The organism is Allobosea sp., assembly GCF_017308015.1.
In the GTDB taxonomy this organism is placed as follows: Bacteria; Pseudomonadota; Alphaproteobacteria; order Rhizobiales; family Beijerinckiaceae; genus Allobosea.
The window spans coordinates 1-177344 of sequence record NZ_JAFKFW010000014.1; the positions used below are offsets into that span (position 1 = coordinate 1).

Annotated in this window: 170 protein-coding genes, 2 tRNA genes and 1 pseudogene; 81 read left to right on the plus strand and 92 right to left on the minus strand. The window is 65.6% G+C overall.

The annotated features are described in order from the left end of the window. On the plus strand, positions 1–1734 hold a 1734-nt coding region (recG, locus tag J0I42_RS12875), incomplete at its 5' end, for an ATP-dependent DNA helicase RecG (protein WP_291655264.1). On the opposite strand, the gene J0I42_RS12880 is transcribed toward recG, so the two are convergent. After that, positions 1721–2452: a DUF502 domain-containing protein gene (locus tag J0I42_RS12880; protein ID WP_291655265.1), complete on the minus strand. Its 732-nt coding sequence runs from the start codon at positions 2450–2452 to the stop codon at positions 1721–1723. The two genes, recG and J0I42_RS12880, sit on opposite strands and share 14 nt — an antisense overlap. A gap of 233 nt (positions 2453–2685) precedes the next feature. On the opposite strand from J0I42_RS12880, the gene J0I42_RS12885 reads away from it, so the two are divergent. Beyond that, positions 2686–3072 (plus strand): YbaN family protein, encoded by a 387-nt coding sequence (locus J0I42_RS12885; protein WP_291655266.1) that lies wholly within the window; start codon positions 2686–2688, stop codon positions 3070–3072. 7 nt (positions 3073–3079) lie between these two features. On the opposite strand, the gene glmS is transcribed toward J0I42_RS12885, so the two are convergent. After that, entirely contained in the window at positions 3080–4906 is a 1827-nt protein-coding gene (gene glmS / locus J0I42_RS12890; protein ID WP_291655267.1) for a glutamine--fructose-6-phosphate transaminase (isomerizing), read from the minus strand. A gap of 120 nt (positions 4907–5026) precedes the next feature. Then, positions 5027–6394 (minus strand): bifunctional UDP-N-acetylglucosamine diphosphorylase/glucosamine-1-phosphate N-acetyltransferase GlmU, encoded by a 1368-nt coding sequence (gene glmU, locus J0I42_RS12895; RefSeq protein WP_291655524.1) that lies wholly within the window; start codon positions 6392–6394, stop codon positions 5027–5029. A gap of 243 nt (positions 6395–6637) precedes the next feature. Between glmU and J0I42_RS12900 the strand changes: the two genes are divergently transcribed. Both J0I42_RS12900 and mdoH read left to right on the plus strand, forming a co-directional pair. Beyond that, complete coding sequence (locus tag J0I42_RS12900) at positions 6638–8197, plus strand: OpgD/OpgG family glucan biosynthesis protein (protein ID WP_291655269.1); 1560 nt, start codon at positions 6638–6640, stop codon at positions 8195–8197. Beyond that, entirely contained in the window at positions 8185–10368 is a 2184-nt protein-coding gene (gene mdoH / locus J0I42_RS12905) for a glucans biosynthesis glucosyltransferase MdoH (protein WP_465247678.1), read from the plus strand. Before J0I42_RS12900 ends, mdoH begins: the two co-directional genes overlap by 13 nt. 54 nt (positions 10369–10422) lie before the next feature. On the opposite strand, the gene J0I42_RS12910 is transcribed toward mdoH, so the two are convergent. From J0I42_RS12910 to tpiA, 7 genes are all read right to left on the minus strand, one after another. Then, a complete protein-coding gene (locus J0I42_RS12910) occupies positions 10423–11304 on the minus strand; it encodes a VOC family protein (protein ID WP_291655270.1) in 882 nt (293 codons plus the stop codon). Positions 11305–11374: 70 nt separating this feature from the next. Next, positions 11375–12544: a glutathionylspermidine synthase family protein gene (locus J0I42_RS12915; RefSeq protein WP_291655272.1), complete on the minus strand. Its 1170-nt coding sequence runs from the start codon at positions 12542–12544 to the stop codon at positions 11375–11377. 1 nt (position 12545) lies between these two features. Further along, positions 12546–13160: a DUF1190 domain-containing protein gene (locus J0I42_RS12920; RefSeq protein ID WP_291655274.1), complete on the minus strand. Its 615-nt coding sequence runs from the start codon at positions 13158–13160 to the stop codon at positions 12546–12548. 7 nt (positions 13161–13167) lie between these two features. Next, the gene (locus J0I42_RS12925) at positions 13168–13569 is read right to left on the minus strand and encodes a DUF350 domain-containing protein (protein ID WP_291655276.1); all 402 of its coding nucleotides are present in this window, start codon (positions 13567–13569) and stop codon (positions 13168–13170) included. Positions 13570–13800: 231 nt separating this feature from the next. Beyond that, positions 13801–15429 (minus strand): CTP synthase, encoded by a 1629-nt coding sequence (locus tag J0I42_RS12930; RefSeq protein WP_291655278.1) that lies wholly within the window; start codon positions 15427–15429, stop codon positions 13801–13803. A 154-nt stretch (positions 15430–15583) separates the two neighbouring features. Next, on the minus strand, positions 15584–15997 hold the full coding sequence (secG, locus tag J0I42_RS12935; protein ID WP_291655281.1) for a preprotein translocase subunit SecG: 414 nt from the start codon (positions 15995–15997) through the stop codon (positions 15584–15586). Between the two features lie 144 nt (positions 15998–16141). Further along, the gene (tpiA, locus tag J0I42_RS12940; protein ID WP_291655284.1) at positions 16142–16906 is read right to left on the minus strand and encodes a triose-phosphate isomerase; all 765 of its coding nucleotides are present in this window, start codon (positions 16904–16906) and stop codon (positions 16142–16144) included. A gap of 280 nt (positions 16907–17186) precedes the next feature. On the opposite strand from tpiA, the gene J0I42_RS12945 reads away from it, so the two are divergent. Both J0I42_RS12945 and trpE read left to right on the plus strand, forming a co-directional pair. After that, positions 17187–19100 (plus strand): SurA N-terminal domain-containing protein, encoded by a 1914-nt coding sequence (locus tag J0I42_RS12945; protein WP_291655286.1) that lies wholly within the window; start codon positions 17187–17189, stop codon positions 19098–19100. Between the two features lie 2 nt (positions 19101–19102). Further along, positions 19103–20617 carry an anthranilate synthase component I gene (gene trpE / locus J0I42_RS12950; RefSeq protein ID WP_291655526.1) on the plus strand — a complete coding sequence of 505 codons (1515 nt, stop codon included), beginning with the start codon at positions 19103–19105 and terminating at the stop codon, positions 20615–20617. A 73-nt stretch (positions 20618–20690) separates the two neighbouring features. Here trpE and J0I42_RS12955 read toward each other — a convergent pair whose 3' ends face one another. Then, entirely contained in the window at positions 20691–21266 is a 576-nt protein-coding gene (locus J0I42_RS12955; protein ID WP_291655288.1) for a TIGR00645 family protein, read from the minus strand. Between the two features lie 239 nt (positions 21267–21505). On the opposite strand from J0I42_RS12955, the gene J0I42_RS12960 reads away from it, so the two are divergent. Both J0I42_RS12960 and xth read left to right on the plus strand, forming a co-directional pair. Further along, a complete protein-coding gene (locus J0I42_RS12960; protein WP_291655290.1) occupies positions 21506–21967 on the plus strand; it encodes a BA14K family protein in 462 nt (153 codons plus the stop codon). Between the two features lie 134 nt (positions 21968–22101). Then, complete coding sequence (gene xth / locus J0I42_RS12965) at positions 22102–22881, plus strand: exodeoxyribonuclease III (RefSeq protein ID WP_291655292.1); 780 nt, start codon at positions 22102–22104, stop codon at positions 22879–22881. 198 nt (positions 22882–23079) lie between these two features. Here xth and J0I42_RS12970 read toward each other — a convergent pair whose 3' ends face one another. From J0I42_RS12970 to dps, 5 genes are all read right to left on the minus strand, one after another. Beyond that, positions 23080–23994, minus strand: coding sequence for a tetratricopeptide repeat protein (locus J0I42_RS12970; RefSeq protein WP_291655294.1), 915 nt, complete (start codon positions 23992–23994; stop codon positions 23080–23082). 25 nt (positions 23995–24019) lie between these two features. Further along, positions 24020–25750 (minus strand): dihydroxy-acid dehydratase, encoded by a 1731-nt coding sequence (gene ilvD, locus J0I42_RS12975; RefSeq protein WP_291655296.1) that lies wholly within the window; start codon positions 25748–25750, stop codon positions 24020–24022. 446 nt (positions 25751–26196) lie between these two features. Further along, positions 26197–26778: a YqaA family protein gene (locus J0I42_RS12980; protein ID WP_291655298.1), complete on the minus strand. Its 582-nt coding sequence runs from the start codon at positions 26776–26778 to the stop codon at positions 26197–26199. 301 nt (positions 26779–27079) lie between these two features. After that, the gene (locus tag J0I42_RS12985; RefSeq protein WP_291655299.1) at positions 27080–29899 is read right to left on the minus strand and encodes a valine--tRNA ligase; all 2820 of its coding nucleotides are present in this window, start codon (positions 29897–29899) and stop codon (positions 27080–27082) included. A gap of 139 nt (positions 29900–30038) precedes the next feature. Beyond that, on the minus strand, positions 30039–30578 hold the full coding sequence (gene dps / locus J0I42_RS12990) for a DNA starvation/stationary phase protection protein Dps (protein ID WP_291655300.1): 540 nt from the start codon (positions 30576–30578) through the stop codon (positions 30039–30041). Between the two features lie 182 nt (positions 30579–30760). Between dps and J0I42_RS12995 the strand changes: the two genes are divergently transcribed. Further along, the gene (locus tag J0I42_RS12995) at positions 30761–31246 is read left to right on the plus strand and encodes a pyridoxamine 5'-phosphate oxidase family protein (protein WP_291655302.1); all 486 of its coding nucleotides are present in this window, start codon (positions 30761–30763) and stop codon (positions 31244–31246) included. A gap of 26 nt (positions 31247–31272) precedes the next feature. Beyond that, complete coding sequence (locus J0I42_RS13000) at positions 31273–31503, plus strand: hypothetical protein (RefSeq protein WP_291655304.1); 231 nt, start codon at positions 31273–31275, stop codon at positions 31501–31503. Between the two features lie 65 nt (positions 31504–31568). On the opposite strand, the gene J0I42_RS13005 is transcribed toward J0I42_RS13000, so the two are convergent. From J0I42_RS13005 to J0I42_RS13020, 4 genes are all read right to left on the minus strand, one after another. Then, on the minus strand, positions 31569–32165 hold the full coding sequence (locus J0I42_RS13005) for a PopZ family protein (protein ID WP_291655306.1): 597 nt from the start codon (positions 32163–32165) through the stop codon (positions 31569–31571). A gap of 233 nt (positions 32166–32398) precedes the next feature. Then, on the minus strand, positions 32399–33814 hold the full coding sequence (locus tag J0I42_RS13010) for a TolC family outer membrane protein (RefSeq protein ID WP_291655308.1): 1416 nt from the start codon (positions 33812–33814) through the stop codon (positions 32399–32401). Positions 33815–33973: 159 nt separating this feature from the next. Continuing rightward, a complete protein-coding gene (locus J0I42_RS13015) occupies positions 33974–34615 on the minus strand; it encodes a protein-L-isoaspartate O-methyltransferase family protein (RefSeq protein WP_291655310.1) in 642 nt (213 codons plus the stop codon). Between the two features lie 193 nt (positions 34616–34808). Continuing rightward, positions 34809–34883 (minus strand) — tRNA-Asn (locus tag J0I42_RS13020). Between the two features lie 168 nt (positions 34884–35051). Between J0I42_RS13020 and J0I42_RS13025 the strand changes: the two genes are divergently transcribed. Next, positions 35052–35125, plus strand: a tRNA-Cys gene (locus tag J0I42_RS13025). Between the two features lie 260 nt (positions 35126–35385). Here J0I42_RS13025 and J0I42_RS13030 read toward each other — a convergent pair. Next, positions 35386–35589 (minus strand): hypothetical protein, encoded by a 204-nt coding sequence (locus J0I42_RS13030; RefSeq protein ID WP_291655312.1) that lies wholly within the window; start codon positions 35587–35589, stop codon positions 35386–35388. 20 nt (positions 35590–35609) lie between these two features. Beyond that, the gene (locus J0I42_RS13035) at positions 35610–35903 is read right to left on the minus strand and encodes a hypothetical protein (protein ID WP_291655314.1); all 294 of its coding nucleotides are present in this window, start codon (positions 35901–35903) and stop codon (positions 35610–35612) included. Between the two features lie 371 nt (positions 35904–36274). Here J0I42_RS13035 and J0I42_RS13040 point away from each other — a divergent pair, with 371 nt between their 5' ends. Next, complete coding sequence (locus tag J0I42_RS13040) at positions 36275–37729, plus strand: cryptochrome/photolyase family protein (RefSeq protein ID WP_291655315.1); 1455 nt, start codon at positions 36275–36277, stop codon at positions 37727–37729. 5 nt (positions 37730–37734) lie between these two features. Here the strand turns inward: J0I42_RS13040 and J0I42_RS13045 are convergent, their stop codons facing one another. After that, positions 37735–38517: an SDR family NAD(P)-dependent oxidoreductase gene (locus J0I42_RS13045; RefSeq protein ID WP_291655317.1), complete on the minus strand. Its 783-nt coding sequence runs from the start codon at positions 38515–38517 to the stop codon at positions 37735–37737. A 167-nt stretch (positions 38518–38684) separates the two neighbouring features. On the opposite strand from J0I42_RS13045, the gene J0I42_RS13050 reads away from it, so the two are divergent. From J0I42_RS13050 to J0I42_RS13060, 3 genes are all read left to right on the plus strand, one after another. Then, complete coding sequence (locus J0I42_RS13050) at positions 38685–39401, plus strand: alanyl-tRNA editing protein (RefSeq protein ID WP_291655318.1); 717 nt, start codon at positions 38685–38687, stop codon at positions 39399–39401. 34 nt (positions 39402–39435) lie between these two features. Next, a complete protein-coding gene (sseA, locus tag J0I42_RS13055; RefSeq protein ID WP_291655319.1) occupies positions 39436–40293 on the plus strand; it encodes a 3-mercaptopyruvate sulfurtransferase in 858 nt (285 codons plus the stop codon). A 91-nt stretch (positions 40294–40384) separates the two neighbouring features. Beyond that, positions 40385–40906 carry a cupin domain-containing protein gene (locus J0I42_RS13060; protein ID WP_291655320.1) on the plus strand — a complete coding sequence of 174 codons (522 nt, stop codon included), beginning with the start codon at positions 40385–40387 and terminating at the stop codon, positions 40904–40906. A gap of 12 nt (positions 40907–40918) precedes the next feature. Here the strand turns inward: J0I42_RS13060 and tsaA are convergent, their stop codons facing one another. Both tsaA and J0I42_RS13070 read right to left on the minus strand, forming a co-directional pair. Next, positions 40919–41410, minus strand: a complete 492-nt coding sequence (gene tsaA, locus J0I42_RS13065; protein ID WP_291655321.1) for a tRNA (N6-threonylcarbamoyladenosine(37)-N6)-methyltransferase TrmO — start codon at positions 41408–41410, stop codon at positions 40919–40921. A gap of 15 nt (positions 41411–41425) precedes the next feature. Beyond that, the gene (locus J0I42_RS13070) at positions 41426–41632 is read right to left on the minus strand and encodes a TOBE domain-containing protein (RefSeq protein WP_061967953.1); all 207 of its coding nucleotides are present in this window, start codon (positions 41630–41632) and stop codon (positions 41426–41428) included. 117 nt (positions 41633–41749) lie between these two features. On the opposite strand from J0I42_RS13070, the gene modA reads away from it, so the two are divergent. The 7 genes from modA to J0I42_RS13105 all read left to right on the plus strand — a co-directional run bounded on the left by modA (position 41750) and on the right by J0I42_RS13105 (position 49746). Then, entirely contained in the window at positions 41750–42553 is an 804-nt protein-coding gene (gene modA / locus J0I42_RS13075) for a molybdate ABC transporter substrate-binding protein (RefSeq protein ID WP_291655323.1), read from the plus strand. A 10-nt stretch (positions 42554–42563) separates the two neighbouring features. Beyond that, positions 42564–43268, plus strand: coding sequence for a molybdate ABC transporter permease subunit (gene modB / locus J0I42_RS13080; protein WP_291655325.1), 705 nt, complete (start codon positions 42564–42566; stop codon positions 43266–43268). Next, positions 43265–44359, plus strand: a complete 1095-nt coding sequence (gene modC, locus J0I42_RS13085; protein ID WP_291655326.1) for a molybdenum ABC transporter ATP-binding protein — start codon at positions 43265–43267, stop codon at positions 44357–44359. Before modB ends, modC begins: the two co-directional genes overlap by 4 nt. 101 nt (positions 44360–44460) lie before the next feature. Continuing rightward, entirely contained in the window at positions 44461–46947 is a 2487-nt protein-coding gene (locus J0I42_RS13090) for a heavy metal translocating P-type ATPase (RefSeq protein ID WP_291655327.1), read from the plus strand. 1 nt (position 46948) lies between these two features. Beyond that, positions 46949–47359 carry a Cu(I)-responsive transcriptional regulator gene (gene cueR / locus J0I42_RS13095; RefSeq protein ID WP_291655328.1) on the plus strand — a complete coding sequence of 137 codons (411 nt, stop codon included), beginning with the start codon at positions 46949–46951 and terminating at the stop codon, positions 47357–47359. 166 nt (positions 47360–47525) lie between these two features. Further along, positions 47526–48944, plus strand: a complete 1419-nt coding sequence (locus tag J0I42_RS13100) for a M20 family metallopeptidase (RefSeq protein WP_291655330.1) — start codon at positions 47526–47528, stop codon at positions 48942–48944. Positions 48945–49188: 244 nt separating this feature from the next. Further along, complete coding sequence (locus J0I42_RS13105; protein WP_291655331.1) at positions 49189–49746, plus strand: MarR family winged helix-turn-helix transcriptional regulator; 558 nt, start codon at positions 49189–49191, stop codon at positions 49744–49746. Here J0I42_RS13105 and J0I42_RS13110 read toward each other — a convergent pair. The 10 genes from J0I42_RS13110 to J0I42_RS13155 form a co-directional block, all read right to left on the minus strand. Continuing rightward, positions 49703–50413 carry an ABC transporter ATP-binding protein gene (locus J0I42_RS13110; protein ID WP_291655332.1) on the minus strand — a complete coding sequence of 237 codons (711 nt, stop codon included), beginning with the start codon at positions 50411–50413 and terminating at the stop codon, positions 49703–49705. The two genes, J0I42_RS13105 and J0I42_RS13110, sit on opposite strands and share 44 nt — an antisense overlap. Continuing rightward, positions 50413–51186 (minus strand): ABC transporter ATP-binding protein, encoded by a 774-nt coding sequence (locus tag J0I42_RS13115; protein WP_291655334.1) that lies wholly within the window; start codon positions 51184–51186, stop codon positions 50413–50415. The genes J0I42_RS13110 and J0I42_RS13115 overlap by 1 nt, the downstream gene beginning before the upstream one ends. Further along, positions 51183–53051 carry an ABC transporter permease gene (locus J0I42_RS13120; protein WP_291655335.1) on the minus strand — a complete coding sequence of 623 codons (1869 nt, stop codon included), beginning with the start codon at positions 53049–53051 and terminating at the stop codon, positions 51183–51185. The genes J0I42_RS13115 and J0I42_RS13120 overlap by 4 nt, the downstream gene beginning before the upstream one ends. Before the next feature lie 62 nt (positions 53052–53113). Continuing rightward, positions 53114–54319 carry an ABC transporter substrate-binding protein gene (locus J0I42_RS13125; protein ID WP_291655337.1) on the minus strand — a complete coding sequence of 402 codons (1206 nt, stop codon included), beginning with the start codon at positions 54317–54319 and terminating at the stop codon, positions 53114–53116. Between the two features lie 394 nt (positions 54320–54713). Beyond that, complete coding sequence (locus J0I42_RS13130; RefSeq protein ID WP_291655338.1) at positions 54714–54962, minus strand: hypothetical protein; 249 nt, start codon at positions 54960–54962, stop codon at positions 54714–54716. A 67-nt stretch (positions 54963–55029) separates the two neighbouring features. Continuing rightward, the gene (locus tag J0I42_RS13135) at positions 55030–55890 is read right to left on the minus strand and encodes an energy transducer TonB family protein (RefSeq protein ID WP_291655339.1); all 861 of its coding nucleotides are present in this window, start codon (positions 55888–55890) and stop codon (positions 55030–55032) included. Further along, positions 55887–56336, minus strand: coding sequence for a TonB system transport protein ExbD (exbD, locus tag J0I42_RS13140; protein ID WP_291655341.1), 450 nt, complete (start codon positions 56334–56336; stop codon positions 55887–55889). Before exbD ends, J0I42_RS13135 begins: the two co-directional genes overlap by 4 nt. Before the next feature lie 3 nt (positions 56337–56339). Next, complete coding sequence (gene exbB / locus J0I42_RS13145) at positions 56340–57362, minus strand: tonB-system energizer ExbB (RefSeq protein ID WP_291655343.1); 1023 nt, start codon at positions 57360–57362, stop codon at positions 56340–56342. A gap of 298 nt (positions 57363–57660) precedes the next feature. Continuing rightward, complete coding sequence (locus J0I42_RS13150) at positions 57661–58011, minus strand: winged helix-turn-helix domain-containing protein (RefSeq protein WP_291655345.1); 351 nt, start codon at positions 58009–58011, stop codon at positions 57661–57663. A gap of 7 nt (positions 58012–58018) precedes the next feature. After that, complete coding sequence (locus J0I42_RS13155; RefSeq protein WP_291655347.1) at positions 58019–58537, minus strand: GAF domain-containing protein; 519 nt, start codon at positions 58535–58537, stop codon at positions 58019–58021. A 143-nt stretch (positions 58538–58680) separates the two neighbouring features. On the opposite strand from J0I42_RS13155, the gene J0I42_RS13160 reads away from it, so the two are divergent. Both J0I42_RS13160 and J0I42_RS13165 read left to right on the plus strand, forming a co-directional pair. After that, positions 58681–59106, plus strand: coding sequence for an NUDIX hydrolase (locus tag J0I42_RS13160; protein ID WP_291655349.1), 426 nt, complete (start codon positions 58681–58683; stop codon positions 59104–59106). Next, on the plus strand, positions 59103–59894 hold the full coding sequence (locus J0I42_RS13165; RefSeq protein ID WP_291655351.1) for a class I SAM-dependent methyltransferase: 792 nt from the start codon (positions 59103–59105) through the stop codon (positions 59892–59894). Before J0I42_RS13160 ends, J0I42_RS13165 begins: the two co-directional genes overlap by 4 nt. Positions 59895–59981: 87 nt before the next feature. Here the strand turns inward: J0I42_RS13165 and ssb are convergent, their stop codons facing one another. The 3 genes from ssb to J0I42_RS13180 form a co-directional block, all read right to left on the minus strand. Beyond that, entirely contained in the window at positions 59982–60536 is a 555-nt protein-coding gene (ssb, locus tag J0I42_RS13170; protein WP_291655353.1) for a single-stranded DNA-binding protein, read from the minus strand. 144 nt (positions 60537–60680) lie between these two features. Continuing rightward, positions 60681–61538, minus strand: coding sequence for an ABC transporter permease (locus J0I42_RS13175; RefSeq protein ID WP_291655355.1), 858 nt, complete (start codon positions 61536–61538; stop codon positions 60681–60683). Next, a complete protein-coding gene (locus J0I42_RS13180) occupies positions 61535–62530 on the minus strand; it encodes an ABC transporter substrate-binding protein (protein WP_291655356.1) in 996 nt (331 codons plus the stop codon). The genes J0I42_RS13175 and J0I42_RS13180 overlap by 4 nt, the downstream gene beginning before the upstream one ends. A gap of 261 nt (positions 62531–62791) precedes the next feature. Here J0I42_RS13180 and rpiB point away from each other — a divergent pair, with 261 nt between their 5' ends. Then, positions 62792–63220, plus strand: coding sequence for a ribose 5-phosphate isomerase B (gene rpiB / locus J0I42_RS13185; protein WP_366509833.1), 429 nt, complete (start codon positions 62792–62794; stop codon positions 63218–63220). 334 nt (positions 63221–63554) lie between these two features. Here the strand turns inward: rpiB and J0I42_RS13190 are convergent, their stop codons facing one another. The 3 genes from J0I42_RS13190 to J0I42_RS13200 form a co-directional block, all read right to left on the minus strand. Next, the gene (locus tag J0I42_RS13190; protein WP_291655357.1) at positions 63555–64523 is read right to left on the minus strand and encodes a hypothetical protein; all 969 of its coding nucleotides are present in this window, start codon (positions 64521–64523) and stop codon (positions 63555–63557) included. A 321-nt stretch (positions 64524–64844) separates the two neighbouring features. Next, on the minus strand, positions 64845–65411 hold the full coding sequence (locus J0I42_RS13195; RefSeq protein ID WP_291655359.1) for a biotin transporter BioY: 567 nt from the start codon (positions 65409–65411) through the stop codon (positions 64845–64847). Positions 65412–65540: 129 nt separating this feature from the next. After that, on the minus strand, positions 65541–66209 hold the full coding sequence (locus J0I42_RS13200) for a GntR family transcriptional regulator (RefSeq protein ID WP_291655360.1): 669 nt from the start codon (positions 66207–66209) through the stop codon (positions 65541–65543). Between the two features lie 210 nt (positions 66210–66419). Here J0I42_RS13200 and uvrA point away from each other — a divergent pair, with 210 nt between their 5' ends. After that, positions 66420–69389: an excinuclease ABC subunit UvrA gene (gene uvrA / locus J0I42_RS13205; RefSeq protein ID WP_465247679.1), complete on the plus strand. Its 2970-nt coding sequence runs from the start codon at positions 66420–66422 to the stop codon at positions 69387–69389. 845 nt (positions 69390–70234) lie between these two features. On the opposite strand, the gene J0I42_RS13210 is transcribed toward uvrA, so the two are convergent. Both J0I42_RS13210 and J0I42_RS13215 read right to left on the minus strand, forming a co-directional pair. Continuing rightward, on the minus strand, positions 70235–70840 hold the full coding sequence (locus J0I42_RS13210; protein WP_291655361.1) for a GTP pyrophosphokinase: 606 nt from the start codon (positions 70838–70840) through the stop codon (positions 70235–70237). Next, positions 70837–71856 carry a hypothetical protein gene (locus J0I42_RS13215; RefSeq protein ID WP_291655362.1) on the minus strand — a complete coding sequence of 340 codons (1020 nt, stop codon included), beginning with the start codon at positions 71854–71856 and terminating at the stop codon, positions 70837–70839. The genes J0I42_RS13210 and J0I42_RS13215 overlap by 4 nt, the downstream gene beginning before the upstream one ends. A gap of 620 nt (positions 71857–72476) precedes the next feature. On the opposite strand from J0I42_RS13215, the gene J0I42_RS13220 reads away from it, so the two are divergent. Then, a complete protein-coding gene (locus J0I42_RS13220) occupies positions 72477–72803 on the plus strand; it encodes a hypothetical protein (protein ID WP_291655364.1) in 327 nt (108 codons plus the stop codon). Between the two features lie 212 nt (positions 72804–73015). On the opposite strand, the gene J0I42_RS13225 is transcribed toward J0I42_RS13220, so the two are convergent. Together J0I42_RS13225 and J0I42_RS13230 are read right to left on the minus strand one after the other, a co-directional pair. Continuing rightward, positions 73016–74056 (minus strand): zinc-dependent alcohol dehydrogenase family protein, encoded by a 1041-nt coding sequence (locus tag J0I42_RS13225; RefSeq protein WP_291655365.1) that lies wholly within the window; start codon positions 74054–74056, stop codon positions 73016–73018. Positions 74057–74148: 92 nt separating this feature from the next. Continuing rightward, entirely contained in the window at positions 74149–75366 is a 1218-nt protein-coding gene (locus J0I42_RS13230; RefSeq protein ID WP_291655367.1) for a sensor domain-containing diguanylate cyclase, read from the minus strand. Positions 75367–75554: 188 nt separating this feature from the next. Between J0I42_RS13230 and J0I42_RS13235 the strand changes: the two genes are divergently transcribed. Next, positions 75555–76886, plus strand: coding sequence for an O-antigen ligase family protein (locus J0I42_RS13235; protein WP_291655369.1), 1332 nt, complete (start codon positions 75555–75557; stop codon positions 76884–76886). Positions 76887–76896: 10 nt separating this feature from the next. On the opposite strand, the gene J0I42_RS13240 is transcribed toward J0I42_RS13235, so the two are convergent. Then, positions 76897–78012, minus strand: a complete 1116-nt coding sequence (locus J0I42_RS13240) for an acyltransferase family protein (RefSeq protein ID WP_291655370.1) — start codon at positions 78010–78012, stop codon at positions 76897–76899. A gap of 159 nt (positions 78013–78171) precedes the next feature. Between J0I42_RS13240 and J0I42_RS13245 the strand changes: the two genes are divergently transcribed. The 14 genes from J0I42_RS13245 (at position 78172) to rimO (ending at position 90867) form a co-directional block, all read left to right on the plus strand. Beyond that, positions 78172–79146: a Gfo/Idh/MocA family protein gene (locus J0I42_RS13245; RefSeq protein ID WP_291655372.1), complete on the plus strand. Its 975-nt coding sequence runs from the start codon at positions 78172–78174 to the stop codon at positions 79144–79146. 216 nt (positions 79147–79362) lie between these two features. After that, a complete protein-coding gene (locus J0I42_RS13250; RefSeq protein WP_265059304.1) occupies positions 79363–79677 on the plus strand; it encodes a 2Fe-2S iron-sulfur cluster-binding protein in 315 nt (104 codons plus the stop codon). Continuing rightward, the gene (locus tag J0I42_RS13255) at positions 79677–80033 is read left to right on the plus strand and encodes a DUF2849 domain-containing protein (RefSeq protein WP_291655378.1); all 357 of its coding nucleotides are present in this window, start codon (positions 79677–79679) and stop codon (positions 80031–80033) included. The genes J0I42_RS13250 and J0I42_RS13255 overlap by 1 nt, the downstream gene beginning before the upstream one ends. Positions 80034–80035: 2 nt before the next feature. Further along, on the plus strand, positions 80036–81706 hold the full coding sequence (locus J0I42_RS13260; RefSeq protein ID WP_291655380.1) for a nitrite/sulfite reductase: 1671 nt from the start codon (positions 80036–80038) through the stop codon (positions 81704–81706). Next, positions 81693–82217, plus strand: a complete 525-nt coding sequence (locus tag J0I42_RS13265; RefSeq protein WP_291655382.1) for a DUF934 domain-containing protein — start codon at positions 81693–81695, stop codon at positions 82215–82217. The genes J0I42_RS13260 and J0I42_RS13265 overlap by 14 nt, the downstream gene beginning before the upstream one ends. A gap of 2 nt (positions 82218–82219) precedes the next feature. Further along, positions 82220–82471, plus strand: a complete 252-nt coding sequence (locus J0I42_RS13270; RefSeq protein ID WP_291655384.1) for a hypothetical protein — start codon at positions 82220–82222, stop codon at positions 82469–82471. Then, positions 82468–83925 (plus strand): siroheme synthase CysG, encoded by a 1458-nt coding sequence (gene cysG, locus J0I42_RS13275; RefSeq protein ID WP_291655386.1) that lies wholly within the window; start codon positions 82468–82470, stop codon positions 83923–83925. Before J0I42_RS13270 ends, cysG begins: the two co-directional genes overlap by 4 nt. Positions 83926–84114: 189 nt before the next feature. Next, on the plus strand, positions 84115–85155 hold the full coding sequence (locus tag J0I42_RS13280) for a sulfate ABC transporter substrate-binding protein (protein ID WP_291655387.1): 1041 nt from the start codon (positions 84115–84117) through the stop codon (positions 85153–85155). A gap of 10 nt (positions 85156–85165) precedes the next feature. Further along, positions 85166–86062, plus strand: coding sequence for a sulfate ABC transporter permease subunit CysT (cysT, locus tag J0I42_RS13285; RefSeq protein WP_291655389.1), 897 nt, complete (start codon positions 85166–85168; stop codon positions 86060–86062). Next, positions 86055–86945: a sulfate ABC transporter permease subunit CysW gene (gene cysW, locus J0I42_RS13290; protein ID WP_291655391.1), complete on the plus strand. Its 891-nt coding sequence runs from the start codon at positions 86055–86057 to the stop codon at positions 86943–86945. Before cysT ends, cysW begins: the two co-directional genes overlap by 8 nt. A gap of 24 nt (positions 86946–86969) precedes the next feature. Beyond that, positions 86970–88016, plus strand: a complete 1047-nt coding sequence (locus J0I42_RS13295; RefSeq protein ID WP_291655393.1) for a sulfate/molybdate ABC transporter ATP-binding protein — start codon at positions 86970–86972, stop codon at positions 88014–88016. 127 nt (positions 88017–88143) lie between these two features. Continuing rightward, the gene (locus J0I42_RS13300) at positions 88144–88581 is read left to right on the plus strand and encodes an OsmC family protein (RefSeq protein ID WP_291655395.1); all 438 of its coding nucleotides are present in this window, start codon (positions 88144–88146) and stop codon (positions 88579–88581) included. Beyond that, positions 88578–89444 (plus strand): sulfurtransferase, encoded by an 867-nt coding sequence (locus J0I42_RS13305; protein ID WP_291655397.1) that lies wholly within the window; start codon positions 88578–88580, stop codon positions 89442–89444. The genes J0I42_RS13300 and J0I42_RS13305 overlap by 4 nt, the downstream gene beginning before the upstream one ends. A gap of 103 nt (positions 89445–89547) precedes the next feature. Further along, entirely contained in the window at positions 89548–90867 is a 1320-nt protein-coding gene (rimO, locus tag J0I42_RS13310) for a 30S ribosomal protein S12 methylthiotransferase RimO (RefSeq protein WP_291655399.1), read from the plus strand. A gap of 12 nt (positions 90868–90879) precedes the next feature. Here rimO and J0I42_RS13315 read toward each other — a convergent pair whose 3' ends face one another. Beyond that, positions 90880–91209: a hypothetical protein gene (locus J0I42_RS13315; RefSeq protein ID WP_291655401.1), complete on the minus strand. Its 330-nt coding sequence runs from the start codon at positions 91207–91209 to the stop codon at positions 90880–90882. Between the two features lie 132 nt (positions 91210–91341). Further along, positions 91342–92316, minus strand: a complete 975-nt coding sequence (locus J0I42_RS13320) for a quinone oxidoreductase family protein (RefSeq protein ID WP_291655404.1) — start codon at positions 92314–92316, stop codon at positions 91342–91344. Positions 92317–92450: 134 nt separating this feature from the next. Between J0I42_RS13320 and J0I42_RS13325 the strand changes: the two genes are divergently transcribed. Next, positions 92451–93626: a UbiH/UbiF family hydroxylase gene (locus J0I42_RS13325; protein WP_291655405.1), complete on the plus strand. Its 1176-nt coding sequence runs from the start codon at positions 92451–92453 to the stop codon at positions 93624–93626. A 5-nt stretch (positions 93627–93631) separates the two neighbouring features. Here J0I42_RS13325 and J0I42_RS13330 read toward each other — a convergent pair whose 3' ends face one another. Together J0I42_RS13330 and J0I42_RS13335 are read right to left on the minus strand one after the other, a co-directional pair. Then, positions 93632–94750, minus strand: a complete 1119-nt coding sequence (locus tag J0I42_RS13330) for a CaiB/BaiF CoA transferase family protein (RefSeq protein WP_291655407.1) — start codon at positions 94748–94750, stop codon at positions 93632–93634. A gap of 7 nt (positions 94751–94757) precedes the next feature. Continuing rightward, complete coding sequence (locus J0I42_RS13335; RefSeq protein ID WP_291655409.1) at positions 94758–95729, minus strand: AEC family transporter; 972 nt, start codon at positions 95727–95729, stop codon at positions 94758–94760. 273 nt (positions 95730–96002) lie between these two features. Between J0I42_RS13335 and J0I42_RS13340 the strand changes: the two genes are divergently transcribed. Beyond that, complete coding sequence (locus J0I42_RS13340) at positions 96003–97052, plus strand: HpcH/HpaI aldolase/citrate lyase family protein (RefSeq protein ID WP_291655411.1); 1050 nt, start codon at positions 96003–96005, stop codon at positions 97050–97052. Positions 97053–97163: 111 nt separating this feature from the next. Further along, positions 97164–97493 carry a heat shock protein HspQ gene (gene hspQ, locus J0I42_RS13345; protein ID WP_047578680.1) on the plus strand — a complete coding sequence of 110 codons (330 nt, stop codon included), beginning with the start codon at positions 97164–97166 and terminating at the stop codon, positions 97491–97493. A 104-nt stretch (positions 97494–97597) separates the two neighbouring features. Here hspQ and J0I42_RS13350 read toward each other — a convergent pair whose 3' ends face one another. Then, positions 97598–98386, minus strand: coding sequence for an invasion associated locus B family protein (locus J0I42_RS13350; RefSeq protein ID WP_291655417.1), 789 nt, complete (start codon positions 98384–98386; stop codon positions 97598–97600). Positions 98387–98744: 358 nt separating this feature from the next. Here J0I42_RS13350 and J0I42_RS13355 point away from each other — a divergent pair, with 358 nt between their 5' ends. The 11 genes from J0I42_RS13355 (at position 98745) to lexA (ending at position 109096) form a co-directional block, all read left to right on the plus strand. Then, positions 98745–100478, plus strand: coding sequence for an extracellular solute-binding protein (locus tag J0I42_RS13355; RefSeq protein WP_291655418.1), 1734 nt, complete (start codon positions 98745–98747; stop codon positions 100476–100478). Between the two features lie 9 nt (positions 100479–100487). Beyond that, on the plus strand, positions 100488–101522 hold the full coding sequence (locus J0I42_RS13360) for an AMP-binding protein (RefSeq protein WP_291655420.1): 1035 nt from the start codon (positions 100488–100490) through the stop codon (positions 101520–101522). A gap of 71 nt (positions 101523–101593) precedes the next feature. Further along, positions 101594–101905: a hypothetical protein gene (locus J0I42_RS13365; RefSeq protein ID WP_291655422.1), complete on the plus strand. Its 312-nt coding sequence runs from the start codon at positions 101594–101596 to the stop codon at positions 101903–101905. Positions 101906–102088: 183 nt separating this feature from the next. After that, positions 102089–102370, plus strand: coding sequence for a YARHG domain-containing protein (locus J0I42_RS13370; RefSeq protein WP_291655423.1), 282 nt, complete (start codon positions 102089–102091; stop codon positions 102368–102370). Positions 102371–102484: 114 nt separating this feature from the next. Beyond that, on the plus strand, positions 102485–103996 hold the full coding sequence (locus tag J0I42_RS13375) for a helicase HerA domain-containing protein (RefSeq protein WP_291655425.1): 1512 nt from the start codon (positions 102485–102487) through the stop codon (positions 103994–103996). Positions 103997–104093: 97 nt separating this feature from the next. Next, on the plus strand, positions 104094–104711 hold the full coding sequence (locus tag J0I42_RS13380) for an anthranilate synthase component II (RefSeq protein ID WP_291655427.1): 618 nt from the start codon (positions 104094–104096) through the stop codon (positions 104709–104711). 15 nt (positions 104712–104726) lie between these two features. Beyond that, positions 104727–105740: an anthranilate phosphoribosyltransferase gene (gene trpD / locus J0I42_RS13385; protein ID WP_291655429.1), complete on the plus strand. Its 1014-nt coding sequence runs from the start codon at positions 104727–104729 to the stop codon at positions 105738–105740. Between the two features lie 7 nt (positions 105741–105747). Beyond that, positions 105748–106554 carry an indole-3-glycerol phosphate synthase TrpC gene (gene trpC / locus J0I42_RS13390; protein ID WP_291655430.1) on the plus strand — a complete coding sequence of 269 codons (807 nt, stop codon included), beginning with the start codon at positions 105748–105750 and terminating at the stop codon, positions 106552–106554. Continuing rightward, on the plus strand, positions 106551–107033 hold the full coding sequence (moaC, locus tag J0I42_RS13395; protein WP_291655432.1) for a cyclic pyranopterin monophosphate synthase MoaC: 483 nt from the start codon (positions 106551–106553) through the stop codon (positions 107031–107033). Before trpC ends, moaC begins: the two co-directional genes overlap by 4 nt. Before the next feature lie 57 nt (positions 107034–107090). Continuing rightward, positions 107091–108302: a molybdopterin molybdotransferase MoeA gene (locus tag J0I42_RS13400; RefSeq protein ID WP_291655434.1), complete on the plus strand. Its 1212-nt coding sequence runs from the start codon at positions 107091–107093 to the stop codon at positions 108300–108302. 80 nt (positions 108303–108382) lie between these two features. Continuing rightward, positions 108383–109096: a transcriptional repressor LexA gene (gene lexA, locus J0I42_RS13405; protein WP_291655436.1), complete on the plus strand. Its 714-nt coding sequence runs from the start codon at positions 108383–108385 to the stop codon at positions 109094–109096. Here the strand turns inward: lexA and J0I42_RS13410 are convergent. After that, positions 109090–109956: pseudogene (locus tag J0I42_RS13410) on the minus strand (ComEC/Rec2 family competence protein); the annotation flags it as partial. The gene lexA and the pseudogene J0I42_RS13410 sit on opposite strands and share 7 nt — an antisense overlap. A gap of 162 nt (positions 109957–110118) precedes the next feature. On the opposite strand from J0I42_RS13410, the gene J0I42_RS13415 reads away from it, so the two are divergent. The 4 genes from J0I42_RS13415 (at position 110119) to J0I42_RS13425 (ending at position 114797) form a co-directional block, all read left to right on the plus strand. Continuing rightward, positions 110119–111360 carry a tyrosine-type recombinase/integrase gene (locus tag J0I42_RS13415; protein ID WP_291655437.1) on the plus strand — a complete coding sequence of 414 codons (1242 nt, stop codon included), beginning with the start codon at positions 110119–110121 and terminating at the stop codon, positions 111358–111360. Positions 111361–111579: 219 nt separating this feature from the next. Next, positions 111580–111783: a helix-turn-helix transcriptional regulator gene (locus J0I42_RS24020; RefSeq protein WP_366509831.1), complete on the plus strand. Its 204-nt coding sequence runs from the start codon at positions 111580–111582 to the stop codon at positions 111781–111783. 175 nt (positions 111784–111958) lie between these two features. Further along, on the plus strand, positions 111959–112162 hold the full coding sequence (locus J0I42_RS13420; RefSeq protein WP_291655438.1) for a hypothetical protein: 204 nt from the start codon (positions 111959–111961) through the stop codon (positions 112160–112162). A gap of 121 nt (positions 112163–112283) precedes the next feature. Further along, entirely contained in the window at positions 112284–114797 is a 2514-nt protein-coding gene (locus tag J0I42_RS13425) for a DUF3987 domain-containing protein (RefSeq protein ID WP_291655439.1), read from the plus strand. A gap of 176 nt (positions 114798–114973) precedes the next feature. Here the strand turns inward: J0I42_RS13425 and J0I42_RS13430 are convergent, their stop codons facing one another. Continuing rightward, positions 114974–115309, minus strand: coding sequence for a hypothetical protein (locus tag J0I42_RS13430; protein WP_291655440.1), 336 nt, complete (start codon positions 115307–115309; stop codon positions 114974–114976). Next, positions 115306–115536 carry a hypothetical protein gene (locus J0I42_RS13435; protein WP_291655441.1) on the minus strand — a complete coding sequence of 77 codons (231 nt, stop codon included), beginning with the start codon at positions 115534–115536 and terminating at the stop codon, positions 115306–115308. Before J0I42_RS13435 ends, J0I42_RS13430 begins: the two co-directional genes overlap by 4 nt. Before the next feature lie 146 nt (positions 115537–115682). Here J0I42_RS13435 and J0I42_RS13440 point away from each other — a divergent pair, with 146 nt between their 5' ends. The 5 genes from J0I42_RS13440 (at position 115683) to J0I42_RS13460 (ending at position 118214) form a co-directional block, all read left to right on the plus strand. Then, positions 115683–116054 carry a hypothetical protein gene (locus tag J0I42_RS13440; protein WP_291655442.1) on the plus strand — a complete coding sequence of 124 codons (372 nt, stop codon included), beginning with the start codon at positions 115683–115685 and terminating at the stop codon, positions 116052–116054. Between the two features lie 276 nt (positions 116055–116330). Further along, positions 116331–117029 (plus strand): hypothetical protein, encoded by a 699-nt coding sequence (locus J0I42_RS13445; RefSeq protein ID WP_291655443.1) that lies wholly within the window; start codon positions 116331–116333, stop codon positions 117027–117029. 37 nt (positions 117030–117066) lie between these two features. Next, the gene (locus tag J0I42_RS13450) at positions 117067–117477 is read left to right on the plus strand and encodes a hypothetical protein (RefSeq protein WP_291655444.1); all 411 of its coding nucleotides are present in this window, start codon (positions 117067–117069) and stop codon (positions 117475–117477) included. Further along, on the plus strand, positions 117474–117830 hold the full coding sequence (locus J0I42_RS13455) for a DUF1643 domain-containing protein (RefSeq protein WP_291655445.1): 357 nt from the start codon (positions 117474–117476) through the stop codon (positions 117828–117830). The genes J0I42_RS13450 and J0I42_RS13455 overlap by 4 nt, the downstream gene beginning before the upstream one ends. A gap of 78 nt (positions 117831–117908) precedes the next feature. After that, positions 117909–118214, plus strand: a complete 306-nt coding sequence (locus J0I42_RS13460; RefSeq protein ID WP_291655447.1) for a hypothetical protein — start codon at positions 117909–117911, stop codon at positions 118212–118214. Positions 118215–118242: 28 nt separating this feature from the next. Here J0I42_RS13460 and J0I42_RS13465 read toward each other — a convergent pair whose 3' ends face one another. From J0I42_RS13465 to J0I42_RS13480, 4 genes are all read right to left on the minus strand, one after another. Continuing rightward, the gene (locus J0I42_RS13465; protein WP_291655449.1) at positions 118243–119124 is read right to left on the minus strand and encodes a TIR domain-containing protein; all 882 of its coding nucleotides are present in this window, start codon (positions 119122–119124) and stop codon (positions 118243–118245) included. Positions 119125–119529: 405 nt separating this feature from the next. After that, positions 119530–120159 (minus strand): HEPN domain-containing protein, encoded by a 630-nt coding sequence (locus tag J0I42_RS13470; protein WP_291655450.1) that lies wholly within the window; start codon positions 120157–120159, stop codon positions 119530–119532. 5 nt (positions 120160–120164) lie between these two features. Continuing rightward, the gene (locus J0I42_RS13475; protein ID WP_291655451.1) at positions 120165–121346 is read right to left on the minus strand and encodes a DUF262 domain-containing protein; all 1182 of its coding nucleotides are present in this window, start codon (positions 121344–121346) and stop codon (positions 120165–120167) included. A gap of 165 nt (positions 121347–121511) precedes the next feature. Then, positions 121512–122384: a toll/interleukin-1 receptor domain-containing protein gene (locus J0I42_RS13480; RefSeq protein WP_291655452.1), complete on the minus strand. Its 873-nt coding sequence runs from the start codon at positions 122382–122384 to the stop codon at positions 121512–121514. Between the two features lie 221 nt (positions 122385–122605). Between J0I42_RS13480 and J0I42_RS13485 the strand changes: the two genes are divergently transcribed. The 4 genes from J0I42_RS13485 to J0I42_RS13500 all read left to right on the plus strand — a co-directional run bounded on the left by J0I42_RS13485 (position 122606) and on the right by J0I42_RS13500 (position 125078). Next, positions 122606–123304: a hypothetical protein gene (locus tag J0I42_RS13485; RefSeq protein ID WP_291655453.1), complete on the plus strand. Its 699-nt coding sequence runs from the start codon at positions 122606–122608 to the stop codon at positions 123302–123304. A 260-nt stretch (positions 123305–123564) separates the two neighbouring features. Then, positions 123565–124053, plus strand: coding sequence for a hypothetical protein (locus J0I42_RS13490; protein WP_291655454.1), 489 nt, complete (start codon positions 123565–123567; stop codon positions 124051–124053). Between the two features lie 2 nt (positions 124054–124055). Further along, the gene (locus J0I42_RS13495) at positions 124056–124571 is read left to right on the plus strand and encodes an HK97 family phage prohead protease (RefSeq protein ID WP_291655455.1); all 516 of its coding nucleotides are present in this window, start codon (positions 124056–124058) and stop codon (positions 124569–124571) included. 3 nt (positions 124572–124574) lie between these two features. Then, complete coding sequence (locus tag J0I42_RS13500) at positions 124575–125078, plus strand: hypothetical protein (protein WP_291655456.1); 504 nt, start codon at positions 124575–124577, stop codon at positions 125076–125078. 560 nt (positions 125079–125638) lie between these two features. Here the strand turns inward: J0I42_RS13500 and J0I42_RS13505 are convergent. After that, positions 125639–127075: a ComEC/Rec2 family competence protein gene (locus J0I42_RS13505; protein ID WP_366509832.1), complete on the minus strand. Its 1437-nt coding sequence runs from the start codon at positions 127073–127075 to the stop codon at positions 125639–125641. Between the two features lie 152 nt (positions 127076–127227). Here J0I42_RS13505 and gltX point away from each other — a divergent pair, with 152 nt between their 5' ends. Together gltX and gltA are read left to right on the plus strand one after the other, a co-directional pair. Continuing rightward, on the plus strand, positions 127228–128649 hold the full coding sequence (gene gltX, locus J0I42_RS13510) for a glutamate--tRNA ligase (protein WP_291655457.1): 1422 nt from the start codon (positions 127228–127230) through the stop codon (positions 128647–128649). Between the two features lie 370 nt (positions 128650–129019). Then, complete coding sequence (gltA, locus tag J0I42_RS13515) at positions 129020–130309, plus strand: citrate synthase (RefSeq protein WP_291655458.1); 1290 nt, start codon at positions 129020–129022, stop codon at positions 130307–130309. A gap of 272 nt (positions 130310–130581) precedes the next feature. Here the strand turns inward: gltA and lpxB are convergent, their stop codons facing one another. From lpxB to frr, 11 genes are all read right to left on the minus strand, one after another. Next, a complete protein-coding gene (gene lpxB / locus J0I42_RS13520; protein WP_291655459.1) occupies positions 130582–131754 on the minus strand; it encodes a lipid-A-disaccharide synthase in 1173 nt (390 codons plus the stop codon). Beyond that, on the minus strand, positions 131754–132572 hold the full coding sequence (locus J0I42_RS13525; protein ID WP_291655461.1) for an LpxI family protein: 819 nt from the start codon (positions 132570–132572) through the stop codon (positions 131754–131756). The genes lpxB and J0I42_RS13525 overlap by 1 nt, the downstream gene beginning before the upstream one ends. 38 nt (positions 132573–132610) lie before the next feature. Beyond that, positions 132611–133420 (minus strand): acyl-ACP--UDP-N-acetylglucosamine O-acyltransferase, encoded by an 810-nt coding sequence (lpxA, locus tag J0I42_RS13530; RefSeq protein WP_291655462.1) that lies wholly within the window; start codon positions 133418–133420, stop codon positions 132611–132613. Between the two features lie 35 nt (positions 133421–133455). Further along, the gene (gene fabZ / locus J0I42_RS13535) at positions 133456–133914 is read right to left on the minus strand and encodes a 3-hydroxyacyl-ACP dehydratase FabZ (protein WP_291655464.1); all 459 of its coding nucleotides are present in this window, start codon (positions 133912–133914) and stop codon (positions 133456–133458) included. Between the two features lie 196 nt (positions 133915–134110). Beyond that, positions 134111–135172 carry a UDP-3-O-(3-hydroxymyristoyl)glucosamine N-acyltransferase gene (lpxD, locus tag J0I42_RS13540; RefSeq protein ID WP_291655466.1) on the minus strand — a complete coding sequence of 354 codons (1062 nt, stop codon included), beginning with the start codon at positions 135170–135172 and terminating at the stop codon, positions 134111–134113. A 129-nt stretch (positions 135173–135301) separates the two neighbouring features. Continuing rightward, positions 135302–137812, minus strand: coding sequence for an outer membrane protein assembly factor BamA (gene bamA, locus J0I42_RS13545; RefSeq protein WP_291655469.1), 2511 nt, complete (start codon positions 137810–137812; stop codon positions 135302–135304). 217 nt (positions 137813–138029) lie between these two features. Then, entirely contained in the window at positions 138030–139178 is a 1149-nt protein-coding gene (gene rseP / locus J0I42_RS13550; protein ID WP_291655471.1) for an RIP metalloprotease RseP, read from the minus strand. 41 nt (positions 139179–139219) lie between these two features. After that, a complete protein-coding gene (gene dxr, locus J0I42_RS13555) occupies positions 139220–140401 on the minus strand; it encodes a 1-deoxy-D-xylulose-5-phosphate reductoisomerase (RefSeq protein ID WP_291655473.1) in 1182 nt (393 codons plus the stop codon). A 5-nt stretch (positions 140402–140406) separates the two neighbouring features. Beyond that, on the minus strand, positions 140407–141234 hold the full coding sequence (locus J0I42_RS13560; protein WP_291655475.1) for a phosphatidate cytidylyltransferase: 828 nt from the start codon (positions 141232–141234) through the stop codon (positions 140407–140409). Beyond that, on the minus strand, positions 141231–141989 hold the full coding sequence (locus J0I42_RS13565; protein ID WP_291655478.1) for an isoprenyl transferase: 759 nt from the start codon (positions 141987–141989) through the stop codon (positions 141231–141233). Before J0I42_RS13565 ends, J0I42_RS13560 begins: the two co-directional genes overlap by 4 nt. A gap of 75 nt (positions 141990–142064) precedes the next feature. Beyond that, positions 142065–142628, minus strand: coding sequence for a ribosome recycling factor (frr, locus tag J0I42_RS13570; RefSeq protein WP_291655479.1), 564 nt, complete (start codon positions 142626–142628; stop codon positions 142065–142067). A 248-nt stretch (positions 142629–142876) separates the two neighbouring features. Here frr and J0I42_RS13575 point away from each other — a divergent pair, with 248 nt between their 5' ends. Then, entirely contained in the window at positions 142877–143290 is a 414-nt protein-coding gene (locus J0I42_RS13575; protein ID WP_291655481.1) for a VOC family protein, read from the plus strand. Between the two features lie 10 nt (positions 143291–143300). On the opposite strand, the gene pyrH is transcribed toward J0I42_RS13575, so the two are convergent. The 4 genes from pyrH to J0I42_RS13595 all read right to left on the minus strand — a co-directional run bounded on the left by pyrH (position 143301) and on the right by J0I42_RS13595 (position 146870). After that, complete coding sequence (pyrH, locus tag J0I42_RS13580) at positions 143301–144008, minus strand: UMP kinase (protein ID WP_291655483.1); 708 nt, start codon at positions 144006–144008, stop codon at positions 143301–143303. A gap of 108 nt (positions 144009–144116) precedes the next feature. After that, positions 144117–145040: a translation elongation factor Ts gene (gene tsf, locus J0I42_RS13585; protein ID WP_291655485.1), complete on the minus strand. Its 924-nt coding sequence runs from the start codon at positions 145038–145040 to the stop codon at positions 144117–144119. Between the two features lie 197 nt (positions 145041–145237). After that, on the minus strand, positions 145238–146227 hold the full coding sequence (locus J0I42_RS13590) for a 30S ribosomal protein S2 (RefSeq protein ID WP_291655487.1): 990 nt from the start codon (positions 146225–146227) through the stop codon (positions 145238–145240). A 250-nt stretch (positions 146228–146477) separates the two neighbouring features. Next, positions 146478–146870, minus strand: coding sequence for a pore-forming ESAT-6 family protein (locus J0I42_RS13595; RefSeq protein ID WP_291655489.1), 393 nt, complete (start codon positions 146868–146870; stop codon positions 146478–146480). Positions 146871–147085: 215 nt separating this feature from the next. Here J0I42_RS13595 and J0I42_RS13600 point away from each other — a divergent pair, with 215 nt between their 5' ends. Beyond that, a complete protein-coding gene (locus tag J0I42_RS13600) occupies positions 147086–148240 on the plus strand; it encodes a GGDEF domain-containing protein (RefSeq protein ID WP_291655492.1) in 1155 nt (384 codons plus the stop codon). A gap of 13 nt (positions 148241–148253) precedes the next feature. Here the strand turns inward: J0I42_RS13600 and pncA are convergent, their stop codons facing one another. The 7 genes from pncA to J0I42_RS13635 form a co-directional block, all read right to left on the minus strand. Continuing rightward, positions 148254–148880 (minus strand): bifunctional nicotinamidase/pyrazinamidase, encoded by a 627-nt coding sequence (gene pncA / locus J0I42_RS13605; protein WP_291655494.1) that lies wholly within the window; start codon positions 148878–148880, stop codon positions 148254–148256. Positions 148881–148891: 11 nt separating this feature from the next. After that, positions 148892–152365, minus strand: a complete 3474-nt coding sequence (gene dnaE, locus J0I42_RS13610) for a DNA polymerase III subunit alpha (protein WP_291655496.1) — start codon at positions 152363–152365, stop codon at positions 148892–148894. 601 nt (positions 152366–152966) lie between these two features. Next, a complete protein-coding gene (locus tag J0I42_RS13615) occupies positions 152967–153653 on the minus strand; it encodes an ABC transporter ATP-binding protein (RefSeq protein WP_291655498.1) in 687 nt (228 codons plus the stop codon). A 4-nt stretch (positions 153654–153657) separates the two neighbouring features. Continuing rightward, positions 153658–154950, minus strand: a complete 1293-nt coding sequence (locus J0I42_RS13620) for a lipoprotein-releasing ABC transporter permease subunit (protein WP_291655500.1) — start codon at positions 154948–154950, stop codon at positions 153658–153660. 43 nt (positions 154951–154993) lie between these two features. Continuing rightward, on the minus strand, positions 154994–156325 hold the full coding sequence (proS, locus tag J0I42_RS13625; RefSeq protein ID WP_291655502.1) for a proline--tRNA ligase: 1332 nt from the start codon (positions 156323–156325) through the stop codon (positions 154994–154996). 165 nt (positions 156326–156490) lie between these two features. Next, positions 156491–156991, minus strand: a complete 501-nt coding sequence (coaD, locus tag J0I42_RS13630) for a pantetheine-phosphate adenylyltransferase (RefSeq protein ID WP_291655503.1) — start codon at positions 156989–156991, stop codon at positions 156491–156493. Between the two features lie 59 nt (positions 156992–157050). Next, positions 157051–157350, minus strand: coding sequence for a hypothetical protein (locus J0I42_RS13635; RefSeq protein ID WP_291655504.1), 300 nt, complete (start codon positions 157348–157350; stop codon positions 157051–157053). Between J0I42_RS13635 and J0I42_RS13640 the strand changes: the two genes are divergently transcribed. Beyond that, positions 157331–159202, plus strand: coding sequence for an ABC-F family ATP-binding cassette domain-containing protein (locus J0I42_RS13640; protein ID WP_291655505.1), 1872 nt, complete (start codon positions 157331–157333; stop codon positions 159200–159202). The two genes, J0I42_RS13635 and J0I42_RS13640, sit on opposite strands and share 20 nt — an antisense overlap. Positions 159203–159205: 3 nt before the next feature. Here J0I42_RS13640 and J0I42_RS13645 read toward each other — a convergent pair whose 3' ends face one another. Continuing rightward, positions 159206–159544: a YciI family protein gene (locus J0I42_RS13645; RefSeq protein WP_291655506.1), complete on the minus strand. Its 339-nt coding sequence runs from the start codon at positions 159542–159544 to the stop codon at positions 159206–159208. A 172-nt stretch (positions 159545–159716) separates the two neighbouring features. On the opposite strand from J0I42_RS13645, the gene J0I42_RS13650 reads away from it, so the two are divergent. After that, positions 159717–160358 (plus strand): class I SAM-dependent methyltransferase, encoded by a 642-nt coding sequence (locus J0I42_RS13650; RefSeq protein ID WP_291655507.1) that lies wholly within the window; start codon positions 159717–159719, stop codon positions 160356–160358. 120 nt (positions 160359–160478) lie between these two features. On the opposite strand, the gene J0I42_RS13655 is transcribed toward J0I42_RS13650, so the two are convergent. Genes J0I42_RS13655 through J0I42_RS13665 form a run of 3 tightly spaced genes read right to left on the minus strand, consistent with a single transcriptional unit; the run spans position 160479 to position 162881 of the window. Further along, positions 160479–160889 (minus strand): hypothetical protein, encoded by a 411-nt coding sequence (locus tag J0I42_RS13655; protein WP_291655508.1) that lies wholly within the window; start codon positions 160887–160889, stop codon positions 160479–160481. Next, on the minus strand, positions 160886–161338 hold the full coding sequence (locus J0I42_RS13660) for a DNA polymerase III subunit chi (RefSeq protein WP_291655509.1): 453 nt from the start codon (positions 161336–161338) through the stop codon (positions 160886–160888). The genes J0I42_RS13655 and J0I42_RS13660 overlap by 4 nt, the downstream gene beginning before the upstream one ends. Positions 161339–161387: 49 nt before the next feature. Further along, positions 161388–162881 carry a leucyl aminopeptidase gene (locus J0I42_RS13665; protein ID WP_291655510.1) on the minus strand — a complete coding sequence of 498 codons (1494 nt, stop codon included), beginning with the start codon at positions 162879–162881 and terminating at the stop codon, positions 161388–161390. 154 nt (positions 162882–163035) lie between these two features. Here J0I42_RS13665 and lptF point away from each other — a divergent pair, with 154 nt between their 5' ends. The 5 genes from lptF (at position 163036) to rsmA (ending at position 169993) form a co-directional block, all read left to right on the plus strand. Continuing rightward, complete coding sequence (gene lptF, locus J0I42_RS13670) at positions 163036–164229, plus strand: LPS export ABC transporter permease LptF (protein WP_291655511.1); 1194 nt, start codon at positions 163036–163038, stop codon at positions 164227–164229. After that, complete coding sequence (lptG, locus tag J0I42_RS13675; RefSeq protein WP_291655512.1) at positions 164229–165320, plus strand: LPS export ABC transporter permease LptG; 1092 nt, start codon at positions 164229–164231, stop codon at positions 165318–165320. The genes lptF and lptG overlap by 1 nt, the downstream gene beginning before the upstream one ends. A gap of 37 nt (positions 165321–165357) precedes the next feature. Beyond that, positions 165358–167919 (plus strand): LPS-assembly protein LptD, encoded by a 2562-nt coding sequence (locus J0I42_RS13680; protein ID WP_291655513.1) that lies wholly within the window; start codon positions 165358–165360, stop codon positions 167917–167919. A gap of 206 nt (positions 167920–168125) precedes the next feature. Next, positions 168126–169148 (plus strand): 4-hydroxythreonine-4-phosphate dehydrogenase PdxA, encoded by a 1023-nt coding sequence (gene pdxA, locus J0I42_RS13685; protein ID WP_291655514.1) that lies wholly within the window; start codon positions 168126–168128, stop codon positions 169146–169148. Continuing rightward, positions 169145–169993: a 16S rRNA (adenine(1518)-N(6)/adenine(1519)-N(6))-dimethyltransferase RsmA gene (gene rsmA, locus J0I42_RS13690; protein WP_291655515.1), complete on the plus strand. Its 849-nt coding sequence runs from the start codon at positions 169145–169147 to the stop codon at positions 169991–169993. The genes pdxA and rsmA overlap by 4 nt, the downstream gene beginning before the upstream one ends. Before the next feature lie 108 nt (positions 169994–170101). Here rsmA and gmk read toward each other — a convergent pair whose 3' ends face one another. The 7 genes from gmk to fabD all read right to left on the minus strand — a co-directional run bounded on the left by gmk (position 170102) and on the right by fabD (position 176860). Next, positions 170102–170746: a guanylate kinase gene (gene gmk / locus J0I42_RS13695; protein ID WP_291655516.1), complete on the minus strand. Its 645-nt coding sequence runs from the start codon at positions 170744–170746 to the stop codon at positions 170102–170104. A 5-nt stretch (positions 170747–170751) separates the two neighbouring features. After that, positions 170752–171633, minus strand: a complete 882-nt coding sequence (locus J0I42_RS13700; RefSeq protein WP_291655517.1) for a YicC/YloC family endoribonuclease — start codon at positions 171631–171633, stop codon at positions 170752–170754. Positions 171634–171743: 110 nt separating this feature from the next. After that, positions 171744–173087, minus strand: a complete 1344-nt coding sequence (gene mltG / locus J0I42_RS13705; RefSeq protein WP_291655518.1) for an endolytic transglycosylase MltG — start codon at positions 173085–173087, stop codon at positions 171744–171746. A 208-nt stretch (positions 173088–173295) separates the two neighbouring features. Then, positions 173296–174567, minus strand: a complete 1272-nt coding sequence (gene fabF / locus J0I42_RS13710; protein ID WP_291655531.1) for a beta-ketoacyl-ACP synthase II — start codon at positions 174565–174567, stop codon at positions 173296–173298. A gap of 54 nt (positions 174568–174621) precedes the next feature. Next, positions 174622–174858: an acyl carrier protein gene (locus J0I42_RS13715; RefSeq protein ID WP_061968116.1), complete on the minus strand. Its 237-nt coding sequence runs from the start codon at positions 174856–174858 to the stop codon at positions 174622–174624. Between the two features lie 264 nt (positions 174859–175122). Further along, the gene (gene fabG, locus J0I42_RS13720) at positions 175123–175860 is read right to left on the minus strand and encodes a 3-oxoacyl-[acyl-carrier-protein] reductase (protein WP_291655521.1); all 738 of its coding nucleotides are present in this window, start codon (positions 175858–175860) and stop codon (positions 175123–175125) included. Positions 175861–175915: 55 nt separating this feature from the next. Further along, the gene (fabD, locus tag J0I42_RS13725; protein ID WP_291655522.1) at positions 175916–176860 is read right to left on the minus strand and encodes an ACP S-malonyltransferase; all 945 of its coding nucleotides are present in this window, start codon (positions 176858–176860) and stop codon (positions 175916–175918) included. A 337-nt stretch (positions 176861–177197) separates the two neighbouring features. On the opposite strand from fabD, the gene J0I42_RS13730 reads away from it, so the two are divergent. Continuing rightward, a partial coding sequence (locus J0I42_RS13730; RefSeq protein WP_291655532.1) for a 30S ribosomal protein S6 occupies positions 177198–177344 on the plus strand: 147 nt, incomplete at its 3' end.

Sequence of the window (177344 nt, forward strand, 5' to 3'; positions counted from 1 at the left end):
CTGATCTCGGGCAAGCTCGAGCTCTGGGAAGGCATGCGCCAGATGGTGCATCCCGAGCGCATCCTCGATCCCAAGCTCGCTGCGACCCTGCCGGCCTTCGAGCCGGTCTATCCGCTGACCGAGGGCATCGGCCAGCGCATGATGATGCGCACCGTGCAGGCCGCCGCCGAGCGCTGCCCGGAGATGCCGGAATGGCAGGACCCGGCCTTTCTCGCAAAAGGCGACTTCCCCTCGTTCCATGCGGCGATCGAGGCCCTGCACCATCCGGTCTACCGCAAGGCGGCCGAGGGCGACACGGTCGCGCGCCGTCGCATCGGCTATGACGAGTTGCTGGCGAGCCAGATCGCGCTCGCGCTGGTGCGCCGCCAGCAGAAGAAAATCGCCGGCCGTGCCACCACTGGCGACGGGGGTGTACGCTTCCGCATTCAGTCCGCCCTGCCCTTCGAGTTGACCGAAGGCCAGCGCAAGGCGATTGCCGATATCCATGCCGACATGGCCCGGCCGGAAAAGATGCTGCGCCTCCTCCAGGGCGATGTCGGCTCGGGCAAGACCGTGGTCGCGCTGATGTCCATGGCCGCCGCCGCCGAGGCCGGACGGCAATCGGTTCTGATGGCGCCGACCGAAATCCTCGCCCGCCAGCATGCCGAGAGGCTTGCGCCCTTGGCCGAGAAGGCCGGCCTGAAGCTCGCTTTGCTCACCGGGCGCGAGAAGGGCGCCGGCCGCAAGCAGGTGCTCTCCGGGCTGGCCGACGGCTCGATCGATATCGCCGTCGGCACCCACGCGCTGTTTCAGGAGGGCGTCGCCTTCAACGATCTCGCGCTGGCCGTGGTCGACGAGCAGCACCGCTTCGGCGTCCACCAGCGCCTGCTGCTCGGCTCCAAGGGCGAGGCGGTCGACGTGCTGGTCATGACCGCGACGCCGATCCCGCGCACGTTGGCGCTGACATGGTTCGGCGACATGGATGTCTCGATCCTCTCCGAGAAGCCGGCCGGCCGGAAGCCGATCGTCACCCGCGCCGTCTCCTCGGAACGCTATGACGAGGTCGTCGGTGCCATCGGCCGGGCTGTCGAGAGCGGCGCGCAGGCCTATTGGGTCTGCCCGCTGGTGCAGGAATCCGACACGCTCGACGTCGCCGCCGCGCAGGAGCGCTTCGATGCGCTGCGCGAAATCTTCGGCGACAAGGTCGGCTTGCTGCACGGCCAGATGCCCGGCCGCGACAAGGACGCCGCCATGGCTGCCTTCGTCGCCGGCGAGACACGAATCCTCGTCTCGACGACGGTGATCGAGGTTGGCGTCGACGTGCCCAATGCCAGCGTCATGGTGATCGAGCATGCCGAGCGCTTCGGGCTCGCGCAGCTCCACCAGTTGCGCGGGCGGATCGGGCGCGGCTCGGCCGCCTCGACCTGCCTCCTGCTTTACAAAGGGCCGCTCGGGCCGATCGCCGAGGCCCGCCTCACGATCATGCGCGAGACCGAGGACGGATTCCGCATCGCCGAGGAGGATCTTCGCCTGCGCGGCGAAGGCGAGGTGCTCGGCACCAAGCAGTCGGGCTCGCCGGACTGGCGCATCGCCCGGCCGGAGATCGATGGCGACCTTCTGGCGGCCGCGCGCGACGATGCGCGCCTTCTGATCGAGCGCGACCCGCATCTGGAGACGCCGCGCGGCCAGGCGATCCGGGTGCTGCTCTATCTGTTCGAACGCGACGTCGCGATCCGCCTGCTCAGGGCGGGTTGACGGGCGGCTTCCCCTCGACCTTCGGCTTGCCGTTCTGTTCGCCGGGCTGGATCAGGCCCGCCGACATGATCAGCTTGGCGCCATCCTCGACCGAGATCGAGAGCTCGACGACCTCGCGCCGCGGCAGATAGAAGAAGAAACCCGTCGTGGGATTCGGCGTGCAGGGCAGGAAGACGCCGATCTGCTCCTCGCCCGGCTCCTGGCCCTTCGGCAGGCGTCCGGCGATCTCGGGCGCCGCTTCCTGCGCGATGAAGACGATCGACCACATGCCGGGCTGCGGGAACTGCACCATCCCGACCTTGCGGAACGACGTGCCGGATTGCGAGAAGATCGTCTCGAAGACCTGTTTCACGCCCTTGTACAGGCTGCGCACCACCGGCATGCGGTCGAGGATCGCCTCGCCCGCATTGAGGAGCGAGCGTCCGACGAGATTGGCCGTGAGAAAGCCGAGCAGCGTCAGCCCGACGAGCGCGATGACGAGCCCGAATCCAGGGACCGGGTAAGGCAGATAGGCATCGGGCAGGTACGAATTCGGGATGAGCGGCTTCACCAGCCCGTCGATGAAGTTGATGAACCACCAGGTCACCGAGGCCGTGATGGCGAGCGGGGCGGCAATGACCAGCCCGGTCAGGAAATAGCGGCGCAGGCGTGCCCCCCAGGTAGGGCGCAGGATTTCCGTATGAAGGATGAGACGCGGATCGGGCGGGCCGGCTGTCATCGTTTCTCCCAAAACACCGGCGCGACGTCCCGCCGGCTTGCGGCGGCCGGCATGGGCCGCGATATGACACGATAAGCGAGGCGGCGCCATCCGCCAGCCCCTATGGCATCGGACCGGAAAGCGAAAACCGCTTTTCGGAATAATCCGACGCGATACCAACAGGATAGATCATCATCACCGCGTCCGGTAGAACGGGCGATGATCTAGGGGCCGACGCAAGCAAGGATGAGGCCGTGACCGAGCCGGATCAGGCGCGACGCCGATGGTCGCGGCCGCTGCTTTTCGCTGTGGGCTGGGTGTTCACGGCGCTGGGCGTCATCGGGCTCGTCCTGCCGCTGATGCCCGGCACGATCTTTCTGATCGCAGCGGCCTGGTGCTTTTCGCAGTCCTCGCCGCGATTCGAGGCGTGGCTGCTCGGGCATCCTTACCTCGGACCGCATGTCCTGCGCTGGCGCAGAACCGGCGCCATCGCCCGGCGAGCGAAATATCTTGCCTGCGGCTCGATGGCGTTGAGCTTTGCGCTTCTCACGCAAACGAGTGCGCCGCCGATCGCTCTCGCGACGGCGGCGCTGTGTCTGGTTGGGGCGGGCCTCTACGTCTCAACCCGGCCCGAAGCCTGATCGATCGTCACTCCACCGTGACGGATTTCGCCAGGTTGCGCGGCTGATCGACGTCCTTGCCCATGAAAACCGCCGTCTGATAGGCGATCATCTGGATCGGCAGGGCGTAGACGATCGGCGCGAAGGTCGGGTCCATATCGGGCATGATGATCGTCGCCTCCGGCTCGATGCCGCATTCGGCGGCGCCCTTCGCATCGGTGACGAGGATGATGCGGCCGCCGCGCGCCGCAACCTCCTGCATGTTGGAGGCGGTCTTCTCGAACAGCGCGTCATGAGGCGCGACCACGATGACCGGCATATCCTGATCGATCAATGCGATGGGACCGTGCTTCAATTCACCTGCCGGATAACCTTCCGCGTGGATGTAGCTGATTTCCTTGAGCTTCAAGGCGCCTTCTAGCGCGAGCGGGAAGCTGGTTCCGCGACCGAGATAGAGCACGTCCTTGGCACGCGAGAGCTTTTGCGAGAGCTGCTCGATCTGCGGCTCGAGCTGAAGCGCCCTGGCCATCAATCCCGGGAGCGCGATCAGGTGCTGGACGTGAGCAGCCTCGTCCCCGGCCGAGAGCGTTCCGCGGGCGCGGGCTGCGGCGAGCGCGAGCGAGGCGAAGACCGCGAGCTGGCAGACGAAGGCCTTCGTCGAGGCGACGCCGATCTCGGGGCCGGCGAGCGTCGGCGCGACCGCATCGCTCTCGCGCGCGATCGTCGAGGTCGGCACGTTGACGACCGAGAGGATGGCCTGACCGTTCTGGCGGGCGTAGCGCAGCCCGGCCAGCGTGTCGGCGGTTTCGCCGGACTGCGAGACGAAGAGCGCCAGCCCCTGGTCCGGCAACGGCGCCTCGCGATAGCGGAATTCGGAGGCGACATCGATCTCCACCGGCAGGCGCGCCAGCTTCTCGAACCAGTATTTCGCGATGAGGCCGGCATAATAGGAGGTGCCGCAGGCGCTGATCGTGAGGCGCGAGAGGCCCTTCCAATCGATCTGGTCGCCGAAGGGCAGGCGCACCTTGCCGTTGGCCATGTCGAGATATTGCGTCAGCGTGTGGCCGACGACCTCGGGCTGCTCGTAGATCTCCTTGGCCATGAAGTGGCGGTGATTGCCCTTCTCGACCAGGAAAGCGCCGGCGGCGACGCGCTGGGCGCGGCGTTCGACCTGGTTGTTGCTCTTGTCGTAGAAGGTCGCGCCGCGGCGATGGAGAACGACCCAGTCGCCCTCCTCCAGATAGGCGATGAGACTGGTGAAAGGCGCCAGCGCCAGCGCGTCCGAGCCGAGATACATCTCGCCCTCGCCGATGCCGACGGCCAGAGGCGAGCCCTTGCGGGCGCCGATCAGCAGGTCGTCCTCGCCCTGGAACAGGAAGGCGAGAGCGAAGGCGCCGTGCAGGCGCGGCAGGCTCGCCGCCACCGCATCGACCGGGCTCTTGCCACGATCCAGCTCGCGGGTGACGAGATGGGCGACGATCTCGGTATCGGTTTCCGTCTCGAAGACGTAGCCGTCGGCCTGGAGCTCGGCTCGCAGGTCGCGGAAATTCTCGATGATACCATTATGGACGACCGCGAGCCTGGGGGTCGCGTGCGGATGGGCATTGGTCTCGTTGGGCTTGCCATGGGTGGCCCAGCGGGTGTGACCGATGCCCACCAGGCCCTGAAGCGGCTCGGTCGAGAGGCGAATCTCGAGATTTCTGAGCTTGCCTTCGGCGCGGCGGCGGGTGAGCTGTCCGGCTTCCAGGGTCGCGACGCCGGCGGAATCGTAACCGCGATACTCAAGCCGCCGCAGGGCCTCGACGACCTGCGGTGCCACTGCTTCCTTGCCCAGAATCCCGACGATGCCGCACATGGGCGAACCCCTCAAGCCGTTGCTGTCGGCAAAGCGCATAGCCGCGATCGGCGCGCATGCCCAATCAATCTACATGACGAACTGTGAACGGCGAATGGCCCGATCCGCCGCTGTTCCGGCCTATTCGGCCGTCTTCTTGGCCGCCTTCCTTGCCGATGCGACGGCGCGGAACGACGTGGCCCAGCCTTCCTTCTCGATCTGCCGGGCACGACCGATGGCGAGCGCATCCGGTGCGACGTCGCTGGTGATGACCGAGCCGGAGCCGACGATGGCGCCCTCGCCGATCGTGACCGGCGCGACCAGGGAGGAGTTCGAGCCGACGAAGGCGTTGGCGCCGATCGTCGTCCTGGATTTGTTGAAGCCGTCATAGTTGCAGGTGATCGTGCCGGCGCCGATATTCGCCGCGGCTCCCACCGAGGCATCGCCGATATAGGTCAGGTGGTTGACCTTGGCGCCGGGACCGATATCGGCGGCCTTCACCTCGACGAAATTGCCGACCTTCGCCCCCCTTGCGAGCTTCGTGCCCGGTCGCAGGCGCCCATAGGGGCCGACGCTGGCATCCGCCCCGACCGTGGCGCCCTCCAGATGCGAAAACGCGTGAATCACGGCGCCGTCATCGACACGCACGCCCGGTCCGAAGACCACGTTCGGCTCGATCACGACATCGCGGCCGATCTCGGTATCATGGCTGAAGAACACCGTCTCGGGCGCGATCAGCGTCGCACCGCCGAGCATGACGGCGAGGCGCTTGCGCCGCTGGAAATCCGCCTCCACGGCTGCCAGTTGCGCACGGTCGTTGACGCCCTGGACCTCGCTCTCGGGCGCCTGCAGCGCGACGGCCCGGAGTCCGCGCTTCCGCGCCACCTCGACCGCGTCGGTGAGATAGAATTCGCCCTGGGCGTTGTCGCAGCCGATCGCCTCCAGAATCGAGAGGGCATGCTTGCCGGAGAGCGCCATCAGGCCGGCGTTGCAGAGCGTGATGGCGCGCTGCTCCGGCGTCGCGTCCCGGTGTTCGACGATCGCCTCGAGATGCCCGTCCTTCTCGACGAAGCGGCCATAGCCCGTCGGGTCTTTCGCTTCGAAGCCGAGTGCGACGACGGCTGCGCCGCCGGACAGGGCCTGGCGCAGAGCCGAAAACGTTTCCGGACGAACGAGCGGCGTGTCTCCGAAGGCGATGATGACGTCGTCATGGCCGGCCGCGATGGCGGCCTTCGCGGCCAGCGCCGCATGGGCGGTGCCGCGGCGCTCGTGCTGGATCGCGATCTGCGCATGAGGAAGCTGCTTGCGCGCCGCCTCGCCGACTTCCGGCCGCTCCGAGGAGATCACGACGGCGACGGCATCGGCACCGGCCTCCGAGACAGCCGCGAGTGCGTGTCCGAGCAGCGACCGGCCTGCCACGGCGTGGAGTACCTTCGGCCCGCGCGATTTCATGCGGGTGCCCTCTCCCGCGGCCAGGACGATCGCGAGGCAGGATCGGGCCGGCTGCATTTCGGTCATGTTTCTCGTTTCCCCTGCAGGGCATGATTGAACCGCTGCCCGCGCACAAAGTTCAATCGCGGCAAAAGGCTCCTTTCAGGGACGGTCATCCTGCCGGCTTGACGCCGGCTTGATTTCGATGGATCGCAGCATCCGAAAGGCGTGCATCTTCCCGGTCGGAAAGGCTTTTCAGGCGAACTGGAAATGCTCTAGAAGCGCGAGGGGCGAGGGCGTCGCCCGCGTAGTTTGGATCCCATGTCGAAACCCTTGAATCGTAGGCAGTTTCTGGAAGGCGCCGCTGGCGGCGCAGCGCTGCTCTCTCTGGCCGGCCCGGCCGCGGCGCAGGCCCCGACGAGCGCCGCTTCCTTCAACATCCCCTCCCTCGCGGACGGGCAGCGTTTCGACCCGGCGCTGGTGGTCGATGCCGCCCGGGCCCTGGCCCAGCGTCCGCTGCTTCCGCTGGTCACCAACGACCTGCCGGAGGGCTATACCACCCTCCCCGCCGACCAGTATGCGGGTATCCGGATGCAGCCGGGCGGCACGGTCTGGGCTGGCGAGAATCGGGGCTTCACCGTCGAGCCTCTGCATCGCGGCTTTGTCTTCTCGAATCCGGTGAGCCTGTTCACGATCGAGGAGAGCACGATCCGCCGTATCGGCTTCGATCGCAGCAAGTTCGACTACGGGCGGGTTGCGCCGCCACCGGCCAATGCCGATCTGCAATTCTCCGGCATGCGGATCGCGGCCGGTCTGGAGCGCCCGTTCGAGGTTGCGGTCTTCCAGGGCGGCACCTTCTTCCGCGCCCTGGCGCGGGGGCAGAATTTCGGCGCGATGGCGCGCGCCCTGATCCTGCGTCCCGGCGAGACGCGCGGCGAGGAACTGCCGTTCTTCCGGGCGTTCTGGATCGAACGGCCGAGCCCGGCCGTGGGCTCGCTGGTGATTCACGGCCTGCTCGATTCGGAAAGCGTCGTGGGCGCGGTACGAATGACGCTGCGTCCGGGCGACGTCACCTTCATGGATGTCGAAATGACGCTGTTCGCGCGGCAGGCGCTCGATCATGTCGGCTTTGGCTGCACCAGCGCGACCTTCCTCTCCGGCCCGCAGAGCCGGCGCGTCTTCGACGACATCCGTCCCTCGATCGGCGAAGTGTCCGGCGTCCAGATGCAGTCGGGCGGCGGCGAATGGATCTATCGGCCGGTCAACAATCCGGCGACCCTGCAGGTCTCTTCCTTCGTCGACGAGAATCCCAAGGGCTTCGGCCTGGTTCAGCGCGAGCGCGACCCCGCCGCCTTCCAGGACGATGACCAGCGTTTCGAGCTTCGGCCTAGCGTCTGGATGGAGCCGCTGGGCGACTGGGGCGCCGGCTCGGTCCAGCTCATCGAAATCCCCAGCGATTCCGAGCCGAACAAGAACATCATCATGTACTGGCGTCCGAAGCAGCCGCTCGCGGCCGGCAGCGAGACCTCGCTGAGCTACCGCCAGGCCTGGTGCTGGCAGCCGCCGGAGCGCCCACCCCTGGCGCTCGCCACCCGCTCGCGGCAGGGCAAGGGCTCGCAGGGGCGGCGGCGGCGCTTCATCGTCGAGTTTACCGGCGACAAGCTAGCCGATGCGGCGCTGATCGCCTCGACGCGGGCGACGATCACCGCCCAGCCCGGGGCGGTCCACAACGTTCGCCTGTGGCCCTATCCGGAGCGCAAGCTGATGCGCGTCGGCTTCGAGGTCGATCCCGGCAACGACAATCTGTCCGAGCTCCGGCTCGTCCTGCAATCGGGCGGCCAGCCCGTCTCTGAGACCTGGTTGAATCGATGGACCTGGTAACGGCAGCCCGCCGCGACGCCATGGATGCGGAACAGCGCAGCTACAACGCGGCCCGCGAGCCGGCGACGCCGCCCGAAGATCCGTTGGTCATGCCGGTGCAATCGTTCCGGAGCTGGAACCCGTCGGAGCGCCGCGCGCCGGCTGATCCCCGCAACTGGAAGACACCCTGGCTGAAGCGCCTCTTCGTCTTCGGCGGCGGCTTCGCGCTCACCGCCTTCGGCGCCTGGGAAATGTACAATGTCGTGTCGGTCAGCCGCACGACCTCGCTGCAGTACGCCTTGCTCGTGCTGTTCACGATCAACTTCTCGTGGATCGCGCTCGCCTTCACCAGCGCGCTGCTCGGCTTCTTCGGCGTGCTGTTCGGCGCCGGCCGCGCGGACCGGGCTGAGACCCTGAAGCACCGCACCGTCGTGGTGATGCCGATCTACAACGAGTCGTCGGCGCGGATCTTCGCGGCGGTGGCGGCGATCCGAGAATCGGTCGAGGCGACCGGCCTCGGCGACCATTTCGATTATTTCGTCGTCTCCGACACCACCAACCCGGATGTCTGGGTGGCGGAGGAGCGCGCCTTCCTGGCGCTGCGCGAGCGCCTCGGCCCCAACAGCCGTGTCTATTACCGGCACCGGCCGAAGAACCACCATCGCAAGGCCGGCAACATCGCCGATTTCGTCACCCGCTGGGGCGGGCTCTACGAGCACATGGTCGTACTCGACGCCGACAGTCTGATGACCGGCACCTGTATCGTGCGCCTCGCCGCCGCGATGGAGAACGATCCCGATGCCGGCATCATCCAGTCGCTGCCGCTGATCATCAACCGCAACACCTTCTTCGCCCGGCTCCAGCAATTCGCGGCGCGGGTCTATGGCCCGGTCATCGCCACGGGGCTCGCCATGTGGTCCGGCCGCGACGGCAATTACTGGGGCCATAACGCGATCATCAGGACGCAGGCCTTCGCCGACCATTGCGGCCTGCCGGACCTGAAGGGCAAGCCGCCCTTCGGCGGCCATGTGCTCAGTCACGACTTCGTTGAGGCGGCGCTGATCCGCCGTGCCGGCTGGTCGGTCTACATGCTGCCGGATCTGACCGGTTCCTACGAGGAAAGTCCGCCCTCGCTTATCGACATCTCGGTGCGCGACCGGCGCTGGTGCCAGGGTAATCTCCAGCATTCGCGGATCATGGGCGCCAAGGGCTTCGTCATGCCGACGCGCCAGCATTTCGCCACCGGCATCATGGGCTATCTCGCCTCGCCGCTCTGGCTGATGCAGCTCGTGGTCGGCATCCTGATCGTTCTGCAGGTCAATTACGCACGGCCTGAGTACTTCACGCAGGAATTCACGCTCTTCCCGGTCTGGCCGCGCTTCGACCCCGAGCGCGCCTTGCGCCTGTTCGCGCTGACCATGGCGATCCTGCTGGCGCCGAAGCTGTTCGGCCTGCTGCTGACGCTGTTCAACACCAAGCTGCGCCGAGCCGGTGGCGGCGCGATCCGCCTGATCGTCTCGGCGCTGATCGAGGTCCTGTTCTCGGCCTTCTTCGCACCGATCATGATGCTGATCCAGTCAGGCTCGGTCTTCCAGATCCTGCTCGGCCGCGACACCGGCTGGAACCCGCAGCGGCGCGACGACGGCTCGATCCCGCTGAAGGACATCATCCGCCGGCACCGGACCCATACCGTGCTCGGCGTCGTGACCGGCCTCTCGGCCTTCATGATCGCGACCTCGCTGTTTGCCTGGATGTCTCCGACGATCGTCGGCCTCGTGCTGGCGATTCCGCTGTCATGGGCCTCGGGGCAGCTCGCCATCGGCCTCTGGCTCAAGCGCCACAAGCTGCTGCTGACGCCGGAGGAAGGCGCTCCGCCCGCAATCGCGACGCGCGCCAACGAGTTGCAGGCCGAGTTCGAGAAGGCCGGCTATGACGATGCCGACGGCATCAAGGCGCTTCATGGCGATGCGGAGCTGCGCCATGCCCATGAACTGATGCTGCCCTATGGCCAGTCGCGCCGGCGCGGCGAGATCGAGCCCGATCGCGCGGTGGCGCAGGCCAAGCTCGTCGATGCCGAGACGGTCGACGACGCCGCGATCTGGCTGAAGCCGAAGGAGCGCATGGTCGTGCTGCACGACAGAGCCCTGATCGGCTTGCTCGCTTCACTGCCGCCGGTCGAGGCGAAGGGCTGAAATGCGATCATTCCGGGCTCGCCCGGAATGATCGGAAAAGCCTGCGGGCGACTTTCAGCCCTGCTCGAACGCCACCATGCAGCCGAACGCTTCCTCGGCCGGCACGAACAGCCGCTCGTCGCCGCGCTGGAACGACACCCCGGCTTCGGTCAGCCGCTCGGCCACGGCTTCGAGATCAGGCACCGCGACGCAGAAGCCGAGGAAGCGGGCAGGCGTCGTATCCGGCTCGACATGATAGGCGCCATGCGCCGCCTCGGGATCGAGCACGTCGATACGCCCGCGCGGCAGAGCGAGCACGTAGTCCTCATTGCCCTCCAGCACTTCGGCGCCGCCGCTGAAGGCCGACAGGAAGGCGCGATGGAGTGCAGGCTCTTCCGCCAGCATCACGACAGCAGAGAGCGCCGTCGCGCCGTTCGGGTGCTGCTGGAACTCCGGGTTCCAGAAATTCTGCGGCTCGAATTGCCGGCAGACGAAGAAGCCGCATTCCGGCGCGCGCGTGTCGGCGGCGAAAGCGATTTCGAACGCGACACGGACATCGCTGCCATCCGGTCGCCGCGCCCGGCGCTCGAAGAAGAAGGGCTCGAAATCGCCGATGCCCTGTGCCTTGAAGGCGGCGGCGTCGGCCTTGGCGTCGGTGCTCTCCAGAACCAGCATGGAGAGCCCCTCGCCCTGCCCTGCCAGGGTCTCGCGCACGAAAGCGCCGAAGGAGAAGCGACGCTCGCCATGGGGCGGGATCGCGGCATCGTCGGCGATCGTCACCAGTTCCAGGAAGGAGCCGGGAAACTGGACGATCCGGTTCTCGGTGCCCCAGGGATGGCGATTGCGGGCGCCGACGCGGAAGCCGAGCTTCTCGTAGAAATGCCAGGCGGCATCGAGATCGCGGACGCCGATGACGAGATGGTCGAGACCGCGGGGCGTTGAGGCGTTTGCAGGCATGGCAGGCTCCGTCGACAGGCGTATCGGAGCCCAAGGCTAGCACAGATCAGGGCGCGGTCATGTCGCCTGTTCAGGGCTCGATATAGTGCGGCAGGAAGCGCGAGGTGTTCTTGGTGATCGGCGAGGCATCCTCGCGGACACAGAGCCCGCAGGCCTGCGAGGCGACGAGCCAGGAACCGAGCACGGCGTATTTGCCCTCAGTTGATAACAGGTTGGTCGCGGCATCCTGCAGGACATGGCCCTCGGCGCCATAGGGGCCGTCGTCACTGTCGAGCACGCGGCCGCGCTCCATGAGCGTGACATTGGCGCCCTCGCGCGAATAGAGCGGCTTGCGCACATGCCGGGGCGAGAGGGTCGCGCAGCGCGGATCGCCTTCGAAGAAAGCCGGCAACAGATTCGGGTGGCCGGGCTCCATCTCCCAGAGGCAGGCCAGCAGGCCCTTGTTGGAGAGGATCGCCTTCCAGGGCGGCTCGATGAACTGGCAGCCCGAGCCGGCGAGCGCCTTGCCGTAGCTCTCCCGGAACATCCACTCCCACGGGTAGAGCTTGAACAGGGTCTCGATCGGCTGGTTGGCGCCGTCGCAGAAACGCCCGTCGGTCAGCAGCCCGAGCTCCTCGATATAGGTGAAGCGCGCATCGAGCCCGGCCTGCACCGCGCAATCGGCAAGGTAGTCGACCGTCCCCTTGTCCTCCGGGCTGCCCTGCACGCAGCTCAGGTGCAGGCGATAGGGCGAAGGCTCGCGCAGGCCCTGGAAAGCCGCGATCAGGCGCTCGTGCAGCGAGTTGAACTGGTCGCAGCCTTTCGGGATCGCGCCCCGCGCCATCGCCTGTTCCAGCCAGTCCCACTGGACGACGCTCGATTCGAACAGGGCTGTGGGGGTATCGGCGTTGTATTCGAGCAGCTTGGCCGGGCCGCGCCCGTCATAGGCCAGGTCCAGCCGGCCGTAGAGGTTGCGCTCGCCGCGCTGCCAGCTGCTCCGGATAAAATCCCAGTGCTCGGCCGGGATAGCGAGCCGGGTCAGGATCTCCTCGCTGTCGAGCGCCTTCTCGATGAAGGCGAAGCAGAGCTGCTCGATCGCCTCGGTCGGCGCCTCGATGTCGCGCTCGATCTCCTCCAGCGTGAAGGCGAAGGCGGCGCTTTCGTCCCAATAGATCTCGCCGTCGATGGTGTGGAAAGCGAAGCCCAGCCGCTCGACCTGTTCGACCCAGTCCGGGCGCAGCGGAAGCGTGACGCGACGCATCTCAGGACGAGGAATGCGAGGAGAAGGAGCGCGCGGTCGAGCCGAAGCCGCCACGTGACGAGACGCTCGTGGTCGAGACGCTGCCGCCGCGAGAGCCTCCAGCAAAGGCTGCCGTGATGCTGCGGCCGGATGTCGTCGAATAGGCGCGCGAACGATTGCTGCCATAGGAGCTGCTGCTGCCGGACGAGCCGGATGACGAGGAGCGCGCCTGCTGGCATTCCGGCAGCGTCGAGCCCGGCGGGCAGGCGCTGGCGGTCGGCGGCATCAGGGGCTGCGCCTGCTGCCCGCCGGAGAGACCGCGCGCCAGCATGAAGCCGGCCAGCGCAGGGATGAAGTATTGCGCGCCGCCGATCGTGGCGGAGCTGCAGCCATTGGCGCCGTACTGGGTCTCGCAGGCGGTCTGGCTCTGGAATTTCGGCGCGTCCTTGAGCCGTGCGGCGGTCGCCTCCGAAAAGGCCGTCTCGCATTGCTGAGCCGTGAGCTGTCCGGCCGCCCGGCAATCGCCCAGGCTGTCATAGACGAGGTTCTCCTGCGGGTCCTCTGACGTCATCGACCAGACGGTGGCGACCAGGAGGACGCCGGCGGCCGCGAGCCCGATCTGGGACGAGCGCTTCATCGCCGCCTCATTCCGTCATGCTGGCGGCGGCCAGCGTTCCCGACACGACGGCGATGACCGCGAGCATCACGGCCGAAGGCAGGCGGTCCTCCTCGATCTTGCGCGACAGCTCCGGGATAAGCAGCCGCGCCAGGCCATAGGCGATGAACTGAATGATCATCGCCACGACCGCCCAGAGCACGCAATCGGGAATACTGCTGGCCTGCGAGATCGCCTGTTCCAGCGGCAGGGAGAAACCGACGATATTGCCGCCCATGGCGACGGCCGCCGAGATGTTGCCGCCTCGGATCAGGGCGATCTCGTCATGCGCGGTCATGCGCAGGTAGATCGCCGAAAAAGCGGCGATCAGGGCCGCACCGACCACGAAATAGAGAAGGAATGCGGGCAGGCCCGCCATCGAGATCGTCATGCGCCCTGCCCCGTGCCGCTGCGCGGGCTCTCCGTCCGCGATGCCCTATAGTCAGGTTAGCAAGGAAACAGTGCAAGCCGTCATCTAAAGGAAGGATGCGGGGTACACCTGATCATGGCGGCTTTCGAACCACCGGTTTGCCGTTCCGGTTCTTCGCTGGCGCGAAACACCGGATCGACAGGGATGGTTCCGAGCGGGGCGGGCTCGCAGATCGTCCGGCAGCCGCTTGCGTCAGACCAGGCGGCTCTGTGCCTTCGCCGCCTCGATGAAGCTGGCGAAGAGCGGGTGCGGCTCGAAGGGGCGCGACTTCAGCTCGGGGTGATACTGTACGCCGATGAACCAGGGATGGTCGGGATACTCGACCGTCTCGGGCAGCAGGCCGTCGGGCGAGAGGCCGGCGAAGCGCATGCCCTTGGCCTCCAGCTTCTCGCGATAGCCCATGTTCACCTCGTAGCGGTGGCGATGGCGCTCGGAGATCTCGGTCGAGCCGTAGATCTCGGCGATCTTCGAGCCGGCCGCCAGCGACGAGGCATAGGCGCCGAGCCGCATCGTTCCCCCGAGGTTGCCGCCGGCCGCGCGCTGCTCCAGCTCGTTGCCGCGCATCCACTCGGTCATCAGGCCGACGACCGGCTCCGGGGTCGGGCCGAACTCGGTCGAATTGGCGTTTTCGATGCCGGCAAGCGAGCGGGCGGCCTCGATCACCGCCATCTGCATGCCGAAGCAGATGCCGAAATAGGGCACCTTGCGGTTGCGCGCGAAGGTCGCCGCCTTGATCTTGCCCTCGGCGCCGCGATGGCCGAAGCCGCCGGGCACGAGGATGCCGTGGACATGCTCGAGGAAGGGCGCGGGGTCCTCCTTCTCGAAGACCTCCGACTCGATCCAGTCGAGATTGACCTTCACATTGTTGGCGATGCCGCCATGGGTCAGCGCCTCGATGAGGGACTTATAGGCGTCCTTCATGCCCGTGTACTTGCCGACGATGGCGATGGTCACCTCGCCTTCGGGGTTCTTCACCCGGTCGGAGATGCGTTTCCAGTTGGAGACGTCGGGATCGGGCTTGGAATCCATGCCGAAGGCGGCGAGCACTTCGGTATCCAGTCCCTCGGCATGGTAGGACAGCGGCACGTCATAGATCGAGGCGACGTCGCGGGCCTCGATGACAGCGGTCTCGCGGACATTGCAGAACAGCGCGAGCTTGCGGCGCTCCTCGCGCGGGATCTCGCGGTCGGTGCGGCAGAGCAGGATGTCGGGCTGGATGCCGATCGAGCGCAGTTCGGCGACCGAATGCTGGGTCGGCTTGGTCTTCAATTCGCCCGCGGTCGGGATATAGGGCAGCAGCGTCAGGTGCACGAAGATGCACTGCCCGCGCGGGAGCTGCTGGTTGGTCTGGCGGATGGCCTCGAGGAAGGGCAGGCTCTCGATATCGCCCACCGTGCCGCCGATCTCGACCAGCGTGAAATCGTAGCCTTCGTTGCCGGTGAGGATGAACTCCTTGATGGCATTGGTGACATGCGGGACGACCTGGATCGTCGCGCCGAGATAGTCGCCGCGCCGCTCCTTGGTCAGGATGTCCATGTAGATGCGGCCGGTGGTGATGTTGTCGCCCTTGTTGCAGGGCCGGCCGGTGAAGCGCTCGTAATGGCCGAGGTCGAGATCGGTCTCGGCGCCGTCGTCGGTGACGAAGACCTCACCGTGCTGGTACGGGCTCATCGTGCCCGGATCGACGTTCAGGTAGGGGTCGAGCTTGCGCAGGCGGACCGTATGGCCGCGCGCCTGGAGAAGGGCCGCGAGAGCCGCCGCCGCCAGGCCTTTGCCAAGCGAAGACACCACGCCGCCGGTGATGAAAACATACCGCGTCATGGGAGGTCACCTCTATCGCCACGGGTTCGATTCGCTAAGCGCGTTCTGAGCAGTCCCGCCTTGCCCTGCGCGCTTGTCCACAAAAGAGAAGGCCGGTCGCCCGGCCTCTCCACACTCAAAAGAGAAGGGCCGGTTTCCCGGCCCCTGCCCTATGTCACTGCTGCGGCGCCGCTGGCGGCGTCGGCGGCTGCGCGCCGCCCTGATTCTGGTTCTGCATCTGGCGGAGCTGGTCGAGCACGCCGCCGGCATTCGGGGCGCTCGGAGCGGCCGGGGCGCCCGGCGTGGCCGGGGCGGAAGTCGCAGGCGCGCCGTCGATGATCGAACGCTGGACGCGGCCGGTATTGGCCATCACGGCGAGCACGATCGAGGTCAGGAAGAACAGGCCGGCGAGAATCGCCGTCGCCCGCGTCAGGGCGTTGGCCTGGCCACGGCCGGTCATGAAGCCGCCGACGCCACCTCCGCCGCCGGAGCCCATGCCGAGGCCGCCGCCTTCGGAGCGCTGCAACAGCACGACGCCGACGAGCGCGACGACGATGATCAGGTGAATGACGATGAGAACGTTCTGCATGGTCTCACGAAATGGGCATGGCGCGGGCCGCCGCCAAGGGCCACCCGCTCCTCCTCGAAGGTCGAGGCGAATTCGGCGGGGCACATAACATGCGTCGGCCGGCAGCGCCACCCCCGCGTGCCGGCCTATTCACCTGAAGCGCGTTCAGCCGGCGCAGGCGCGGGCAATCGCCAGGAAATCCTCGGCCTTGAGGCTGGCACCGCCGACGAGCGCGCCGTCGACATTGGCGACGTTCATCAATTCGGCCGCGTTCGAAGGCTTGACCGAGCCGCCATAAAGCAAGCGGACACCGGCAGCAGCCTGCTTGCCGACAAGCCGGCCGAGTTCGGCGCGGATCGCCTCATGCATCTCGGCGACATCCGCGGCGGTCGGTGTCAGGCCCGTGCCGATCGCCCAGACCGGCTCGTAGGCGACGACGAGGGTCGCGGCGCCCGCGCCTTCGGGCACCGAGCCACGCAACTGCTTCCTGACGACGGCGAGCGCCTTGCCGGCCTCGCGCTCGTCCTTCGTCTCGCCGACGCAGACGATCGGCACGAGCAGCGCCTTCTGCGCGGCCTCGGCTTTGGCCTTCACCGTGGCACTGGTCTCGCCATGCAGCGTGCGACGCTCGGAATGGCCGGCGATGCAGAAGTTCGCGCCGGCATCAGCCAGCATCGCGGCCGAGACCTCGCCGGTGAAGGCGCCGGAGGCTTGCGTGCTGCAATCCTGTCCGCCGGTTGCGATGCGCGAGCCGATCAGGGCGGCCGTGGCTGTGAACAGCAGGCTGGAGGGCGGGCAGATGGCAAGGTCGACATTGGGCTTCAGAGTGGCGTCGTAGCCCTTCGCCACCTCCGCCGCGATGGCCAGGTCGGCCTTCAGCCCGTTCATCTTCCAGTTGCCTGCCACCAGCGGCTTGATGCTGCGCGTCACGTCGATCCTCCGAAATCAGTCTTTTGGCTCTAGCAATGCCCGGCCGGCACCGCAATCGCGTGGTCGTGAAGCGGAACGTCCTCTTTGTCCCCACAGTCGTCATCCTGAGGAGCCGCTCCGGGAAAAATGGCTCTTCAGGATGAGGGCTCGAAAAGTGAAACGTGGCCTGCGGTGGCGGGACGATTGCGGCTTTCGCCATCGGTTCCTATAAGCAGCGCCGAGAAATACGCGCGCGGGCCCGATCCCGTGCCACGAACAGGTTCAGGGAAAGACAGCTTCCATGATGATGCAAGGCATCCGCAAGGCGGGTCAGGGTTTCTTCGGGAAGCTCGTGATCTTCATCATGTTCGGCTTCCTCATCATCTCCTTCGCGATCTGGGGCGTGGGCGACATCTTCCGCGGCTACGGCCGCAACGAGGTGGCCAAGGTCGGCAAGAGCGAGATCGGCCTCGAGCAGATGCGCACCGCCTATCAGAACGAGATACAGAACCTGATCCGCCAGCAGCGCCGGCAGATCTCGCCGGAGATGGCGCGCGCGCTCGGCCTCGACCGGCAGGTGCTGTCGCGCCTGCTCACCGAGGCGACGCTCGACCAGACGGCACAGGGCATGCGGCTCGCTGTCTCCGACGAGACCATCCGCAACCTGATCTTCGACGACCAGGTCTTCCGTGACGCCTCCGGCCAGTTCTCGGCGGCCCGCTTCAACGAGCTCCTGCGCACGAACGGCTATAGCGAGCAGAGCTATGTCGCGCTCCAGCGCTCGACCATCCTGCGCCAGCAGCTTTCGGAGATGGTCGTCGGCGCGTTGGCTGCCCCGGTCGCGCTGCAGGAAATCGGCAATCGCCTGCGCAACGAGAAGCGGGCCATCACCTTCGCCCGGATGCCGGCGAGCGCCGCCGGCGAGATCGCAGCCCCGACGGAAGACCAGATCAAGAGCTTCTTCAACGATCGCAAGGCCGCCTTCCGCGCCCCGGAATACCGCACGGCCGCCGTTCTCTCGATCACGGCTGAAACGCTCGCCGACCCCTCGAAGGTCGCCGACGAGGCGGCCAAGGCCCGCTACGAGGCGACCAAGGCCCAGCGTTTCACCGCGGCCGAGATGCGCACCGTCCAGCAGATCCCCTTCCCGAACGTCGAGGAGGCCCAGGCCGCCAAGGCCAAGATCGAGGGTGGCGAAACCTTCGACGAGATCGCGACAGAGCGGAACGTCGCCTTCAACAACCTGACGCTGGGCACGTTCACCCGCGAGCAGATGATCGACCCTGCCGTACGCGATGCCGCCTTCGCGCTGGAGGAAGGCGCTGTCAGCGCTCCGGTCACGGGTGCCTTCGGCACGGTGCTGCTACGCGTGACCAAGGTCGAGGGCGCGCATGTCCGTCCGTTCGAAGAGGTTGCGGCCGAGGTGAAGCAGGAACTGGCGACGGCTCGCGCCGCTTCCCAGGTCACCGAACTGCATGACAAGATCGAAGACCAGCGCGCGGCCGCCAAGCCGCTCGCCGAGATCGCCAAGGAACTCAATCTCACGCTGCGCACGGCCGGCCCCATGGATGCCAGCCTCGGCAAGCCAGGCGGCGCGCGCGAGGAGGCGCTGCCGGGCGGCGATTCGACGCTGCAGGCGATCTTCCGTTCCGATATCGGCGTCGACAACGAGGCGATCCGCCTGCCCCGCAACACCGGCTATGTCTGGTTCGACGTCACCAAGATCGACCCGGCGCGCGAACGCAGCTTCGACGAGGTCAAGGCCGAGGTCGAGAAGCAGTGGCGTGCCGACGAGGCCGCGACGAAGCTCTCTGCCAAGGCGCGCGAACTGGTCGAGCGTCTCGACAAGGGCGAGAGCTTCGACGCGGTCGCGGCCTCGGCCGGGCTGACCATCGAGACCGCCGCCGATCTCGGCCGGCAGGACCAGCGCCCGGAGCTGCCGTCCACGGTCGTCGCGCAGGTCTTCGGCACCGCCGCCGGCAAGAGCAACTCGGCTGCCGGCTCCGATGGCGGGCGCATCCTCTTCAAGATCGATTCGGCGACGGTCGCGCCTTACGTCCGCACGACGCAGGAGGCCGGCAATTTCGAGCGGTTGCTGTCGTCCAGCGTCAGCGAGGACATCATGCTGCAATATGTCGCCAAGCGGCAGGCCGAGCTCGGCGTCAGCATCAACGAGGCAGCCTTCCGCAACGCGACGGGCGGGGCGCAGAATTGACGATGCATCCGCTCGACGAGTTCGAACGCTTCGCGCAGACTTATGAGACCGGCGCGCCGCAATTGCTGCGGCAGGTGCTGGTCGGCGATTGCGAGACGCCGGTCGCCGCCTTCCTGAAGCTGCGCCATGCCACGACCGGCCCGGCCTTCCTGCTCGAATCGGTCGAGGGCGGCGCCGTGCGCGGCCGCTACTCGATGATCGGGCTGGAGCCAGACCTGATCTGGCGCTGCCATCACGGGCAGGCCTCGCTCTGCCGGACAGCGCTGGGCGAGAGCTTCCTCGACGATCCGCGCCCGGCCTTCGAGAGCCTGCGGGCCCTGCTCGAAGAAAGCGCCATTCCGGAGGCCGAAGGGCTGCCGCCGATGGCGTCCGGCGTCTTCGGCTATCTCGGCTACGACATGGTGCGCCTGATGGAGCGCCTGGCCGTGCCGAAGGAGACCGGCACCGGGGTGCCCGACGCCATCCTGACGCGGCCGACGCTGATGGTGGTATTCGACGCCGTGCGCGACGAGATCCATGTCGTGACGCCGGTCCGGCATATGCCGGGCGTCGGCGCGCGCCATGCCTATGAGCGGGCGCAGGACCGGCTCGAGGCCGTCGTGCGGGCGCTGGAAGGCGCGTTGCCCGCCGAGGCCGCGATCGACATCGCCAATCTCCCGGCCCCGGTGACGGTCTCGAACACGAGCGAGGCCGAGTATCTCGAAATGGTCGACAAGGCGAAGGAATACATCCGCGCCGGCGACATCTTCCAGGTCGTGCTGTCGCAGCGCTTCGAGGCGCCCTTCGCCCTGCCCCCCTTCGCGCTCTATCGGGCGCTGCGGCGGGTCAATCCGGCGCCCTTCCTCTGCTATCTCGATTTCGGCGATTTCCAGATCGTCTGCTCGAGCCCGGAGATCCTGGTCCGCCTGCGCGACGATACGGTCACGATCCGGCCGATCGCCGGGACGCGGCGGCGCGGTGCCACCCAGGCCGAGGACGATGCCCTGGCCGAGGAACTGCTGGCCGATCCGAAGGAGCGCGCCGAGCACCTGATGCTGCTCGATCTCGGACGCAACGATGTCGGCCGCGTCGCCGAGATCGGCTCGGTCAAGGTCACCGATTCGTTCTTCATCGAGCGCTACAGCCAGGTGATGCACATCGTCTCGAACGTCGAAGGCAGGATCGACCCGAAGCACGATTCGCTTGGCGCCCTCATCGCCGGCTTTCCCGCCGGGACGGTGTCGGGCGCGCCGAAGGTCCGGGCGATGGAGATCATCGACGAATTGGAGCGCGATGCGCGCGGCGCCTATGCCGGCTGCATCGGCTATTTCGGCGCCAATGGCGAGATGGATACCTGCATCGTGCTGCGCACGGCCGTGGTCAAGGACGGGCGCATGCATGTCCAGGCCGGCGCCGGCATCGTCTACGATTCGAACCCGGCCTCCGAGCAGGAGGAATGCATCAACAAGGCCAAGGCCCTGTTCCGCGCCGCCGAGGAGGCGATCCGCTTCGCCGCCCGCAGCGGACATGGCCAGTAGCGGGTACAGGCAGAATGCCCGAACGCAAAACGCCCCGCCGGTCCGGCGGGGCGTTTCTGTTTCGGCGGCCGGATCAATGCCCTTTGCCGGACGTCGCCGTCATCTTGTCGACCCAGGCGATGCCGATGGCGGAGAGAATGAAGACGACGTGGATCAGCGTCTGCAGCAGGACGCCGGCTTCGGTGTAGTTCGCCGTCTTGCCGGCAATGCCGATATTGCCGGCCTCGATGAAGGTCCTGAGCAGATGGATCGACGAGATGCCGATGATCGCCATGGCGAGCTTGATCTTGAGGATGCTCGCATTGACATGGCTCAGCCATTCCGGCTGGTCGGGATGGCCCTGGAGCCGCAGACGCGAGACGAAGGTCTCATAGCCGCCGACGATCACCATGATCAGCAGGTTCGAGATCATCACCACATCGATCAGCCCAAGCACGACCAGCATGATCTGCTGCTCGCTGAAATCGAAGGCATGGGTGACGAGGTGCCAGAGCTCCTTGAGAAACAGGAAGACATAGACGCATTGTGCGACGATCAGGCCGATATAAAGCGGCAATTGCAGCCAGCGCGAACTGAAGATGAGGGTCGGCAGAGGCTTCAGGACGCCAGGCGTGGCGAACTGGGCAGACGGATCGCGCGGTTGCGCCATGGGGGGTGCGTTCCTTCGGACTGATGTCGCTGTGCGGTGCAACGCTAGATGGCGAGGAAATTCCGTCCGCGCAAGCAGCTTGGCGCTGCTTTTTCGGGCAAAAGCGGCAGTTGCGCGACGGCCCATTTATGCCCGGATTGACTGCTATCTTCCCCTGCAGTCAGTGGACCGCTACATTCGAATCCAAACGGGGGAACATGCGGAGTTCCGCTCGCCTGATATCGCAGAGGAGTTTCGTCATGATCAGGACTCTCGCCGTCGCTGCCGCCCTCGCCGGCGGCACCCTACTCGCCCTGCCCGCTTCGGCTGCCCCGCTCGCGCCCGCAACCTCCGCTGTCGCTGCGGCGCAGGCCGGCAACGATCTCGTCCAGACCGTCCAGTATCGGCGCTACGGCTATGGCCCGCGCTATTACGGCGGCTATCGCCGTGGCCCGGCGGTGGGCGCCGGGATCGCGGCCGGCATTATCGGCGGCGCGCTCGCTGCCGGTGCGCTGGCGGCACCGCCGCCGCCGGTCTACTACGAGCCGGCCCCTGTCTATGTCGCGCCGCCGGTGGTCTATGCTCCGCCCGTGCCCCGCGCCTATGGCTACAGCGTCGAAGACACCGATGCCGTCGCCTATTGCTCGCGCCGCTTCCGCAGCTACAACCCGGAAACCGGGACCTATATCGCCTCAGGTGGCATCGTCCGCGCCTGCCCCTGACAGCGGGCGACGATCTGTTCGCCGACAAGGACTCCTCGCAGCAATGCGGGGAGTTTTCGTTTGCGGTTGAAAGCGGCTTGCCTTGGCGGCAGCCGTGCCGCTTATCCTGCAACTCGTCTGAATCGGAGCGTCTCGTGCGGATCGCCACCTGGAACGTCAATTCGGTCAGGCAGCGCCTCGGCCATCTCCTCGACTTCCTGAAGGAAGCCGAACCCGATGCGCTCTGCCTGCAGGAGCTCAAATGCGTGGATGCCGATTTTCCGCGCGCCGAGATCGAGGCGGCGGGCTGGCAGGTCGAAACGCACGGACAGAAGACCTTCAATGGTGTCGCGATCCTCAGCCGTTCGCGGCTGGAGGATGTCCGGCGCGGTCTGCCGGGCGACGATGGCGACGAGCAGGCACGCTATCTCGAGGGCGTGCTGCCGCTCGGCGAGGGTGTGGTCCGCGTGGCCTCGATCTACCTGCCGAACGGCAATCCACCCAATACCGAGAAGTACCCCTACAAGCTTGGCTGGATGCATCGACTGACTGCCCATGCCCGGATGCTGCTGGAGCACGAGGAGCCGCTGGTGCTGGCAGGCGATTACAACGTCATCCCCGAGCCGCGCGATGCCCGTGACCCCGCCGCCTGGGTGAGCGATGCGCTCTTCCTGCCGCAGACGCGCGCCGCCTTTCGGGGGTTGACCCATCTCGGCCTGACGGAGGCCCTGCGCAGCACGACCGATGAGCCGGGGCTCTACACGTTCTGGGATTATCAGGCCGGCGCCTGGCAGCGGAACAACGGCATCCGCATCGACCATCTGCTGCTCTCTCCCCAGGCAGCCGACCGCCTCTCGGGCGTGCGCATCGCCAAGCATGTCCGTGGCTGGGACAAGCCCTCCGACCATGTTCCGGTTATGATCGAGCTGCACTGACGGCGAGAAACCCCCGGAAATCGATCGCGTTCGCGCTCGCAAGTTCATAAACCGCGGCATCATTCCGGGCTCGTGCGCAGCACGCGAGCCAGGAACCCGGAACCGGCGCCTCCTTTTTCAAGGGAATCGGCTCTGGTTTCCGGGCTTGGACCTATGGCCGCCCCGGAATGACCGGATGGTTCCGTCGAAAACGATGGCTCAGTTCTGAACAGCGTTGCCGCTGCGCGAGTTCACCAGATGCTGCCGCTCGATCAGGGCCAGCGCCGCCGAGCGATCGCCGGCAGAGGCAGCCGCGAAAGCCACATCATGCCGCTCGATGATCCAGCCTTCGCGGGCCGGATCGGCGCCTTCGCGCGCCATGGCGAGCCACATCAGGCCGAGCACCGGCTGGCGGGGCACGCCCCCGCCGCCACGCAGCAGCATCTCCCCGAAGGCGGCCCGGGCCGGAGCATGGCCCTTCTCCGCCGCGAGCTTCATCCAGCGCGCCGCCTGGCGCGGGTCGCGATTGGCGCCCTGCCCGGTCATGTAGAGGCGGGCGAGATTGTACTGGCCGTCCGGGTCGCCGAAATAGGAAGCGGCGTAATGGAACATGTCGAAGGCCCGGTCGGGGTTGGGCTTCACATAGCTGCCCTTGATACCGTCCGAGAAATAATTGCCGAGCGCGACGAAAGCGCTTCCGACGAGCCGGGCATTGGCGGTGCCGGGAATCGCATCGGCGTTCTCGTCCGCGATCTTCGAGAAGTACTCGAAGGCCTTGAGATCATTGGCCGGGACGCCCTCGCCGCCGGCATACATCCGGCCGAGCTTGTACTGGGCGGTGAGATGCCCCTGCGACGCCGCGTATTCGAGCGCGCGCACGGCGCCCACCTTATTGCCGGCAGTGGAATCGCGCATCCAGGCCTTCAGCGCGTCGCGCGCGCTGGTGAAGGGCACGAGCGGCAGCGCCGTATGAGCTGCAGGCGTATCGGGAGCGGGAGCGATGGCTGCTGCATCCGAGCCGCCAGGCACGGAATCGTCCGGCTCCGGCAGCGCCCCGCCCGGGATGGCGCGCGGCGGCAGCAGCTTGGTGCCTGAGATGTCCTGAGCCAGGGCGGCCTGCGGGCCGCCGAGCATCAGGAACAGGCATGCTATGATCGAGCTAGATATCCGCATAGCAATGGGTTTCGGCCGCCCCTCCTGGGTGGGTGACGGCGCCGCCTTTGGCGGAGCCGACGGTCTGCGCGTATTTCCACAGCGCGCCGGAATTGTAGTCGGTCTTCCGTGGCTTCCAGTCCTTACGACGCGACTCAAGTTCGGCATCAGAAAGGCGGACTGCGAGCTTTCCTGTGATGGCGTCGAGTTCGATGATGTCGCCGTCGCGGATCAGGCCGATCGGGCCGCCGACAGCGGCTTCAGGCCCGACATGGCCGACGCAGAAGCCGCGGGTGGCGCCCGAAAAGCGGCCATCGGTGATGAGCGCAACCTTGTCGCCCATGCCCTGGCCGTAGAGCGCGGCGGTGGTCGCCAGCATCTCGCGCATGCCGGGGCCGCCCTTGGGGCCCTCGTAGCGGATGACGAGCACGTCGCCTTCCTTGTAGGTCCGGTTCTTGACCGCCTCGAAGGCGTCCTCCTCGCGGTCGAAGCAGCGCGCCGGGCCGGTGAAGACGAGCTGGTCCTCGGGCATACCGGCGATCTTCACGATCGCGCCTTCCGGAGCGAGATTGCCCTGCAGGCCGACGACGCCGCCGGTGACCGTGATCGGCTTATCGGCGCGGTAGACCACGTCCTGCTGGTCGTTCCACTTCACCGAGGCCATGTTCTCGGCGATGGTCCGTCCGGTGACGGTCATGCAGTCGCCGTGCAGATAGCCGGCGTCGAGCAGGCTCTTCATCACCAGCGGGATGCCGCCGACCTCGAACATGTCCTTGGCGACGTATTTTCCGCCCGGCTTCAGATCGGCGATATAGGGCGTCTTCTTGAAGATCTCGGCGACCTCGAACAGATCGAAATCGATGCCGCATTCATGCGCGATCGCCGGCAGGTGTAGCGCGCCATTGGTCGAGCCGCCGGTCGCGGCGACGACCATCGCGGCATTTTCCAGAGCCTTGCGGGTGACGATGTCGCGCGGGCGGATGTTTTTCGCGATCAGCTCCATCACCATCTCGCCGGCGGTGTAGCAGAAGGTATCGCGGACATCGTAGGGCGCCGGCGCGCCGCAGCTATAGGGCAGCGCGAGGCCAATCGCCTCGGCCACCGTCGCCATGGTGTTGGCGGTGAACTGGGCGCCGCAGGAGCCGGAGGACGGACAGGCGACCTCCTCGAGTTCCTTCAGGTCCTCGTCCGACATCGCGCCGACCGAATGCTTGCCGACAGCCTCGAACACGTCCTGGACGGTGACGGGGCGGCCCTTGAAATTGCCGGGCAGGATCGAGCCGCCATAGATGAAGATCGAGGGCACGTTGAGGCGCACCATCGCCATCATCATGCCGGGCAGCGACTTGTCGCAGCCAGCGAGGCCGACGAGCGCGTCATAGCAATGGCCGCGCATGGTGAGTTCGACCGAGTCGGCGATGACCTCGCGCGAGGCCAGCGACGACTTCATGCCCTGATGGCCCATGGCGATGCCATCGGTCACGGTGATCGTGCAGAACTCGCGCGGCGTGCCGCTGGCGGAGGCGACGCCCTTCTTCACGGCCTGGGCCTGGCGCATCAGCGAGATGTTGCAGGGAGCCGCTTCGTTCCAGCAGGAGGCGACGCCGACGAAAGGCTGCGCGATCTGCTTCGCGGTCATGCCCATCGCGTAATAATAGGAGCGGTGCGGGGCCTTGGCCGGGCCGACGCTCACATGGCGGCTCGGCAGCCTCGACTTGTCGTACACACGCCCGTCCATCGCCACTCGTCCTGTCCCCCGATCAGCACGGCGCGAAGATGTGCCACGCCCTGCCTGCCGGGAGCAATCGCGTCCCTGGAAACCTGAAAAACGTCCGGAACCTTGCCCGGGTCCGCGCGTTACCCTCGATTTCGATATATCTCAGGCACTTAACGCAGCGTTTTGCTGGGCTTTGTTTGTGGCGGCTTCGCGGCGATTGCGACGAACCGGGTGGTGCCAGGCACCGTTCCCATCCGAGTGTTGCGTCGATGTCACAAAGCTTGAAGCGGCAGGATGACGTAACGGCGGCTGAAAGCCCACGGGATGCGAGCTCTCATCGCGAGCAGCAGCGCATGTGATGTCTCGAAGGATGCTCCGGACCGGTCGGGAGTTTCCTGAAATATCCTTCGAGACGCGCCTTCGGCGCTCCTCGGGATGAGGGACCGAGGAAAGAGCGGACTGGCTGCCTACAGCACCATCGGCAGCACGAAGAAGCCGCCGACGATGACCGCGAGCAGGGCCAGCGCCGTCATCGGAAGATGCTTCTCGATGAAGATGCGGATGTCGTCGCCGTAGAAGCGCAGCGCCACCGCGATCATCAGGAAGAAGGTCGCGCGCGAGACGACCATGCCGATGGTGAACTTCCACAGGTCGAAATGCAGGAAGCCGGACATGATCGTGACGATCTTGAACGGGATCGGGGTCAGGCCCTTGGTGACGAGCACCCAGAACCAGTAGTCCTGCGAGGTCGCGATCAGGCTGGCCGCCTTGTCCTGCAGCCCGTAGATGCCGATCAGCCAGGCGCCGACCGATTCATAGAGCAGCGCGCCGATGGCATAGCCGAGATAACCGCCGAGCACGGCGCCGAGCGAGCAGATGCCGGCATAGAACCACGCCCGGTCCGGCCGGGCGATGCACATCGGGATCAGCAGCGGAATCGGCGGGAGCGGGCTGAACGAGCTTTCGATGAAGGTGATGCCGAACAGCAGCCACGGGGCCGCAGGATGGGAAGCGTATGAAACGCACCAGTCATAGGCTCGCTTGAGCATGGGTTCTGAACAGCCGGTCCTTGTGCCGCCACGCATTCTGCATGGCGGGTTTGCGTCGGGCGCATCTAAGCGGGGTCCGCGTGAGAATTCCAGTCCTCTCTTGGATCAACGTCAATTTGACGACGATGGCGTGACCGGATTGCGTCGCCCTCGACGGGAAAACCACTCAACCTTCGTCATGGTCGGGGCTGCCCCGACCATCCGTGTCTTCGTCGATGAAACGCGGCGCCCAAGACGTGGATGCTCGCCGCGAGGGCGAGCATGATGGTCATGTTCACAGACGCGCGTGATCACGGGTGCGTCACGCCAGCCGCGCCAAAGCCTCCGCGACCTTGAGCTTGCGGGCCTCGGCCGCGGCCTTGCGCTCGCGGTTCTCCTCGACGATCTCCTCGGGCGCGCGCGCCATGAAATCGGGGTTTCCGAGCTTCTTCTCGACGACCGCGATGTCCTGATCGAGCTTGGCGAGTTCCTTGGCCAGGCGCGAGCGTTCGGCATCGAGATCGATCAGGCCGGCGAGCGGCAGAGCCGCGACCTCGCCGCGCACGATGATCTGTGCCGACTGGGCCGGTGCCGCGACCTCAAAGGCGATATCGGAGACGCGGGCCAGCCGCTCGATCATCGGCCGCCAGTTCTCGATCGTCGCCCGCGTCGCCGCCGAAGCATTGACGAGGACGAGCGGGGCTTGCGTGCCCGCCGGCACGTTCACCTCGGACCGGACCGAGCGGATATCCGAGATCAGGTCGACGACGAAGCCGATCTCGGCTTCCGCCGCAGCATCCTTGAGCGCCGAGAGATCAGGCCAGCGGGTCAGGCAGACCAACGAGGCGTCGTCCACGGCGAGCTTGCGCGGGGCACCGGCCTCGGCCTTCTGCGACCAGAGCTCCTCGGTGAGGAACGGCATGAACGGGTGCAGGAGCTGGCAGATCAGGTCGATGACATAGGCGACCGTCGCCTGCGTCTCGGCGCGGGCCGCGGCATCGACGCCCTCGCCCTGCAGCACCGGCTTGGCGAGTTCGAGATACCAGTCGCAGAACTGGTTCCAGACGAAGCGGTAGGCCGCGCCGGCTGCCTCGTTGAACCTGAAGCTCGGGATGCCGGCCGCGATCTCCTCGGCCGCTTGCGCCGCCTCGCTGAGGATCCAGCGGTTGAGCGGCTGCTTGACGCTGGCTGGATCGAAGCCCTCGGCACGGGCGCAGCCGTTCAGCTCGGCGAAGCGCGCGGCGTTCCAGATCTTGGTCGCGAAGTTGCGATAGCCCTCGACACGCTGCGTGCTGAGCTTGATGTCGCGGCCCTGCGCCGCCATGGCCGACAGCGTGAAGCGCAAGGCGTCGGCGCCGTATTTGTCGACCAGCGTCAGCGGATCGATGACGTTGCCCTTCGACTTCGACATCTTCGCGCCCTTCTCGTCGCGAACGATGGCGTGGATGTAGACGTCCTTGAACGGCACCTCGTCCATGAAGTTGAGGCCCATCATCATCATCCGGGCGACCCAGAAGAAGATGATGTCGAAGGCGGTGACCAGCGTCGCCGTCGGGTAGTAGTGCTTCAGTTCGGCGGTCTGCTCGGGCCAGCCCAGGGTCGAGAACGGCCAGAGCGCCGAGGAGAACCAGGTGTCGAGCACGTCCTCGTCGCGCGTCAGCGCGACGGTGTCGCCGTAATGCGCCATGGCGAGCGTCTGCGCCTCGGCCTCCGACTCGGCGACGAAGACCTCGCCGTCCGGCCCGTACCAGGCCGGAATCTGGTGGCCCCACCAGAGCTGGCGCGAGACGCACCAGGGCTCGATATTCTCCAGCCAGTCGTAATAGACCTTGGTCCAGTTCTCGGGCGTGAACTTGGTACGCCCGTCCTGCACCGCCTTGATCGAGCGCTGCGCCAGCGGCTTGACGTCGACATACCACTGGTCGGTGAGCCAGGGCTCGATCACGACGTCGGAGCGGTCGCCATGCGGGACGGTATGGGTGTTCGGCTCGACCTTCACGAGGAGGCCACGGGCGGCCATCATCTCGACGACGCGGCGGCGCGCGACGAAGCGTTCGGCGCCGTCGAGCGCCAGCGTCTCGGCTTCCGGCCTGGCGCCCGCCAGGAAATCCTCGTTGCCCGCGAGCAGGATGCGCGCCTCGCCGTCGAGGATGTTGACGACGTCGAGCTGGTGGCGCTTGCCGACCTCGAAATCGTTGAAGTCATGGGCAGGCGTGATCTTGACGGCGCCGGTGCCCTTCTCGGGATCGGCATAGTCGTCGCCGAAGACCGGGATGACGCGGCCGACCAGCGGCAGCACGGCCTTGCGGCCGATCAGGTGCCCGATCTTTTCGTTCTCAGGATGAACGGCAACGCCGGTATCGCCCAGCATTGTCTCGGGTCGTGTCGTCGCGACGGTGATGAAGGTCGAGGCGTCGTCCGCATCGTAGGTCGCGCCTTCGAGCGGGTAGTTGAAATAGTAGAGATGACCGTTCGGGTCGCGGCTCAGCGCCTTGTCGAGCTTGGCCGCGTCGAATTCTTCCTCGCCGCCGCGCTGCCATTTGAACGTGCCGGTCTTCTCGACCTGGAGGACCTCGAGATCCGAGATCGCGGTCTGGAACTTGGGATCCCAGTTCACCAGCCGCTTGGCGCGGTAGACCAGCCCCTGCTTGTGCAGGCCGACGAAGACCTTGAGGACGGCGGCCGAGAGCCCCTCGTCCATGGTGAAGCGCTCGCGCGACCAGTCGCAGGAGGCGCCGAGGCGGCGGAGCTGGTTGACGATCGTGCCGCCCGACTCCTCCTTCCACTTCCAGACTTCGGCGAGGAAGGCCTCGCGGCCCATCGTGCGGCGGTCGGTCTTGTTCTCGGCGGCGAGCTTGCGCTCGACGACCATCTGGGTCGCGATGCCGGCATGATCGGTGCCGGGCTGCCAGAGCACGTCCTTGCCGCGCAGGCGCTCAAAGCGGCAGAGCACGTCCTGCAACGTGTTGTTGAGCGCGTGGCCCATGTGCAGCGAACCGGTGACGTTCGGCGGGGGGATCACGATGCAATAGGGCTCGGCGCCGGGAGCTGCGCCCCTGCCCGCCTTGAAGGCCTGCCCCTCGTCCCAGGCCTTGCTGATCCGAGCCTCGACGGCGGCCGGTTCGAAAGTCTTGTCCATCATCGCATCGCTCGAACGCAGAAAGGCCGGGGAACCTGCCCCGGCCGGAAAAATCACGGGCCAAATAGGTCTCGGCCCTTAAGAGCCCATGCACGGGCCGCGCGTCAACGTTTTCGATGAGATGGCACGCCTTGCGCGGCCGTCAGGCGAGGTTCGACTGCAGGAACCAGAGCGACTTGTCGAGCATCCGGGAATAGTCGGTCAGGATGTCGGCGGTATCCGCATCGCCGGCCTCGTCGCAGGCATCGATCGCCTCGCGCACCTTGTTGGCGGTGTCGGCATAGCGCTCGATCAGCGCGGCCAGATGGTCCTGAACGGAGACGATCTCGGTCGGATAGGGCTTGAGCGAGGTCGACTGCACCGTCGTCTGCGCCGTACCGAAGGCGATGCCGCCGAGCTGGGCGATGCGCTCCGCGACCGTGTCGACATGGGTGTCGAGCTCGTCGCGGAATCCGTCGAGCATCAGATGGATGCCGATGAAGCCCGGCCCCTTCAGATTCCAATGCGCCTGCTTGGTGACGAGCGACAGGTCGATTCCATCGGCCAGACGCTCGTTGAGCTGCCCGATGACCTTGGTCTTGGTGTTCGAGGTCAGGTCGACCCGGCTGGATTTGACCAGCTTTGCCGTGGTCGAGCTCTTGGGTGCGTTGCGCGGCGCGGTCTTGGCTGCGGTCTTGGCCATGGCGAAACCTCGGATCGAGAAAGGATTGTCGGATCGGTGGCGCGGGAATGGTGGCGGCGCCTACCGTCATACGCGCGAAATGCCGGCTGGTTCCCCTTCGCATCAGGGTCGTTGGCGCTGGAACCAGCGGGCCCGCGCGCCGTTGGACCAGCAACCCCGCAGCCGAGGACAGGGAGAGCGACATGTCTCGCCACAGCGACCAGAACCGCGTCTGGGACCTCATCGAATCCATCAAGTTCGCGATGCTCGTGACCCATGACGGTCAGGGCGACGAGTTGCGTGCCCGCCCGATGCACGCCCATGGGGAACGTGAGGAAGACGCGATCTATTTCCTGACAGACCGCCGACACCACAAGGACGACGAGATCCAGATCAACGACAATGTCTGCGTCGCCTTCGCCGATACAGGCGGCCAGCGCTACCTCTCGGTAACCGGTACGGCGACCGTGCTCGATGACCGCCGGCGTGTGCACGATCTCTGGGATGCAAGCAACCGCGCCTTCTGGGATGACGAGAACGATCCGAATATCCGCGTGCTCCGCGTCAGGCCGAGTATCGCGGAGTTCTGGGACAGCCCCGGCAAGATCGTCACCAGCGTCAAGATGGCCGCCGCGGCCTTGACGGGCGCCAAGCCGGATCTCGGCGAGAATCGCAAGGTTTGCCTCTGAAACCCCGACGCAAAGAGCAGGTTGTGATGATGAAGCTCATGGTCCACGCCCTCGGGGCCTGGTTCGCGGTCGAGGCGGCCTCCGGCCGCTATCCCCGCCCTGTCGCCGTCGGGCTGACGATGCTGGTCGCGCGGCTCGGTGCGCCGGCGACAGCCCTCGCGATGGCGGGTTACGGCTTGTTGCGCCTCAAGGAAGCGGGTGCCTTCGAGCGACAGCGGCCACCGACCCGGCGCCGCCGAAAAGTCAATCAGGACTAGAGCTCGGATTCGCTTTCGAAACGGCGGTGGCCAGAGCGGCGGGCGCTGTCTGACGTCAGCGGATTCTAGCCGCGGCCACCGCGTGCAACGCGTTCGATCTCGGCGCGCACCAGCCGTTCGACCATGGTCGGGAGGTTGTCGTCGAGCCAGGTCTTGAGCATCGGCTTCAGCATGTCCTTGACCAGATCCTCCAGCGTGCGCGCGTTATTGCTGAGCACGGTCGAGGCAAGCTGGCCGAAGGCATGGGTCACGACGGAGCTCGCCTGATCCGACAACAGGCTCGCCATGTCAGGGATGGCGGCGGAGGCAGGCTGCGGCGGAAGCGGTTCCGGCTGAACGGGAGCCGGCTGCGGCGCGGCGGGAGGAGCCGACGGTTCCGGAGGCAGGACCGCAACGGGCTCCTCTTCGAGGAAGGCGACATCGGAATCCTCCGCGAACACCGCTGGAGGAACCGGGGCAGGCGCGGCGACCAGAGCAGCCTCCGCTCCCAGGTCGAGCACGTCATCGTCGATGGCGGTGACCGGCGCGGGCTCGGGTTCGGGCGCGACCTGCGGTGCCGCGGCCTCTTCGGCCGGCTTCGCCTCGTCGTCCGAAATGATCCGGCGAATCGAGGCGAGGATCTCCTCCATCGACGGTTCGCTGGGCTTGGCTTGCGCGCTCATGAGTCTAACCGTTGGACACCCGGGCGCGCCGACGGAATCAACGCCGCTCCGAGAGCGCAGTATTCCACGGCAGCGATGTCAGACAAGGCGCCAACCGGCTCTCCCACAGGAGAAATCGGCCCTGTTGCCCTATGGCATCGCGCGGAAAAGCGGCAGCCCGTTCCTGGAGCCGCCGATTCGATCGCAGAGGAGCGAAACATCGCCACCGCCGCGCGAGGCGGCGAGGCTGGCGCTCAGCGGCCGTCAGGCGTCTGGGTGCCCCAGAGCTTGCCCTGCACCTGCTCGTAATGCTGGCGGGCGTCGTAGATCTCGGCCTTGAGCTTGAGCGACTGGGCGGAGAGCTTGCCGACCGCGGACAGGACCGCATAGGACGCGACCACGCGGTCACGCTGCGCGACAACGAGGCTCGAACGGGCGCTCACCAGTTCCTGCTGAGCGTTCAGCACGTCAAGCGTGGTACGCTGGCCGACCTTGGCCTCCTCGCGCACACCGGAGAGCGCGGTGGACGCGGCTTCGACCTGCGCCTGAGCCGCGATGATCTGGGCCTTGGCGGCTTCCAGACCGCCCCAGGCGGAGACGACGGCGGCGCGCACGGTGTCGCGCTGGGTGTCGACCTCGATGCGGCGCTGGCCGGCGGTTTCCTTGGCCTGGCGGGTGCGGGCATAGACCTGTCCGCCCTCGTAGATCGGAATCGTCAGCGTGCCGACGAGGCTGGCCGAGAAGCGGTTGTCGCCGGAGAACTGGCTGTCATAGCGCTGCTGGACCACGCCGCGGACACCGACGACCGGGTAGAGATCGGCCTCGGTGACCTTGACCTGGAGCTCGGCGGCATCGACGCCATGCAACGATGCGATGATGGCGGGATGGTTCGACAGGGCCTGCTGCAGAGCGGTCGGCAGCGATTTCGGCAGCAGCTTCTCGACCGGCCGGCCGGGGGCGAGCGAACGCGGCTCGGTGCCGACATTCTGGCGGAAGCGCGCCACGGAGGTCTTCAGGTTGGATTCGGCCAGAATCGCCTGGGAGCGGGCCGAAGACAGGCGGGCTTCCGCCTGTGCCACGTCGGTGCGCGTCACTTCGCCGACCTGAAACCGGTCGCGCGTCTGGCGCAACTGCTCTTCGAGCACCTCGACGTTATTGCGGTTGAGGTTGAGAATCGCGGTATCGCGCAGCACGTTCATGTAGGACGTCGCAGCGTCGAGCAGCACGTTCTGCTCGGTATTGCGCAGGGTGGCGCGGGCGCCGAGCACCTGCGATTCGGACTGGCCAACGGCGCTGCGGGTCTTGCCGGAGTCAAAGATATTCTGATCGACCTGCACACCGACGCCGCGAGGGCCGAGGCGGGACACATTGTTGGTGTGAACCGGCGAACTGCTGGCGAAAGCCGGAATGCCCGATTCGGTGATGCTGGCGCCGATATCGGCCGAAGCCGTGATCCTGGGCCGATATCCCGCCTTTGCCTGCGGCACGTTCTCGTCGGTGGCGCGGACCGCGGCGCGCTGGGCATTGAGTGTCGGATTGGCGGAATAGGCCCGCGCGAGCGCGGCATCCATGGTCTGGGCCGAAACCGGCCCGGCCCAACCACCCGCCAACGCCAGAGCGAAGGCGGCAGAGAGAGCAAGCCCGGAAATTTTCTCGTCGCGTTTATGCACTGGACGCCTCATGTGCGCACTGAAAGTCGCGCCCAGGCATCGCCCCAGCCTCGGCAGAGTTGCAATTCATACCCGCTTCGGCACCTTCCGCCAACGGATGGGGCGGCACCGGAACGGTTTAGCTCGCGCAGTGCCGCAAAAATGCGACACCTGCCCGCCTTAGAAAACGAACGCGGCCGGACGACGAAACTCCGAAACGACGGGCGCCGCCGCGTCGAAGACCGGCCGGCCGGACACGACATCGCCCGACTTCAGATAGAGCCTGACCCGCGCGGCGCGACCGACGCCATCCACCACGATGAGCCGGCCTTCCGGACGCAGCAGCGGGAAAAGCGATTCGGGCACGACCTCGCAAGCCCCGCTCACGAGGATGGCATCGAAGCTGGCCGGGCCCGGCTGCGTGGAGGCGACGGTCACGCCCGGCGCTCCGGCCCGGCTCAATGCCGACTCGGCCAGTGCGCGCGCGGCCGCGTCCGGCTCCCAGAGGGTGGCTTTCGCGCCCATATGGTCCATCAGCGCCGCGCCATAGCCCGAACCGCCGGCATATTCGAGCACATCCTCGCCCGGCTGCGGGTCGAGCACCTGGATCATCCGCACCGCGACCATCGGGGTCATCAGCGCGCGACCGGTGCCCGGCAGTGCGATCGACTGGTCGAGATAGGCGAGATGGGACAGGTCCGCGGGCACGAAGGCTTCGCGCGGCACCGAATCCGCAGCCGCCAGCGCAGCCCGATCGGTGATGTCGTAGGTGCGCAGCTGGCAGTCGACCATATTGCGCCGCAGCGAGGTGAAATCGTCCATGACCGAACTCTCCGTCCACGACGTCGGTGCTGCAACGCGCGGCTGACGATCTGGAAGCCGCCGCGAACCGGTGCAGCGATCGCGCCGTTCTTCGGCAGCTTTCTGTTCGACGCCCGCGCAAAAGGCAAGCGCCGCCTGGCCGCAGGTATAGCCCGGCGAGGGTTAAGGCGATCTGACGATGTCAGGAGGAAGCTGGCTCCCGGAGCAGGATTCGAACCTGCGACCAATCGATTAACAGTCGATTGCTCTACCGCTGAGCTATCCGGGAACAACGTGGCGGCGTCTTAGCGGCGCGTTCCGGATAGTGCAAGCCCCCTGCGAGCCTGCCAGGCAGATTTATCGTCGTCGCTGTGGAAGATGCGATGCCGGGTTGCGGTGCGGCGCGGCTTGTGGTTATTGCGCTCTCGCTGAAGCGGCATGACCGTTTTCGCAGGAAGGCCTCGTGGCGGAGTGGTTACGCAGAGGACTGCAAATCCTTGCACCCCGGTTCGATTCCGGGCGAGGCCTCCAACAGACTTTTTAGCGCTGATTTCCTTGCGCTTTTTTCCCGATTTTCCCCGGCTTTCCGATGCCGCCTTTTCCGGCGGGACAATTTCGTTCGCGGAACCAATTGTCCCGCGCGATGTTCTCCCTGCGGATTTTAGGGTAGTGCCCGGCGGCGGCGGCCGGCCGGGCGAGGGCTTCGAAGCCCAGACGAGCCCCATCGGCACAACCGGTGGGGCTCTCTCGTTCCGGCCCGCCCTTTCGGGCCGATCCACCGCCTCAGCCCTTCAATGCACCGTAGCACGGGGCACAAACACGTCCGGCGCGACCCGCTCGGGGAATGTCAGAGACGACACGATGACGATCGTCGTCAGGCCGATGACGGCCAGCCAGAGCCAGAAATCCAGCGGCGGTTTTTTCCGGTTTGTCATCATCAAAGGGACGCCCGAGCAGCCTCCGGGTTCCCGACCGTTGACGATTGGCGCCGCCATTGCCGCTTTTCGTGAAGTCGTCAGCCTTTTCGAGCAAGGTCGGTGGTTGAAGCCGGCGAGGCTTCCCGGACGCCCTCGCTGCGCGGGGGCCCCGCTCCGTGCTTGATCGCCAGCGAGAGAATCGTTCGACCGACGGCTTCCGGGAGATTCGCGTCCAGCACCACATGCAGACGGCCGGAGCCGGCCTGGGTGGCCGAAACCTCGAAGCCCGCGGGATTGCGGTCTTGCCGGGTTCGCGGGCGGCGCGAAGCGAACAGGGTGTCCAGCCTCCGGCCCATCTCTCCGAGCTCGAGATCGAGCCCGGCCTCCTCCAATGCATTCATCTTTCAACAGCCGTCCATCTGGAGCCATCGTTCAGGCTGTGATTCGCCTTAAGGATTTCGTTTACAGATCGTTAAAATTCTAGTTAGTGACGCCTGCCCGCTCGGGGCGGAGTAGCGTCATGGTCGAAGCCATTCTGATAGCGGTCCTCATGACCGGAACGGCAGGCGTGTCCTGGCTGATCGCCGATTTTCTGCATCTGCCTCTGGACGTTTGACCCGGCGAAAACAGATTCGGCAAGAAACTCCCTCGTCGGGAGGGCCGGGCAGCGCCTTGCAAAAACCCCGCTTCTCTCCGAGACCGATCCGGCCCAGCCGCGTTGATCGGGGATTGCGATCTGTGCGGATCGCGGCTGGGAGAGATCATGACAGAACGCGCCCTGCACTGGTTCCGCAACGACCTGAGGTTGGCTGACAACCCGGCGCTCGCCGCCGCGGCCGAAGCCGGGCCGACCTTATGCCTCTATATCCTCGATCGCGGTTCCGGCCGGCGTCCGATCGGCGGGGCCTCGCGCTGGTGGCTGTCGCGCTCGCTCGACGCGCTCGGCGAAGCGCTCGCGGCGAAGGGCGGACAGCTCGTGCTGATGGAGGGCGATCCGGGTGCACTGCTGCCGCGCGTCGCGGCAGCGGCCGGCATCACGCTCCTCACCTGGAATCGCCGCTACGGGGCGGCGGAAATCGCGCTCGACCGCAAGCTCAAGGAGGAGCTGACCGGAGGTGGAACCGATGTCCGTACCTTCAACAGTCATCTCCTGAACGAGCCATGGCAGGTGACCACTACGACCGGGCAGCCGATGAAAGTGTTCACCCCCTATTGGCGGGCGGCACGGCTGAAAGGCGATCCAGCGTCTCCGATTCCCGCTCCGGAGCGAATCCCTGCCCTGCCCCTGCCCGCTTCGTTGACGTCATTCACGGTATCGCTCGGCGAGCTTGGGCTGGAGCCGACGAAGCCCGACTGGGCCGGCGGCCTGCGCGCGGCCTGGATGCCAGGCGAGGCTGGTGCTGCCGAACGGCTTTACAATTTCATCGGCAGCGGCCTTGCCGGCTATGCGGAGGCGCGCGACCGGCCGGACCGGGCCGCAACATCCCGTCTCTCGCCGCATCTGCATTTCGGCGAGATCGGCCCGCGCCAGGTCTGGCACGGCCTCCAGCACGCCCGCGCGACCGGGGAAGCCGCCGGATCGGAGCGCGACGCCGAAAAATTCCTCTCGGAAATCGGCTGGCGCGAGTTCTCCCACCACCTCCTCTTCCACAATGCTGCGCTAGCGACCCGCAATTACGATTCGCGCTTCGATGCCTTTCCCTGGCGGCCCGACGACAAGGCGCTCCGTCGCTGGCAGCGCGGACAGGCCGGCATCCCGCTCGTCGATGCCGGCATGCGCGAACTCTGGACGACCGGCTGGATGCATAACCGCGTGCGGATGGTCGTCGCCTCCTTCCTGATCAAGCATCTGCTGCAGGACTGGCGCGCGGGCGAAGCCTGGTTCTGGGACACGCTGGTCGATGCCGACGCCGCCAACAATGCGGCGAGCTGGCAATGGGTCGCGGGCTCGGGCGCCGATGCCTCGCCCTATTTCCGCATCTTCAACCCGGTGACGCAGGGTGAAACCCACGATCCCGGGGGCGCTTACGTCCGCCAATGGGTGCCGGAACTGGCCGGGCTTTCCGACAAGGATATCCACCAGCCCTGGAAGGCGTCCGAAAACGCGCTCGGCGCGGCGGGCGTGCGAATCGGCGAGACCTACCCCGCCCCGCTCATAGACCTCGCTTTCGGTCGGCAGCGTGCCCTCGACGCCTTCGCGACGATCCGCAGTGGCTGAGCGGTTCAGCCGCTGCGCTCGGCGAAGCGGGACATCAGCGCGAAATAAACCGGATAGGGCAGAAGGCGCGCGACCTTCAGGATCCAGGCGAGACGGCGCGGCACAGTGATCTCGAAACCGCCGCGCTCGAAGCCGTCGACGATTCGCCTTGCCCCCTCCTCCACCGTCAGCAGGAACGGCATCGGGAAGCGGCGGCCTTCCGTCATCGGCGTCTCGATGAAGCCGGGATTGACCAGTTGCAGGCGGATGCCGGCGGCCTCGCAATCGAAGCGCATCGATTCGCAGAAATAGATCGCGCCGGCCTTGGCCGCGCCATAGGCGGCCGCGCCCGGCAGGCCGCGATAGCCGACGAGCGAGGCATTGACCGCGATCTGCCCGGCGCCGCGCGCGTTCATGCGGGGCTGCACGGCGAAAAAGCTCTTGGCGACGCCGAGCAGATTGACCCCCACGACCTTCTCGACGGTCTCCGCATCGATCGCCCTGCCTTGGCCGGAGGCGATGCCGGCATTGAGGAAAGCCAGAGCAATCGGTCCGTGGATGCTCTCGATCGCGTCGGTGACGTCCCGCATCCCTTGCGCGTCGGTCACGTCGCCGGCATGGGCGACGATGCGGCCCGGCAGATTTTCGGCACCGCGTGCGAGGCGCTCCAGAGCCTCCAGCCGACGGGCCGTGACCGCCACCGTCCAGCCCCGGGCGGCCAGTTCGAGCGCGACCGCGGCTCCGATGCCGGAGCTGGCACCGGTGATCCAGGCGACACCGTCCTGCGGCTTCATGCGGGGCAAGGCCATGGCGGCTCCGGGTTGGCGGGACAGTCATCTAGGCACGGAATCGTCCGGCAGGAAGCCATGCGACCGAAATCATCCCCGCTATCCCGCCAGCGAGGTGGCACCTGCACCGCAATCGGTGCAGTCTGCGCAGCGAAGGCGCTTCCGCGCCCCTTGCGAGATACGAGATCATGCCGACCGAACTGCTCTTCCGCCAGGATGCCTATCTCAAGGAAACGCCCGCCACGGTCGAAGCCGTGAACGAGCGCGGCGGCATCATTCTCGACCGTACGAATTTCTACGCGACCGGCGGCGGCCAGCCGGGCGATGCCGGTCATCTGCGCCGCGCCGATGGCAGCGAGATCGTCATCGCCACGACGATCTACGATCCAGAGGACAAGAGCCGGGTCATCCATGTTCCCGCCGAGGGCCAGGCTTTGCCGGCCCCGGGGGAGTCGATCACTGCCGTGCTGGACTGGGAGCGTCGCTTCAAGCGCATGCGCATCCATACCGCCCTGCATCTGCTCAGCGTCGTGCTCGCCTTCCCGGTCACGGGTGGCTCGATCGGCGACGGCGACGGGCGGCTCGATTTCGACATCCCGGAAGGCGGGCTCGACAAGGCCGAGATTGCCGAGAATCTCAACGCGCTGGTCGCCCGCAACGCCGACGTCACCGAGCGCTGGATCACCGACGAGGAGCTCGACGCCAATCCGGGCCTCGTCAAGACGATGTCGGTGAAGCCGCCGCGCGGCTCGGGCCGCGTCCGGCTCGTTGCCATCGGCGATATCGACCTGCAGCCCTGCGGCGGCACCCATGTCCGCAACACCGCCGAGATCGGCGCGGTCCTGGTCACCGATATCGAGAAGAAGGGCAAGCAGAACCGGCGCGTCCGGGTCGCGCTCGCCTGAGAACATTAAAGCCAAGTGCCCAGAGGATACGCCTATGGCCCGTGAAGACGTCTTCGTTTCGACCGAATGGCTGGCCGAGCGCCTGAATGCGCCGGATGTCATCGTCGTGGATGCCTCCTGGTACCTGCCGGCCCATGGCCGCGATCCGCATGCCGAATTCGCCGAGCGCCGCATTCCCGGGGCCGTGCATTTCGATATCGACGCCGTGAAGGACACAGCCTCCGACCTGCCGCATATGCTGCCGCGGCCGGACGTCTTCGCGGCGGCCGTCGGCGCCATGGGCATCGGCGACGGCATGCGCATCGTCGTCTATGACGGGCTCGGCCTGTTCTCGGCGCCGCGCGTGCGCTGGACCTTCCGCACCTTCGGCGCCAAGGATGTCGTCATTCTCGAAGGCGGTTTCCCGAAATGGGAGCGCGAGAGCCGGCCGATCGAGCACGGCCCGCCGCGCGCCCGTGCCACCCGCAGCTTCACCGCCCGGCTCGACCACTCCGCCGTTGCCGGCGCCGACGACGTCGCGAAAGCCCTTTCCGCCGGCAATGCCCAGGTGGTCGATGCCCGCCCGGCCGATCGCTTCCGCGGCGAGGCGGCCGAGCCGCGCCCGGGCGTCCGCTCCGGCCATATGCCCGGTGCCATCAACGTGCCGGCCACCGCGCTCGTCGCCGATGGCAGCCTGAAGGATAGCGCCGCCATCGCAGCCGCTTTCGCCGAGGCCGGCGCCGATCTCAACCGGCCCTTGATCACGAGTTGCGGCTCCGGCGTCACGGCCGCGATCCTCGCGACGGCGCTCGAGACGATCGGGAAGCCGGCTCGCGCGCTTTATGACGGCTCCTGGGCCGAATGGGGCGCCAGCGCGCGGCCGATCGCGACCGGACCGGCAAAGAAGGGTTGATTGCCTCGAGCATCCGGAGCGCTCATCCTGAGGAGCCGCAAGGCGGCGCCTCGAAGGATGAGGGCTGCGGGATTTCGAGCGGGAGACTGCCATGAGCCATGATCATTCCCACGATCACGACCACCCCCACGACCACAGCCATGGCGATGAGCCGCGCTGGAAGCATGACGGCGTACGCGTCATCTCAGGCGACAAGCTCGACCCCAACACGGCGCAGACGCCGGGCATGTTCCGGCAGGCGGCGATCAACCATGCCCGTGTCGGCGCCCAGAAGATCTGGGCCGGCACGGTCGCGATCGAGCCCAATGCCAAAACCGGCGTGCATCATCACGGCGAGCTCGAAAGCGTGATCTATGTGGTGAGCGGCAAGGCACGGATGCGCTGGGGCGAGCGGCTTGAATTCGTCGCCGAAGCCGGACCGGGCGACTTCATCTATGTGCCGCCCTTCGTGCCGCATCAGGAGATCAACGCCGATCCCGACAACCCGCTGCAATGCGTGCTGGTGCGCTCGGACAACGAGGCCGTGGTGGTCAACATCACCGATGTCGATCCGGTCGAGAAGCCGGAAGAGGTCTACTGGGTCGACCCGATCCACAAGCACCCGCACGGGTAAGCGCGCGTCGCCTTACCCGGTCTCGAAATCGCCGGGCTGCGGCGGGGCGATCGGCGTGAACAGCGTCCGGTCCGGCTTGATATCGAGCAGCGGCGTTTCGTCGAGGCAATCGAGACCGCGGACCAGAAGAACCCGCCCTTTCCGCTCCACCAGGGTCGCGATCGAGGTGCCGATCGGATTCGGCCTCACCGGCGTGCGCAGCGCGAACGTGCCGTGGACCTCGCCGTTATTGGCAGGGCTCTGACGGACGAGATCGCGACGCGACTGGTGCAGCCAGTAGAGCACCTCCAATCGCTCGAAGCGATCGATGCCCTCCAGCGCCTCGTCCCAGGGCGGGAACAGTTCGATGCGGCAGATCGGCCCGTCCGCCCTGCCCTGGCGCGGACAGACCAGCCGCGAGGTCCAGGGCGTGCGGATGGTGCCGATGAAGACGAGGCCGGCATCGGTCGCCTGCGGCGGCGCGACGGCGACCTCCTTCTCACGAATCTCGTTCTCGCGGACCATGTCTGCCGCCCCTCGTCAATCGATCGCGATCATGACGTCGGAGGCCTTCACGACGGCATAGGCCTCCTTGCCGACGGTGAGTCCGAGATCGTCCACCGCGGCATTGGTGATCGAGGAGGTCACGATCGCGCCGCCGATATCGATGCGGACATGGGCCGTCGTTGCGCCCTTGGTGATCTCGACGATCCTGCCTTTGAGCTGGTTGCGGGCGCTGATCTTCATGGCTCGTCCTCTCCTTGCGACAACACGACCGCCGCCGCGCCTTGACTTGGATCGGGGCGCGCGGCAACCATCGTTATATCCGACGATATACAACGAGAAATTCGAGCGAGGAACAGCATGTTGAAACGCCGCACCCTGCTGGGCATGGGCCTGGCCCTTGCCGTGAGCTTCGCCCCGGCCTTCGACGCCGCGCAGGCGCAGACCAAGGATCTCGTCATCTTCGCCGCCGCCAGCATGAAGAACGCGCTGGACGAGGCTGCCGCCAACTGGGTGAAGGAGAGCGGCAAGCCCGCTCCGAAGATCTCTTATGCCGCCAGCAACACGCTGGCGAAGCAGCTCGAAAACGGCGCACCGGCCGACCTCTTCGTCTCGGCCGATCTCGACTGGATGGACTATGCGGCAGGTAAGAACCTGATCAGGCCCGATACCCGCGTCAGCCTGCTCGCCAACCGCATCGTGCTGGTCGCCGGCAAGGATTCGACCGCCAAGCTCGACCTGAAGCCCGGCGCCGATGTCGCGGGCGCCGTTGGCGCCGGGCGCCTCGCCATGGGCAATGTCGATTCCGTCCCGGCCGGCAAATACGGCAAGGCCGCGCTGGAGAAGCTCGGCGCCTGGGACAAGGTGAAGGACAAGATCGCGCAGGCCGATAATGTCCGCGCCGCGCTGCTGCTGGTCTCGCGCGGCGAGGCCCCGCTCGGCATCGTCTACGCGACCGACGCCGCCGCCGACCCGCAGGTCAAGGTCGTCGCGACCTTCCCCGAGGATTCGCACCCGCCGATCGTCTATCCGGTCGCCGTCACCAAGGACTCGGCCAATCCCGACGCGCAGGCCTTCCTGACCTATCTGCGCAGCGCCGCTGCCCGGCCCGTCTTCGAGAAGCAAGGCTTCACGGTTCTGAACAAGGCTGCCAGCTCTTCGTGATCGCCGCTTCGTGACCGACTGGCTTACGCTATCTCCTGAAGAATGGACGGCGGTGAGGCTCAGCCTCATCGTCGCGACGACCGCCATGATCGCGAGCCTCCCGCTGGGGCTCGCGGTCGGCCTGCTGCTGGCGCGCGGGCGCTTCTGGGGCAAGTCCCTGCTCGACGCCATCGTCCATATGCCGTTGATCCTGCCCCCGGTGGTGACGGGCTATCTTTTGCTCGTCGGCTTCGGCCGGCGCGGGCCGATCGGACAGTTTCTCTATGACTGGTTCGGGATCGTGCTGTCCTTCCGCTGGACTGGCGCGGCTCTGGCCTGCGCCGTGATGGGCTTCCCGTTGATGGTGCGCGCAATCCGGCTCTCGATCGAGGCCGTCGACCGCAAGCTCGAATCCGCCGCCGGGACATTGGGCGCAAGCCCGATCTGGGTCTTCGTCGTCGTGACGCTGCCGCTCTGCCTGCCCGGCATCATCGCCGGCATGATCCTGTGCTTCGCCAAGGCGATGGGCGAATTCGGCGCGACGATCACCTTCGTCTCCAACATTCCCGGCGAGACGCAGACCCTGCCCTCCGCGATCTATACCTTCACGCAAGTTCCCGGCGGGGATGCCGGCGCGCTGCGCCTGACACTGATCTCGATCGCGATTTCGGTCGCGGCGCTCTTCCTATCCGAACTGATGGCCCGCATCGTCGGCCGCCGGATCGCCGTCGAATGACCCCCGTCCTCGACATCGCGGTCCGCCACAAGCTCGGCGACTTCACGCTCGATGCCTCCTTCACCTCCGACGGGCGCCTGACCGCCCTGTTCGGCAGCTCGGGCTCGGGCAAGACCTCGCTGGTCAATGTCATCGGCGGGCTGATCCGACCCGATTCCGGCCATGTCCGCGTCGATGGCGAGACGCTGGTCGATACCGGGCGCGGCATTGTCCTGCCGAAGCACCGCCGGCGCATCGGCTATGTCTTCCAGGAGGCGCGGCTGTTTCCCCATCTCACCGTGCGGCAGAACCTTCTGTTCGGGCACTGGTTCGTGCCGCGAGCCCAGCGCAGGCCGGCCGAGCTCGACAAGGTGCTGGAGCTGCTCGGCATCGGCCATCTGCTGCGCCGCCGCCCGGGCGCGCTCTCCGGCGGCGAGAAGCAGCGCGTCGCCATCGGCCGCGCCCTGCTGGCGCAGCCGCGCCTGCTCCTGATGGACGAACCGCTGGCAGCGCTCGACGAGGCCCGCAAGGCCGAGATCCTGCCGCATATCGAGCGCCTGCGCGACGAGGCCGGCATCCCGATTGTCTATGTCTCGCATGCGCTGGCGGAAGTCGCGCGCCTCGCCACCACCGTCGCCATGATAGAGAACGGGCGCGTCGCCGCTTGTGGCCCGACGGCAGACATCCTCTCGCGGCCCGATCTGGCCGCACGGCCCGGTGCGCCGGAGGCGAGTACGCTGCTCTCCGCAGAGGTCGTGGGTTTCGAGGAGGCATTCGGGCTGGCGCGGCTCACGACCCCGGCAGGGCCGCTGACGATCGCGCGCGGCGCCTTGCGGCAGGGCCAGCGGATCAAGATCCGCATCCTCGCCAGTGATGTGATGCTCAGCCTCGGCCAACCGGCCGGGATCAGCGCGCTCAACGTGCTGCCGGGCACGGTCTCCGATATCGGCGAACGCAGTGGCGCGGGGGGCAGCATCGTGCATCTGCTCATCGCTTGCGGCGAGGCGAAGCTTGCGGCGCGCCTGACGGCAAAATCCGTCGCCCTGCTCGGCCTGGCGCCCGGCAAGCCGGTTCAGGCGGTGATCAAGAGCGTCTCCGTCGAGATGCCCTGAAACGGGCGCTATACAACCTTCCCAAAAAGTCATGGAGCGAAGCTTGACCTTCCCATCATGGGAAGGACTATATCGCCTGTCATCACCAGAAGGAGACGGCGATGACGGTCATCGATAGAAGCGGGAACGACCTCGAAACCCTCGATCTGGGCGTCGAAGGCATGACCTGCGCGAGCTGCGTCGCCCATGTCGAGCGCGCCATCAAGGCCGTGCCCGGCGTAGATACCGTCTCGGTCAATCTCGCGACCGAGCGAGCGCATGTCAGCTTCGCCAAGGGCGGAACCGACCTCAAGCAAATCGAGGCGGCAGTCCGCCAGAGTGGCTACACCCCGGTCGAGAACACGATCGAGTTGTCGGTCTCGGGCATGACCTGCGCCTCCTGCGTCGGCCATGTCGAGAAGGCCCTGAGTGCCGTTCCGGGCGTGGTCGCGGCGACCGTGAACCTCGCGACCGAGCGCGCCAGCGTGAAGGCGCTTGCCGGCGACGATATCGTCCCGGCCCTCGTCAAGGCGGTGGCCGGCGCCGGGTATGAGGCGAGCCCGGTCGTCGCGACCGATGGCGACGCCACAACGCGCCAGCAGGCGGCCAAGGATGAGGAGCAAGGCAAGCTGCTGCGCTCCGTCATCCTCGCCGGCCTGCTGACGCTGCCGCTGCTCGTCGTCGAGATGGGCAGCCACATGGTTCCTGCCCTGCACCACTGGCTCGCCGGGACCTTCGGCGAGTGGAACGTGCGCGTCTTCTCCTTCGTGCTGGCGACCATCGTCCAGTTCGGGCCGGGCCTCGTCTTCCTGCGCAAGGGGTTCCCGGCGCTGCTGCGGCTGGCGCCCGACATGAACTCGTTGGTCATGCTCGGCACCGGCGCGGCCTATCTCTATTCGAGCGTCGCGACCTTCCTGCCGGACCTGATGCCGGCCGGTACTGACGGCACCTATTTCGAATCCGGCGCGGTGATCGTGACGCTGATCCTGCTCGGGCGCTGGTTCGAGACCCGCGCCAAGGGCCGGACCGGGGCCGCCATCCGCAGCCTGATCGCGCTCCAGCCCAAGACCGCGCGCGTGCTGCGTGACGGCGTCGAGAGCGATGTTGCCGTCGACAGCGTGCGCCCCGGCGACATCGTCATCCTCAGGCCGGGCGAGCGTGTCCCGGTCGATGGCGAGGTCACGGACGGCAGCTCCTTCGTCGATGAATCGATGATCACCGGCGAGCCCGCCCCCGTCCGCAAGGAGGCCGGCAGCACCGTCACCGGCGGTACCGTCAACGGCTCCGGCGCGCTGCGCTTCACCGCCCGGAAGGTCGGCTCCGACACGCTGCTCGCCCAGATCGTGCGGACCGTGCAGGCCGCGCAGGGCGCCAAGCTGCCGATCCAGGCGCTGGTCGACCGCGTGACGCTCTGGTTCGTCCCGGTCGTGATCGGGCTGGCCTTGCTGACCTTCGCCGTCTGGCTGGCCTTCGGCCCGAGCCCGGCCCTGTCGCATGCGCTGGTCAATGCCGTCGCGCTGCTGATCATCGCCTGCCCCTGCGCCATGGGCCTGGCCACACCGACCTCGATCATGGTCGGCACCGGCCGCGGCGCCGAGCTCGGCATCCTGTTCCGCCAGGGCGACGCCCTGCAGGCCTTGAAGGACGTGCAGATCGTCGCGTTCGACAAGACGGGCACGCTGACCAGGGGCAAGCCCGAACTCACCGATCTCGAGCCGGCGAATGGCTTCGGCGCCGACGAGGTGCTGCGCCTCGTCGGTTCGGCCGAGAACCGCTCGGAGCATCCGCTGGCACTGGCACTGGTCGCCGCCGCCAAGGCACGCGGGCTCGCGCTCGCCGAGCCGGCCGATTTCACCAGCGATCCCGGCCGCGGTGTCACCGCAACGGTCGAGGGCCGCAAGGTCGCGATCGGTGGCCACCGCCTGATGGAAGACGCCAAGCTCGACATCGCTCCCTTCTCCGCCCGCGCCAAGGCGCTGGCCGAAGCCGGCAGGACCCCGCTCTATGCCGCGATCGACGGCCGGATCGCCGCCGTCATTGCCGTCGCCGACGCCGTCAAGGAGACCACGCCTGCGGCCATCGCCGCCCTGCACAGGCTCGGCCTCAAGGTCGTGATGGTGACCGGCGACGACCGGCGCACGGCGGAAGCGGTCGCGCGCAGCCTGGGCATCGACGAGGTCCGGGCCGAGGTTCTGCCGACCGACAAGGCCGAGGTGGTGAAGCGCCTGCAGAAGGACGGAAGCAAGGTCGCCTTCGTCGGCGACGGCATCAACGACGCGCCTGCCCTCGCTCAGGCCGATGTCGGCATCGCCATCGGCACCGGTACCGATATCGCGATCGAGAGCGCCGATGTCGTGCTGATGTCCGGCGACGTCATGGGCGTGCCCCGTGCGATCGCGCTGTCGCAGGCGGTGATTTCCAACATCCGCCAGAATCTCGCCTGGGCCTTCGGCTACAATGCCCTGCTGATCCCGGTTGCGGCCGGCGTGCTCTATCCGGCCTTCGGCATCCTGCTCTCGCCGGTTTTCGCCGGGCTCGCCATGGCGCTGTCGAGCGTCAGCGTCGTCAGCAATGCGCTGCGGTTGAAGCGCTTCAAGGTGGAGGCCTGAGATGAATATCGGCGAAGCGGCGACCCGCTCCGGCGTCAGCGCCAAGATGATCCGCTATTACGAGAGCATCGGCCTGATCACCCCGCCCGCCCGCACCGCCGCGCAGTATCGCGTCTATGCCGATGACGACGTGCACACCCTGCGCTTCGTGCGCCGCTCGCGCGATCTCGGCTTCTCGCTGGAGGAGACGCGCGAGTTGCTGGCGCTCTGGCGCGACAAGAGCCGTGCCAGCGCCGATGTGAAGAACCTCGCCATGGCGCATGTGCGCGAACTCGAGGAAAAGGCGGCCGAGCTCAAGGCCATGGCCGACACGCTGCGGCATCTGGCGACGCATTGCCACGGCGACCATCGCCCGGATTGCCCGATCCTGGCCGACTTCGCAGCGAGCGCGCCGACGCAGGCCAAGGCCTGAGACGCTGCTCCGCCATGCGCTGAATGTCTGGACGGGGCGGTGCGGGATTGCTCATATGCCGCGGCCCACCAGAGGCGGGTCCGGCCCGGCCACATCGGCCCCGCCGGGGAATCCGCCTCTCAACGAAAGACGGGGAGCGCCAAGGCGTTCTCCAGGCGGAACGACAATGGACAATCGAAACGATCTCTGGCGACATGTCGATGCGAACAAGGAGCGCCTGATCGCGCTCTCCGACCGGGTCTGGGGCATGCCGGAGGTGTGCTACACCGAGAAGCGCTCGGTCGCCGAGCATATCGCCGAATTGAAGCACCAGGGCTTCAGGATCACCGAGAATGTCGCCGACATCCCGACCGCCGTGATCGGCGAGGCCGGCGAAGGCGGCCCGGTCATCGCCTTCCTCGGCGAATACGACGCCCTCCCCGGCCTCTCGCAGGAAGCCGGCGCTTCCGAGCACAAGGAAATCGAGACCAACGGTCACGGCCATGGCTGCGGCCATAACCTGCTCGGCTCGGCCGCGATGCTCGCAGCGGTGGCGATGAAGGAGTGGCTCGCCGAGAACAAGATCCCCGGTCGCGTGCGCTATTACGGCTGCCCGGCCGAGGAAGGCGGCGCCGCCAAGGCCTTCATGGTCCGCGCCGGCGCCTTCGACGACGCCGATGTCGCGATCTCCTGGCATCCGTCGAGCTTCTGGGAGGTTGCTCCGGCGCTCGCCCTGGCCAATACCCGCGCCGATTTCGTCTTCACCGGCCGCGCCTCGCATGCCGCCGCTGCGCCGCATCTCGGCCGTTCGGCGCTCGATGCCGTCGAGCTGATGAGTGTCGGCGTCAACTACATGCGCGAGCACATGCCCTCCGATGCGCGTGTCCATTATGCGCTGCTGGACACCGGCGGCATCGCGCCGAACGTCGTCCAGGCCCACGCGCGCGTCCGTTATTCCATCCGCGCCCGTGACCTGCGCGGCATGCTGGAGTTGGTCCAGCGCGTGAAGAAGATCGCCGAAGGCGCGGCGCTGATGACGGAAACCAAGATGGAGATGCGCATCGTCAGCGCCGTTTCCGATCTGGTCGCCAACACGCCGCTCGAAGAAGCGATGCACAAGGTGATGGGTGAACTCGGAGCGCCGCATTTCGACGATGCGGACAAGGCCTATGCCGAGAAGATCCGCGGCACGCTCTCGCCGCAGGAGATCGCCTCGATCTGGCGCACGATCGGCATGCCCGATACCGGCGCGCCGCTCGCCGACTTCCTCGTGCCGCGCGACGCCAAGCGCAACCCGGCGATCGGCTCGACCGATATCGGCGACGTGAGCTGGGCGGTGCCGACCGTACAGGCCCATGCGCCGACGGTCGCGATGGGCACGCCGTTCCACACCTGGCAGGTGGTGGCGCAGGGCAAGTCGCCGGCCGCGCACAAGGCGATGGTCCATGTCGCCAAGGCGATGGCCGCGACCGGCGCAGCCGTGCTGAGCGATCCCGCCCTGATGGCCGCCGCCAAGGCCGATCACAAGGCGCGACTCGGCAAGGAAGGCTACACCTCGCCGCTGCCCCCCGAAGTGAAGCCGCCGCTGACGATGTCGCTGGGCTGATCCTCGGCCCTCGTCATCATCCAGAAGACACGCGTCATCCCGGACGAAGCGCAGCGGAGATCCGGGATCCATGCCTGAAGCTTCCCAGGAAGCGTTCCGGAATGGATCCCGGGTCTCCCTGCGGTCGCCCGGGATGACTTTTTTGTTTGAGCTTCAATCTCCACAGGCCGATTGAACGAACACATATGATCCCGGAGAATGCGCCTTTGCCGCCAGCCGGCAGAATCGCCCACCCGGAGCCAGCATGGATCGCGCAGAGGAATCGGAAGAAGGGCTTGGCCGGCATCACCGCACGGCCAGCGGCCAGGCCGATTCCACGATTCCCGAGCCCGTCGATCTCGCCGGCTATGTGCTGGACGAGCAGTTCGGCTTCCTGCTCCGGCAGATGCAGCAACGCTATGTCGCGATGTTCCTGGAGATGATGGGCGCGGACGGGCCGACGCCGCCGCAATTCGCGGTGCTATGCCGGCTCGCCGTCGACGGTCGGATCTCCCAGAACCAGCTCGGCCGCATGACGGCAATGGACCCGGCCACGATCCGGGGCGTGGTGACGCGACTCGCCGAACGCGGGCTGGTCGAGCGCCTGCACGATCCCGATGACAAGCGCCGCGTGCTGGTGCAGCTCGGCCAGCGCGGCCGCGAACTGCTGCCGGAGTATGTTGCCCGCGCCAAGGCGATCACCGTCGCAGCGCTCGATCCGATGGCGGAGCGCGAGGTCGAGCCGCTGCTCGAGACGATGCGGCGCCTGCTCTCGGGCTTCAAACCGCCAGATATTGGCTCCGCGCCGCCTCGTCGGCCTTGAGCGCCGCCATCGTATCGTCGAAACGGATCAGCCCCTTCTCGATGATGACGGCACGGTCGGCGATGCTGCCGGCGAAATGCAGGTTCTGCTCCGAGAGCAGCACGGACAACCCCTCGCCTTTCAGCACGCGGATGGCCTTCGCCATCGCCTCGACGATCACCGGCGCCAGCCCCTCCGAGGGCTCGTCGAGCAGCAGCAGGCGCGGATTGCCCATCAGCGTACGGGCGATGGTCAGCATCTGCTGCTCGCCGCCGGACATGGCGCCACCCGGCCGGTCGCGCATGCGGCCGAGATTAGGGAAGAGATCGAACAGCCGCTCCGGCGTCCAGTGCGGAGCGCCCGTGCGGGACGGCTGGCGGCCGACTTCGAGATTCTCCATCACGGTCAATTCCGAGAAAACGCGCCGATCCTCCGGCACGTAGCCGATGCCGAGCCGGGCGATCTGGAAAGGTTCGCGTCCGGCGACCTCCTTGCCTTCGAAGCGGATTGAGCCCTGCGGCTCGGGCACCAGCCCCATTACCGTCTTCATGGTCGTCGACTTGCCGGCGCCATTGCGCCCCATCAGCGCGACGACCTCGCCTGCCCCGACCGAAAAGCCGACGCCGTGCAGGATCTTGGCGCGACCATACCAGGCCTCGACGCCCGCGAGTTGGAGGAGCGCCGTCATCAATGCCCTCCCGAGGTCGCGCCGGAGCCGAGATAGACCGCGCGCACCTGCGGGTCGTTGCGGACCTCTGCGCTGGTGCCGGATGCGATCAATCGGCCGCGGTCGAGCACCAGTACGCTGTCGGCATGAGCGAAGACGACATCCATGTCGTGCTCGGTGAAGAGCACCGCGATGCCGCGCTGCCGGGCGATGCGGGCGGTCAGCGCCATCAGGGCGATGCGCTCCTGCGGGGCCATGCCGGCAGTCGGCTCGTCCATCAGCAGGAGTTTCGGCGCGTTGGCGAGCGCGATGGCAAGCTCGACGCGCTTGAGATCGCCATAGGCAAGCACGCCGCAGGCACGCTCGGCTTGCGCGGTCATGCCGACCTGGTCGAGCAGCGCATTCGCCGGTTCGAGGCGGCGCTGGTCGGCACGGCCGAACAGGCGCCAGCTTTTCCCGGCATGCGAGATCAGCGCCATCTGGACATTCTCGCGCACGGTCATCGAGGCGAAGGTCGCGGTGATCTGGAAGGTCCGGCCGACGCCGAGACGCCAGACCTTACGCGGTGCGAGCCCGGTGATCGGCTTGCCAGCCAGCAGCACCTCGCCGCGATCGGGCTTGAGCTGCCCGTTCAGCATGTTGAAGCAGGTCGTCTTGCCGGCGCCGTTCGGGCCGATCAGCGCGACCAGCCTGCCGGCCTCCGCCGAGAAGGACACGCCGTCGACCGCCTTCACACCGCCGAAGGATTTGGCGAGATCGCGGGTTTCCAGCACCGGGGGCATGGGCGCGCTCATGCTGCCGCCGTCGCTTGCGCGGCGCTCTCGCGCCGGGCGCGCCAGTACAGCCAGGTGCCGACGAGGCCACGCGGGAACAGCACGACCAGCAGCACGATCGAGAGGCCGAGCACGAAGCGCCAATAGGCCGTCAGCTTCATCAACTGCTCGTTGAGGCCCATATAGGCGAAGGCGCCAACGACCGGCCCGGCCACCGTCTGCACACCGCCGAGCAACACCATCAGCAAGGCATCGACCGAGCGCGGAATCGCCATATAGGTCGGGAAGACCGAGCCCTTCGAGAAGGCGAAGAGGCCTCCCGCAATACCGGCGGCGACCGCAGCGATGGTGAAGGCAGCCCATTGCAGGCGCCCGACATCGAGGCCGATCGCCTCGGCCCGCAAGGGGCTGTCGCGCCCGGCGCGCAAGGCATAGCCGAAGGGCGCGAAGATGATGACGCGGAGCGCGACGATCACGATCACGGCGATGGCGAGCGCGAGATAGTAGAACGCGGTCTTCGGCACCGCCCAGACCGAGGGCCAGACGCCGAGGATGCCGTTGTCGCCGCCGGTGAGGTCGACCCATTGGAAGGCCGTCGCCCAGGCGATCTGCGCGAAGGCCAGCGTCAGCATGGCCAGATAGACGCCCGAGAGCCGGACGCAGAACCAGCCGAAGATCGCCCCGGCGATGCCGGCCATCAATGGCGCCAGCATCAGCGCCTCCTCCATCGGGCTGCCCAGCCATTTCACCGCCAGCGCCGCGCCATAGGCGCCGAGGCCGAAATAGGCGGCATGGCCGAAGGAGGTGATGCCGCCCGGCCCCATCAGCAGATGCAGCGAGGCGGCGAAGACCGCGAAGATAACGAGGTCGGTCAGGGTCAGGATGACATGATCAGGCACGACCAAGGGCGCCAGCACCAGCATTCCGAGCGCGACAAGGCCGAAGACCTTCGCCGCACCGTCGGCCGGGCGCAGCAGGAAGAGCTGGCCGGCATGGCCGCGCGGCTCGACGCCTGCCTTGCCGAGCAAGCCATGCGGGCGGACGATCAGCACCGCCGCCATCACCAGGAAGACCAGCACCAGCGTGATCTTCGGCAGGACCAGGATGCCGAAGGCGTGGAGCACGCCGATCAGCACGGCGGCGAGATAGGCGCCGGTCACGCTGCCGAGCCCGCCGACGACCACGACCACGAAGACCTCGGCGATCATGGAGAGGTCCATGTGAAGATTGATCGCCTCGCGCGGCAGCTGGAGCGCGCCGCCGAGCCCCGCCAGAGCCGCGCCGAAGGCGAAGACCGAGGTGAAGAGCAGGCGCTGGTTGACGCCGAGCGCGCTGACCATCTCGCGATCCTGCGTTGCCGCCCGGATCAGCACCCCCCAGCGCGTCCGGTGGAACAAGAGCCAGATCAGGCCGAGCACGACCGGCCCGACCGCGATCAGGAAAAGCTCGTAGCTCGGGAAGCGGTTGTCGAACAGGATGACGAAGCTGCGGAAGCCCGGCGCGCGCGGGCCGAGCTTGTCCTCCGGTCCCCAGGTCGCCAGCGCGATGTCCTGCAGCATCAGCACGACGCCGAAGGTCGCGAGCAGCTGGAACAGCTCCGGCGCCTGATAGATCCGCCGGAGGATCAGGACCTCGATCAGCACACCGGCAAGACCGGTGAGCAGGACGGCGAGGATGACGCCGCCCCAGAAGCCGAGCGGATCGGCCGGGCCGAGCCAGGTCACCAGCGTGAAGGCCAGATAGCCGCCCAGCATGTAGAGCGAGCCATGGGCGAAGTTCACGATGCGCGTGACGCCGAAGATGATCGACAGTCCGCACGCCACCAGGAACAGCGACGACGCCGAGGCCAGGCCGTTCAGGGTCTGGGTGAGGACGAGATCAAGCATGTCGTCTCGGGCGCAACGCTACAGCCCTCAGGCGGTAGCGCCGCGCTCCATGTCATGCAAGGTCAAACAGCCGGCCGCAGCTTGCGGACCTCGTCGTCGCTCGGCAGGTATTTGCCGCCGTCGCGATAGCTCCAGTCGACCATCACGCCCTTGCCGTTCTTCAGCGCGCTCTTGCCGACATAGGCCCCGAGCGTCGACTGATGATCGATCTTGCGGAACTCGATCGGGCCGAAGGCCGAACCGAACTTGAGCCCCTCGAAGGCGTCGACCAGCTTCTCGTTATCGGTCGAGCCGGCCTTCGCCAGCGCCGCCGCGATGGCCTGCACCGTCTCGTAACCGACGACAGAGCCCAGTCGCGGATAGTCGTTGTACTTCGCCTTATAGGCGTCGCGGAACCTGACGTGCTCCGGCGTCTGCAGATCCGCATGGGGGTAGCCGGTGATGATCCAGCCTTCCGGCGTCTCGGCGCCGAGCGTATCGAGATATTCCGGTTCGCCGGTCAGCATCGAGACGACCTGACGGCCTTCGAACAGGCCGCGCGTATTGCCGGCACGGACGAAATTGGCGAGGTCGACCGCGAAGGTGACGTTGAAGATCGCCTCCGGCTTGGCCGCCTCCAGCGCCTGTACGGTGGCGCCGGCATCGATGCGGCCGAGCGCCGGGAACTGCTCGGCGACGAAGGTCACGTCGGGGCGCGCCTTCAGCAGCAATTCCTTGAACCATTTCACCGCCGACTGGCCGTACTCGTAGTTCGGCGCGACGATCGCCCATTTCTTGGCCGGGAGCTTCGCCGCCTCCTCGACCAGCATCGCGGCCTGCATATAGGTCGAGGGCCGCAGGCGGAAGGTGTAGCGATTGCCCTTCGACCAGACGAGCGCGTCGGCCAGAGGCTCGGAGGCGACATAGAGCCGCTTGTTCTGGTTGGCATAGTCGGCAAGCGCCAAGCCGACATTGGAGAGGAAGCCGCCGGCGATGATATCGACCTTCTCGGCGGTGGCGAGATCGGCGGCGTGGCGCACCGCATCCTCGGGCTTGCCGGCATCGTCGCGGAAGACCGTCTCGAGCTTGCGGCCGAGCACGCCGCCGGCCGCGTTGATCTGCTCCTGAGCCAGCTCCCAGGCCTGCCGGTAGGGTTTCAGGAAGGCCGGCTGGGCGGTATAGGAGTTGACCTCGCCGATGCGGATCGGACCTGCGCCCTGGGCACGCACCAGCTGGGGAACGCCGAGGGCCAGCGTGCCCGCGACGAAACTGCGACGATCGATCTGCATGAGGTTAAGTCCTTCGCCTCGCTGCGGCTGCAATCCGCGTCGATACCGCTCACACCGGGGCAGGTGGAGCGAAATTCATTTGCATGCATATGAATAGGCAGATCGAGCCGCGTGTCAATCTGCCATTCTTGCAATGCAGCAGAAGCGCGCAAGCCTGACGGCAGTTCGTACGGCCTTGTACGAAAATCTCAAAAGAGACTGATTTCATTGAGGAAACAGGTCGCTCAAAAATAAGTCAGCGATGCTGCCCTTTTGATCTTGCAGGCGGAGCAAAGCCTCCCTATTTAGATTGCATCGCAGCAGAGATGCTGCGTCGCCCTTCTTGGGCGTTTCCTCCCTAGACTTGGGCTGCGCTTCCGGCGCGGCCCTTTTTTCTTGCCTGGAAGGCCCCTGCCTACCAGCGCCGGCCATAGCCCCAAGGACCGCCGAAGGAGGCATCGAAGCGGTCGAAGCGATAGCGCCGCTCCGCCGCGCGATCGAGATCGAGCTGCAGCAGGCAGTTCGAGAAGGCCTCGCCCGGCGCGCGGAAGCCGAAGGAGCGGCAGCGCTGCTCGTCCATGGCCCGGTATTCGGCCTCGGTGGTGACGCAGCCGCTCAGTGCGAGAGCCAGCATCGCGCCGGTTGCAAGCCTGATGATCGTCATCGCGCTTCTCCTCTCGCAGGTCTTCCCGTCCTACGCATGGACGGCATCTCCGGTTCCCGCAACCAGCCTAGCGCGAGAACTTGATCGGGACAGTCAGCGCGATCGCGCCGCTGCCGAGGCCGTCCGGCGGGGCCGGAACCGGATTGGCGCGGCGGATCATCGCGACCGCCTCCTCGTCCAGCGACGCATCGCCCGAACCGCGCACGAGCCGCGCCGAGAGCACGCGGCCGCCACGGTCGATGCTGAAGGCGACCTGGACCGTGCCCGGGCTCGCGCCGCCGGGGAAGCGCTTGTAGCGGTTGAGATGCGCCATCAGCGAGCCGCGCCAGCTCGCCGTCGCAGCCGGCGATGGCGAGGAAGCTCCGGAGTTGGGAGCGGCCGCGCGCGGGGCTGCCTGTGCCTGTGCAACCGGCGCGGAGGTCTGCTCGGCTTTCGGCTTGTCGGGCCGGATCGGCTTCTTCTTCTCGACGATCTTGGGTTTGGGCTTCGGCTTGGGCTTCTCCGGCGGAGGCTGCTTCGGCTGCTCCTTCGGAGGCGGTGTCAGGACGGCCGCGGCATCCGGCAGCGGCGGCAATTCGGGAATCCTGATCTCCGGTTCGGGAATCGCGACGGGCTCCGGCTCCGGCGGCGGCTCGATCACATCGGGCTGCTCGACCGAGTCGGGCAGCGGCGGTTCGGGCTCCGGCTGCGCTTCCGCCATCTCGGGTCCGGGCGCGACCTCCTGCGCCGGGGCCTCCGGCGCGACCGCGAGCGGCGCAAGCTCGATCATCACCGCGGCCGGGGGGGCTCCCATCGCCGCCTCGGCGCGCTGCCAGTTGGCGACGACCCAGCCGGCGGTGCCATGGGCGCCCGCAACGACGAAGGCGGCAAGGCTCCAGCGCAGGGCCGCCGGGGCGAAGCGGGAAAGTGACGAGCGCTCGACGCTCATGGCTTCGGCTCCGCGGGCGCGCCCTGCCCGGTATCCTCCAGGCCGACCAGCGCGATCTTGAGATAGCCGGCGTTGCGCAGCAGGTTCATGACATTCATCAGCTCGCTATAGGCGACGCTGCCATCGGCCCGCAGGAAGACCCGCTGCTCGCGATCGCTGTTCGTCTTCCGGTCGAGCGCCGCCTGCAGGGCCTCGCGCGGCACCGCGTCGTTGCCGAGGGCGAGCGAGAGATCGCCCTTCACGGTGAGGAACATCGGCGTGTCCGGCCGGGGCTGAGGCTGCGCGTTCGAGACCGGCAGGTCGACCGCGACGTCGACGGTCGAGAGCGGTGCGGCCACCATGAAGATGATCAGCAGAACGAGGATGACGTCGATGAAGGGCGTGACGTTGATGTCGCTGACCTCGCCGAGGTCGCCGTCCTGCGGGTCCTTGAGGGAAACGCCCATGGTTCACTCCGCCGGGACGAGCGGTGCGGACACCACGCTCGCGGCCGAAGCCGAGGACGACGAGGCCGCGCGCGGCGCAGGTGCGGCGGCGTGCCGGTGGCGTTCCAGATCGCGCGAGAGATGGCGCAGTATCTCGCCCGAGGCATCGGAAAGCGTGGCGCGATAGCCGGTGATCGCGCGGGCGAAGACGTTGTAGATGATGACGGCCGGAATGGCCGCGACGAGGCCGATCGCCGTCGCCAGAAGCGCTTCGGCGATGCCCGGCGCGACGACGGCGAGATTGGTGGTCTTGGCCTGGCTGATGCCGATGAATGAATTCATGATGCCCCAGACCGTGCCGAACAGGCCGACGAAGGGCGCGGTCGAGCCGATCGTGGCGAGCAGACCGGTGCCGCGCGCCATCGCGCGACCGGCGCGCGCCTCGATTCGCGAGAGCGCGATGGCGACGCGCTCCTTGATACCGTCCTCGCCCAGATCGGCCGAGCGGCGCGTCTCGGCGAGCGCCGCCGAGAGCAACTGACCGACGGCGCCGCGCAGCTTGCCGTTCTTGCCGGCGGCAGCGCTGGCTGCCTCGCTCAGGTTCTCCGCCGCCTCGATGCGTCGCAGCGCCCGGCCGGCCGAGCGCTTGGCTCCGGCGAGTTCCGTCGCCTTGGCGAGCCAGATCGTCCAGGTCACCAGCGAGGCGAAGGCGAGCCCGAGCATCACGCCCTTCACGACGATGTCCGCCGCCATGAACATGCCCCACGGCGACAGGTCATGCGGCAGGGTCGCCATTGCAGCCGGCGCCGCCACGGGCGTCGCAGTTTCGCTGGCGGTGATCGGCGGATGGGCGGCGCTGGGCGGGTTGATGCCGAGCTGGGGCAGAGCAGGCGGAAGCGGATTTGTCGGCGCGGCAGGCTGGGCCTGCGCTCCTGACGGAGCCGTCTCGACCGGTACATGGGGAGCGGGCTCGCCAGGCACCTGGGCCTGGGCCATTACCACGGACAGGCTCACCGCAACGAGAGCCAGGCGGAACGCGCGCATCATCACAAATCCAGCCTTCTCCGGAGGAGCGCGGCCCCGGCCTTCACCGGCTCCGCAACCTTGCTGCCGAGCACATGGGTGCCGGCAGCTTCCTCATTGGAATCATTACAAAAAAAGACTTGCAGCGGTGATGCTGCATATGCGATACGCCTGTTCGAATCCGGCCGGCATGTCAAGGCAAAGCGGCTCGCCGGACAGGGCACGGTGACGCGGAGTCAGCCCAGCCCGTGCTCCGGTACAGCCTTCACATTTCCGCTATTCGACAGATGCAGGACGCCGCCGCGATGTGCCTGACGGCCCATCACCCGCGCTCGGGCCGGTCGATCTCGGCCTGCAGTGCGGCAAGATGCGTGGCCGCAGCCTCGGCTGCAGCCTGCTCGACCGCGCGAAAGCGCAGGATGAGCGCTTCGCCGAGAGCAGTCAGTTGCGCCCCGCCACCATTGCGCCCGCCGACCTGACGCTCGACGACCGGCTTGCCGAAGAGCAAGTTCAGTTCCTCGACCAGTTCCCAGGCGCGCCTGTAGGACATCCCCATCGCCCGGCCGGCGGCCGAGATCGAGCCATGCGTCGCAATGTTCTCGAGCAGGGCGATCTTGCCGGGGCCGATCCGGCCTTCGGGGTCGAGCTGGATGCGCAGGCTCAGCGAGGGCACCGCGGCCTCAGGAGGCTTCGGCGAGGGCCGCCTGCGCGCCTTCGCCGCAGGCGGCGAGCCAGATCGCTGCGATGCGCTCGATGCCCGCCTGATCATCGGCGTCGAAGCGCGCGGGCGACGGGCTGTCGAGATCGATCACGCCGATGACGCCGTCGCGGCCAAGCAGCGGCACGACCAGTTCCGAGCGCGAGGCCGCATCGCAGGCGATATGGCCGGGGAAGGCATGGACATCCTCGACCAGCATCGATTTCCCCTGCGCCACGGCCGCGCCGCAGACGCCCTTGCCGACGGGAATGCGCACGCAGGCCGGCTTGCCCTGGAACGGGCCGAGCACGAGCTCGCCTGATCGCATGATGTAGAAGCCGGCCCAGTTCAGGTCCGGCATCATCTGGAACAGCAGGGCGGACGTGTTGGCAGCATTGGCAATCGGATCGCTTTCGCCGGCAAGCAGGGCTTCGAGCTGCCCCGCGAGTTCGCGATAGAAGTCCGGCTTGCTGCCGCTATCGATGCTGCGCGCCTCGAACATGATCTGATGCCTCGCCTGAGCCCGCCGACAGAAGCCGGTGGCGGTTCCTACCATCATCGATCCGGCGGCGCCATCGAAGGGTCTTCCCGGCGTCTGCCTGATCGTGCCACTCCTCGCCCGCCTCACCGGATAGGGAATCGGCCTTGATCGAAGATACCCGTCGCATTCGCATCGCAGCTGCCCTGCTGACGGACGGGCGACAGCGGCTGCTGCTCGTCCGAAAGCGTGGAGCCACCTGGTTCATGCTGCCCGGCGGCAAGATAGAGCCCGGCGAGGGGCCGTTGGAAGCGCTCGTCCGTGAATTGCAGGAAGAGCTTGGTCTGGATGCCCGGCCGGGCGCGAGCCGCTATTGCGGGCAGTTCGCGGCCCCGGCCGCCAATGAGCCCGGCTTCATGGTCGAAGCCGAACTCTTTACCCTGCCTCTCGATGGAGAGCCGAAACCGGCGGCGGAGATCGCCGAGATGACCTGGCTCGACCCCGGCACGGTCCCCACGCTTCCCCTCGCCCCGCTGATGCGCGAGCATGTGGTCCCTCTTTGGCGCACGCTGGCGACGGAGACACCCCGATGAACGATCTGACCGCGAGCCCGCGCCGGGCGGATGGCAGCGCCGGCGATGCCGATTACGGCCGCATCGGACACGGCTACGCCTCCTACCGCCAGCCGGAGCCCGCCATCGCCGCGCTGATCGAGGCGGCACTCGGCCCGGCCCGGCGCGTCCTCAATGTCGGCGCTGGGGCCGGTTCCTACGAGCCACGCGGGCGTGACATGACGGCGGTCGAACCTTCCGCCTCGATGCGGGCGCAGCGCCCGGCCGATATCGTCGCGGCGATCGACGCGACCGCAGAAGCCCTGCCCTTTCCCGACGGGCATTTCAACGCGAGCATGGCGACCTTCACCGTCCATCAATGGGCCGATCTCGACGCCGGCCTGCGCGAGATGCGTCGCGTCACGCGCGGGCCGATCGCGATCCTCTCCTGCGATCCCGAGCTGGTGCAGGCCTTCTGGCTCAACCATTACGCGCCGGAGGTCTTGGCGACCGAGGCGCGGCGCTACCCCTCGCTCGGCCATATCGGCACGGTGCTCGGCGGCGAGGTCGATATCGTCGCGGTGCCGATCCCGCTCGCCTGCCGCGACGGCTTCAACGAGGCCTATTACGGCCGCCCGGAGCTCTTCCTCGATCCGGGCGCGCGCTCGGCCTGCTCGGCCTGGAGCTTCGTCGGCGAGGCCGAAAACGCCGCCTCGATCGGGAAGCTGCGCCACGACCTGGAGGCCGGCGCCTGGGATGCCCGGTACGGATTCCTGCGGCAGCAGCCGCGTTTCGACGGCTCGCTGCGCCTCGTCGTCGCGCGGCCGTGAGCCAAGACCGAAAAGGCCGGCTCCCGTGCGAGAACCGGCCCTTCTGAAAACATCGCTACCATCCCGGCCCGAAACCGGAACCAGGCCCTAGAACGGGATGTCGTCGTCGAGATGGCTGGAGGACGAGCGCCCGCCGCCACCGCCGCTCGACATGGCCGGCTGACGAGAACCCCCGCCACCACCGCCCATCGCGCCGGAGCGGCCGAAGGAGCCGCCACCGCCACCCGAGCGGTCGTCCATGTAGCCGCCGCTGCTGCCGCCGCCCTCGCCATACTCGTCCGAGCCGCCCTGGCGGCTGTCGAGGATGGTGAGCTCGCCGCGGAAGCGCTGCAGCACGATCTCGGTGGTGTATTTCTCGACGCCGGACTGGTCCTGCCATTTCCGGGTCTGGAGCTGGCCCTCGATGTAAACCTTGGAGCCCTTCTTCAGGTACTGCTCGGCCACCTTCGCCAGGTTCTCGTTGAAGATCACGACCGAGTGCCACTCGGTGCGCTCCTTGCGCTCGCCGCTCTGCTTGTCGCGCCAGGTCTCGGAGGTGGCGATGCGCAGATTGACGACAGGCTCGCCGCTGCCGAGGCGACGCACTTCGGGGTCGCGCCCGAGATTGCCGACCAGAATGACCTTGTTGACGCTACCAGCCATGACAGGCTCCGTTTCCTGCGCACTTCACACAAACCGGCCTCGTGACCGGAGCCGAACCCTATCGGCCGATGAAGGCATTATCAAGAATGTTCTCGTTTTGTTCAAGTATCATTGCAAGGTTGTCCCCCGCTGATTCGGCCACGCCTACTGCGGCGGCTGGCGTGCGCCGAGGATCGCCTGCGCCATCCGGTCGAGCAGCACGGCCAGCAGGACGATGCCGAGCCCGCCGACGAAGCCAAGGCCTGGATCGGCGCGCTGCAGGCCGAGCAGTACGACCTCGCCCAGCCCCTTGGCGCCGATCATCGAGGCGACCACGACCATGGCCAGTGCCATCATGATCGCCTGGTTCAGCCCCTGCAGGATCGTGGGCCGGGCCAGCGGCAGTTCGACCAGCCAGAAGGTCTGGCGCGGCTGCAGGCCCAGCGCCCGCGAAGCCTCGACCAGCCCGGCATCGACGCCGCGCAGACCGAGCTCGGTCAGGCGGGCGAAGGGCGGCAGCGCATAGACAAGCGTCGCGACGAGCGCCGGCGCACGGCCGAGCCCGAGCAGCATCGCGACCGGGATCAGGTAGACGAAGCTCGGGATGGTCTGCATGAGGTCGTAGAGCGGCGCGAGCGCCCTCCCCAGCCGCGGCAGGCGCGCCGCCGCGACACCGAGCGGCAGGCCCAGCAGCAGGACGAGCACCACGGCGACAGTGACCAGAGCGAGCGACTGCATCGCCTCGCCCCAGACGCCGAGTCCCGCCAGGGCCAGCGGCAGGGCCGCCATCGTCAGAGCAAAGCCGATCCTGCGTGTCGCGAGCCAGGCGCCGATCGCGATCGTCAGGGCAAAGGCGGGAACCGGGACATGGTGAAGCAGCGTCTCGACAAGGCGCACCGGCGCGGTCAGCACCGCGCTCAACCCGTCGAACCGGTCGCCATAGCCCGTGACGAGCGCATCGACCGCCCGGTTGACGGAGCCCTGCAGCGCCTTGCCGAGATCCGGCACCAAGGCGGTCGTCACAGGCTCGCGGCAACCTTGCCGGCCACGTCAGCGGGCAGCCATTTCTTCCAGATCTCGCCCTGCGTCCTCAGGAAGACGAGCGCCTGCTGCTCGGGCGTGATGCCCTTCTCGCGGGCCTCGGCGAGCATTTTCGAGGTCGCGTCGCTGGTCGTGCCGTAGCTCTTGAAGAAGGTCGCGAGCTGCGGCGCCTTCTTCGCGAGATCGACATTGGCGCCGATCACGACCTTGCTGGTCGGATAGGCGGTGGCGCGCTTGGGAGCGTCGCTGGCCTTGAGCTCGGCCCAGATCGCGGGATCGAAGGGGGCCTCCTCCAGCTTGACGAGATCATAGGCGCCGAGCAGCCAGCTCGGCCCCCAGTAATAGAACACGACCGGCCGCTGGCGCTTGAGCGCAGCCTCGATCGCGGCGACCAGCGCCTCGCCCGAGCCGCCGCGCGTATTGGTGAAATCATCAGCGAGACCGTAGACCGCGAGCTTCTTGGTGTTGATCCCTTCGCAGACCCAGCCTGCGACGCAATTGTAGAAGCGTCCCTTCCCCGGTTCCTCCGGATCGGCGAACAGGGCCTTGTAGCGCTTGAGATCCTCGGGCTTCCGGAGGTCCGGCGCCTTGGCGTCCGGCCCGGAGACGAGATAACGCGGCACGAACCAGCCCTCGCTTGCATCCGGGAAGGTGGTACCCAGCGGCTCGACCTTGCCGGCCTCGGCCGCCTTCACCCAGGCATCGACAGGATTGGCCATCCAGATTTCCATGACGATATCGACATCGCCGCGCGCCAGCCCGTTGACCAGCGGCGCGATCACGCCCGGAACGCGCTCGACCTTGCAGCCGAACCCGCGCTCGGCGATCGCGCTGGCGAGGGCGGTGTGGAAGGCAGCGGAATCATAGTCGAGCCCGGCCATCTTCAGCGGTCTGTCGAGTTCGCAGGCCATGCCCGCGGTACCAAGGCCGAGGCCAAGCGCGAAGGTTGCTGCTCCAAGAAGGGCTTTCATCATCGTCGCTCCCCCGATCGCTCATGGCTGGCGCCGCCGGGTCCGTGGCACTGGCAGCTCGCGCTGAAACGCAGGACCGGGCGAATTGATCCGTCCGCCCGGCATCTCGCGATCGACCATCGCGCAATCGGGCCGGCGAAGCGATGCCCGCCCCTGTCAGCCCCCGTCAGGACCCCAACAGGCGATCAGGACACCACCTCTCGACGACAGGACGCATTGACGGAGCAGGACGCGACTGGTCCAACATGATCGAGCCGCCCAACGATATCGCGAAACAGGACGATCTCGCCGTGGCTCCGGCAGGCGATCGCCAGGCATGTCGCGGCACAGGGCTGGGACGTGGTCGATATCGGCCCCACGACGCCGGAGAGCACGCCCTATCCCATGCACGGCGAAGCGGCGGCGCGGCTGGTCGCCTCCGGTGATTGCCGGCTCGGCATCATCCTGTGCGGCACCGGCCAGGGCATCATGATGGCCGCGAACAAGGTCCGGGGCATCCGCTGCGGCGTCTGTTCGGATACGTTCTCGGCCCGCATGATCCGGCAGCACAACGATGCCAACATGCTCTCGCTCGGTGCCCGCGTGGTCGGCGAAGGGCTGGCGCTGGAGATCGTCGATGCATTTCTCAGCGCCACCTTCGAAGGCGGCCGGCATGCGACGCGGGTTGAGATGATCGCCGCGCTGGAAGGATAGCGCTGCGCGTCTTGTGCTGGCTGGGTCCTGTCCTGGCTGAGCGGAAGCCCGCGTTGGTAGAAGCGGCTGCCTTAAACTGCCAGTCGGGTGTCCGTTCGACGACGCGCTCCGCCGGCGACCCAATGACGCCCATTCCCGATGATCTGTCGACCAACGCCTGGCATAAAGCGCGCGGCGAGGAGACCCTGCGTTCCGCAGGTCGGCGAGCACAATACGCCTGTATGGCCGACGTCCTGATCGCCAACGTATCGCCGGGAAGACGGAGCCGTCTCGCGATCGACCTCCCCCCTGCCTGCCTCGCAGCGACCGTCAGCCATCGGCGGTCGGTGCGGTCCTAGCGCGGATCCGGCAATCTGGTCCGGCTCTGCAACTCCAAGGAGTTGGAGAAGAACTGGATTGTCTTCTGATTGAAGATCGCGTCTGTCGCGCTCTTTTCGGAGGACGTTCTCTGGCGGGGCGATGTGGCAGCGGCTTTCGCGGCCGGCCCCTTGGCAGGCACAGGTTTCAGCTCGGCGGAAAGCGCAACCGTGACCTTGTTCTTGTCGATCCGACCGGCATGAATGCCAGTAGCCGATGACTCGAACTTGGTTGTCTGCCAACGGCGTCCTGCCGCGGTCAGCATGAGGCTCGGGTGCGCGGATACCGTCAGTTCCGTCGTGAATTCTAGGATATCGATCAGGTAAGGGGAAGCATTCTTCCCCTTCGCAAGCGCGCCCGTTTGGTCCAGATCGATGAAGCTGTTGACCATCTCGGCCAAGCCGATGTCGCCCTTGATCGGGTAGATCCAATTCTGACCCGTCTCAAAACTGGCGCAATCCCCCTTGGACAGCTTGGTCAGAAGCCCCGCGAACGTGTCGTTCAGCAAGAAGGCCCGCTGGTTCTGCCGCGTGAGATCCGCTCCGGCCCCTAGCCCGGCCGACAACGATCCACCGCTCAAAGGCCTGACCAAGTCGAGGCTGGCACCGACGCCGCCGCTTTCCGTTATGTCGAAAAGAAAGTCGTAAGCGATACCGGTTCCATCGTAATGACTGAAGAACGCGCGTGTTTTCGCGTCGAGGTTTTCATACTTCAGTTGGCTGAATGAAAACCCGGTCTCATCCGCAAGCTTCTCTGCGATATCTCGCGTCTGGCGATCATCGCTTGCCCGCGCTTCGGCCACGAACCGCGCCTTGACGGCTTCGCGCGCTTCGCAGCGAATCCTCTTGGCGATGAAACGTGTCTTCTCAGCTTCATTATAGTCGGGCGTCGGATGAATGGCGCACGCGCCAAGGATTCCGGAAAACACTACGACGACGACGCGCATTTCGTATCCCCCACCCCATTCAGCAACCCTAACGTGCATCATGGTCAGTGGCTACGGCGCATTGCCTGGAGCCTTGCGATATTCACAGATTGTTACGTTAGGGAAATTCAGGGCCCGTTTCTGTAGGCGCAGGCTTCGCGAGACCGTGACCGCACATCAGCAAATCAACCGCGAGACAGGAGATTCGGCATTTCGTGCGAAAACAGGATTGCGGCAACGGACCTGCTCTTCCCGGCGGCATGGGCGCTCCTGAATATTGGGAGAAGCGCCCAGCCTGCCATTCAAGCTGGCATCTTCTTCTGAAAACCGGGTGAGCGAACCTCAGCCGCGCGGTGCGAAGGCCTTGAGCGTGGCGGCGGCCAGCGCCGACTTCAGGATCGCCCCGAGGATGAAGGGCACCGCGCCGAGCGCGATCGCCTTGGGCAGGCCGATCAGAACCGCGAGCCAGGCAACGCCGATCACCAGGCAGAGCACGTTGCCGGCGAGCATCGAAGCGAAGGCGAGGCCGACGCGGCTGCCGTTCCAGCCCTGCTGCGCCAGCCAGCCGGTCAGGGCCGCTGCGAAGGGAAAGGCCAGCAGGTAGCCGCCGGTCGGGCCGGCGAAATAGGCCGCCCCGCCGACGGCGCCGGCGAAGACGGGCAGGCCCATGGCGCCCTGCGCCAGCCAGGCGATGACGGTGACCGCACCGAGGCGCCAGCCATAGAGCGCGCCGACCAGCGTGACCGCGAAGGTCTGCATCGTCATCGGCACCGGATACATCGGCACCTTGATCTGCGAGGACAGCGCCAGCAGCAGGCTGCCGACGATCACGGCGCCGGCCTGCCAGGCGAGCGAGCGGCTTTCCAGCCGCAGCGGGCTGAACGGACGGCTGAGGGCAAGATCGGTCATGGTCACTCCTGGGTCGCGATCAAAATTATCTATAATTTTGATCTTTGATCTATGAGAAAGTCCATATCTCGGAAGAAAAGGCAAGCGCGCCCCTCGTGCATAATCTCCCATGCCGGGGAAGGAAGACACTCAACCGACGATGGCGAAGGCTCCGCGCGTCGCACCCGAGGCGGTGCGAACCGGGCGTTCGCCGATCCATTGGGCATGCCGCGCCAGCGTCGCCACTGCGGTTTCCAGATCGCCGTTGCGCAACGCGTTGAGGATCGAACGGTGGTCATGGTCGGTGCGGGCTTCCCATTCCGAGCGCCAGGCCGAGAACAGGAAGCGCGCGCTCGCCGCATGGAGATCGTCGATCGTCGCCAGCAGGCGCTTCATGCCGCAAGGCGCGACCAGCGTCCGATGAAAGCGGCGATTCGCCTCCTCCCAGGCGCGAACATCGGTGGCGGCGTCGCAATCGCGCCGGGCCTGCTCGGCCTTGTCGAGGATGGCCGCGGTGAGATGCGGCGCGGCATGGCGCAGGGCCAGCACCTCCAGCGCCGCGCGCATCGCCGCGACCTCCTTCACCTCCGACAGATCGAAAGAGGCGACGCGAACGCCGCGGCGCGGCTCGCTGATCGCCAGTCCCTGCGCCTCCAGCCGCCTGAAGGCCTCGCGCACCGGGACATGGCTGGTCTCGAATTCCTCGGCGATATGGTCCTGCCGCAACCGCGTGCCGGGCTCGATCGTTCCAGCGATGATCCGCTCCGCCAGGGCCCTGGCGATGCGGACGGCGATGGTGTCTTCGGCAGGCTTCGTCATGATTTATAGATAATTCGATCGCGCCGTGGAGTCGATTGCGATCGGCCGGATCATCCCCACATCAAGGCCTCGCCGCTGCTGACGCTTTCTGTCAGGAAGACGGCAGCAGCCCGGACGGCTGCGTGCTATTCATGCCGGGCAGATCGCCGCGAGGCTGGAAAGGCCCGGCATTTGCCCTATCTCTAGGCCTTCTCCGATACGGACGCCCCGATGGCCCGCAAGACCGAATCCGCCGCTGCCCAAGCCGCTGCGCTGGAAGACATGTTCGACCGCAACCGCGCGGCCGACCCGAACAGCCGCGCCATCACCGTGCGCGGCGCGCGCGAGCACAATCTCAAGAATGTCGATCTCGCCATTCCGCGCGACAAGCTCGTGGTCTTCACCGGCCTATCCGGCTCGGGCAAGTCCTCGCTCGCCTTCGACACGATCTATGCGGAAGGGCAGCGCCGCTATGTCGAGTCGCTCTCGGCCTATGCCCGCCAGTTCCTCGAGATGATGCAGAAGCCCGATGTCGACCAGATCGACGGGCTCTCGCCGGCCATCTCGATCGAGCAGAAGACGACCTCGAAGAACCCGCGCTCGACGGTCGGCACCGTCACCGAGATCCACGACTACATGCGCCTGCTCTGGGCGCGCGCCGGCATCCCCTATTCGCCCGCGACCGGGCTGCCGATCGAGAGCCAGACGGTGCAGCAGATGGTCGACCGCATGGTCGAATTGCCCGAGAAGACGCGCGGCTACCTGCTCGCGCCGGTGGTGCGCGGCCGCAAGGGCGAATTCAGGAAGGAGATGGCCGACTGGCTGAAGCGCGGCTTCCAGCGCGTCAAGGTCAATGGCGAGTTCTACGAGATCCCGGACGCTCCGGCGCTCGACAAGAAGTTCAAGCACGACATCGACGTGGTCGTGGATCGGATCGTGATCCGGCCCGATCTCGGCGCGCGCCTCGCCGACTCGCTGGAGCAGGCGCTGGAACTGACCGACGGCATCGCCGTCTTCGAATATGCCGACGAGAAGGAGGAGAACGGCGAGGCCCGCCGCGTCACCTTCTCCTCGAAATTCGCCTGCCCGGTTTCCGGCTTCACCATTCCCGAGATCGAGCCCCGGCTGTTCTCGTTCAACAACCCGTTCGGCGCCTGCCCGGTCTGCGACGGCCTCGGCCACGAGATGCGGATCGATCCGGACATGATCGTGCCGGATCACTCACTCACCTTGAAGAAGGGCGCGATCGCGCCCTGGGCCAAGTCGACCTCGCCCTATTATGGCCAGACGCTGGAAGCGCTCGCCAAGCATTTCGGCTTCTCGATGACCAAGCCCTGGTCGGAACTGCCGGAGAGCGCGCAGAAGGCGATCCTGTTCGGCACCGGCACCGAGCCCGTTCGCATGGCCTATAATGACGGCCTGCGCTCTTACGAGGTGAAGAAGCCCTTCGAGGGCGTCATCACCAATATGGAGCGGCGCTGGAAGGAGACGGAATCGGACTGGGCGCGCGAGGAGATCGGCCGCTTCATGTCCGAGACGCCCTGCGCCGCCTGCAACGGCTATCGCCTCAAACCCGAGGCGCTGGCGGTGAAGATCGACGTGCGCCATATCGGCGAGGTCTCGAAGCTCTCGGTCAAGGACGCGCTGGACTGGGTCACCGCCCTGCCCGCGCGCCTGTCGAAGAAGCAGAACGAGATCGCCCCGCGCATCCTCAAGGAAATCCGCGACCGCCTGACCTTCCTGCTCGATGTCGGGCTGGAATACCTGACGCTCGCCCGCGCCTCCGGCACGCTCTCGGGCGGCGAGAGCCAGCGCATCCGCCTCGCGAGCCAGATCGGCTCGGGCCTGACCGGCGTGCTTTATGTGCTGGACGAGCCCTCGATCGGCCTGCACCAGCGCGACAACGAGCGCCTGCTCGGCACGCTGCGCCGGCTACGCGACCTCGGCAACACCGTCATCGTGGTCGAGCATGACGAGGACGCGATCCTGACGGCCGACTATGTCGTCGATGTCGGCCCCGGCGCCGGTATCCATGGCGGCGAGATCGTCGCCAAAGGCACGCCGCAGGACATTCTCGACGATCCCAATTCGCTCACCGGCAAATACCTCACCGGCGAGATGTCGGTCGCGGTGCCGGCCAAGCGCCGCAAGGCGCAGAAGGGCCGCAGCCTCAAGATCGTCGGCGCGCGCGGCAACAACCTGCGCAATGTCGATGTCGAGATTCCGCTCGGGATGTTCACCTGCATCACCGGCGTCTCCGGCGGCGGCAAGTCGACGCTGGTGATCGACACGCTCTACAAGGCGGTGGCGCGCAAGCTGAACGGCTCGATCGACCACCCGGCCCCGCATGACCGCATCGAGGGCATCGAGCATCTCGACAAGGTCATCGACATCGACCAGTCGCCGATCGGCCGCACGCCGCGCTCGAACCCGGCGACCTATACCGGCGCCTTCACGCCGATCCGCGAATGGTTCGCCGGCCTGCCGGAGGCGAAGGCCCGCGGCTATCAGGCCGGGCGCTTCTCGTTCAACGTCAAGGGCGGCCGCTGCGAGGCCTGCCAGGGCGACGGCCTCATCAAGATCGAGATGCACTTCCTGCCGGATGTCTACGTCACCTGCGACGTCTGCAAGGGCAAGCGCTACGACCGCGAAACCCTCGAAGTGAAATACCGCGACAAATCGATCGCCGACGTGCTCGACATGTCGGTCGAGGAGGCGAAGGGCCTGTTCAAGGCGGTGCCCTCGATCCGCGACAAGATGGAGACGCTGGCGCGCGTCGGGCTCGACTATGTCAAGGTCGGCCAGCAGGCGACGACGCTCTCGGGCGGCGAGGCGCAGCGCGTCAAGCTCTCCAAGGAACTGTCGAAGCGCGCCACCGGCCGCACGCTCTACATCCTCGACGAGCCGACGACCGGCCTGCATTTCCACGACGTCGCCAAGCTCATGGAGGTGCTGCACGAGCTGGTCGACCAGGGCAATTCGGTGGTGGTGATCGAGCACAATCTCGAGGTGGTGAAGACCGCCGACTGGGTGATCGACATGGGCCCCGAAGGCGGCGACGGCGGCGGCCAGGTGGTCGCCGAAGGCACGCCGGAGGACATCGTCCGCATCGGCAAGGGCCACACCGCGCGCTTCCTCAAGGAAGTGCTCGACCGTCGGCCGATCAGGAAGGGCAAGGTGCAGCGGCAGGCGGCGGAGTAGGCAGTCAAAGGCGTCATGGCTCGGCGTCGAATAGCGGCCCGAACGCAAGTGTTCAGGATGCGCGCGACGACATGACGGGTCGCCAAGCGTCTAAAATGACAACCGCCGGAAACTTATATCCTCTTCATATGGATACGCAGTTCTATCTCGGTCAAGCAAGGTAGGACTGCATCTAAATAAAGAGGCGCTGGAGATCCTTTTGGGAAGAAATTGAACTCAGCGTGATTTCCAATAGAATCAATGCGACGAAAGTAGATCGGCTGCTCTATATCTACTTCGATGTTAGTTACTAATCCAAAATGAAGAACCGTCGGGTCGTCTAGCGTGACAGCGTGAAGCAAGGCGCCGATCGTCAAAATTTCTACATACCTGACAAAGAGAGGCAACCACCCATCCCTTTCATACTCTGATGGACGGCTCTTTAGCTTCGGTCGTCCATCCGCATTGAACGGCGAATATTTTTTGGAAGCGTCTGTGCAAGGATGTTTTGTCCAAGGCGGACCAAAGGTGTCAAAATAAGCTCCGCCACCGTTTCTCATCGCGACGAAGAAGACGGGCGCCCGGCAGGTAGGGCAAGTCGCATTCGGACCGGAGGTTCTCCTTCGAGCAATCGATGGCTTCCAGGGCCTCCATTTGGGCAAATGACTGGAAACGAGCCTCCCTCCCTTGAACGCACAAGGGCAGTTGGCTGGGTGATTGTAGCCATTGCATGCCACGACCGTTTCCCTCGTTCCAAGTCAGGCGAGATGCTTTGAAGCCCCGCTGAGATGCAATGAGCCGCAGAATATAGTCCCAAGCACGACGCACCCAAACATAGAGCACTCAATTCATCGCCGAGGGAGTACTCATGAAGAACGCTCGCGGAATAGCTCATCAAACATTCGATCCGCTCCCCAAGCTTGAGCCGCCGTAAAAGCCAAGCGTCGCTTTTCATCGCTCGACAGCGGCGCTCCATCAGGCTTGTAGCCTAGGTCGTGATTAGCCTCTGACCATGCATGTTGAAAAAGAGTTTTAATCTGAAGTTCAAAAAACTCCGGAACATCAGACTTGACCATATCGCCTTCGATTACATCGGGCGGCAAAATTAAAATATAATGCTTTCCGACGTATCCAAATTCAGCATCCGACTCGGGAATCAAGTCCCTAGATTCGATTGGTCTATAATACCGTTCTATCTCACTTTTTACTTTCTCAACATCAGTTAGATAGAATGTTATGATTCGTGCTCCAATTTGATCCTGAATTTGGTTGAGAGGGTCATCGTATTTCGCCTTTGCCCCATACGATTTCTCGCTTTTTGAGACGAATCGCTCGATCGACTTAGCACGAGCGGAAATTCGATCCACTCGAACTATGCTTTTTAGATGATCTTCAAGATGACGCTCAAGATTACCGGCGATCCGCTGAAGGGTTCGGTTAAATCGGCCCGCATATTCTTCTCTTACATTCATCTAAGTGACTTGCCGATCTTGTCGTCAATGACCTTCCCTTCGGTCGTATAGCGAATTGTCTGACCTCTTTTATCCGTGGCTTCCGATTTGAAAACTGAGTCGAATTCTGAAAGTTCCGCGGTTAGGATTCCGCCATTGTCTAACTCAATGCTTCGATAAGCTACTTGCCTACCGAACTCTTCGGCATCAAATTGGAATTTCTCGTCTAACAGATGCGGCTGAATCTCAGCAAAAATTGCGTCCTGCGCGCCCTTCGACAAGCCAAGTCGAGCAGCAAACTCACGAACACTGGTACTCTGACCACGCTGCCCTTTTGCCAACGTCACCGCAGCCGCAATTTCAGTCTTGAGATCGACATTCTGCACCTTGCGAGCTGCAACCCGACAAGCCGCCGCTAACCGACGTGTACCTGCGGCACCCGTTGTACGAAAATCTGAATCTAGAAAGTCTCGTATCCAATATCCCGAGACGTCTACGTCCGGCTCATTCATTTGCTTGTCGATAGCAAAACCTTGCCAAAATCCACTCGTAATAGAGGAGTTCCGGTAGAGGACAGCTTTGTACGCGCGCGCGCTTTTCATGAAGATGCGCTCAAGAAATTCGACGTTAAGCTTTCCCTCGTTCTGCTCCGCCAGAATCCCACTATCGGCCGGGAACCGAGAGATAATGACTTTGTGGTCATTGCCCTCCTTCCCAGCAATAAGAAACAGGAGCCCCATTCGCGGCCGCTTATCGGTGTGCGCCGCAAGCCTTTCAGCAATGCGCCTTCCCACATCTAACGTTGGGTTCTGGACATACTCTGTCAGCAGATCACGGCATGGATTCTTTTGAGCCCCAGAGGCATCCCTGTTGAACGAGATTGCAATGTCGCACTCACGTTCGGAGCGGTCGTAGACCGCTTCCAGCAGCTTAAACATCTTGCCCGAGAGGTTCAGTGAAGAGCCACCTATCGGCTCTGGAGCACTCACGTTTTTGGCCGGCGCAACTAGAAACGTGTGAATATGATGGATCGGCAATTCAACGTGCCCCCCGGCTAGCATTCGGCAGATCGAATGCACCAACAACCCTAATTCTGTTAGAACTGCCCGTTCAAGTTGAATCTCCTACGGACGCTTGTTGGCTTCGGGCCACGGAATGGCTGCACCAAACTTATCCCCGCCCCTCATCACCCGCCCTATCCTGCCGTCGCCCATCACCCAAACGGGGCGGCCGTCCGGAGGTATGCTGGAGGTTGGGTGAGGGTCGGCGCCTGCGGGCGGGGGTTACGCCCTGCTCCCGGGAGGCTTCGGGGCACCGCCCTGGGGACACTACGGTCCCTGTGCGAGGAGCTCGCTGGGAACGGCCGGTCGGTCGCCCGGCATGACGGCAACGGCGCGACGAGGCGAAGAGCCGAACTGGCGCCCGAACCCCGCATGCCCGGCATCGCAAGCCCGATAAGCGCGGCCCGGAGCCCAAAATCGCCGGAGGCGGAGCGCCACGGGGCGTGCGACGGGAGGCTCAATCCCGCCGCGCCGCGGCCTGGCTCAACGGTTGCGGATATCCCTCGCGCCTCGCGGCGCTCCGCCAGCCCCGCTCGACCCCGCCGCGCATCCGCGCGGGCGGATGATCCTGCGTGCCTGCCCCCAGGAAGACCGTCATGCCGAGACGCCAGAACACCCCCGCCGAGATTCCGCCGATCACCGATTTCGAGAGCTGCCAGAGGGCGCGATCCGCCCTGTTTCGCCGGCTGACCGACCAGCTCGAAATCTTTCGCGTCTGCCCGAACAAGACCTGCAAGCGGATGCGCGCCTGCCAGGATGAACGCGGCGCCTGCTTCCACGCCGTCTTGCAGGCCATGCCGGACGATACCCGCAGATCCTTCGCCTATGCGATGCAGAACCGCGCCAGCGGGCTCGACCCCGACGAGGCGTTCGCACAGGCCGAGGCCCGCGTCGCCAAGGAGAACGCGCGGCACGGCGAATGACGGGCTGGCGCCCTTACGGAGCCACGCGCGGGAACCCCTCTCCTGTAAGGAGAGGGGTAGGGGTGAGGTGTAGGCCCTAAGACCAGTCGAGCGCGAGCAGCAACGGTGAGGTCGTGGCCAAGGCGTCCAACGGCCTACACCTCACCCTGCCCTCTCCTTACAGGAGAGGGTTCTCCGGTCGCGCTTCCCGCGTTAAATCGGTCACTGCCCCCTCAGAACCGGTCGATGATCGTCACGCCCGTGCCCTCGAAGCGGTCCATCGCCATCAGGGCGGGAATCGATTCGGCAAGATCGATGCGGCGGCCGACGAGCTGCTGGGGGTTAAGCTTGCCGGCGCTGATCATGTCGAGCATCGCGCCATAGCGATGCGCCTGCATGCCGTGGCTGCCGAGGATTTCGAGCTCGTGGGCGATGACCTGCGCCATCGGGATCGGCGGCGTCGCCTGCTCCGCCAGCAGAAGCCCGACCTGGATATGCTTGCCGCGCTTGCGCAGGTTCGCCACCGAGTTGAAGCAGGTCTGGGGGTGGCCGAGTGCATCGAGCGAGACATGGGCGCCGCCGCCGGTCACATCGCGCACGGCGGCGACGACATCGGCTTCCGTCTTGGCGTTGATCGTCACCGCGGCGCCGACCTCGCGGGCGAGCTTGAGCTTGTCGTCTGAGATGTCGACGGCGACGACATTCGCGCCGAGCGCGTTGGCGATCATGATCGCGGAGAGGCCGACGCCGCCGCAGCCATGAACGGCGACCCATTGCCCGCCCGTGACCTTGCCCTGGTCGACCACGGCGCGGAACGAGGTCACGAAGCGGCAGCCGAGGCTGGCGGCCGTGGCGAAATCGATCTCCTCGGGCAGGCGCACGAGGTTGAAATCGGCCCGGTCGATCCGGACATATTCCGCGAACGAACCCCAATGGGTGAAGCCGGGCTGGAACTGGTCGTCGCAGACCTGCTGGTTGCCGGAATGGCATTGCGGGCAGGAGCCGCAGCCCGAGACGAAGGGCACGGTGACGCGGTCGCCCTCGCGGAAGCGCACGACGCTGCGGCCGACCGCGGCGATGACGCCGGCCAGCTCATGGCCCGGCACATGCGGCAGGCGGATGTCGGGATCGTGGCCGACCCAGCCATGCCAGTCGCTGCGGCACAGGCCGGTCGCCTCGACCTTGATGATGACGCTATGCGGCTCCGGGGTCGGGTCCGGCAGGATGCGCAGTTCGGGGGCCTGCCCGAAGGCTTCGTAGACGACGGCTTTCACGGGGCGGGCCTCCTTCGGTCGAGGCCCGTGTCATGGGCCAGCGCTGCGGGAAGCGTCAACCGCGCGGCGTGACAGGAGCCCCTGCCCTGTGCTCATGCGAACTGGACATTGATCTCGCTGCCGGCCTTGCGGGCAATCTCGCAGGTCCGAGAGAAGCCGTCCGCCGCGATGGCGAGCTTGAAGCGCTCGGGCACGCCAGCGGTGCTCAGCACGGCGAGGCTGGCGCCCTCCTCCGAGAGCCGCTTCACCGTGCAGTCGATCGCCGAGCGGCCGCTGTTGAAGACGATCTGCCCGGCCTTGAGCACGCGCCGTCCGACGCTGGCGATATCGGTCGCCGGCGCGGCGACGCAGCGGTTCCGCCCTTCGCTCTTGGCGCGGTACAGCGCGGCATCGGCCAGCGCGAGCAGGGAATCGAGATCGTTGGCGGCCGGCGTGACGGTCGCGATGCCGAAGCTCGCGGTGACTCTGAACGGGCCGTCGCTGCCGTCGAAGCTTTCGGCCGCGATGCCGGCGCGGAGTTTCTCGGCGACGCCGAGCGCGGCCGCTCGGTCGGTATAGGGCAGCAGCACGGCGAATTCCTCGCCGCCAACGCGGCCGATCAGGTCGGTCTGGCGCAACAAGCGCCGGCAGGCGGCAACGGCGCCGAAGAGCACGGTGTCGCCCGCGGCATGGCCATGGCTGTCGTTGACGGATTTGAAGTGATCGAGGTCGAGCGCGATGCAGCTCACCTCATGGCGATGGCGCTGGGCCAAGGCCAGAAGGCGTGCCCCCTCGTCGCGGAAGGCGCGGCGCGAGAGCGCGCCGGTCAAGCCGTCGGTGGTGGCGAGGAGGCGAAGCTCGAGCGTCTCCATCACCACGCTGGCGAGATCGGAGAGGATCGCGATCTCCTCGGCGCTGATCGCGCGCGGCTCAGGCCCCATCGCGCAGAGCGTGCCGATATTCTGCCCCTCGGCGCTGCGCAGCGGGATGCCCGCATAGAAGCGCAGGAAGGGCGGGCCGAGCACCAGCGGGTTGTCGGCGAAGCGGCCGTCCCGATGCGTGTCGGTCACGATCAGCGGATCACTCTGGCGGATGGTGAGGTTGCAGAAGGCCGGGCCGCGGTCGCCCTCGCAATCGGCGACGCCCTGGCGCGACTTGAACCATTGCCGGTGTGCGTCGAGAAAGGTCACCGTCGCCATCGGCACCGCGAAGATGCGGCAGACGAGGCTGGTGATGCGGTCGAAGACGCTTTCGTCCGGCGTGTCGAGGATGTCGTAGCGCGCGAGAGCGTCGAGGCGCGCCTGTTCGCTCGCAGCGGAAAGGGCTGTCATTCCTGGCGCTCCCGGATCTGGCATTCGGATGCGAGGATCGAGTTCATCGCGCCGAGTATGAAGGAGACGTAAATGCCCGGGGATCGTCGATGGGAAGGCGGTCAGGCCGCCTTAAGATTCCGAACCTATGCTGTCGCGAGCCCGTGTCTGTCCTTGCCGGGCCGATTGCGGACGACCGTGTCAGGTTCATGAGCGAGAGCGGCTCGACGATCAGCGACGACCACCGATCCGCAGCGGCCTTCCGCGCGGAAGGCGCCGGCCATGCGGGCTCGCTCGGCAGCATCCTCTCCGGGTGCGGGCTGTTCGTCCTGATGCTGTCGCTGCAGCCCTTTGCCGGTGTCCCGCAGCAGACGGCTCCGGGCGAATCGACCGGCAACATCGTGAACCAGGTCGGCTGGTTCGGTCTCGGCCTCGTCTTCCTCGTGGCGATGCTGGGCCTGGCTCAACGCGATGTGCTGGCGCGGCTGGGCTTCGGCCGCTGGGCCGTCATCTTCGGCATCGCCGCAATCTCGATCGCACAATCGCTCGACCCGACGGCTTCGTGGCGCGGCCTGCTTCTCACCGCGATCGTGATGATCGTCGTTGCCGGCGTGCTCGTCCTGCCGCGCGACGAGCACGGCTTCGCCACTGCGGCGGTCAATGCCTGCCTCGCGCTGCTGCTGCTGGTCTACGCCATGCTGGTGCTGGCGCCGCATCTGGTCGTCCACGGCGCGGAAGGCGCCGAAGGCGTCCATGCCGGCGACTGGCTTGGGCATCTCGCGCACAAGAACTTCGCTGCCCCGGTCTTCTCGATCGTGGCGATGATCGGGATCTATGGCTGGCGCAGCGGCCTGCGCTGGCGCGGCGGGCTGGTCATCGCCCTCGGCGTCCTCTTCGTGCTCAACAGCGGCTCGAAGACCACGATGGGCTTCCTGCCGCTCGCGATCGGCGTGGTCACGCTGGCGCGCATCACCGGGCGGCCAGGGCTCGCGGTTCTGGCTCATGTCGTGCTCGTCGCGCTGATCGCGGCGCTGACCGTCGGCTCGGTGATGTCGCCTGAGCTCAACGCCATGCTCAAGGCGGTGATCGCGGACCCGACCTTCACCGGACGCGACGAGATCTGGAAATTCGCCCTGCAGCGCATCTCCGAGCGGCCGTGGTTCGGCTATGGCTATGCCAGCTTCTGGCAGACGCCGGCCGTCACCGGCTTCGAGGAGAACTACGAGGCGAGCTGGGATATCCGCGGGATCGGCTCCGGCCATAACAGCTATCTCGACGCCGCGCTGACCTTCGGCGTCCCCGGTGCCGTGCTGGCGATCTGGCTGCTGATGGGCCAGCCGCTCTTCGACTACATCCGCAGCCGGCGGATTCCGGAGAACCGCAATCTCGTCGACCTCTTCGCCATGATCCTGATCCTGATGACCTATGTCGGGATGCTCGAGACCTTCCCGCTCAACCGTGCCGATCCGCTCTGGGTGCTGTTCGCCATGGCGGTGTTGGGGCTCAGCCTCGCCGCACGGATGCGGACGAAGGCCCCCTGACGACCAGGGCTCATTCGGCAGGCGCGAGCGCCCCCGCCTTGCCCTTGCGCCATTGCTTCTGGCCCAGCACGTAGGGCTTCACCGCAAGGAACGGCTTCTCGATCCAGATCCAGGACAACAACGCAAAGAGGATGACGAGCGGCGCCGAGACGGCGAAGAGCAGCGGCCCGTTGCCATGAACGAAATCGGCCTGGCCGACGATCGCCTGCTGGATCGGGAAGCCGTAGAGATAGATGCCATAGGAGACATCGAGCTTCCGGATCCGCGCCGGCAGATGCAACGGCAGCAGGCCGACATAGACCACGCAATAGGTCAGGAAAGGCGGCACGAAGAAGGCGTATTCGCGTGGCGCGGCCATCAGGGCGACCGAGGCCAGGAGCGCGGCGATAAAGAGCAGCCAATGCATCTTCACGTGCTCGCGCCACTGGAAATACAGGCAGCCGACGAGGAAATAGAAGACCACGACTGTCCAGTGATAGTTGCCGCTGGTGACGCCGAAGCCCATGTTGAACGCAGCCACGGTGGCGCCGAGGGTCACCGTCAGCGTCAGAGCGGCGAAGAGCCGCCGCCGATGCAGGACGCCGACCGCGATCATGATCGCCATCAGGATGTAGCAGTAGAATTCCGGCTTCAGCGTCCAGAGGTTCTGATTGACTACGCCCGCGACGGGATTGCTCTCGAAAACGCCCGGCAGTTCGAAGCGGATGCGGCCGACGATATTGCCGAAATATTCCCAGAAGCGGATATCAGCGACATAGTCGCGCAGCAGCCAGGTCGTCAGCAGCGGACCGAGAACCAGCGCCGACAGGGTGATCTCGACGAAGAGCGCCGGCACGATGCGGATGGCGCGCAGGGTGATGAAAGGCCGCACCGCGTCGGTCCGCAGGGCGCTGCCGGTGACCAGGAATCCGCTCAGCGCGAAGAAGGCCGGTACCAGGCTCATCAGGAAAATGCCGTGCAACCCTTCCCAGTCGCGGCTCGTGTCGGCGCCTGCGACCCAGCCGGAATGCACCGCCAGAATGGTCAGCGACAGGATCAGCCGCAGCGCATTGAAGCCGGGGCCTTCTCCGCCGTTCCGGTTCAGGATATCGGCAGCGCTTGGAAGGGAACGGTAGTGCCGGATCATGCTTCACCTGGATGCGCGACCGCATCATACTCAGGCGACGATATGGACCGGTGGCCGAGCCGCTTTCAATAAATGCCGGCAGTTAATCTTAACCCGAGGCTGACCGGATGTTCGAAAGGGCCATCGCAATCGGCCCGGCTTCTGACGAGCGAGACACCTATGAGCGCACCACCGATTTCCCTTGGCCTCATCGGCGCCGGCATCATGGGCGAGCGCATGCTGCGCGCTGCGCTCGACCAGCCCGCGACGGCGCTTCATGTCTCCGGCATCTGGGATCCGTCCACTGATGCGATGGCCCGGATCGGCGCTGCACTGCCCTCGGTGGCGCATCAACCGGATGCTGCCACTCTGATCGCGGCGAGCGACTGCGTCTATATCGCTTCGCCGCCCTCCTCCCATCTCGGCCATGCGCGCGCGGCGCTCGCTGCCGGCAAGGCCGTGTTCTGCGAGAAGCCGCTGGCGGTCGATGTCGAGGATGCCCGCGCTTTCGTCGCCGAGGCCGGCGATCGCGGCGCGGTGAACTTTCCCTTCGCCTCTTCGCCCGCCGTCGCGCGCTTACAGGAATGGATTGCGTCCGGGGCGGTGGGCACGCCGCAACGCGTCACGATCGAGGTCGCCTTCGCGAACTGGCCGCGCTCCTGGCAGGTCGATGCGGCCGGCTGGCTCGACCGCACGGCGCAGGGCGGCTTCACCCGCGAGGTCGTCTCCCATTTCCTGTTCCTGACCCGCCGCGTTGCCGGTTCTTTCGCTGGCCTTTCGGCGAGGGCTGTCTATCCCGAAGCCGGCAAGAGCGAGCGCCGGATCGAGGCGACGCTGACCGCAGGCAGCCTGCCCGTCAGCGTGGCTGGCAGCGTCGGCACCACGGCAAAGGATGACCATAACGTCTGGACGCTGGAAGGCGACAAAGGCGCGGTCCGGCTCTGCGACTGGTCGCGCGCCGAACGTCGCCTGCCCGATGGAAGCTGGGAGGCCGATCCGGAAGCGCTCTCCCAGAACGAGGCGCGCCCTCTGGCGCTGCGGCGCCAGCTAGAAGGTGTGACGAAGCTCACCCGCGGCGAACCGCATCATCTCGCGACGCTGCGCGAAGCGTTCGATGTGCAGGACATCGTCGAGACGATTCTGAAAAGCGCCTGAGGCGCAGTTCGGTCCGGGCAGCTCTCCTCAATCGACGCGGAAGCTGCCCGGATGGCACAAATTTGCGGCATATCGCCCGAAAAACCGCTCCCTGAGATAATTTCACTCTGCTGCCGAGATAATTCAAAAAAACCGACTACCTGATGTGAATTGAGCCACACCCCGCCCATCGCGTAAAACCTCTGTTCGAAAGACCGAACGGGGATGGGCGTTATCGTGGCAGTTCTCAACGTCATCGATCGACAGGGCCGGAGCCATGAACTCGAAGCCGTAGAGGGCTGGCGGGTCATGGAAATCCTGCGCGACTACAAGGTCGGCATCGAGGGCGTCTGCGGCGGTTCCTGCGATTGCGGCACCTGCCATGTCATCGTCGCACAGGAATGGGCCGAACGCCTGCCTGAGCCACGCGACGAAGAGATCGATGCGCTCGACGAGCTGCCGTTGATCGAAGCGACCTCCCGCCTGTCCTGCCAGATCATCTGGGCCGACGATCTCGACGGGCTGACGCTGACGCTGGCGGAGGCCGCGTGATGGCCGCCCAAGCGAAACGCGTTCCCCTGCCGGCGATCCTCCTCGCCAACGACCTGCTCGACGGCGATGTCGTCTTCGCCTCGGCCGACGCCGCCGGCCCGCTGGCCTGGACGCGCGACCCCGCGCTCGCCCTCGTCGCAAATGACGACGCAGCGGCAGAGCAGCTCGAAGGCTTCGCTGCCGCCGAACTGCGCGGCAACAAGGTGGTCGACGCCTATCTCGTCGATATCGCCATCGAGAGCGGCAGCCCCGTGCCGCGCCATTTCCGCGAGCGCTTCAAGACGCTCGGCCCCAGCAATCGTCCCGATCTCGGCAAGCAGGCCGGTGAAGGAATCGCCTCCGCGCCGAAGGGCTGACCATGTATCGTTACGATGAATTCGACGAGCGTTTCGTCCGGGAGCGGGTGGCCCAGTTCACCGATCAGGTGGCACGCCGGCTCGACGGCTCGCTGACCGAGGACGAGTTCAAGCCGCTCCGGCTCAAGAACGGCGTCTATCTCCAGCTCCACGCCTATATGCTGCGCATCGCCGTGCCCTATGGCACGCTGAACTCGCGGCAACTGCGCCAGCTCGCCCTGATCGGCGAACGCTATGACCGCGGCTACGGCCATTTCACCACGCGCCAGAACCTGCAGTTCAACTGGCCGAAGCTGCGCGACGTGCCCGCCATCCTCGGCCTGCTCGCCGATGTCGAGATGCATTGCATCCAGACCTCCGGCAATTGCATCCGCAACGTCACGGCCGACCATTTCGCCGGCGTCGCGCAGGACGAGATCGAGGATCCGCGCCCGACCGCCGAACTGATCCGGCAGTGGTCCTCGGCCCATCCCGAGTTCAGCTACCTGCCGCGCAAGTTCAAGATCGCGGTGACCGGCGCCGAAGCCGACCGCGCCGTTATCAAGGCGCACGATATCGGCTTACGCCTGCGCCGCCATCCCGACACCCATGAGACCTGCTACGAGATCAGCGTCGGCGGCGGGCTCGGCCGCACGCCGATGATCGGCAAGGTCGTGCGCGACTACCTGCCGAAGAAGGACCTGCTCGCCTATCTCGAGGCGATCATGCGGGTCTATAATCTCGAGGGCCGGCGCGACAACAAGTACAAGGCGCGCGTCAAGATCCTCGTCCACGAGATCGGCGCCGAGGAATTCACCCGCCGCGTCGAGGCCGAGTTCGCCCTGCTCGACGGCCCCTCGATCAATGCCGATCCGGAAGAGGCCGCGCGGATCGCCGCCTATTTCGCGCCGCCGCGCTACGAGACGCTGCCGGCCGTCAGCAACACGCTGGAAGCCGCGAAGGCCGCGAACCCGGCCTTCGCCCGCTGGGTCGAGGTCAACACCGCGCCGCATAAGGTGCCGGGATATGCGGCGCTGACGATCTCGCTGAAGCCGATCGGCCAGGCGCCGGGCGACGCAACCAGCGAGCAAATGCGCCTCGTCGCCGATCTGGCCGAGCGCTATTCCTTCGACGAATTGCGCGTCACCCATGCGCAGAACCTCGTGCTGCCGCATGTGCGCCAGCGCGATCTCTTCGCGATCTGGCATCAGCTCGGCGAAGCCGGGCTGGCGAGCGCCAATGTCGGGCTCGTCACCGACATCATCTCCTGCCCCGGCCTCGATTATTGCGCGCTTGCGACGGCGCGCTCGATCCCGATCGCGCAGGCGATCCAGAGCCGTTTCGCGGACGAGGCGCGCCAGCGCGAAATCGGGCCGCTCGGCATCAAGATCTCCGGCTGCATCAATGCCTGCGGCCACCACCATGTCGGCCATATCGGCATTCTCGGCCTGGAGAAGCGCGGCATCGAATCCTACCAGATCACGCTCGGCGGCGACGACACCGAGAATGCCGCGATCGGCGAAATCCTCGGGCCGGGCCTCGCGGCTGAAGAGGTGCCGGACGCGATCGAGCGGATCGTCTCCGTCTATCTCGCCGCCCGCAGCGAGGGCGAAAGCTTCATCGACAATGTCCGTCGTATTGGCCTCGCGCCCTTCAAGGCCGCCTTCCAGGAGACTGCCCGTGCCGCTGCTTGACCGGAACGGACACCGCGAGGACCGCTGGACCCGTAGCGAAGGCGCTGCGATCGGCAATATCCCGGCCGCGCTCGTGCCCTGGGAGGTGCTCGTCGAGGCGCTCGATACGCAGGAGCCCGAGCAGGTGATCGGCGTGCTGATCCCCAACAACATCTCCTTCGCCGAACTCGCCCCTTTCCTGCCGCGATTGGCGCTCGTAGCCATCGCCTTTCCGGCCTACGGGGACGGGCGCGGCTTCAGTCTCGCCCGGCAGATTCGGCGCGCGGGCTTCGCGGGCGAAATCCGCGCCAGCGGCCCGCTGATCGCCGACCAGTTCGCCTATGCCCTCTCCTGCGGCTTCGACACGATCGAACTGCCGGAAGCGAGCGCGGCCCGCCAGCCGGTGCCGCAATGGCTGAACGCCAAGGACTCGTTCAGCGCCACCTATCAGCGCGGCTATGGCGAGAGCGGCCGCAACGTCCTCGACCAACGCCGGGCGGCGAGAGCCGCGGCCCTCAACGCAGCGGAGTGAGCATGGCGATCTCGACAGCGACGCATGGTTCCATCGAGCGTGCTCCCATCGTCACGGCCATTGACGGGGACGGCACGGATGCCGCGTTCGAGACGATGTCGCCGCTCCAATCCGCGAGCGAGGCACGCGGGCGCTGGTTCGATCTTTGCTTTCGCCTTATCATTCTGGCACTGGCCGCGCTGTGGCTGCTGATGCCGCCTGCCGGCGGTGGGCACCATGCGGCAGACGAGAAGGCCGTAGCGACGACCCGATGACCGACAGACAGCCCGAATCCACCGCGGCCCGCATCGAGCCGCTGGCGACGCTGCCGCTCTTCCACAAGCTGGATGGGCGCAAGGTCGTGCTCGCCGGCGGAACCGAGGGTGCGCTGTGGAAGGCGGAGCTGCTGGCGGCGACCGGGGCCGATCTGCACGTCTATGCCTCTGGCGAGGCGGCGCTGTTCGCAGGATTGGTGCAGAGCGAGGTCGGCGGCCGTGTTCATCTGCATGGCCGGGCCTGGCAGGCCGATGACCTTACCGACGCGGCGATCGCCGTCGCCGATCTCGACGATGCCGAAGCGGTCCGTGCCTTCGTCGCGGCGGCGCGGCAGGCCGGCGTGCCGGTCAATATCGTCGACAAGCCCGAATACTGCGATTTCGCCTTCGGCGCGCTGGTCAACCGCTCGCCGCTGATCGTCGCCGTCTCGACCGATGGCGCAGCGCCCGTCTTCGGTCAGGCGATCCGCACCAAGATCGAGGCGCTGCTGCCGCCCGGGCTGAAGAACTGGGCGCAGGCCGCCGCCGACTGGCGCCCCGCCGTGCAGGCCCGCGAACTACCCTTCGCGCTCAGGCGCGCCTTCTGGGAGCTTTTCGCGGGCAAGGCGATGGCCGAGCCGGAGCGCGTTCCGAACCTCGATGACGAGGCCGAGCTTTTCGCCAAGCTCTCCCGGATCGAGGCCGCTCATGACGGCAAGGGCCGCGTCACGCTGGTCGGCGCCGGCCCGGGCGACCCGGAACTGCTGACGCTGAAGGCGATCCGCGCCCTGCAGAGCGCCGACATCATCCTCTATGACGATCTCGTCTCGCCCGGCGTGCTCGAACTGGCGCGGCGCGAGGCCAAGCGCATGCTGGTCGGCAAGACCGGCTATGGGCCCTCGGTGAAGCAGGGCGACATCAACGCGCTGATCGTCTCGCTGGCGTCGCAGGGCAAGCATGTCGTGCGCCTCAAGGGCGGCGATCCCGGCATTTTCGGCCGCGCCGGCGAAGAGATCGAGGCCTGCCAGGCGGCCGGTATTCCGGTCGCGCTCGTGCCGGGCATCTCGGCCGCACAGGGGGCTGCGGCCTCGCTCGGCCTGTCGCTGACCCATCGCGACCATGCAAGGCGCCTGCAATTCGTCACTGGCCATTCGCGCAAGGGCGAATTGCCCGAGGATCTCGACTGGCGCGCCATGGCTGATCCCGCCGCCTCGACCGTGATCTACATGGCGCGCGCCACCCTGCCCGGCTTCCGCGAGCGTGCCATTGCCGCGGGGCTCGACCCGCAGACTCCGGCCGTCGCCGTGCTCGCCGCAACGCGGCCGGACGAGCAGCGCGTCGCGGCGACGATCGCCGACTTGCCGGAACGGCTCGGCGAGTTGCCGGCGAACGGGCCGGTGCTCGTCCTGCTCGGCCATGCCTTCGGCCCGGCCCTGTCCGCCGCGAATCCGGCGGAAGATCGCCGCACGGCCTGACAACGGCCCGGCTTGGTCGCCGGGTGGAACGCGATCACCGGAGATGCGTTTTCTCCTCCGGTGCCGCAATTTGGAAGGCGCTGTTTGCGCCAAGTCATTGAGGCAAAGCCGATAATTCAGTACGTTTCGTTTGTTATTCAGAACGGATCGAGGCTTCGCGCTTCGCCGTGAACGCAACGGAGCCCTGACATGACGCGACCCGTTTACAGCCGCCTTCTCCGGGCCGGGCTGGTTCTGGGAGCCTTCACGCTCTGCTTCGGCGTGGTCGCCGGGGCGCGCGCCCAGACCGAGCTCCTCAACGTCTCCTATGACCCGACCCGCGAGCTCTATCGCGAGATCAACGCGGCCTTCATCGCCGAATGGAACGCCAAGCACCCGGACAAGAAGATCGCGACGATCCGCCAGTCGCATGGCGGCTCCGGCGCGCAGGCCCGCACGGTGATCGACGGGCTCAATGCCGATGTCGTGACGCTGGCTCTGGCCGGCGACATCGACGCCGTCGCCGAGCGCTCGAAGAAGCTGCCGCTCGACTGGCAGAAGCGCCTGCCGCACAATTCCTCGCCCTATACCTCGACGATCGTCTTCCTCGTCCGCAAGGGCAACCCAAAGGCGATCAAGGACTGGGGCGACCTGGTGAAGCCGGGCGTCCAGATCATCACGCCTAACCCCAAGACCTCCGGCGGGGCGCGCTGGAACTATCTCGCGGCCTGGGCCTATGCCGAGAAGGCCTTCAACAAGGACGAGGGGAAGGTGCGCGACTATATCGCCAAGCTCCTCGCCAACGTCCCGGTCCTCGACACCGGCGCGCGCGGCGCGACCACAACCTTCACCCAGCGTGGCATCGGCGACGTCTTCCTGTCCTGGGAGAACGAGGCCTTCCTTGCACTCAAGGAATTCGGCGCCGACAAGTTCGACATCGTCGTCCCGAGCCTGTCGATCCTGGCCGAACCGCCGGTCGCTCTGGTCGACGGCAATGTCGACGCCAAGAAGACCCGCGAGCAGGCGCAGGCCTATCTCGAATTCCTCTACACCCCGAAGGGACAGGCGATCATCGCCAAGAACTTCTACCGCCCGCGCAATCCGGAAGCGGCCGACGCCAAGGACATCGCCAATTTCCCGAAAGTCGAGCTGGTGACGATCGACGACGTCTTCGGCAGCTGGAAGAAGGCACAGCCGACCCATTTCGGCGATGGCGGCACCTTCGACCAGCTCTACAAGCCGGCACGCTGAGGATCTGTCCATGACGGCGGCGACGACGACCTTCCGCTGGCGCGAGCCGAGCATTCTGCCCGGCTTCGGGCTGGCGCTCGGCATCACCGTGACGGCGTTGTCGCTGATCGTATTGATCCCGCTGGCTGCCCTGTTCCTCAAGGCCGCCAGCGCCGGCCCCGCCGATATCTGGGCGGTGGCGACCTCGCCGCGGACACTCGCCGCGCTGAAGCTCTCCTTCTCGGCCGCCTTGTTCGCCGCTCTGGTCAATGCCGTGTTCGGGCTGATCCTGGCCTGGGTGCTGGTGCGCTACGATTTTCCCGGCCGGCGCCTGATCGATGCCGCCGTCGACCTGCCCTTCGCCCTGCCGACGGCCGTCGCCGGCATCTCGCTCGCCGCGATCTATGCGCCGAATGGCTGGGTCGGCTCGCTGCTCGCGCCGCTCGCCTTCAAGCTGACCATCCCCTTCACCGGTCTCTCCTTCGGCTTCGACGGCAAGGTCGCCTATACCCCGCTCGGCGTGATGGTGGCGCTGATCTTCATCGGCCTGCCCTTCGTCGTGCGCACCGTCCAGCCCGTGCTGGAAGAGCTGCAAAGCGATGTCGAGGAGGCTGCCGCCCTGCTCGGCGCCAGCCGCGCCCGGACGATCTTCCGGGTGATCCTGCCCCCGGTCCTGCCGGCCCTGATGACCGGCTTCGTGCTCGCCTTCGCGCGGGCCGTCGGGGAATATGGCTCGGTCATCTTCATCGCCGGCAACGTGCCGATGGTCTCGGAGATCGCACCCCTCCTGATCGTGATCCGGCTGGAGCAGTTCGACTATGCCGGCGCGGCTGTGGTCGCCACGATGATGCTGCTGATCTCGTTTACGCTGATCCTCGCCGGCAACCTGATCCAGGCCCGGGCCCGCCGGAGGTTCGGCGATGTCTGACGCAATCCTGCCCTCCGCTGTCACAGCCACGCCGGCACGCAGCCCCAGCAGGGCGCGCGGCGAAAGCCCCGCCGTGCAGGTCGTGCTGATCGCGGTCTCGCTCGCCTTCCTGCTGCTCTTCCTGCTGCTGCCATTGGTCACGGTCTTCATCGAGGCCGCCGCCAAGGGCTGGGAGGCTTATCGCGCCGCGATCACCGAACCCGACGCGCTGGCGGCGATCCGCTTGACCCTGCTGGTCGCGGCCATCGCCGTGCCTTTCAACATCGTCGTCGGCATCGCTGCCGCCTGGGCTGTCGCCAAGTTCGAATTCCGGGGCAAGAACCTGCTGATCAGCCTGATCGACCTGCCCTTCTCGGTCTCGCCGGTGATCTCGGGCCTCGTCTTCGTGCTGCTCTTCGGTGCACAGGGCTATTTCGGGCCATGGCTGCAAGCCAACGACCTGAAGATCGTCTTCGCCCTGCCGGGCCTGATCCTCGCGACCGTCTTCGTCACCTTCCCCTTCGTGGCGCGTGAATTGATCCCGCATATGCAGTCGCTGGGATCATCCGACGACGAGGCGGCGCTGACGCTCGGCGCCTCGCCCTGGCGGGTATTCTTCTGCGTGACGCTGCCGAACGTGAAGTGGAGCCTGTTCTACGGCGTGCTGCTCTGCAATGCCCGCGCGATGGGCGAGTTCGGGGCCGTCGCTGTGGTCTCGGGCAAGATCCGCGGCCTCACCAACACGATGCCGCTGCATATCGAGATCCTCTACAACGAGTATATGGGCGCGGCCGCCTTCGCTGTGGCCTCGCTGCTGGCCGGGCTCGCCCTGGTTACTCTCGTGCTCAAAACCCTGCTGGAATGGCGCTACGGCGATGCGATCGCCGCGAGCCGGCGCCACTGACCCTGCGAACCAAGGAGCCGGGCCATGTCGGTCGCCGTCACCATCGAGACCATCGAGAAACGCTTCGATAATTTCCCGGCGTTGCGCGGCGTCTCGCTCGATATCCAGCCGGGGGAGCTGGTCGCGCTGCTCGGCCCTTCGGGCTCGGGCAAGACCACGCTGCTGCGCCTGATCGCCGGGCTGGAAGAGGCCGATTGCGGCCGTGTCCTGTTCGGCGAGACCGATACGCGCAACCTTTCGCTGCGCGACCGCCGAATCGGCTTCGTCTTCCAGCAATATGCATTGTTCAAGACGATGAATGTCGCCGAGAATATCGGCTTCGGCCTAAAGTCCCGGCCGCGCCACGAACGCCCGGGCAGAGACGAAATCCGCAAGCGTGTCGGCGACTTGCTCGACCTCGTTCAATTGCCGGGGCTGGAGAAGCGCTATCCGAGCCAGCTTTCCGGCGGCCAGCGCCAGCGCGTCGCGCTCGCCCGTGCGCTCGCTATCGAGCCGCGCGTGCTGCTGCTCGACGAACCCTTCGGCGCGCTCGACGCCAAGGTCCGCAAGGATCTGCGCGCCTGGCTGCGCGAACTGCATGGGCGCACCGGCCACACCACGGTCTTCGTCACCCACGATCAGGAAGAAGCATTGGAGCTGGCCGACCGGGTCGCGATCCTCAACGAAGGACGGATCGAGCAGGTCGGTTCGGCCGACGATGTCTACGATCACCCCGCGACGCCCTTCATCTGCGAGTTCCTGGGCGAGGTGAACAAGCTGCCGGTCAAGGTCGTCGGCAGCCAGGCCTTCTTCGGCGACCGGCCGGTGCTGGGCGGATTGTCGCAGAACCAGGGCGGCCCGGCCTCGCTCTACGTCCGCCCACAGCATCTGCGCATCGTCGACGAGACGCCCCTCGCCTTGCCCGGCACGGTCGAGCATCTGCGCCGGAACGGGCCGATCCGCCGGGCGGAGGTCGCCGTCGAGGGGTTGAAGAAGCGGCTGGAAGTCGATCTCGCCAGCCAAGTCGCCCCGGCCATCGGCGAGCGGATCAGGCTCCGCATCGCCCATGGCAACCTGTTCGCCGCTGCCTGATCCTGCAATTTCGCGCATCGGGCGGCAGCGAAAACCGGATTCCCCTTTCCGGCCCGATGCCATAGCCTCCCCGGCGAATCCGGCAGTCATCTCGGCAGCCGGTCCTCGATCCGGATAGGAGACCGCCATGAAAGCACGCGCGAAATGGGTTGATGGCATGGCCTTCATGGGCGAGGCCGGCAGCGGGCATGCCATGATCATGGACGGCGCGCCGGAATATGGCGGGCGCAATCTCGGCGTCCGCCCGATGGAAATGCTCCTGCTCGGTCTCGCCGGCTGCACCGGCTTCGACGTCGTCAGCATGCTGAAGAAGGGCCGCGAGAATGTCACCGGCTGCGAGGTCGATGTCGAGGCCGAGCGTGCCACGACCGATCCCAAGGTCTTCACGAAGATCCACCTCGCTTACCGGATCACCGGCAAGGGTCTGTCCCAGGCCAAGGCGGAGCGGGCCGTCACATTGTCGAAGGAAAAATACTGTTCGGCTTCGATCATGCTCGGGGCGACCGCGGAGATGAGCTACAGCCTCGAAGTCATCGACGAATTGCACAAGGAAGCCGCTGAATGAGCCGGGCCGAATTCGCCGGATTGATCACGCCGGACGCGCTCGCCGCGCGGCTGGGCGACGAGAACCTCGTCATCATCGATATCCGCACCGCTGCCGACGGCTCGCGAGAGGCTTTCGAAGCCGGGCATGTCCCCGGAGCCGTGCATTCCGATTATGCCGCCGATGGCTGGCGGGCCAGGATCGGCAATGCGCCGGGCATGCTGCCGCCGCTCGACCACCTCGCTGCGCTCGCCGGCCGGCTCGGCATCAAGCCGCATGACGATGTCGTCATTGTTCCCGCCGGCACGGCCGCGACCGATTTCGCCGCGGCGGCGCGGGTCTACTGGACGCTGAAATTCATCGGCCACGGCCAGCAGGCGATCCTCGATGGCGGCTTCAAGGCCTGGACGGCCGATCCGCATCGGCCGGTGAAGACTGGTGCCTCCACACCGAAAAGCGCAGCCGCCTACCCGGTGGTGGCACAGCAGGCTCTACGCAGCACGGCGGATTCAACCCTCGTCGCTTCGCGCAGCAAGCAGGCGAGCCTCGTCGATGCGCGTGGCCCCAGCTATTTCGAGGGCCGCGAGAAATCCGCCGAGGCTGCGCGCGCCGGCCATATCCCCGGCGCGATCCAGCGCGACTATGCCGGCGCCTTCGAACCCGGCAGCGGCAAGCTCAAGGTCGCCGGAGAGCTGGCGCAGCTCTATGCGGTGGTACCGCAGGGGCCGGTCGTCTCCTACTGCAATACGGGCCATTCGGCGGCGGCGAACTGGTTCGTGCTGTCGGAGATTCTCGGACGCGACGAGGTAGCGCTCTATGATGGCTCGATGACCGACTGGACGCAGGACCCCGACCGCCCCGTCGCGACCGGCAAGGCGGCCTGAAGCGCTTTCGATTGCAAATCAGGTTGAAAAGGTTCAAAGGAGGCGCCGATCGCGTGTCATGCGCGCGGCGCTTCCTGACATTCTGGACATAAGCCATCAGCCGATGAACGCCGTCGCGCCGAAAATCTCCTTCGTTTCGCTGGGCTGCCCCAAGGCGCTCGTCGATTCCGAACGGATCATCACCTCGCTGCGCTCCGAGGGCTACGAGCTCTCCAAGAGCCATGCCGGGGCGGACCTCGTCATCGTCAACACCTGCGGCTTCCTCGACTCGGCCAAGGCGGAGTCGCTGGAGGCGATCGGCTCGGCCATGGCCGAGAACGGCAAGGTCATCGTCACCGGCTGCATGGGCGCCGAGCCCGAGCAGATCCGCGACGTCTTCCCGAACGTGCTCGCGATCACCGGCCCGCAGGCCTATGAGAGCGTCGTCTCGGCCGTGCATCAGGCGGTGCCGCCGAAGCACGACCCCTTCGTCGATCTCGTGCCCGACCAGGGCATCAAGCTGACGCCGCGGCACTACGCCTATCTCAAGATTTCAGAGGGCTGCAACAATCGCTGCACCTTCTGCATCATCCCGAAGCTGCGCGGCGATCTCGTCTCGCGGCCGATCGGCGACGTGCTGCGCGAGGCCGAGAAGCTGGCCAAGGCCGGCGTCAAGGAGCTGCTGGTGATTTCGCAGGACACCAGCGCCTACGGGCTCGACATCAAGTACGCGCCCTCGCTGTTCAAGGATCGCGAGATCCGCACCCGCTTCTTCGAGCTCGCCCGCGAGCTCGGCCAGATGGGGATGTGGGTGCGTCTGCACTATGTCTATCCCTACCCGCATGTCGACGAGGTGATCCCGCTGATGCAGGAAGGGGTCGTCCTGCCCTATCTCGACATCCCGTTCCAGCACGCCTCGCCGAACGTCCTCAAGGCGATGAAGCGCCCGGCTCATCAGGACCGCACGCTCGACCGCATCCGCAAATGGCGCGACATCTGCCCGGACCTCGCCATCCGCTCGACCTTCATCGTCGGCTTCCCCGGCGAGACCGAAGAGGACATGGACATCCTCGTCGACTGGCTGAAGGAAGCCAAGCTGGAGCGCGTCGGTGCGTTCAAATACGAGCCGGTGAAGGGCGCGCCGGCCAACGACCTGGGCCTCGACCTCATCCCCGAAGAGGTGAAGGAAGCCCGCTGGCACCGCTTCATGAAGGCACAGGCAGAGATTTCCGCCCGCATCGTCAAGGGCCGCGTCGGCAAGCGCATCCAGGTCATCATCGACGAGGCCGGGCCGACCGTGGCCAAGGGCCGCTCGAAATGGGATGCGCCCGAGATCGACGGCAACGTCTATGTCGCGAGCCGCCGGCCGCTGCGAGCCGGCGACATCGTCACCGTGAAGATCGAGCGCGCCGACGCCTACGACCTGCACGGCATCGCCGTCTGAGCCTGTCTCCTCTCAATTGAAGGTGCAGAGCCGGCGGATGGCGCGACCGTTGCGGTCGCGCGCCGTGCCGAGGCTGCTGCAGGCATCGCTCGCCATCACCGCCTCGGCCTGCTCCGCCTGCCGGGGCGGCTCGCTGCAGATGCCGGCCGTGCAGCCGCTCTCGGCATAGCGCAGGCGCACCGGGCCGGGGACGCGCACGCGGGCCTTCTCGGCGCCTTGCAGGATCGCTTCGGTGTGGGTGGCGGTCGATCCACCGATCCCCTTTGCCTGCTGGGCCAGCGCGACGCCCGAGAGGGCGATGACGGCGACGAGGAAAGCAGCGGTCTGAAACTTGGACGACATGAGCGTCGGGGTCCTGAATGGTCGCCAGCATACGCTGACCCCGATTCGTCGCGGCACCCCGTGTCCGGGTTCATACTTCACATAAAAAATGCGCCCGGACCTCCGGGCGCATCGCATTGACGCCCAATGGGCTCAGGGAATGAGAACGGTCGAGCCCGTCGTCCCTCGCGATTCCAGCAGCCGGTGCGCGTCGGCCGCATCCTTCAGCGGGAAGGTCGCGTTGACGGGTACCTTGACCTTGCCGCTCGTCACCGCCCCGAACAGGTTCTTCGCCATCGCGATCATGGTCTCGCGCTTGGCCGTGTGGGTGTTGAGCGTCGGGCGGGTGACATAGAGCGAGCCCTTGGCGGCGAGGATGCCGAGATTGAAGGCTTCCACCGCGCCCGAGGCATTGCCGAAGCTCGCCAGCAGGCCGAAGGGCTTCAGCGTGTCCAGCGACTTCATGAAGGTGTCCTTGCCGACGCCGTCATAGACCACGTCGCAGAGCGCCCCTCCGGTGATCTCCTTCACCCGCGCCGCGAAATCCTCCTCGCGGTAGTTGATGACATGGTCGGCGCCATGCGCCTTGGCCAGTTCCGCCTTCTCCCTGGAGCCGACGGTACCGATCACGGTCGCGCCCAGCGCCTTGCCCCATTGGCAGAGGATGAGCCCGGTCGCGCCAGCCGCGGCATGGACCAGGATGGTGTCGCCCGGCTTCACCTTGTAGGTCCGGTGCAGCAGGTATTCTGCCGTCAATCCCTTCAGCAGCATGCTGGCCGCGGCCTCGTAGGAAATGCCCTCCGGCAGCGCGACGACGGAAGCCGCCGGCACGATGCGCTCCTCGGCATAGGCGCCGAGGCCGGCAACGACCGCGACGCGATCGCCCGGCTTGAACTCGGTGACGTTCGGGCCGACGGCGAGGACGTCGCCGGCGCTCTCGTTGCCGAGCGTGAAGGGCATCTGCGGCGCCGGATAAAGGCCGGAGCGGAAATAGGTATCGATGAAATTCAGGCCGATCGCCCGGTTGCGGATCAGGATTTCGCCGGGGCCCGGCTGCGGCAGGGTGATGTCCTCGAATTGCAGGACTTCGGGGCCGCCGGTCTTGTGGGCGCGAATGGCTTTGACCATGAAAGGCATCTCCTACGGATGGATACCTCGACCATAATTCATCGGGCGAGAAAGGCATCCGTGCCCGACGCAGAACGCCCCTTGCGACTTTGCGGCCCGTGGCCAAAGCGCGACGCATCGGCTAGCCAATGGCGATGAGCACGCAGACTGCCGATCAGGTCGATATCGCCATCGTGGGTGCCGGCGCCGTCGGGTTGGCCGCAGCGCTGGCGCTGAGCCGGGAAGGGCGCAGCGTCGCCCTGCTCGGCCCGGTCGCGACGCAGCGCGATGGGCGGACCGTCGCGCTGCTCGACGGCTCCTGGCGGATGCTGGCCGAGCTCGGCGTGCAGGATGCGTTGCTGGAGAAGGCCGCACCGCTTGCCGTAATGCGATTGGTCGACGACAGCGGCAGCCTGTTCCGCCAGCCGCCGGTCGAGTTCCGGGCCTCCGAGATCGGGCTGGAGGCTTTCGGCTGGAACATCGCGAATGCCGACCTGACGGCGATCCTTGCCGAGAAGGCAAGCGCGCTGCCTGGCTTGCGGATGATCCCCGGTTTCGTCCGGGCCATCGATCCGGAAACGGATAGCGTGCGCCTCTCCGGCGAAGGCTTCGCTCCCGTGAACGCCCGGCTCGTTGTCGGCGCCGACGGGCGCAACTCTCAGGTGCGCGCAGCGGCCGGCATCGAAAGCCGCGACTGGCGCTATCCGCAGGTCGCGCTGACCGCGATCTTCGCGCATGCCAGAGACCATCGGGAAACCTCGACGGAATTCCACACCCGCAAGGGGCCGTGCACGCTCGTGCCCCTGCCCGGCCGGCACTCCTCGCTGGTCTGGCTGCTCGATCCGGAAGAGGCAGCGGTCGTTGCGGCACTCGACGATGCGGCTTTTGCGTTGAGGGTCGAAAAGCAGGTGCAGTCGCTGCTCGGCGCAATGACCGTCTCGGGGCCGCGCGGCAAGGTGCCCATGGGCGGGCTCTCGGTCGAACGCTTCGGCAACGGCCGCATGGCCCTGATCGGCGAAGCCGCTCATGTCTTCCCGCCGATCGGCGCGCAGGGACTGAATCTCGGCCTGCGCGATGTCGCGGCGCTGGGCGAGGCGCTGGCAGGCGCGACCGATGCCGGCGCTCCGGGCGTCATTGCCGATTACGATAGGGCGCGGCAGACCGATGTCCGGTTGCGCACGGGTGCGGTCGATGTGCTGAACCGCACGCTGCTGACTGATCTGCTGCCGGCCGACCTGATGCGCGGCGCCGGCCTGCTCGCACTGTCGCGGATCGGCCCGCTCAGGCGGCTCGTGATGCGGCAGGGGCTGGCTGGCGGCGCGCGCGCCTGAGCGTGCTAGCCGTCCAGTAACCTACGCGTATCGGCACCGCTCGCCACGACCTTGCGCAAGCCGGCCGCTTGCTCGCGAAAGACCGGCGCCAGCGGCAACGACGTCGAGACGAGGCGTCGACCGCCGGGTTCCTCGACCTGCGCATCGAGCAGACCGCGCCCCGACATTTGCGGATCGGAGACCGCCTCTTCCAGCGTCCGCACCACCGTACAGCAGCAATCGAGCGGCTCGATGAGCGCACGCCAATAGGCAGCGCTCTCACTTGCGATGATCGCGGCGATGCCCGCCTGCGTCGCTTGCGGGTCACGGCGGTCGTCGCGCAGCCTCTCGTCGAGGCCGATTCCCTCACAGAAGCCCTGCCAGAATTTCGGTTCGATCGCGCCCACCGCCAGGAACCAGCCATCGGCGGTGGCATAGAGACCGTAGCGTGGGCTCGCGCCGGTCAGGAGGCCCTCCCCGCCATCGGGAAAGGAGCCGGTCACCTGCCCTTGCGCGAGCCCGTACCAGGCGAAGGTGGGCATCGCATCGGCCATGGCGATATCGAGATGGCAGCCCTGCCCGGTACGATCACGCTGGCGGAGTGCCAGCAGGATGTTGAGCACGGCCGGCATGGTGCCGCCGGCGATGTCGGCGACGAGCGGCGGCGGCAGAGGCGGCGCCTCGCCACGCTTCAGGGATTGCCCGAGCAGGCCGCCGAGCGCCTGGTAATTGATGTCGTGCCCGGCCTCCTGCGCGCGCGGGCCATGCTGGCCATAGCCGCTGATCGAGCAATAGATCAGGCGGGGGTTGATCGCCTTCAACGCTTCATGGCCGAAGCCGAGCCGCTCCATCACGCCCGGCCGGAACTGCTCAATCAGGATATCGGCTTTCGCGATCAGCGGGGTCAGCCGTGCAAGCGCGTCCGGTGCCTTCAGGTCGAGCTCGACGCTTTCCTTGCCGCGGTTGAGCACCGCGAAGGGCGCCGCTGTCTCGCCGAAGCGCGGCGGGAAGCCGCGCATGTCCTCGCCGCCCGGCCGCTCGATCTTGATGACGCGCGCTCCGGCCTCGGAAAAGAAGAGGCTCGCCAGCGGCCCGGGCAGGAGCGTCGAGAAATCGAGGACCAGCAGGTCGTCCAGCGGCAGCATGGCACCCTCAGTGAAACAAATCGGCCGCTATCCTGCCCGTCTTCACCAGCCACAGGAAGCCCGACAGCGTGACCATCGAGACGATGGTGCCAACGAGGATGCAGGCCGAGGCGCGCTCGACCCCCACCCGGTACTGCGTCGAGATGACGAAGATGTTCAAGGCGGGCGGCAGCGCCGCCATGATGATCGCGGCATAGATCCAGTTGGTCGGTATGCCGCCGAGCGCCGAGAGCAGCACCCAGACCAGGAGCGGGTGCAGCACGAGCTTGATGAAGAACAGCCCCGGCACCTCTGCGGGCATCGTCTTCATCGGCCTGAGCGCCACGGTGACGCCAAGCAGGAAGAGCGCGCAGGGCGCGGCGGCCTGGGAGAGCCAGAGCACCATCCGGTCGATCGCAACCGGCAGCTCGATCCTGAAGTAACTCGCCGCGACGCCGGCGAGCGTGGCGATATTGAAAGGATGGGTCAGGACCCGCCAAACCACCTCCCAGGCCGTCGCCAGCACGCTCTGCTTCCCGACCCCCGCCAGCGCCATCAGAAACGGCACGAGCGAAAAGAGCAGGATATTATCGAAGACGAAGATCAGGACCACCGGGGCACTGGCCGTGGGGCCGAGCGCCGCCAGAATCAGCGGCGGGCCCATATAGCCAATGTTGGAATAGGACCCCGCCACACCTTGCATCACCGCCTGCGGCATATCGCCCTTGTTGTGCTTCAGCCCGAGCGCAAAAGAGAGGCAGAAGGCGCAGAAGGTCGCGAAGGTCGTGCCGGCGATGAACTTCCAGTTGGCGAGTTCGCTCAACGGCTTGTCGGCGATCAGCCGGTAAAACAGCGGCGGCAGTGCGACATAGATCAGGAAGAACTGCAGCCAGGCGAGCCCTGCTTCCGGCAATTGCTTGTAGCGGCCGATTGCGAAGCCCAGCACGATCAGCCCGAAGAACGGCGCGACCAGATTGAAAATACTGAGGAGATCGACCATCGGCGGTGTTTTCGTCCTGCGGGAAATGCGCCCGCTTTCGAACGAAACCCGGCGGGCATCTGCATCTAGCGCATGGCTGGAAGGCAGCAAGCGCTTTTGCAGTGTGCCTGCCCGCGCGCACCGCAAGGGCAGGATACGATACCTAGGAAATATTGCCTATAAGATGCAATGGGATTAATAACCTAGGTATTCCGGCCTATGCACCAGCGAAAGAACCATGGACGGCGCGCACCATCTCCGCCACATTCGCTGCATTGCAGCATGGAGCCGCCGATGACGACCAGGACGCCGCGCCAATTCTTCCGCCCGCTCGCGATCGGCGCGCCGGAGCCCTTCCGCGAATTGCCGCTGCGGCTCGAACGGATGATCCATTTCGTGCCGCCACATCTGGAGAAAGTCCGCGCCAAGGTCGGCGCGCTCGCCGGACAGGTCGATATCGTGCTCGGCAATCTCGAGGATGCGATCCCGGTCGAGGCCAAGCAGGCGGCGCGCGACGGCTTCATTACCATGGGCAAGGCGGTGGATTTCGGCAGGACCGGCCTGTGGACCCGTGTCAATGCGCTGAATTCGCCATGGTTCCTCGACGACATCACCGCGATCATGGGCGAGATCGGCGGCAAGCTCGATGTCGTGATGGTGCCCAAGGTCGAGGGCCCCTGGGACATCCACTATGTCGACCAGTTGCTCGCGCAGTTCGAGGCGCGGCACCTGCTTCGCAAACCGGTCCTGATCCATGCCATCCTGGAGACGGCGGAAGGCGTCAAGAATGTCGAGGCGATCGCGACCGCCTCGCCGCGCATGCACGGGATGAGCCTCGGCCCCGCCGACCTCGCCGCCTCGCGCGCCATGAAGACGACCCGCGTCGGCGGAGGGCACCCCGAATACAAGGTGATCGCCGACCCCTCCCCCGATGGCGGGCCGCGCACCGTGGCGCAGCAGGATCTCTGGCATTACACACTCGCCAAGATGGTCGATGCCTGCGCCGCGGCCGGAATCAAGCCGTTCTACGGTCCCTTCGGCGATTTCGTCGACGAGGCCGCCTGCGAGGCGCAGTTCCGCAACGCCTTCCTGCTCGGCTGCGCCGGCGCCTGGACGCTGCATCCCTCGCAGATCGCCATCGCCAAGCGCGTCTTCAGCCCCGATCCTGCCGAGGTCGCCTTCGCCACGCGCATCCTGGAGGCGATGCCGGACGGTTCGGGCGCCGTGATGATCGACGGCAAGATGCAGGACGACGCCACCTGGAAGCAGGCGAAGGTGATCGTCGACCTCGCAACGCAGGTCGCGGCACGCGACCCGGATATGGGGCAGCGCTACGCAATGTGATGGGACAGCGGGCTCCGATCGATTGATTTCGACGCATTTACGACGCATTGCTTGCGCAAGGCGGCAAGACCTAAGCCGGCGGCGCATCGGCCGGCGCAAGATGGATCTGTCATGGAAGCGCGTTCGGCCAAGTTCAGGATCGGGCAGGTGGTTAAGCACCGCATCTACCCGTTCCGTGGCGTGATCTTCGACGTCGACCCGGTCTTCTCGAACACCGAGGAGTGGTGGATGGCGATTCCGGAGGCTATGCGCCCGTCGAAGGACCAGCCCTTCTATCACCTCTTCGCCGAGAACGAGGAGGCGGAGTACGTCGCCTATGTCTCCGAGCAGAACCTCGTCGACGACGATTCCGGCGAGCCCGTGCGTCATCCGCGCGCCAAGGAATTCTTCCGGCGCGACCGCAAGGGCCGCTACAAGCTGGACCGCGCCGATCTGAATTGAGGCGGGCTGCTCTCCTAGCTCGATGGCGCGCGGCACATCGCCAAAGAAAAAGGCCGGCCCCGCGAGGGACCGGCCTTTTCCGTTTCCGGCGATAGCGCCGTAGCTCAGGGCTTCGGCGGGGTCGCCGGCGCGGCAGGCGCGGCGCCGGGAGCCGGGGCAGCAGCGCCCGGAGCGGCGGCACCACCGGCGCCGAGGCGCTGGCGCAGCTCTTCCTGACGCTTGGCGAGCTCGTCCTGGAGCTGCTTCTGCTGGTCCTCGAGCACCTTCGGGTCGATGGCAGCACCGTCGAAGCCCTTGGCGAAATCGGCCAGCGGGATGGTGAAGGTCAGCTCGCGGGCGCCCTGATTCTGGACGCTGACGTTCAGATTGGTGCCCTTCTTCATCGCATTGATGAAGTCGTCCTTGACCTGCGCCTCGGCGAAGCAGCCGTTCGGGAAGCAGATGGCATAGCGGCCGCCGGTCGGCTGCGCGCTGTCGACGCCGAAGCGGATACCGGGCTGCAGCAGGAGGCCGAGCGGCATCAGGAAGCGCACGATCTTGTTGGCGTCGCCCTTGACGTCATAGACCGCGACGGCGAGCACCGGCTGGCCCTGATCCGAGACGAAGTCGCGGGTGGTGTAGCAGATTTCCTTGTTGGCGCCCTGATCCTTGCCGCAGACCTTGGTCCAGCTCGTCTGAGAAGGCTCGGGCTTGACCTGGACGACGGTCGGGCCGGTTGCCGCCGCGGCGCCCTGGGCGGGAGCGGCAGGCTGAGCCGGAGCCGGAGCAGCCGGACGCGCGGGCGCAGGACGCTGCGCCGGAGCCTGGGCGAAGGCCGCGACGGGCGCGAAGCCGATGGCGGCGCTGAGCACGAGGCCGAGCGCGCTAGATGACAGGCGATACGAAGCGGACATTCCTTGTCTTTCCTTACCAAGCGAATTCGGGATCACGACTTCGCAAGCCGCGCGCGTCACCGCTGATGGCCCAATCGCATGGGGCGCCGGCCATCGCAAGCCGTGCACATCAAGGCCGATTGAGGCGTTTGAATGACACCCTGCCCACGCCTTTAGCGAGTTCGCACCGAGGATTCCAGCCCGAATAGCTGCGTGACCCGCTGCTCCCATGCTATTCTCACGCAGGGAATCAGGTCGTACGATGGAATTTCTTCGATTGCCCCAGGCGATGAGCCGCCGCGGGGTCAACCTTCTACTGGCTGTGGCCCCGTTCGCCGTCCTGGCGCGCGGCCAAGCGGCGTCGGCCGATTCGGAGCCGATGCGGCACGCCATCGCGATGCATGGCCAGCCCGCCCTACCGCCCGGCTTCGCCCATCTGCCTTATGCCGACCCCAAGGCGCCCAGAGGCGGGCGCATCGTGCTCGGCATCCAGGGCACGTTCGACAGCCTGAATCCGCTCGTCGTGCTCGGCGTCGCGCCCGATGCCGTGCCGAAATATGTGCAGCAGAGCCTGCTCTACCGCTCGGCGGACGAGCCCTTCACCGCCTACGGCCTGCTCGCCTCCGGCGTCGCGCTCGACGCGGACCGCAAGCATCTCGCCTTCGAGATCGACGAGCGGGCGCGGTTCTCCGACGGCAAGCCGGTCACGGCGCAGGACGTGATCTTCACCTTCGAGATGCTGAAAACGAAGGGCAAGCCGTTCCATCGCTCCAGCCTCGGCCGTGTCACCAAGGTCACGGCGCCCTCGCCCCGGCGCGTCGAATTCGAGCTCGGCGACGGCTCCAACCGCGAATTGCCGCTGGTGATCGGGTCGCTGCCGATCTTCGCCAGACATGCGACCAATGCCGAAAACTTCGGCGAGACCAGCTTCAAGCCGGCGCTCGGCTCCGGCCCCTATGCCGTCGAGGAGGTCCGGCCCGGCGAATCGCTTCTGCTGAAGCGCCGCAAGGATTTCTGGGCCGAGGACCATCCGCTCACGCGCGGGCTCTATAACGCCGACGAGATCCGCTACGATTTCTACCGGGATTCGAATGCGCTGTTCGAGGCGTTCAAGGCCGGGCTCTACGATGTCCGCGTCGAAGGCGACCCGACGCGCTGGATGACCGGCTATGACGTGCCGGCCGTGCATGACGGGCGCATCCGGCAGGAAACCCTGCATTTCGACACGCCCAAGGGCATGACCGGTCTCGTCTTCAACACGCGCCGGCCGATCTTCGCCGATGTGCGGGTGCGCGAGGCGCTGGGCCTCCTGTTCGACTTCGAATGGGTCAACCGCAACCTGTTCCACGGCGTCTATCGCCGCGCCGGCAGCTTCTTCTCGGATTCGGACCTTTCGGCGCTCGGCGTCCCCGCCGATAGCCGAGAGAAGGCGCTTCTCGCCGGTTTTACGGGCGCCGTGCGCGAGGACATCCTCGCCGGAAGCTGGCGGCCGTCGGAAACCGACGGCTCCGGCCGCGACCGCGAGCAGGCGCGCAAGGCGCTCGATCTGCTCAAGCAAGCCGGCTACGGATTGCGCGAGGGCGTGCTGCGCAGCGGCAAGGACGAGCCCTTCGCCTTCGAGATCACCGTGACGAGCCGGCCGCAGGAGCGGCTCGCGCTGAACTATGCCCAATCGCTCGCCCGACTCGGCATCGCCGTCTCGGTGCGGCTGATCGACGACGTGCAGTACTGGCGACGCCTGTCGGCCTTCGATTTCGACATGATCCAGTGGACCTGGCCGGCCTCGGCCTCGCCCGGCAACGAACAGATCGGACGCTGGGGCTCGGCCAATGCCGCCCGCAACGGCGCGCTGAATTATGCCGGGGTGAAGTCGCTCGCCGTCGATGCGGTGCTGCAAGCCCTGCTCGGCGCCCGTGAGCGCGAGGATTTTGTTGCCGCGGTGCGCGCCCTCGACCGTTTGCTGATCTCCGGCTTCTACGTCGTGCCGCTGTATTACCTGCCCGATACCTGGATCGCGCTGGCGCGCGGCGTGATCATGGCGGGGCGGCAACCGGCCTATTTCCTCTCTAACGAAGCGCTGGCCCGCCTTCCGGCGGCAGCGCCGGCCAACTAGGGTCTGTCGATGCGGGCAGAACAGGACGAAGCCTCAGCCTTGCTCGACGGTCTCGATCTCGACACACTGCTCGCCGCCCTGACCCGCAGTCGCGGCTATGACGCCGCCTTGCGCGATCCGCCGGGCCGCCGCGGCTGGAGCGACGTCACGCCGGGCTCGACCAACTTCCTCGATCTCGACGAGCGCATCGACCGACTGGCCCGGCTGCTCGCCATCAACAAGGGCACGCCAGGCGCAAGCGTCGCGATCCTGGCCCCGCTCGGGCCGGAGGCGATTGTTTCGATCCTGGCGAGCCTGCGCGCGGGCCTGTCGCCCCTGATGCTGCCGCTGCACGGCAACGAGCTCGAACTGCTCCGGCTGATCGAGGCGGCGGACGCCGTGATGGCGCTCGGCGTCAGCCGCGTCGGATCGTTGCGGCCGCTGCTCACGCTGCGCAATCTCGCAATGAGGGCCTTCGGCACACGCTTCGTCGGCGGCTTCGGGCCGGATGTTCCCGACGGAGTCGCCCCGCTCGACCTGCTGATGGCCAATCCGACGCTGCATCCGCTGCCACAGCTCACCGAGCGGCCGGTTCTGCAGGTTTGCGACGGCGTCGCGCTGCGTGGACCGTTCACGCTGCCGGAGCGGGATCTGCTCGCGAAGGCGCTCGACATCTCGCGGGCGCTGAAGCCGACCATCTCATCGCGCATCGTGACGACTCTGGTCGGCGGCGATCTCGCGGCGCTCGCGAGTGGACCGGGCATGGCGATGCTGAGCGGCATCGAGCTGCTCACGCTCGGGCTGTTCAACCTCGGCGACCTGCAGGCCTGCATCGAAGGCGGTCGCCATGTCCATCTGGTCCTGCCCGGGAACATGGAACCGGCATTGGCGCATTCGCGACTAGCAGAGCATCCGGCCCTGGCCAGCCTGGTCTTCGTGCACCGGGCGACGGAAGCCCGAAGCCTGCCCGCCATAGATCGTCCGGACATTGCGATCGTCGATATCGAGGCGCACTCGGCCACGGATATCACCGTCGTCAAACGGCAGGGCCCGCCGGCCGCCTGACCGCGCTTCCGCCGGGAACTCTCGCGGTCGTCTCGCGTTGGTGCAGGGGCGTTTTTCGTGGAGTGACGACCATGCTCGCCGCCGGTATCGTTCTTCTGGCCATCTCCGGCAATCCCGCCGCAGCAGCCATCATCCCCATCGCGGATTCGCCGCCACGCTTCGATATCTCCGCGGCATGTCGCGATGTCGGCAAGTCCGGCGTCGATGTCGGCCGTCCGGCCAGCGCCTGCCAGGCCGATGAGGAACGGGCCCGCGCCGAGCTCACCGCGCGCTGGCACAAGTTCCAGCCGAGCGCCCGAACGACCTGCGTCGAGAGCGCCAGCTTCGGAGGACCGCCAAGCTATGTCGAGGTGCTGACCTGTCTCGAGATGAAGAAGCCGTAACGACCGGGCGCGAGCCGGCACGATCGGAAATCGCGGCGCCTTGCGAAAGCCTCGGCATCAGCGACACCGCGCGGCTTGCCCGGAATGGCGACGCGCCTCCACAAGCCCGCCTCGCTCCGGCGAGAGTTGCCTTCACCCGGCTGCACCGCGAAGCTCGCTCTTCAATCGTCGGAGATCGTCGTCATGCGCGCCCTTTACCTTCCGCTTCTCGCCACCGTTCTGCTGGCCGGCGCAACGGCAGGGCCGACGCTCGCCAGCCCCCAGGCCTGTGCCGATCTCTGGATCCAGCGCAACGAGATCTACAAGGCGCAAGGCTATTGCTTCCGGACGAAGCGCGCGATCGCGGCCTTCGGCAATGCCGGCTGCCAGTACGACAATGTCGAGGACCTGCCGCTCTCTGCCAATGACCACCGGGCGATCGCCGACATTATCCGACAGGAACGGACGATGCGCTGCCCGCGCTGAGAATCCGATTGCCTGTGGAAGGCAGGGCTGCCCTGCGCCCAGCGAGGGGAAGGCCGTGCTAGAAGCGCCGGCCGCACCTCCGCGCCACACCCAGCACGACGATTCACCGCCCGCATGACCACTGCAATCGAGATGGGAACGACAAAGACCGGCGAGCCCGGCCTGATCGATCTCGCCGAATTGCTGGCGACGCGCCTGCTCGTGCAGGGCAATTCCGGCTCGGGCAAGTCACATCTCTTGCGCCGCCTGCTGGAGCAGAGCGCACCATTGGTGCAACAGGCGATCATCGATCCAGAAGGCGATTTCGTCTCGCTCGCCGACCAGTTCGGCCATGTCGTGGTCGATGCCGAATGCGGCGAGGCCGAGTTGCAGCGCGTCGCGCTGCGCGTGCGCCAGCATCGCGTCTCGGTGGTGCTGAACCTCGAAAACCTCGAAGCCGACGAGCAGTTGCGCGCGACTGCCGCCTTCCTCGGCGGGCTCTTCGATGTCGACCGCTCGCTCTGGTTCCCGATGCTGATCGTGGTCGACGAGGCCCAACTTTTCGCGCCCGTGATGGCGGGCGAGGCCTCGGACGAAGCGCGCCGGCTTTCGCTCGGCGCCATGACCAACCTGATGTGCCGCGGCCGCAAGCGCGGCCTTGCCGGCGTCATCGCGACACAGCGCCTCGCCAAACTCGCCAAGAACGTCGCGGCGGAAGCCTCCAACTTCCTGATGGGCCGCACCTTTCTCGACATCGACATGCAGCGCGCCGCCGACCTGCTCGGCATGGACCGGCGCCAGGCCGAGATGTTCCGCGATCTCGAACGCGGCCAGTTCGTCGCGCTCGGCCCCGCCCTGTCGAAGAGGCCGCTGCCGATCCGGATCGGCTCGGTCTCGTCGGTGGATCGCGGCGGTGCGCCGGGGCTGATGCCGTTGCCCGAACAGGCGCCGGAAGAGGCCGGCAAGCTGATCTTCACGCGCGGCGAGGACGAGCCGCTGCCGATGGCCCGCCCCATGCGTCCCGCGCCGCGCCCGCGGCCCGACCCGACCGAGGTGCTGCGCCGGATCGAGACCTATCGCCCTGCCCCGCAGCCCGAAATCGAGCCCGAAATCGAGCTTGAACCGGAAGAGCGCGAAGCGATCATGACCGAGATCCTGCGCGAATTGATGGGCGATCCCGAGGCGCGTTCGCGGCAGGTCGCGGTACTCTACCAGGATTTCACCGTGCGCTGCCGGATGCGCCGGCTCGGCCGCACGCATCTGAGTCTCGAGGAGTTCCGCCGCAGGCTCGCGGTGGCGCGGGCCGGCGTCAGCGACAGCATCGCGACGAGCGAAGGCTGGCAGGCCGCAGTGGCGGCCTCCGGTAGCCTTCCAGACGACCTGCAGGGGCTCTTTCTCTACATCGCCCGCACCGCAATCGAGGGCCGGCCCTGCCCCAGCGATGCCGAGCTGGCGGAGATCTATGGCAGCGCCTCGCCGAGCCGGGCACGGCGCGTACTCAGCTATATCGAGGAGCGCGGACTGATCGTCTGCCATGTCGATTTCCGCGGCCAGCGGACGCTTGCCCTCCCGACGCTGGGCGTCGAGACCGCGCCGGGACTGGCCCAGCCGCGCACGGCAGGCATGCCCCGCAGCGCGCGGGGGTGACCGGCCGGCCGCCGCGCGAGGCCGTCATTCGCCCGCGAAACTTGACCACCCCGCCCCCGAACGTGCATGACCTCAAGCCGCATTCACGGGTTCGGCCATGCGCGTTCTGTTGATCGACAACTACGACAGCTTCACCTGGAACCTGGTCCATCTCATCGGTGGGCTGGGCGCCGAGGTCGATGTCTGGCGCAACGACGCGCTGACCGTCGACGAGGCGCTTGCCGGCAATCACGATGCGATCGTGCTCTCGCCCGGCCCCTGCACGCCGAACGAAGCCGGAATCTGCCTGAACCTGATCCGCGAAGGCGCGGGCCGGAAGCCGATCTTCGGCGTTTGCCTTGGTCTGCAGGCGATGGGTCAGGCCTTCGGCGGCCAGGTCGTGCGCGCACCGCTGCCGATGCATGGCAAGGTCTCGCCGATCCGCCACAAGGCGCGTGGCCTGTTCCGCGGCATCAACGGCCCGCTGCAGGCGACGCGCTATCATTCGCTCGTGGTCGAGCGCGCCTCCTGCCCCGATGTCTTCGAAATCGAGGCGGAAAGCGATGACGGCCTGATCATGGCACTCTCGCACCGGGAACTCCCGGTCCACGGCGTCCAGTTCCATCCGGAGAGCATCGCCTCCGAGCATGGCGCGACGATCCTGCGGAATTTCCTCGATCTCGCGGAGCGATGGCAGAGCGAACGCGAAGCCTCCGCCCTGACCCTTTCAGCCTGATTCCGCAGAGTTCCCATGGACGATTTCAAACCCTTCATCGCCAAGGTCGCGACCGGCGCGACGCTCTCCCGCGAGGAAGCGCGCGACGCCTTCGACACCATCCTTTCCGGCGAGGTCACCAACGCACAGTCGGCCGCCTTCCTGATGGCGCTGCGCGTACGCGGCGAGACGATCGACGAGATCGCCGGCGCCGTCGGCGCCATGCGCGGCAAGATGCTGCCCGTGAAGGCGCCGCCCGAGGCGATCGACATCGTCGGCACTGGCGGCGATTCCTCCGGCTCCTACAATGTCTCGACGCTGGCCTCGATCATCACGGCTGCCTGCGGCGTGCCGGTCGCCAAGCATGGCAACCGCGCGGCGTCCTCGCGCTCCGGCGCGGCCGACGTGCTGACCGCGCTCGGCGTCAAGGTCGGGCTCGACCCGGCCGCGACCGAGCATTGCATCCGCGAGGCCGGGGTCGGCTTCATGTTCGCGCCGACGCATCACGCCTCGATGCGCCATGTCGCGCCGGTGCGCACCGAGCTCGGCACGCGCACGATCTTCAACCTGCTCGGCCCGCTCTCCAACCCGGCCGGCGCCAGGCGCCAGCTCATCGGCGCCTTCTCCGAGACCTGGCTGGAACCAATGGTCAAGGTGCTGGCCTCGCTCGGCTCGACCCGCGTCTGGGCCGTGCATGGCTCCGACGGCCTCGACGAGATCACCACGACGGGCCCGACCCGCGTCGTCTCGCTGGAAAACGGCAAGATCGAGAGCTTCTCGATCAGCCCGGCCGATGTCGGCCTTCAGCCTGCCAAGCCGGAAGTCCTGCGCGGCGGCACACCCGAGGAGAACGCGGTGGCGCTCAACGCCGTGCTCGGCGGCGAGAAGACCGGCTTCCGCGACATCGCCGCCTTCAATGCGGCTGCGGCACTGCTCGTCGCCGGCAAGGCCAAGGACCTGAAAGACGGCTTCGCCCAGGCGACGGCCGCACTCGATTCCGGCAAGGCCAAGGCGGTGCTCGCCGCGCTCGTCAAAGCCTCGAACGCGTGAGGCCGGCATGACCGATATTCTCGCAAAGATCGAAGCCTATAAACGCCAGGAAATCGCGGCGGCAAAAGCCGCGGTGCCGCAGGCCGAAATCGAACGCCGCGCCCGCGCAGCTTCCAAGCCGCGCGGCTTTGCCGATGCACTCGCGGACAAGCTCGCGCAGGGCACGCCGGCATTGATCGCTGAGATCAAGAAGGCGAGCCCGTCCAAAGGACTCATCCGCGCCGATTTCGATCCGCCCTCGCTCGCCCGCGCTTATGCCGCCGGCGGCGCGGCTTGCCTCTCCGTGCTGACCGACGCCCCATCCTTCCAGGGCCAGCCGGAATTCCTCACCGAAGCGCGCGAGGCCGCCGGCCTGCCGGCTTTGCGCAAGGATTTCCTCTACGAGCCCTATCAGGTCTACGAGGCCCGCTCCTGGGGCGCCGACTGCATCCTGATCATCATGGCCGGTGTCGACGACGACACCGCCAGGGCGTTGAACGAGACTGCACGCGGGCTCGGCATGGACGTGCTCGTCGAGGTCCATGACGATGCCGAACTCGACCGGGCGCTCAAGCTCGAGAGCCGCCTGCTCGGCATCAACAATCGCGACCTGCGCAGCTTCAATGTCGATCTCGCCGTGACCGAGCGGCTGGCGCAACGCGTGCCTGCCGACCGGATCGTCATCAGCGAGAGCGGCATCTTCACGCATGACGACATCGCCCGGCTCAACCGGATCGGCGTGAATACCTTTCTCGTCGGCGAGAGCCTGATGCGGCAGGCCGACGTCACCGCCGCGACGCAGACGCTGCTCTCCGGCAAGGCCGCCGCGGCGTGAGCAAGCTCAGCCATCTCGACGCGCAAGGCCAGGCGCATATGGTCGATGTCGGCGGCAAGGCCGAGACGACCCGCATGGCGATCGCCGAAGGCCAGATCGTCATGGCGCCGGAGACGATCGCGATCGTGCGCGATGGCAACGCCAAGAAGGGCGACGTGCTCGGCACGGCGCGCCTCGCAGGCATCATGGCGGCGAAGCGCACGCATGAACTGATCCCGCTTTGCCACCCGCTGCTGCTGAGCAAGATCGCCGTCGATCTCGATATCGACGAGGCCCTGCCGGGCGTGCGCGTGCGCGCAGAGGTGAAGATGAAGGGCCAGACCGGCGTCGAGATGGAGGCGCTGACCGCCGTCTCTGTCGCCTGTCTCACCGTCTACGACATGGTCAAGGCCGTCGACCGGGCGATGCGGATCGAGAACATCCGCCTGCTGCACAAGTCCGGCGGCCAGTCCGGCGACTACGAGGCGAAAGTTGACTAGAGGAGTGAGCACGATGTCATCCGAAAACCGGTTCCCACTTTTCGGCATCGTGCTCTGATGACGCTCACCCCGGTTCCCGTCGCGCGCAAGGCGCTGCTCGACAGCATTCCGGGACCGACCGAGGCGGAAGCCCTGCCGCTGGCGCATTGCGCCTGGCGGGTGCTGGCCGGTGCGGTCGAGGCGTTGCGGACACAGCCGCCCTTCGCCAACTCGGCCATGGACGGCTATGCCGTGCGCGGCGACGAGATGGCGGAAGGCGTCTCGCTTGCCGTGATCGGCGAATCTGCAGCCGGCCGGGCTTTCGACGGATCGGTCGGACCGGGGCAGGCCGTCCGCATCTTCACGGGCGCGCCAATGCCGGCGGGAGCCGACACCATCCTGATGCAGGAAGACGCGGACGGCGTCGACGGCCCGGTGATCCGCGTCCGCGTGCCGCCGGCCAAGGGCAAGTTCCTGCGCGCGGCGGGGCTCGACTTCCACGAGGGCGACGTGCTGCTTTCAGCCGGACGCGTGCTCGACAGCGCAGCGCTCGGGCTTGCCGCCGCGATGGGGCATCCAACCTTGCCGGTCCGGCGCAAGCCGCGCGTCGCGATCCTCGCCACCGGCGACGAACTGGTGGCGCCGGGCGAGCCGGTCGGCCGTGACCAGATTGTCGCCTCGAATTCGTTCTCGCTGGCCGCGCTGGTCGAGAAGGCCGGCGGCGTGGTTCTTGATCTCGGCATCGCCCGCGACGATCATGCCGATCTCGCCAGCAAGATCGCAAGGGCGAGCGAGGCCGATGCCGATGTGCTGATCACGCTGGGCGGCGCCTCGGTCGGTGCGCATGATCTCGTGCAGGAAGCGCTGACGCGGGCCGGCATGTCGCTCGGCTTCTGGAAAATCGCGATGCGGCCGGGCAAGCCGATGATGACCGGAAGACTCGGCCGGATGGTCGTGGTCGGGCTGCCGGGCAACCCGGTCTCCTCGATCGTCTGCGGCCATCTCTTCGTGCTGCCCTTGATCGAGGCGCTGCTCGGCATTGCCGATGCCGATCGCGACCGCAGCATCCCCGCGATCCTCGGCCGCGACATGCCCGGCAATGACGAGCGCGAGGATTACCTGCGCTCCGAGCTCGCGCTGACGCCCAAGGGCTGGGTCGCGACGCCCTTCGACCGGCAGGATTCCTCGATGCTCGGCACCCTGGCACGGGCGCAGGCCCTGACGATCCGGCCGGCCCATGCCGCTCCGGCCAGGAAAGGCGATCCCTGCCATATCCTGCCCTTGCGGTAGCGGCTTGCGGAACACAAGCAGAACGCGTATGGTGTTCGTGCTTTGTTTCGAATCTGCGCTTTGAGGGGCTGGCGGCGACCATGCTGACACGCAAGCAACACGAACTCCTGCGCTTCATCCAGGAACGCTTGCGCGAAAGTGGCGTGCCTCCCTCCTTCGACGAGATGAAGGACGCGCTCGACCTGCGCTCGAAATCCGGCATCCACCGCCTGATCATGGCGTTGGAGGAGCGCGGCTTCATTCGCCGCCTGCCGAACCGGGCGCGCGCTCTCGAAGTCATCAAGATGCCGGACGGGCTCGGCGCGTCGGCGCCGCGTCCGCGGTTCAGCCCCGCCGTCGTGCAAGGCGGCCTCGGCGCGCAACCCAGCGTGGCCAAGCCGCGCCCCTCCACGACCGAGGACGACAGCCGGCATTCCATTGCCATTCCGGTCATGGGCCGGATCGCGGCGGGCACGCCGATCTCGGCGATCCAGAGCCGCAGCCATACCGTCTCGCTGCCCCCCGACATGCTCGGCTCCGGCGAGCATTACGCGCTCGAAGTCCGTGGCGATTCGATGGTCGAGGCCGGCATTCTCGACGGTGATACCGTCGTCATCCGCCGGCAGGACACCGCCAATACCGGCGACATCGTCGTGGCCTTGATCGACGACGAGGAAGCGACGCTGAAGCGCCTGCGCAAGCGCGGCTCCTCGATCGCGCTCGAAGCCGCAAACCCGGCCTACGAGACCCGTGTGCTCGGGCCCGACCGGGTCAAGATCCAGGGCCGCCTTGTCAACCTGATGCGGCGCTACTGAAGACGCTCGGTATCGGCCTCGGCTTCGGTGTCGACGGCTGGTGCCGGCTGCGCGGTCATCGTTTGACTGGCGGGACGCGTGCTCGACTCTGCCGGGCGGCGCTCGCGTCGGCGGGTCCAGGGACGGTCGGCCGCGTTCGGCTCGGAGACATGGCTGCTCCAGCCCGATGCCGTGCGGTAGAGCGAGGTCGCGCCGTCGCGTGACAGTGCCATCCGTTCGACGAGCTTGGCTTTACAGGCCCCGCTCCAGGGGATCGCGGTGACAACGAGATCCGCGCGCTGGCAGTCCTCGATGATGGCGAGCCGTTCTCGCGTGTACGAGATCGTGCGCTTGTCGGCTGTTTGCGCAACGCAAGCCAGCCGGTCGCAGGTCACACCGGCGCGCAATGTCGGATCGTCCGGCGAGCGGCTGTCGCCATCGGCCGCGAGCCATTGCTGCAGGACGAAGCGGCTGGGCTTGCCCGCGATGGCGAGGCGCCCGTCCGGCCCGCGCACGGCGAGCCCGGAACCGTCGCGCTCGATCAGGATTTCAGGCCGCTCCGGCTTTCCGGCGATGGCGACGCCGAGGAGCAGCGGGAAGGCCGCGAGCCAGCGCCAGGCCGTGGTCCAGAGCGTGAGCCAGAGCAGCGCCAGCGCGAAGCAGGCCAGCACGGCTGGGCCGAAAGCCACAACCGTCACGGTGGAATGGTCGATGCTCGCGACCCAATGTGCCACCTTGAGCACGACATCGGAGGCAAGCCCCATCAAGGCCCAGGCCGGCCAGTCGAGCCCGAAGGGATAGGCCAGCACGCCGAATACCGCCGCCGGCATGACGAAAAGCGAGACGAAGGGCAGCGCCATGGCGTTGCCGAGCAGGCCGAAGGGATTGAAGGTCTGTCAATACTCAACCGTTTTCATGCGTTGTCATCGCTTCCCAATTCATTTGCTAAGTGACTGGAGTTGCTGATTAAATTGCTGTTGATCGTCGTCACGCATTCCCATACATTCGCACTATGATTTGTGGGTCACGTTGAGAGCGAGGACATGGCGCGGACGATCAATAAGCTGTCAGCGGCGCAGGTCGCGAAGGCGACGAAACCCGGTCTATATGGCGATGGTTTGGGGCTCTGGCTGCAGGTCGGTCCGACCGGCGCAAAGTCGTGGTGCCTGCGGTACATGATCACGGGCAAGGCTCGTCAGATGGGCCTTGGCGACGTCAACACCTTCGGCCTGAAGGAGGCGAGAGACCGGGCGCGGGCCGCCCGCCAGCAGGTCCAATCGGGGATTGATCCTATCGAGGAACGCAAGGCCATCCGCGACGCGAAGCGCGCCGAAGAGGCAAAGCAGGTCACGTTCGAAGAAGCGACTAAGCGCCTGCTCGCCGCGAAGGCCCCCGGATGGAAGGGCGGGAAGAGTGAGCATGATTGGCGGGCATCGCTGACGACATATGCCTTCCCGGTTATCGGCAAGCTCTCGGTAGCGAAGGTCGAGACGGCCCACGTCATCCAAATTCTCGAACCCATCTGGAATACGAAGAACGCGACGGCGAGCCGAGTGCGGGAACGCATCGAGGCGGTACTGAACTGGGCGAAGGCTCACCATCTGAGGACCGGCGAGAATCCCGCTAGTTGGAAGGGGCGCCTTGATTCGGCGCTCGCCGCACCGGGCAAAGTGTCAAAAACCAAGCACCGTAAGGCCCTCCCCTATGATGATATTTCGGAGTTCATGCCGAAGCTTCGATCGCTAGGAGGCATTTCGGCGCGTGCGCTTGAGTTCACGATCTTGACGGCTTCACGCCCAGGCGAGGTGTTCAAGGCAAAAGCGGACGAGATCGACCTCCATGCAGGAGTGTGGATCAAGCCTCCCGAGCATATGAAAAGCGGAATCGAACATCGTGTCCCACTCTCCGGACGCGCAATCGAAATTCTGAAGTCAGTCCCGAAAGAAGAAGGGAACAAGCACCTGTTCGCCGGCGCTCGTCGCGGCAAAGGGCTGTCCGAGCAGGCGATGATAAAATGCCTGCGCAGCATCAAAGGACATGGTGATCTTGACGTTCACGGCTTCCGCTCGACGTTCCGCGATTGGGCCGGTGACGCGACCAGCTTCCAACGCGAAGTGATCGAGCAGGCGTTAGCTCACCAGCTTAAGGACAAAGTTGAAGCCGCCTACCGTCGCTCGGACGCGTTGGAGAAGCGCCGCAGGCTCATGGATGCCTGGGCGGGTTTCTGTTCGCGCCCACCTGCGGTGAAGGGCGACAACGTTACAGCGCTCGTGCGGTCTGCCTGAGAGACTGAGCGCAGATTTTCGACTTGCCAGCGTCTCCGCAAGTCCGCTATATTATTCTCACCTCCCCTGATTGCTCATCATCCTGAGGTGCGGGCCCTGCAATGCTTGCTGCGCGGAAACTCATCTGCGTGATCCTTGCAACTCGTATCATCAATGAGCGTAATCGATGACAACGATTGAACATAGATCGTTGTTGCTGACAACTCATGGGTGAAGGACATGGACGAAGTTAGGTTTCTTCGTCGCAGCAAGGTCGAAGAACTGACCGGGCTTTCGACATCAGGCATATATAGACAGATCAAATCTGAGACGTTTCCTCGTCCGGTCAGGACAGGACCCGGTTCAGTCGCGTGGAAATCTGACGAAATCGCTATGTGGATGCAGAACCGCGAGCGCGCGGGCGGCGCGATCAAAGCAGCCTGACCGCAGCATACCGCTGATCAAATCTGAACCCCGCGTCGTCGCTCGACGCGGGATCGTCGGCTCATGGTTATCCAGAGTTGTTCGTCTGCAACAAAACAGCGGATACGCAGTCGATCCTTGTAGTCAAAATACGACGATCGTATCGTACTCGTATCGACCAAAGGAGACGACAACTATGTCAGATAGACAATCCGGACAAAAGCCAATCATTACCATTCGGATGCCGGCAGATGTGGTCGCTGCAGCCGACGCGGAAGCCGCGAAACTCGGCCTGTCGCGCACCAAATTCTTCAACCGCGTCGCTGTCGAGTGGCTTTCATCGCGAAGCGGCGCGATACCTTTGAATTCCGCTGCAGCGAAAAACCTCTCGCAGCGCTAACCGCGAGAGGTTGATTGTCGAGTCAGTCGTAATGTCAGCTAGCGAGGGACGCAAGCATGACATTATGGGAACCTTTGACGAAATTCAATAGTCACGCCCAATCGTCAGGGATGAACATACAATGTCTAATACTATCCAATCGCCCTCCTACCCCGATCATCGGCTAACACTACCTGAGAATATCCCTCACAAACTTAGAACGCACGCTCAATTTATTCTTTACAAGGTTGAGCATCAGAAGGGAAAACTGCTGAAGCGCCCTTATTCGGCCCTTGATCCCAATGGGTCTTCAATCAACCCGCTCGATGCGACGCGCTGGGTCAGCTTTGACACAGTGGTTGACGTGTATGCCGGTTTGGATCAGTCCCAGTACGGGATTGGGTTCGTGCTGACGCAGGAAGCGGGCATCACCTGCTTCGACCTCGACGCGAAGGATGACGCCGCAGCCTTCTCCAATGCCGTAGAGGCCATGTCTGCCCCTGCTCACGCGACCTGGGGCGAGACGTCTGTTTCAGGCAACGGGCGACACTATTTCTATCTCGGCTCCCCGTCTGACGGGACGCCATCGATGAACGATGTACATCCCAACATTGAGGTCTATTGCAGCAAGCGCTTTATCGCGCTCACAGGGCGCGTATTGCCGGGGTCTCAGCCCGATCTTACAGATGGCGACGGAATCGTCGCCCACACCTTGTCGCTGCGCGCCGAACGTCGGAAGGAGCGCATAGCCGCGGCAGGAACGTCCCCGCTGTCGGGCGTGACATATGAGCTGGGTCGCGGACACATGTCCAACGAACGCGCGCTTTTGCTGATGTCCGAGCGCAAGCCCCTGTCATATGGACACCTGTGGCAAGCCGCACCGCAGGGCACTGGGTCAGAGCGACTGATGCAGGTCGTTGGTGACCTCGATAAGATTCTGGCCGACCCCGAACAGATCTACCAGATCGTCGAGTCCAGCCCACTGGGGCAGTCGCGCTGCAACTCGCTCTATCGGAAATTCTTCAGGTACTGGCTCCCCGATGCACGAGGCGGGCAACGCAGGAACACCGAAGGCATCTGGAACCGCACGCAGGAGGAGCAGGCGTACCTCATCGAGCGCGGGCAGGAAATGGCCCTCGCATTCGCTGGACGCGAAGTAAAGGCTGCGGCCGAGGATCGCGAACAAGTCGAGGCCTACGCCCAAAAACTCGCGGAAACACCAGACGAGGAGGATGTGTCCAGAGACAGGACGATCCCAGAAACGCAGCCGCGAATGCTTCTCGAATATCCGCCCGGCTTGACGGGGCAGTTAGCGTTCGAATTTGGCCGGATGCAGCACTACCACAATCAATCGCTGGCCGTCCTTTGGGCTGTCAGCACAATCGGCGCGTTCGCCCAGCGATCCTATTTCGTCAAAGGCGCGGCCCTGAACACCTACATCATGGCGCTGGGCTACACTGGCGAGGGCAAGGACCTGCTGGGTTCGGGGCGGACCCGTCTTTTGCGAAACATGGCGGAATTCGACTCGTCGTTGGCACACGTCACGAGCAGCCGCTTTTTCGGTCCCGGCGAGTATAAATCAGGCCCGGCGATGACGAACACCGTGGCCATAGAGGGTCGAACTGCCTCGGTACTCAACGAGGCCTCATTTCTCTTCGAGGGGATGGGCGCGGGCAAGAACGAGCATGCCTCTTCGCTTCGACATTCGATACTGTTCCTCAAGACCAAGGCGGGTCAGGACAGCATGATCGACAGCATCGTGTATGCGGACAAAGTTCGCTCCATCCCGCCCGCGCACTCGCCATCTCTTTCGCTGCTTTGCGAGGGCCAGCCGAGGCGATTTTATCGGGCTCTCGGCGACGCTATGGCCGAGGACGGGCTTCTCAATCGGTTCGAGGTCTTCGACGTGTCGCGCCCGTCACGAGGCGATCTCAACCGCGATCCGTGCGCTCGGTTCAGCGAGAGCCTACTCGCCAAGCTTCGCCCGCTGATTGCGAAGACGGGCAATCCGGTCATCGCCAGTGCATATCCAGTCGCAACTTCAGTTAGCTTCTCTCCTGAGGCCGACAAGCGCTTTTGGAGCTTCTACCAAGACGTGGTGCATCCTCTGAACCAGCTGGATGATCCGTACAGGTACAATCTCTTTGTGCGAGCCCACGTCACGGCATGGGTTTACGCGGCGATCCTCGCAGTCGCTGACAACCCCATTGGTCCGACGATCAGTGGCGAGCACGCGAGGTGGGCGCTGCGGACGATTTACGCCGAACGTCAGGCCCTTCTCCATCGATTTGCCACGGGTGACGTTGGGACTGGTGAGGACAAGCGCAAGGCCATCGTCATTCGCGCACTGCAAGCCTACGGCAGGTCCAAAAGCAAGAGTATCAATGTGGGCGAGGCACAGCATAAGGCCGGCATGGTCCAGCAGTTCTGGCTGAGCCAGAAAGTGGCGGAATACGGCAAGATCGAGTTTGAGCATCCGACCAAAAACAGGCTCGCGCTCATTGAAGACATCATGCGGGAGCTCGGGCAGGAAGCATCGGTTGAGCGCTGCACACCCGGCCAACTGTATGACGCTGGCGATGGCGTGATGATCGCAGCGCCGCCGAAAGGCGTAACTTACCGCATCGTCGATTTGAAAAAATACAAGAAGTTCTAAAGGCGCCGAAACCGCGAAATGATAATGATTTTCAGGAGAAGATGGAATAGTTTTCGTTAAGATCTTAACGGGACTTGCAAGGGTCTGAAATCGCTCTATGTTCCGTTAAGTCTTAATGAAACTCTCCCGTGAGGCTCTCTACAGCCATATAGTACCCCTTAATATCTTAACAATTATCATTTTTGTACATTAACATATTGATTTTGTTTGATTTTCCATTCAGATTTTCGGACCTGAATGGGCCTGAATGCCCTGAACGGCGAAAGCGCCTGTTCTGATCCCTCTACTCCTCGCCGCCGACGCGCCGTCCTTCCGTTCCGCTTTCGTGGGCGATGCGTGCAGTTGCTGATGAACAGGCCGAGCAGGTACTCTATCGTGGTCGACGCCCCGAATTCCTCGGCCAGCAGGGCGAGGCGCTTGTTCCGGTAGGTGCGGCAGCTTCGGCAGTCGAAGCGCACAACGATCCAAGGATAGAATTCCAGGGTCGTATGAACATCGGGCGGTTCGCTCACGTTTCCGGATCACAGACGAGCCGAGCCCCTTGCGAGAATAAGCCCCGCAAGAAGCCCCGTGAAACCGAGCGATCGGCATCGTTCATCAAGACGATGAAGTCATGCGCCAACGCTCGCAGGGCTGCCGCCTCGGAGCCGTGTTCTTCCATCAGATCGGCAACGAGCCCAGCGACCTCGGCATCTAGCGTGGTGTCTTTTACGGATTGGTCGGCTGGCTGGGCTGACATGGGTGCGTCCTCAAAAACTAGAACATTAAGAGAACAAACCGGGCGATCGAGTCAACAGCCTCCCGACGCAGCTTGCCCTTCCAACTGTGGCAAATAGGCAACTATCGTCTTACGCTGGCCGTTTTACAACCGATTCGAGGCCTACCATGAAGAAGCTGCTCACCGTTGCCGCTGTGTTCGCCGCGTCGGTTTCCGTCACGATGCAGGTGCGAGCGGAGACTCTACCAGAGGCGGCAAAACGAATAGCCACTATTTACGAGCGAAGCGGGCACGGCGCTAAGTGCGATGACGCGATACTCTACCCCGGCGGAAAGCTGTCGACCGCCACTTGCCGGCACCAGAATTCGACCGCGCTATCAGTCTTAGTGGTTGGTACGAAAACAACAAAAGAATCACAGCGGAAGCATCTCGAGGCGTATTGCGAGACCATCGCTCGCGAGGACAAATCCGCGGCTATCTCTGGCTGGCCGATCGAAGCCGAAAGGTTCGCGGGCTTTTGCAACTATAAGCCGCGCTGACAAGCAGGAATTACCGATCATCCGTATAGGTCGCTACGCGGGCGATGCGGCGTGCCCGCACCCATCGCACGGCGACGACGCTCGATCGGCCTGACGCCCCAAGCAAACGCGCGTGCGCCTACGGTCACGATGCAACGTGCCCTGCGATGGCCAGCGCGCCGCTTCAGATTGCGATGGTTTCAATCGAACGCGGTTGAAGTCATTGGACAATAATGGTTTTCGTTGCAGTAACCTACAAAGCGACTCATGATCCCGCATCGATTTCGAGGCGTGCCCATGACCGATTATTCGCTCAAACCCAATCCAATGCGGCAGCACGACCCCGCTCAGGACGAGAAGGTCGTCTCCGAGCGAATGCAGCGTGCGGGGTTCGTCACCCGCATGGCCGAGCTCGACCTGTTCGAGCAGGTGCTCAACAAGGAGCCCGATGCGTCCAAGGTGGCGCAGGCCATGGACGGGCTTACGCTCGACGAGCAGGTCCGGCTTATCGATGTGCGGACCGCGATCCGACAGGGTCAGCCGTTGACCGATGCCGACCGCGCATTGATCGACAAGGCAACGCATATAACGGAGCAGGTCTCGAAGAAGCTGAGCCGGCGAATGTTGCGATCCGTGAAGGACAGCAATGTGCAACTGCTGACGATCATGGCGCACTCGCCGATCTACCCGCATCAGGATCGGATGAAGGCGCTCAAGCAGCTCGACGATATGCGGGCGGGTGATCCCGCGATGACTCAGGATGAGGTCAACGATATCATCCGCATGCCGTTGGCGAAGGCATACGAGAAGCTCGCGGAGCTGACCCTGCTAGGGTCCATCACGAAGGAGCAGGCCGCGCAGACGATCCGCGCGCTGGACGCCCGCAATGAGGCTGAGATTCGCGATCTCAAGAACAAGTTCCTGCCCCAGGGTGTGCCGCCGTTGCCCGCAGGTGCTCTCGCGATGATCCAAGGCGGGCGTCATGGCGCGGCGTAGGGCCACAGAAGCCGAGATCGCGCGCCTAGGGGAAGCGATGGCCCATGCGATGGGAATCAACCCGTATCGCATGCTCACCCGCTTCTTCAGAATGGAGCCGACGCGTCTCGACATCATCAGCGCGCCCATGCCGACCGATGAGGCGCTCTGCGCGGATATCATCATTATTCCCCAAGGTCGGTTTCTCGCGGCAAGCCATATGAAGGCAGGTCCATATGCGATCGACCCAAGCAAGCCCGTGCCCCTTCCGATCCCGCCAGTTACTTACACGCAGGAGGAGGCCGCGCAGAACCTCGGCAGGACCGTGCCACCGTCAGAGCCTCCCGCGCCGATCGTAGAGTCTGTGACGCCCCCTGCCCCCACTGTGGCAACGGAACCGAAGGCCGAGGACCGGGCCGACATCGAGCGCCTATTCCACGCAATTCGGATTAGGCACGGATACAGATGAGCGTTTTCCGATACTTCTTCCAGCCGCGCCAGTCGCGGAGACCCTCCGCAATCGATTCCGAGATCGCGGAGCTTCAATCAACCGTCGTCGCCGCCCAGCGCAGGCTGGACAGTGAGCGTGTCCATCCGATGGAGAAGTACTGGCTACGGCAGAGCCTCAAGCGCGCTCTTGACCGTCACGACCAGCTTGTAGCGCGTCGAGCTAAGCTGGAACGCGAGGAGCATATTGCCAAGGCGATCAGGCCGCGTGGCCCCGATGTCGCCGGCCACCCGTATCATCCGATGACGACACGCAAAGCATCCAAGCCACTGCCGCTCGGTGTACCTGCCCCGAATCGGTTCGACTGGGGCTGACGCTAGCGCCGGCTTGCACCTCTCATGTGTTCATTGGATGGTCGCCGAGGGATAGCCCGGCTTTGCGATGAGGCGACCATGAACGAGCAGCAGTTCAAGCAGGCGTACCTCGCCATGGAGAAGGCGTTCGACTCGTTACAGGGACGCATCGCTGCCATGGAGTTCGTCTCGACCCAGTTGCTCCTAACCCTCGCGGAAGCTCAGCCAGAACCCTTCGAGTTCATGCAGCAGTTCACCAACGCCGTGCGTGAAAGCTCGCGCAACGCCAAATCCGAGGAACCTGGACACGCCAGCGGGCAGCAAGCAGTCGATGACATGCAAGATGCACTTGATGTGTATCTGGCGCAGTTGATCGCCAACGCCGGGCAGCTAAGACGCGGCTAGTACGGCTCGCGATGCTCCATGTGGCAAGTCAGCCGAATAGTGCCTCCAAGTCGATCTTATAGCCGGCACTTCTGAGTTCGCGGGCGAGTTCGGTACGCCAGCCGTTATCGTCGAGCGAAGTCCATGCGATGCCGAGGATGTCGGACGGAAGTTCGATGTCACCGCTTTTCAGCGCGCAAACATTTCCGCGTCCGAGTTTTCCGATGAAATAGCCCAACTCCAGAATGACGTTCTGCCGGGCTCGTAGCGAGGTCTGCCCGTCTTTCGGCCCGCCGACATCATCGGGAGTGAGCAACACCACCGCGAAACCAACCGCCGAGTTGGCCTCAAACTTTTCGATGATGGTTTTCCCTTCGTTGGCCTTTTCATGCAGGATGACGGGATCGAGACCGGCGCGCTGCAAGAAGCGCGCAACGGCTTCACGTGTCGCCACGTCATGACCATGGACCACAAAGACCTGTTTGGACGGCGGGCCAGCTTTCGCTAGCGGCGCCCCCAAATCGGCGACCGGACTTGCGAACTCGATCTCTTCGGTCAGGGACTTGATTGCGAGTTCAAGCAGCGCAATTCCGCGTGCTTTTCCTTCATCCAGATACCGCCGAATTTCCAAGCCTTCGTCATACAGGCCGCGGTTAGCCCAACTTCCCGCGACCGCGATCGGGCCGTTATTCAGTCTCGCAGCCCCGGCATATTGGCGAAACTCTGGTGTGTTTTCGCCGAAAATGGCCCGGAGAGTGTCTGCTATAGCCACCTCTAACGTCCGTTGAGCGGGAGAATTACGCTCCTGAATTTTATCAACGTCGAAAGCTTCAAGTTCGCTCAAGCGCCGCGACAGGCGCTGTATGCCTTGCTCCATCTCATCGACGCTGAGTTTGCGGCGTTGCGGCTCAGGAGGTGGACGGCGCGCCATGCGAAATGTCCTGAAATGCGGGAAAGAGCGACTCAATCGCCGATAGATAGCCGAAATACACCCGCAGTTGCAGTGCGCCACGCGACCTAGCGGCCAATCTTATTGTGGACCGCTTTGTAGGTCGCGCCGCCCCTCTCAGTAAAAATCAAGCGACTTCAACCGGATGCGATTGACGGGATTGCAATCGACGCAGATCATTGCGACCCAGCTATCACTATGCCTCGCTTGCGTTTCTTATTTTCCAGAGTTTTTCCGCAGATCGGCCTCTTCTTCCTCGGTCGCCTCTAATAGGCAGGTCCCATGTTTTTGGGTCATCCCCAACGTGGCAACTCGCGCGAGCCTGCCTGAAACTCGAGAGTTCAAAGGCGTCGCTCGGCGTTCACCCGCCAACAAAATGGTGATTACCTAAAGGCTCAGAATTAGCTTATCAAGGTCTTTTAAGCCAGAAACGAGGTCAGATATACGGTCGAACTCCGACTTCGGGTCAATCTGTTGTTGTATCTTCACCGTTTTATGGGCGATCTCACCACGCACCTTTCCAAAATCGTCCATGTTTGTTAGCCAAGTTGGGTCAATCTGATCTATTCTGATTCCTATCGGCAGGACCAATCTCTTAAAATTCTTCTCTCGAATGCCATGATTGTTATCGTGAATTGTATTATATTGCTTGAAGGCGTTCTGTATCGCCTCTTTGATTTCTTCTTTAACTTTCTGCCGGGAAGTATCAGGGAAAGATGGCTCCAAATCCTCTCCCTCCATATCAAACCCAACGTGGTAGTGCGCGAGCAGGCAGATCAACGAATCCGAGGTTTTCTTCTTGCTAATCCAGTTGAGCACCGCGGCTTTGGCAACCTGCATAGTCACGTCTTCAAGGAAGGACTCAATCTCAGCGTGAGCTAAGAGACGATATCCTCTAGCCCGATCAAGCTGTCGCTCTGAGTAGCTTCCTGTAGGCGAGAATGTTGCTGGAAGCATGTTGGCCCGCAATGCCGCGAGCCGACGGCGAAGCTCTCTAAACCGCATCGAGTTGGCCATGATGGCTAACCAACGCGCAGGACCGGCGACCGCAAGGCTATGCCTAGCACCGCACCGAGCTCCTCCGCCCAGATAGAAAAGCGCAAAGAAGTAGCTCCGATACTTTTGGTTGTGCGCTCGATTGACCCCAAGAAATCCGCATTGGTCTCGCACAATCGGCGGAAAGCCAATTCTACGGCCTCTTTCTGAGGAATTGCGCGCTCTCTGACATTAGGCATCGCGAAATAGTACATAATGAAATCAAAGATGGCCCGATTGAACGGGCGCTCGTAGCCATCGGACGTCCATTTGCGGCAAACATTATCGCCGAATATGTCTCGCGCACACGAGTAAGCGGCTTCAAAATCTTCTAGTTTTCCAATTATTTCATTCTGAGACTGTGGCCACCACGAATTAAGTTCTGCACAAGTGTGGTCGAGGAAGCCCTTTAAATCGCCGTTGTAGCGATCCCCAAAATATTGAAAAGCATACCACCGAATCAGGAGTTCCGCATCTCTCATGCGAAAGTCAGGTTTCTTGAGTTTCAGAAGATCACGCAACGCTTTGCTTTCGCCAGAGGCGAGATCGGCGAATTCTACGAAATCTCCGGGATGAAGTGCCTGGCGTAATTCTTGCGGTGAAAGCGGCACACTTCCCGTGTTAAGCCGAAGAAAGACCTGATATAGGAAATTATCGTTTCCCCAATTCTTGATAACGATCGTTCTGATCGGCTGATTTTCAAATGCGGCAAGATCGTCGCTTCGGGCAGCATCCGCCCTGAGATCGAAAAGTGACAGCTTTCTCAGATCATCCCTTATATTGAGACCGGTCAACTGTAGTCTTTGATAAATCTTGTCGTCAGGCTCCGCAGCAAATTGTCTAATGCTAAGAAGTCTTTGTTTTCCATCAATAACGATATACGATCCCCGCTTAGTTTTTGACTCGGCCAAAACAAGCTGCGGGATAGGAAGACCAAGTATCAGAGATTCGATAAACTGACTCTTACGTTCACGCTCCCACGCGTCTCGGCGCTGAAAACGTGGATTCAGTTGGATATTTCCTTTATTAATTTGGCTAATAATAGTTTCGGTCGTCCAATCTGTTCCACTGACAACGGCTTGAGACACGATTTTCGGATCGAAATTCTCAATATCGGACAAATTTTCCGCTTGGTCGCTTACTTCGAACAAGTCACCGTTATCCGCCATGCACTTCCTCCTATATGCGAGGCCGCGCTATGCACCCCGCCCATATGTCGTCCAGCATATCGCCAAATTGCGTGGCGCCAACAGAGCTTGAAAACGCTGTCTCGGAAGCCGGCAGCCGGCATTCACTAGCCCAATCGATGCAATGAGCAGCAGCTGAGAATGCGCTCACGCCTCCCTAGGATTTCTCGTTGACCAGTATTTTTTCCGTAGATCGGCCATTGCTTCCTCTTTTGTTCGCCCACGGCCATTTGCCGGATCAAGCCTCCTCGCGTTTTCTGTGACCGGACTAGCAAAACAAGTCCAATCGTCATCGTCGAATAGACTCGACATGAAATAAAATGTGTATTCATTCAGATCTGGAGCATCTGGATCCTGTGGGCAGAATTTTATTAAACGTTGCCCTTCAATTTTACAGCCGCACTCGAATAACTGTAATGCCGGCACATAATTTTGGATGTCTTCACTACGAACTTCGATCAACGGAGACTTACAGTATTGACATTGAAACGCGGATAATGCCTCCTTGGTGATACGCAATTGCGACTCAATCTCCTCTAAATCCTTTCCACTCATTCGCCTTCTCAAATCGGGAAGATTACTCTTCTCGAATAAATCGTATCGAACTAGACGCAGCAATTCGATGGAAATATCTTCAGCTGTCATTTCTTTTGTCACCAATGCTTTTCGCAAGGCCCACGGCGGTGACTTTTTCCGGATTTGATCAGCTGTAACATTGTGCCAGATTGGAATAAGCTGGCGGACATTATCGGCAAACTGATTGCCGACTAGACCATCCAACTCGTAGGCTGGCCACGGTTTGCGTAAGAAAAACTCGCTAAAGACGATTATTCCGCACTTAGACCGAACAAGGCCTTGATCGACCTTTTCTCTAATCGAATCACCATATTCAATTGAGTGCTCGTCGTACCAAACCCTTACCCCAAGACTGACCAGGGCATTGGCGAGCGGCCGCACAAACACGCTTTTGTCTTCGGAAGCGTGAGAAATGAACACGTCATATTCGAAATCTAATATCATGAAGGGCTACCGTCGAATCAGGCGAATACGTCCGCCCGCCTCAGCCTGACTTACCTAAAGATGCCGGGGACGCACACCTTGTAGCTCACCCCTAGCTGGCTCCGGTAGTTCGGAAACCGTCTCTGGACTCACAAAGCCCGCTTGCAATGAAGTCCGTCTGAAGTAGACGAGCTGACCCGCGCATTTTTTTTTGCGGACATGGAGCCATTGGCGCGAATCCCATGCGACGTGCATTCGATCTGACATCAGCGGTGCTCTTGCTTGCCGCAAATCCGAAAGCCGAGGGTTTCATCAAGGCTGTCCGAAAATTTCAATCAGCTGTTTCGGTGAGTACTGACCTTGCCGAAGTTAGGCGGTCGGTCGAAGAGCTTCAGGCTATGCGCGACGACGTTGGTGATAGGTCGCATCTCGCTAGGGCGCTCCTTACCCACGCAGTCGTGGTCTATTGCCGTGCAAGCCATGCCAAGGCCATCGAACGATATGATGTCGGCGTTATAGGCGCGTATTCGCCTGAGCAGAGGGAAGCTCACAAGCTTATCGTCAATCTGCGGAACAAAGTTATTGCCCATTTCGGCCCGGGTGAGAACTGGAACGACGAACGAGTGCTATACTTGGAACAAGAACACGGAGATGGCATCACAGCAGTGCACTACCGTACAAACAGTGACAGCCAAGTGTCCGACTCCCTTGAAAGCCTCTTAGACATCGCCATCCCTTACGTTAAGTCGAAAGAATCGGAGCGCGCCGCGGAGATTGATGCTGAGCTGAGCAGAACCCCTGAGCTGTTCGACGTCATCAGCCGAATGCCATTCAACGTCGAAAAGTTTTACGATGGTGTGCCGGGTGGCGCTGAGAACTTTTGGGGTCCGAAGGGCTTCACGGCGGAACGTACGGTGAAGTCGACCATTCGAAGCGATTGAATGCTCCCAGCTTACCCGGCGGCAAAGTTGGCGAAGCGGCTTGTTTTGCTCGTTGGCCTACGCTTTAGGCGGCCAGCCAATGCCGCTATCCGGCCCTTGGCTAATTGGTTGTGCGTCTACATGAAACTTGCGGGACACAGGGCGCGCGCCTAACATCATCGCAATGCCTGCCCTTGTTGGCTGTGCACAACGAATGCCCCAGCGGGCCGTTGTTGCGCAGCCGCCAACAACGATCCGACCGAACCCCGGGATCGCAGGCAATGACCATCACCCGAATGGAATTTGAGAAGCGTATTGCGACCGCCGAGTACACCGGCTCCCGCAACAGGGCTCGTCGAGTAGCCAGCCTCGTTCTGACCAGCCTGCAGGGCAGGTCGAACGAAGCCTTCCAGAAGCTCCTTCCCAAGCTACAGAACTCGCCCGATGTCCCATCGACAGCGGTTGCGAAAGCTATCCTTGTTCTCGCGCAGCAGTGGCTTGGCGACGCTGCGGTCAAGAAAGTCGCACCCCAGAGCCTGCCGGAGACAGCACCGCCCGAGCGCGAACGATACGTGGCGATGACGGCGAAGGCGCTGCTTGCCACAGGTGATCTAGCCGACGAAGCCGTAGCCCGTGAAATCGCGGAGATGGGCTACGACTATTTCATCCGGCAAGACCTTTTGGCCGTGAAGAAGCGATCCGCGCGCCACGCGCTGACCAATTCCCTTGACCGTCTGCACAAGGCGGCGGCTAACTTCGGGACGCTTTGACCATGCTTGTTAGAGGCATCGCATCAAAGCAGTCGCTCGATCTGCAAGGGCATCTCATCCTTGCGGGCGCGTTTGATGCGTCAATAGCCAAACGCGGGTTGAGCGGCATCGCCCTGTTGCTCAGCCACGATAGCAGGCGCAAGGCAGGGCACATCTTCAAGCTGTTCACACAGGATCGAGCGCTTCATATCTGCGCGATCGTGGATCCTCGGCTCCCCGGCGTCAGTGAGTACCTCGCAGGCTTCAAGAAGGGCGAGACGCTCGGGTTTAGCATCGGGGCGCGTGACGTGCAGGGGATCGAGGCAGGTCCGCACAAGCTGATCACGCAGGCAGATCTCTACGAGGTCAGCCTTACGAAGCATCCCGTCAATCCGGAGTGCCTGGTCACTTTCGTCGAGCGCGACGAACCCCTGTGGCCAATCGAGTTCCGGCAAATGTTCGCCGAGCAAGATGCGGCCGTCGCCGCCTGCCCGAATCCCAGAACTTTCATCCCGACCATCCGATACGAGGACGCCTGAACTATGAGCCCCGATCGCACCAAGCGCATGCGCGCCGATATTCTGACCTTGAGCCGAGCCGATCTGCGTGACCTAGCGAAGTCAGTCGATCTGACCCGCGACGATCTGACCGACTTCGCGGAACTGGGCGGCGACTTGCCCCTCACCGCGCAGACCGCGCTCACCGCTTGGTACGAGGTTTTTGAGACCCGCAAGCTGTTTCATCGCCCGCACGTCAACGGCCTCATCGCTTCGCTGTACGAGGCGACCGGCGTCACCGAATTTCATCGGCAAGCTTTCGTCCAAGGCGAGACGGACCTAACTGCTGAACAGCGAGACGCCATCCGCCGGCACATGATTGGCCTGCCCGATTACATCGCGCCCGCGCCTGTCACGTTCGGATCGTCGTCAGCGTCGCTGCCGCCTGAAATTGGACGCAGGGCCGATCTGCTTAGGCAGCTTCGCCAACTCCCCATCGCCGCTCTCGAGGCGCTCGTCGCCTCCGCCCAAAAGCAGCCCCCGGCCTAACGGCGGAATCTCTTCCCCCCAATTGCCAGCCAGTCAGGAGCAAGCACAATGAGAACTACCCACACTTATGAGTGCCTCGACATCAACCCGGAGAGGCGGATGAGGGAGGTGGGAATGGAAGTCTTAAGCGAGTACGCGCAGCGCATGAAGCCGGCCCCGACCGCGAGCATTGAGTCGTGCGGCGCGAGTCGCGAGTTCGAATTGGAGGTCCGCACTCGGCTCCGCGACCGAGCGATTCTCGCTTATGCTTCGGCGTGCATGTTAGTCAGCCGGAGCGAAAGACGCGGTCCTCATTCAGTCCGCAAAGGGGAACTGATCAAAGAAATCGGCACCGCAAACATCGATGCTATCGAGGCCGCCCTTGCCGTCGGATGGCTGTTCGAGGGGCGTGACGCCTATTTCTTCAACCGTCCCTCAAACATGAATTTTAGGACCAGAATCCAATAAACCACTGTGGCATCATAACAATTCGACGAAGTGGGGTGCATATGCGCCCCATTTTGAGTTTGTGGGTCTTTTTGCGGTAATTTTCCACAGACCCCATATCAAACCTCACTAAATCAACTGTTTAAGTGCCACTTTCGATTGAAGGTCTGGAAGTGATAGGCGCCGAACGGCGCGGTCGCGGCCGTCGCCAGCATGGTGGTGACGAGGATGCCGAGTGCCGCCGTCCCGAGCGGCCAGGGCAAAGCGGTCGGCGGCTCGCTGCGGTCTCTTCTCTCCCAGCGCTCGGCGAAGGCGATCAGCGCGGCGACCGCGCCGAAGGACATCTGGAAGCTCGGGCCGAGCAGCGCTTCCGGCTCGCGCAGCAGCACGATCAGCGCGGCGAGCGCGAGATTGCGCATGCAGAGCGCTGCACGATCGACCAGGATCGCGCCGAGCATGACCAGCGTCATGATCAGCGAGCGTTCGGTCGCCACATCGCTGCCCGAGAAGATGCAATAGGCGGTCGCGCCGAGCATGGCCGCGATCGCAGCGAGCTTCTTGACCGGCCAGTGCAGGGCGACCGTCTGCGACAGGGCGAGCAGCGCGCGAACCAGCCAGAAGATCGTGCCGGCGGCGAGCACCATGTGCAGGCCGGAAATCGAGACGATGTGGTAGATGCCGGCCGCCCGCAGGTCGTTGTTCGTGGCCTCCGTGATCAGGCCGCGCTTGCCGGTGACGAGCGCGGCGGCGACCGCCCCGCCCTGCTCGCTTCCGACTTCGGCGATGCGTTTGGTCAGAGCATTACGGGCCCGGTCGATCATTACGTCGATCGCGAGGCGCGTCGGCATCGGATAGGGCGCCGGCGCGAGCCCGACCTTGCCGGAGACGCTTCCGACAGCGCCGATCCCGCGGAAGAAGGCATCGCGGCCGAAATCATAGCCGCCCGCCCGCGCCGGTCCTGGCGGCGGCAGCAAGCGCGCGGTCGCGACGATATGATCGCCCGGCGCGACGGAGCCCTGCCGGATATTGACGCGGACCCGCTTTGGCCGCTGGTCCGCCGGCACATTTGCGAGATCCGTCACCAGCAAAACCAGACGTGCGCCACTGTCGCGGGCTTCGACGCTCTCGACGAAACCGGCCAGCTTGCCGATTCGTGGTCGCTCCAGCATCGGCGCCGCGATATCGGCCGTGCGCCAGACCCCGGCCGCAAATCCTGCAAAGGCGGCTGCCGCAGCAAGGCAGGCCATCGATGCGAAGCGCCGCCTGCGCAGAAGGAAGGAGGCTACGGCGCTCAATATCAGGCCGAGAAGCGGCGCCCAAAATGCCGGTTCCCGATCGGCGGCGAAATAGAGCAGGATGCCGAAGCCCATGGCGATGGGCAGCCAGAGGAACGGGCGCCGCCGTTCGGTTTCGAGAGCCCATCCCTGCTGAAGACGGAGCCAAAGCCGCCGCAACGGCGGCCGGAGGCTTGACGCAAACGAGGCCGTAGCGCCGAACCGAGCCGGCAGGATATCGGCGCGCGCCCCGCGCCGGCCCTGTGCCTGCCCCTGCCCCGGCGGCGCCGGCTGCATCGCCCGCCTCCCCTGCCGGCGCTGCGATTTGACCGCTTAACCTTTCCGGCCAAGCCATGTTACAGGGCGCGCGCCGGTTGTCATGTCATGACCTGCACCTTTCCCTGTCTTGCCCCGGACGGCCCTAAGCCGCCCGGCCGGAGTTTCCTCCCATGAGCAACGCCGTCGTCACGCGCTTTGCGCCCTCGCCCACCGGATTCCTGCATATCGGCGGAGCCCGGACCGCGCTGTTCAACTGGCTTTATGCCCGCCGGCAAGGCGGCAAGATGCTGCTGCGCATCGAGGATACCGACCGGGAACGCTCGACCGAGGCCGCCATCGCGGCGATCCTCGACGGGCTCGAGTGGCTCGGGCTCGATTGGGACGGCCAGACCGTCTACCAGTTCCAGCGCGCCGCACGGCATCGCGAGGTCGCCGAGCAGATGCTCGCCGCCGGCCGGGCCTATCATTGCTACGCGACGCAGGCCGAGCTCGAGGAGATGCGCGAGAAGGCGCGCGCCGAGGGCAAGCCGCTCCGCTATGACGGGCGCTGGCGCGATCGCGATCCGTCGACTGCGCCGGAAGGCGTGAAGCCGGTGATCCGTCTCAAGGCGCCGCAGACGGGCGAGACCGTGGTCAATGACGAGGTCCAGGGCCGCGTCGTCTGGCAGAACGAGAATCTCGACGATCTCGTGCTGCTGCGCTCCGACGGCACGCCGACCTATATGCTCGCCGTGGTGGTCGACGACCACGACATGGGCGTGACCCATATCATCCGCGGCGACGACCACCTGACCAATGCCGCCCGCCAGACCCAGATCTACGACGCGCTCGGCTGGGATGTGCCGAGCATGTCGCATATCCCGCTGATCCACGGGCCGGATGGTGCCAAGCTTTCGAAGCGCCATGGCGCGCTCGGCATCGATGCCTATCGCTCGATGGGCTACCTGCCGGCGGCCTTGCGCAACTATCTGGTGCGGCTGGGCTGGAGCCATGGCGACCAGGAGGTCTTCTCCACGCAGGAGATGATCGACGCCTTCAACCTATCCTCGATCGGCCGCTCCCCGGCCCGCTTCGACTACGCCAAGCTGGAGAACCTGAACGGGCTCTACATGCGCCAGTCGAGCGACCAGGATCTGCTCGATGCGCTCAAGGTCATCCTGCCGGAGATCGGGCCGGCGCGCGGGCTGGGCGGTACGCTCTCGCCAGAGCTGGAGGTGAAGTTCCTCGCCGCCATGCCCGGCCTCAAGGAGCGCGCCAAGACGCTGATCGAACTGCTCGACAGCGCCTTCTATCTCTATGCCCAGCGCCCGCTGCAGCTCGACGACAAGGCCAAGGGCCTGCTCGACGAGGCGGCGCGCCAGCGCCTGCCGAAGATCGCGGAAAAGCTCGCCGCCGTCGGCGACTGGACGCCGGCGCCGCTGGAGGCGGCGGTACGTGCCTATGTCGAAGAGGCTGGACTGAAGCTCGGCCAGGCCGCGCAGCCGCTGCGCGCCGCGCTGACCGGCCGGGCGATGTCGCCAGGCCTCTTCGACGTCATGGCGGTTCTCGGCCGGGACGAGACGCTGGCGCGGCTCGCCGATCAGGCAGCGTGAGGGCTCCGGCCCGGTTTTCAGCCGGGCTGGAGCAGCCTGACCACCCATCGTCCGATATGCTCGCCGCTCCCCGTAAATGGGGGCGGCACGGGCGCTCGCGCAGATATGAGCGCAACGCGGTTCAAACCGCCTTTTGGCTCGGTTGAATGCACTGCGCAAATGGTCTAGTGACGCGCAAGTGCATTGCATCGCGGCAACGCGGGCGGTCACGGATATTGCTTGTAAATCAGTCACATGGCTCGCCTTCTCCCGTCTCCTTCCAACATCTGCCCATGATATTGCGGCCTTCGGAAGAGAGATGCCCCGCGCGAAAAGGCGGAGAGGCGAAACCGGGGCTGAACAGCAGCGAGCCTTGAAAGGATCGGTATCGATGAGCGGAAATACCAGCCAGCTCCAGGTCGGCGACAAGACCGTCGACATGGCGATCAAGAAGGGGTCGGTCGGCCCCGCCGTCATCGACATCGCCAAGCTCTACGCCCAGACGGGCATGTTCACCTACGATCCCGGCTTCACCTCGACGGCGAGCTGCGAGTCGCACATCACCTATATCGATGGCGACAAGGGCGTGCTGCTCTACCGCGGCTATCCGATCGAGCAGCTCGCCGAGCATGGCGACTTCCTCGAGACCTGCTACCTGCTGCTGGAAGGCGAGCTGCCGACGGCGGCCCAGAAGGCCGATTTCGACTATCGCATCACGCGCCACACCATGGTGCACGAGCAGATGGCCCGCTTCTTCCAGGGCTTCCGCCGCGACGCGCACCCGATGGCGGTCATGGTCGCCTCGATCGGCGCTATGTCGGCCTTCTATCACGACTCGACCGACATCTCGGACCCGCATCAGCGCATGATCGCCTCGATGCGCATGATCGCGAAGGTGCCGACGCTCGCCGCGATGGCCTACAAGTACTCGATCGGCCAGCCCTTCGTGTACCCGCTGAACTCGCTCGACTACACCTCGAACTTCCTGCGCATGTGCTTCGCGGTGCCGGCCGAGGAGTACAAGGTCAATCCGGTGCTGTCGCGCGCGCTCGACCGCATCTTCATCCTGCATGCCGACCACGAGCAGAACGCCTCGACCTCGACGGTGCGGCTCGCCGGCTCGTCGGGCGCCAATCCCTTCGCCTGCATCGCGGCCGGCACGGCCTGCCTGTGGGGCCCCGCCCATGGCGGCGCCAACGAGGCCGCCCTCAAGATGCTCGAGGAGATCGGCTCGGTCGACAACATCCCGAAATATATCGCCAAGGCGAAGGACAAGAACGATCCGTTCCGCCTGATGGGCTTCGGTCACCGGGTCTACAAGAACTATGACCCACGCGCCAAGATCATGCAGAAGACCACGCATGAGGTACTGAACGAGCTCGGGATCAAGGACGATCCACTGCTCGACGTTGCGGTCGAGCTGGAGCGCATCGCGCTGTCGGACGAGTATTTCATCGAAAAGAAGCTCTATCCCAACATCGATTTCTATTCGGGCATCACCCTGAAGGCGATGGGCTTCCCCACCTCGATGTTCACGGTCCTCTTTGCCGTCGCCCGCACCGTCGGCTGGATCGCTCAGTGGAAGGAGATGATCGAGGACCCGTCCCAGAAGATCGGCCGTCCGCGCCAGCTCTATACCGGCTCGCCGCAGCGCGACTACCTGCCGATCGGCCGCCGCTGAACACAGCATCCCGGTTATCCGGAAAGGCGCGAGGCGACAGCCCCGCGCCTTTTTTCATGGTGAGTGCTTGCGGTCGCCCAGACGGTCCCAATCGGATGAAACCATCCGGGCGTTCCGGCGCTGCGTGCAGCGAAACCCGGGCCTCGACACGGCAAACCGCCGCAGCGAGGCAGGAAAGCTCGTATCCGATCGCGGGTTCCGGGCTCACCCAGCGGCGCGCGCGGGGTGGCGCCACCAGGGTTCAAATCCGTCGTGATGAGAGGCCGGAGCGCTTACTCGCCCCGCTCCGCCCGCAAGAGCGCGAGTGACGCAGCGACCGCGTTGGCTGCCGGGCTCGGGCCGGCCGAGCGCATGATGGCCTCGACCTCGGCGAAGCCGTCGAGCTGCTCCCGGCGCTTTTCGCCCTCGGCCATGGCTGCGAGCAGGCGGCTGCCCAACGCATCGGCCGTCACGTCCTCCTGGATGAACTCCGGGACGACGCTGCGACCGAGGATCAGGTTGGGCAGGATCACGCTGGGCAGCTTGATGAGGCGCCGGGCGAGGAAGGCTTCCCAATTGGCTCCGCGATAGGCCGCGACCGTCGGGACCTGCGACAGGGCGAGCTCCAGCGTCACGGTGCCGGATGCCGCCAGCGCGACGCGCGCCTCGCGGAAAGCGGCGAGCTTGGCCGGCTCGCCGCTCACGATCTCCGGCATGACCTGCCAGCGCGCTGCAGCCTCGACGATCATCGGCCGGAGCCGCTCCACTGCCGGCAGAACGAAACGCGCACCGGGCACCGCCGCCGCGACCTTCGCCACCGCCTCCCCGAAGACCGGCATCAGGTGGTGGATCTCGGAGCGCCGGCTGCCGGGAAGGACGAGCACAAGTGGCCTCGCCGCGTCATCGCGGCGGCGCTGTTCCTCCGCATCGGGACGCAGCTCGGCGAGCCGCTCCATCAGGGGATGACCGACATAGACAGTCTCGGGACCATGCAGACGGGCAAGCGCGGCAGGCTCGAAGGGCAGCAAGGCGAGAATGCGATCGACATGCGGGGCCATCCGTCGTGCACGGCCAGAGCGCCAGGCCCAGACGCTGGGACAGACCCAGTGCACGATCGGGATGGCGGGCGCCCGGGCCCTCACCTTCTTCGCGACGCGCAGACAGAAATCCGGGCTGTCGATCGTCAGCAGCAGATCGGGCTGGAACGCCGCGATGCCGCGGGCCGCATCTTCGATCCGCCGCAACAGCAGCGGCAGGCGCGCGATCACCGGGCCGAAGCCCATCACCGCGATGTCAGCCTGGGGGAAAAGCGGCCTGAGCCCGGCTTCGGGCAAGCCGTGATCGCCGACGCCGCAAAGCTCGATCGGGCGATCTCCCAACCGGTCGCGCAGAGCGGCCAGGAAGCGCAGTGCCAGTGCATCGCCCGACGCTTCGCCAGCGATGATCGCCAGACGGAACGGCCGCATTACGGAAAGCCTTCGACGAACAGGCCGAGCCGATCGGCCTGCCGCCCGAGCGCCGACCGATCGCCGACCAAGACCTCGCCGGCACGGACCCCGATGCCGGAAAGCCCAGCCTCGACGATGTTCCTCAGGGTATCCGGGCCGATGGCGGGCATGTCGACGCGCAGGTCCTGCCCGGCCTTCGGAGCCTTCACGAGGAAGCCGTCCCCCTTACCGATCTTGAGCCGCCCGCGCGAGACCAGATCGGCAACCCGCAGGATCATCGCATCCGTGCCTTCGGCCGCCTCGATCGCAACGACGCGATGATCGGCGAGGATCGCCGCCTGCCCGACATCGAAGGGAGACAGCGTCGCCAGCAGGGCGAAACCGCGTTCCAACTCCGCACGCTGTTCAGGAGCAGCCACCCGGCTGCCGAGCGCTCCGCGCGGCGCCGCCATTTCCGGGGCGATCTCCGCCGGCCCGTGGACACGAAAGCCCTGCATCTCGAAGAAGCGAACGACACCGCGCAGCAGATGATCGTCTCCGCCCTGAAAGGCCCTGGCGAAATGCGGCAGGTATTTCAGCGTCGAAACCTCGGGGCGCAGCGCACCGAAGCTCGGCCTCGGCAAAGCGCCGAGCATGACGATATCGACGATGCCGCGCCGGCGCAGCTCTTCGAGGAGGCTGCCGAGTTGACCGAGCCGATACGTCCTGATGTCGGCGCCGTCGCCGAAGGCTGCTGGATCAGCCGCCCCTTCGAGCGCCGCGATATAGGGGCGCTCGCCACCGCTCGCCAGGATGCGGGCGAGCTGGAGCGGGTAGTCACCGCTCCCCACGATCATCGCGAGCGGTCCGCGCGGGGCGGACGGGCTCCCGGCGCTCACCGCTCAGCGACGGTGGCGTCCCGCGGCATACAGAGTGCCTTGTCGCCGCCTTCCCTGATGAAATTCAGAATCTCGTGAACCAGAGGATGCTCGACAAACTCGGTCGCGACATCGTCGACACGCTCGGTCAAGGTTCCTTCGGCCGCGAAAAGCAGCCGATAGGCTCGGCGCAGCTCGTGGATCTGCTCGCGCGTGAAGCCGCGCCGCTTAAGACCGACGAGATTGAGTCCAACCAGATGCGCAGGGTTGTCCCGCACCGTGCCGAACGGGATGATGTCGCTCAACACTCCGGCGCCGCCGCCGATAAAGGCGTGGTCGCCGATGCGCACGAATTGCTGCAGGCCGGCGCCACCACCGACGATGACATAGTTCCCGATAGTGACATGGCCCGCGCACATCACATTGTTCGAGAAAATGATGTTGTCGCCGAGGCGGCTGTCATGGCCGACATGGGAATTGGCCAGGAAAAAGCAGCGGTCACCAACGCTGGTGACCATGCCGCCGCCTTCCGTGCCCGGATTCATCGTGACGCCCTCGCGGATCTGGCAGTCCGCCCCGATGGTCAGCGTCGAGGGCTCGCCACGATACTTCACGTCCTGCGGCGGATGCCCGATCGAGGCGAAGGGGTAGATCCGCGTGCGCGGGCCGATCGTCGTCCGGCCGGCCACGACCGCATGGCTGACAAGCTCGACGCCTTCGCCGAGCACCACATCGGGCCCGACCTCGCAGAACGGCCCGATCTTTACGCCTGCACCGAGCTGGGCCTTCGGGTCGACGAGCGACATGGGATGGATGGTGACGCTCATCGAGACGCTGCCCTGATCCTGAACCGATCCGATGCTCAAACGACCATTGCCGAAATCTCGGCTTCGGCCACGAGCACTCCGTCGACGCGCGCCTCGCCCCGATAGAAGAAGATGTTGCGCTTGCGGGCGAGCTTGGTGAGATGGAAGCGCAACTGATCGCCTGGCGTGACCGGCTTGCGGAACTTCGCCTTGTCGATCGTGGTGAAGAGAACGGTCTGGACCGACTTCTCCTCCGGCCCGCGCGCGTTGACGACGAGGACGCCCGCCGTCTGTGCCATCGCCTCGATCATCAGAACGCCCGGAAACACCGGCCGCTCCGGGAAATGGCCGGTGAACTGCGGCTCGTTGACCGTCACGTTCTTGATGCCCACGCCGGAGTTATCACCGTCGATCTCGACAACCCGATCGACCAGCAGAAACGGATAGCGGTGGGGGATGCTGGCCATGATCTTCTGGATGTCGATTACACCCAGTGCTGTCGTCGCCTCGCTCATGGTCTGTCTTCTCCCGCGGGCCGCCGCCGCGGCCGCGCCTCACATTCACTTCTGCGACCGGAGGCAGGCAACACTCCTGCAACCGGCCACGATTTCAAAGCCTGTCGCCGCTTTGCCGGAAACCAGGCTGGTTGGGCAACAAAATTCTCAGCATCGAAACAGAAAGAGCTCATCCGGCGGTCGACGCGCGCTGTACTCAATCCTGACTTGCGCCCGGCTTCCGGCCCCGGTTGGCAACCAGCGTCTTGAGCAGCGCGGTTTCGCGCGCCCAGCCGAGCGCGGGCTGTGCCGGATATCCGCCATAGCGGGCACCGCGTGGAACGTCGCCGGCAACCCCGCTTTGCGCCGCGATCTGTGCGCCGACACCGATAACGAGATGACCGGCAAGCCCGACCTGGCCGCCTAGCACGACGAAATCCTCGAGCGTCGAGGAGCCCGCGAGGCCGGTCTGGGCGCAGATCACGCAATGGCGCCCGATGACGCAGTTATGGCCGATCTGGACGAGATTATCGATCTTGGTGCCCTCGCCGATCACCGTGTCGCGGCTGGCGCCGCGATCGATCGTGGTGTTGGCACCGATCTCGACATCGTCCTGGATGATGACGCGGCCGACCTGCGGCACCTTCATATGGCCCTTGGGGCTCATCGCGAAGCCGAAGCCGTCCTGCCCGATCCGGGCGCCGGGATGGACGATGACGCGGTTTCCGATCAGGGATGCCTGGATCGTGCTACCCGCTCCGATCGAACAGTTGCGCCCAATCCTGACCTGCGGGCCGATGATCGCATGCGCGGCCACGACGGTACCGGCTCCGATCTCGGCCCCTGGACCGATCACGGCCCCTGGATCGACGGTGACGCCGGCTTCGAGGACGGCGGTGGCATGAACGATGGCGCCCGGCGCGACACCTTGCGACGCGAAGATCGATTCCGGCCTCAGGGCATTCGGGAAGCAGTGCGCCATCACCTTCGCAAAGGCGTGATAGGGCGCCGGCGAAACCAGGGCCACCGTTCCCGCCGGCACACGATCGGCGAAGCGGGGCGAGACGAGGCACAAGCCCGCCTTGGTCGCGGCCAGGGCGTCCGTGTATTTCGGGTTGTCCATATAGGCGAGATCGGACGGACCGGCATTTTCGAGAGCGGCGATGCCATCAAGCCGCCGAGCCGGCTCCGCACCGTCCGGCAAGACAGCACCCGAAATGCTTGCGACCTCGCCGAAGTCCAGCGAGGTCGCGAAGGGAAAGAAAACTGGCTCTGCCATGATCCGATCCGGAGCGGATCGCCATGCATCCCGCGGGATCTGAAGATGGCAATCCATGTCATTGTCATCGCATCGATTTCTCCCGGGAAGCGGAATCCACTTCCCGGTCGATGCCCAAGCCCGCTTATGTCAGAAGCGGGTACCGCCCGAGAAGCGGAAGGCCTGGAGACGGTCGCCACCGTATTTGCCGAACACGCCCGTCACCGGATGCATGCCCCACTGGCCGTCATCCTTGGTCAGAGCATAGGCATAGTCGAACCGGATCGGTCCGAGCGGTGACTGCCACAGCAAGCTCACGCCGACCGAGGAGCGCAGAACGTTCTTGTCGCGGATACAGCCGATATTCGACTGGGCGCCGCCCGTGACGACATTGTACTGGCGCGCCTCGGAGCCGGCGGGGCAGCCATAAACCACCGCCTTCGAACCGCCGTCATAGTTGAACAGCGTCCCTGCATCGGCGAAGATCGCGCCGCGCAGGCCGAGGTCACGCGGCAAGCCGAAGAGCGGGAACTGCACCTCGACCGTACCGCCAAAATAGGTCGTGCCGCCCACTGCGTTAGCCGTCGGGTCGTTCAGCACGTCGCGCGGGCCGATGCCGGACGGTGCGAAACCACGCACCAGCGACGGGCCGAGGAAGTAGTGATCGACCATGCGCAGATTGCCGCTGGTCGCCTGGACATGACCGCCCTGGACGCGAAGAAGGCCGACCACATCGTCGAAGATCTCGCGATAGTAGCGGGCATCCGCCGCGATGCGCAGGAACTTCGAGTCGCCGCCGAGACCCGCGAATTCCGGCTTCAGTTCCGCCGCGAAGCCGTTGCGCGGGTTCTGGACGCTGTCGAGCGAGTTGTAATTGAAGTTCAGGCCGACGAGCGAGGTCAGGGTCCTGCCCTGAGCCTCCTTGACCGCCACGGTCGCCTCGCCGTTGGTCACGCAATTGAAGGTCGAATCGGAAGCGACTGCTCCAGGCGTGCCGGGCGTGATGCCCGCGATCGGATAGGTACAGTCGTTATAAGGCCGGCTGACATCATTCGGAATGTCGATCTCGGTCTGGTACAGCGAGTAACGCGGCGTGATCGAAAACTCTTCCGTGATCGGGAAGGTGAAGCGCACCTGCCCGCCGGTCACGCGGCTCTCGAAGCGGCCGGTGTTGTAGTTGTCGTTGAACTTCGAGAACAGGTCGATACCCGCCGCCACGCGATAACCCAGGAAATAGGGCTCCGTGAACGAGAAATCGACACCCTGCGTCCTTTGACCGAGCGTACCCGCGATGCGGACGAACTGGCCGCGACCGAGGAAGTTCGATTCCGACAGGGAGATCTCACCGATCACGCCGTCCGAGGTCGAGTAGCCACCGGCAACCGAGAAGGAGCCGGTCGCCTTGTCCTCGACGTCGATATTGACGACCACGCGATCCGGAGCCGAACCCGGCTCGTTGGTGATGCGAACCTTGGTGAAGAAGCCGAGATTGTTCAGGCGACGCTCGGCGCGATCGACCATGACCTTGTTGTAGGCGTCGCCCTCGCCGAGATCGAGCTCACGGCGAACGACATAGTCGCGGGTCCGGGTGTTGCCACGCACGTTGATGCGCTCGACATAGACCCGCGGCCCCTCATCGACGACATAGGTGATGCCGATCAGACGACCCGAGGGATCGCGATCGCCGCGCGGACGAACCTGGGCGAAGGCATGGCCGCGGCGCGCCACTTCCGTGGTGAGCGCTACCAGAGACTTCTCGACCGCCTCGGCATTGTAGGTATCCCCCGTCGAGGTCGCGACATAGCGCTGCAGGGCAGCGGCATCGACATCACGCAGCGCGGAATCGACCGAAACATTGCCGACCTGATAGCGTTGCCCCTCTTCGACCTGAATATCGACAACCCAGCCGCCGGCCGCCTCATCGAAGCGGGCGCCACTGTTGACGATCTGGAAATCGGCATAGCCGTTCTTCAGGTAGAAGCGACGGATGAGGTCCAGATCCGAATTGATCCGGTCGGAATCATAGACGTCGGAGGTCTTGATCCAGCTCAGGAAATTCGTTTCCGTCGAGGTCATCAGACCGCGCAGACGCCCGGCCGAATACGCATGGTTGCCGGTGAAATTGATCGACTTGATGCCGGTCTTGCCGCTCTCGTTGATGGTGAAGACGAGATCCTGACGACCATTCGGCAGCGGCGCGAGGCGCGCACTGACCGACGACAGGCCATAGCCGACGCGCCTGTAAGCCTCGCGCAGGCGCTCGACATCGGAATTCATCAGCGCCTGGCTGACCGGGCCACCCGCGCGCGACTGAACGACCTGCGAAAGCTGGTCGCCCTTCAGCTTGCGATTGCCCTCGAAGGCGACGCGATTGACCGTACCGCCCTGCTCCTGGACCGAAACGACGATCTGCGAGCCGCGCCGGTTGACCTGCACGCTGCTGAACAGGCCAGTCGCCAGCAGGCTCTCACGGATCTCCTGGGGGCTCTCGCGGCCGGCGGCGTAGGAGCGGATCGTCTCCGCATCGACCCGCCGATTGCCGTGGACAACCACAGCCTGCGCGAAAGCCACACCACCACTCACGGCCAGCATCAAAGCCGAAAGTCCGATCGATCGAGAGAGCCGCATCTTGATCGTCCGGCTCTGTTGGGTCGACGTCATCGGGTCGCCTATTCCATCTCTCTGGTCACCACCCCAAACGGGGACCGCCATCAACCGATGGCAGCAAGGGGACATTGCGGTTCAAACGCTTCTACAAAGTTTCCAGCAGGGTGCAAACCGCGATCATCGTTAATAAAGCGTTTTTAGAAGTCTCGTTGCCGACGGGCCACGCGGGGCGCCGTTCTTCCGCCACAAAACACGGCCCGGACGGTGGTTTTCAGAGCATACCGCGGACGTGGACGATGTCGTTCCAGGTCACGAACAGCATCAGCATCAGCACAAGCGCAAGGCCCAGCCGGAATCCGATCTCCTGCGCGCGCGGGCTCAGCGGCCGGCCGCGGAGCGCCTCGTAGAGATAGAACAGCAGATGTCCGCCATCGAGCATCGGAACCGGCACGAGATTCATCAGGCCGATCGAAACCGAGAGGATGGCGGCGAGATTGATCAACCCGAGCAGGCCGCCATTCGAGGCGACGATGCCGGAGACCTGCGCGATCCGAATCGGACCGGACAACTGGTCGGTGGATTCACGTCCGGTCACCAGCTTGGCGATGTAGTCGTAAGTCCGGGTCACGACGAACCAGGTCTCGACGAAGCCGGTCCTGGCGGAATCGAGCAGCCCGAATCGTTGCGTCCGCCAGTCCTCAGGTCGCGGCGAGGCCCTGACGCCGATCACGCCGATGCGCTGCGTGCCGAGCTCGGTCTTCATCTCGGTGAGCGCAGGCGTCACCGGCAGCGTCATCAGGCTGCCGTCGCGCTCGACTGAAACCTCGAGGCGCTCCTCGGGCCGGATCGAGACGATGCGCTGCATGTCGGAGAAGCTGTCGACCTTCTGGCCGTCGATGGCGATCACGATGTCGCCCGCCTTCAATCCGGCCTTCTCCGCGGCGCTACCGGCAACGACCGCATCGACGCGCGGGATGAGCACCTGCTTGCCGAAGAAGAAGGCCGAGCCGGCGAAGATCAGGATCGCCAGCAGGAAATTCGCGATCGGGCCGGCGGCGACGATCGCCGCCCGCTCACCCAGCGACTGCGCCGGGAAGGAGCGCGCGCGGTCCTGAGGCGACATCCGGTCCACCGCGGCGGCGTCGGGCGCGCTGGAGGCGTCGGCATCGCCCGAGAACTTGACGTAGCCACCGAGCGGGATCAGCGCGAAGCGCCAGCGCGTGCCATGCCGGTCGTTGAAGCCGAAGAGCTCGCGGCCGAAGCCGATGGAGAACGTCTTGACGTCGACCCCGCACCAGCGCCCGACCAGGAAATGGCCGAGTTCATGGACGAAGACGACGATGGTCAGGACGAACAGGAACGGCAGCAGATAGCCGAGCATGAAGTGCCCGGCGTTCCAGAGCGGCGCTGCGAATTCCATCGAACTTATCCCCCCGGGGTCCTGACAGCCTTGAAAGACTGTTAGGTGACAGTGAACCGCGCTTGCGACAAGAGCGAGGCAGCCCGCCGTCTCGAATCGTGGTCAATGGCCAGCGCCTCCGCCACGTCGCCCGGAGCCTCCGATCCGGCGGGAGAAGCTGCGCAGACCGCCTCCACCAGCGCCGCAATATCGGGAAAGCGGAGCCGACGCTCCAGGAACGCGGCCACGGCCACCTCGTTGGCGGCGTTGAGTACGGCCGGCGCGGCGCCGCCCTCGCGCAAAGCGGCCATGGCGAGGCCGAGCGCCGGGAAGCGGGCGAGATCGGGCCGCTCGAAGCTCAGTGGCGCCGACACCGCCAGATCCAGGAAGCGTTGCGGCGGCGCATCGAGGCGGCCGTCGATGCCGAGGCAATGCGCCGCAGCGACCCGCATGTCCGGTACGGCCATGCCGGCGCTGACCGAGCCGTCGCGGAACGTGACGAGGCCATGGACGATCTGCTGGGGATGGACGAGCACATCGAGCTGGTCCGGCTGCAGATCGAACAGGAAGCGGGCCTCGATCAGCTCCAGCCCCTTGTTCATCATGCTGGCGGAATCGATCGTGATCTTGGCACCCATCGCATAGTTCGGGTGCTTCAGCGCCTGATCCGGCGTCGCCGCGGCGATGCGCTCGGCGCTCCAGGTCCGGAACGGGCCGCCGGAGGCGGTGAGCGTCATGCTGCGGACCGATGAGAGCGGCTCGGCGCCGAGAACCTGGAATAGCGCATTGTGCTCGGAATCGAGCGGCAACAGGCGGGCTCCGACCTCGGCTGCCCGCGCCATCACGGCTGCGCCGGCACAGACGAGGCTTTCCTTGTTGGCGAGCGCGATCGTCCGCTCGGGCCGGAGCGCGGCGAAGGTCGCTTCCAGCCCGGCTGCGCCGGAAATCGCGCTGACCACGATATCGGCGGGGTGATCGACCGCCTCCAGCACGGCGGAACGCCCTGCACCGCTGGCGATACCCGTGCCGGAAAGTGCCTGCTTCAGGGCCTCGCCTCCGGCGGCATCGGCCAGCGCGGCAAAGGACGCGCCCACCTCGACCGCGGTCCGGGCCAGCGCTTCCGCATCCCGGCCACCGACCACGGTCGCGATCGACAGGCGCTCGGGATTCTCGGCGACAATGTCGCGAACCGAACGTCCGACGGAGCCGGTCGCTCCCAGAAGCGTGACGCTGCGTAGGGGCATCGCGATCAAAGGTTGAGATGCAGGGCGAAGAGCGCGAAGCCAGCCAGGACCAGAACCGCCCAGTAGCCGTCGAGCCGGTCGAGGAAGCCGCCATGACCGGGAATGAACTTGCTCGAATCCTTGGCATCGAAGCGGCGCTTGAGCGAAGACTCGAACAGATCGCCCGCCTGGCTGACGATCGAGCCCGCGAACGAGGCGGCGACCACCGGACCGGCCGCCGTCATGCCCTGCAGCGCCGGCATCAGTCGCCAGACCAGATAGCCGCCGATCATACCCGCGACAGCCCCGCCGATCGCTCCCGACCAGGTTTTCTTCGGGCTGACCGCCGGCATCAGCTTCGGCCCGCCCAGTTTGCGGCCCGTGAAATAGGCGGCAATGTCGGTGAGCCAGACGACGGCGAAGCTCCACAGGATCAGGGCAAGGCCGATCCCCGGAAGATCACGCAATGCCGGCGTGACCAGCGCGAAGGCGAGAGCATAGGCCACGCCGCAGAGTTCGAGCGCCAGACGCGAGCGCACGAAAGGCGTTGCGAGAGCGCCGAGAAGGGCAGCGGCCGCCGCCGTCCCGGCAAGCGCTGCGGGACTCGCCGAGGAGAAGCCCAGCACGAGACCGGCGATGACCACCCCGATGCCGGCGGGAATCGCATTGCCGCGGCCGATGATCGCGAGCCATTCATAAGCGACGAGGCCGGCGACGAGGATCCAGACCAGCCGGAACGGCCAGCCGCCCCAGAGCGTGACCAGCAGGATCAGCGCGCCGAGCACCAGCGCCGAGACGACCCTGAGCTTCAGCTCGGAGTTCGCGCGCGGCGCGGAAGGGGACGGCGCATTCACGCGACGCCTACGCTGCGGTCTGACGGGGTGGACAGCCCGCCGAAGCGGCGCTCGCGCTGACGATACTGGGTCAGGGCTTCCTCGAAAGCGGCGCGGTCGAAATCAGGCCACATCACCGGGGCGAAGATGAACTCGGCATAGGCGGCCTGCCAAAGCAGGAAATTCGAGATCCGGGTTTCCCCCGATGTCCGGATGACCAGCTCCGGGTCTGGAAGATCGTGGGTGTCGAGCTGGCGCGCGATCGCCGCCTCGTCGATCGCGGCGGGGTCGATCCGGCCGGCCGCGGCGTCCGCCGCCAGCCGGCGTGTCGCGCGCATGATCTCGTCGCGGGAGCCGTAATTGAAGGCGATCACCAGCACGAGGCCGGTATTGGTACGGGTGCTGGCTTCGGCATGCTCGACGAGGCGGCGCAGATCGGCCGCCAGGTCGTCCCTGCTGCCGATGATCCGCACCCGGACATTGGCGGCAGAGAGTTCGGCGAGGTCCTTCTCGATGAAATGCTTCAGAAGCCCCATCAGGAAGGAGACTTCGGCATAGGGACGGCGCCAGTTCTCGGTCGAGAAGCTGTACAGCGTCAGAACCCGGAGCCCGAGATCGCTGGCATTGCGCACGGTGCGCCGCAACGCGTCCAGCCCGCGGCGGTGGCCCTCCTGCCGCGGCAGTCCGCGCATCTGCGCCCAGCGCCCGTTCCCGTCCATGATGATGGCGACATGGGCCGGGTTGGACACGCCTGCGTCGTGCTGACCGGATGACATGCGGATGAGCCTCGCTCGGCTGCGGACGAAGGAACGCGGGAAGTCCCCCGCGCGGGAGATCGAACGTCCAGGCAATCAGACGTGCAGGATTTCCTTTTCCTTCGCCGCGAGCGCCTGGTCGATCTCGGCGATGTGCTGGTCGGTCGCCTTCTGGACCAGATCGGAATTGCGGGCAGCATCGTCCTTGGTCATGTCGCCATCCTTCTCCAGCTTCTTGACGACGTCGATGCCGTCGCGGCGAACGTGGCGCACCGAGATCTTGGCCTCCTCGGCGTATTTATGCGCGACCTTGACCATCTCCTTGCGGCGCTGCTCGTTCAGCTCGGGGATGCGGATACGCAGAACCTGGCCTTCCGTCTGCGGGTTGAGGCCGAGATCGGATTCGCGGACCGCCTTGTCGACGGCCTGGACCATCGAGCGATCCCAGACCTGGACGCTGAGCAGGCGCGGTTCCGGTACGGAGACCGTGGCGAGCTGGCTTAGCGGGGTGCGGGCGCCATAGGCTTCGACCATGATCGGATCGAGCATGTTGGCGGAGGCGCGGCCGGAGCGCAGCGAGGCGAGATCGCCCTTGAAGGACTGCACCGCACCGGCCATGCGGCGCTTGATGTCGGCGAGATCGAACGTCGTCTGGGCCATTTCAATCGAGACCTTGCAGAAATTTCAAAATCGGCGCGACCATGGCGGCGGTGCCGCGCAGGGTCAAGAATTACATCCTCGAACAGCATTTTCCCCCGCGATGAGCAAGGGAAAAGCGCCGATACCCGACGCTCATGGCCGATCCGCGGAGCTGCCCGCTGTTTCGCCCGGAAACAGCCCGATGTCCACCGCGCGGATCGGCGCGGCCGCTGGCCGGCCCGAAAGCAAGAAATGACGGAGAACCGGACGTGCCACGCCTCAACCGCATCGTCGAGACCGCGCTCTATGTCGACGATCTAGAATGCTCCGGCGCCTTCTACCAGGGCAAGCTCGGGCTCGTTCCCCTGCTCACGACCAGAACGCTCCTGGCCTACGATGTCGGCGGATCGAGCGTGCTGCTGCTGTTCCAGCGTGGCGCCTCGCTCCAGACCCAGAACTCGGCCGGCGGCAGCATTCCACCGCATGACGGCAGCGGGCCGCTCCACATCGCCTTCGCGATCGACAAGGAGGAACTCCCGGCCTGGGAAGCAAAGCTGGACGCTCTCGGCATTGCCGTGGAAGGGCGGATGCAATGGGAGCACGGCAGCACGAGCCTGTATGTCCGCGATCCGGACGGGCATCTGCTCGAACTGGCGACGCCCGGCCTGTGGAAGACCTACTGAGGCAGACGCCTCAGGGCGTCACATAGGTCGCCCTGCCCTCGCCACGCAGGACGGCAGCGAGCATGCCGGGCTCGGCGATCGAGAAGACGACGATGGTCAGGCTCGCATCGCGAGCGAGCGCGAAGGCCGCCGTATCCATCACCTTGAGGTCTCGCCTGATCGCATCCTCATGAGTGAGCGTATCGTAGCGGGTCGCAGCCGGGTCCTTCTTGGGGTCGGCGCTATAGACGCCGTCGACCTGCGTGGCCTTGAGCAGATGACTGCAGCCCAGTTCGGCCGCGCGCAGCGCAGCACCGGTATCGGTGGTGAAGTACGGGTTGCCGGTGCCGCCCCCCAGGATGACGACCTTGCCGTTGCTGAGATGGTCGAGCGCGCGCTTGCGGGCATAGCTCTCGCAGAGCGAGGGCATCGGCACCGCCGACATGGCGCGCGCCGGCGCGCCGGCCGCCTCGATCGAATGCTCCAGCGCCAACGCGTTCATCACCGTGCCGAGCATGCCGATCGAATCGGCGGTGGTGCGATCGAGGCCCTTGTTGAGGCCCTGGACGCCACGGAAGAAATTGCCGCCGCCGACGACGATGCCGATCTCGACGCCCTCGCGCGAGGCATGGGCGATATCGGCCGCGAGCGCCGTCAGCGTGGCGCCGTCGAGCCCATTGCCGACGGGGCCGGCAAGGGCTTCGCCGGAGAGCTTCACGAGAACGCGTTGGGGTCTCATCGATGTCTCTCCGTCGTGTTGGGGCCAGCCGCGATTCGACGCAGCCCTGTCTTCCTACAAAAAAGGCCGCGCGATGCGCGGCCTTTCTGTCATCTGGAAGCGAGCTTGTCAGCCCGCGGTGCCACCGGCGGCAGCGACCTCGGCCGCGAAGTCCTGCTCTTCCTTCTCGATCCCTTCGCCGAGCGCGAAGCGGGCGAAGCCGGCGAGCTTGACCGGAGCGCCGACCTTGCCCTCGATCTCCTTGAGGACCTGGGAGACCGACTTCGAGCCGTCATGGATATAGGCCTGATCGAGCAGGCAAAATTCCTTGGCGTAGCTCTTCAGGCCGCTCTCGATGATCTTCTCGAGGACATTGGCAGGCTTGCCGGCGTTCTTCTCGGCCAGGATCGCCTTCTCGCGCTCCAGGACGTCGGGAGCGACCGAAGCGAGGTCGAGCGCGACGGGGTTCGTCGCAGCGACATGCATGGCAAGCTGACGGCCGAGCGCAGCGAGCTCATCGCCCTTGCCGGTCGACTCGAGCGCGACGATGACGCCGATCTTGCCCAGGCCATCGGCGATCGCGCCGTGGACATAGGAACCGATCACGCCCGAGGAGACCTTCAGCGAGGCGACACGGCGCAGCGTCATGTTCTCGCCGATCGTGGCGATGGCGTTGGCGATCGCGTCCTGGACGGTGCCGCCGCCCGGATAGTGATGGCCGAGCAGCGCCTCGACGTCGCCGCCGCGCTCCAGCGCGACATCGGCGATGGTCTTGGCGAGCGCCTGAAACTCGGGGTTGCGCGCGACGAAGTCGGTCTCGGAATTGACCTCGGCGACGACGCCTTCGTTGCCCTGCACCGAGACGGCAACGAGGCCCTCGGCGGCGACGCGGTCGGCCTTCTTGGCAGCCTTGGAGAGGCCCTTGGCGCGCAGCCAGTCGATGGCCGCCTCCATGTTGCCGTCGGTCGCCGAAAGGGCTGCCTTACAATCCATCATGCCCGCGCCAGTCTTGTCGCGGAGTTCCTTCACGAGCGCGGCGGTGATCGCTGCCATCTGTCTTGTCCTTGCTGTCGGTGCGGCGCGGGCCCTCAGGGGCCAGCCGCGGATCGGAAGATACGGACGCCTGTATGGGGAAACGCCGACGCTCCGTTTCCGGCCGTCGGCGCACCCGCCCAACTTGTAAAAGCCGGCGTCAAATCGAGATCCTGATTGCGACGCGCGAATGACGCGCCGCAGTCAGGAGGCCTGCATCAGGCGTCGGCGAGATCGCGAGCCTGAGCGACCCAGCCCTCGCGGTCGATCTTGCCGCCGAGCTTCAGGTCGTGGTCGATCTTGGTCACGTCGGCCGGCGTCATCGCCGCGATCTGCCAGAAATGGTAGATGCCGCCGTCGTTGAGCTTCTGGACGGCGTCAGGACCCATGCCCGAGAGCTTGGTCAGGTCGTCCGGAGCGCCACGCGGGGTGGTCAGCGTCTCGAAGGCACCCGCAGCTTCCAGAGCCTCTTCGACAACCGGTGCCTCGGCGGCGCCGACATCGATGCCCTGGTCTCCCGAGGCGCGGCCGATGCCGTCGATCGCCGAGCGGGCGATCAGGTCGCAATAGAACTGGATCGCGCGGCCGGCGTCGTCGTTGGCAGGAACCGGGAAGGTGATGCCGTCCGGATCAGAGTTGGAGTCGACGATCGCGGCAACCGGGATGCCGAGGCGCCGGGCTTCCTTGATCGCAAGCGCTTCCTTGTTGGTGTCGATCACGAAGATCATGTCCGGCGTGCCGCCCATGTCCTTGATGCCGCCGAGAGCCTTCTCGAGCTTGTCGCGCTCGCGCGACAGCATCAGGCGCTCCTTCTTGGTCAGACCGGAGCCGCCGCCATTGAGCATTTCATCGACCTTGCGCAGACGCTGGATCGAAGCCGAAATGGTCTTCCAGTTGGTCAGCATGCCGCCGAGCCAGCGGGAGTTGACATAGTACTGGGCGGAGCGCTTGGCGGCATCCGCGATGGCGTCCTGCGCCTGGCGCTTGGTGCCGACGAAGAGAACGCGGCCGCCACGAGCGACGGTGTCCGACACGGCCTGCAGGGCGCGATGCAGCATCGGCACCGACTGCGACAGGTCGAGGATGTGGATGTTGTTGCGGACGCCGAAGATGTACGGGGACATCTTGGGGTTCCAGCGGTGGGCCTGGTGGCCGAAATGGGCGCCGGCCTCAAGGAGCTGGCGCATGGAGAAATCAGGCAGAGCCATCGTATTCTAGTCCTTCCGGTTGAGCCTCTGGAGCGCGAATGAACAAGGCATGAGCTGCCACGTCACCGGAACGCCTCGGGAGATCGAGGCGATGCGCTCCATGTGGGATGGGCTGCGCCTTACAGGGGTTGGCGCCGCATTGCAAGCAGTTGCGACCGAGAAAACGGAGCGCATCTCATGGCAAGGCCCATGCGGCATCCGCATGGGCCTGTCTAGAGTCACTCGCCCCGGAAGGGAGCGGGCTCCCGCCTTAATGCGGCAGCTTGGCGCCCATCTGCTTCACGAGATCGCCGATCTGCTTGCAATAGGCGGCGGGGCTGCCGTTCTGCGCCTTGGCGATGACCTCGATGTCCTGCTCCATGCCCATGGCCGAGATTGTGCCCTTCCGGCCGGCGGCCTCGGCGGCATCCCCCCCGCTGAGATCGGACGGCGCGGGAATCATCGCGATCAGCTTCTTCTGGACATCAGCAGCGGCCGCGTCGGTGTAACCCTTGTCGGCGCAATAGCCGAGGATTCCGAGCTGGTTGCGGGCGGCCTGATAGGCAACCTTGAGCTGGTCGGCCTGTGTCTGGGCAAAGGACGGGGCCACCGAGCCCAAAAACACGACCGCGGAGACGGCCATCAACGACTTGTAAAAGTTCATGGGGAATATCCTCAGGCTATCATGGTCTCTAGCATGCCAAGATGCTCTATCCCCCACGCCAACTGGCCTAGCGCACACAGCGAGCCCGGGCAACCCGGAACGCCGTGGCATGGCCGGCGGCGTCGCCGTGTTTCACGGCAGGAGCGGAGGGACTCCCACGCAGGCGTACTGCCCGGCTCCCTTCGCCGGAGCGACAGGGGGGGGTCGAAATCGGCGTGACCCTCGACCTGCGGACGATATTCGTAACCGGTGCGCTGACCTGCTTCATCATCGGCGCGATGCAGTTGATGACTTTCGCGACCGGCCGCTTCACCCGCAGCCCGGTCTGGTGGGGCGTCAGCAGCCTGTGCATCGGCACCGGCCTGCTCGGCGCGGCCTTCCGCGGCGCGATCCCTGACATCCTCTCGATCGAGTTCGCCAACACCATCATGCTCGCGGGCTGCCTGCTGCTGCTCTTCGGCATCCGCAACTTTGCCGGCCGGGAGCTGAACTGGTTCGGATTCGGGGTGGTTCTCCTCGGCACCTGGGCCTTGCTCGCGCTGTCACCCGGGGCAGAAGGCTATTCGACACGCGTCATGGTCGTGGCGACGGTCATGGCTCTCTGCGACGCGGCGATCGTCCGCGAAGCCGTCAGGCTCGGCCGGCTGGAGAAGCTGCGCTCCGCCTGGCTGCTCGCCGCCCTGTTCTCGCCGACGGTGCTGATCTATGCCGGGCGCATCACACTGGCAGCGCTGGATCAGGTCGGCACGATGCTGTTCCCGGCCGATGCGGGAGCGACCGGCTGGCTCGCTGCGGCCGGCGTGGCTTTCGTCATCCTGAGAGGGCAGGCCCTGCTGCTGCTGGCGGCCGAGCGCAGTAACCGCATGCTGGCCACATTGGCCCGACGCGACCCGTTGACCGGGGCGATGAACCGCTCCGGCCTCGAACAGTGGCTGGTCCAGCAATCGCGCGGCGAAGGCCGGGCTGCGCTCCTGCTCGTCGACATCGACCATTTCAAGAAGCTCAACGACACGCTCGGCCATGCGGCCGGCGACCGCATCCTGCGCCTGTTCGCGGAGACGGTGCGGGAGCAACTGCGCAGCACCGACATCCTGGCCCGGCAAGGTGGCGACGAGTTCGCGATCATCCTGCCCGATGTCGGCGTCCGGGAATCTGTCCGGGTGGCGGAACGCATCCGCCACGCCTTCCGCGACAAGCTCGCCGATTTCGCCGAGCTCAGGCTGCTGCCGACGCTCAGCATCGGCGTGGCCGAGGTCGAACTCGGCCAGCGCGAGCTCGACGACCTGCTGGTCGAGGCGGATGAGGCACTTTATCGCGCAAAGCGGCTGGGGCGCGACCGCGTCCAGGCACAGCTCAAGCCCGTGGCTTGAAGGCAGCCCCGCATCACAGCGCCATGGCGGCGGCGCGGATACGCCTGATCCCGGCCGCAGCCATCTCGGCCCAGGCTCGATCCAGCGAGCCGTCGAGATCGATGGCGCGGCAGGCATCCTCGACCACGATGGTCTCGAAACCCGCGCGGGCGGCGTCCAGCGCCGTCCAGTTCACGCAGAAATCGGTGGCGAGCCCGGCGATGATCACCTTCGCGATGCCGCGTTCGCGCAGATACCCCTCCAGCCCCGTCGGTGTCCGACGGTCAGCCTCGATAAAGCCGGAATAGCTGTCGATGCCCTGGCGAAAGCCCCTGCGGATCACCGCCTCGGCATGGGGCAGATCGAGTCCGGCATGGAAGGCAGCCCCAGTCGAGCCCTGAACGCAATGATCCGGCCAGAGCACCTGCGGGCCATAGGCCAGCTCGATCGTCTCAAACGGCTTTCGGCCGGGATGGCTGGAAGCGAAGGAGGCGTGGCCAGCCGGGTGCCAATCCTGCGTCAGCACGACATGACGGAAGCGGCGACCGAACGCATTGATAACGGGCACGACGGCCTCGCCATCCCGAACCGCGAGATTGCCGCCGGTACAGAAATCGTTCTGGACGTCGACGACGAGCAGAACGGTCCGGTCGTCGGCCATAGGCCTGGCTCCTATTGCAGCCTGACATCGACCACGCCGGGCGCGGCGCGCACGGCATTGGCGATCTGCTGGTTGACCGGGAACTTGCCGGGCAGTTCGATCTCGACCTCCTGGGCGCCGTCGTCGATGATCATGACGATCGAGACCTTGCCCTCGGCGCGCATCGCCTCACGCGGGCGAAGGCGTTCGGCAACGGAAGCCACAGCCTTGTCGTCGCGGAGATAGACGACGAGATCCTGCTTCTGGCGCGCGGCGAGGCCATCGAGCTCCTCGGCATCCTCGATGCGCGGGCGTACCTCTTCGCCGTCGAGCACGGCGGAGAGCCGCAGCACCAGCGCCCTGCCCGGCTCGAGCAGGTCGCGCAGCTTCATCAGCCCTTCCGAGAACAGCACGGCCTCGAACTGGCCGCTCGGATCGGACAGGTTGACGATGCCCATCTTGGAGCCGGATTTGGTGCGCCGCTCCGACTTGTCGATGACGGAAACAGCGACCTTGCCGACGCCGGTGCCGTTGACCTTCACCGTCTGCGCGAAATCGGCATAGCGCTGCACGCGCAGGCGCTTCAGCACATGCTCGTAATCGTCCAGCGGGTGGCCGGAGAGGAAGAAACCGACCGCCTCATGCTCGCGCCTGAGCTTCTCGGCCGGCGCCCAAGGCTCGACCTGCGGGATGCGGAAGGCCTCCTGCACCACGCCACCGCCGAGCAGGTCGAACTGGCCCGCCGCGGCCTCGTCGCGGGTGCGGTTCGAGAGCGCCAGCATGCCGTCGAGCGCCGCAACCGCTCGTGCGCGATCCGCCTCCAGCTCGTCGAGTGCGCCGGCAGCGATCAGTGCTTCCAGCGTGCGGCGGTTGACGAGCCGGGTGTCGATGCGCCGCGCGAGATCGGCGAGATCGCGGAACGGGCCATTCGCCTGCCGCGCCGCCACGAGCGATTCCACGGCCGCCGTGCCGACGCCCTTGATGGCACCGAGGGCATAGAAGATCTTGCCATCGGCCACGTCGAACTCGACGCCGGACTGGTTGATCGCCGGCCGCTCGACCTTGATGCCCAGACGCTCGGCATCGCGGCGGAATTCCGAGAGCTTGTCGGTATTGCCCATGTCGAGCGTCATCGACGCGGCCAGGAACTCGACCGGAAAATTCGCCTTCAGATAGGCGGTCTGGAAGGCGACGATGGCATAGGCCGCCGCGTGGCTCTTGTTGAAGCCGTAATCGGCGAACTTCGCCAGCAGGTCGAAAATCTCGGAGGCGACGTCCTTCTTGATGCCGCCCTCGATCGCGCCCTTCACGAAGCGGTCGCGCTGGGCGTCCATCTCCGCCTTGATCTTCTTGCCCATGGCGCGGCGCAAGAGGTCCGCTTCGCCGAGCGAATAGCCCGAGAGCGCCTGCGCCACCTGCATCACCTGTTCCTGGTAGACGATGATGCCGTGGGTCTCGCGCAGATAGGGCTCCATGCCGGGGTGGAGATAGGTCGGATCCTCCAGCCCGAGCTTGCGGCGGCAATAGGTCGGGATGTTGTCCATCGGGCCCGGCCGGTAGAGCGCCACCAGCGCGATCAGGTCCTCGATCCGGTCGGCCTTCATCTCGACCAGCGCCTTGCGCATGCCGACCGATTCCACCTGGAACACGCCGACCGTCTCGCCGCGGGCCAGCATGGCGTAGGTCGTCGGATCGTCGAAGGGCAGTTTGGCGAGATCGATATCGATGCCGCGCTGGGCGATGAGCTTCACGGCCGTGGTCAGCGTGGTCAGCGTCTTCAGGCCGAGGAAGTCGAACTTCACCAGCCCGGCCTGCTCGACCCATTTCATGTTGAACTGGGTCACGCGCATGCCGGTGCGCGGATCGACCGAGAGGGCGACGAGCTGTTCGAGCGGCCGGTCACCGATCACCACGCCTGCGGCGTGAGTCGAAGCATGGCGGTGAAGCCCTTCCAGCTTCTGGCCAATTTCGAGCAGGCGCGCGACGATCGGCTCCTCCTCGGCCGCCTGCTGCAGCTTGGGCTCGCCCTCGATCGCATCCTTCAGCGAGATCGGCTTGGCCGGGTTCTGCGGCACGAGCTTGGTCAGCTTGTCGACCTGGCCATAGGGCATCTCCAGCACGCGGCCGACGTCGCGCAGCACGCCGCGGGCGAGCAGCGTGCCGAAGGTGATGATCTGGGCGACGCGCTCCTGCCCGTAATGACGCTTGACGTAGTCGATCACCTCTTCACGCCGGTTCTGGCAGAAGTCGATGTCGAAGTCCGGCATCGAGACACGGTCGGGGTTGAGGAAGCGCTCGAAGAGCAGGCCGAAGCGCAGCGGATCGACGTCGGTGATGGTCAAGGCATAGGCAACGAGCGAGCCCGCGCCCGAGCCGCGCCCCGGACCGACCGGGATGTCCTGGTTCTTCGCCCATTTGATGAAGTCCGAGACGATCAGGAAGTAGCCCGGAAACTTCATCCGGGTGATGATCGAGAGCTCGAAATCGAGCCGCTTCTCGTAATCCTCGACGCTGAAGCCTTCGGCCGGGCCGTGCTTGGCGAGCCGCGCGGCGAGGCCGGCGCGCGCCTGTTCCTGAAGCTCCTCCGCCTCGTCACGGCCCTCCTCGCCGAAGCGCGGCAGGATCGGCTTGCGGGTGGTGACGCGCCAATGGCAGCGCATCGCGATCTCGACCGTATTCGCCAGCGCCTCCGGCAGATCGGCGAAGCGCTTCTTCATCTCGGCGCGCGAGGCGAAATAATGCTCCGGCGAGACGCGGCGGCGCGTGCCATCGGAAACAAGGCGGCCTTCGGCGACAGCCAGCAGCGCATCATGCGCGTCGAAATCGGCGGGCTTGGCGAAGAAGGGCTCGTTGGTCGCGACGATCGGCAGATCGGCATCATAGGCGAGCCGCAGAAGATGGGCCTCGCGCGCCGCCTCACCGTCGCCGCCGTGGCGCTGGATCTCGACATAGAGCCGGTCGCCATAGATGCCGGCGAGCGTCGCGAGGCGCGACGCCGCCTGCGGGAGCTGGCCGAGACGCAAGGCAACGTCGATCGGCCCGCCCTGCCCGCCGGTCAGCGCGATCAGGCCGGTATCGTAGGCGGCGAGGCGCTCGATCGTAGTGACCGGCTGGCCGGAACCGCCGGTCGCCAGAGCCGCCTCGCTGACGAGCTTCATCAGGTTGCCGTACCCGCCCTCGTCCATGGCCAACAGGACGATATGCGGCAGGCGCTGCGGCTGCGTCGGCTTGCGGCTGCCCTCGCCCTCATCGGCGAAATCGACCGAGAGCTGCACGCCGACGATCGGCTGCAGGCCCGAGCCCGCCAGCTTCTCCGAGAATTCGAGGCCGCCGAAGAGATTGTCGGTATCAGTCAGCGCCAAAGCTGGCTGGCCGTCGGCCGCGGCCATCTTGGCGAGCGTCGCGATCGTCATCGCGCCTTCGAGCAGCGAATAGCTCGAATGGACATGCAGGTGGACGAAGCCGATCTCCTGGAGAACGCGCGCCTCGCCAGCTTCCCGACCCATGTCCCACTCCTGTCGCCGCAACCGGGCGACTCGTCGATCCCGGCTCTTCTTATGCGTCCGGGACGTGGCCGGCGTCGAGGCCCAGGAGCCCGGTCTGTGGATGGCTGCTGCCGCCTTCAGACATGCGGGCCCGAGAGGATGGCAGCCCAGAGCCAGATCATGCCGAGGAAGACGCCGAGCGAGGCGATCTCGGCCAGGCCGGCGGCGAATTTACGCGCTGCAGTCATGAAAACCTCCTGTGTTCTCGATAAGTTCAGTTTAGTTCACTTTTTGTTCTCGTCAATGTCGATAGGGAAACCAGGCCGGCAATCCCGGCACGGAGGTTAATGAAACCTTGCCGGCATTCTGAGGCGGTACCAGCGATCAGCGGTGCTGCTCGAAGATTGCCACGGATACGAGGGGTCGACGTGAACCGGACCTTCCGCGCCCTGTTTCGGCGACACCTGGTCTCAAGACGCGGACGCTCGCCACGAGGGCGAGCATGACACGATGTCGTTTCCGGGCGGAAATCTTCGCCACCCTTCCGCGGCGTGCCGAAAGCCCGAAGCCAGCATGTCGCAGGTCATTGCTGGCAAGGATCTGGCCGATGGGAACCAGCCGCCTACAGCTTGACCACCAACCCGTCGCGGATCGTGACCTGCCTGTCCATCTGACCGGCAAGTTCGAGGTTGTGCGTCGCGATCAGCGCCGCCAATCCCGAGGCCCGCGCCAGCGCCATCAGCGTGCCGAAGACATGCTGCGCGGTCTGCGGGTCGAGATTGCCCGTCGGCTCGTCGGCCAGCAGCAGGCGCGGGCCGTTGGCGACGGCGCGGCCGATAGCGACGCGCTGCTGTTCACCGCCAGACAACTCGCTCGGCAGATGGTCGAGCCGCTCGCCGAGACCAAGGAAGGTCAGAAGCTCGGAGGCGCGCTCCTCGGCGATTCCACGCGAGAGGCCGCGGATGCGCTGCGGCAGCACGACATTCTCCAGCGCCGTGAACTCGGGCAGGAGATGGTGGAACTGGTAGACGAAGCCGATCTCGGTGCGACGCAGGCGCGTGCGCCCCTTGTCGTCGAGCTTAGTCGTGGCAAGCCCGCCGACAAAGACCTCGCCGGCATCGGGCTTCTCCAGGAGGCCTGCGACATGCAACAGCGTCGACTTGCCAGTGCCGCTCGGCGCGACCAGCGCGACGACCTCGCCCGGCCAGAGCGCGAAATCGGCCTTGCGGAGCACTTCGAGCGGTGCGTCGCTCTGCGGATAGTAGCGCTCGACCTGGGAGAGGAAGAGCGCGGGCATTTCTTGCGCCATCGCGTCAGCCCATCCTCAGCGCTTCGACCGGGTCGAGGCGCGCCGCCTTCCAGGCCGGGTAGAGCGTCGCCAGGAGCGACAGCGTCAGCGCCATCAGCACCACGCTCACCACCTCGCGCCAGTCGGTAACAGAGGGGATGTCACTCAGGAAGCGCACGGTCGGGTCCCAGAGATTGGCGCCGGTGATCCAGTTCAGCGCCGCCATGATCGACTTGATGTTCTTGGCGAAGACGACGCCGAGCGCGAGGCCGGCCAGCGTGCCGATGACGCCGATCGCAGCCCCGGTGATCAGGAAGACGCGCAGCACCGTGCCGCGCGTGCAGCCCATGGTGCGCATGATCGCGATATCGGCGGTCTTGTCCTTCACCAGCATGATCAGACCGGAGACGATGTTCAAAGCCGCGACCAGCACGATCAGCGTCAGGATGATGAACATCACGTTCCGCTCGACTTCCAGAGCGTTGAAGAACGAGCGATTGCGCTGGCGCCAGTCGGAAAGCACGAGCGGGCGTGGCGCATCGGCCTCGATCGCGTCGCGGACGGCCTGGGTCCTATCGGGATTGTCGACGAAGATCTCGATGACGTTCACGTCGCCGTCGCGGTTGAAATAGGCCTGCGCTTCGGCAAGCGGCATGTAGACGAAGGTGCCGTCGAATTCGGTCATGCCGATCTCGAAGATCGCCTTGACCGGATAGGCCTTGATCCGCGGCGCAGTGCCGAAAGGCGTCGAGGCGCCCTGCGGCGAAACCAGCGTCATCATGTCGCCAGCCTGGATGCCCAGCGCATTGGCGAGGCGCCGGCCGATGGCGACGCCGGGCGTCCCGCCGTCGAAACCGTCGAGCGTGCCGGACTTGATGTTGCCGCCGATGAACGGAATCGCCTTGATGTCGCTCTCGCGCACGCCGCGCACCAGCACGCCGTTATTGCCGGTCTGCGAGGAGGCGAGCGCCTGCCCTTCGACCAGCGGAATAGCGAGCTTGATGCCGGGAATCTTGGCGAGCCTGGCCGCAACACTGTCATAATCGTCCAGCGGGCGGTCGATCGGAGTCGCGAAGATATGGCCGTTCACGCCGACGATCTTGCTGAGCAGTTCGATCCGGAAGCCGTTCATCACCGACATCACGATGATCAGCGTGGCGACGCCGAGCATGATGCCGAGGAAGGAGAAGCCGGCGATGACCGAGACGAAGCCCTCGCGCCGGCGGGTGCGCAGATAGCGCCCGGCGAGTTGCCACTCGAAACCGGCGAAGGCCTTGGTTCCGGTCGGGATATCGGCGCTGTCGGCGACGGCGCTCATGCGGCAGCTCCCATCCGATGCATCTGCATGATGGTGTCCGCCGTCACGCCGCCCTGCCCTTGAAGCGGTCGAGCGCGGCTTCCAGCGAAACGAGCTCGCGCTCGCCGCCGTTACGGCGCTTGATCTCGACTTTGCCCTCGGCCAGCCCCTTCGGGCCGACGATGATCTGCCAGGGCACGCCGATCAGGTCAGCGGTGGCGAACTTGGCGCCCGGCCGGTCGTCGGTGTCGTCGAGCACGGCGTCGTAGCCCTTGGCGAGCAGGTCCTTGTAGATGCGCTCGGCCGCGCCGTCGGTCGCCGCGTCGCCGGCCTTGAGATTGATGACCGCAATGTCGAAGGGCGCGATCTCCTCGGGCCAGACGATGCCGGCATCGTCGTGGCCGGCCTCGATCAGCGCCGCGACGAGGCGGCTCGGGCCGATGCCATAGGAGCCGCCATGCAGCAGCACGGGCTGGCCGTCCGGCCCGGCGACGGCCGCGCCCATCGGCTCGGAATATTTCGTGCCGAAATAGAAGATATGGCCGACCTCGATGCCGCGCGCCGAGACGCGCTTGTCTTCCGGAACCGCCTCGAAGGCGGCCTTGTCGTGCATTTCCTCGGTCGCGGCGTAGAGGCTCGTCCACTTGTCGAAGACGCCCTGCAGACCGGCGACGCTGTCGAAATCGGTGTCGGCGGCCGGCGTTTCGAAATTCAGGTAGTCGCTGTGGCAGAACACCTCGCTCTCGCCGGTCGAGGCGAGCACGATGAACTCGTGGGAGAGATCGCCGCCGATCGGGCCGGTATCGGCCTTCATCGGGATCGCCTTCAGGCCGAGCCGCGCGAAGGTGCGCAGATAGGCCGTGAACATGCGGTTATAGGCGTGGCGCGCCGCGTCCTTGTCGAGATCGAAGGAGTAGGCGTCCTTCATCAGGAACTCGCGGCCGCGCATCACGCCGAAGCGCGGACGGACCTCGTCACGGAACTTCCACTGGATGTGGTAGAGATTGAGCGGCAGGTCCTTGTAGGACTTGACATAGGAACGGACAATCTCGGTGACCATCTCCTCGTTGGTCGGGCCGTAGAGCATGTCGCGATCATGCCGGTCCTTGATGCGCAGCATCTCCTTGCCATAGGCGTCGTAGCGCCCGCTTTCGCGCCAGAGATCCGCCGACTGGATGGTCGGCATCAGGATCTCGACGGCACCCGAGCGGTTCTGCTCCTCGCGGATGACATTGCTGATCTTGTTGAGCACGCGCAGGCCGAGGGGCAGCCAGGAATAGATGCCCGCCGATTGCTGGCGGATCATGCCGGCGCGCAGCATCAGCCGGTGCGAGACGATCTCCGCTTCCTTGGGCGTGTCGCGCAGAAGGGGCAGGAAATAGCGGGAAAGACGCATCGGAAAACCTGTCGGAGGGCCCCGCGCGCAGAATCGCGCCGGGAGATCGGAGAGCGAGTCGGCCTAGCTGAGAGACACCATCGCTCTCGGCAAAATGCAAACCAAAATCAGCAGGAAGCGGCGGAAGATGGCGAAGTTATGTGCCTTTCGCCGTGGATCGTGCCATCAGCCCCCGGCAAAGCGCGCCTTCAGCGCAGCAAGTACCGGCGCCGGCACGAAGGGCGAGACGTCACCGCCCATCGCCGCGATCTGCCGCACCAGCGTCGCGGTGATGTAGCGCACGCCGGGCGAGGCCGGCAGAAAGACGGTCTGCACGTCTGGCGCCATCGTGCCGTTCATGCCGGCCATCTGCATCTCGTAGTCGAGGTCGCTGCCGTCGCGCAGGCCGCGGATGATGATCGAGGCCCCGGCACGGCGCGCCGCGTCGACGGCGAGATCGTCGAAGGTCACGACGTCGAGCGCGGCGCCCTTGGCCGCCAGCAATGGCGTAGCGACCTGACGCAGCAGTTCGGCGCGCTGCTCGACGGTGAGCAGCGGCGTCTTTCCGGGATGGACCCCGATCGCCAGGACGAGCCTGTCGCAGAGGCCGGCGGCGGCGGCAATGACGTCGGCATGGCCGTTGGTCACTGGATCGAAGGAGCCGGTGTAGAAAGCGATGCGTGCCATGAGGCCAGCGTTAGCCGCTGGGCCGGGAGACGACAAGTCTTCTCAGGGGCTTGGGGGCCTCAGGTCAGCGGCACGAGGGCGGCCAGCGCTGCCGCACTGCCGATGATGATCGAGACGAGAACCATAAGAGAGGCCGTAGCGGAAGCACGGCGGGAACTGGCATAGGACAGGCGGGCATCCATGAAGTCAGCCTCGGCGAATCGGGAGTTATCCGGTTTCCTTTGGGTGAGGGCCGCTGCGGGCCGTCCCAAGGCGAGATTTTGACGAAACGGTGACATCGGCCACCTGTTCCGGCTTTCGATTGCCTTTTCGACCGTCTCGCGCGTAAACGGGCGCGCCATGCTGACGATCAACGACATCACATACCGCCTCGGCGAGCGCCTGCTGCTCGACCATACCGGCGCCGCCATCCCCGACGGCGCGCGTGTCGGCTTCGTCGGCCGCAACGGCACCGGCAAGACCACGCTGTTCAAGATCATCACCGGCGATCTCGGCACCGAGAGCGGCAATATCAGCTTGCCCAAGGGCCGGCGCATCGGCGGCGTGGCGCAAGAAGCGCCCGGCGGCCCGGAAACGCTGATCGAAGTCGTGCTCGCCGCCGATACCGAGCGCACGGCGCTGATGAAGGAAGCGGAGACCGCGACCGATCCACACCGCATCGCCGAGATCGGCACGCGGCTCGCCGATATCGGCGCGCATTCGGCGCCGGCGCGCGCCGCGATGGTGCTGCACGGGCTGGGCTTCAACGAAGAGGCGCAACAGCGCCCCTGCTCCGATTTCTCCGGCGGCTGGCGCATGCGCGTCGCGCTTGCGGCCGTGCTGTTCTCCGAGCCCGACCTGCTGCTGCTCGACGAGCCGACCAACTATCTCGATCTCGAAGGCACGCTCTGGCTCTACGATTATCTGGAGCGCTACCCGCATACCGTGATCGTCATCAGCCACGACCGCGAACTGCTGGACACTTCGGTCGACCACATCATGCATCTCGACCAGGGCAAGCTTACACTCTATCGCGGCGGCTATTCCTCCTTCGAGAAGCAGCGCGCCGAGAAACAGATGCAGCTCGCCCGTGCCAAGGAAAAGCAGGACGCCGAGCGCAAGCATCTCCAGTCCTTCGTCGACCGCTTCAAGGCCAAGGCGACCAAAGCCCGGCAGGCGCAGTCGCGCGTCAAGCGGCTGGAGAAGATGCAGACCATCGCGACGATCATCGACCGCGACGTGCAGCCCTTCGTCTTCCCCGGCCCGGAAAAGCCGCTCTCACCGCCGATGATCGTGCTGGAGGATGCCAGCGCCGGCTATGGCGAGCGCAAGGTCTTGTCCCGCCTCAACCTCTCGCTGGCGCCGGACGACCGCATCGCCCTGCTCGGCTCGAACGGCAACGGCAAGTCGACCTTCTGCAAGCTGATCGGCGGACGGCTCGACGCCATGTCCGGCGAGATGAAGAAGTCGAGCAAGCTGGAGACCGCCTATTTCGCCCAGCACCAGCTCGACGAACTGCGGATCGAGGATACGCCCGTCGGCCATCTGCGCGACCTGATGCCCGATGCGCCCGAGGCCAAGGTCCGCTCCAAGGCGGCGCAGATCGGCTTTCCCGCCAGCAAGGCCGACACGCCGGTGAAGCTGCTGTCAGGCGGCGAGAAGGCACGCCTGATGCTGGGTCTGGCGACCTTCCACGGGCCGCATCTGCTCATCCTCGACGAGCCGACCAACCATCTCGACATCGACAGCCGGACCGCGCTGGTCACCGCGATCAACGACTATCCGGGTGCCGTCATCCTCGTCAGCCACGACCGCTTCCTGATCGAGGCCTGCGCCGACCGGCTCTGGCTCGTCGGCGGCGGCACGGTGAAGAATTTCGACGGCGACATGGACGATTACCGGACCTATGTCCTGGGTGCCGCCAAAGCCGAGAAGCGCGGCAAACCCGCCCCCGAAGCCGCCGCCAAGCCCAAGGCCGACGAGCGCAAGGAAGCGGCGACGAAGCGGGCCGCGCAGGGACCGCTGCGGCAGAAGCTCAATCTCGCCGAAGCGCGCATCGCCAAGCTGACGGGCTTGATCGAAAAAGTGGACGCGGCGCTCGCCAACGGCGCCTTCTCGCGCGAGCCGGACAAGGCGCTGCAGCTCTCGCGCCAGCGCGCGGAATTGTCCGAGGCGCTGACGGCAGCGGAGGAAGAGTGGCTGCTGCTCGGCGAGGAACTCGAGAGCGCCTGAGCGCTAGCTCGCCGGATCGTACATGAATTCGCGCAGTTCCTGTGCGCAGCCGCAGGCTCGTGCGAGCTTCGCGGCCCATTTCACGGCCTCCTCGCGCGTCGGCAGTTCGAGCACCGTAAAGCCGCCACTGAGGCGGCTGCCCCGATAAATCTGCCCGGACACCGAGCCATCCGCGGAGACGAGCACGGGGGCGACCGGCTCGTTGACCCCGCCGGCGAAGACATAGACGCCGGCGGCCTTGGCCTCCTCGATCACGGCACGAGAATCGACGCCGGCGGCGGCCAGTTGCTCGTCCGTGAGCACCATCGCCTCGCTCGGAAAGGAGATGAGGTATTTCGTCATGTCGCGATGATGCGTTGCGGATCTGGCGGAGACAAGCGGATCGCTGCCGGTTTGGTTCTCATTGCGGTTATACCTGAAGCGGGCAGATGGCCGAGCGAGAAAACAGAACACTATCTCGACGCTCAGCGACGCCATAAGCTCGCTTGCGCATGTGAGCACGGAGCTTCCGGCCATGGATTGGCGGGCCTGGCACGAGAAGTACGACAGCCGGGATTCGCGGATGGCGCGGCGGCTGCGAACCGTTCAGGATCAAATTCGGTTCGTGCTCGACCACACCCGGTCCGGACCTTTTCGGGCCATCAGCCTGTGCGCGGGACAAGGACGCGATCTGCTCGAGGTCCTGGCTTGCCATCCAAAACGTGGCGACGTCCGGGCTCGCCTCGTGGAGCTCGACGAGCAGAACACGGCGGTCGCCGCGGAATTCGCGCGTGCCAACATGCTCGATCAGGTCGAGATCGTGACGGGCGATGCCTCGCTGACCGACCAGTACCGAAGTATGGCACCGGCGGATCTCGTGCTGATCTGCGGCCTGTTCGGCAACATCTCCGATGACGACATCAAGCGCACGATCGACGCCTGTCCGCAGCTATGCGCGACAGGCGGACATGTGATCTGGACCCGCCATCGCCGCACGCCCGACCGCGTGCCATCGATCTGCGAGCGCTTCGAAGCGCTCGGTTTCGACCAACGCTGGCTGTCCGGGGACGATACGGAACTGGGTGTCGGCGTGCACCGCTTCGCGGGGGCGCCTCGACCGCTCGAAACCGGGCGGAGCCTGTTCCGGTTCATCGGATACGACCGGCTCGTGAGCTGAGCGAGGCGGCGTCCGCATCGCGCGGCGGGCCATTCCGGTACACGTCTGGATGAGGTGGATTGTGCAGAACAGATCCGAAGCGGACATCTCACTCCAAGAAGCGCTTGCGGCCTTTCCCGCTCATCCCTGCCCGGGCTTCACAATCCGGCTCAGGCGGTTGTCGGTGAACATGTAGATCTCGCGGCCGCCAGGCTCGGAATAGAGTACCTGGACCTCACGCTGACCCTTGCCACTCTCGCCGACGAGCACGTCGGTCGGGCGCGCGCCCTTCAGCTTCACCAGTTCGCATTCGGTGATGCCGGGCGCAATCTCCTTCGGCAGCGGCCGGGTCGAGGGATCGAGCGAGGCACCGACGCTGCACTCGCCTTCGGGCGTCAGCACCGGCTCCTGCGTCGAGATGCCGGCACTGGCCGAGGCGGTCTTCGTCGTGGTGACGCCACCCCTCGTTTCGGACTGGAAGGCGAAACCGCCCATATCGACCGAGCAGCCGGCAAGGGCCGCGGTGCAGAGCAACAGAACAGGCAGTCTCACGCTTTCTTCTCCCAACGGCCGGCCTCGTCCTGCTGCCAGTAGCTGGCGGCATGGCCCGAGGCCCTGGCCTTCTTCCAATCCTCGCGAGCGGCGGCGAGCGCCTCGGGATCGTCGCCGTCGAATATCAGAACGACGCGCTCGTAGTCCTGCATTGCGTCGGGAATGCGGACCCCATCGGCACAGATCCGGACCTGAGCGGCGTTCGGATTATGCGCCTGCGTCGTCAGGACGACCGGATTTAACGCCGCATCCGCCTCCAGCGCCGTGACATGCGGCAGGAAGCTCTCGTCCGCATAGGTCCAGAGGTGGTCGTCGAGCACGCTCATGCGCTCCTGGCCACCGACCTGGACGACGACCTTCTGGCCGCGCGACAGCGCGCGGTCGAGAATCGTCGGCAGAACCTGCTCGAGCGGACGGGACTGCAGATGGAAGAACAGGATCTCGGCCATCGAAACCCTTTTCTCCTAACGGGTTACCGGCATTTCCGCAGAAAGCGAATCAGTCTTCGTAGTGATCCGCGATCAGCCGGTCGAGCAGGCGTACGCCCCAGCCCGGCCCCCAGGAGCGGTTGATCTCCGAATTCGCGGCAGCCATTCCGGTTCCCGCGATGTCGAGATGGGCCCATGGCGTGTCGTTGACATGGCGCTGCAGGAATTGCGCCGCCGTGATCGAGCCGCCATAGCGGCCGGCAGAGTTCTTCATGTCGGCGAATTTCGAGTCGATCAGCTTGTCGTAACCCTTGCCGAGCGGCATGCGCCAGACCGTCTCGCCCGTGGCTATGCCGGCCGCAGTCAGGCGCTGCGAGAGCTCGTCGTCATTGCTGAACAGGCCGGCATTCTCCTGGCCGAGCGCCACCATGATCGCGCCGGTCAGCGTCGCCAGGTTGATCATGAAACGTGGCGCGAAACGCTCCTGCGTGTACCAGAGCACATCTGCGAGCACGAGCCGGCCCTCGGCATCGGTATTGATGATCTCGATGGTCTGGCCCGAGAGCGAGGTGACGATGTCGCCCGGGCGCTGGGCATTGCCGTCGGGCATGTTTTCGACGAGGCCGATGACGCCGATGGCGTTGACCTTGGCCTTGCGGCCAGCCAATGCCTGCATCAGGCCGACGACGCAGGCCGCACCGGCCATGTCGCCCTTCATGTCCTCCATGCCGGCGCCCGGCTTCAGCGAGATGCCGCCGGTGTCGAAGGTGACGCCCTTGCCGATGAAGGCGACGGGTTTCTCGTCCTTCTTCGCACCGTTCCAGCGCATGATGACGACGCGGCTCTCGCGGCGCGAGCCCTGCCCGACGCCGAGCAGCGCGCGCATGCCGATCTTCTTCAGCGCCTTCTCGTCGAGTATCTCGATCTCGACGCCGAGCTTCTCGAGCTTGGCGGCACGGTCGGCGAACTCCTCGGGATAGAGCACGTTCGGCGGCTCATTGACGAGATCGCGCGCCTGCGTCACGCCGGCAGCGACCGCATCGGCCGCCTTGAAGGCCTTTTTCGCCGCAGACGGCTCAGCCATGCGCAAGGTGACCGTGAACGGCTCGGCCTCGTCCTTATCCTTGCTCTTGGTCTTGTAGCGATCGAAGGCATAGGCACGCAGCTTCAGGCCCAGCGCGATATCGGCGGCGTGCCTCGCCTGGATCGTGCCCTCCGGCATCGCGAGGACGACTTCCGCACTGCGGCCGGCACCGAGCCGTCCGGCGATGGCACCGCCCAGCTTGACGAAATCCAGCTTGGCGCGCTCGTCCTCGGGGCCGACGCCGACGACGATCAGGCGCTCGTAGGGCGAGCCCTCAGGGGACGGCAGCGTCAGTCCGGCCAGCGCCTTGCCCTTGAAACGATCCGCCGCGGCGGCCCGCGTCAGCAATGCCTGCGTCCCCTCGCCCGCCCATTCCCGCGCGGCTTCGGGCAGAGCCAGTTGGTCCGAAACGAGGATCACGAGGTCCTGCCCCTCGACGGCATCCAGGGCTTTGATCTCGAGCTTCAGGCGCTGCGACATGATCCGCTCACAATCTTGCGAAAATGGCTTGGAAAGAACAGTTGAAGGCAGGCAGCAAACGATTCCCGTTTGCGCCCTCGCCGCGCCTATACCATAGGGTGTGTCCGCCGAACCACCTCGGAGGGCTCACTCTCTCCAGCTCCGGAACCGACGCGTGCTTCTCAACCGCCTCGATCGCTATATCCTGAAGATCGCGGCGGTCGCAGCGATCGTGCTTCTACTCGGCCTGACCGGTGTGATCTGGGTCACGCAGGCGCTCCGCGAGGTCGATCTCATCACCGGCAAGGGTCAGACGATCCTGATCTTCCTGACCGTGACGCTGCTCTCGCTGCCGGCGCTGATCGCCGGCATCGCGCCGGTCGCGCTGTTCATGTCGACGCTCTACACGCTCAACAGGCTCAACGGCGATTCCGAGCTGATCGTAATGAACGCTGCCGGCGTGGCGCCGCAGCGCATCACGCGGCCCTTCCTCGTGCTCACGCTCGCGACATCGCTCATCGTCGCCTGGATGATGATCTCGGTCATGCCGGCGAGCTTTCGCATGCTGCGCGACCTGATCACATTGATCCGCGCCGATTTCGTCGCCAACGTGGTCAAGGAAGGCCAGTTCGTCTCGCTCGATTCCGGCGTGACCTTCCATTACCGCGAGAAGGTGGGCGATGCGCTGGTCGGCATCTTCATGCAGGATCGCCGCGACCCGGCGCAGCCGTCGATCTATCTCGCCGAGCGCGGCCGGACAGTCGAGGCCGAGGGCCAGAGCTTCCTGATGCTGGAAAAGGGCACGATCCAGCGCGAAACCAAGAACACCAGTACGACCTCGATCATCTCCTTCGAGCGTTATGCCCTGAACCTGTCGGCGCTCACAGGCGATTCCAGCGGCGGCCCCGGCGAGGGCGACGGCGACAAGGTGATCTACAAGCCGCGCGAACGCTCGACCTGGCAGCTCCTCCGGCAAAATCCGAACGAAGCCTATTACAAGATTCAGGAAGGCCGCTTCCGGGCGGAACTGCACAACCGGCTGTCGTCCCCTCTCTACCCTCTCGCCTTCATGCTGATCGCGTTTGCCGCCATCGGCGAGGCGCGCACCACCCGTCAGGGGCGCGCTCTGGCGATCCAGTCGGCGATCATGATCGTCGGCGCCACACGCATCGCCGCCTACGCCGCCTGGACCGCGAGCGTACGCTCGCCCTTCGCCGCCGCGCTGCTCTACATCCTGCCGATCCTGGCCATCGTCATGGCCACGGGTTTCATCTTCTACGGCGGACGGATTCAACCGGTCCTGGCCCGCCTGCTTGCCCCTCTCACAACGCCGCTGGTCAATCTCGCGGCCCGTTTCCGGCGCGCCTGATGCTCCTGTTCACGACTTTCGGCCGCTATCTGACGAAGCGTTTCACCCGCGCCATCCTCGGGGTGTTCAGCACGTTCTTCTTCCTGATCGGGACACTCGATTTCGTCGAATTGATGCGCCGCGCCGGGGATTCCCCGATCGCGACGACACCGCGCATCGTACAGCTCGCCCTGTTCCGGGTCCCCGCCGTGGCCGAGCAGATCTTCCCCTTCGCCGCGCTCTTCGGCGGCATGTTCGCGCTGCTGACGCTCAGCCGAAAGCTCGAGCTCGTCGTCGCCCGCTCGGTCGGCATCTCGGCCTGGCAGTTCCTGCAGCCCGCCGCGACGGTCGCAGGAGTGCTCGGGCTGATCTCGATCATGATCTACAACCCGGTCGCAGCCGAGTTGAAGCGGAAGGCCACGGCTCTGGAGACGCGGCTGTTCGTCCGCTCCGGCGGCAAATCCGCCCTCTCCAAGGAAATCTGGCTGAGGCAGCGCAGCGTCGACGGCCAAGCGATCATCCGCGCCGCCGGTGCCTTGCCCGACGAGGACGGCCTGTCCCAGGTCACCTTCTTCATCTTCAATCCGAACGGCAGCTTCAAGGAGCGAATCGATGCCCGGCAGGCCCTGCTGCGTCCGGGGCACTGGGAGCTCGCCGATGCGCGCTCCACCTCCGCCACGGAAGAGCCACAGAGCTATAAGAGCTACGTGCTCGCCACGACGCTGGAGCCGGAACAGATGCGCCAGAGCTTCACCCCACCCGACGCGGTGGGCTTCTGGTCCATGCCGGGCGTAATCGACCGGACACAGCGCGCCGGGCTCGATACCACCCCCTATGAGCTGCGCTATCAATCGCTTATGGCGCGCCCGCTGCTGCTGATCGCCATGGTGCTGGTGGCAGCATCCGTTTCTTTAAGATTTTTCAGATTTGGTGGTGTGACCAAACTGGTGATAGGTGGCGTCGCCGCCGGCTTCGTGCTCTATGTGGCGACACAACTGTCGGAGGAACTCGGATCGTCGGGAATCGTCAATCCGATCGTCGCGGCGTGGTTGCCTGCAGCATTGGGGGCAATGCTGGGAGCACTCGCCCTCCTCCATCAGGAAGATGGGTGAAACGTACTGTGCCTATGGTTAATTTCGAGTTTACGCGATGGGACCAGGAGTGAACCGGCTGGCACGCTTTGCGGCGGCGACGGCTCTCGCCTCCAGTCTGGCCTATCTGCTGGCCGGGCCGGCCCATGCCCAGAATCGGGTGGCCGGCGCGCAGCCCAAGCCTGCGGCCGCGGCTTCCACCAAGCCGCAGGACCGGATGGTCGTGGATGCGCGCGAACTCGTCTACGACAACGACAAGAAGACGGTCGCGGCCGTCGGCGACGTTCAGATCCTGTACCAGGGCCGGACGATCGAGGCCGATCGGGTCACCTACGACCAGGGCAACAAGCGCGTCACAGCCATCGGCAACGCCCGGATCACCGAAGCAAACGGCACGGTGATCACCGGCGACAAGTTCAACCTGACCGACGACTTCCGCGACGGCTTCATCGACTCGCTACGCGTCGTTAACCCGGACAAGACCCGTTTCTCGGCGCCACGCGCCGAGCGCACGGACGGCGAGACCTTCGTCTTCGAGAAGGGCATCTACACGGCCTGCGAATCCTGCAAGGACAACCCCGAGCGGCCGCCGCTCTGGCAGGTCCGCGCGGCACGGATCATCCACAAGAAGTCCGAGCAGACGATCTATTACGAGGATGCGCGCGTCGAGTTCGCCGGCATTCCGATGGCCTATATCCCGTATATGTCGGGCCCGGATTCGACGGTGAAGCGCAAGTCCGGCTTCCTGTCGCCGAAATTCGTCAATACCTCGGCGCTCGGCTACGGCGTCGGCCTGCCCTATTTCCTCAACCTGGCACCCAATTACGACCTGACGTTCACGCCAAGCTATTTCAGCCGCCAGGGCTTCCTGGGCCAGGCGGAATGGCGGCACCGCCTGATGAACGGCTCCTACACGATCCGGGCCTCGGGCATCTTCCAGCAGGACAAGAATGCCTTTCTGCCGAGCCCGCTCGGCCCGCGCGACAAGGAATTCCGCGGCTCGGTGGAAACGAACGGCAAGTTCTTCATCAATCCGCGCTGGACGGTCGGCTGGAACGCCGCAATGTCGACGGATCGCTGGTTCTACAAGAACTACCGGATCCGCAACGAGAGCCTCAGCACCACCACCTATCTGCAGGAATCGATCTCGACCGCCTATCTGAACGGCCAGAGCGAGAGCGCCTGGTTCGATCTGCGCGGCTACTACTTCCAGCCCCTGAACTACCAGGACTGGCAGAAGCAGCAGCCCGTCGTGCTGCCGGTTCTGGACTACGACAAGCGCGTCCACAAACCGTCCTTCCTCGGCGGCGAGCTCTCCTTCACCGCCAATATCACGAGCCTGACGCGCGACACCGCCGCTTTCGCCGAATTGCCGCAGCAGAAGACCTACCTGGTCACGACGCCGAGCTACTCGCTCTATGACGGCTGCGCCGTCTACGACAAGAACCGCTGCCTCGTGCGCGGCCTGGCGGGCAATGTCTCCCGGGCGACGGCCCAGGTTTCCTGGCGGCGCAACTTCATCGACCCGATCGGCCAGATGTGGACGCCCTACGCCTCGGTGCGGGCCGACATCTTCTCGGTCAATCCCGACACCACCGGGCCGATCAACTCGCGCGTCGCGACCATCGCCGACACCTCGGACGAGGTCTTCGGCCGGGTGATGCCTGCGATCGGGCTGATGTATCGGTATCCGTTCGTCGCCAAGACGGACTGGGGAACCCATATCATCGAGCCGGTCGCGCAGATCGTCGCCCGCCCGAACGAGACCAACAGCCTGCGCGTCGCCAACGAGGACGCGCAGAGTCTCGTCTTCGACGCCAACAACCTGTTCGAGTGGAGCGGAAAGTTCTCCGGCTTCGACCGCGTGGAGGGCGGTACCCGCGCGAATGTCGGGGCGCTCTATACCGGGCGCTTCGGCAAGGAAGCCTTCGCCAACCTGCTGCTGGGCCAGTCCTTCCAGCTCGGCGGACGCAATTCCTTCGCCAGCGGCGACCTGCTCAATACCGGCCTGAACTCCGGCCTCGAGACCCGCAGCTCCGACTATGTCGCGCGTGCCCAGGTGTCGCCCTTCAAAGGCTTCTTCCTGACCGGCGCGACCCGCCTCAACGCGACGACCTTCGAAGCCCAGCGGATCGACGCCGCCGCGACGTATGCCAACAGCGTCATCACCGCCTCGGTCGGCTATGGGCGCTACGAGCCGCAACCCGATCTCGGCATTCAACGCCGCCGTGAAGGCCTTTCACTCAACGGCTCGCTGCGCGTCGCCGAGAACTGGCGCGTGCGCGCAGGCGTGCTGTTCGACCTGGACAAGTACAAATACGACCGCGAGATGTACCGGACCGCTTATGCGTCCTATCTTGCCGCTCCGACGGTCGCCGCCGTGCCGGTCTATCCGAATACCGGCCCGTTCCAGACGGCCTCGACCTCGTTCGGGCTCAACTATACGGACGAGTGCACGATCTTCGACATCAGCTACTCGCAGAGCTACGCTGATCGCCAGGCCGGGGCGACGAAGGATACGCGCACGGTCATGTTCCGCCTCGAGCTGCGTACGCTCGGCGAGATCAGCTACTCGCAGAATCTCGGTTCGAGCTCGAGTGACGGTGTCGGCTCGAACTGAAGCAATTCCGCGGTCCGTGAGGCTGGGAGCTTTCTCCCCGCCGCTCTCGGGTTTTTCCGTAATTCTCCCAATTGCGGAAAAGCCCTGCATTCCTGTCTGTCGCAGTGCCTTCGCGCGAACCGGTGGCCGGTTAGCCTGAAAATGCTCAGTCTTCACCCTGGCCCGCAGCGACGGGCCAGCTTCCTCTTCGAGGCGCGGAGTTCGTCTTGCCGGCAACGCCGCTCGCATTGACACAAGGAGATCCCGCCGGGATCGGACCGGAGCTGACGCTGCGCGCCTGGCTGGAGCGCCGCGAACGCGCGCTTCCGCCTTTCGCCTGTATCGCCGATCCCGGCCATCTCGCCGATATCGCCCGCCAGCTCGGCTGGAGCGTTCCGCTGCGCCTCTGCGACTGGGGCGAGGTCCGCGCGAGCTTTGCCGAAGCGCTGCCCGTCATCCCGCTCGCGCCTGATGCGGGCAGGGTCGTTCCGGGCAAGCCCGATGCGGCCACGGCCGCCGGCACGATCGCCTCCATCGACCGGGCAGTCGAGGCGGCCCGCCACGGTGATGTCGCGGCCGTCGTAACGAATCCAATCGCCAAATCAGTGCTTTACAGCGCCGGCTTCAAGCATCCCGGCCATACCGAATATCTGGCGCATCTTGCAGCCCGGGACGGCGTCGAGCCACGTCCCGTGATGATGCTCTGGTGCGAGGAGCTCGCCGTCGTGCCGGTCACGATCCACGAGCCGCTGCGACGCGTGCCGGAGCTGCTGACCACCGCGTTGATCGTCGAGACCGGCCGGATCGTCGCGGCGGAGCTGCGCAGCCGGTTCGGCATCGCCGCGCCGAAGCTCGCGATCAGCGGGCTCAACCCCCATGCCGGGGAGAACGGCACGATGGGCCATGAAGATGCGGCGATCGTCGCGCCCGCCATCGCCCAGTTGCGAGCAGAAGGCATCGACGCCCGCGGCCCCTATCCCGCCGACACGATGTTCCATGCGCGGGCTCGCGCCGGCTATGACGCGGCGCTTGCGATGTATCACGACCAGGCCCTGATCCCGATCAAGACGATCGCCTTCGACGAGGGGGTGAACGTCACGCTCGGCCTGCCCTTCATCCGGACCTCGCCGGACCACGGCACGGCCTTCGATATCGCGGGCCGGGGCGTCGCTCGGCCGGACAGCCTCTGCGCTGCCCTGAAGCTCGCGGCCCGCATGGCCGAGCGCGCCGCCACGGACCCTACCTCATGAGCCAGATCGACGACCTGCCGCCGCTGCGCGAGGTGGTGGAGCGCCATGGCCTGATGGCGCAGAAGGCGCTCGGCCAGAATTTCCTGTTCGACCTCAACCTGACGAGCCGCATCGCGCGCTCTGCCGGGCCGCTGGAGGGCCAGACGGTGGTCGAGATCGGCCCTGGTCCCGGCGGGTTGACGCGGGCGCTGCTGGCCAATGGCGCCGGGCGCGTCATCGCGATCGAGCGCGACCGACGCTGCCTGCCGGCGCTCGCCGAAATCGCGGCGCATTATCCGGGCCGGCTCGAGGTCGTCGACGGCGATGCGCTCGCAGTCGATCTGACACCCCATCTCGGTGGCGGGCGGGCGCGGATCGTCGCCAACCTGCCCTATAATATCGGCACGCCCCTGCTGGTCGGTTGGCTGAGCCTGGAACCCTGGCCCTCCTGGTGGGATTCGCTGACGCTGATGTTCCAGCGCGAAGTGGCCGAGCGCATCGTCGCCTCGCCCGAGGAGCGGGCCGACTATGGCCGCCTTGCGGTGCTGTCGAACTGGCGCTGCGAGACCAGGATCCTGTTCGACGTGCCGCGCAGCGCCTTCGTGCCGCCGCCGAAGATCACCTCGTCGATCGTGCAATTGATCCCGCGTGCCCAGCCGGAGCCCTGCGACCGGCGACTGCTGGAGCGCATAACGCTTGCAGCCTTCGGCCAGCGCCGCAAGATGCTGCGACAGAGCCTGAAGGCTGTGCTGCCGGACCCGTCGGCAATCATCGCCGCTGCCGGCCTCGCCGAGACGGCGCGCGCCGAGGAGATCCCGGTCCCGGGCTTCGTGCGGCTGGCGAATGCGCTCGCCGCGCAGCGCTAGGGGATTGTGAGCGCTTGCTGGAGCGCGTCTGATCGCAACCACCCTTGTCATTCCGGGGCGCGCCGCAGGAGCGAACCCGGAATGACAAGGGTCGCAGCGCCCTGCTGATCAGGGCAGCTGTTCGGTCAGGAGCTGGTCGACGAAATCGTTGAGGCCGACGGCACGGCTGCGCTTCAGGCGCTCGGCCGTCAGGATCGCCTTGATCTGCTCGTAGGCCGTTTGAAGGTCGTGATTGACGATGACGTAGTCGTACTGGCTCCAGCGCGCGATCTCGTCCCGGGCATTGGCGAGGCGCTTGACGATCACGTCCTCGGCATCCTCGGCTCGGCGGATCAGGCGCGAGCGCAACTCCGCCATCGAGGGCGGCAGAATGAAGATGGTGACCACGTCGGCCCGCGCCTTCTTCACGATCTGCTGGGTGCCCTGCCAGTCGATGTCGAAGAGCACGTCGCGCCCGGCCGCCAGCGAGGCCTCGACCTCCTTGCGCGGCGTGCCGTAGCCGTTGCCATGGACCTCCGCCCATTCCAGCAGGTCGTTATGCTGGCGCATGGTGTCGAAGGCCGCGCGGTCGATGAAACGGTAATGCACGCCCTCGATCTCGGAGGGGCGCTTGGTGCGGGTCGTGACCGAGATCGACAGGTCGAGATTATTCTCGCTCTTGAGATTGCGGGTGAGCGTCGTCTTGCCGGCGCCGGAGGGCGAGGACAGGATCAGCATGAGGCCGCGGCGGGCCGGGTGAAGGGTCTCGGCCATCGGGCTCACTCTACGTTCTGAACCTGCTCGCGCATCTGGTCGACGACCGTGCGGAGCTCGAGCCCGATGCGCGACAGGCCGGGATCATTGGCCTTGGCGCAGAGCGTCGAAGCCTCGCGGCCGAATTCCTGCGAGAGGAAGTCGAGCTTGCGGCCGATCGGCCCGCCCTTGGCCAGCAATTCGCGCAAAGCGTCGACATGGGCGTGCAGGCGGTCGATCTCCTCGCGGATATCGGCGCGCACGGCAATCAGCGCCGCCTCCTGATGGAGGCGCTGCGGATCGAAACCGTTACTCGCTCCCAGAAGCGCCTCGACCTGTGCCGCGATCCGGGCGCGGATCGCCTCACTGCTGCGGGCGGGGTGCTGTTCCGCTTCACCGGCGAGCCGGGCGATGGTTTCGAGATGCCCGAGAACTATGGTTTCCAGCGCGCGGCCCTCGGCAGCACGTGCTTCCTTCAGAGCTGCGGTGACAGCTTCGAGGCCGGCAAGCGCCGGAGCCTCGACTGCGCCCAGCACATCCTGCGCCTCGTCGGCATAGTCGACGACCCCCCGAATCCCGAGCAGCCCGTCATAGGAAGGCGGATTGATGCCGGCGGCCGGCGGGAGCCGCTCCACAGCCTCGAGCAAGGCGGCCAGAACGGCCTCGTTGACGCGCGGGCGCGGAGGACCGGCATCACTGGTGACCGCGAGATTGACGTGCAGCGTTCCGCGCGAGAAGGCGGCGCCCAGCTTCTTGCGGGCCGCCTCGGCAAGAACCTCGAAGCCGGGCGGGACACGGACACGCAGATCAAGCCCGCGCCCGTTGACGCTGCGGATTTCCCAGGCCCAACCATGGGCGCCGGCCGTCCCTGCTTCACGGGCAAACCCCGTCATGCTCTCGATGGCCATTGTCCCTGCCGCCTTCGTTCAAGATCGGCGGGACCGTAGTGGCGCGCCCCCGCGACAGCAAGCGCCTCGCAGCGGGAAAATGGGGATGGCGCGCCTTGCGGGCCTGCAGTTCAGGGCTTGAGCTGCGGCACCTGCTTCGGCGAATTCAGGTCGAAGCTCTTGTTGAGCAGCGGATCCCGCACCGTCCCCTCCGAAGCATCGAAGGCGCGAGCCCGTGTTCCGGCGACCGTCCCGGTCGGCTGAGCGACGGCCGATCCGGCATTGTCGGCTGCCGGCTGCGTCGTCGCGGGAGCCTCGGTACGGTTGTCGGGGCCGGCCGGCGGCTCGACCTTGTCGACACTGTCGGCGGGAGGCTTGCCGCCCTGCTGCTGCGAACGCGTCGTCTCGATCTGGCGCCAGCGCCCGACATTGCGGTTATGCTGTTCCAGGGTCTCGGCGAAGGCATGGCCGCCGCTGCCATCCGCGACGAAATAGAGTTCCTTGGTCCGCGAATGGTTGACCACCGCCTCCATGGCGGCGCGGCCCGGATTGGCGATCGGTCCCGGCGGCAGGCCGCTGATGACATAGGTGTTGTAGGGCGTCGCCTGCGTGATCTCGTTGCGCTGGATCGGCCGCCCAAGGGTGCCCTTGCCGCCAACCAGGCCATAGACGATCGTCGGATCGGATTGCAGCCGCATCTTCTGGTTCAGGCGGTTAATGAAGACGCCGGCGACGCGCGGGCGTTCGTCGGCGCGGCCGGTCTCCTTCTCGACGATCGAAGCGAGAATCACGAGTTCCTGCGGCGTCTTGATCGGCAGGTCGGCCGGCTTCCTGGCCCAGATCCGCTCCAGAACCACGTTCTGGTCCCGGGCCATGCGGTCCAAGATGGCCTTGCGCGAGAAGCCACGCGGGAAGCGATAGGTATCGGGCAGGATCGAGCCCTCCTTCGGCACCTGCGCGATCTCGCCGGTCAGCAACTCGTTATTGCGCAAGCGCTCGACGATCTGTTCGCTCGTCAACCCCTCCGGAACCGTGATCGAATGCTCGACCACCTTTCCGCTGGAAATGATGCCGAGGATTTCCTGCGGGCTGACACGCGCCTTGAACAGGTACTCTCCGGCCTGAAGCTTGTGCCAGTCGCCGCCCATGATCGCGGAGACGCGGAAGCTGAGCGGGTGCTCGATCAGGCCTTCCCGCTGCAGCAATTCGGTGATCTCGGTAAGCCCGCTTTCCTTCGGAATGATGAGGGTGCGATCGCTGGCGAGAGGCCCCGGAGCCCTGCTCTGGTTCGAGACGATCGCGATGCCGGCTCCAACCACGCCCGCACCGACGAGTGCGATCGTGAACAGCCCGCTGAGCATCGACAGGAAAGGACTGCGCCGGCGGCGACGGACCTTGGGCGGCGGCGCAGGCGGCGCTACGGGCTTGAGGGCCTCGCTCGGACTTTTCGGGGCGACGCGGGGCGTATCATTCACGATCAAGACGCTCGCAGCACGGGGTAGATGATCTCGGCGCGGTAAAACTGGACCGCGCCTGCCGGAGTGGGCTTGCAGCCGCACCAACGCCGGACGGTCGCATTAGAGCCGGTTTCCTTGCGGCTGTGAACGCGGAATCACGCATTCGGCCGCAGCTACCGCGAACTCTACCCAAGATTATGGCGAAACCGCGCTGTGTCGCGGCGGCTCACTGTTCGGGTCGGTAGCGCCGCATCACCAGCGAGGCATTGGTCCCGCCGAAGCCGAACGAATTCGATAGCGCGTAGTCGATCTCGCGCTTGCGGGCGACATGCGGCACCAGATCGATCTCGGTCTCGACGGAAGGGTTGTCGAGATTGATCGTCGGCGGCGCAACCTGATCGCGAATCGCGAGCACGGTGAAGATCGCCTCGATCGCGCCGGCAGCGCCAAGCAGATGGCCGGTCGCCGACTTGGTCGAAGACATGGACGGGCGCCTGGGCGCATTGGCCAGCAGGCGCTCGACAGCGCGCAGCTCGATCTCGTCGCCGAGCGGCGTCGAGGTGCCGTGGGCATTGATGTAGTCGAGGTCGGAAGCCGTGATGCCGGCGCGATCGAGCGCGGCCTGCATGCAACGATAGGCGCCGTCGCCATCCTCGGAGGGCGAGGTGATGTGATAGGCGTCGCCCGACATTCCGTAGCCGACGACTTCGGCGTAGATACGTGCACCGCGGGCCAGAGCGTGTTCGAGCTCCTCGAGCACAAGCACCCCGGCACCCTCGCCCATCACGAAGCCGTCGCGGTCCTTGTCATAGGGGCGCGAGGCCTTTTCAGGCGTGTCATTGAAACTGGTGGAAAGCGCGCGGCAGGCGCAGAAGCCTGCGATGCCGATGCGGTTGATCGCCGATTCGGCGCCACCGGCCACCATCACCTCGGCATCGCCCAGCGCGATCATGCGGGCGGCGTCGCCGACGGCATGCGCACCGGTCGAGCAGGCGGTCACGACGGCATGGTTCGGGCCTTTCAGCCCGTGCTCGATCGAGACGTAGCCCGCCGCCAGATTGCTCAGGCGGCCGGGAATGAAGAACGGCGAGAGGCGGCGCGGGCCGCGCTCCTTGAGCAGGAGCGAGGCGTCGTAGATGCCGCCGAGCCCACCGATGCCGGAGCCGATGGCGACGCCGGTCCGGATCTGGTCCTCGTAGCTTTCCGGCTTCCAGCCGGCGTCCTGCAACGCCTGCGTGGCAGCAGCCATGGCGAAGACGATGAAATCGTCGACCTTGCGCTGCTCCTTCGGCTCCATCCAGTCGTCGGGATTGAACGTCCCGTCGCTGCCGTCACCCCGCGGGATGTTGCAGGCGATCCGCGCCGGCAGGTCGCTGGCGTCGAAGCTGGTGATGGGGCCGGCGCCGCTGGCACCGGCCAGAAGCCGCGACCAGGTCGGCTCGACGCCGCAGGCAAGCGGCGTCACCATGCCGAGTCCGGTCACGACGACACGCCGCATCGGATAACTACGAGAAGCCATGGCTCTTTCTGCGTGGACCGACCGAAAGGCCGATCAGGCGCTCTTCGACGACAGGAACTTGACGGCGTCGCCGACGGTCACGATCGTCTCCGCGGCATCGTCCGGGATTTCGACGCCGAACTCTTCCTCGAAGGCCATCACGAGCTCGACGGTGTCGAGGCTGTCCGCGCCCAGGTCCTCGATGAAGTTGGCGCCGTCGACGACCTTGTCGGCCTCAACGCCGAGGTGCTCGACCACGATCTTCTTCACGCGCTCGGCAACATCGCTCATGGGTCTCTTCCTTAGACTTAGAAACTGAAAACGCATCGCAGGGATGCGACGCGGTGGAGGGATCTCATTCCGAGCCGCCGCGCCATCTGATGATGTCCGCGATCCGGAAAGCTCGAAGCCTGCACAAACGCAACAACCGAGGTTTCGTCAAGTCCCCTCGGATCGCCCAGCGCCAGCGCGACGGCGCTAGTTAACATACCCCTCAAGGGCTGGCGAGTGTGACGCAAACTTATGAAAACCGATCTGAAACTGGCGCTAACGCACCTAGATCATTGCCATTCCGCCATTGACGTGCAGCGTCTGCCCGGTCACGTAGCCAGCCTCGGTGCTGGCCAGAAAGGCCACGGCCGCGGCCACATCCGTACCCTGGCCGAGCCGCCCCATCGGCACGCCCGAGAGAATGCCCTCGCGCTGCTTGTCATTGAGAGCTTGCGTCATCGGCGACTCGATGAAGCCCGGCGCGACCACGTTGACCGTGATGTTGCGGCTCGCGACCTCGGCGGCGAGCGCCTTGGACATGCCGATCAGGCCGGCCTTGGCGGCGGCATAATTGCCCTGACCGGGATTGCCGGTCGTGCCGACGACGGAGCCGATCGCGACGATTCGGCCGTAGCGCCGGCGCATCATCGATTTGACGGCCGCGCGCGACAAGCGGAACGCCGCGGTCAGATTGACCGCGAGCACGCTGTCCCAGTCCTCGTCCTTGAGGCGCATGAACAGGCTGTCGCGGGTGATACCGGCATTGTTGACGAGAATGTCGAGCCCGCCGAGCTTCTCCTCGGCCGTCGGTACCAGCGCCTCGACCGAATCCTTATCGGAGAGATTGCAGGGCGCGATCACCACGCGCTCGCCAAGCTCGGCAGCCAGCGCCTCCAGGGCTTCCGCGCGCGTGCCGGAGATCGCGACGCTGGCGCCCTGCGCATGCAGCGTCCGGGCGATGGCTCCGCCGAGGCCGCCGGTCGCACCGGTGACCAGGGCCTTGCGGCCGGTCAGATCAAACATGTTCGCTCCCCTTGTTCGGCATCCTGCCGCTGCAGCCCATCCTGGGTTTCTGCGCTTATGCGTTACGGCCCTTGTAAGCCGCGATGTCCTCAGCCGTGCCGATCGAGACCGGAGTCACGCCCGCGACGATGCGCTTGACGAGGCCAGCCAGCACCTTGCCGCTGCCGGCCTCGACGAAATCGCCGACGCCCGCGGCAGCCATCGCCTGCACGCATTCGCGCCAACGCACCGTGCCGGTGACCTGAGCGACGAGCGAGGCCCGAATCGCATCCGGATCGCTCAGCGGCGCGGCGCCGACATTGGCGACGACCGGCACGACCGGCGCCCGCATCGAGACCTGGGCGAGGGCATCACGCATCGCGTCGGCCGCCGGTTGCATCAGGGCGCAATGGAAAGGCGCGGAAACAGGCAGCAGCATGGCGCGCTTCACGCCGCGCTCACCTGCCAGCGCGATGGCGCGTTCGATCGCCGCCTTGGCGCCGGACAGCACGACCTGCCCCCCGCCATTGTCGTTGGCGGCTTCGCAGACCTCGCCCTGGGCCGCCGCTACAGCGATCTCGCGGGCGAGATCGAGCTCGGCCCCGAGCAGAGCGGCCATCGCGCCCTGTCCGGCCGGCACGGCCTTCTGCATGGCGTCGCCGCGGATGCGCAGCAGGCGGGCGGCATCGCTGATCGAGAAGGTACCGGCGGCGGCCAGCGCCGAATACTCGCCGAGCGAATGACCGGCGACGAAGGCGGCGTCACGCTTGAGATCGAGTCCGGCCTCGGCCTCCAGCACGCGCACCACCGCGAGGCTGACGGCCATCAGCGCCGGCTGGGCGTTGGCGGTCAGGGTCAGCTCCTCGGAAGGACCGTCCCACATCACGGTGGAGAGTTTCTGCGACAGGGCCGCATCGACCTCGTCGAACACCGACTTCGCGACGGAGAAGTTATCGGCAAGGCTCTTGCCCATGCCGACGGCCTGCGAACCCTGGCCCGGGAAGATGAAGGCTGTGGTCATGCGCGGAACGCCTCGTTCTTCACTACTTATGTATTATGACGCGGCTGTCACATCGGTTTAACTGCCAAGTCAAGCACAGCGCCCATCTTTTCGGCCGGATGGGCCGTCTTCCACATCAGATTCCGGTTGCCATGGCGCGCCGGACACTGTAACGACCGCCTTCTGCTTGTTCGGCCGGAGGCTGAACGGATGGCGCATGTCCGAAAGGACCGGCGCAGGCTCGTTTCCCGAACCGTCATCCCGTGTCTCCGCCTTCGATGAAATCCTGTCGGGCCTTTTCCAGGGCTCGGAGGGCTCCGCGCCGGGCGAAGCAGGGTGAAACCAAGGAAGGCCAGATATGGCATTGTACGAGCATGTGCTGCTCGCGCGGCAGGATGTCAGCGCGCAGCAGGTCGAAGCCCTCGTCGAGCAGTTCAAGGGCGTGATCGAAGCGAATGGCGGCGCCATCCGCAAGGTCGAGTACTGGGGCGTCAAGTCCCTCGGC

Bases quoted from the DNA above. Each gene is read 5' to 3' on its own strand.
- J0I42_RS13315 (WP_291655401.1), bottom strand. From the start codon at position 91,209: ATGTCGTCCAAGTTTCAGACCGCTGCTTTCCTCGTCGCCGTCATCGCC.
- dxr (WP_291655473.1), bottom strand. From the start codon at position 140,401: ATGCCCCTACGCAGCGTCACGCTTCTGGGAGCGACCGGCTCCGTCGGA.
- J0I42_RS13060 (WP_291655320.1), top strand. From the start codon at position 40,385: ATGAGCCATGATCATTCCCACGATCACGACCACCCCCACGACCACAGC.
- ilvD (WP_291655296.1), bottom strand. From the start codon at position 25,750: ATGGACGGGCGTGTGTACGACAAGTCGAGGCTGCCGAGCCGCCATGTG.
- J0I42_RS13320 (WP_291655404.1), bottom strand. From the start codon at position 92,316: ATGGTCAAAGCCATTCGCGCCCACAAGACCGGCGGCCCCGAAGTCCTG.
- J0I42_RS12920 (WP_291655274.1), bottom strand. From the start codon at position 13,160: ATGAAGCGCTCGTCCCAGATCGGGCTCGCGGCCGCCGGCGTCCTCCTG.
- J0I42_RS13330 (WP_291655407.1), bottom strand. From the start codon at position 94,750: ATGCTGCCGCTGGACGACCTGCTGGTCCTCGATTTCTCGACGCTCCTG.
- tsf (WP_291655485.1), bottom strand. From the start codon at position 145,040: ATGGCAGCGATCACCGCCGCGCTCGTGAAGGAACTCCGCGACAAGACT.
- glmU (WP_291655524.1), bottom strand. From the start codon at position 6,394: ATGCAGCCGGCCCGATCCTGCCTCGCGATCGTCCTGGCCGCGGGAGAG.
- J0I42_RS13130 (WP_291655338.1), bottom strand. From the start codon at position 54,962: ATGACGATCATCAGGCTTGCAACCGGCGCGATGCTGGCTCTCGCACTG.
- secG (WP_291655281.1), bottom strand. From the start codon at position 15,997: ATGCAGAACGTTCTCATCGTCATTCACCTGATCATCGTCGTCGCGCTC.
- gmk (WP_291655516.1), bottom strand. From the start codon at position 170,746: ATGGCCGAGACCCTTCACCCGGCCCGCCGCGGCCTCATGCTGATCCTG.
- J0I42_RS13660 (WP_291655509.1), bottom strand. From the start codon at position 161,338: ATGGCCGAGATCCTGTTCTTCCATCTGCAGTCCCGTCCGCTCGAGCAG.
- J0I42_RS13635 (WP_291655504.1), bottom strand. From the start codon at position 157,350: ATGTCGTTGATCGTCAGCATGGCGCGCCCGTTTACGCGCGAGACGGTC.
- cysW (WP_291655391.1), top strand. From the start codon at position 86,055: ATGTCTGACGCAATCCTGCCCTCCGCTGTCACAGCCACGCCGGCACGC.
- J0I42_RS12925 (WP_291655276.1), bottom strand. From the start codon at position 13,569: ATGACGATCTCGATGGCGGGCCTGCCCGCATTCCTTCTCTATTTCGTG.
- lptG (WP_291655512.1), top strand. From the start codon at position 164,229: ATGCTCCTGTTCACGACTTTCGGCCGCTATCTGACGAAGCGTTTCACC.
- J0I42_RS13125 (WP_291655337.1), bottom strand. From the start codon at position 54,319: ATGCAGATCGATCGTCGCAGTTTCGTCGCGGGCACGCTGGCCCTCGGC.
- J0I42_RS13505 (WP_366509832.1), bottom strand. From the start codon at position 127,075: ATGCAGCCGGCGCCGCCGGGGCAGGGGCAGGCACAGGGCCGGCGCGGG.
- J0I42_RS13420 (WP_291655438.1), top strand. From the start codon at position 111,959: ATGTCAGATAGACAATCCGGACAAAAGCCAATCATTACCATTCGGATG.
- mdoH (WP_465247678.1), top strand. From the start codon at position 8,185: ATGGACCTGGTAACGGCAGCCCGCCGCGACGCCATGGATGCGGAACAG.
- J0I42_RS13490 (WP_291655454.1), top strand. From the start codon at position 123,565: ATGACCATCACCCGAATGGAATTTGAGAAGCGTATTGCGACCGCCGAG.
- J0I42_RS13645 (WP_291655506.1), bottom strand. From the start codon at position 159,544: ATGACGAAATACCTCATCTCCTTTCCGAGCGAGGCGATGGTGCTCACG.
- J0I42_RS13015 (WP_291655310.1), bottom strand. From the start codon at position 34,615: ATGGACGATTTCACCTCGCTGCGGCGCAATATGGTCGACTGCCAGCTG.
- J0I42_RS13700 (WP_291655517.1), bottom strand. From the start codon at position 171,633: ATGGCCATCGAGAGCATGACGGGGTTTGCCCGTGAAGCAGGGACGGCC.
- exbD (WP_291655341.1), bottom strand. From the start codon at position 56,336: ATGGGCGTTTCCCTCAAGGACCCGCAGGACGGCGACCTCGGCGAGGTC.
- J0I42_RS13105 (WP_291655331.1), top strand. From the start codon at position 49,189: ATGGATCGCGCAGAGGAATCGGAAGAAGGGCTTGGCCGGCATCACCGC.
- tsaA (WP_291655321.1), bottom strand. From the start codon at position 41,410: ATGGTCCGCGAGAACGAGATTCGTGAGAAGGAGGTCGCCGTCGCGCCG.
- hspQ (WP_047578680.1), top strand. From the start codon at position 97,164: ATGGAAGCGCGTTCGGCCAAGTTCAGGATCGGGCAGGTGGTTAAGCAC.
- J0I42_RS13425 (WP_291655439.1), top strand. From the start codon at position 112,284: ATGTCTAATACTATCCAATCGCCCTCCTACCCCGATCATCGGCTAACA.
- J0I42_RS13230 (WP_291655367.1), bottom strand. From the start codon at position 75,366: ATGACAGCCCTTTCCGCTGCGAGCGAACAGGCGCGCCTCGACGCTCTC.
- J0I42_RS13495 (WP_291655455.1), top strand. From the start codon at position 124,056: ATGCTTGTTAGAGGCATCGCATCAAAGCAGTCGCTCGATCTGCAAGGG.
- J0I42_RS13295 (WP_291655393.1), top strand. From the start codon at position 86,970: ATGTCGGTCGCCGTCACCATCGAGACCATCGAGAAACGCTTCGATAAT.
- J0I42_RS13335 (WP_291655409.1), bottom strand. From the start codon at position 95,729: ATGGTCGATCTCCTCAGTATTTTCAATCTGGTCGCGCCGTTCTTCGGG.
- J0I42_RS13220 (WP_291655364.1), top strand. From the start codon at position 72,477: ATGCCGAGACGCCAGAACACCCCCGCCGAGATTCCGCCGATCACCGAT.
- J0I42_RS13370 (WP_291655423.1), top strand. From the start codon at position 102,089: ATGCGCGCCCTTTACCTTCCGCTTCTCGCCACCGTTCTGCTGGCCGGC.
- J0I42_RS13500 (WP_291655456.1), top strand. From the start codon at position 124,575: ATGAGCCCCGATCGCACCAAGCGCATGCGCGCCGATATTCTGACCTTG.
- J0I42_RS13190 (WP_291655357.1), bottom strand. From the start codon at position 64,523: ATGCGCGTCGTCGTCGTAGTGTTTTCCGGAATCCTTGGCGCGTGCGCC.
- rseP (WP_291655471.1), bottom strand. From the start codon at position 139,178: ATGGAATTCGCAGCGCCGCTCTGGAACGCCGGGCACTTCATGCTCGGC.
- lexA (WP_291655436.1), top strand. From the start codon at position 108,383: ATGCTGACACGCAAGCAACACGAACTCCTGCGCTTCATCCAGGAACGC.
- uvrA (WP_465247679.1), top strand. From the start codon at position 66,420: ATGGCCCGCAAGACCGAATCCGCCGCTGCCCAAGCCGCTGCGCTGGAA.
- J0I42_RS13470 (WP_291655450.1), bottom strand. From the start codon at position 120,159: ATGGCCAACTCGATGCGGTTTAGAGAGCTTCGCCGTCGGCTCGCGGCA.
- J0I42_RS13115 (WP_291655334.1), bottom strand. From the start codon at position 51,186: ATGAGCGCGCCCATGCCCCCGGTGCTGGAAACCCGCGATCTCGCCAAA.
- J0I42_RS12955 (WP_291655288.1), bottom strand. From the start codon at position 21,266: ATGGCGCAACCGCGCGATCCGTCTGCCCAGTTCGCCACGCCTGGCGTC.
- fabG (WP_291655521.1), bottom strand. From the start codon at position 175,860: ATGTTTGATCTGACCGGCCGCAAGGCCCTGGTCACCGGTGCGACCGGC.
- J0I42_RS13195 (WP_291655359.1), bottom strand. From the start codon at position 65,411: ATGACCGATCTTGCCCTCAGCCGTCCGTTCAGCCCGCTGCGGCTGGAA.
- coaD (WP_291655503.1), bottom strand. From the start codon at position 156,991: ATGGCACGCATCGCTTTCTACACCGGCTCCTTCGATCCAGTGACCAAC.
- J0I42_RS13435 (WP_291655441.1), bottom strand. From the start codon at position 115,536: ATGTCAGCCCAGCCAGCCGACCAATCCGTAAAAGACACCACGCTAGAT.
- J0I42_RS13045 (WP_291655317.1), bottom strand. From the start codon at position 38,517: ATGGCCTTGCCCCGCATGAAGCCGCAGGACGGTGTCGCCTGGATCACC.
- J0I42_RS12995 (WP_291655302.1), top strand. From the start codon at position 30,761: ATGTCTCGCCACAGCGACCAGAACCGCGTCTGGGACCTCATCGAATCC.
- J0I42_RS13110 (WP_291655332.1), bottom strand. From the start codon at position 50,413: ATGACGGCGCTCCTCCAACTCGCGGGCGTCGAGGCCTGGTATGGTCGC.
- J0I42_RS13375 (WP_291655425.1), top strand. From the start codon at position 102,485: ATGACCACTGCAATCGAGATGGGAACGACAAAGACCGGCGAGCCCGGC.
- cysT (WP_291655389.1), top strand. From the start codon at position 85,166: ATGACGGCGGCGACGACGACCTTCCGCTGGCGCGAGCCGAGCATTCTG.
- rsmA (WP_291655515.1), top strand. From the start codon at position 169,145: ATGAGCCAGATCGACGACCTGCCGCCGCTGCGCGAGGTGGTGGAGCGC.
- J0I42_RS13280 (WP_291655387.1), top strand. From the start codon at position 84,115: ATGACGCGACCCGTTTACAGCCGCCTTCTCCGGGCCGGGCTGGTTCTG.
- J0I42_RS13305 (WP_291655397.1), top strand. From the start codon at position 88,578: ATGAGCCGGGCCGAATTCGCCGGATTGATCACGCCGGACGCGCTCGCC.
- J0I42_RS12970 (WP_291655294.1), bottom strand. From the start codon at position 23,994: ATGCTCGGCGGCCCGCAGGCCGCCCTGGCTCAGGACATCTCAGGCACC.
- J0I42_RS13485 (WP_291655453.1), top strand. From the start codon at position 122,606: ATGCGACGTGCATTCGATCTGACATCAGCGGTGCTCTTGCTTGCCGCA.
- J0I42_RS13650 (WP_291655507.1), top strand. From the start codon at position 159,717: ATGGATTGGCGGGCCTGGCACGAGAAGTACGACAGCCGGGATTCGCGG.
- lpxB (WP_291655459.1), bottom strand. From the start codon at position 131,754: ATGCGGCCGTTCCGTCTGGCGATCATCGCTGGCGAAGCGTCGGGCGAT.
- modA (WP_291655323.1), top strand. From the start codon at position 41,750: ATGTTGAAACGCCGCACCCTGCTGGGCATGGGCCTGGCCCTTGCCGTG.
- cysG (WP_291655386.1), top strand. From the start codon at position 82,468: ATGACCGACAGACAGCCCGAATCCACCGCGGCCCGCATCGAGCCGCTG.
- J0I42_RS13325 (WP_291655405.1), top strand. From the start codon at position 92,451: ATGAGCACGCAGACTGCCGATCAGGTCGATATCGCCATCGTGGGTGCC.
- J0I42_RS13245 (WP_291655372.1), top strand. From the start codon at position 78,172: ATGAGCGCACCACCGATTTCCCTTGGCCTCATCGGCGCCGGCATCATG.
- J0I42_RS13165 (WP_291655351.1), top strand. From the start codon at position 59,103: ATGAACGATCTGACCGCGAGCCCGCGCCGGGCGGATGGCAGCGCCGGC.
- J0I42_RS12930 (WP_291655278.1), bottom strand. From the start codon at position 15,429: ATGACGCGGTATGTTTTCATCACCGGCGGCGTGGTGTCTTCGCTTGGC.
- glmS (WP_291655267.1), bottom strand. From the start codon at position 4,906: ATGTGCGGCATCGTCGGGATTCTGGGCAAGGAAGCAGTGGCACCGCAG.
- J0I42_RS13300 (WP_291655395.1), top strand. From the start codon at position 88,144: ATGAAAGCACGCGCGAAATGGGTTGATGGCATGGCCTTCATGGGCGAG.
- J0I42_RS13270 (WP_291655384.1), top strand. From the start codon at position 82,220: ATGGCGATCTCGACAGCGACGCATGGTTCCATCGAGCGTGCTCCCATC.
- J0I42_RS13665 (WP_291655510.1), bottom strand. From the start codon at position 162,881: ATGTCGCAGCGCCTGAAGCTCGAGATCAAAGCCCTGGATGCCGTCGAG.
- J0I42_RS13005 (WP_291655306.1), bottom strand. From the start codon at position 32,165: ATGAGCGCGCAAGCCAAGCCCAGCGAACCGTCGATGGAGGAGATCCTC.
- trpD (WP_291655429.1), top strand. From the start codon at position 104,727: ATGGACGATTTCAAACCCTTCATCGCCAAGGTCGCGACCGGCGCGACG.
- J0I42_RS13565 (WP_291655478.1), bottom strand. From the start codon at position 141,989: ATGTCATCCGGTCAGCACGACGCAGGCGTGTCCAACCCGGCCCATGTC.
- J0I42_RS13050 (WP_291655318.1), top strand. From the start codon at position 38,685: ATGCCGACCGAACTGCTCTTCCGCCAGGATGCCTATCTCAAGGAAACG.
- J0I42_RS12910 (WP_291655270.1), bottom strand. From the start codon at position 11,304: ATGCCTGCAAACGCCTCAACGCCCCGCGGTCTCGACCATCTCGTCATC.
- J0I42_RS13340 (WP_291655411.1), top strand. From the start codon at position 96,003: ATGACGACCAGGACGCCGCGCCAATTCTTCCGCCCGCTCGCGATCGGC.
- J0I42_RS13455 (WP_291655445.1), top strand. From the start codon at position 117,474: ATGAGCGTTTTCCGATACTTCTTCCAGCCGCGCCAGTCGCGGAGACCC.
- J0I42_RS13715 (WP_061968116.1), bottom strand. From the start codon at position 174,858: ATGAGCGATGTTGCCGAGCGCGTGAAGAAGATCGTGGTCGAGCACCTC.
- J0I42_RS13480 (WP_291655452.1), bottom strand. From the start codon at position 122,384: ATGATATTAGATTTCGAATATGACGTGTTCATTTCTCACGCTTCCGAA.
- J0I42_RS13615 (WP_291655498.1), bottom strand. From the start codon at position 153,653: ATGGCGCAAGAAATGCCCGCGCTCTTCCTCTCCCAGGTCGAGCGCTAC.
- J0I42_RS13040 (WP_291655315.1), top strand. From the start codon at position 36,275: ATGACAGAACGCGCCCTGCACTGGTTCCGCAACGACCTGAGGTTGGCT.
- cueR (WP_291655328.1), top strand. From the start codon at position 46,949: ATGAATATCGGCGAAGCGGCGACCCGCTCCGGCGTCAGCGCCAAGATG.
- J0I42_RS13400 (WP_291655434.1), top strand. From the start codon at position 107,091: ATGACGCTCACCCCGGTTCCCGTCGCGCGCAAGGCGCTGCTCGACAGC.
- lpxD (WP_291655466.1), bottom strand. From the start codon at position 135,172: ATGGCAGAGCCAGTTTTCTTTCCCTTCGCGACCTCGCTGGACTTCGGC.
- J0I42_RS13090 (WP_291655327.1), top strand. From the start codon at position 44,461: ATGACGGTCATCGATAGAAGCGGGAACGACCTCGAAACCCTCGATCTG.
- modC (WP_291655326.1), top strand. From the start codon at position 43,265: ATGACCCCCGTCCTCGACATCGCGGTCCGCCACAAGCTCGGCGACTTC.
- J0I42_RS13475 (WP_291655451.1), bottom strand. From the start codon at position 121,346: ATGGCGGATAACGGTGACTTGTTCGAAGTAAGCGACCAAGCGGAAAAT.
- J0I42_RS13445 (WP_291655443.1), top strand. From the start codon at position 116,331: ATGACCGATTATTCGCTCAAACCCAATCCAATGCGGCAGCACGACCCC.
- dnaE (WP_291655496.1), bottom strand. From the start codon at position 152,365: ATGGGTCGGGAAGCTGGCGAGGCGCGCGTTCTCCAGGAGATCGGCTTC.
- J0I42_RS13000 (WP_291655304.1), top strand. From the start codon at position 31,273: ATGATGAAGCTCATGGTCCACGCCCTCGGGGCCTGGTTCGCGGTCGAG.
- gltX (WP_291655457.1), top strand. From the start codon at position 127,228: ATGAGCAACGCCGTCGTCACGCGCTTTGCGCCCTCGCCCACCGGATTC.
- J0I42_RS13255 (WP_291655378.1), top strand. From the start codon at position 79,677: ATGGCCGCCCAAGCGAAACGCGTTCCCCTGCCGGCGATCCTCCTCGCC.
- J0I42_RS13360 (WP_291655420.1), top strand. From the start codon at position 100,488: ATGCGGGCAGAACAGGACGAAGCCTCAGCCTTGCTCGACGGTCTCGAT.
- J0I42_RS13260 (WP_291655380.1), top strand. From the start codon at position 80,036: ATGTATCGTTACGATGAATTCGACGAGCGTTTCGTCCGGGAGCGGGTG.
- fabF (WP_291655531.1), bottom strand. From the start codon at position 174,567: ATGCGGCGTGTCGTCGTGACCGGACTCGGCATGGTGACGCCGCTTGCC.
- J0I42_RS12980 (WP_291655298.1), bottom strand. From the start codon at position 26,778: ATGCTCAAGCGAGCCTATGACTGGTGCGTTTCATACGCTTCCCATCCT.
- J0I42_RS24020 (WP_366509831.1), top strand. From the start codon at position 111,580: ATGGACGAAGTTAGGTTTCTTCGTCGCAGCAAGGTCGAAGAACTGACC.
- gltA (WP_291655458.1), top strand. From the start codon at position 129,020: ATGAGCGGAAATACCAGCCAGCTCCAGGTCGGCGACAAGACCGTCGAC.
- J0I42_RS13525 (WP_291655461.1), bottom strand. From the start codon at position 132,572: ATGATCGTGGGGAGCGGTGACTACCCGCTCCAGCTCGCCCGCATCCTG.
- J0I42_RS13200 (WP_291655360.1), bottom strand. From the start codon at position 66,209: ATGACGAAGCCTGCCGAAGACACCATCGCCGTCCGCATCGCCAGGGCC.
- J0I42_RS12945 (WP_291655286.1), top strand. From the start codon at position 17,187: ATGATGATGCAAGGCATCCGCAAGGCGGGTCAGGGTTTCTTCGGGAAG.
- pncA (WP_291655494.1), bottom strand. From the start codon at position 148,880: ATGGCCGACGACCGGACCGTTCTGCTCGTCGTCGACGTCCAGAACGAT.
- J0I42_RS12880 (WP_291655265.1), bottom strand. From the start codon at position 2,452: ATGACAGCCGGCCCGCCCGATCCGCGTCTCATCCTTCATACGGAAATC.
- J0I42_RS12900 (WP_291655269.1), top strand. From the start codon at position 6,638: ATGTCGAAACCCTTGAATCGTAGGCAGTTTCTGGAAGGCGCCGCTGGC.
- pyrH (WP_291655483.1), bottom strand. From the start codon at position 144,008: ATGAGACCCCAACGCGTTCTCGTGAAGCTCTCCGGCGAAGCCCTTGCC.
- J0I42_RS13210 (WP_291655361.1), bottom strand. From the start codon at position 70,840: ATGAATGTAAGAGAAGAATATGCGGGCCGATTTAACCGAACCCTTCAG.
- J0I42_RS13365 (WP_291655422.1), top strand. From the start codon at position 101,594: ATGCTCGCCGCCGGTATCGTTCTTCTGGCCATCTCCGGCAATCCCGCC.
- bamA (WP_291655469.1), bottom strand. From the start codon at position 137,812: ATGACGTCGACCCAACAGAGCCGGACGATCAAGATGCGGCTCTCTCGA.
- J0I42_RS13415 (WP_291655437.1), top strand. From the start codon at position 110,119: ATGGCGCGGACGATCAATAAGCTGTCAGCGGCGCAGGTCGCGAAGGCG.
- J0I42_RS13380 (WP_291655427.1), top strand. From the start codon at position 104,094: ATGCGCGTTCTGTTGATCGACAACTACGACAGCTTCACCTGGAACCTG.
- J0I42_RS13590 (WP_291655487.1), bottom strand. From the start codon at position 146,227: ATGGCTCTGCCTGATTTCTCCATGCGCCAGCTCCTTGAGGCCGGCGCC.
- J0I42_RS13440 (WP_291655442.1), top strand. From the start codon at position 115,683: ATGAAGAAGCTGCTCACCGTTGCCGCTGTGTTCGCCGCGTCGGTTTCC.
- J0I42_RS12985 (WP_291655299.1), bottom strand. From the start codon at position 29,899: ATGATGGACAAGACTTTCGAACCGGCCGCCGTCGAGGCTCGGATCAGC.
- fabD (WP_291655522.1), bottom strand. From the start codon at position 176,860: ATGACCACAGCCTTCATCTTCCCGGGCCAGGGTTCGCAGGCCGTCGGC.
- proS (WP_291655502.1), bottom strand. From the start codon at position 156,325: ATGCGTCTTTCCCGCTATTTCCTGCCCCTTCTGCGCGACACGCCCAAG.
- J0I42_RS13030 (WP_291655312.1), bottom strand. From the start codon at position 35,589: ATGGCGGCGCCAATCGTCAACGGTCGGGAACCCGGAGGCTGCTCGGGC.
- J0I42_RS13120 (WP_291655335.1), bottom strand. From the start codon at position 53,051: ATGCTTGATCTCGTCCTCACCCAGACCCTGAACGGCCTGGCCTCGGCG.
- trpC (WP_291655430.1), top strand. From the start codon at position 105,748: ATGACCGATATTCTCGCAAAGATCGAAGCCTATAAACGCCAGGAAATC.
- lpxA (WP_291655462.1), bottom strand. From the start codon at position 133,420: ATGAGCGTCACCATCCATCCCATGTCGCTCGTCGACCCGAAGGCCCAG.
- J0I42_RS13235 (WP_291655369.1), top strand. From the start codon at position 75,555: ATGAGCGAGAGCGGCTCGACGATCAGCGACGACCACCGATCCGCAGCG.
- J0I42_RS13350 (WP_291655417.1), bottom strand. From the start codon at position 98,386: ATGTCCGCTTCGTATCGCCTGTCATCTAGCGCGCTCGGCCTCGTGCTC.
- J0I42_RS13620 (WP_291655500.1), bottom strand. From the start codon at position 154,950: ATGAGCGCCGTCGCCGACAGCGCCGATATCCCGACCGGAACCAAGGCC.
- J0I42_RS13100 (WP_291655330.1), top strand. From the start codon at position 47,526: ATGGACAATCGAAACGATCTCTGGCGACATGTCGATGCGAACAAGGAG.
- J0I42_RS13450 (WP_291655444.1), top strand. From the start codon at position 117,067: ATGGCCCATGCGATGGGAATCAACCCGTATCGCATGCTCACCCGCTTC.
- J0I42_RS12915 (WP_291655272.1), bottom strand. From the start codon at position 12,544: ATGCGTCGCGTCACGCTTCCGCTGCGCCCGGACTGGGTCGAACAGGTC.
- J0I42_RS13155 (WP_291655347.1), bottom strand. From the start codon at position 58,537: ATGTTCGAGGCGCGCAGCATCGATAGCGGCAGCAAGCCGGACTTCTAT.
- ssb (WP_291655353.1), bottom strand. From the start codon at position 60,536: ATGGCTGGTAGCGTCAACAAGGTCATTCTGGTCGGCAATCTCGGGCGC.
- J0I42_RS13180 (WP_291655356.1), bottom strand. From the start codon at position 62,530: ATGATGAAAGCCCTTCTTGGAGCAGCAACCTTCGCGCTTGGCCTCGGC.
- J0I42_RS13595 (WP_291655489.1), bottom strand. From the start codon at position 146,870: ATGAACTTTTACAAGTCGTTGATGGCCGTCTCCGCGGTCGTGTTTTTG.
- J0I42_RS13680 (WP_291655513.1), top strand. From the start codon at position 165,358: ATGGGACCAGGAGTGAACCGGCTGGCACGCTTTGCGGCGGCGACGGCT.
- J0I42_RS13070 (WP_061967953.1), bottom strand. From the start codon at position 41,632: ATGAAGATCAGCGCCCGCAACCAGCTCAAAGGCAGGATCGTCGAGATC.
- sseA (WP_291655319.1), top strand. From the start codon at position 39,436: ATGGCCCGTGAAGACGTCTTCGTTTCGACCGAATGGCTGGCCGAGCGC.
- frr (WP_291655479.1), bottom strand. From the start codon at position 142,628: ATGGCCCAGACGACGTTCGATCTCGCCGACATCAAGCGCCGCATGGCC.
- J0I42_RS12960 (WP_291655290.1), top strand. From the start codon at position 21,506: ATGATCAGGACTCTCGCCGTCGCTGCCGCCCTCGCCGGCGGCACCCTA.
- rimO (WP_291655399.1), top strand. From the start codon at position 89,548: ATGAACGCCGTCGCGCCGAAAATCTCCTTCGTTTCGCTGGGCTGCCCC.
- trpE (WP_291655526.1), top strand. From the start codon at position 19,103: ATGCATCCGCTCGACGAGTTCGAACGCTTCGCGCAGACTTATGAGACC.
- J0I42_RS13640 (WP_291655505.1), top strand. From the start codon at position 157,331: ATGCTGACGATCAACGACATCACATACCGCCTCGGCGAGCGCCTGCTG.
- dps (WP_291655300.1), bottom strand. From the start codon at position 30,578: ATGGCCAAGACCGCAGCCAAGACCGCGCCGCGCAACGCACCCAAGAGC.
- J0I42_RS13135 (WP_291655339.1), bottom strand. From the start codon at position 55,890: ATGAGCGTCGAGCGCTCGTCACTTTCCCGCTTCGCCCCGGCGGCCCTG.
- fabZ (WP_291655464.1), bottom strand. From the start codon at position 133,914: ATGAGCGAGGCGACGACAGCACTGGGTGTAATCGACATCCAGAAGATC.
- J0I42_RS13465 (WP_291655449.1), bottom strand. From the start codon at position 119,124: ATGGCGCGCCGTCCACCTCCTGAGCCGCAACGCCGCAAACTCAGCGTC.
- J0I42_RS13355 (WP_291655418.1), top strand. From the start codon at position 98,745: ATGCGGCACGCCATCGCGATGCATGGCCAGCCCGCCCTACCGCCCGGC.
- J0I42_RS13460 (WP_291655447.1), top strand. From the start codon at position 117,909: ATGAACGAGCAGCAGTTCAAGCAGGCGTACCTCGCCATGGAGAAGGCG.
- J0I42_RS13240 (WP_291655370.1), bottom strand. From the start codon at position 78,012: ATGATCCGGCACTACCGTTCCCTTCCAAGCGCTGCCGATATCCTGAAC.
- exbB (WP_291655343.1), bottom strand. From the start codon at position 57,362: ATGATGCGCGCGTTCCGCCTGGCTCTCGTTGCGGTGAGCCTGTCCGTG.